Origin of the sequence: Marinococcus luteus, assembly GCF_900106595.1 — a bacterium.
In the GTDB taxonomy this organism is placed as follows: domain Bacteria; phylum Bacillota; class Bacilli; order Bacillales; family Marinococcaceae; genus Marinococcus; species Marinococcus luteus.
On record NZ_FNNC01000003.1, the window covers coordinates 1 to 228,004 of the forward strand.

Here is a 228,004-nt window from a genome sequence, read left to right on the forward strand (position 1 = left end):
TAGTTTTCCACGTCCTCGGTGTTGGCCATCTGGCCGCCGGGCACGCCGCGCTCGAGCATGAGCGTATCCATTTCCGCCCGGGAGGCGTATACCGCTGCGGTCATGCCGGCCGGGCCGGCGCCCGCGATAATCACATCATAAATCCGTTCTTCAGTCATAAAGGCCACTCCCCTTATTTAAATATCGCTCTCTTATGGCATCTGTACTTATTGTATGGCAGCCGCTTTTTGGCGTCCAGTACTCTGCTTACTGCTGAAAATCGTCCTGTACCATTTCTCTTACCCTCTGCCCGGTCAATATATTCTGTTCATATTCCCGGTAAAGCTCTTTCACTTCCGGATGATCGAGCTGACGGTTCTGTTTCCACCATTTTGCCGCCTGTTCCTTTTCACCGAGCAAATATAACGCCGCTCCATGATAAAATGCAACCGATCCGCGTTCAATCACGAACCGTTTATGATAAAGACGGGCGTAACGGCAGGCATCTTCATAATAGCCAAGATACGTACAGACCGCGCTGACCCAATGAAGGGACTCACGGTCGAGCGGAAGGATCGCTGTAAGCACGTTCATCACTTCCTTCGAACGCTCATGCTCCCCCTCACTTTCATACAATGCGGCGAGCTGGCAGCTGGCCGGCACGTAAGCACCCTCCTGGTGCACCGTTTCCAGCAGCTTTACAGCCTGCTCCGTATCTCCGCGATGCTGATGCAGCTTTGCCAGCTGATGGTAAGCTGCCCAGTAATCAGGCTCCTGCTCCAGCAGCTCTTCAAACAATTCCCGGGCTTCCTGCACCCGGCCTTTGTCGGCCTTTTCCACTGCCTGTTCATAGATGGTCATGTCTCCTGGATGCTCGAGAAGGCCAGGTTCGTTTTCTTTAATCATTTCGAGCAGTTCCTTCGTTTCTTCTGCAAAGTCGCCTTCCGGTGCGATTTTCATATAATAACCGGCCGTTTCCGCTGCTTTTTCAAAATTGCCCTGGAAGGCATAATTGTTGGCCAGAAAGAAGTAGCATTCGGAGCGTTCCGGTTCAATTTCTTTAAGCACCCGGTCGAGGATGTCGTTGGAGCGATCAAACCATTCCATGTCTGTATATATGGCGGCAAGCTGGCATTGAAATAACCCCTTGGAAGGTTCAAGCTCGACAGCTCTTTCCAAAAAGAGAACGGCACGCTTCAGGTGATTTTTCTGATAAGCCACCACGCCCCGCTGAAAGAAATATTCACCTGACTGCAAGAAAGGAATAATTGCGTCTTCGTTTTTTTGTTTTGAGCCCAATTCCTTTCATCCTTCCTTCGTTTGTTTTTCTTTGTTCCTCCACGTTCCACATCAATTGTGACATTATAACATGCCCTCTGCTTCATGAAAACTCTTAGGAGCCCGCATGTTGTTCAGCAGCCAAAGACGACGAAGGAGGATGCCCAAAGAAAAAAACCGCCCGGAGAGGACGGTCTTTTCTGTGGTCAGCCTTGTTATGAACGATGTCTTTCTTCGAGCACCCGCAGCACATCATCAAGTGGAAGCTTCTGTTCCCGCAGGAGTACCAACAGATGATAAAGAAGATCAGCTGTTTCCCAGCTCAGCTCTTCGTGATCCCGGTTTTTCGAAGCAATAATCACTTCGCCGGCTTCTTCGCCGACTTTTTTCAAAATCTTATCCACGCCCTCGGTAAATAAATATGTCGTGTAGGCGCCCTCCGGCATTTCTGCCTCGCGTGTGGCAATGACCTGCTCGAGTTCATTAATAATCGCGAACCGCCGGCCGTCGGCTGACTGCTTTTCTTCTGACAGCAGCGAGCGGGAAAAACAGCTGTAGTCCCCTTTATGGCATGCAGGGCCTGCCGGTTCCACAAGCACGTTCAACGCGTCACTGTCGCAGTCATACCGGATGTCTGCCACCTGCTGCTTATTTCCCGAGGTTTCCCCTTTATGCCAAAGCTCCTGGCGGGAGCGGCTGTAAAACCAGGTTTCTTTCGTATCGATTGTTTTCTGCAGCGATTCTTTGTTCATATAGGCAAGCGTCAGAACCTCTTTACTGACGGAATCCTGCACTACGGCCGGAATCAGGCCTGCTTCATCAAAAGTTAGTTCGTCGACGTTCATCGTACTAAGACTCCTCTCTCCCGGATAAAAGCCTTCACTTCTTCAATCGATGTCTCTTTATAGTGAAAGATTGAAGCAGCGAGTGCCGCATCCGCCCCTGATTTTTCAAATACATCCACAAAATGCTCTTTAGCGCCAGCGCCTCCGGAGGCAATAACAGGTACATCCACTGCTTCGCTGACCGTTCGTGTCAACGCCTCGTCAAAGCCAGTCTTGGCTCCGTCCTGATCCATACTCGTCAGAAGAATTTCGCCGGCTCCACGGGCAGTGACTTCCCTCGCCCAGTCGACGACTTCCCAGTCGGTCGGCGTGCGGCCGCCGTGAGTATAGATTCTCCACGATCCGATCGACTCATCATACTTTGCATCAACCGCTACAACGATACACTGGGAGCCGAAATAAGTGGAGCCCTGAGTAATCAAATCAGGGTTTTTCACTGCCGCCGTGTTGAGTGAAACCTTGTCCGCTCCAGCACGGAGCATGTTGCGCATGTCATCGACCGAGCTGATTCCGCCCCCGACCGTAAAGGGAATCGCAATGCTTGCAGCCACCTGCTCCACAACATCTATCATCGTTTTCCGCCCTTCATGCGAGGCAGAAATATCGAGAAACACAAGTTCGTCCGCCCACTGCTCATCATAAAACGCCGCCAGTTCCACCGGATCACCGGCATCCCTAAGCTCTACAAACTGTGTGCCTTTCACGACCCGGCCCTCTTTCACATCCAGACATGGAATAATCCGTTTCGTAAGCATTACTGTACCTCCTTCACGGCTTCTGCCACATCTACTTTACCGGTATATATCGCTTTTCCGACAATGACTCCGGCTATACCTTTATTCCGCTTCTCCGCAAGATTCCGCACATCCTCCATCGTGCCGATTCCTCCGGAAGCAATGACATTTACGCCGGTCGCTTCTGCGAGCTGCCTTGTAGCCTCCACGTTTGGTCCGGTCATCGTCCCATCAGTGGAAATATCAGTGAATATAAACGTCTCCGCCCCGTGAGCAGCCATTTCCCGGCCAAGCTCAACGGCTGTTACTTCCGAGGTGTCAAGCCAGCCGTTGACGGCCACGTACCCGTCTCTGGCATCAAGACCAATAGCGATACGGCTGCTGTGTTTTTCGAGCATATCCCGGGCAAATTCGGGATACTGCAGAGCGACACTGCCGAGTATCACCCGGTCCACGCCGTTGGATAAGTAATAGTCCACATCCTCTTCGGTCCGGATTCCTCCGCCGACCTGGATACGGACATCAAGTTCCCTTGCGGCACGAACGACGTGGGCATGATTGATGCGACGCTTTTCTTTTGCCCCGTCAAGATCGACCATATGAATCCAGGCCGCTCCCGCTTCTGCAAACGAAGCAGCCATCTCAAACGGCGAATTCCCGTAGACAGTCTCCTGATTGTAGTCGCCCTGAAAAAGGCGGACGCAGTTGCCGTCCCGGATATCGATGGCCGGGTATACGATAAAATCACTCATGAGCTCCGCTCCTTTCACGGACAATCGCCCCGAAGTTTTTAAGCATGCCGATGCCGACTGTGCTGCTTTTTTCAGGATGGAACTGCGTGCCCATGATTTCGCCGCGGCCAACCACCGCCGGCACTGTTTCACCGTAATCGCTTGTCGCAATCAAAACGTCGGGATCGGCGGTTTCTATCACGTAGGAATGCACGAAATATGCATGGCCTTCCTCCACATCTTTCAAAAGCGGATGGTCCGGCTGATGAAACGTAAGCGAGTTCCAGCCCATGTGCGGCACTTTCAGCCTTCTTCCCTGGCTGTCTTTTCCGGAAAACCGGCGGGCAAACCCTGGGAGAAACCCGAATCCTTCGGTTTCCCCGTGTTCGTCGCTGCCTTCAAACAACAGCTGCATGCCAAGGCAGATACCAAGCAGCGGTTTGCCGTCAGCCGCCCAGTGTTCAATAAACTCAAACTGCCCGTTTTCCCGTATTAAATTCATGGCATCCCGAAAAGCACCGACCCCTGGGAGAATCAAGCCGTCCGCTTCTGCAAGCTCCTCAGTGTGCTCGGAGACAAAATAAGGGATACCCAGTCGTTCCAGTGCTTTTTTCACGCTGTACAGGTTACCCATCCCGTAATCGATTATTCCTATCACAAGCGCTCCACTCCTTTTCTTTACAGCATTCCTTTTGTCGAAGGAACGCCTTTCACTCTTGGGTCCAGCTGGGTCGCTTCATCAAGAGCCCGTGCCATCGCTTTAAACACCGCTTCAATAATATGATGGGTGTTGTGCCCGTAATGGACGACTACGTGGAGGTTCATCCGGGCCTCCACCGCGAATTTCCACAAAAACTCATGGACGAGTTCGGTATCAAATGTTCCTACTTTGGCTGCCGGCAGCTCCGCCCGGAACTCAAGATGCGGACGGTTGCTTAAATCCACAATGACTTCTGCCAGCGCGTCGTCCATCGGAATTTTAGCCTGGCCGTACCGGCGGATACCCTTTTTATCGCCGAGCGCCTGTCCGAAGGCTTCACCGAGGCAGATACCGACGTCCTCTGTTGTATGGTGATCATCGACTTCCACATCGCCTTCGGCCTGCACATCAAGGGAGAAGTGCCCGTGCTTTTTAAAAAGGTCAAGCATATGGCTCATAAACGGCACGTTCGTCTGTATGAGCCCATCCCCTTCGCCGTCGATGCCAAACTGCAGCCGGATGGACGTTTCTCCCGTCGTGCGTTCGACGCTTCCCGTACGTTCTGTCATTCTATTTCTCCCCCTTCCGGATATCCACTGCGCGCGCGTGCGCTTCAAGGCCCTCAATCCGGGCGATCGCAGAGATATATTCACCGTTTTCCTCAAGCGCTTCTTTGCTGTAGGAAATCACGCTGGACCGCTTCACAAAATCATCGACGCCGAGCGGGCTCGAAAAGCGGGCTGTACCACTCGTCGGAAGCACGTGGTTCGGGCCGGCAAAGTAATCACCGACCGCTTCGGCACTGTACGGTCCTAAAAAGACAGCTCCGGCGTGACGGATGGAGCCGAGCAGATTATCCGGCTGGGCGGTCATGATTTCCAGATGCTCCGGCGCAAGCCGGTTCACGGCTTCCACTGCCTCCGCCATCGTTTCGGTTAAGTAGATGGCTCCGTGTTTATCAAGAGACTCTTCCGCAATCTTTTTACGCGGGAGATCTTCAAGCTGACGTTCAAGCTCTTCGGCTACTTTTTTGCCAAGCCCCTCCGACGTGGTTACAAGCACAGCCGAGGCAAGCTCATCGTGCTCCGCCTGGGAAAGCATGTCGGCCGCAATATAATCCGCCCGGGCTGTTTCATCAGCAAGCACGACGATCTCGCTTGGTCCGGCAATACTGTCAATCGCCACCTGACCGAACACTTCACGTTTGGCCAGCGCGACATAAATGTTGCCGGGCCCGACGATTTTATCCACCTTCTGGATGCTTTCGGTGCCGTAGGCAAGCGCAGCTACCGCCTGCGCCCCCCCAATTTTCACGATATTTTTAATACCAAGCTCACTGGCCGTGACGAGCACCATCGGATGAAGACGCTGGTCTTCACCGGGAGGTGAGCACATCGTAATGCTTTTCACGCCTGCAGCGATTGCCGGGATGGCATCCATCATAATGGTCGATGGATAGGCCGCCTTCCCGCCCGGCACATAAATACCGACACGGTCAAACGGAATAATCCGCTGGCCGAGCATTGTCCCATCTTCTTTTGTTACCATCCAGGACTGCCGGAGCTGGCGCTGATGAAAATCACGGATGTTTTCAATCGCTTTGCGGATCGCTTCGAGCTCTTTATCGTTCACCTGATTATACGCTTCATCTATTTCTTCCTGCTGGACAAACAGTTCATCGAGCGTAACGCGGTCAAATATCTCGGTCAGCTCAATGAGTCCTTTATCTCCGTTTTCCCGCACCTTTTCAATAATGGATGAGACCGATTCCCGCTGCTTTTCGGTCCCTCCTTCAATAGTGCGTTCGAGTGTTACTGATTCATCCAAAGGGGTCACGTTCATCATACCTGCTCTTCCACTCCTATCACCTGGGCGACACGCTCCACGAGATCATCAATGACGGTATCCTTCAAACGATAGCTTACCGGATTGACGATCAGCCGGGACGTGATCGGCACAATCGTTTCAAGCTCTATTAAACCGTTCTCCTTCAGCGTCTGTCCGGTGGAAACAATGTCTACAATACGGTCTGCCAGCCCGACAAGCGGCGCCAGTTCAATCGATCCGTTTAATTTAATAATTTCCACCTGTTCGCCCTGCTGCTTAAAGTACTGTGTCGCCAGATTCGGATACTTTGACGCCACCTTTGGATTTACATCGGACTTCTCATACTCTGGAAGCCCGGCCACTGCCAGGTAGCAGGCACTGATATTCAGATCCAGCACTTCATACACGTCACGCTCTTCTTCAATCATCGTATCCTTGCCGGCCACCCCGATGTCTGCCACCCCGTGTTCAACATAGGTGGGCACATCCATCGGCTTCGCCAGGATAAAACGCATATTTGCTTCCGGAGCGTCGACGATCAGCTTTCTGGATTCTTCAAACTCCGGAGGAATAGGAAACCCGGCTTTACGGAGAAGCTGAACCGCTTCTTCGAAAATCCGTCCCTTTGGCATCGCGATTGTCAGCCATTCATTCATGCGAAGCGCCCTCCTTCTTTTTTCCGATCATGGATACAACATCTTCATAGGACTCACTCAGCTGATCCACGTCCTCTACACCGCGAATGTCCTGAAGCACGACCCGTTTTCCGGTTTCGCGGAGCCTGCGTGCCTGATCCACCGCTTCCGGACGGCGCTCCGGGCTGAATAAAATACACGTCTGGGAAGGCACAGCTCCGGTAAGGCCAAGGGCTTCGACCAGCAAATCAAGCCGGAGACCGAACCCGACAGCCTGAGCCGGGCGGTTAAACTGCTGCAGCAGTTCATCATAGCGTCCGCCGCTTCCAAGCGGCACGCCCAGATTGTTGCCGTAGCTTTCGAATACAATCCCCGTGTAGTAGCTCATATGCATAAATAAGTTAAAGTCGAGCTTAATGTAATCGGACAGCTCATAGTGTTCAAGCACTGTTTTCAGTTCCTGCAGCTCTTCGACCGCTTCCTTTGCCGCCGGTGTCTGAACCAGATTCAATGCTTCGTCCAGGGTCCGCCAGTCGCCCCGCAGGCGCAGCAGGCTGTTCAGCTTTTTCTTATCCAGGGAGGAAAGCGGGAGATTTTCCACATGCTGGCGGTAGCCGACATAGTTTTTTTCGTATAAAAACCGGCGCAGATCATCGGCCCGCTCATCATTTCCGAGCACCTCTTCAAGCAGCGCATTCACGTACCCGACGTGCCCGACTGTAATTTGAAACGTGGTCAGACCGGTTTTTCTCAGAGCTTCGATCATAAGAGAGACGACTTCTCCGTTCGCACTCGAAGTCCCGTCTCCAATCAATTCCACCCCGAGCTGTTCAAATTCTGCCGGCCGTCCAGCCTCAAGCTGCTGCGCGCGGAAGACGTTAGTATGATAAGCCAAACGGATCGGAAAGTGCTGGTTTTGCAGTCCGGATGCTGTCACCCGGGCAATTGGTGCCGTCATGTCCGGACGCAGCACCAGCGTCCGCCCCTGCTGGTCGAGCAGTTTAAAAAGCTGATGATCAAGAATCGCCGAAGCGCTCCCCACCGTATCGTAATATTCCAGGGTGGGCGTTTCGACAGGCAGATACCCCCAGCTTTCCCATTCATCGTTAATGACCCGTTGTACGTTCCGTTTTGTCTGAAAATACCCCGGAAGCGCATCGCGCATCCCGAGCGGCTTTTCAAACATAAAAAGCTTACTCATACTCTCTCTCCTTTTCTCTTCACGATGCTTTAGTCCGCTAATGTACTAACAAAATAAAGAATAACCATAGTTTACACATCTTTTTTTACACCGTCAATTTTCCATTTCCGCTTCTATTATAACAATATTTGCTGCCCTATCAGTCTTTTTCGATTTCAAAAAAGAGAAAAGCCGGCTCTTTTGAAAGCCGGCTTGAAGCCTAGGTTCTTATACGCATCGGACTGCCGCCGGCAAAGGCCCGTGCTGGAACGTCTTTATGCACGACCGTTCCTGCTGCCACCACAGCCCGGTCTCCAATTGTCACCCCGGGCAGAATGGTCACATTGGCGCCGATCATGACCTCGTTTCCGATTACAATATCGCCGAGCCGGTATTCATCAATTAAATGTTCGTGGGTCAAAAGCGTCGACTGATAGCCGATAATGGAATTGCTGCCAATATGGATTTTCTCCGGAAACATGAGATCCGGCATGACCTTGTACGCAAGCGCCGTTTTTTCACCTATTTCCATTCCCAGCAGCTGCCGGTACATCCACCGCTTCACAGACACAAACGGCACGACCCGGGAAACTTCAATAACAGCCGTATTTTTGAATGCCTTTAAAAACGGAACCGTCCGGTACATCTGCCACAAAGCATTGGTATTATTGCCCGGGAAATAACGATCTGTTTTTCTCATTCTTCTGCTTCTCCGACAATATCGAGCAGATCGCTCATCCGGGCGAGCATCCAGTCCGGTTCATAATTTTTCAGAAACGATGCACCTTTGATGGTCCATTCCACTCCTGCTGTGTGCACCCCGGCATTTTTCCCCGCCATAATATCAAACTGGCTGTCTCCAACCATGATGGTTTCCTCCGGGCGGGCGTTCAGCTGTGTCATGGCTATTTGCAGCGGCTCCGGATGCGGCTTCGGGTTTTCGACATCATCCACCGAAACGAACGTCGAGAAAAAAGGAAACAGCCCGAGCATATTGGCACCTTTGACCGCCGCTTCCTTCCGCTTAGTCGTCACAATACCGAGGGAATAGCCACGCTCGTACAGCGTTTTAATGGTGTCGTACACTCCGTCGTATTCCCGGACGAGCGTTTCATGGTTCGCCAGGTTGTGGGATTGATACGTGTCAATCATCTGTTCCACCTGGCTCGGATTGCTGCTGATGCTTGAAAAATTATCCGCCAGCGGCACCCCGATCCAGCTGATGATGTCATCTCTGCTGTATTGGTCCGGAGCATAATATGTCAGCACATGCTCATAAGAAGAAATGATCAAATCATTTGTATCAATCAGCGTGCCATCTAAATCAAACAGCAGTGTATTCCATCTGGTCATGATGCTTCCCCTTTCGCTTTCTTCCTTATATGCCGGGACCGTCTTTACTTAAATATCTTGCTTTGGCAAGCCCGGCCTGCCTGCGGTATAAAATCAGACTCACGGCTGCTACTATCAGGAGCACCGAAATCAACTGTGCCACCCGGATTGTATCAAACAGCATTAAGCTGTCGGTCCGCATTCCCTCGATGAAAAAACGCCCAAAGGAATACCAGATAACATACGTTAAAAACAGCTCCCCGCGACGGAGATTCACCCTGCGCAGTCCTAAAAGCAGTAAAAACCCCGCGATATTCCAAAGCGATTCGTACAAAAACGTGGGGTTGTAGTAAGCTCCTTCAATATACATCTGATTAATAATGAATTCGGGGAGCTGCAGCCCCTCCAAAAACGAACGGCTCACTTCGCCGCCGTGGGCTTCCTGGTTGATGAAGTTGCCCCAGCGTCCAATCGCCTGCCCTAAAATAATGCTTGGTGCGGCAATGTCAGCCAGCTTCCAAAAAGATACTCGCTTGATTTTCGAAAAGACGATGCCCGTAAGCACGGCACCGATCAACCCGCCGTGTATCGCAAGACCACCTTCCCATACCGCCAGAATGCTGCCCGGATTCTGAGCGTAATAGTCCCACTCAAAAATCACGTAGTACAGCCGCGCGCAAATAATCGAAATCGGTATGGCAAAAATAAGCAGATCCGCAAAAATATCTTCCGGTAGCCCACGTTTTTTTGCTTCATAGGAAGCTAAAATGTACCCAAGCAGAGCGCCCAGGCCAATGAGAATACCGTACCAGTAAATAGGCACAGATCCGACTTCAAAGGCGACCCGGTCGATCGGCTGTATCGATGAATAAATCATATCCCATGCCACTCCTGACTACTAAATGTGTAATAGTTAAAATTCTTCCTTATCCCCGTCATCAATCATCTGTTTTAACCGGTCTGAAAACTGCTGGGCTGTGTTTACGCCCATTCGTTTCAGCCGGAAGTTCATCGCCGCTACTTCAATAATAACAGCAAGATTCCGGCCCGGACGTACCGGAACAGTCAGCTTCTGAATCTCTGTATCGAGCACCTGAAGCGTCTCTTCGTCAAGACCGAGGCGGTCGTAGGCTTTTTGTTCGTCCCAGAGCTCAAGATGGATGGTCAGCGAGATGCGTTTATACGGGCGGACAGCGCCTGCTCCAAACAACGTCATCACATCGATAATGCCGAGGCCGCGGATTTCAAGCAGGTTCTGGATGAGCTCGGGAGCCGTGCCGACAAGGGTGTCACCGTTCTGCTGACGGATTTCGACGGAATCATCCGCTACAAGCCGGTGGCCCCGGCGTACGATATCGAGCGCCGTTTCGCTTTTCCCGACGCCGCTTGCCCCGGTAATCAGCACGCCGATGCCGTAAATGTCCACCAGAACGCCGTGCATTGCCGTCGATTTGGCCAGTTTGGTATCGAGATAGTTCGTCAGCTGACTGATCAGCTGCGTACTTGCCAGATGCGAGCGCATGATCGGAACACCGGTCTTTTCCGCATTTTCAATCAGCTCCGGCGGAGCCACCAGTCCACGCGAGATGACAATGCCCGGGGTGTCATATGTACACAGCTTTTCCATGCGTTCCTGCTTTTCTTCGTCCTGCAGCTGTTGAAAAAAAGAAAGCTCTGTGCGCCCAAGCAGCTGCAGCCGCCGGGCAGGATAATATGTAAAAAAACCAGCCATCTCTATTCCCGGGCGGGAAATATCGCTCGTGGTTATCGCCCGATACAGCCCTTCCTCCCCGGCAAGAAGCTCTAATTGAAACCGCTCCTTTAAATCCGTTGCCGTCACTTTTGCCATCGTGCTGCCTCCCTCAAAAATCGCTCTGTCGTTTCGTGAATACGTTTGCTTTCTCTACTTCGTACGTTGTTATTGTAGCACGTTTTCAAAAGAAGATGGAACCTGCTCCGGAGGATTTCAGTTTCACTGCTGCACGAAAAAGACCCGCCTGCAGGCGGGCCATTTTTTATCTCTCATAATTTTTCCCGGCTTCCGGAAAACCGTCACGTTTTTCTTCCGCTCAGCGGGTTTACGAAAAGATTGTACATCAGCATATTTAAAACAGCAATCACGACAGCGGCAAGAAAAGCCATACCGAAGCCGGACATGTTAAAGGCTTCTCCCATCACCGCTGACGTAAGCATCAGCATCAACGCATTGATCACAAAAATAAACAGGCCGAATGTAACGACAGAAAGCGGCAGAGTGAAAAAGATTAAAAGCGGGCGAATCACGAGATTGATCAGCGTCAACACCAAACCGGCCGCAATGGCTGCCCCAAAGCCGTCAATAGTAAAGCCGGGGAAAAACCCGGCTACTACCATTAATGCAATGGTGTTAACAATAAATGGTACTAAACAGCCCATCAGGAGACGGCATCCTCTTCATCAGGGAGAAGCACGGCTAATACGAGATAAATCAGCAGTACCCAGGAGGTAACCGGGAGGATAACAAGCACCACACTGATAATCCGTATTAAGGAGGAATCCCAGCCGAGGTAATCTGCCAATCCGCCGCATACGCCTGTCAATTTCCGGTCTTCACGGGATTTGTACAACTTCTTCTTTGCCAACCTGATCACCCTTTCAGTTTTTTATTCATGATCCTGCACAGTTATGGCACCAGTCTTTGCCGAAGCCTCCAGTCTAAGCGTTGGAGTCGAGTCCGGATTGGATACAAACTGATAATACTTTTGCATGAATTCGCTTTTTTCTTCTTTCACTTCGATGTTGTCGAGCAGACACTTGTAGTTTCCGACGTTTGTCCGGAGTACGCCCTCAGTGCGGATCTCCCGCGGCGTAATTACCTTGATGCTGCCCGTTGTAGTGGAAAGAACCGCCCGGCTCCTTTCACTCAGTGACGTATACCGGGCCGTAATCGCCCCGTTCAGCGCCTCTGCTTCAATATCTGAAAGCGATCCGTCGTAATGAATCGAACCATTCCACGTTTTGACGTCGGCGCTGCCGATATTACCTTCTTTCAGCTCCACTGCCCCGTTGGCCGTTTCCACTGCCAGATAGCCGGCAGAAGCATGCAGTACTGTAATAGCTCCATTGCTTGCTTTAACGTACAGATTGTCTGTCTGAACTCCGTCGATCCGGATGTCTCCGTTAAATGTGGATACATCCATTTTGTCCATCGATTTTTCCGGCACATAAACGACTGCCTGAACTTTATAATTGCCGGACCTTGAAGCAAAGCGGAGCTTTCCGCTCCGGGAGTCAAAATCAGTTCCTTCGATGAAATCGCGGCGGGCGGCATCTTCACTTTCTTCGGTATAAGCTTTTACCTGGCAGGCAACACGGATGGTGCTGCCTTCCCACTTCTGGCAGATAAGGCTTCCATTTTGGATAAACATGTCGAGTGAACGAATGTCGCTTTCATCATGTTCAAACGTATGCTGAAAGTCTACGGAAGGACCGAAATTAAAGTCGAGGTCAAACCGTTTGACGCGGTCAAGCGCATGGTCAAAAAAGCCGGAGAGCATCGCAAATGGATCTTCCTTGCTTTTTCTCTTCTGGCTGCCGGCTGCTTTCTTGTCTGTCCGGTAGGCACCGCTTCTCCGGGATTCGGAGGAGCTGCCTTCCCCGTGGTCCTTGCTGTCTGCCTGAGGACCGGACGATGCCTCTGACCCTTTAGCCCGGAGCAGACGTTCTCCTTCTTCAAGAGAAATAATACCGTCTTCCATCATTTTCAGTATTCGCTGACGTTCCTCATCCATTTCATGTTCCTCCTTCGGTAATATATCAGAACCGGTACGTGGACTTTTTAGCCTTCTTTCTATTACATACGAAGAACAGTGGTATCCGTTTCAGTCGATTCTTCTATGATGAAGGGGTATGGGCGGCCTGCTCCGATGCTTCCCATTGCCTGGCCATGCGCTTTCGTTCTCTTTCAAGCACCGGTTTTAAATAATAGCCGGTATAGGAAGCCCGTGACTCCGCTACTTTTTCCGGCGTGCCTGTGGCCACAATTTCACCGCCGCCTGCTCCGCCTTCCGGACCGAGATCGATGATATGATCCACCGTTTTAATGACGTCGAGATTGTGCTCAATGATTAAAACAGTATCTCCATTATCCACAAGCCGCTGGAGTACCTTCAGCAGCCGGTCGATATCATCCACATGCAGGCCGGTCGTCGGCTCGTCGAGGATATAAAGGGATTTGCCTGTGGAACGGCGGTGTAGCTGGGATGCAAGCTTTACACGCTGGGCTTCCCCGCCTGAAAGTGTCGTTGCCTGCTGTCCTAGTTTTATATACCCTAAACCAACGTCATATAACGTTTGGATTTTCCGGCGGATTTTTGGAATGTTTTCAAAGAAGTCCACTGCTTCTTCCACGGTCATTTCAAGTACATCCGCAATGTTTTTGCCTTTGTATTTGATTTCGAGCGTTTCACGGTTATACCGCTGGCCGCCGCACTCTTCACACGTAACATAAATATCCGGAAGAAAATGCATTTCTATTTTGATAATACCGTCGCCTTTACACGCTTCACAGCGTCCGCCCCGGACATTAAAGCTGAAGCGTCCCTTCTGGTAGCCGCGGATTTTCGCTTCGTTGGTCATCGCGAATACTTCGCGGATATTATCAAATACTCCGGTATAGGTCGCAGGATTCGAACGCGGCGTCCGGCCGATCGGAGACTGATCGATATCAATCACTTTTTCGAGCTGTTCAATACCTTCCACGCTTTTGTGTGCGCCCGGCTTTTGTTTACCGCGGTGAAGCTTCTGCGAAAGCACCTTGTATAAAATATCGTTGATCAGCGTGCTTTTTCCGGATCCCGATACACCCGTAATCGCGCTCAGCAGGCCAAGCGGAATATCCGCGTTCGTACGCTTCAAATTATTTTCCACTGCTCCTTTTACTTTCAGCCAGCGGTCCGAAGGCTTACGTCGTTCCCCTGGGAGTGGAATAAATCTTTTTCCCGCTAAATACTGACCGGTCAAGGATGCGTCGTTTTTCTTCAATTCCTCCGGCGTGCCTTCTGCGATAATGTGACCACCGTGACGGCCGGCTCCGGGGCCGATGTCGATGATATGGTCGGCAGCAAGCATGGTGTCTTCGTCATGTTCAACGACAATAAGCGTGTTTCCAAGGTCACGCATGTTCTGCAGTGTCTGTATCAGCCGGTTGTTGTCCCGCTGGTGAAGGCCGATCGATGGCTCGTCGAGGACGTAAAGGACGCCCATCAGTGCCGAACCGATCTGGGTAGCCAGCCGGATGCGCTGCGCTTCCCCGCCTGACAGCGTGCCAGCGGAGCGGCTCAAGGTTAAATAATCGAGACCGACATTAATGAGAAAGCCGAGCCGTTCATTGATTTCACGCAGAATCAAACGGGCAATCTCCATTTCTTTTTCAGTTAAATCGATGTTTTCTATATACGTATACGCCTGCTGTATTGAAAGGTCCGTCAGCTCCCCGACGTGAATATTTCCAACCAGCACGGAACGAGCCTCAAGGCTCAGGCGGTGGCCTTTACACGTCGGGCACTGCTTATTGCTCATATACTGCTGCATCTGTTCACGGGTGAAATCCGACCCGCTCTCACGATAGCGGCGGGAAACGTTGTTCAGCACGCCTTCAAAATAAATCTGGCGCTCCCGGACCTGGCCGCGTTCGTTTTTGTGACGGAACGTTATTTTCTGCTGGCCGTTGCCTTCGAGCAGTATTTCTTTATGCTCTGCCGGAAGATCTTTAAATGGCGTATCCATATCAATATTAAAATGATCGCAGGCCGAACGGAGCAGCTGCGGGTAGTACTGGGAGCTGATCGGCTCCCATACAGCGATGGCATGCTCCCGGAGCGTCCGGTCCGGATCCGGAACTACAAGGTCGCTGTCCACTTCGAGCTTGCTGCCAAGACCGTCACAGGTCGGGCAGGCGCCGTACGGACTGTTAAAGGAAAACATTCTCGGCTCGAGCTCCCCTATTGAAAACCCGCATTCCGGGCAGGAGTGATGCTGGTTGAACCGCATTTCCTTTTCACCAACAACATCAATCAGCACCTTCCCTTCCCCGAGTTCGAGGGCCGTTTCCAGTGAGTCTGCAAGCCGGGACTCCACCCCGTCTTTAATGACAACCCGGTCCACTACTGCTTCAATATCGTGCTTCTTATTTTTTTCAAGCTTGATTTCTTCTCCGACGTCGCGCATTTCTCCGTCCACGCGAATACGTACCAGCCCTTTTTGCTTCAGCTGGTCCATCACCTTCACATGTTCTCCCTTTCTGCCGGCAATCACCGGAGCGAGAATCTGCATTTTCGTCCGCTCAGCATAAGCCATCATCTGGTCGACCATCTGTGAAATGGTCTGGGAGGTAATCGGCACATGGTGATACGGGCAGTAAGGCGTACCAACCCGGGCAAATAAAAGCCGCAGGTAGTCATAAATTTCCGTCACGGTGCCGACCGTGGAGCGCGGGTTCTTGCTCGTCGTTTTCTGGTCAATCGATATCGCCGGGGAGAGCCCTTCAATGGAATCAACGTCCGGCTTTTCCATCTGCCCTAAAAACTGGCGGGCATAGGCGGATAATGATTCGACGTACCGGCGCTGCCCTTCAGCATAGATTGTATCGAAGGCAAGCGAAGATTTCCCGGAGCCGGATAATCCAGTCATGACGACCAGCTGGTCCCTCGGAATTGTCACGTCAATATCTTTTAAATTGTGGGACCTCGCCCCCTGAATCTTAATGTTATCTGCTCCCATTCGTTGGTCATCCTTCCGCTTTAAGTTCTAATACCATATCGCGCAGTTCCGCTGCGCGTTCAAACTGCAGGTCTTTGGCTGCCTGTTTCATTTCGTCTTCCATTTGGTCGATTACTTTTTTCCGCTCCGTTTTGCTCATTTTATCGAGAGCCGGTTTATCAATATCCGATGAATCCTCCGAGCTGACCGTCGCCTGAATCAGGGCAGGAATTTCTTTTTGGATCGTTTTCGGTGTAATGCCGTATTTTTCGTTATGCGCTATCTGGATCTCGCGGCGACGGTTCGTTTCACTGATCGCCACGTCCATCGAACGCGTGATTTTGTCTGCGTACATAATAACATGTCCGCGGTCATTCCGGGCAGCACGGCCCATTGTCTGAATGAGGGAGCGTTCCGCGCGCAGAAAGCCTTCCTTGTCCGCATCCAGAATGCCAATCAGCGACACTTCCGGAATATCCAGGCCTTCCCGGAGAAGATTGATGCCGACCAGAACATCAAACTGGCCGAGACGAAGCTGGCGGATGATGTCGATCCTCTCGAGCGTTTTAATGTCCGAGTGCAGATACTTCACCCGGATGCCGAGCTCTTTTAAATAGTTGGTCAAATCCTCCGCCATTTTCTTGGTGAGCGTCGTTACGAGCACCCGCTCATTTTGTTCCCGCCGTTCATGAATTTCGCCGATCAAGTCATCGATCTGCCCTTCAATCGGCTTCACTTCCACTGTAGGGTCAAGCAGACCGGTCGGCCGGATAATCTGTTCGATGACTTCCGGGGCGTGTTCAAGTTCATACGGACCCGGCGTCGCGGAAATGAACATCGCCTGGTTGATCCGCTCTTCAAATTCATCAAATTTCAGCGGGCGGTTGTCCATCGCAGACGGAAGACGGAAGCCGTGGTCCACAAGCACCTGCTTTCTTGCTTGGTCCCCGTTGTACATGCCGCGCACCTGCGGAAGTGTAACGTGGGATTCGTCCACCACGAGTAAAAAATCATCCGGAAAATAGTCAATCAATGTATACGGCGCATCTCCGGGATTCCGGAAGGTCAGATGCCTCGAATAGTTCTCGATGCCGGAGCAAAAACCCATCTCCTGCATCATTTCAAGGTCGTAGTTCGTCCGCTGTTCGAGCCGCTGCGCTTCAAGCTCCCGGCCGTCTGCCCGGAACTTCGCGAGCTGTTCCTGAAGCTCCTGCTGGATATTTTTAATGGCCCGTTCCATTTTTTCTTCCCGCGTCACAAAGTGGGATGCCGGGAAAATTGCCGTATGTGAGCGTTCACCGATAACCTCGCCGGTCAAGGCATCCACTTCGGTGATCCGGTCGATTTCATCGCCAAACATTTCGACACGTATGCAGTGCTCGTCTCTTGAAGCCGGGAAAATCTCGACGACATCACCTCGCACGCGAAACGTCCCGCGCACGAAATTAATATCGTTACGTTCGTATTGAATGTCCACAAGCTTCCGTAGAATCTGATCCCGTTCAATCTCCATACCGGTCCGGAGCGAAAGAACCAGGTCCCGGTACTCCTCCGGCGAACCGAGGCCGTAAATGCAGGAAACACTGGCGACGATAATAACGTCTTCCCGCTCAAATAAGGCGCTCGTCGCCGAGTGCCTTAGTTTGTCAATTTCGTCATTAATACTCGCGTCTTTTTCAATAAATTGGTCCGTCTGCGGTACGTAGGCCTCCGGCTGATAGTAGTCGTAATAACTCACAAAGTATTCTACCGCATTGTTTGGAAACATTTCCTTAAATTCATTATATAACTGCCCGGCAAGCGTCTTATTGTGTGCCATGACAAGCGTCGGCCGGTTCACTTCTGTCAACACGTTGGATACTGTGAACGTTTTGCCGGTTCCTGTCGCTCCGAGCAGTGTCTGGTATCTTTTGCCGTCGCTCAACCCTTGAACCAGCTTTTCAATCGCCTGCGGCTGGTCACCCGCCGGGTTATATTTACTCGCCAGTTCAAATGTTTCGTTCATATTAGTCCCTCACTTCCTGTCTGCGTTCCGGTCATATGTCTATTTACTATACCACATGAAGATTGGAAAGAAACAACATAAAAACGAACGTATATTCGCTATAATTATTGTACTCCACTCCCCGGTAATTGCAAAGAAAACGACATTTCCCCGGCACCATACAAAAAAACAGAACCCGGCAGAGGGTTCTGTTTTACTGGGCCGTATGCATGCTTTCCGGTTCCGTTCGTTCTTTATTAATCATCAATATTCCAAGCTGATGGTGCTGATTGCTGTAAAGCGCCGCCTGCGCCTGGCGGAGCTCTCCGTTAATATCCTCCACATCCAGCCGGCAATAGGCGGAATTTTTCTGCACCGACCGGTACAGGCTCGCTTCATCATATACTTTTTCACTGTTCACCCGCCGGATGACTTCACCTGCTTTAATATGCATGCGGTCTGCCGGCGACTCCGGCAGAACAGCGAGTACGGATATTCCGTCGCCGCGGAGCGTATAAAGAAAATTGCTTTTAGCTGAACTGCCGGCGGCAATGGTTACCCATTCCCTCAGCAGAATCAGGACAGCCGTAATTACCGGAATAACCCATCCGCTGTAAAAATAAGCAAGTGCTGCTCCGCCGCCGGCAAGGACTGCGATTCGCACGACCCACCAGCCGGCTGCCCGCACCTGCACAGCTGCCAGACGGTCGAAGGTTTTCATACGTATGCCGATCACTGCCGGCAGCAAAAGAAGAGAAAAAGCGGTCCCGCCCGGAAGAAGCGGCCACCAGCCTCCCGCTTCAACAGCGCCCCCCGGGATGAACAGAAATACCGGGAGCATCCAAAGACGGTGCGTGACCTGGCCTCCGATTGGCTTGCCGCGGCGACTGGCTGTCCAAAGGGGAGAAAAAAACTTTGTCCCATTCCAGACAATCAGTATTCCTTCTGCGAGCGTGAGCACTGCGAGCCACACCATCAGAGAAAAAGCATCAAAGCCGTTTCCAAGCCAGGTTCCGGCAGAGAAAAACGGCACCGCGACCCCGGCAGCATCCAGCGCCAGAGCAGCTAAAAAGGACGTTCCCCACACGTGCAGAGCGGTCAGCCAGCGATGCAGGCCTGACACTGCCAGCAGCGCACTGATCACCATCGCAAGCACCACTGCTCCAAGAGGCAGTGAAATGCCCGTAACAATAGTGACGACTGAGACAAAAGCAGCGATTACTATCGCTGGAATAACGCTCATCGTCAATTCCATCAGCATGGGATACATTTTTGCATGAAACATTTTCCGTTCTCTTTTTACCCGAAGATAACCAACCATAAGCATGGCTGCTATCATTATGTAAGTCAGCGGGTTCAGAAAAAACCACGCTAACGCAGGACCAATTTCACCGATTATTCCCTGCATCCACTATTTCCCCCTTTTCTTTGGACCGGGCAGGACCCGGCCACCGGTATTATCCAGCTTTCATTTATTGTTCTGCGACTGTATCAAGCGCGCGCTGCAGCTGCTTGTCATTGTCCCTGTTCTGAACGTTTTCAAGCACAAAATCATTCAGCACATCTGCTGTTTCCGGTGTCAGCGTACCAGTAGCTTCCAGGCCTTCCTGTTCCTCCTGGAAATCTTGTACTGCTGCTTCCGTTTCTTCGCTGTAGTACCCATCCTCACGTCCCGGATCGAATCCGGCTCCTTTTAAGAGCGTCTGCGCGGTGGCAATGTTCTCTCCAGTCGTGTCCGGCTCCAGGGCTTCATCAATGGATAAAATAGATGCCTGGAAATAGTCAGGCTGCTCCTGTTCAATGGTCGGCTCCACGCCTTCTTCATTGATCCAGTTCCCATCCGGGGTCAGCCATTTGGAGACAGACAGCTTCACATCGCTTCCATCATCCAGCTCCATCACCTGCTGGACCGTTCCTTTGCCGTAGGTGTTCTGCCCTACCAGCTCAAAGTTTCCGGACTCTTTCATCGCAGCTGCCAGAATTTCAGAGGCAGAAACACTTCCCTGGTCAATCACGCCGACCACCGGATAGTCTTTGTTCTTCTCTAAAGATGAGGTTACTTCTGAAATTGTGCCTTCCCGGTCTTCAATTTCGACTACCGGCTCTCCGCCCGGAATAATCATGCTGCCGATGTCTTCCACCGCGTTCAAATATCCGCCCGGATTTCCACGGACATCAATCACAAGGCCGTCAATGTTTTCACTCTCCACCTGCTCGAGCTGGGTTTCGAATTCATCGGCTGTATTTTCAGAAAATGACGATACATTCAGATAACCGATGCTTTCGCCATCCTGCTCAATCACTTCACCCTCTACGGTTTCGATCGGAATTTCATCGCGCTCCACTTCAACATTAAAAGGCTCCCCGCTTCCCCGCTGCACAGTGAGATTCACGTTCGTTCCTTTTTCTCCGCGGATTTTCAGGACCGCTTCATTGAGCTCCAGATTTTCTGTGCTTTCTCCGTTAATTTCCAGAATATCATCATTCGGCTGCAGCCCGGCGGCTTCTGCCGGAGAATCGTCGATTGGAGAAACGATAGTCACTGCGTCCCCGGATTTGTTTACTTCAGCTCCAATGCCTTCGAAGGACGACTCCAGCGACTGCGTGAATTCCTGTGCTGTGCTTTCGCTCATATAACTGGAGTGAGGGTCATCGAGTTCTCCGATCATTCCTTCGATAGCCCCCTGCACCAGCGCATCGTCATCCACTTCTGTCATGTATTCGGAGTCAATCATATCGTACACAGAACTGATTTTACTTAAGTCTTCTTCTGAAACGTTTTGCGTTCCACTATCCGAACCGGATTCGGACAGTGAAGGTGAGGACGCTCCCGACTCTCCTCCCCAGACAGAAGCACCTACGACCGCGCCTCCGGTCCCGGCTGCCGCTGCTGTGACCAGAATTGCTGCTGTCACTTTGATGTTTTTCTTCATCTATTTCACTCCAGCTTTATTAAAGTCATAACCAAACCATAGACTATACGAAGGAGGAATCAGCTGGGTGAGCTGTTCCTCCGAATCGAAAACGGCGAGCCGTCCCGGGGCCTGCGAAGCAGGTCAGTTCGATGGTCTCACAAACGTGACGCCCTTCATCGAACTTCCTTTTTTGACCCAACGCTCTGCGCTTTTCTTACTGTCCAGTTCCAAGGCGCAGTCGCTTCTTCCGTTGTCTTTCTCTGCCCTCCCTGCCTTTAGGCAGCTCCAGGCAGAGAACCGACAGCCGTAGAAGACTCCTACCGGCACCTTTCTACTTTTCTTATTGTCCAGTTCCGCCACCCAGCTGTCCAGTCCGTTGGCTGCACCCTGGCTTCACCGTCTCGCGACGCTTCCAGCCAGGTTTTCGCCAGCCGGCTGGAGCAGCTGTTCAGGGTTACTCCACCTTTCTTTAGTGTAGCATGAACTTCTATGGTTCTGAAACACAATGTTGGCGCTTCCGCTTTTTTTACACAGAGTTGCCCTGATTCTCAAATCCCTGGCCAAGCACTTCTGAGGCGTTGCTCACAACCACAAAGGCTTCGGGGTCCTGCAGCTGAATCACACGCTTCAGCCGGGTAACTTCCCCCCGGTTGACGACGCACATCAGCACCGGGCGTGCGTCATTGGTAAAGCCTCCGCGTCCTTCAAGTTTGGTTACCCCGCGGTCCACTTCTTTTAAAATTGATTTACGCACCGTTTCCTCGTGCTTTGTAATTACAAAAGCCACCTTGGCATAGCCCAGACCAGTCTGCACGACATCAATGGTTCTTCCAGTAACAAATAACGAAATAAGGGCATACAGCGCGAACTCCAGGCCAAATATAAACGCCGAGCCCGTAACGATCAGTCCGTCCATAATAAAAACCGAGGTACCGAGCGTCCCCCCGGCGTATTTATGAATAATTTGAGCTAAAAGATCCGTGCCTCCGGTTGAAGCACTGGCACGAAACACCAGTCCGAGACCGAAGCCCACTCCGATCCCGCCAAACAACGCACCGAGCAGCGGGTCATCGATACCGATGTCCCAGTTTCTCGTGAAATAAACAATAAACGGCAAAAAAAGCGTCCCAATTATCGTTTTTGCCCCGTACTGGAGGCCTCCAAGAAGCAGGAGACCGAGAATGAAAAGGAGAACGTTGGTGATTCCTATCGTCACAGCCGGTTCTATGTTCAGTGCAGCCTCCAGCAGGGTCGCCAAACCGCTTACCCCTCCGGATGCGATCGAGTTCGGCAGTAAAAAAGCGTTATATGAAACAGCCACCACGGCCGTCCCGGTAAAGATCTGGATCCCGTTGACCCATTTCAACGCTGTTTTTGACATTGGTTTTCTTTTTCGGTTTACCATTACACTTCCTCCTTTTGGTTTGACGTAAAAAGAGCCTGCGCGAACGCAGGCTGCTGATTTTGCCCTCTGTTATACTTTCATGCTTGCACGCAGGTACTCATCAATGAACGGGTCAAGATTGCCGTCCATCACTGCCTGCGTGTTTCCCATCTCCACATTCGTCCGATGGTCTTTTACCATGTTATACGGATGGAAAACGTAAGAACGGATCTGGCTTCCCCAGCCGATTTCTTTCTGTTCTCCGCGGATTTCATCCATTTCCTGCTGGCGCTCTTCGATCTGGCGCTGATACAGCTTCGCCCGCAGCATTTTCATCGCCTGGTCCCGGTTTTTCAACTGGGACCGCTCGTTTTGGCAGGTGACGATGATGTTTGTCGGCAGGTGGGTGATCCGCACTGCGGAGTCAGTCGTGTTTACGTGCTGCCCGCCGGCACCGCTCGCACGGTACGTATCGATTCTCAAATCCTCCGTCCGCACTTCCACTTCCACGGAGTCTTCCATCTCCGGCATGACTTCGCAGGAGACAAATGACGTATGCCGGCGCCCCGAGGAGTCAAACGGGGAAATACGCACGAGCCGGTGCACGCCCTTTTCTGCTTTCAAAAAACCGTAGGCATTGTAGCCCTTGATCATCATAGTGACGCTTTTCAGGCCGGCTTCGTCCCCAGGAAGATAATCCAGGGTTTCCACTGTGTAGTTTTTCTTTTCCGCCCAGCGGGTGTACATCCTAAGCAGCATGGACGCCCAGTCCTGCGATTCAGTACCGCCGGCACCGGGGTGCAGCTCCAGAATTGCATTGTTTTTATCGTACGGCTCGCTGAGAAGCATCTGCAGCTCAAACTCGTTAATATCTTTTTTCAGCTGCTTCGTGCCTGATTCAAGTTCTTCTTTTAAATCTTCATCGTCTTCTTCCTTTACAAGCTCATAGGATACCTCGAGATTTTCATGCTGCTCCTCGAGCCGGCGGTAGCCTTCGGTAATATCCTTTAACGCATTGTTTTCATCAATAACTTTTTTGGAAGCGTCCTGGTCATCCCAGAAGCCCGGGTGGGTCATCTTTTCCTCGAGTTCGCTGATGCGCTCTTCCTTTACTTCGAAGTCAAAGAGACCCCCTGAAGTCCGCTAATCGCTTAGCCATATTTTCAAGTTCGTTTCGAATTTCTGCCATATCCATGTGAGAAATCCCCTTTCTGAATGTAGGTGGCAAGGAAAAAGCCCGAAGCTAAGCACTTCGGGGCTTGTCCCTGCCGTTTTCGTTTCTTATTACCGTTTGTTCGGTACCGGCATCTTCCGGTTGCCGTTTGTCGGCGCTGTTTTCTTTTTGTTTTTCGGCTGCTCTTCTTCTGCTTCCTGTTCGTCCTGGCGTACTGCTTTTCCTTTAGCGACTTCCTGACGCTGCAGGTTTTCTTCGTTCACTTCCGATTTGATTACGTACGTAGCTACTTCTTCTTCAATCGACGCAACCATATCTTCAAACATGTTAAAGCCTTCGAATTTGTATTCACGAAGCGGATCATTCTGGCCGTAAGCCCGCAGGTGAATACCCTGGCGGAGCTGGTCCATCTGATCGATATGGTTCATCCACTTCCGGTCCACCGACCGGAGGAGCAGCACTTTTTCGAATTCACGCATGGATTCTTCGTCAAATTCCTGCTCTTTTGCTTCGTAGTTACCTTTTGCCGTTTCCCATACCTTTTCGATAACTTCTTCCTGTTCAAGACCTTTAACGTCCTGCTCTGTCAAGTCGCCTTCATTCAGCACGGTCGTGTTCAGGTAATGAAGCATGCCCTCCAGGTCCCAGTCCTCCGGCACCTGTTCCACCGGCGTATAGGCTGCAACGATATTTTTCACCGTAGACTCAAGCATCCGGAGCACAATGTCACGCAGGTTGTCCGACTCGAGCACTTCCATCCGCTGGGCGTAAATAATATCACGCTGTTCACGCATGACATCATCGTACTGCAGAATCTGCTTCCGTGAGTCGTAGTTGGCGCCTTCCACCCGCTTTTGTGACTGTTCCACTGCCCGGGTGACCAGCTTGCTCTCGATCGGCTGATCTTCATCCATGCCGAGTCGCTCCATCATGCCGCGCATGTTGTCGGATCCGAACCGGCGCATCAGCTCATCCTCCATGGACAGATAAAACTGGGAAGCACCCGGGTCTCCCTGACGTCCGGCACGACCGCGGAGCTGATTGTCAATCCGGCGGCTTTCGTGCCGTTCGGTGCCGATGACAAACAGCCCGCCGAGGTCCGCTACTCCGTCCCCAAGCTTGATGTCGGTACCGCGCCCAGCCATATTGGTCGCAATGGTGACAGCACCGTGCTGGCCGGCATTTTCAATGATTTTCGCTTCATTTTCATGATTTTTCGCGTTCAGGATACTGTGCGGCACGTTTTTCTTTTTCAAATACCGTGATATCAGCTCTGAAGTATCCACGTTCACCGTGCCGACAAGCACGGGCTGACCGGTTTCGTACAATTCAGCGATCTTTTCGGCTGCAGCCCTATATTTTGCTTCCCGGGTCTTAAAGATCAAATCAGATTTGTCTTCGCGGACAACCGGTTTGTTTGTCGGTATCGAAATAACGTCCGTGCCGTAAATATTGCGGAATTCTTCTTCTTCCGTTTTCGCTGTACCGGTCATCCCGGCAAGCTTCTGATACATCCGGAAGTAGTTCTGGAACGTAATCGATGCGAGCGTCATGCTTTCCTTCTGCACCCGCATGCCTTCTTTCGCTTCAATGGCCTGGTGGAGGCCTTCACTGTAGCGGCGGCCGGCCATCAAACGTCCGGTAAACTGGTCCACGATGACCACTTTGCCGTCCTGCACTACATAGTCCTCGTCCCGGTGCATTGTCACATGGGCTTTTAATCCCTGATTGATATGGTGCAGCAGCTGCACGTGCTGCTGATCATACAAATTCTCTATTTGAAACGCTTTTTCCGCCCGGGTAACACCTTCATCAGTCAAAAGCACTGTTTTGGTTTTTTCATCAATCGTGTAATCCCGCTCTTCCTTCAGCCGGCTCACAAATACGTTAGCCGCTGCGTAAAGCTTGGTCGACTGCTCCACCGATCCTGAAATAATCAGCGGCGTTCTTGCTTCGTCGATCAAAATCGAGTCGACTTCATCGACGAGGGCAAAATGCAGCGGCCGCTGCACCATTTGTTCTTTGTAAAGAACCATATTGTCCCGCAGATAGTCAAAGCCGAACTCATTATTGGTCCCGTATGTGATGTCAGCCAGATAGGCTTCCCGCTTCGCTTCTTTGCTCATGTCTTTTAAATTCAGGCCGACAGTCAATCCAAGGAACCGGTAAAGCTCACCTAAAGTTTCGCTGTCACGCTTGGCCAGATAGTCGTTGACGGTAACAACGTGCACGCCTTTGCCGGTAATGGCGTTTAAGTAGACCGGCATGGTCGCGACCAGGGTCTTCCCTTCCCCGGTTTTCATTTCCGCAATGTCGCCGTCGTTTAATACGATGGCACCCATCAGCTGTACGCGGAAAGGAGTCATTCCGAGTACGCGTGTCGACGCTTCTGCGACAACCGCATAGGCTTCCGGAAGCAGCTGTTCAAGCTTTTCCCCCTGCTGATAGCGTTCTTTAAATTCTTCTGTCTTGCGGACAAGGTTCTCATCACTTAAAACCTGGACATCTTCATAAAAAGCCTCTATTTTTTCCGCTTTTTTCTCCAGTTTTTTTACATATTTCTGATTTGTATCTCCAATAACTTTCTTCAATAAACCTCTCATGGTTTAATCATCGTCCTCTCTTTCGTACCATCTAGCCGAAATACGATTGACGCGCATAGTTGTTTTAATTGTTAATAAGGGCCCGAAGCCTGATTTATCTGTAGTTTTACATATATAAATGAATCGTTGTATTTCTAAGCATCACCGTATATTTTAACAGTATTCCACTATTGTTACAACGAGTACCCCATGCTCCCGGAAAAACTAAAACAAGCCCTGCGCATTACCCGCGCAGGACTTGTTGACTCATATAATTATTCTTCCGGCTCAATCAGGCCGTAGCGCCCGTCACGGCGTTTGTATACGACTGAGGTATCACCGCTGACAGAATTAGCGAAGACGAAAAAGTTGTGGCCGAGCATATCCATCTGAAGGATCGCTTCTTCCGTATCCATCGGCTTTAAATTAAACCGTTTGGTCCGGACGATTTCAAGGCCGTCGTCCTCTTCTGTCACTTCATCAGTTAGCGGACCTTCTTTCACCCCGCCATTGGCAATTTCTTCATTTAATTCTTCGATATTGGTTTTAAATACTTCCGATGTTTTGCCGTTCTGGCGGAACTTGCGGTTTACTTTCGTTTTATATTTTCGAATCTGCCGTTCGAGCTTGTCCGTCGCAAGATCGATCGCCGCATACATATCCGTATGCGTCTCTTCTGCACGGAGGAGCAGCTGCGGCATAGGGATAGTCACTTCTAAAATTTTCTCGCTGTTTTGAACTTCCATGTTCACATGGACGTCCGCCACAGGGGTTGTATCAAAGTAACGTTCAAGCTTGCTCACTTTCTTTTCTACGTAACCTCGAAGAGCTGGAGTCACCTCTAAGTTTTCCCCGCGAATGTTAAAGTTCATCAAGTGAACCCCTCCTTATCGTTATGTGTCTACTTTCTATATTCCTTTTGCGGAATCCTTTTCAAACAACAAAATTTTTTAAAAAAGTGAAAAGAATCTGGCATAACAATAGGGTCTCAGGACTTATGAAACAGATAAAACCCTTTTAATTGTAAACGTTAACTTAATCAGGGAATTATGTAAAAAAGCCACGCCGGAGCAGTCCGGCTCAGCCTTTTATTATAATCCAATCGAAATATATTTTGTTTCGAGAAACGGCATGATGCCCTGATGTCCGCCTTCGCGTCCGATACCGCTTTGCTTCCAGCCGCCAAACGGGGCCTGGGCCGCGGACGGGCCGCCGTCATTCCACCCGACAATACCATATTCGAGTCCTTCGGCAATTTTCATGCCCCGGGACATGTTTTCGGTAAAGAAGTACGAAGCAAGACCGAACGGCGTGGTATTCGCCAGCTTGACGCCTTCTTCATCACTTGTAATTTTCTGTACCGGTGCCACCGGGCCAAATGTTTCTTCGTGCATAATGATCATGTCATGGTTGACGTCGCGGAGAACGGTCGGTTCAAAGTAGTAGCCGCCATCCTTTTCATAACCGTTACCGCCGGTGACAACTTTCGCGCCTTTATCGACGGCATCCTGCACGTGGCGCTCGACTTTGTCATAGGCGTCTTTATCAATCAGCGGGCCGACCTTCACGTCTTCGTCCATGCCGTCGCCGACCTTCAGATCCTTGCATGCATCCGCAAATTTTTCGACAAACTCTTCGTATACCTTTTCCTCGGCATATACACGGTTGACGCAAATGCACGTCTGGCCGGACGCACGGAATTTCGAGGCCACGACGCCGTTGACCGCTTTGCCGATATCCGCATCGTCGAGGACGAGTGCCGGCGCATGGCCGCCGAGTTCAAGCGACAGCTTTTTAATATCCTGAGCACCCTGCTCCATCAAACTGCTTCCGACTTCGGTGGATCCGGTAAAGGTGACCTTCCGGACTTTTTCGTTCGACATCAATTCATTGCCGATAGCCGATGAGCTCTGGCCGGTCACCAGGTTAATCACACCTTTTGGTACGCCCGCTTCTTCACATATTTCCACGAAACGCACGGCAGACAAGGGCGTATTCTTTGCCGGCTTCAGCACGATCGTGCAGCCTGCGGCAAGGGCCGGTCCTACTTTACGGGTGATCATTGCCTGCGGAAAATTCCACGGCGTAATCGCGCCGACCACGCCGACGGGCTGGTGAATCACCATCAGCCGCTTGTTTTCCGAATTAGAAGGAATCGTCTCACCATACACCCGTTTCGCTTCGTCCGCGTACCATTCAATGAAAGAAGCCGCATAGGCCACTTCCCCTTTGGCTTCCGCAAGCGGTTTGCCCATTTCCTTTGTCAGCAGTTCGCCGAGTTCATCCTGGCGCTCCATCATGAGGGCGTGAATCTTGCGAAGAATGTCTGCCCGCTCGTACGCGGTCGTCTTCGACCAGGAATCAAACGCTTCGTGCGCAGCATTGATCGCTTCTTTTGTTTCCGCTTCCCCTGCGTTTGCCGTCTCTCCCACCACTTCTCCGTTGGCCGGGTTTACAACGTCAATGGTGCCTTCATCTGCCTGTTTCCATTCACCGTTAATATATATTTTTCCAAACATACAATTATTACTCCCTTTCATGCGGATTGTGCATCGTTCGTTCTATACCCGCAATTTCCAATTATTATTCTGCTCATTCATAAATCAAGCCGCTTCCTATTTTAGAATAGGACACGGGCAGGCGCCCCTATTTCAAAATAAAGCCTAAACGTGCGTATCCCCTTGTATTCCGGCGCTCCGCGAAATATGATAGTACCAGGCAGCAGAACTTTGGCTGCTTACTCTTCTACATATTTCCCCTTATACCTTTGACAGCAGCAACCTCCCACACTGTTCTGTCCGCCCGGGCGCCGCTCCCCTTGTCTAAGCGGCCGCCCCGGGCACCAGAAGCCCGGCATCCGCCGGGTTTCTTTCTTATGGTCTCTTACTGCTTATAGAGCTTTTCCTCCACACAGCCCATATCTGCTTCCCCTCTCTGGAGAGCGTTGGAAGACAACCATGAACGAGGTCTTATTCTTTTTTGTGTAAAAGTGTGGTATTCTTAGGAAATATGTAAAATGAATTTTAGATGGAGGTCGGAGGTTCCATGAGGAAGTCATTTGGCGTACTTCTCGTTTCTTTAAGTCTCGTCCTTCCGATAGGATGTTCATCCATTGACAATGAACCAGATCCCACGGAAAACCAATCTTCAGATGAGGAACCGGCTTCTGATGAGGTTCTTTCTGAAAGTATCGACTATATGCAGGAATTAAACCGTTATTCTATTGATATAAACATGGACCAGACCATCGGCCCGGCCCAGGAAGAACCAGTTACTAATGAACTCAGCTCCCACGTGGAAGTGGGCACCGACCCGTTCGTCTACCATGAGTCTTCGACGCTGCAGACGACCGAACAGGAGCCGAAGGAAATTGAGCGCTACCTGACGGCTGAAGGCTTTTTCACGTATGATTCTGCAGAAGAGGAATGGATCAAGTATCCGGATGAATTCACCGGCGATTTGAGTGCTTCAAGCCAGTCCATCGGCGAACCGGCAGCTGTGCTGGAGCTGATCGAGGCCTATGCTGCAGATTTTCAACTGGACGAACAGGAGTCGGAATATGTGATTGAGGCGCGCGGCCGCTCCGCTCAAATGCGTGAGCTCGTTAAAAGCACAGTCGGCTTCACCAATGAAGACTTTGACAGCTTAATTGACGACATGCTGTTTGCCGGAAACCTGAAAGATACTGTCTACACTATTACCATCGATAAGGACTCGATGCAGACAAAAAGCATTCAGGCAGATTTTGAAATTGCCATGAATAACAGTCAGAGTCCGCAAACTGCTTCATCCACCCAGTCCCTCACGTTTGCCTATGATGAGGTAAACAAGGAGCAGACAATCAGCGCGCCTTCCAACGTCGTCGCTACGGCGGAGGAGCTGAACTTTGAAGATCTGCAGGAGTGGGAGGAAGGTGAGCGGTTCAGCCAGATTGAAGGCCAGAGTATTTCCGAGCTCATGTATCCTGACCGTCAGCCGGCGAATTGGATTATCGAGCACGGCTCTCTGCCGACGATCGAGCAGAAGCTCGGCCTCCCACCTCTTTCCGAACAGGGCAGCGACGAATAAAAACAGGCAGGGAGCCGGCTCCCTGCCTGTTTATTTGCGTGCGAGTGCTGTCACCCGTAGTTTCCAGCGTTCAAGCACCGGCATATACATTGAAGCGACGTAGCGCATCTTTTCAGCACTGCTCATCGTTTCTGCCTCTATCAGGCTCCGCACTTCTTCGGTTGCCTGCTCAAAGGCTTCAAGATCCTGCTTCCATTCCTCCTCCTGGCCAAACAGATATGACATCGTCACCGTCTGCGAGGAAAACAGCGAGGATTCCCTGGTCGTGCTGTCGAGCAGCCGGTCGCCGTTTTCTTCAAATCCTTCCCGGTAAAATCCTGTCACCTGTACCATGCTTTCCTGCACCATCTGCAGCCAGTCGCTGTACTGCTCGAGAAACGTGGCTTCTGCCCGGCGGAGATGTTCGCTCATCATTACCTGCTCCTTTTTATCCTTTAAGCCGTTTATAACATAATCCCGGCGCCCATACACATAAAAACCTTCAGGCCCGGGCCTGAAGGTTTTGTATACTAGTTTCTGCTGTCGAAAAAATACGCTGATGCCGTTGCGTTGCTTTGTTCATATTTCCCCATGTGACGGCGCTTTTGACGGGTTCCCTGCAGCTCTTCACGGATCACCTGTTTCCAATTGACAAGCTGGCCGTCAATATAACGATTCATTTTGACCGTCTCTTCCCCGAGCTGTCGCTCAGCCTCTGACCACTCCTCCACAGGCGGAAGGCCTTTCAGCTGCCGGTCCCGCGCCTGCGGGAAAAGATACACACTCTCAATGTACTCATCCCTCGGCTGTTCGTTACCCGGCATAGGCTGGGCCACTTTTTCGTACAGTTCACGGATTACACTCATTAGGTCCGGCCGCCTTCCCGGAAGCGGCTCTCCCGGTCTTTTTGCATCGCCTGCTTCTATGTGTCGCGAAACTCTTCGACAAGTCCGTACACTTCCCGCAGAGCTTCCGTATCATTACTGACGTTCGCTTCAATCAGCCGGCGGTACATGTAGTCATACATCTGCATCATGCTGCTGCAAAGCTCGCTGTCCGTTTTCATCGTAATCATCAGCTCTCCGATAATGTTCTGCGCCCGGATCATCAGCTTGTTTTTTCGACCTTTCCTTCGTTCATCGCTTTTTTCCGCTTTTTGAAGAAATTTCAGGCAGCTTTTGTATAAAAGAAGCGTGAGTTCCCCCGGCGAGGCGGTCTGCATTGCCTGCTGGTACATTGCCTGTGCCTGATTAAAACTCATATGTTTTCTTCCTCCTCAAGAAGGTGCTGTTGTTACTGACCGCCGTTCATAAATTGCATCAAGTAGTTGGACTGCGAATTTGCCCGGCTCATCGCTGTAAACTGGCAGTAATACCGGTTTTCCACCGATACCATCCGGTCTTCAAACTGGGCGATACGGTCGTCAATGTTTTCCATATTGCGCCCAAGCGTAAACTGGTGCGGGAGCAGCTTGCCTTTGTATCCCCCGGCCCGTTCAGCAAGAGCGGACACCCCGTTGTCGAGCATTTCTCTCATCCGGCGGGCAAGTCCCTGTGCTTCAGTAGTTGAACCGCTCGCAGCAAACAGACGGTAAACGCCTTCCCTGTCTTCTTCAATCACCTGGCGCTGTTTTCCGCTTACCTTCACGATCATATCGTCAGTATTTTGTTTAAGATTGCTGCCTTCCACGCTGTAGGATAGGACGCACCGCCGTCACCGTTAATCGTTTTGCTTTGAATCACGCCTTCACTCCACTGTGGTTCTTTCCCGGCCGCAAACGCCTGGCTGCCGATGGCTTCCGAAGCGGAAAAATCAGGTCCGACCGCCCGTTCTGAGCTGCTCTGCGATGCTGATTTTGCCAGCTGTTTGACCTCGCTGACCGAATAGGTAGCATTTACCCGCATCCGCTGACGCCGTAGCGCTCACACGGCTGTCGTTGGTGGACGTGGCCGAGCGGTCCGTCATCGATGACTTTTTCATAATCGAATCAAAAATCGTGTTCCGGAAATCAAAAAACCGTTTGTTTACATCCTGATACATTTCCGTCTGCCACTCGAGCGTCTGTTTCTGCTGGTTCAGCTTGTTGATCGGCTGGCGTTCCGCCCGCATTAAATCCTTCACCGTCTGGTCAATATCCATTCCTGAAGCAAACCCGGATACTCGCATGAATGATAGGCTCCCTTCTGCCGTTTTCTTCGTTACTGTTACTATCGGAAATATTAAACGGCAGTTGAAGCATTTGCCGTAGTTTTTCTAAAATACGAAAAAAGACCCGGATACGATCCGGGCCTCTGGGACATTGCTATTCACTTTTTTCTACGGCATGGCCGCCGAAGCCTTTGCGTAGGGCAGCGACTACTTTGCCGTTAAAGGTGTCGTTTTCCTGCGAACGGTAGCGCATCATGAGAGAGAGCGCAATAACCGGAGTTGTTGCCTCATATTCGAGCGCGGACTCCACGCTCCACTTGCCTTCCCCGGATGAGTGCATCACGCCGCGGATCTCGTCGAGCCTAGCATCGCCGCGGAAGGCTTCCTCCATCAGCTCCATCAGCCAGCCGCGGATGACCGATCCGTTGTTCCAGACGCGGGCAACCTGCTCGTAGTCGTAGTCAAACGGTCCTTTTTCAAGCAGTTCAAACCCTTCGCCCATCGCGGCCATCATGCCGTACTCGATGCCGTTATGCACCATTTTTAAATAGTGGGCGCTGCCGCCTTCCCCAGTGTAGTGGTAGCCGTTCTCCACTGAGAGGTCTTCCATCAGCGGTTCGAGCACCGGGAAAATGTCCTTGCGCCCGCCAATCATCAGGCAGGCCCCGTTTCTGGCACCGGAAATACCGCCGCTTGTGCCAACGTCGAAAAAGTGAACGCCTCTTGCCTCAAGCGCTTCATAATGAGCCAGCGTCCGCTTGTAGTGGGAGTTGCCGGCATCAATTAAAATGTCTCCTTCATCAAGGTAGGAAGCCGTTTCGGTGAGCACTTGATCGGTCGCGTCCCCTGCCGGCACCATCACCCAGATGATACGCGGCTTCGGAAGCTGAGACACCAGCTCCTGCAGGGAGGCGGCTGCGCTGCCGCCGTCACCTTTAAAACTTTCGCGAAATTCTTCGGACAGGTCGTAGGCAACAACGTCATGATCTTTATCAAGCATCTGCAGGCCGATATTATACCCCATTTTTCCTAACCCAATAATTCCTGCTTTCATGTTCTCCACTCCTCTTTTCTATTTATACGAAGATACTTAAAATCAGGGCCACACCAAAACCGACAAAACCGATAATAGTTTCCATGACGGTCCATGTCTGCAGCGTTTGTTTTTCATTCAGGCCGAAGTACCTGCTGACCAGCCAGAACCCGGAGTCGTTCACGTGGGAGAAGGCTGTCGCACCGGAAGCAATTGTAATAACGATTAGTCCGAGCATTGCATCGCTGACATCGTATGTCTCAAGCAGCGGTGCTACGAGGCCGGCGGCTGTTACCATGGCCACGGTCGCAGAGCCCTGGGCTACACGGACAAGAACAGCTGTGATAAAGGCAAAGACAAGAATCGGCATATTCGCGTTTTCCATCGCGCTTGCAAGCACGTCGCCGACACCCGACTGAATCAGCATTTCGCCGAATACGCCACCAGCACCGGTAACAAGAATGATAATCCCGGCCGGTTCGAGGGCTTTCGTTGTAATCTGCTGGACTTCCTGTTTCGAGTAACCCCGCCGAATACCGAACACATAAAATGTTAAAAGCGCCGCTACGGTAAGTGCAAAGAATGGATCCCCGATAAAGGACAGAATTTCATAAGCTGTGCTTTCTTCTGCAAGGAAAACCCCGGACCCTGTGTTAAGCAAAATCAACACAAGCGGAAGAAGGATAATAGCGAGAACACTGCGGAAGCTTGGCAGCTCGCGGTCGTACTCGACGTTTCTCATCTGCTCCATCATGTATTCCGGAACACCAACGTCGATTTTTTTCGCCATGTATTTCCCGAATATTGGTCCGGCAATAGCTACTGCCGGAAGGCCGGCAATTGTACCAAACAGAATAACCCAGCCGAGGTCAGCGCCGATGATCGAAGCAACCGAAATCGGTCCCGGCGTCGGTGGAATAAAGCTGTGTGTTACGGCAAGACCTGCTACAAGCGGAATACCGTAGTACACGAGTGATTTTTTCGTTTTACGGACAAGACTGTACACAATTGGAATTAAGATAACAAGTGCAACATCCAAAAAGACGGGAATTGAAACGATAAAGCCTGTAAGCGCAAGCGCCCAGCTGACGTTCTTTTCCCCAAATTTATCAACGAGGGTGAGCGCCAGACGTTCTGCGCCCCCGGACACCCGAAGCATTTCCCCGAACATGGCCCCAAGGCCGATAACGACGGCAATAAATCCGAGGGTGCCGCCCATCCCTTCTTCAATGGTTGTTATAATTTCACCTGGCGGCATGCCGACGGCGATACCGACGAGAAAGCTGACGAGGAGCAAGGCGATAAAGGCTTGAAGCTTGGTCTTCATAACTAAAAATAACAGTGCAACAATTGCTAAAACGGCTACAATAATGAGCCACGGTGCTGAAGTAGTCATAGTATCTCTCCTTTTTCAGTTGATAGTGTGCGTCTGCCTTCTGCGTGTGCACGCTGCACGTCGGCAATCGCGGAAAATTCAGATTGAAGATTGCGTGCAAGCCGTAGAAAAATCGGCTTTAAATCCCGGTACGCTGTCACGTTGTCCATAATCGGTGACTGCCGTGTTTCGATCGGGATCAGTTCGTGAATCGTATCCAGGCTTTCCTTCTGCCCAGTGGCTGTCATGGCAAGCCAGGCAGCACCGAAGCAGGCACTCTGATGGCTGTCCGGAACGACAATGTCGCTTTCGAATATGTCAGCCATCATCTGCTTCCACAGCTCCGAACGGGCGAAGCCGCCGTTAGCACGGAATTCCTTAATGTTGATGCCGGCCTCAATCAGTGCTACGACAACGGCATACATCTGCATCATGACGCCTTCCATAACACTCCGTATCATTTGTTCGCGCCCGTGATGCAGCGTCAGCCCGAAGAACACTCCCTTCGTATCGCTGTTCCAGAACGGAGCGCGTTCTCCGGTCATATACGGCAGAAACAGCAGACCGTCGGAACCGGGCATCACGCTCTCCGCCATCTCCGTCAGCACGTCGTAGGGATCTGTACCATTTTTGCGGCACTCTTCCTTTAGATCCGGCATGATTTTGTCCCGCATCCAGCGGAGCGCAATACCGCCGTTGTTAATCGGGCCGCCGATCACCCACAGGTCATCGGTCAACGCGTAGCAGAATATCCGTCCCTTCGGATCCGTGTACGGCCGGTCGATGACCGTGCGTATCGCTCCGCTTGTCCCAATCGAGCAGGCAACCACGCCTTCCTCAAGTGCCCCGGACCCGACATTTGCGAGCACTCCGTCGCTTGCCCCGATGACGACTGTTGTCGTTTCCTGCAGATGCAGACGCTTGCAGACGTCTTTATGTAAGTCACTTCGCTTGTACGTGGTGCTTACCGGGGTGGACAAATGACTTACCGTAATGCCGGCGAGCGCCAGTGCTCTGTCATCCCACTGCTTTTTATGAATATTGAAAAGGCCTGAAGCTGAGGCGATGGAGTAATCCACGATGTATTCCCCGAACCATTTATGGAACAGAAATTCTTTCACTGAAATCCATTTCGCTGCCTTTCCGGCAATTTCTTCCCGGTGCTTCTGAAACCACATAATTTTAGTCAGCGGCGCCATTGGGTGGATCGGTGTTCCGGTCCGTTCAAAAATATCCTGCCCGTTTTCGGCTTTTACTGTTTCGGTTTCGTGTACCGACCGCTGATCTGCCCATGTGAGCGCCTGCGTGAGCGGCTCGCCGTTTTCATCTACAGCAAGTATGCTGTGCATCGCTGCACTGAAGCCAATCGTTCCAATATGTTTTCCTTCTTTGGCGACGTCTTCAACGACGTTTTTGAGAGTCTGTTCGACGGCGCGAAGAATTTCGTAAGGGTCCTGCTCCTTCCAGGCCGGGTCCGGAGAATAAATTGGATATTCAAGCTCCCGTTCCGCCCAGATCTTTCCGTCTGTATCGTACGCCAGCGTTTTTGTACTCGTTGTACCTATGTCCACGCCGGCTGTAAGTGATTCAGCCATAACATTTACTCCCTCGCTTTCGGTAACGCTTTCAATTGATGAAAATATTTTTCTCAATTCGTTATTATACGTGAAATAAAATTCTATGCAAGCGTTTTAAGAAAATTTTTTCCGTGCATTTTAATAGCTAAGTAAAATTTATTCCTTTATGATGAATATAAGACTTTTTTCTCCGGAGGGATGCCCATGGCTACCGAAACGACTCACGTCCGTCAGCGGATCCAGTCGCTGTACAACAGTTTTAGTGACAAAGAAAAGCAAATCGCCGACTATATGCTGCAAAACCCCGAAACCATTGTTCATTCGACCATCAATCAGGTAGCCGATCAGCTTTCCCTCGCAGACGCCACCGTGTTCCGTTTCTGCAAGCGACTCGGGTTTAAAGGGTATCAGGCGATGAAAATCGCGCTCGCTTCTGATATTATCGAACCGATCGAAGACATTCATGAAACGATCCAGGAAAGCGACACCGAAGCAGAAGTGATGTCCAAGGTATTTCAAAGTAATAAAAATGCTCTCACCTACACCCAGGAAGTGCTTGATGAAAGCACTGTCCGCCAGGCGGTGCAGTACCTGCTTGAAGCGTCAGAGCTCCATTTCTATGGAAGCGGCGGCTCCGGCGTCACTGCCCAGGACGGCCAGCACAAGTTTATGCGCACCGGACTCCCGAGTCACGCCTATACCGATGCCCACTGGCAGGTAATGGCTGCGTCCCAGCTAAAGCCAAACGACGTCGCGATTGTCATTTCTCACTCCGGGGCCAATGAAGACGTCCTCGAAGCAATGGATGTGGCCAAAGAACAGGGCGCCCGCATCATCGCGATTACAAGCTATGCAAAAACGCCCATCAGCCAAAAGGCCGACCTGACGCTGCAGACCATTTCCCGCGAAACCGAATACCGCTCCGAAGCGCTCGCCTCCAGGCTCGCCGAACTCTCGCTACTCGATGGCCTCTACGTGAATTACTGCATCAAAAAGAAAGACCAGGCCCAGGAAGCCGTGGCCAAAATACGCAAAGCCGTCGCAAGAAAAAAGCTATAAGAAAAGCGGTGAGCGTTGGGTCACCACCCGGGACGGCTCGCCGTTTTCAGTCGGCTTGGGACGAAGTCGCAAACGAGCGGAAAATGCGAATGGACCCGGGTGGTAACGCTCGGAGCTGGACATCAGGAAAAGCGGAGGTCCGCCGATCAGGAGTCTCGTACGGCTGACCACGCCCTGCCTGCACTTGTTGTTAAACAAGGAAGGCAGGGCAGGGTCAACGGAACGAGCGACTGCGGACCGAAACTAGACAATAAGAAAAGCGGAGCCACCCTATTTTAAGGAAGTTAGGTGGTGAAATGTAACTTTCACCACCTAACTGACCTGCTCCGCAGGCCTCAAACAAAAACAGCCCGGCTTCTCCTCTTCACAGGAAAAGCCGGGCTGTTTGTTTTATCCCTTGCGTTCGATTAAAGCGGCATGATTATGTTTCGGGCTGTTTACTTCGGTGCTTACGGGATATATAGCCATCCGGGAAGCATCAAATGGCTGAAGCAGTGATTTCAATACTTGTTTGTCAGTTTCATGCGGGTCGAGCCAGGTTTTTCGTGCTTCTTCATCCAGAATAACCGGCATCCGGTGGTGAATGTTCTGCATTAAATCGTTTGCTTCGGTCGTAATGATCGTGCAGGACGTAATCGTTTCTTCCTTGCCTTCCCACCTGTCCCACAGGCCGGCGAACGCAAATGGTTCTTCGTTGTCAACCGTTATCCGGTACGGCTGCTTCGTACCTCCCTCCCGGTCCCATTCATAGAAACCATCGGCAATGACCAGGCAGCGCCGGCGTTCAAGCAGGTGGCGGAATGCTGGTTTGGTATCAACGCTTTCTGCCCGGGCGTTGATCATTTTATGCCCGATTTTCTTATCATCTGCCCAGGACGGGATCAACCCCCACTGCAGCCAGCCGGCTTTCGTCTGTTCAGTGGAGGAGGCCACCGCCAGCACTTTCTGTGACGGCGCTACGTTGTAGCTTTCGTTCCCTTCCGGAAATGCTGCACCAAAGGCCTTTTCCAACGCCTCTCTGGAATTAACCAGGGTGTATCTTCCACACATCACAGGATACCTCCTTTTACAGCTTATGTATCCGAAAAAAGAACCTACTACTTAAAAAAATTACTATTACGCAAATCCCATCCGGCCATTACGAAGCATACAACAGCATAGAGGCTTAAAAAGCCTCCCAGGATACCATACGATGCTCCCTCAAACCCCCGAACGTGCATATAGCCGTAATAAAAAAGCGAAATAGCTGCAGCCATAAGTGCGATGCCCGGCAGCAGCTTTACCCAGAGTGCCCATCCTTTTAGCACAAACACCAGCGTGAAAAGGAGAGCTATGACTCCTGGAAGTATAGATGTTGTGAATGGTCCACTGATCATGATATCTCTCCCACGGTTCCCACCATTAATAAAAGCTGGGCGAATGTTCATGCCCCCGCACTTCTCTCCTAATAAAGTAACATAATCTGGCACCAGATATCCTGTTTTAGGCAGCGGGCTTCATGAAAACTTATTTTTAAGGAAGACATACCACTTACCCGAAGATCTGTGAAGCAATAGCATACAGGGCCCCGTCCCGGGAGCCTAAATTCTTAGGGTAACGCGCCATCATAGGCGGTTCGCTTTGTTTTTCAAAGCCGTACTTCTCAAGCATGGCCGTGATAATTCCGGTTTCTGCGGTAAGATCAATCCGGATTTTCGCCGGATGAGCCTCAATCAACTGCTCGATTAACGCAGTTGCCTCTCTCCCACCTGAAGCTGTGACTGGACCAATCAGAAGCTGCCCTTCATGCCAGATCGACAAAGCAAAGCCAATTAGATGATTTTGGTCATCCTTTAACACAAGACACTGATGTGCCTGGTTAAGCCGGTAATGCAAAAAGACATCCCGGTCATCCCCAAACGCCTCGCGGTCCAGCTGTTTTACGCTCTGCCAGTCGGAAGCCTTATACGCTTTTATGTTATAAGGCTGACCGGGGCTGTTTTTCTTCCCCACGTGACCCGGGGCGGTATATTTGTGCACCGTACCTGCTTCTTCAAATCCGAGCTGCCGGTATAACGGCTTCCCTTCTTCAGTAGCAAACAGCATCACTCCGGTGTCTGCCGGCAAAATATCCAGACACGCCTGCACTGCTTCCCTCGCCAATCCCCGCTGGCGGCAGGCCTCCCGGACAATAACGAGTCCGAGCGTTGCCGTTTCTTTGTATCGAATTACAGCCGAACTGGACACTACTTTGCCTTCCGGGGTTTTATGACCGTATACCACTCCGGAAGCGAGCACTGCCTTCATTTCTGCTTCATCGTAGTCCCACCCGGCCTCCCGGGGCAGTTCCACAAGTGACGGGATATCGTTCTCAGTTAACCGGTGCATCGCAAGCTCCATCTGACGTTTCTCCCTTCCCGGCGTCTACAGTTTATGCCGCATACTCTTCTCTATCCATTTCTGTTCTGCTTTCATTTTCCGGTAAATATAAATGTCCTCCACTGCCATGACCATATAAACTACTCCGTAAAACAAATACGTCCCCGTCGTGAAATCGGCCGACAGCCAATGAATTATTGTTACTAAAAGAAGCAGGGCACTGCCGAAGAAATCCTTCTTTAAGCGCCCTGCGTATATTGATTTTTTATTTGCAGCTTTTTGCTGCCCGGCATCCATTTCTGTCACCTCTTTATTCTGCCCAGGTAACTGTTACAATTTCACCATGTTTTTCCCGTTGCTTTTCGCGTTATAGAGGGCCTGGTCCGCTTTAAGCATCATGTCCTCCCGCTGGCGGTGCAGGGCTGGTACAATGACGTTCACACCGATACTGACCGTCACCTTCGGGCTCACTCTCGACGTTTCATGACGAATATTCAGCCTGCTTACTTCTTCGCTTATCGCGTGGGCGATCACCTGGGCTTCCTTGTTGTTTGTTTTAGGCAGCAGAAGCGCAAACTCTTCTCCACCGAAACGGGAAGCCATCCCCCCGGAACGCATGCACACCCTGTGGATAGCCCCAGCAATCTGCTTTAGACATTCATCACCTTCGAGGTGGCCGTACGTATCATTGAAGTTTTTAAATTCATCCAGATCAATCATCATTACCGCAAGCGGAGACTGGCGTTCCATTCCTTCAGTCCAGTACCTGTCGAAGGCGTCGTTAAACGCCCGCCGGTTGGACAGACCTGTTAATCCGTCTACATTCGCGAGACGTTCGAGCTTACGGACGTTCGCATTCTGCTTGGAACGGTCCCGGATAATTCCGATCATGCCAATAATACGTTTATACATAAAAACCGGGCTTGCCATCACTTCAAGCTCCATGACCGAACCGTTCTGCCGCCGCAGGTTCACCTCAAAATGCTGTGAATTCCCTCTCATAACCCGGTCTGTATATTTTTCGACCAGATCATGATCCGTGAAGTTTAATTCTTTCATTGAAAGACCAATCACTGTATCACGCTCTTTATTCAGCATTTCAAGCAGCTTTTCGTTTACTTCAATCACGCAGCCGCTGTCATTCAGAAGAAACACCGGGGAAAGCGGCTGGTCAAACAAAGCATGGTAATAGTTTCGTTGCACCTGCTGCTCCACGCTGCGCTTAAATATTACCCAAAGCACCAGCGCCAGAAGCATCAGCCCGGTAAGCAGTCTTGTAATCAGCCCTTCTCTTTCAAGTGGTGCGCCCAGAAACAGCACATCATAAAAATTCACCAGCATAAATACCGGAACTAAAACAAGCATCGACAGAGTGACACGCTTCGCCACTTCCTGGGTTTTAATCTGCGTTATTTCCTTGTGCTTCATTTTATCCCCCGCTCTGCTGATAAACGCTAGCTATTTTTAAGAAACATTTATGTACGCACACGACGGCTTTCATAATATTGACTCATTTTATCACACGCCTTAAGTTTTAGGTATATATAATCAATGAAGAATTCATTTTCATAATTATCATTTGATATCCATATTTTAACACAAGTTGTTTAATTATATGTATTCCAATCAACATAGGGATTATTATTTCTCATAACCAATTTCCTCTGAGTATAAACCTGTTCATTGTCGTGAGAATATTCCTAGAGTGTCAAAAAATCAAAAAAGCCTATCCATTTCAAAGGACAGGCTTTTTTTAAAAGATTACTGCATCAGCTTTTCCGGAATGAATTATCTCAGACATGCCTTAACAGCATTATACAAAAAAGTTGTTATTGTTCGCTTTCATTATGATAGCGCCCCTTCGGCACGACCAGAGGCGAAAGCGATACGGGATCCTCAATGACGGTGCAGTCCAGATTGTAAATATCCTTCATCATCAATATCGATAAATATAGAAGGAATTTGTGAAAATGTCAAATGAGTATACAAACTTGTTGTTAATAATTTAAGTGAATGAATTTAGGATAACAAATTTAACAAGCGGCATCCGAACTACCCGGATTGCCGATTGTATTTATATAAGCTTAAAGGGGATTAAAATACCCTACTAGCCTTCGATTGCTAAATGCTATTCATACCAGCTTGAAGTATTCCATTTTCTGAACAAAGGAATCTGCTTAATAATCGTGATCAAATATGATAGGCTCACAACGCCTGCAATTATGCTGATTAAATTAATATAATTTAAACTAATAGAGGTGCTGAGACCTGCAGGATCCACGAAAAACTTTGCTATTAAAAAGCCTGGCACTATGCAAAGCAATACTATAATGGAAGCCTTTACAGATTTTTTAAAACAAAAAAATAAAAATGACACTGAAACTGGTACTATACATTTTTTATTCCCTAAAGAATATTGAAAAATGCTATAGCATAAAGTCATGCCCATAATCTTCAAAATACTTACAGAAACTTTATACCAATGTTCTTTAATAAATATAATGCTCTCCATACTAAACGTGTTTAGTATTAATAAACCAAAAACACTGACTCCTGCAATGAAACCTGTTAAGGTCAATGTCTGTTTCCAGATGACTCGAATAGCGTTGAACATATACTACAGCTCTCCTTAAATCAATAACAAAAGCAATAAGGGGATAGTAAAAATGCTGCTGAGCGTTGTTATTAAAGTAACTGCCGATACATGATGAGGATCTGTTTGGAACTGCACAGCATACAAAGTGGTATTCGCTGCTGAAGGCGCAGCAGCCATGACTATCATAATATTTCCCGTCAAAGTGTTTACTGGAAGCAGTACCACAAGCAGCCATGCTACAGCAGGAGAAATGATTAATCTGACTAATACCGCACTTATCATTCTCGAAACGTTTATATGAACAAAAGATATATTTGCCAGTTGCATACCTAAAAGCAGCATTATGACTGGTATCGCTGCGTCAGCTATCGAATTAATACTGCCCGTCATTTCCTTTGGCAGTGTGATAGAAGTAATATTAAATATAAAGCCTAAAAGGGCTGCATATAAAAGGGGCAGCTTCAATACTTTCCAAATCACGCTCCAGCCTTTAGCAGCTTCAATGGGTGATCCTTTCGCAGCAAAATAAACTCCTACCGAGCTCATTAATAGTTGCTGCAGCACCATTAGCATTACGGCAATATTCAGAGCCTGATCTCCAAATATTGCCAACACTAAAGGGACACCAAAATTGCCATTATTCATAAAAGCCGAAGATAAAATAAAACCGTAGTGTTTTTCTTTATCTTTATGCCAAAAATAAGAAAAACAATAACCAACGAGCACCAGCAATAAACATAAAGCACCAACAAAGACTGCGTAATAAACAATTTCTTTATCAATGCCTTCCTGGTAAAACGTTCTGAATGCAAGAAACGGCACCAGCAAATAAATTGTAAACGTAGACAAAGGTGCCAATTCTATATTTAAAAAACGTTGAGCAGTAAAGCCTGCCACAAAAATTGCTATCACTGGCCAGACAATATTGAAAATGTCCATACTGTATCTTCTTTCTTAATTAGTAAATGACTTTTATCTATTCCAGACGATGAGCTTTTCCTCTGTCATTTCTTCGATGGCATATTTCGGGCCTTCTTTACCCGTGCCGCTATTTTTCACTCCTCCATAAGGCATATGGTCCACTCTATAGCCCGGCGTATCATTGATAATTACTCCGCCCACTTCTATTTCTTCCGCTGCCTGCAGAGCAAAATTCAAATCGTTCGTAAAGATACCTGCCTGCAGCCCATAGTCAGAGTTATTCACTTTTTGTATAGATTCTTCTTCCTCTGTGTAAGACTCTACGCACACTACGGGCCCGAATACTTCATCGTAAGAAACACGCATTTTCTCAGTAACATTTGTCAGCACGGTCGGATAAAAAACAGCTTCCTTCCGACGGCCTCCGACTTGAACCTTTGCCCCTTCCTGTACTGCTTCTTCTACCCAATCTTCTACACGTTGTGCTGCTTCTTCTGAAATCATCGGACCGACATCAGTAGTTTCTTTTCCAGGGTCACCGACTTGTATACTCTCAGTTGCAGCCCGCAAATGCTGAACAAACTCATCATGAATAGACTGGTGGACAAAAACTCTTTGGACAGAGATACAAACCTGCCCTGCATTATTAAAGCTTTTCTGTGCCACAGCTTTAGCAGCTGCCTGAATATTTGTATCATGATGAACAATAGAAGCCGAGTTGTTTCCAAGTTCCAGTGTCACTTTTCGAAGCCCCGCGTTTTGCTTAATATACTTCCCTACGCTAGTACTGCCTGTGAATGTGAACATATCCACTTCATTATTTTCCAGAAGCCAGTTTCCGATTTCTGCTCCGTTCCCCGTTAACACCTGGAGTCTTCCACTTGGCAATCCAGCTTTTTTAAATATTTCAGCTAATTTCAAAGCCACCAGCGGAGTAGCATCCGAAGGCTTCAACACCACGCAGTTGCCCGATGCTAATGCCGGCCCGATTTTATGGCAAACTAAATTCAATGGCACGTTAAAAGGGGTGATCGCTGCTATTACGCCTACCGGCTTCCGAACAGTATAGGCCCTTCTATTTTCAGAGCCTGGGGCTGCTTCAATGGGCACCCCTTCTCCAGCTATACGCTTCCCTTCTTCCGCGGCGATTTCTAAAGTTAATGCTGAACGGGAGACCTCTCCCCGCGCTTCATTGATTGGCTTTCCTACTTCTTTTACCAGCAGGTTGGCAAATGCTTCTTGCTCCTCCCTTAACCTCGCGGCCGCTTTTTGCAGTATTTGATACCTCTCGTAAGGACTAAGGGGGATCTTAAAAGCTTCTAATGCGCCTTGGACAGCTTCCTCAACATCATTTTTGCCGGCATGAGCTACTTGTGCTATTGGCTCCAGGCTGTATTTGTCTAAAACATTTAGTTTTTGTTCGGTCACCTTGTTTTGGTTATTAATAAAGAGCCCAAATTCTTTCTGCTGTTCAAAGGTTTGCATTAAAATACCTCCCAATTCATCGTAATGTTACTACCTTTTCATCTTTAAAAAAAGCTTTCGCATAGTTTTGACTTTCAAATACACGAATTTTTTCTGCAACCTTCTCTTTTAATTTCTCTTTGCCTGCCTGCGTAGCATTTGCTAATACAATGTCGTTATTATTGTCTTTCCAATACTCCCGCATGCCATTGATAAATGCCTGCCTGAGCTCTGTGTCTACGTTTATTTTTGAAACCCCTAATTGAACGGCTCTTCTTACCTGATCGTCTGGAACATCGGATCCGCCGTGAAGAACAATAGGACGGGAAACTTCTTTAGCAATTTCTGTTAATCTTTCAAATCGAATATTGGGTATTTGCTGGTACATACCGTGTGCGGTACCAATGGATATAGCTAAATAATCTACATTTGTAGCTTCAGCAAACGTTTTAGCTTCTTCGACGGAAGTAATAAGCGCATCTTTTTCATCTACGGTGATATCATCTTCCGTACCGCCTATTTTGCCTATTTCCCCTTCAGAACCAATCCCTAATTCTTTTGCCATTAACGCTATGTGGGCAGTTTTTTCAATGTTTTCTTCGACCGGCAGCGAAGAGCCATCAAACATTACGGACTGAAAACCCAATTGAATCGCCCGCGCTGTCTGTTTTAATTCACGGCTGTGATCAAGATGAATCGCAATTGGTATACTCGCTTCCTTGCCGTACCAGTCGATCAATGATTTCATTGGTTCTAAGCCTACAGTTTGTATAACTTTTTGACCAACTTGGATCATAATTGGGGCCTGCATTTCTTCCCCCGCTTCGATAATAGCCTGGACGGTTTCTACATTATGAGCACTAAAAGCTCCTACCCCGTAATTGTTTTTAAATGCGTGTTCCAACATAGTTTTCCCATCAATAAATGCCATTTTCTTCGACCTCCTTACCGCTCTAAATCAATATCGTAATGATATTGATCGCTTCGGTATCTAGTTTTTGTATACTCTATTGGACGATCATGTATGCCAAAACTAAGTCTGGTCATTTTTAATAATGCTTCACCTGCTCGAATACCGAGCAAGTCCGCCTCATCGATCGTAGCATTGATAGCTATAATGCTTTCATTAGCTTTTTTTAGATAAATACCATGCCTTTCTAAAATCTCGTAATATTTGGCTTGGTTTAAATCTTCATTCATCAACAATTCACCAAGATCTTTAGGCCAGCACGTGCGCTCTAAGGCTACAGGAATATCATCTGCAAAACGTATACGTTCAAGCAAAAGTATCTCTTCTTCAGCCCCTACCTTCAACATACTTTTCTCGTGATACAAATCATCACGAAACTCAGCACGAATTAATCGGGAAGTTGGTATTTGGCCTTTCTCAATAACTTCTTCGGCAAAACCTTTTAATCTTCCCAAACTCCCAACCAATTTTTGCGGTTTTACAATGGTACCCTTCCCTTGCCGTCTTTCCAGAACACCCGTTTGAACCAGGATAGATATTGCTTGGCGAATAGTTGTCCGGCTGACGTCGAATTCTTTCATTAACTCCTGTTCGGTTGGAATTAAGTTATTTTCCTGCCAAATATGGCGGTCTATTCTATCAACTAATACATTCTTCACTTGTAAATAAAGGGCTTCCGGTTTACTTTGGTCTATCGATGGATGAGGCATAAATATTGTCTTCCTTTCTTAAAGGAGGGGGGTAAGAGAGTGTATCGCCTATTAATGGGCGAAGCCATTCATAATATCGCTTTCGGTCATTAATGAATTTTTCCGGCAGTGCTCTTTCCCCTTCTTTTATCACGTTTTTAAATGAAGTAGTATTTATTTTAACATGATAAGGAAGATTACTAATGCGTTCTATACAAACCATCTGGCCACTGACATTTTCGTTTATTAAATGAGCAGCTTTCACACCAATCTCTATAGCTTCCTGCTTATCTGATTCAGAAACATACAGGGAAGAAGAGCGCTGGTTCATGCCCAAAACCTCAGCTCTTGCACTAATTTTAAAATATTCTTCTAAGCTGGATTTAATTTGAGCAGAAACTCCTCCTAATACAGCCCGCCCATTTTTGTGTTCGGCATTCAGACTGTCTTTCCAAAACATGCCTTCACTTACTACGAGCAATGCTTGGCCATGAGACTTCAATGAAGCTTCCACAGATTGAAATAATTGCTCATGCGTATTAGATGTTTCAGGAAGTCCAATAAAGTGGGGGCCTTCTTCTTCATATTCTTTGAAAAATCCCGATGCCCCAGCAAGCCACCCCGAATTTCTTCCCATGGTTTCCAAAATTCTTACCTGTTCAAAGTTATTCATTGCCATTAAATCCCTGCTGGAATCTGCAACTGTGTGTGCCACGTACCTGGCAGCACTTCCAAAACCAGGTGAATGATCAGTACCTCCAAGATCATTGTCTACGGTTTTGGGAATACCTATTAATTGTAGGTCAGCGCCTATATTAGCCAATTCTTTCTCTATGAGATGCAAAGCTTGCATGGTACCATTTCCGCCAATCATAATCAGCGCATCAGCCTGGATGTATTTCAATTGCCAGCACATTTTTTCAATTACTTCCATGCTGCTCATAAAACGCCCAGACCCTAAACAAGCTCCCGGAACATTTTTATACATCTGTATACGCTCCAGCAAATTTGCATTTCCTTCTAAGAAATTACCTTCTGCCAATCCCTCATAGCCATTCAATACAAAAGTCACATCATGCTTTGGCGCTAAAGCCTCTGTCAGACTCGCTAAAGAGGCATTTATAACAGCTGTTGGTCCTCCAGCCTGGCCTATTACAATACGTTTTTTCATACACATCCACCCATCTTACTACTCTACATAAACAGTTGCTGGTATGTTTAGTTTACGTCCCAGTTCTACTAAATCCTCTGTTACATCTGCATAAACTAAACCATAATGAGGTTCATAGCCACCTTCCATCAACTGCTGTACCGTCTCAGTTACTGGCGTACACAACTCAACTTCTACACTTGTGCCATTAAATCGCTGCGGCGTATCCAATGCTTTCCCTTTCATAATTAATAGCCGGAAACCCTCCATGGGCAAATAACTCACCCGAAATATAGTGACTTCTCCTGCCTTCAAACCGAATTCCATTGTCATACCTGTTTTTCTATTCGGGTGAACGCCTGCCTGAGCACCTTGTTTTTCATTTGCTAATGAGTACGCTCCAGCTCCGCAATGCCAAAAAACTACAGAATTGCTGGCCTCATTTACGTGAACCATGTCCCCAAGGTACGGGGAAGCTCCTAAAGATAGATGGTTTAGTATGTGCATCGATAAGGCCCCGTGAATATCTGTTTCACAGGCTGAAGAAACGCCGTCTTCAGTTAATTGGGAAAGCGTCGAACATGCTGCTGCTCCAAACTCTGTAAAAAATTCAGGAAGACATCGAATCGCCAATGCCGATAGGTTTTCCTCCCGGATTTCCTGACGCATATATGCACAAAACTCGGAGAACTTTTTGGTAGTTTCTTCTGAACGCTGAAGACCAATTACTTGTGTTTCTGCCCTGTCCAACTCCTGCTGCTGCATGGAGGCAGTGGTTTGTTTTGCCTGTTCAAATGCTCTTTCTAATTGCATGCTGTGTATTTGAACACCAAACTGTTTCTGTAAGAGTTCTTCATCTGTATCTGCAAAGAAAAAACCTGGGGGATGCTCTCCTACGACTCCAATTTTCATGCTTTGAAGATTTTTAATCATTGACTGTACATTCAAATTCACCCGCAATTTGTTAAGAACCTGGCTTTCATCACTATTACCAAACACAAAATCGTACGGGTGATTAGCTGCACGCAAAACATGGGACGTACTGTTTCCTCCTGTTAAGGAATTCAGCCTTAGTCTTCCACCTATTTCAGGCTCTCTAATGGACCAGACCATAACCGGAACAGAAAACCGATTAATAACTTCCCGAATGTACTCGCCGTCAGTAAAAGTGAGACTCTGATAAATGACATAATCTATACTTTCAGCTTCTAATGAGTTAATAAATTCACTAACGTCATTAACAGATCCTAAAACGTCTTCTGGTTCAAACAAATGAGCACTTACACTTTTGAGTACTTCGCTAGTTTGCGACCGTTGTTTTCTTGCCGTTTCCACATCAAACGTCTTTTTAACTGCCGGAATATATAATACCTTCATTCCATTCATGTCATACCTCCGTCTTGTAAAGGTTATTATGTTTATTTAAACATAATAACCTTTAGTTATTCAACTTATTTTCATTCAGCCATCTGTTTAGATTGACTTAACAGTTCATCGATATTAATCACCGCGTTGTGTTTAATGGACTCTTCTGCCGCTACCCCTACTACTATGGACCAAAACCCCTCTGCTACTGTAGCTGTGTTTTTATGATCGCCTTTAATATTGTCTACGAAATACTTATGCTCGTAGTAAGTCCCCCCATGGTGCCCGCTATTTTGAATAATTGCAGGGTACATAGGAGTCGAAACTTTGGAGGTCCCGTTTTCTCCTGTTAAAATTTCAAAGTGAGTATTGGCCCTGTTGGACGGTAAAAAATCATCATTTTCGTATGTCTTAATTCTTCCTTTATTACCACAAACGGTCATTTCTTCATAAAACATTGGAGCAAACATACACAAATTAAAGTTTCCTTTTATACCGTTTTCATATTCGACTGTGACAAAGGCCTGATCGATAATATCAGAAGACTCGCCCTCGTATTCAAAATCATGATAATTGACCGCTAAACTTCCACTGGCATAAACAGATACAGGTTTGGAATCTGCTACCACGTTCATTAAATCAAAATAATGACAGCATTTTTCCACTAAGGTACCACCCGAGAATTTAGAAAATTTATTCCATTGATCGACTTTATCCAAAAAAGGGACTCTGTGTTCCATTAAACTGATATTTTTTACTTCTCCTAAAGACCTTTTTTGCAATATTTCATATAAAGCTTCATCATAGATAGGCTTATGCCGGTATTGAAGTCCGATTTGAAAAACACTCTTATAGTCTTTAACTAATTCCTGAATTGCTAATACATCGGGTATAGTTGTAGCCATTGGTTTCTCTAAAAGAATATGTTTTCCGGATTGGACAGCCGTTTTCATAACTTCCAAATGAGTATAGTTCGGTGTGCATATAATCAGCCCATCTACACCGGGATCAAAACAAGCTTCTTCTAAACTATTGTACAGGTGCAGTGTATAATCAAATTCTTTTTCAAAAGCTTCTTTTGTCCATTCAGCACTCGATTGATCTAAATCATAGACACCATGAATAGCAGCTCTTCCTTCAAGCATGGTCACTCTAATATGCTCCATGCCTATCATTCCAGCGCCTATAACATTAAATCTGAATTCAGGCTCTGCTTTAGAAAACACATACTTATCTTTAGGCTTTAAATACTCAGAGTAAAAATTCTGTTGAAAATAATTGTTGTTAGTCATCATAATACTCCTTTTACAATTTTGTCAGGGGTTTATCGTTTGTTTTTTCAACGGCTTTATCATGCTGAATTTGAATTGCTTCTTCATATTTTTTGTTCCATGATTTCAATGAAACAATGTAGATGATAACGGTTACAACAAAGAGTAGTAAAAACATCGGTAAAAACATAGACGACACGATGCCTTCTGTATAAGCGACGCCCCAGGGAGAAAATACTAAATAAGTGAAAGCGACTGCGCTAAGCAGCACTGTGGTTACAGGCAGTGCGTATTTCCACGGGGTCATGTTAACTTTAGGATCAGCATGAAATTCAAAGTCCCGTGGCAGAGGTTTGAACTTTCCTGCACTTAACATTATGCCTACTTCAATCAAAAACAGTATAAACGAGATGTAAATAAAGTTAATTTCAATACTGAAGCCGAAGAATTGATTGACTCCGTACAACAGGAAATAGTAGGTTATCACGTGAAAAATAATAGCAATCTTTGGCCCTAACGGAGGTACACGCTTCGTTAAGATGCCCACAAGCACAATGGCAATGATCGGAATATTAAAAAAACCAGTGAATTCTCTAATCAGGTTCCATAAACCATCCGGTGCACGCAGCAGCAGCGGGGCGATGAAAAAAGTGACCATAGCTAAAAAGGTACCGAACCATTTACTAATACGAATCATTTGTCTGTCAGTAGCGTTTCTATTGATCCACGCTTTATAAATATCGTAAGCAAACATGGTAGAGGCACTGTTTAATAAGGAGTTAAAACTTGAAAATACAGCTCCCAGCAAAACCGCTAAGAAAAAACCATTTAAGAAAGTAGGCATCACGTTTGCAATTAGTGTCGGATAAGCTAAGTCAATTGGATTTAACTGTTCTCCGTACAGATGAAATGCAATGATACCTGGAATCATCATCATTAACGGAACAAGCAGTTTATAAAAGCCTGTGAACAGAGCACCTTTTTGTCCTTCAGCAAGACTTTTTGCCCCTAGGGTACGCTGAATTACATATTGATTCGTCCCCCAGTAAAACAGATTCATAAAAATCATACCCGTGAAAATGGTACCGACTGGTACAGCATCATCTGAGGAGCCTATTGCATTTAGCTTCTCTGGATTTTCTAAAGTAATGGTGCGCATACCTTCAAGCATATTACCATTACCAAGAGCAATGAAGCCCAAAATTGGGATTAGCAGTCCTACAATTATTAGCCCGATACCATTTAGAGTATCGGAGATTGCTACTGCGCGCAAACCGCCAAAAATGGCGTAGCAGGCGCCAATAATCCCAATAGTCCATACTACTAACCAAAGACCTTGTTCCAATGAAATCCCAAGTAATTCTGGAATCTCAAACAATTGAAGAACTGCCAGACCTCCAGAGTACAGAACGCTTGGAATTGTAACAAAAGCGTAACCAAGCATAAATAACATAACTACGTATGTTTGAACACCGCTGTCAAATCTTGAGCGTAAAAACTGCGGTAAAGTTGTAAATGCTCCGCCCAAGTATTTAGGTAATAAAAATAGTGCCAAAATGATAACCGCAAAGGCTGCCGTTACTTCCCATGCCATATTGGAAAGATTAGCGCTATAAGCTTGGCCATTCAATCCAATTAATTGTTCTGCTGAAAGGTTTGTCAATAACAAGGAACCCGCTATGAAACCTCCAGTCAGCCCACGGCCTGCCAGGAAATAACCATCTGAGTCAGAAACTTGATTTCTAGTTTTTCTATAAGAAATCCAAGCTACTAAAGCCATGAAAAAAATACAGCTGGTAATTGTTAAAATCATTTATTTTCCTCCCTCTCAATCTACTTATAATTAATTTTTAGATTTTCCCCTACGATTCTCACTGGAACATTTTGCTCCACGAACTTTTTATGATCGCGATGAGCTATAGCCCATTTATTTTTTTTGAAAAGAAGTGTCTCAGCACTTCCCCTTCCTGTTTCCAACTCTTCATTCGTTCCCTTCGGTAAAATAATCATACTGTTGAAGCCGCTATCGGTCACCTTACAAGGAGCTAAATGAAGTGTAGTAGAGTAAATTTCCACAGCTTTAAGTGCGGGTATAAACACTCCTTTAGAGTTCTCAGTTAAAACTTCTTTTTGAATATCCACCTCCTGTAAAGTTTGAATCAATAATACCAACGGAGTGGCCGTTACTATAATTTCAGAGGTTTTATGAAATTCGAATCCATTTAAATATTGATTATGACCTTTACATAAACCTATTTGTATTGGTAACTGGCCAAAAAAATTATTTTCGACTTCCTTTTTGAATTTAGTATTTTCCCAATCACTAATAGAAGGAATATAAGTAGTATTGTTTTCTGGTATTTCGTCTTCTAAAAAACTATTAGGCAGTTCATTTAAAGGAAAGTCTTTAAGTTCTGTTCCATACTTCTCAAACTCTCTGTCCTCTAATTGCAACATTTCGATGCCGGAATTTTTACTTTTCAATTGCTCAAACATTTAGCGCCTCCTCAAAAGGTTACTATCTTTTAATATTGATCATTATCTTTGTTTTTATTATACATTTTTTTAAAGCGCTTTCAATATGTTTTTTGAATTTTTTAAATTAGTTTATACTCAAAAGTTGAACTATCGCTTAATGAGAGGAATACTTCTTTATCCTTTTCTCTATAAGTTTCAAAATTAAAAAAGGAGAAAACTGGCCAGAAGGCTAGTGTTCTCCTTTTTATAAAAAATTAGATATACTAAGAACCAGACTAATTCTTTTCAGACGTTAAGATATAAAAATTATCCGTCGGGAAAAATAATTTGATCCGTTGTAAGCCAACACGCCTAACCGCCTCCTTCATCTGCTTCAAGGACACACGGGGTGCTTTGTGTGAAGTGGACGGAAAAGCTTCCAGTTCCACAATCATCAGGCGCCCTCCCGGTAAGAGCACCCGCTGTATTTCCTCGAGAACCGACTCAAGAGACAATGCTTCATGCAGTACGAGCGAAGCCAGAACCACTTCCACAGACGCATCGGAAAACGGCAACTCATTCATCTCCCCCTGCACGATGGTTATATTGGCAGGAGAAGCCTTATCCGCTTTGGTTTCAATAAGTTCAAGCATTTCCGGATCGCGGTCAAACGCATAGATCTGTCCCTGCTTTTTTTCTGCTGCCGGGAGCGTCAAGTATCCTGTCCTGGCTCCTAAATCCAGTAGGTGGTCGTAAGCACCAAAAGAAATACTTTCAAGCACTTTTTCCGGAGGCAGTGCCTCCCACCGTTCTTTTCCCTCCAAATAGGCTTTTTTTCGGATGATGAGTGATGATGGTGAGTCATCGTTCTACCACTTTCCAGGCACGAAAAAACAACAAAGATATTAAAGACTTTTATTATCTTTAATTGGAATAAATTTAGCATCAGCTTTTTCAATTGTCCGTACTCATGCCCAGCACAAAGAAGCTGCCCGGTGGTCGGGACAGCCACGTCTGTATTGGTAACATCATTACCTGTTTCCCTGTTTATTCTCTGTTGCGGCAGAGGATTCACGCAGAAATTTTTCAAACAGCGAGAGGTTCGACATGATCGTAACAATCCACTCGTTCATTTGAAACTCTTTCACGCCCTCATACAATTCTTCTTCATTGCTGCATTCCACGACCTTATATCCTTTGCGTCTCCATCCATCGATGTTCATATCCCGGCGGCGGCCGACAATTACTTCGCGTTCTTTCGGACTGTAGCAGTAAACAAAGACGGGAGCAGTCATTATTTCAGCCTCTTTTCTGTAGAATATAGTCCGGCAGATAAAAAGCCAGCACTAAGAAAGGATCTTAGTACTGGCTGTGCCGAAAAGCTTTCTTCTTTTCAGCTGCTGCCGGCGTATTATTTTATACTTTGGCAATTGCCTGTTGTCATTCACTGGTTTTTAGTACATTCAGATATAAAAAACCACAGAGATATATTAATCTCTGCAGCTTATCTGTCAGCGCTTATTGTCTGAAGATTTCCGCCGGCTCTTGCTTAAAAAATTCCTCCTATTATTCAAAGCGCCGGCCGCAGAAATGCAGGCACAGGCTTTTCAAGCTTTCTTTAATCGTATATGATCGTTCATATAATCAAAATGCACTCCATCGACAGTACATTCACTGTCGCTTTTATCCAGGGTGTTAATCGCCTTAAGCCTAAAATGCAGTTCCTATTTTTATACTAAAACTATTTTCTTATACCTTAATTATAACACAGTTACTGCGTCGCACAAATTAAGTACGATAAAAATGGTAATATTAAGCATGTAACACCAGATGTAAAGAGTATGGCAGAAAGGAGCGGATAAGCATGCAGATCATTGGACTCCTTGGAGGCATGAGCTGGGAATCGTCTGCGCTGTACTATCAGCTGATCAATGAAGAAGTAAACCGCCGGCTTGGCCGGCTGCATTCGGCCCGCTCCCTTCTGTACAGCGTCGATTTTGAAGAGATTGAACAAATGCAGGCCGCCGGCGATTGGACAGCAGCTGGCGAACGGCTCGGGGAAGCGGCCACGGCTCTCGAACGGGGAGGTGCCGACTTTATCGTGCTTTGTACCAATACGATGCACAAAGTCATCGAAACAATAGAATCGTACATACATGTGCCGGTGCTGCACATTGCTGAAGCGGCCGCTCGTGATATCCGCCGGCAGCACCTCACCCGTGTCGGGCTGCTCGGAACCAAATATACGATGGAGGAAACGTTTTACACTGACGGCCTTCAGGCAGGCGGGCTCGGAGTAACGGTTCCCGGTCCCGAGGCACGTGTGGAAATCAACCGCATCATTTTTGAGGAGCTCTGCCACGGTATCATCCACCCAGTATCCAAAAGCTATATGCTCGAGGTAATGACGCAGCTTCGAATAAGCGGGGCTGAGGGCATCGTTTTAGGCTGTACGGAGCTCGGCATGCTGATCACCCCGGAAGATACTGATCTGCCGGTGATCGATACGACCCGCGTCCATGCCCTCGAAGCTGTGAACAAGGCACTCGACAACTAAACGCTATGGAGGAATGATAATGGAATGGTTTCAGCATTACGGTGTAATGGGCGCTGTCTTTTTAACAGCTGCAATTCTGGTCGTCATCAGCCGGCTGCCTGTCCGTAACCACCAGCGCCCCGGACTTTTCGTGACTATTTTCTGCGCACTTCTGCTGCTGTCTGCCGCAGGTGCAGCTGCCTACGGATGGTGGAAAGCTCCGGACTCCGTGACCGCTCTCAGCTTCGCATTTCTCGCTGCGATGGTATGGCTCGGTGCCGGAACCGGTATATGTCTCCTGGGCATCCGGAAAGCATTAAAAACTTCAAAGGGGTGATCTTTCATGCAGCACTGGAGCTTAACAAAAGAAATCCGTACGACGCATGGAAATATCCGTTACGACGTGCAGGGAAGCGGCCCGCCGCTCGTGCTCGTCCACGGCACGCCGTGGCTCGGCACGGAAGGACAGCACGCCTTTTACCGGCAGATGGCCCAGGCCGACCAAAAGTACACCGATGAGATCGAATCCCGCTACGGGGACGTTTCTTCCCCGACCTTGATTGTATGGGGTGAAAACGATGCCTGGATTCCGGTCAACCGCGCCCATATGCTTCATAAAGCTATTCCGGGCTCCCGTCTGGAACTCATTCCCGGCGCCGGACATCTTGTGCAGGAGGACGCGCCGACGCACCTGCTCGCCTGTATTACCGACTTTTTACGCGGGGAATAAAAATATCCAGCACGCCTGAGGCATGCTGGATTTCTTGTTACCATTCGGCAATCGTGCCGTCTTTATGCCGCCACACCGGGTTTTTCCAGTTGTGGCTTTCCTTTGCGCGCTCGCGCACGTAGTCTTCGTTGATCGTAATGCCTAGGCCCGGCCCCTGCGGCATTTTTACCGCGCCGTCTTCATAGGCAAATACGCTTTTGTCTTCAATGTAGTCGAGCAGGTCGTTGCTCTGGTTGTAGTGAATGCCGAGACTCTGCTCCTGAATGAAGGCGTTGTGGCTTGTCGCGTCCACCTGCAGGCAGGCCGCAAGCGCAATCGGCCCGAGCGGGCAGTGCGGCGCCAGGGCGACGTCATACGCTTCCGCCATCGTCGCGATTTTTTTGCCTTCGGTGATGCCGCCTGCGTGCGACAGGTCCGGCTGAATAATATCGACCCAGCCGTTCGCCAGAATGTGCTTAAACTCCCAGCGCGAATACATACGCTCGCCGGTCGCAATCGGAATGTGCGTATGCTGGCGCAGCTCCTGCAGCGCCTCCATGTTTTCGGTCAGTACCGGTTCTTCAATAAACATCGGGTGATACGGCTCAAGCTCTTTGGCAATCACTTTCGCCATCGGCCGGTGCACCCGTCCGTGAAAATCGATACCGATGCCAACGCCTGTGCCGACCGCTTCCCGTACGGCCGCTACACGGGCGACCGCTTCTTCGACTTTATCGAACGAATCAATGTACTGCATTTCCTCCGTACCGTTCATTTTAATCGCCCGGAAGCCGGAATCCACGGTTTCCTTCGCCGCTGCGCCGACGTCGCTCGGACGGTCGCCGCCGATCCAGGAGTAAATGTTGATGTTGTCGCGGCACGCGCCGCCCATCAGGTCATAAATCGGCGCATTGTAGTACTTGCCTTTAATGTCCCAGAGCGCCTGGTCGATGCCGGCGAGCGCGCTCATATGAATCGGCCCGCCGCGGTAGAATCCGGAGCGGTACAGCTTATTCCAGTGGTCCTCGATCCGCATCGGATCTTCCCCGATCATGTATTCCATCAGCTCATCGACAGCCGCCTTGACCGAAGCAGCACGCCCTTCCACGATCGGTTCGCCCCAGCCTTCAAGGCCTTCATCAGTCGTAATTTTTAGAAACAGCCACCGCGGCGGCACCTGAAATAGTTCGTAGGATCGGATTTTCATCGGGATTCCCCTTTCGTTTGTTCCAGATTGGCCAGCTGCAGGGCTCCCTGCAGCGACGCTTTTTCAAGATCATGTTTCGTAAAGACGTGGATCGGACGTTCCTGCTTTTGTTCCAGCACGTATCGGTACGCCTCCTGCATCGCACCGTGGCCGCCAAGATACAGCCAGTCAGCGCCGTCAGCAGCGCGTTCAAATGCTTTCATATCCTCGTACAGCACCGCACCGAGCAAGAGATTCGCCCGTGCGTTTTCGGTATAGTCAGCAAACAAATGGCGCAGACGCACGTAATACGCCGCCCGCGTGAAACCTTCCGTTTCCGCCAGCTCCCAGCCCTCCATCAGCACCTCCGGCTCGAGCGCCTCCACGAGCTTCGGCCCGACTGAATCGGATAAAATCGTGGATGTCCGCAGGGCTGAGAGCGTTTCTCCGGCCAGGGTGGACGTGCAGCTTAGCAGCCGCGAGCCGTTTTCCACGCGGATGTATTTTGTATGTGAGCCCGGCAGAATAATCAGGCCGCTGCCTTCAGCCGGCGTATGGCGCAGCATGCCGAACGCCTCAACCTCTTCGCCGCGCATCACATCGACCGGCTCCTCACCGTTTTTCATACCCGTGATCCAGTGCCAGCGCCGGGCATTGTAGCGCTCGTGTACCGTACGTTCAGCAAGCTCCTCCATCGTAAGCGGCGACGGCGCGTGGGGCACTTCGCGCATACCAATGTTCGCCGTCAGCATGCCGTAGCCGATCACATCACGGAAAGTAAAATGGGCAGCCAGCGTGTCGAGTTCATTATCAATCAACCGCTCGAGCAGCGAAAAATCCTGCTCCATCGCCTGATTGCGCACACCCTGATCGAGCGAGACGCGCTTTTTAACCTCCAGCGTGTCAGCGTCCACGACCCGGAGACGCGTATTGGTGGTACCGCCATCAATAACAATGACGTTCATCGAGTTCCACCGCCTTCACGGAGCAAGGCGCGGGCCTGCTCCATGTTACGGGTCAACTGCTTCATGTCTCCGCGTTCAATCGCCTTCGGATCCACCACCTGGCTGCCGAGGCCGACCGCATGCCAGCCGTGCTGCAGGTATTCCTGCATGTTGTCGAGCGACACGCCGCCCACCGCCATTGCACGCACATGCGGAAGCGGACCGTGTACGTCTTTCAAATACGAGGGCCCGAATGCGCGGATTGGGAAAATTTTCACCATTTCCGCTCCGGCCTCGGTAGCCTGCAGAATTTCGGTCGGCGTGAGCACGCCCGGAATGACCGGCACACCGTAGCGGCTGCCGGTTTCAATGGTTTTTGCGTCAAGCGTCGGAGCAAGCAGAAACTCCGCCCCGGACAAAATGGCGGTACGCGCAGATTCGGCGTCCAGCACCGTCCCGGCACCAATATGCAGATCGCTGTGGGTCGCCTTCGCCCATTCAATCGCCGCAAGCGCCCCCGGCGTGTTCATCGTCACTTCAAGCACCCGGGCCCCGCCGGCGTACAAAGACTCAATCACCTGCTGGAGCTGCGTTTTGTCACTGCTGCGGATGATTGGCACTATTTTCTCCTGTTCAATCGTCTGAATAATACTCATCAGCCTGCGGCCTCCTTTTGTTCCTTATTAAGGAACATCGTTCCGTATTATGAATAAAAAGAAAGTCTCCTGCGGGAAATGTCGTTTACAGTGTAGCAGACCGAGCGGCAGATTGAAAGCGTTCTTTTAATGGCCTAGTTCCCGCGATATGGATACCGCCGCCCGCTGCACCTGCAGCACCGTTTTTTCCCAGTCGATCGTTTCCGCGTTCATGTGCGGCATCGTCACACTGACCGCTGCCACTGCCCGCCGGTGAAAATCAAAAATGGGGGCCGCTACGCAGGTCACGCCAAGCTCATGCTCCTCCCGGTCGTAGGCCACGCCTTCCTGCGCTATTTTATCCAGCTCCGGCATCATTGCTTCTTTGGATGTAATCGTATGCGGCGTATGGCGGATCATTTCCTGCTCGCCAAGAAGCTTGTCCTGCACATGCGGGGGCTGAAACGCCAGCAGCGCTTTTCCAACGCCGGTGCAGTAGAGCGGCGCTTTACGGCCGACCCGGGAAAACAGCCGCAGCCGCGCGTACGTTTCCACTTTATCGATGTAGACAACCTGGGCACCTTCGAGCTGGACAAGGTGAACCGTACTCGCCGTCGCTTTCGCGAGGTCATGAATGATGTCTCCCGCCGCTTTTCGCACGTCGATGGATTCTGCCACCCGCTCGCCCATTTCCATGAATGTGAACCCGAGCGTATACACATCGCGTTCGTTTCCCTGCTTCACGTAGCCCTTCTGCAGGAGAGATGCCAGCAGCCGGTGCACTGTACTCTTGGAAACATTCAGGCGGTTCGCAAGCTCCGTGACGCCCATTCCTTCCGGCGCTTCGGCGAGCAGGTCAATAATCCGGAGGGCGCGGTCGACGGATTGGACCGTTCCGTTTGTATTCATGCAGCCTTCCTCCTTTCTGTACTGCAGTCATCGTAGCACATTTCTCTTGTATGTTAGTATAAAACTACACAATAAATGGAAAAGTAAGGAAAGGAGATTTATATGTATTCCCGTGTGTTTGTGGATGAGCATTGGAATTTAATTGCGAGTATTATCGGCAATTTTGCCGTGATGTTTGCGATGCTGATCGGTATTGACGGTCTATCTGCCGGTGAGCCTCCGGGTATGGTAAGCAAGGTAAGCGTTTCGGCAGCTATTGCCCTGCTTCTATGTGTTAATACCGTACGGAAGTTTCGGAAGTATCAGCCCGAGAAATAAAAAAGCGTCTGTCCCGGAGGATAGGCGCAGATGATTTAAACACATTATTAGTTATAGCTCATCCTTGTTAATCAGCTATTGTTTCATAACAACACCTTCAGCTGAAAGACCACTGTATAACTGTCTCTCTTTAAAAGCATAAGAACCTTTAAGCTTCTTTATCCAACACTTCCAGCTTAAGAAGAACTTTTTCTCCGCTGTACCGTTTATATACTGCGTAAACTACATTCCCTATCCCAAACGACCACCAGACAGTTAAGAGACCGACAATCAAATGGCCACCTAATGAACCCCAGCCACCGTGCTGACGCATTCTTATTGAAGATTCCCCTCGAGAGATTACTTCATATCCCATTGTCACAAAATCATCGGTTACGCTTTCCATTTCACGTACTGACCCAACTCTTCTAATCCTGTCTAAAGCCATGGTTTTTTCCTCCCTAAAATATATTAATAAATGCAAAATATATAAAAATACTAGGACAATATTATTATTTAAATAGTATAATGAATTACAGAAAATTACAATACTAAAGTGACAGTTTTACAGTAAATTTTATAAAAAGGTCGTTCCGTTAAATTATACTGCTACTTTTAACACCAGTACTTTCATCTACATATGTATGGGCAGTTTATTTCACCTTTTATGCACCCGCTAAGTGAATTGGTTTGTATAAAAAAACGCCTCCCCGAAAGGAGACGCTTCTTTAATCCATATTCAATTATTTTTAGTTGTACACAATCCCGCCGTCGATCAGTACGGCCTGGCCGGTCATGTAATCCGAGTCCGGCGAAGCCAGATACGAAACGAAATTCGCTACATCCTCCGGTGTCTGCGGGCGCCCCAGGGCGATACCTGCAGTAAATTTCTCGAATGCGTCCCCTGGCTTTTCGAGCCCCATTTCTTCAACCATCCGGGCATCGATGCGCTCCCACATGCTCGTCCCGACCACGCCCGGGCAGTAAGCATTAACGGTAATCTTGTCCGGGGCCAGTTCCTGGGCGGAGGCCTGTGTTAAACCTTTAACCGCAAACTTGGTAGCCGAATAAATCCCAAGCATTGGAAAGCCTTTATGCCCCGCAATGCTGCATGCGTTAATAATTTTGCCGCCGCCCTGCTTTTTCATCTGCTCGGCCGCTGCCTGAATGCCAAAAATAACGCCGTTCACATTCACAGCGAAAATTTTCTCGATATCCTCTTCCTCTACTTTTAAAAGCGGGGCTACATGATCAATACCGGCATTGTTTACAAACACATCGACGCTTCCGAAATGATCCGCGGCTTTTTTCACAAGATCGTTAATGTCCTGCCTGCTAGTTACATTGGCTTCCACAGCCAGGGCTTCACTGCCGCTGTCTTTAATGGCCTGCACCGTTTCCTCCATTTTTTCTTTATCAATATCGCTGATCACAAGGTTGAATCCATCTTTCGCAAGACGCGTCGCAATGCCTTTCCCAATGCCCTGTCCCGACCCAGTAACGACTGCTGTTTTACTCATGCATTTCACCCTCCATATATTAGATTCGAACTAATGAACCTTTCCTTTTAAACCCTATTCATAAACATAATTATGACTTAAGAATTAAAACTTTTATCACGAAAACAAAAAAACGCCTTCCCGAAGGAAGACGCTTTTCACTTACCCTTTTTCATTTACCAAAAGCCCGGACTGACGAAGGATCGAAGCGTTAAAATTCAGAAGCGATTCGGGTGGTATTTCCCGCACGATTTCTTCCGTGTCGCGGTCGATCACCTGCACATACACCCGCTCGGTGTCTTCGTGCACGTTAAACTTCAACCGTGTTAAATGTGGATCAAGCATCGCACTCAACGTTTCGACTGATTTTCTACTTCCTTCTTTGTTATGTAAAGCGCCGAATTGGTTTCAGCTGCTACCAATTCGTTCGGCGTTACTTTCGACGCATCTATAACGCCCGCTTCCAGCCTGGGTGAAGTCCCCTCGCCTCCGGCTGATCGAATAGAAACATCCATCTCCCGCCTCCCTCCTCCTGGTATGATCCCTATCCCTTTACGTCGATCGACTGACCTTTGTCCGAAACACTGCCGACATCGATACCATCACCTCCTTTCATAATATTATAAAAAAGGCCCCGGGGCGCCGGAACCTCTGGGTGTATAGTCTTTGGTGTAAAAGTGCCTCAGTTGTTTATAGTATCGGCAGAATTTCGCGGGAGTGTAAGGTTTATAATAATACACACGGCTGAAAATGCTGTTCCAACTCTCGCTGTAATTTTTCACGTTGGGAATCAAGGTAAATTGAAAAATTTCCTGGAGTCTTGCGTATGAATGGTTTTCTAAATGAGTGACGACCAAGTCTAAGTTCTCACGGATATTACTGAACCACTGCTCCGCCCCTCAGTGTTTTCGATATTTTTAAGCACCCTCTGACACGAGCGCTCTAATGCAGTAAAGCTAAAAATCATATCTTGCATAAGCTGGACTGCTTCCGAATAGTTTCTTTCATTGAGTTGCTCATATCATTTTGGTTGGCACCCATCTGACGATGAGCGTTCATGGCACCTAAACTGTGGTTAATAATCATTATAAAATTCCTCCCTGAGTGTGTAAGTACTTTCCACGTCCTTGTGGTAAGCCTATGTCACAGAATTTGCTTTCACGCCCGTACGCTGCGTTTTGGCATTTCCTGCTTATACTCCTTATATCGGCTGCTCGGTTTATGCATTTAGTATTTCCTGTAATTCTCTTAAAAATATTCTTTTAGTTATATTATGCAAAAAGTACTAGTTATTTTCACATAGCATTCGTATACTTACTTATGTGTCAGAGCAGTTGGGAAAATATTTGAACAGAGGTGTTGGATTATGCAGAAGACAATGGTATTAGAAGAGTATGAAGTAAACGCAAACACGATGGCGATTGTGCCAAATTTTGAAGGAGAGGCGAAAAGTATTATATGGGAAAAAGACGGAGCGCGTATACCGGCTTCATGTGCGCCTACGGCTATCATTAAAAGAGGATGTCTGCGCGGGGGGTCTTCTTTTGAAGGGCGAAGCGAAGCGGTAAAGCATTACTTACATATCCGCAAGAAGTTGCCGGTGCCGGTAAATCCGTCGGAAGGGATTTATGCATTTCCAATTTCATCGCTGCGCGATCCGGAAAACATCTGGATTTTTTATAATCATGTACAGCCCGGCCAATTTGTCACTTCCGATAATGGAACGATGATTCAATTCACTGACGGTACATCTCTCCCGACAAAAGCGAGTACTTTTATGATTCAGCAGCAGTTGTTCCGTACGGGCCACTGCCAGAGCATGTTTACCGCCTAAAAAACAAAAAAACAGAGCATGGAGTACAAGGGCTCCCGCTCTGTTTATGCTTGGTTAGAAAAGTATAATGCCTAAAAGTTCAGCGACATTGCTGTCTAGCTACGATGCCATAATTCTAAGAAGTAGTTTCTGGGCTGCGTCTGCATGTTCGCTAATAATACTAAAAAATAATGCCGTGCTGAATGATAGAGCATGGCATTTTTTTGATGCTTCAATTCTAGAGTTTGCTAAAATAGGTAAGTTCGGTGGTTCACAAAAAGAGCTAAACCTCTTCTATCTTATCCCATCAAAAAGGCAAAGCTTTTCACGCTGTCCAGCTACGCCACCCAGCCGTCCAGTCCATTGGCTCCACCCTGGCTTCACCGTCTGTCGACGCTTCCAGCCAGGTTTACGCCAGCCGTCTGGAACGGCTGTACAGGGTGGCTCCGCTTTTCTTTTACGTTATAAACTCGACCCAGTTTTCTTCGATCGCGCGCTTTATGGTATGCGTGCGGTCGTTGGCCTGCATCTTTTTCGTCAGATGACTGACGTGGTTGTTAACGGTGGCGACGGCCAGAAAGCATTCTTCGGCAATTTTGCGGTTGCTTTTGCCTTCGAGGATTTTTTCCAAAATCCGGATTTCTGCTTCCGACAGCGTGCCGCGTGCTTTATGCACGTCGAGTTCGAGCTGCTGTTCGGGTGGCTCTTCCTGCAGCTGATTCATGCGGCGGTACCGTTCGACGACCTGCGGCTGAAACACCGGGTCGATGTACGTCTGAAACTGTGTGGCGCGCATGAAATGCTTGCGCCAGTCATCTTCGCCGCGCTCGGCGGCAAGAAGCATCGTCACATCCTGGCAGATGAATTCATCCACCAGGTGCCTGAGCCGCTCCGGCAGGTTCACACCAATCCTGCAGGCGGACCCGGCCCGTTTTGCTTCCTGAAGACGCACAAACGCATCCAAATCACTGCACGCTGTGTAATACAGCGTATCTTTCTGCAGACCGCGCTGCATAAGCGTGGTCCACTCTTCCCCATTCGTGCGCACAGCCAGTTTCCCCATTGATTCTGCTGCCTGTGGCAGTACTTCTGATCCCTGCAGGTCGATAAATAAAATCGGCACCCTGCTTCCCGGGATGTTGCGACTGTAAGTCCTGGCCATTATGTATTCCTCCTGAGACCTCACCGAAAGTGATGTTATTTTTGTTGAACACACTTTCCCCAAGCATGCCCTCTGCGTTTTTGTCTGTTGATTTCTCTCTGTAAACTGCAGCAGGACAACCAATCCCCTGAACTCGAACGACCGTATACAAATTCTACCTTTTTTTCACAGGTTCCGACAAGAAGCCCTATGACCCTAGGCATTTTCCACTTATCGTCAATTAATTATATCATAAACATGAATAAAGAACTATAATATTTCCTTATTGTTCATTTTTTATATATATTTCCATATTTTTTAGTATTTTTATTAGTTCGTAAGTTGTGTATAGTGAATAAATAGTCATTTAATTATTTTTTGATATTTTCCGATAATTTCTGTAAAAGCGTACTGTCGCCTGCAAGCGACTGCCGGTTTTCCTGTTGGATAGAGACGTATACTTCCTGGCGGTGTATATCAATATGCTCCGGGACATCGATACCCACAGCTTCACCTGGTCTCCTTCAATTCCGAGTAAAGTGATCGCGATATCATCCCCGACACGAATGGATTCTTTTTTCTTTCGTGTGAGTACTAACATGATCCTGTGCCTTCTTTCTTTGTCCGCTGAAACAGCAGATGCTTCGTCTCGTACGGCGACTGCGCCATCGGCCACTGCTTGCCGAGTTTCTGTTCAACGTTGATAATCAGTGGTGCCTGCAGGTTCGCCGTACTGTCTTCGAGCGTGTTCGCATACGTCAGGGTGACATAGACAAGTACCTGCTCCGGGTTTTCGATATGCAGATGTTCCGGGACAGCGTCCGGCACTTCAAGCTCGTAGTCCGGGAAAAATACAAACGGATCGGCAGTAATAAACGCAATATGTGCATTTTGCACCGACTGCATAATAAACAGGCTGCCGCTGTCGTCGAACGGAAGAAACACAAAGTCGCGTTCCTCTTCAAACGCCGGAATGCCCTGCGGAAAACGGGTAATATCGTCTTCTTCGATCGTGACAGCATCTAAATGCTTCGTTTCAATTTCCACTCCTCTGCCTCCTTGTAAATGGTATATGTACACGAAACAGATGGACAGTCACAAAGACCAGTATACTGAATCGTTCTTCATAATAAAACAGATTTTCCCACATTTTATAAAATTTCATCTAAGAAAATCCAAAAACGTCGTCTGCATGATCCGTCCAGCCGAGGCGAGCGCCGCCTGATGTACGGTCTGCTGATTCGTTAAATTAGTAATCACTTCTTCCAGACCGGCCTCTTCGTTGTTGGACATAATTTTGTTGGAAATGACCTTTTGATCGGCGAGCCGGCTTTCGATCATTTCGATCCGGTTGGAACGGGCGCCTAGTTCGGCCCGCTCGTTGACGATGCTGTTCATCTGTTGGTCAAGCGTGCCCAGATATTCCTGGAGGTCCTCGCCGGTCGTGTCCGGATTTTCCAGATCGGCCTGCAGCTGTTCAAGTTCGGCAAACAGCTGCTCGTTAAACACCTCGCCCGACGATGAGCTCCATTTCCACCGCATCGCCGTGACCGGTGAAGCTGTCTGCCGTCGCATTAGTGTCGATTGGCGGGTTCGTTGTGTTGGATCCGTTAAAAATGTATTTGTCGCCGACCTTCGAGTTGGCAGAGCTGATCAGCTGCTCCTTCAGTTCATTGATTTCTTTGGCAATGTTACCGCGCTGTTCGCCTTCGTACGTGTTATTTGACGCCTGGGTGACGAGCCCGCGCACCCGCTGGCATTCCAGGTAAACGGCACGGAGCGCCTGTACAAACAATTTCCCGCATGACGGACAGTTTTTTTATTCGCCCATAGCTCGCTTCTCCTTTGATTCATTGTTGCTTATTATATCGGCACCACCCACCCCGAGTTTAAGCGCGGATCAATGTAAGCGAAGCCGTGGAAGCAGCTCCCGCGGCCTCAAGCACTTGCGCCGCTTCGCGGACCGTCGCCCCGGTCGTGTAAATATCGTCAATGATCAGAATGTTCCGGCCAAAAATCATATCAGAAGCAGGGGCGGTAAATCCGCGCACGGTCTGCAGCCGCTCCCGTTTCGTCTGCTTGCTTTGCTTGCCGCTTTCCCCATCAGGGCGTTCGAGCGCCAAAGCGTACGGCACTTTAAGACTGGCGGCGAGCACCTCTGCCTGGTTAAACCGACGCTCCTTCATCCGCGCCGGCGTAAGCGGTACTGGAACCGGCACAAAGCCTGGAAAGTGCTTCCGGTACGCACGGCGGAGGTCATGATCGAATGCGGCAGCCATCACCGCGTCGCCGCGGAATTTCCAGCGGGTCGTCCACGCCTGCATCCAATCGTCGTAGCGAAACAGCGATACATTTTTCATCCATCTGCCGGTCTCCGCCCGCTGGCGCCAGCTGAGGCAGTCGGAACACACGTCCACGTGCCCAGGCGCCGAGCACTCCGGACACGCTGGCCCGGAAATTACAGGCAGCTGTACGGTGCACGTGTCGCAAAGACGCCCCGCTCTCCACGTAAACAGGTTATTGTACGTCCAGGACGTCTGCAGGCGTTCCTGGCAGGAAAGACAGTATCCGCGTGCAAAAGACAAAAGAGAATCATTATTCACCTGGCTCCGCCTCCTCCCGGTTCATCGTCTGGATATGGCGGATCGTCTGCTGCATCGCTCTCGTACGACCGTAATGAAAGAAAACGACGTCCCCCTCCGGACGCTCCGGATTTCGTCCGGCTCTGCCGGCGATCTGTACGAGGGCGCTTTCGGTGAAAATATCGTCGTCGGCGCCAAGCACTGCCACATCCGCTTTCGGAATCGTGACGCCGCGCTCCAGAATCGTCGTTGTAACAAGGATATCAATATCCCCTTTTCGGAAAGCAGTAATTTTTTCCTCGCGCTTTTCGTCGTCGGCGTGTACTCCGTCGCAGCGAAAGCCTTCCGCCCGGAGAGCTTCCACCACCGGCCGAACAGCCGCTACCGACGGGACAAACACAAATAGCGGATAGGCAGTGTCCCGCGACCGGCACCATTGCATCAGCGCATGCGGCAGGCCTCCGCGGGTGAGCTGCAGCCTCCAGTTTCCGGCCCATCGGCATGCTGGCATCGGGAGCGGCTGGCCGTGAAACCGGCGCGGCACCCGCACATACGCCAGGGCCCCGCTTTTCATCCGCCGCTGTTCGTGCTTTCCGGGCGTCGCGCTTAAATAGATCACGGCCGCCTGTGGGCGGCATGCTTCCTGAACAGCCTGCTGGAGACCCGGGTCAAACACGTACGGAAACGCGTCCACCTCGTCAATTACCGCCATATCAAAGGCGCCCTTAAACCGGCGCGCCTGATGCGCCGTTGCGAGCACAAGACGTGCCTCCGGGCGGGCATCCGGACTGCCGGCATACCACGAGGCAGCCGGTACCTCGGGAAACACGCCCGCAAGACGCGGATACAGCTCGCGCACGACGTCCGTCCGCGGCGTCGCCCACAACACCCGTTCACCCCGGGCAAGCGCCTCAGCCACCGCCTGAAACATCATCTCGGTTTTGCCCGCACCGCACACTGCCCAGATGTATAATTCCTGTTTTAGCAGGCCGGCATTCGCAGCGGCACGGGACGCCTGCTCCTGTTCGGAAGACAGCCGGCCGCTCCATACAAGCGGATCAGAATATACCGGAGCCGCTTCGGGTCCCGTCCAGCAGTAGAGCGGCGTGCAGGCCGACACCCGGCCCATTTCCAGGCACTCCCGGCAGTAGACGCACCGCCCGCTACCGCACGCACATGTGTGGGAACCGAACAAGCCGGGGTTTTTGTTGCTGCAGCGCAGGCACTGTGAAAAAGAGCCCTGCTGTGTGATGGCAGGCACCGCCTGCAGCATTTCTGCCTGCACATAGGTATCGATAATTTTTTGAGCGTACGGCAGCTCCTGCGCCAGCAGCGCCCGGCCGCTGCAGTGGGCCTGCATCTGTTCATAATCAGGTAAGATGGTAGTAGAAGGGTTAGAAACAGAGGAAAAGGAAGGAAAAGGTGAAGCCGGCCGTCTGCAGCCGGTAAACCAGGTGGATAGCATATTCATGGGAGGTGGTTCCTTTCGTGGAAGGGTTTAAAAAGAGGAGGCGGCCTGGCGGCCGCCGGAATTACTTAGAGAAGGTTTCGGGGCGGTACCAGGCGAGCCCGATGGCGTTTTCGCCGAGGTGGGTGCCGATCACCGGGCCGAGGTGTTCGAGAATGATCCGGGACTCCGGCGAGGCTTCCTGCAGCTGCTTGCGGAACGCTTCCCCGGTTTCTTCAGCGTTTGCGTGGAGAACACTTGCTTCGAGCGGTCCTTTGGCGGCTTCCTCCAAAAAGAGGGACTGAATGCGCGCAAGCGCTTTTTTGGATGTGCGTACTTTTTCATACGGTACAATCTTTTTGTCAGTAAATTCGAGCACCGGCTTGATACGCATCATGCTGCCAACAAGTGCCTGTGCACCGCTCAGACGACCGCCCCGCTGCAGGTGACGCAGGTCTTCGACGATAAAGTACGCCCGCATCGTTTCTTTGATTTTATCGAGCTCGGCAAAAATAGCCGCCATATCATATCCTTCTGAGGCCATCCGGGCGGCAGTTAACACAAAATAGCCCTGGGCCCGGGCACTGATTTCCGAATCATAGCAGTGCACGCGGACCGTATCCTTAATGTCATCAGCGACGGCGACAGCTGTCTGGTGCGTACCGCTGATCCCGCTGCTTAAATGAATTGATATAATTTCATCAGCCTCCCGGGCAAGCTCCCGGTAGAGGTCCTCCATTTTTCCCGGCGACGGCTGCGACGTGGTCGGCAGTGTTTCCGAATTTCTCATCGTCTGAAAATACGTTGCGGCATCCCAGTCAGTCTCCGGCATCGCTTCTTCATTCACCACCACATTGAGCGGGATTTCATGAATGTTCCACTGCTTGAGTTCTTCAGGATTCAGGTACGAGGTGCTGTCAGTAACTACGGCGATATTTGGCAAACAGGCCCTCTCCTTTCGTTCTGTCTATAACAGGCATGTATGAGTTCGTTTTCATTTTACGGACTTCCCGCCGGAAGTCAATGCCAAAGCGCAAAAAGGCTGCCGATATCACACCGGCAGCCTTTGTTTATTTAGCGGACTTTCACCCAGCCCTTTTTAATCGATTCGACAACCGCCTGCGTCCGGTCGTTCACATTCATTTTCTGCAGAATGTTACTCACGTGGTTTTTCACTGTTTTTTCACTGATATAGAGCGACTCACCGATCATCCGGTTACTGTAGCCGTCAGTCATCAGCTGCAGCACTTCGCACTCGCGGCGGGTCAGAATGTGGAGCGGCTTGCGGTATTCGACCTCTTTGTAGCCGATTTCGGTATCGTCGGCGCCGTGATCGTCGCCTTCATGAGCGAGCCGGCGGTATTCGTTAATCAGGTTCTGCGTTACCTTCGGATGGATGTAGGCGCCGCCGGAGCCGACAACCTTAACTGCTTCAATCAGGGCGTCAGCATCCATTTCCTTCAGCAGGTAGCCGGAAGCTCCTGTTTTCAGCACGTGCGTCACGTACGACTCATCGTCGTGGATGCTTAGAATAAGCACCTTCAAATCCGGGTGGCGTTCGATCAGCGTCTTGGTCGCTTCGACGCCGTTGACACCCGGCATGTTGATATCCATCAGCACAACGTCCGGATGATAATCGTCGACAAGAGTAAACGCTTCTTCTCCGTCACTGCCTTCTGCAACAATCTCAAAGTTTTCTTCCATATCCAGAATGCGTTTGACGCCTTCACGGAAAAGCTGATGGTCATCAATCAACAGCAATTTGATTTTTTCATCGATACGTTCTTGCATACGTTCTCATCCTTTCTTCGCTTCACTTATCTTTTAATTATTTGATTCAGCCTTTTGCATTAATGAACCGGCACAAACACTTTCACTCTTGTGCCCTGGCCGACAACGGAATCAATCGTCAGCTGCCCGCCCAGGGCGTTCACACGTTCTCTCATGCCGAGAAGGCCGAACGATTTGTCCCGTTCTTTATCTACGTCGAACCCTTTGCCATCATCTTTGATTAAAATCGTAATGCTCGTCGGTCTCTGTTCGAGCTGCACCCGGAGAAGGTCCGGTTTTGCGTGCTTGTAGGCGTTCTGGGCTGCCTCCTGTACGATGCGGAACAGCCCGATCTCAAGGTTCGGGGCGACTCTTGCTTCTTTCCCCTTCGTTGTAAACTCTGTTACCATGCCTGTGTTGTCTTCAAGGTGACGCAGGTACTTCTGAAGCGTCGGCACGAGGCCGAGATCATCAATCGCCATCGGCCGCAGGTCGTAAATAATCCTGCGTACTTCCCCAAGGCTTGAGCGTATCAGAACACGCAGCTCCCGGAATTCCTGGATGGCTTCCTCCGCGCTTTTTTCCCGGGAGATTTTCTCGACAAGCTCCGAGCGGAGCAGTACGTGCGCGAGCGTCTGTGCCGGGCCGTCGTGAATTTCACGCGCCACCCGCTTGCGCTCGTCCTCCTGCGCTTCAATGATCTGCAGGCCGAACTCATGCTTTTCCCGGGCGTTTTCGACAAACTCACCGACGTCCTGAAGATCGCCGGCAAGAAAGTTATAAACAATGCCAACCTGGGATACAAGCGTTTCAGCCCGTTCAATGGTTTCATCCAGTTGAATCAGGCGGCGTTCGATATTGTCCCTGCGGTCGCGGAGGCGTTTTTCTTCCTGCCGAACCACAGCGAGATTCACCTGTGACTCGTTGGCTTTTTCATACACCTTCTGCACTTCTTCATCGCTGAACTGCCGAAATCGTTTGCTTACCTCTGCTAACTGATTTCTTGCGACCCTGGCTTCAACCTCCAGCTGATCGGAGCGTTCAATCGTTTCCGAAATGTGTTCCTGTATTTCCTTCAACTCATCCTGGAGTGTGTGAAGTTCTTTTCTGGAGGTTTCACTGATCTCAAAAATTTCTTCCTTGCTTTTCTCTACTGTCTGAAGCATTTGCTCAATAATTTGATCTAAGTCTGCTGCGTTTCGCAAGGCCACCATCACCCTCTATACTTGCCTGCGAATTTTCAATACCGTTTGGAACGGTTCATGAATAGTTTAGCATATTCTTTTGGACCTATTCCGCTATGTAATGAAAAATCACAAATTTACATATTTAACTCTTATTTTGTTTCGTTTTCGCTTATTTCCTGTTATATACTGGCCAAAATGTTGCAACCATTACAATCATATTATACGGTAATGACAATACCTAGGAGGAATGTTACCGTATGCTTACTTCATATCGTACCATTAAACAAAGCGGCCATCATGAATTTACCATAAATAAATCACGCTTCATTACCCATATTACCCGCGCAGCAGACGAAGTAACCGCTCATTCGTTCATTGAGCAAATAAAAAAAGAGCACTGGAACGCCGCCCACAACTGTTCGGCGTATTTGATCGGCGAGCAGGACCATATCCAAAAAGCCAATGATGACGGTGAGCCGAATGGCACCGCGGGCGTACCGATGCTCGAGGTGCTGAAAAAACGGGAGCTGAAAGATACTGCAGTCGTTGTCACCCGCTACTTCGGTGGAATAAAGCTCGGCGCCGGCGGCCTCATCCGGGCCTACGGCTCCTCGGTTTCCGAGGCGCTGAATCATATCGGAATCGTGCGCCGTACGCTGATGCAGGAGCTGGTGGTTTCCGCCGACTACAGTCTGCTCGGCAAACTGGAATATGAAGCCCGGAAGTCCTCTTATATTCTTGATTCGATTGACTACGGGGAGCAGGTGCAGCTTCATCTTTATACACCGGTTGAAGAGGTGGAGGCATGCCGTGAGTGGCTTGTAAACATCAGCAGCGGCCAGGCCGGCATTGAAGAAGGGAAACAGGCCTTCGTCGAAACCGAAGAACCTTCGTAGCCCTTTTATTTATTTCCCCGGTAATATTCGGCGGCCGCTGTTAAATATGTTTCCGGCACAGAAATAGTTTTCGTGCCGGATGTTTATTTTGTTTACTATCTTTTCTGGCTCGGCTACAATGAAAGAATACAATATTTTTTCAAAATGCTCCCATTTTAGCTGATTTTTATATAACAGCGTATCCAAAGACGCTCTTTGCCGTTTTCTATGCCACGATCATTATACAATTTAAAGGAGAAGTGCCGACATGCCAAGCTCAACGTCTCAACGGAGAAACCTTCGTAAAAGAAGAAAGAAATCCTTCATCTGGAAAACCACAGCTATCGTTGCGTTGCTTTTTCTTCTGCTTGCCGGAGGTGCTTCCGCCTACTTTCTCCAGCAGTTGAACAGTGTGTCCGCTGATACAGAAGAAGAGCTCGAACGCGGCGAAAAATCGAATCTCCGGGACCAGGCCGTTGATCCCTCGGAGGACAGCTTCTCGGTTTTATTCCTCGGAGTGGACGACCGTGAAGATGGTTCCATGGACGGGCGTTCTGACGCGATGGTCGTCGGTACATTCAACAAGGATTCCAAGAAAGTGAAGCTTGTGAGTATTCCAAGAGACTCGCTCGTAAACATTGAAGGAAACGGCGAAAATAAAATCGCGCATGCCAATGCCTACGGCGGTACCGACCTGGCAGTCCAGTCCGTTGAAAATACACTGAACATCCCAATCGACTACTACGTGAAATCAGATTTTGCGGCTTTCACCGATATTATTAACGACCTTGACGGCGTTGATGTCGACGTACCGTTTGATTTCACGGAGGAAGGAACAGAGTTTGAAGAAGGACCGGCAACGCTGAGCGGCGAAGAAGCGCTGAAATACGTGCGGATGAGAAAAGAAGACCCACGGGGCGATCTTGGACGCGGCGAACGTCAGCAGGAAGTGCTTGAGAGCCTAATCAAAAAAGCCGGCTCCATCGAATCCATCGATAACTATGATAACGTTTTTGACAGCGTCAGCGAAAATGTGAGCACCAACTTCACGTTCGGCAACATGATCGCTTTGCAGCAGTACGCCGATTCACTAAACGAAATTGATTCCAGCCAGCTGCAGGGGGCAGACACGACGATCGACGGCATTTATTACTACCAGCTTGATCCGGAGGCAACGCTCGAAACGTCCAACAACCTGCGTAAGCAGCTCGACCTCCCGGCTTCAGAAGAGCCGCTGGCCCTCCCTGGTACGCAGGCGAACAATGAAGCACCAGCCGAAGAATCCTACGAGGAACCGGCTGCCGAAGAGGAAGCGCCGGCTGAAGAATCCTACGAAGAACCGGCCACGGAAGAAGAAGCGCCAGCTGATGAATCCTACGAGGAGCCGGCCACGGAAGAAGAAGCGCCAGCTGATGAATCCTACGAGGAGCCGGCCACGGAAGAAGACGCCACGGAAGAAGAATCCTACGAGGAGCCGGCCACGGAAGAAGACGCCCCGGCCGAAGAATCCTACGAGGAGCCGGCCACGGAAGAAGAGGCACCAGCTGAAGAGGAGTCGTACGAAGAAGCTCCAGCCGAGGAAGAAAGCTACGAGGAAACAACACCGTAAGCACACGCTTGTCAGCATAAAAAAAGCCCGGAAGGAGTATATTCTCCTTTCGGGCTTTTCTATGACTATTTCCGGCCGATACCGTGATAAATAAAGCCGGCTTCTTTAAACTCTTTTGCTTCAAATGCATTTCTGCCGTCAATCATGACCGGCTTGTTCATGATGCTTTTTAATTTCTCCGGCGTTACCTGAAGGCATTCATCCCACTCTGTCACAAGCATCGCCGCATCTGCGCCTTCGCAGGCATCCAGCGCATTTTCCGCAAAGTAGATGTCCCCCTCAAGCAGCTGTTTCGCATTGTCTTCTGCTACCGGGTCGAAGGCACGCACCTTCACGCCGTATTCCTGGAGCGAACGGATGATTTTCAGCGACGGGGCTTCCCGCATATCGTCTGTGTTCGGCTTGAACGCCAGTCCGAGAAGCGCCACCGTAATATTGCGGATGTCTTCGTTAAAAATAACATTCAGGTGGTCCACCATGCGCAGGCTCTGCTTTTCGTTCACGTCGTTTACGGCCTGCAGCAGCTGCGGATAGTAGCCTTTCACCTCCGCCAGGTGTTTGATTGCTTTTACGTCTTTCGGGAAGCAGGAGCCCCCGTAGCCGATCCCCGCATTCAAAAACTTCGGCCCGATCCGGTTGTCCATTCCCATCCCACGTGTAACCGCATTGATATCTGCACCGTAGTAATCGCAGATATTCGCCACTTCGTTCACAAAAGAGATCTTCGTGGCAAGAAAGGCGTTGGAGGCATATTTAATCATTTCGGAGCTGCGCGGATCTGTCACAACGATATTGTCTGTGAGCGGCTGATGCAGCTCTGTTAAAATCCCCGCTGCTTTATCGGAGTTTGTGCCAATAATGACACGGTCAGGATTAAATGTATCCTTAACCGCTGATCCTTCCCGGAGAAATTCCGGCACGGAGCATACTTCGACCTGGGCATCCGGGTTTTTATCCGCAATCAGCGAACGTACGCGGTCCGCAGTCCCCACCGGCACGGTCGATTTATTCACTACGACGCGGAATTTGTCATCATTCACCGCTTCCCCGATTTCGTCCGCTACGCCGTACACATAGGACATGTTGGCTGCTCCTGTTTCCGATTCCGGTGTGCCGACAGCAATAACCACCACGTCTGAGGCCTGGACGGCAGGCTGAAGCTCTGTCGTGAACTGCAGACGTCCGGCTGCACGGTTTGAGTCTACCAACTCTTTCAGACCCGGTTCATAAATCGGGATCTCCCCATTATTCAGCCGATCCACTTTCTCCGGAATTTTATCCACACAGATCACGTCATTGCCAAGCTCTGCAAAACTTGTTCCTGATACAAGGCCGACATAGCCGGTACCTACTACTGTTAGCTTCATACGTTTTCCCAACCTTTAATTTCTGTATTTTCGTACTTTAATATACGTGTGAATGAGCGCTTACGTTTAAGCGTGATTGTCAGATTTTATTGTATCATATTTTACCAATTATTCTACATTCACTTCTGCATACGTGTTAAAGGTCCCAGCCTTCGATCTGCGCCCGTACCGGCATCCCGGTCTGGGCTCCTTCTTTTTCGACAGAAATCGCTGAAGCAGCGTTGGCAAACCAGCAGGCATCTTCGAGGGGCATCCCTTCGGCCACTGCTGTTGCAAACGCTCCGTTAAACGTATCACCGGCCCCTGTGGTGTCACGCACGTCCGCCGTGCGCACAGGAATTACGCTCTCTCTGCCATCTGCACGCAGGATTGATACTCCCGCCGCCCCTTTCGTTACCACCACATTTTCCCTGTGGCCGGCAATCGACGGCCACTCCTCCTGCAGCCGTTCAAACTCCTTCTCGTTCGGTGTCAGGTAGGCGGCTTTATCCCAATAAGCCGGGGATAGCGGCTGCATGGGCGCCGGGTTTAAAATAACCGGCGTCTGCTCCTCTTCAGCGGTTTGAAGCACCTTTTCCACTGCCGGTGCCGGGATTTCAAGCTGTACGAGCACCACATCTGCCTCTCTCAGGAGGGACCGGCTTTTTTCAATATCCCCGGAACTGAGAGTGGCATTCGCCCCCGGCGTCACAATAATGCAATTGTCTCCTTCAGATACAATAATTGTAGCCACACCGCTTGCCACGCCCGAACGCGTGCGGACGTGCTCTGTATTGATGCCTTCCGTCCCCAAATGCTCCAAATATTCTGTTCCGAAAGCATCGCTTCCAACCGCTCCGACCATCGACACCCGGGCACCGAGGCGGGCTGCGGCCACTGCCTGATTGGCCCCTTTTCCGCCAAAATATGTATGAAAACCTTCCCCGAGGATCGTTTCTCCCCGGGAAGGCATTCGTTTTGCTGTTGTGACCAGATCCATGTTAATACTTCCAACAACCACTATATTTGCCGGCATTCATCTATCACTCCCTGCTTGGACTAACAAAATTCTGCGTATAAAACGGACGGTTTTCGTCGTCAAACGCCACTCCGACACCGAGACCGTCGTAATTGCCGAGCATCGCTTCGCGGTGCCCTTCATACGAATTCATCCACCCGGCCGTCGCATACAGCGGAGACCGCTGGCCGGAAGCAATATTTTCGGCAGCCTGCACGTACCGTATGCCGTCACTTTCCAGGCGGTCAAACGGAGACTGCCCTTCCGGATTCACGTGATCGAAAAACTGGTTTTCAGCCATGTTTTCACTGTGCGCTCTTGCGACAGCTGCCACCGGCTCATTGTAGGTGAGCGTGTCCCGGCCGAGCTGCACACGCTGGGCATTGGTTAAATGCCATACGAGCCGTTCATACGACTCCCGCACTTCTTCGGACTCTTCGGTATAGAACGACGAGTTCCTTTCCACCTCTTTATCCACCAACAGCAGAGCATTCACCCTGTTTTCTTCATGGACGTCATAGAAAAAGGTCGCAAAGCCTTCCTCCACCTCATAGACGCCCTGCTGCTGTTCATTCGTTTCCGTGCGGATGTTCCCGCGGGTGACCGTCTCCATGGATTCTCCGTACGTATCCTGGATAACACTGCGTCCGGTGCCCCAACCGTTTCCTTCATCATCCTGCCACGTCTGCTGGTTGGAATAAAGCGCTACTACGCGTCCGTCCTCAATCCCGTACTGGGCGTACTGCTCATAATCACCGTCGTAATAAATATGCCAATCGAACGAATAACTGCCGGCCTGCACGTCCTTCGCTTCCCCGCGCGCCGCTTCCACTTCTTCGAGACTGTCTCCAATACTTACGCCTGCAATTTCCCAGTCTCCTGTCCCTTCAGGCACTTCCGTTTCCACGGTACCTGCCTCCGGCGCGCCTCCGCTGCTTTCATCCGCCTGCAGGTTTTCACCGAGCAGATTGGATAAAAACAGCGCCATTCTTTCGCCCTGCGTTTCCGTCCCTTCGTATGTCGTGCCGCCTGCTTCTTCGATACGGTCTTTCACCCCGCCCCAGGTAGAATCCGCCGGGCTGTAAACTACAAACGCTGCCAACAGAGCCACTAACACCGCCGTGCCGACCAGACCCTTCATGTGCATAACTCCTCTATTTGTTCATTTATTATTTGTTTTACTTGTATATAGTAATTGTACAGGAAAAAGACCCTCGGGAATATTAACTTGCATTTGGATATCCCCCTTAAAAGTCCTTCGGCAGAATGATATACTGAAAGGACGTACAGACTATCTTTAACGCCGGTACATTTATATAACGAACTTTATAACTATGACATTTATAAAAGGGTGAAAAGTATGGCTTTATTCGGTAAAAAAAAGCAATCGTCCCAGGGTGACGCTGTCAAACCAGACGAAATGGCAGACCAGACCCCGGCTGATGAGGAAACCATAGACGAAGCACACGATGACAGTGGGCGGACCGTAGAAACGACTCTCAGCCTGCATCCGGAAGCCGAAATTCCGGAAGAGGATGAATATTATCTGCGCTTTTTAAACGGTGAGGCACCTCGTCTGAAGCCCGGACAGGTGGCTCTATCGGGTATCAGTGCACAGCGGGATGAAAACGGCCTGATGCTTGTCACCGCCTTTATCCGCAACGGCGCAGAAAAAGCTATCCGTTTGAAGCAGTCCACGGTGCTCCTGATGAGTAATGACAATAAGGTAATCGCGAAAAAGAAAGTGGATTTAAGCGGTGTCGGCGACATTCCGCCAAGAAGCGCCCGGCCGTGGAACTTTTATTTCGCGCCCAAGGAACAGCTTCAGCAGGAATTTCCTAAAGACGGATGGAAAATCGGCTTTCACGTGGACAAGCCAAAGCGCGAACACCACCTTGACCTTGCCGACAGCTGGAAAAATGCGCTCAGCGAGCAGCAGGTGGACAAGCTGAAGGATATGATCCGCGACATGAAACCTCCGCGTCCCGGTGAGGTCAACTTTATGGGCATGCGCGCCGTGCAGTCGGAAAACGGTGACCTGCATGTGACGCTTCTCATCCGCAACGGGGGCAACAATGAGCTCAAGCTCGACAACGTCCCGCTGCAGGTGGAGGATGCGCACGAAGAAGTCATCGCCCGGGGTGGGTTCAAGCTCGACAATTTTGCCGTGCAGCCGTTCTCAAGCCGGCCATGGACGTTTGTTTTTCCGCACCGTCTGCTGAAAAAAGAAGAAATCGACCTTTCCAAATGGAGAGCCTATCCGATTAAAAAGAAACAGGATGAAAACAACGCGTAACGAAGGAGCCCCGGGCGGGCTCTTTTTTTTACGCAAAAAAGCCGCCGGGACAGTGCCCGCCGACTTTTTCGTCCAGCATGATTACTTTTTATCCGTTTCGGTTTGCAGAATATTGTTCTGCAGGTAATCCTCAAGCGGTCCGCGCAGATCTTCCCGGTCGAGGGCAAAATCGATCGTCGCTTTAACAAAGCCGAATTTGTCGCCGACATCGTAGCGTACGCCGTCAAATTCATAAGCCAGCACGTCCTGGCTTTCATTCAGCTTCGTGATCGCATCCGTCAGCTGAATCTCATTGCCGGATCCCGGCGGCAGCGTTTCGAGAATGTCGAAGATTTCCGGTGTCAGAACGTAACGCCCCATTACCGCGTAGTTGGACGGTGCATCCGCAAGGTCCGGCTTTTCCTTTAAGCCCTGGACTTTGTGTACGCCGGGTTCTTCCTCGCTTTTCGGATCAATGATGCCGTACTTGGAAACGTCCTGATCCGGCACCTGCTGCACACCGACGACCGAGCTCTGGTACTTATCAAAGATGTCTGTGAGCTGCTTCATGCACGGCTCATCTGAATGCACAATATCGTCACCAAGCAAAACAGCAAACGGCTCGTCCCCGATAAAACGGTGGGCACACCAGATGGCGTGTCCGAGGCCCTTCGGCTCTTTCTGGCGGATGTAGTGGATATTTGCCATATTGGAAATCTGCTGGACTTCCTCGAGCTGCTTCGTTTTGTTTTTCTTTTCAAGTGTCTGTTCGAGCTCATACGAAACGTCGAAATGGTCCTCAATCGCACGCTTGCCGCGTCCGCTTACGATAATAATGTCTTCAATACCGGCAGCAATCGCTTCTTCTACTATGTATTGAATAGTTGGTTTGTCCACGATCGGAAGCATTTCCTTCGGCTGCGCCTTTGTGGCCGGCAGAAAACGCGTTCCAAGCCCTGCGGCCGGAATAATTGCTTTACGTACTTTCATCTTTTTTCCTCCTTGATAACTGTGCTGCGTGCCTTCCACGCATGTCAAATACAAGACAAATCAAGCTGTATTCAACATACCATAGTAAATAGGAAATACAAATACATGGAACAAAATCATCCTGCTTAAATTTTCCAAAGCAGGGTCAGGGGTCCCAAAGTGTTGTCACATTCTGCTTCTTCCTTTTGTTGGAATATATGGTATAGTAGTTATATTCTAACACGAAAGGAGGCGCAACCGCGTTTTTTTCTGCCCCCAAGGTCCTGTCTGCGACCTTATTTTCACCAACCCCCTCCTCTTGGTGAAATACTCCCTACAAACTTTTAACGAAAGAGGTGTATGCCCGTGCCCCGGGAAGAACGCCTTTGGTTTCCAGGCACCGTCTATTACATTACTGCAGCTGGGGCTTCCAACCGCACATTATTTCCCGATGAAAAAGACTATAAACAATACGTATACTTATTAGCCAAAGTAATCAATACCACGAAGCTCGACCTTCACGCTTACTGTCTGCTTCCCGACAGCATTCACCTGCTGGCCGAATCCACGTACGTCTCCATCTCCACTATTATGCGGGAGCTGCATGCTTCCTATGCTATGCACTACCGACGCCATTATGAAACCGGCGGTCCCATTTTTCAGTCCCGTTACCATTCCGAACTTCTCCCGGACGAAACGTCTTTTTTTGAACAGAGCCGCCGGATACATCTGCTTCCCTCTGAGAAGCTGGATCATCCCTATCCCGGCACGTACCGGTGGTGCAGCGCCCGGGACTACCTTGCGCCGCAGTCCGAATACGCCCCGAGACACCCCTTTTTATCCCTCGATCGCACCCTCGCATTTTTTCCTTCTCCAAGACATGAATATTTTCACCGATTTTTATACCACACGTCTGTAACCCAGACCCACTAATTATTCAGGAGTGATTACATGTTTAACCAGGTGACGCTTGTTGGCAGATTCACCCGCGATCCCGAATTAACCTATACGAAAGACGGGACCCCGGTATGCAACTTCACTCTTGCGGTCCAGCGGTCCTTTCGCAATCAGGAAGGGGAATACGACGCCGATTTTGTGCCTGTCACCGTATGGCGGCGCCAGGCGGAAACGACGTGCGAATACTGCCACAAAGGCGCTATGGTCGGCGTGAAAGGAAGAATTAATACCCGGCTGTATGATAACAAGGACAACAAGCGCGTGCAGGTGGTTGAAGTAAACGCTGAAGACGTCCGATTTTTAAAGCTGCAACCAGGCGCCTCTGACGCGCCGCCGGAAAGCATCGGCTTAAGCACTGAACCTTTCCCTGCCGGCATGTAACAGCCCCCTCGCTTTATCTCCCCCGCGTTACCCCCTCTTTCACAAACGAAGTCCCCCGCATTCCTCTGCAGGGGACTTTTTACATAAACCGCGAGCCGTACCTCCACAGCCAGCACAAAACAACAATCACCGCTGCAGCGGATACCCCGGTCATGTCGAGAACAACATCCTGCCACATGCCATGCCTGTCCGGGCTGAAGTGCTGCCGGAACTCGTCAAGAAGGGCAAACATAAATACAAACCCGTAAGCCCCTGCAAGCTTTCCCCAAAATGGAAAGCGGTACGGGTACACTGCGAGCAGAGCCGCCAGAAATATAGCAGTGAACATAAACACGTGGCTTGCCTTGCGGATAAAAAATTCCACATAGCCTTCCACGCCGGATGCAGCTACGCTCACCGGATCCCCGCCATAGGAAAAGGACGGCACAGACACGTAAGGCTGCAGCCACTCAAACGGGATGTGCTCGAGCCACGGACGAATGTCCTGCTGCTGATACGGCATGGAAGTTGAAATGAGAATAGTTAGTACAGCACCTGCAAGCGGCAGTGCAAACAGCCATTTATGCGCAGAGAGACTTTCTGCACGTATATCCAAGGTGCTTACCTTCTTTCTTTTTTATTTTCAGTATAAAAAACCTGCTGGCACTTTTCCACCCTTTAACCCCATACCGTCCATGTAATACTGATAGTAATGACCATAACAATCAGACTCACCGGCACGCCGATTTTCATAAAATCCGTGAACCGGTAGCCGCCCTGCGTATACACAAACAGATTCGTCTGGTAGCCGATCGGTGTAATAAAGCTCGCGGACGCTGCAATCGCGACAATTACCGCAGCCGCCAGCGGAGAGACAGATAAAATATCCGCTGTTTCCAGCGCCACAGGAAGCATGACGATGGCCGCCGCATTGTTGGTTACCACTTCGGTAAACACATTTGTCAGAACATACAGGGCGGTAAATACCCCAAGCACTCCGAAGGGCATAAACCAGTCAATCATCCGCTCTGCAAGAAGTGGTGCAGCTCCCGTACTCATCATCGCTTCCCCGAGCCCAAAGGCAGCGGCAATGACGATCAGTACTTCATATGGAAGATACCGGTGAGCATCCTTAAGCGAAAGCGACCCTGTCAGGAGCAGCCCGGCGACGGCGAGCAGCGCTGCATAGAAAATAGGAATAATCTGCAGGGCAGCCAGACCGACCATGAGCATCATCATGACAAGCGGCAGCCAGCTTTTCCACCTCGGGCCCTTCAAAAAAGGATTCACGCTGTTTTTCAGGACATGAAAGTCATTATGAGCGCTCGTTTTTTGTTCAAATTCCGGTCCAGCCAAAAGCAGGAGTGTATCCCCAGGCTTTACGACCATTTCTTTCATTTCAGGAGAATAGCTCTCATCATAACGATGAATGCCGATAATCGCAGCATCAAATCGCTGGTCAAAGAAAATGTCCTTTAGCTTCGTAAATAAAATGTTGGAGTAGTGGGTTACCATTACTTCCATCAGCTTGCGGTCCTTCGGCTCTCCAGCCGTTTTTTTCTCACTCGTTTCCGTTCTAATATAGAGACCGTCAGTATTTTCGAGCATCGCTACCTGGGTGAGATCTCCGTATACAACCAGACAGTCGCCCGGCTCAAGAATGTGGTGTTCACCGTCCTCCCTGCTTTCTGCTTCACCGTTTGGCACCACAGCCAGCAGCTGCAGAGACGGATCATTAATAAAGCCCGCCCGTTTCAGCGTATTTCCGAGATGCTTATAATCTGGTGTGATTTCGAGCTTGAGCATGTATTTCCGAAGGCCTTCCTTCTGGTAAAACAGCGGCGGCTTCCGGTCCGGAAGAATCTTTATACCAATCGTTAAAATAAAGATGGTGACAGCAATTGTCGCCGGTATGCCGATTAATGCGAGCTGAAAAAAATGAAACCCCGCGTATCCCCGCTCCAGCAGGAGTCCGTGCACTACGAGGTTCGTGGACGTTCCTATCAGTGTAATCGTTCCGCCGATAATCGTGGCATAGGATAAAGGAAGCAGGAATTTAGACGGCGCCAGATCGTATTTCTCACACCACCGTTTCACAAGCGGCGAAAACGTCGCTACAATCGGCGTATTATTCAGAAAACCGCTCATGAGCGCCGAGGGGACGAGCATTTTCATTAGCGACCCTCTAGGGGTGCGGCCTTTGCTCAGTACTCCTTCAACGAACCGGTCCACGATGCCGGTCTGCTGGACAGCACCTGCAACAATACAAAGAAGGCCTACGGTCAGCATGCCCTGGTTGGCAAACCCCTTCAGCCCCTGTTGTGGTGTAATAATCCCTGTGATAAGCAGCAGAGAAAGGACGAATAAAAAAATAATACCCGGCCGTGCTATTTCCTTCATCAAAGCACCAACCATCACCAATACGATAATCAGCACCCATACAATCTCCCAGGACACGCCGTCACCTCCCTTTTTTTATAATTCATAGTATTTTAATATGTTTAATCAATTTTAGACTCACAACCTATTATACTTATCGCCAAGTAATTGTAAAGGAACACTATATGTTTTACACTAGAGAAAGAGAGGTTTCTTACTAGGCGCTGGCTTTCTTCAATGGAGAGACAGTTTTTCGGCGCGTAATCATAAATCTCTTGAAATACTTTGAAAAGAGGTGAACCAAAATGGCATTCGTCATTACATCGCCATGTATAGAGGAAAAAGCAGGGGAATGCGTGGATGTTTGTCCTGTAGACTGTATTGAAGAAGGAAAAGAGCAATTTTATATTGATCCCGACGTCTGTATCGACTGTGGTGCCTGTGTAGTTGTCTGTCCCGTAGAAGCTATCATAGAGGATACTGAACTGACACCGGAAACAGAACCGTATCTGGAAAAAGCAAAACAATATTTCGGTACAGAATAAATCGAATGCCGCTTTTTATCAGCGGAATTTTTATATTTTTACAATCAGGCAGATTAAATCGGGGGAAAACGGGTATATCATTACTACCCACCCCATACCTCGATTATTGGACCATCTGAAGCCAGGAATATCTGCTGGCCCGGTTCATAATTGTGCCACTTCCTGATGCCCGCAGGCAGACGCCTGCGGGCATTTGGTATGCATGAGGACAAAAATAAAACCGAAGCTCCTGAGAGCTCCGGCTTACCGTTATACTTATTCCTCTGCTTCAAGATCTTCAATGGAATCAATATCCATATATTCCGGAACGACCAGGCCGGTAATGGCGCCTTCGAGGTTCGCACCAAGGTCTTCGTAGTCATCGCCGTACTCTTCCATCTGGCTTGCGTGTGTATTCGGGAACCAGCCGGCAACCATGCCGTCCGCTTCTCCATCAGCAACGGCCGCAAACATTGGTCCAGCTTCAAGCTGGGTTAACGTTACGTCGTAGCCAAGATCGGTGAGCACTTCTCCGACTACGTTAGTTGAAGCAATTTCAGAGTCCCAGGCCACATAAACGAGTTCAATCGCTTCGCCGTCGACTTCTTCCACACCGTCGGTCCATTCAGATACCATATCTTCGTTTTCATCCACCCATGTAGCAGCGGCTTCAGCCGGCTCGGTGCCATCCTGAATTTCTACCATAATCTCTTCCATGTTTTCCGCTTCCCACTGGAACTGGTCGAGGAACTGATACGCTCCCGGCATATCCTCTTCGAGTCCCTGGCGTACGACGGTATGAATATCGTCACCGTCACCGAATGAGCCTTCCGGATCCTCCAGATATTTCAGGTCGTATTCCGCAAATTTCCAGTGCGGGGTCCAGCCGGTAACAATAATTGGCTCTTCATTTTCAATCGCATCGCCGAGTGCGCTAGTCATCGCCGCACCGGAGCTCGACTGCAGATTCCAGTTGCTGAGGCCGTAATCTTCGATAGCCTGTTCGCTTTGAGACATAATACCAGCGCCGGCATCAATACCGGTAATCGTGTAGTCCACTTCTTCACCAAAACTGCCGCCGGAAGAGGATTCTTCACTCGATCCGGAATCGTCAGAACCGCCGGAATCTTCTGAATCTCCGCCGCCACCGCCACCGCAGGCGGTCATCACCGCCGCCATTGAAATCCCGGCTGCACCTAAACCAGCTTTTTTCCATAATTTTTCCATGTGAATTACTCCCCTTTTGTTCTTAATTGTATGGATACTCCCTGTTCCGGAAGGTATACCTATTTTCGTTTACTTGCCCCAATGCCCTGCGTCAGCCGGTCCAGAATGATCGCCACAATCACGATTGCGAGGCCCGCTTCAAAGCCGCCACCAACATCGTTCCGGCCGACCGCAAAGTACACCGCCGTCCCAAGGCCGTCCGCCCCAATCATCGAGGCAATGACGACCATCGACAGCGCCAGCATGATCGTCTGGTTAATCCCGGCCATGATTGTCGTTTTCGCCATCGGCAGCTGCACCTTAAACAGCTTCTGGTTGCCCGTCGATCCGAAGGCCTCCGACGCTTCGATGATTTCGGTCGGCACCTGCCGGATCCCGAGGTTCGTAAAACGGATCGTCGGCGGCATCGCAAAGATGACCGAAGCGACGACGCCCGGCACCATACCAATCCCGAAAAAGGCAACTGCCGGGATCAGGTACACAAAGGCGGGCATCGTCTGCATAAAGTCGAGCACCGGCTTGATCGCGCCCTCGACCGCCGAGCTTCTTGACATCCAGATGCCCATTGGCACCCCGATAACAATGGAAATCACTCCGGCGGTCAGTACAATCGCAAGCGTCAGCACCATGTCCTCCCAGTAGCCCAGGTTCCAGATGAGCAGCAGCCCAAGCAGGACAAATACGGTCAGCCCGATTTTTCTTCCAGCAAACCAGAACGTCAACCCGACCATAATCAGGAGCAGCAGCCACGGCGGAAAGATCCCGAAAAACCATTCAAACCCGCTGATCAGATAGCCAATAAAGTCGGTGAGCGGCCCAAAAATAAATTCGGCCTGGGTCAGCCATTCGACAAACGCATCAATCCAGTCAGCAAGCGGCAGCGGCGTGATGTTACTCAACGGCCGACACCTCCTTCCCGGAAAGCAGCGCCATGACGGAGCCTCTTACAACAATACCTACAATTTTGTTTTCTTCATCAATTACGGCTACTGGTGTGTTTTTGTATGTAAGCAGCTCGATCATTTCCTTGACTACAGTATCTTTTTGCACCGTCGGCACGTCTTCATGCAGTACGCTTCGAATATCTTCGGATCCCTGCTCAACCAAATCCGATACTTCATCCGCATGGACAATGCCGAGCAGCGTGCGGTCTTTATTGGTTACATACAGGCTTGAAATACCTTCTTTTTTCATACGCTGCAGCGCCACCCGCGGCCCATCCTTATCAATCGTAAGCACTTCCGGACGTTTCATGACAGCTTCTGCGGTAAATACCTTGGAGCGGTCCACGTCTTCCACAAATTTGGCCACGTAGTCATCGGCGGGATGCTGAAGAATATCCTCCGGCGTGCCGATCTGAACAATCCGTCCGTCTTTCATGATCGTAATGCGGTCGCCGAGCCGGAGCGCTTCATCCAAATCGTGGGTAATAAACACAATCGTCTTTTTCATCCGGCCCTGCAGCTCGAGCAGCTCATCCTGCATTTCCTTCCGGATCAGCGGGTCAAGCGCGGAGAAAGCTTCATCCATCAGCAGAATATCGGTATCCGCCGCCAGCGCCCTCGCCAGGCCGACGCGCTGCTGCATCCCGCCCGACAGCTCATCCGGATACATGTTGCCATAGCCGCCGAGGCCGACCAGCTGCAGAGCTTCATCTGCTTTTTTCTTTTTCTCCTCCTCTTCGAGTCCCTGGATTTCCAGACCGTATGCCACATTATCGAGGATTGTACGGAACGGAAATAGTCCGAATTGTTGGAAAACCATGCTCATTTTTTCCCTGCGTATCTTTCTCAGCCCTTTATCGTCCATGCGGGCCAGATCATCGCCGTCCACCCAGACGCTTCCTTCGGTCGGATCAATTAACCGGTTCAGAAGTCTCACAAGAGTCGATTTTCCACTTCCGGAAAGCCCCATAATGACAAATATTTCTCCGGCCTCCACCGAAAAACTGGTCCGGTTCACGCCGACCGTGCAGCCCGTTTCTTCCAGGATCTCATCCTTCGATTTTCCCTGTTCCAGCAGTTTAATTGCACGGCTTGGGCGTTTTCCGAAGACCTTGGTTAAGTCCTCCACTTGTATCTTCGCCAACGTTTCACACCTCGTTTACTATGTCTGTGTCTGTATTTATTATCACTCTTTTACTATATATTATTAGGCTAAAAGTTACAAAACTTTTATCACGCCATATGAGGCTGTTTTGAGCGTAAAGTATATACTGTACATACATTATATACTTATATCTATTATTACCTGCTGATTAGAAGAGCTAACGACCTAATATTCAATTTTTTTATTTTACAGCAGTTTGCTAAACTTTAAGCATACATGCAAAAAGGGGGTCCTGTATGGAAACGGAACAGCAGCATATTCAAAACAGGCTGGATGAAGCGAAAAACCAGTTCATTTCCACGATTGCCCAGAATATGGGCTTATACGGCGTTTCCGATACGAATGGACGCCTGTATGGGACCATGTTGTTTGCCGATCGTCCCATGACACTCGACGATATGAGTGAAGCGCTGGGCATGAGTAAAATGAGTATGAGCACTGGCATACGGGCCCTTATGGATGCTGGAATGGTCGAACGCGTATGGGAAAAAGGGGTACGTAAAGACCTCTACCAATCCAATGACGACTGGTATCAATCGTTTACCTCCGTTTTTGTGAACCGGTGGCGGGAAGCTTCGGATAATAATCAAAAAGCAGCCCGCCGCGCCAAAGAGGATTTTGAAGTATTTCTGGAGGAAGCGGAGGATCCCTATCTTATCGACGTGCTTCAGCACGATCTTGAAAAAATCAATTACGCGCTCAACTATTATGAATGGCTTGATGAAGTGATCCGCATTTTTGAAAGCGGTGAAATTTTTGCGATGATCCCCCCGAAGTAAGTCCCGCTTTTAAATTTCCAGCAACGGCAGCCGGTGCTCAAGCCTGAGCTGCTCCCTCACTCTGACTGCCGCCTCTGTCCCCGTGACAGCTTTTTGCCAGAGGAGTGCATACTGATACAGATCATGCCATTCCAGAATATTCGCAAACTGCTGCAGCGAAGACAGCGGTATGCTTCGTACGCTATCATAACCGGCAAGCAGTTCATTAAAAACCATCCGGGCAAAGGGCTGATAGTCCCGTTCGCCGGAAAAGGAAAGAAGAATGGCCCGCAGCAGCGAAGCAAGATCATATAAGCTTACATGAACCCCCGGCATCGCTCCCGGAAACAGAACTCCTTCCCCCATATTCTCCTGCTCCCAATTCATTTCTCTGAAAACAAAACCTGTACCATCCGACTGAAGAACTCGCTCGATCACGGGACACAGGGCATTGATACTTTGCCGGATCATCGTCTGGCCTTTCGGAAGCAGCATTTTCATCTGCCGGTATTCTGCCTTTATAGTCTGCTCCGCCAGTGAAACGCTGTCTCTGCCGTTCATCGGCAGTTTTTCCTGCCAGCTGCGGTGCTTTGCTGCCAGGCAGGCGCCAAGCTGCTGGTAGTCTGCTTCTCCCTTTCGAGCGTTCCCACGGCTTACCGGTTTCTTCTGATACATATAGGCCCGGCCTGCCTCCCCGGCATCCGCCAGTTTATCTCCCTCTACTGTCTTTTTTATGCTGATATCGTTCTCAGCCTCAAGCCACCGGACCGTTTCATTCTCCGGGAGTACAAGCTCTCCGGTCACAAGCTCCCACTCCGATCCTTCTTTGTCCCTTAAGCTGCAGAGCCCGGCTCCTCGTTGCCCGGGTGAAGCTGCTTCTATGTCGTACACCTGCTGAATCCAACGGCGGGTCGATTCTGTGCTCATTGCTCTTCCCCATTTCATTTACTGTAGATTTTTTCATTTTTCTTTTACACTGGACTAGCATAGAAAAGCATTCTGTTTAGTTGGAGGAAAACGCATGAATATCAGTATTCTTGATCAGTCACCGATTGCAGAAGGCGAGAACCCCGAAAAAGCCTTCGAACACACCCGTGAACTCGTTCAATTGGCGGAGAATTGGGGCTTTCACCGCTTTTGGGTTGCCGAGCATCACAGCACCAGCGGCCTGGCCGGCTCATCGCCGGAAATTCTGATGGCGCACCTCGCAAGCGTCACCACAAGCATTCGTATTGGCTCGGGAGGCGTCCTGCTCCCGCAGTACAGCCCATACAAAGTAGCGGAAAATTTTAAAGTGCTTGAAGCTTTATTTCCCGGCCGGATTGACCTTGGCATCGGAAGATCTCCCGGCGGGGGCAACACGATCCGGGAAGCCTTGACAGATGGCAATAAAAAGAGTTTGTCCGCCTTCCCCCGCCTTCTTCAGGAAGTCCAGGGGTTTATTGACCGCTCCCTGCCCCGAGATCATCCCTATGCTTCAATTAAAGCCTCCCCGATGAGCAGCTCCCTGCCGGAAACCTGGGTGCTTGGTTTATCCGAGCGGGGCGCCCGGGATGCCGGCAAACAAAGTGCCGGCTTTATGTTCGGCCAGTTTATCAGCCCGGACCAGGGCGCCTTGGCGGTCCGTAAATACCATTCCTCTTTTGTACCAAGCGACCGGCAGCCCCGTCCGGTGACCGCCGCCTGTGTATTTATTGTCTGTGCGGCTACCGACGAAGAGGCTGAGCACCTGGCACTGAGCCAGGACCAGTGGCTTTTAAATGTCGAAAAGGGCACAAATACGAAAGTGCCTGCCCCGGAGAGCGTAAAACCCGGCTCCTGGACTCAGGAAGAACGAGAAAAAGTGCGGGAGAATCGGCGGCGCGCTGTTATTGGCTCCCCGGACGCCGTGCAGAAACAGCTGCGTGAACTGCGGGATAAGCTCGGGCTCGATGAACTGATGGGTATTACCAACATTTATGATTTTGAAGCAAAAAAGAAATCTTTCCAATACACTGCCGATATTGCCGCCAACCTTTAAATAAAAAAATCCGCGCGCTCCAAAATGAGCGTGCGGATTTTTACGTTTTCCTAGTAAGAATCTGATACCGGTACTCCCTGTCTGCTTTCCTGTACATCTTTTTCACTGGATCGGAAGGACAGCCACGAAAGCATCAGACCTAAGAGTGTAATGACAGCACCGGCCATGCCAATCAGCGGCAGGCTCAGCCCAAGACTGATCACAACACCACCGACCCAGGCGCCAAAGGCGTTCGCCAGGTTAAAAGCAGAGACCGCGGAAGCACTTGCAATGGAAGGAGCGCCCTCTGCTGCCCGGATGACCGTAGTCTGCAGAATTGGCACCGTACCAAAGGCACCCATTCCCAGCAGAAGCACCGATACCGGTGCGAGCCATGGGATGGTGCTCGTTAAGGTGAGCGTCGACAGAATCACGGTCAGGGAAGCCATTACGACCATCAGCGGCTTCAGCAGGGACTCTGCGTTCAGACGCCCGGACAGCATATTCCCAAGCACGCCTCCGACGCCGAACAAAAAGAGGGAAAGCGTTATACCTACCGGACCAAAGCCTGTTATATCCTGAAGCAGCGGCTCAATATACGTGTAGGCGGTAAAAACACCCGAATAACCAAACACCGTAATAGCAAGGGCAAACAGTACCTGCTTTCTTTTGAAAACGCCAAGCTCTTTTCTCATCGATGTTGGTTCTTCGGCATTCATGTTTGGTACGTAAAAGATAATTCCGAGCAGACTGATAACGCCGAGTCCGGCGATCCCGGCAAATACGACTCTCCAGTCAAACAAATCTCCGATATACGCACCGAACGGCACGCCAATCATTAAGGAAATCGTCAGTCCGCCGTTAATGGCAGCCACCGCTCCGGATTTTTTCGATGGAGGGACAACTTCGCTTGCCATAACCATCGCAATGGCAAAGAACGGACCGTGCATCAATGCAGAAAAGACGCGTGCCCACAGCAGTACCGTGTAATTTGGCGCCAGGGCGCTGGCCACACTTGAACCGATAAACAACAGCATCAGTCCAATTAATACATACTTCCTTGGAAACTTCACCAAAAGAGATATAGCAATTGGCGAGAGCACGGCGACGCCGAGCGCATACATGCTGACAATCAGACCCGCGGCGGAAATAGTGATGCCAAAAGAGTCAGAGACATTCGACAAAATCCCCATGGCGACATATTCAGTAGTACCGATAGCGAACGTAGAAATCATAAACATGGCAATCATCACCATTGGGCGGAACGTTTGGCCATTGCGTACGATCATTGTTATCCCTCCTTGATATATTGTTAATAAATTTTTCACTTTGTTTTTCCCACAACGAGTTCTTATTCTATAGGCTGGGCTTTTATACGTCTAGACTGTAAAACGCTTACGACACAAAATTGTCACATTTTTTCTATTGAATTTTTCATTTCTATCATGTAAGTGCTATCATTTCTTTTTTATCAACTTTTGTATTTATATAAGAAAATCATCTTTATCATGTTTTTTATACAATTGTCTTTTATTAGGGGTTTGAGCAGAAATCGATAATTATCGGAGAACTCAAATTCCTTTATGTACTGAGTGTCCTGTTTCCGCTCAGCGTTATTGTGATGCTCGTCGTCGGCAAATTTAAACCGATGGAGCATCCTTTCGAATTCAAAAACGAAGCGCCCGTGGATATGGTGCCGTGGAAATATGCCAAACCGGCTGCCGCCGGCCTGATTATCGGCATCGGCATCCTTTATGTGATCTTCTCTCCTCTCGGAGTCGCTTCCTAAACTCAAAAAAGAGCACCGCAGCCGGATCCGGCTGCGGTGCTCTTTTCATTTACTGCCAGTGCTCGAGGACAATTTTACCGATCGTTTTACCTGATTCCACCCGCCGGTGCGCTTCTTTCATCTGTTCGGCATTCAGCGGTGTCAGCGTTTCCGTCAACGTCGGTTTGATCGTCGCCTGGTCAAACAGGTCAGCCAGCTCATCCAAAATGACGTGCTGCCTGATCATATCTTCCGTCTGATACATCGGCCGCGTGAACATAAATTCCCACATGAAAGCAGCGCTTTTTGCCTGCAGGTCGGTCAGCGGAAGCGGCTCTTCTGTTTCCACAATGGAACAGATGGTTCCCTGCGGACGAATGCACTCTGCCATTCCCGACCAGTGCTGGGCCGTATCGGTAAAGCAGAGAATATAATCGACCCCGTCATACCCTGCGTCTTGGAGCTGCTTGAACAGAGGCTGATGGTGGTTGATCACTTTATCTGCACCCATCTGTTCGCACCAGGCGGTTGTTTCTTCACGTGAAGCAGTAGCGACTACATTAAGGCCGGCCCATTTGGCGAGCTGAATCGCAATGGATCCAACGCCGCCGGCGCCGTTTAACACGAGTACGGACGCACCGCGATTCCGTTCCGGTACAATTCCGATCCGGTCGAACAACGCTTCATACGCAGTTATAGCAGTTAAAGGCATCGCTGCACTTTCGGCCATGGAGAGCTGCGCAGGCCGTCTTCCCACTACCCGCTCGTCTACCAGGTGGTATTGCTGATTGGATCCGGACCGCTGATTGCTTCCGGCGTAATACACTTCATCGCCGGGCTGAAACAGCGACGCCTCTCCGCCCACCGATTCTACGACACCGGCTGCATCAAAGCCAAGAATCTGTGGCTCTGCTTCTTCCGTGCCTTCACTGCCTCCGCGGATTTTTGTATCCACCGGATTTACGGAGACCGCCTGGACACGCACAAGCAGATCCCGGCCCTTTGGTTCGGATTTGGAAATATCAAACATTTCAAGGCTTGCTTCTTCTTCAATTGGAAGATGTTTTTTAAACCCTATTGCTTTCATTATGGTCCCTTCTTTCCTCACTTGGTTAAAGCTGTTCGGAGTTCTCATACCCGCCCTCTTCCACCCGGCAAACAAATCCACAGCCATTTATGCCTGTTCGAAACTCTGCTGAAAATAAGTTATAATGAAGAAACTATTCTTAATGAAAGAAGGCGGCGTATGCAGGACCAAACCCACACATTTACCAGACGGGAGGAATTCGCTAACGCAGTCACGCACGGCATCGGTGCTCTGCTGAGCGCTGCTGCGCTTATTATTATGATCGTTTTCGCTTCCATGAACGCTTCCGCCCTACACGTGGTAAGCGTTTCTATTTTCGGCACATCCATGCTTCTCTCCTACGTATGCTCCACCCTGCTTCACAGCTTTCCACCGGGCAGACTCAAGGATTTGTTTGAAGTCTTTGACCACTCCGCCATTTACCTGTTTATTGCCGGCACATACACGCCGTTTTTGTTTCATGCAATCGATGGCACCTTAAGCTGGGTCTTATTCAGCATCGTCTGGGGCATTGCCGCCATCGGCATTATTTTTAAAGCCTTCTTCACCAAGCGGTTCCGTATTCTGTCGACCGTTTTTTACATAGGCATGGGGTGGATCATCGTTATCGCCTGGCCGGCGCTTGTGAGTGCGCTGCCCTCCGGCGGCCTGCTGCTGCTTGTTATTGGAGGCGTATTGTACACGGCCGGCACTATCTTCTATATGTGGCGGAGTTTTCCCTATCATCACGCCGTCTGGCACTTTTTTGTTCTCGCCGGCTCCGCCGCCCATTTTTTTGCCGTGTTTTTTTACGTTATCCCTTTATAGCAGACGAAAGCCCGCGCTTTTCAGAGAGCACGGGCTTTTTTACATTGCCCGTTAACAAAGACCCGGGGTTATGATAATAATAATAGTAAATATATACAAAGGATGTTTTTGCTTGCCGACACGTGCCCACACCTATATCAATTCTGCCCTCGCTGTTTTGGCTGTCTATGCTGTACTGCTTTCGATCCGGCTTTTTTTCACCTCCAGCGAGCTTCTTGCCTATGTCACCCACCCGCTCGTTTTAATCGTTCCAGTAGGTCTCACAGTCGCTGGCTTGAGGTATTTTATCGTTTATACCGAAGAGAAAAATAAAAAACGCTTCCTCTTTTCGCTGATTGCCGGAAGCATCGCCCTATTTCTTTTGTTTTTACTGTTTTTATATATTATTTCAAGGCTCGTTTCCCTCTGAAGCAATTTACTTCTATTCAAAATTTTGATAAGCTTCAAGATATTTCAACAATGGCTTTTAAAGGAGAGAAAGTATGGCACAATCAGCATCCTGGCGGACAAAAGCTCCCTACCGGGCAGATCAGGTAGGAAGCCTTTTGCGTACTGCCTCTATTAAAGAAGCACGGGAAAGCTACGCGAATGAATCCATTTCTGCGGACGAGCTGCGCCGTGTAGAGGATAAAGAAATCGAGCGCATCGTTCAGAAGCAAAAAGAAACAGGGCTTCAGGCTGTGACAGACGGAGAGTTCCGCCGCGCCTGGTGGCACTTTGATTTTCTTGAAGATTTAATTGGTGTGGAAGCTTACGATAAAGACTCCGGCATCCAGTTTGAAGGCGTCCAGACGAAGGCCCGGGGCATTAAAGTAACCGGAAAAATTGACTTCAGCGATAAGCACCCGATGCTGGAGGATTTTCGCTACCTTCACCAGATCACGGGCAGCACCGAGGCAAAGTTTACGATTCCAAGCCCGAACATGCTGCACCTTCGAAGCGAGATTGAGACCGACCTTTACAGCGGGCCGGGAGACATGATTGATGACCTGGCGAAGGCATATCAAAAAGCGGTTCAGGCATTTTATGATGCCGGCTGCCGCTACCTGCAGCTCGACGACACGTCCTGGGCATATCTGTGCTCCGAGGAACAGGTGGAGCGGATGAACCAGGAGGGCATCGACCATCGTTCCCTGGTGGAACGCCATGCACGGGCGGTCAATGAAGCCATCGCCTACAAGCCGGAGGATATGACAATTACGATGCACATCTGCCGCGGTAACTTCCGCTCTACGTGGATCTCTTCCGGCGGCTATGAGCCGGTAGCTGATATTTTGTTTGGCAGCGTCAACGTAGACGGCTTTTTCCTTGAGTACGACAGCGACCGGGCCGGAGATTTCAAACCGCTCCGCTTCATTAACCGCGAGGATGTGCAGGTCGTGCTCGGTCTGATCACCTCCAAAAGTGGGGAGCTTGAAAACGCGGAAGACGTAAAAGCAAGGGTCATGGAAGCAGCCGAATATGTACCGCTTGAGCAGCTCTGCCTGAGTCCGCAGTGCGGGTTCGCTTCAACAGAGGAAGGTAACGTTCTGACTGAAGACGAACAATGGAAAAAGCTCGAGCATGTCGTAACCATCGCAAAAGATGTGTGGCAGTGATAATACAGAATAAAAAAGCAGGACCGAAAAAACTTCGGTCCTGCTTTTTAGCATATTTAGTTACTTAATACAGGAGCTTCCCGGGAGAAGTCACTCGTTTCAAGCTGTTCGTACAGAAAATCCACCAGCGTCTGGCGGTAGAGCTTGTTTTTCAAGTCATGCCGGCCAGGATAGCCTACGGTCGGCGCGTTTTCACCGGAAGGCTTATCGGAAAGCACCGGCACCCGCACAAGCGTCCAGTCCAGATTTGACTGGCGGATAATATCAGCGGCATTCGCATTTTCATTCGATCCTTTAAACTTCGCCACTTTCCATCCGGTGGTGAGCAGGCTGAACCGCTTGGACGTACCGTCCTGCGGGGTTTTTACATCCGAGCTCGTGACTGCCACCAGACGGCTGATGCCCCGCTCCTGCATCGCGTTCACGATATGGGACATGCCTGTGCTGAGCGGTGTTCCCTTCGCTGCTTCCTTACGGCCGAGCAGGCTGATCACCGCATCGGCGCCCTTCAGGGAGTCATAGACATTCTGGTAGTTCGTAATTTTTCCTTCATGAACAGTTAAATTTTCATTATCAATCAATAATTTTTCCGGCTGGCGGGCGTACACAACTACTTCACTGCCCTCTTTTAATGCTTTGCGGACAAAACGTTTCCCGGTGTTGCCGGTCGCACCAAATACAACTATTTTCATCTCGGTTCCCTCCTACTTGTTCACACTGCTTCTTCTATTGTACCGGAGATGGAGGGCAAACCCAACCGCGGCCGGGCAAACACAAATAAAAGGAGAGCGATTGAGGCCCCGGTTGCTCAATCGCTCTCCTTTATATCCATCGATGTGTTAATCTGCTTCCAAAAGCGTCTGTTCACTTTCTTCTGTAAGCTCCGTGTAAACGACGAGCCGCTCATCATGCGTCCCATGTTCCTGTTCGAACGTGCCGGCGCAGGTGATCAGATTTAAATTCCGGCTGTCACTGCCCCCGAAAATCTCCTCAATCGGAGCTTCCTCCCGCGGATAACTCACTACCCGCTGCACTTCAAACACAAGCTCCTGCCCGCCTTCGGTGGTCACCCCGACTTTTTCCCCTGCCTGCACGGTTTCGAGCTCGTAAAACACAGAAGGTCCGTCAATACTGTCCACATGGCCTGCCATGACGGCATTGCCTTTCTCTCCCGGCTCCGGACCCGGCTCGAACCAGGCTACCCCGTTTTCGGTCGAGGGCACGCCCATCTGCCCATTGTCCAGAACTCCTACCGGCTCTAAAGAAGCTGAGACATCGATGGATGGAACAGATAATTCCTCAGGGTCAGAGATCGATAGGTTCTCTTGTGTTGCGGAAACAGAAGCTTCCTCCACCCCGGTCGTGTTTTCTTTTTCTGCTGGGGCTTCTTTTGTTTCTGCAGCTGTTTCTTCCTCCGCCCCCTCCCCCGAAAGCACTTCTGTTTCCGGCGGCGGAGAAAATGCAGGAAGGAGGGCATGGACGCCAAAGCCAACAGCGATAGAGATTACAGCGGCTGTAAGCGCCGTTACTATCCATTGCTTCATACCGCCCGCCCCCTTTACCTGCATGATGCTTTTTTGCAGGAACTACTCAGTTTACGCACAAAGTTTTTGATTGGATCACTTTTTTTGAAAAATTTTTTAAGGAAAATAAAAAAGCCTTCGTCTGAAGACTTTTTACATTAAATAATCCCAGGCGTTTTTGGCGATTAAAGCGATGGTCACGATGATAAACAGCATCTTCACGTAGGCCGATCCTTTTTTAATGGCAACGTTTGCCCCGACATATGCGCCGGCAATCATCGCGGCCCCCATCGGCAGACCGTACGCATAATGAATTGAATCAAACCAGATAAACGCAAGCAGTCCGCCAATGTTGCTTGCAAAATTCAGCACCTTGGCATTTCCGGCAGCTTCGACAAAGTTGAAGCCAAGAAAAATAAAGGCAAACAGCAAAAACGAACCCGTTCCCGGTCCTAGAAAGCCGTCATAAAATCCGAGGACCACAGCGACAAGCGCACCGACGAGCCACACCTTCCGGGTGATGCTCTGAAACGTGGACAGGCTGCCCAGATTTTTGTTTGCGAGCGTATAAATTGTTACGACGACAAGCAGAATTAAAATGATCGGCTCCAGAATATCCGGCGGAATCCGCTGTACGACGATTACGCCGAGGACTGAACCCACAAACGCCAGTGGGAAAAGCGTAAACACGAGGCGCTTATTAATCTGGCCGTGCCGGAGAAACGAGATCATGCTCGTCCCGGAACCCATCGTACCTGCGAGCTTATTCGTACCAAGCGCCGTCTGCGGTGACATGCCGGTGAAAAGAAGCGCCGGCATGGCAATCAGCCCGCCTCCTCCGACTACCGCATCGACAAATGCGGCGAGAAAACCGATCACAATTAAAAACAATAATACCGATACTGAGAACTCATCCATATGTATGCAGCCCACTTTCTGTAAAAACCAAAGATGTCCCTGCTATTTTACCGATTTCCGGCAGTCATTTCCACCCGTTTCCATCCGCCGCGCCACACCCAAAAACCTAAAAAAGCAGCCGGCGCCGGCTGCTTTTCGTTTACGTTCTTTGCTCAGATGTTTTTTCCCGCTCGTTTTCCGGCGTTTCTTCCTCTGCTTCTCCGTCTCTCTCTTCGTTTTCGGCATCTTGACCGCTGTTTGTGATTTCCCCAGCATCGATACCGTCTTCATGCAGCCATTTGGCAATAAAGATAAACCCGACAACTGCGATAAAACTCATTGTCCACGAAAGCACCTGGCGCAGAATAATACCTTCGTCAAAGGCCTCCACGCCGTAGCTTTGCACAAGCCAGATTTTCACAAATCCAAGAATGAATTCCCGGAGGGCAAAAAACAGCGTGATCGCCTGAAACACCCATAAGTATTTGCGCACGTAAAACTGCTTTTTCAGCTGCTGGCGGTCTCCACCCTGAAGCTCCATAAAATCAACGGTGAAAAAGAGCCAGATCGGCCGCATAAAAATGACTGTTAAAATAAAAAATGCACCCATAACAAAATCGTAGTAAATATTGTTCCATAAAAGCTGCAATCCGCCTCCGGCAATAAGATCGAGGACGGTGCCGATGATCAGGGTGGCGATCATATAGATACCGAACGTATTCACCTTTTTCAGCAGTACGAAGCGGTAAACTGTATAAATAATCCCCGGTACCGAGGATATAAGCATCGCTATATAATCACCTGTATAGTCCCGCGCCATGTTCCAAATGAAGATTGGAAAGACGACGTAAAAAATAATGTCAAACCACATGATGTGCTTCTGCTGCACACGCCCCACCTCCTTTATATATCCTATCACAAGTATAGAATATTTCGCGCCCGGGTATAGAAAAGTCAGGACGTATGCAGGAGGGAATACATATGCTGCCGAAAGCTGCAGTGGAAGAAGCGAAAAAAAGAATGGAGGGACACCGGTGTGAAGGCTTTCTCGACGGGCCAAATCCGGCTGACCCTGTTGTCATGATGATCGGCGAGGCTCCGGGAGAAACGGAAATCACGGGCGGCGGCCCCTACGACGGGCGCGCTGGCAGACAGTTTCTCTCCTACATCGAGCTTCTTCCATTCCCGGTGGAGGACATTTACGTCACCCGCACGATCAAAAGCCGTCCGTACCGCTGGGGCAACACGCCTTCCGGTGCCCCGCGCAAATACAACCGCACGCCGAATCAAAAGGAAATTATGGCCCATGCCCCGCTTCTCGATTGGGAGATCCGCTCGGCCGCGCCTAAGATTCTTTGTCCAATGGGGCGCACTCCGTACTGGCGGCTCTTCGGGCGTTCACCGCGTATGCCGGATACCGCCGGCAGCCACTTCACCTCCCCTATCCGGCAGGTGAGCGCTTCAGGGAAGAAGTACATATGGAGCCGGGAGCACTACCTGATTTTCCCGTTGTATCATCCGGCAGCGAGCCTGTATAACCGGTCACTCGAAACCGTGATTCAAAAGCATTTCCGCAGCCTCGCACGCCTTCTTTCTGTGCTCTCTTAGCCATCTGTATATTTTCATCCCCTCTTTTGTGTTATAGTAATTGAACGAAAATAAATGTATTTTTTGTGCATATTATTATCTCACATATTCCCAATGAAGGAGTTCGGAAAATTCCGGCAATTCAGATAATACGGTTATGATCCACTCCTGCGTCCGGTAGCTTTTTACCGCATTATACAGTTCGGTATTGTCACGGCAGAAATAAATCATATACCCTTTTTTCTTTAAATAATCCAAATCCGTTTCCCGTCCGACGATAACTTCGCTTAATTTTCTATCACACCAATACGCATACCTAAGCTCCATATTCTCCATCCTCTCCAGAGGTTAGTGGACTAAAAAGCCAGCACCAAGAAACCTCTTGATACTGGCTGTGAAGAAAAAGCACTCTGTCTTTTCTCATGCGGCCGATGATATAGATATTTTTATGCACCTGTACGTAAGATAAACGTCATGAACCGTTGGCTTCATCTCCAACAATCATGTAAATATTATATCAAAATTATCATATAAATAATGAAATATCTACCTTTTTTATGAAATATATTATAAAAAATTAACAATAAAGGAGAGTTCCAGTGATTGATATTCAAGCGAAGCAGAAGAACATCGCAAGCTATGTCGGCCGGCTGCTCCGGGACTCTTTCGGCAGAGGGCCACAGGCAGCCTACATGACTCTCGGAGAGACACACGCCATTATTTTCTTACGCAAATTATGGAGGAGGATTTGTTTACCGAACTTTCAAGGGCAGAGGTGAAAGACATCTTTATCGACTGGAATTTTGAAAAAGACAAAAGTACAATTATTATTGTAACGGCTCCCGTAAAATAGAATTTTTTATTACATCACCGAAAGGCTTGATACCCGTGCTTCCTATTACGTTTCATCACGTGCATACTCCGGGGACGCTCACCGAGGACCACCGCAATTACCGCCACTACCATTCCACGGAATGGAAGGATCACTTCGACAGCAATTTTATTTCATTTAAACAGATGCCGGCGCCTGATTGCTTTCAGGAGACCGAAGCCTATTTACGCGACTTTCACAGGGCCCGGGGCTTAAAGCATTTAAAATTCCATTTCCCCCCGAATACAGAGATGCCGCAGGCATTAAATCAGTACCTGCACAGTTCCCTCTATGATGTAAGCGTTATGGAGCTGTATGCTATCCGGCCGGATGACTTCCCTCGAAAAGCTGCCCCTGAAGGATGCGAGATTCAGCGTGTTGATGTTGAAAACCTGCCCGTATTTCTCGCTATGCAGCTTGAGCAGGATCTCCCTCTCGGCGAAGCATATGCAGCTCAAAAACAACACATGCTCGAACAGCAGTTTCATGATGCTTCGTTTATTCATCTGATCGCCTACTACCACGGTCGTCCTGCCGGCTTTGTGGAACTGATTGCCGGCGACCATGCCGTAGAAATGGATAACCTGTTCGTGCACGATGAACTGCAGCGAAAAGGCATCGGCCATGCCCTGCAGCAATTTGCCATGAACCTGTTCCCGGATAAAGCGGTCTTTCTTGTCGCAGACCAGGAGGACAGCCCGCGCGACATGTACCGCATGCAGAACTACGAACGGCTCGGCTTTCAGTACACCGCTATTTTTCAATAATATTAGTGCATGCAAAAAGACGCCCGCGAAAGGCGTCTTTTTTGATCAGTACATCATATGCATAAACAAAGCAATAATAGGAATCGCAATTAGTGTGCGTTCAAAAAAGCAGACGACCAATTCCCAGAGTTTTACTGGCATTCTCGTTGCTTTAATGACAACAATGGATTCAGAAAAGAACACAATCTGTACTAACGAGAGCGTCGTTACAAAATAAATCGCCCCTGCTTCAAGTGCTGCTAAATCTCCTGCAATCAACAGAACCGGCAGAAACATTTCGGCAATACCTACGGGGATCGAGGGCGCGATCATTGCCGCATTAGGTACACCGAGAATATTTAAAAGCGGGATAAACGGCATGCCGAGCCAGTTAAACAACGGGGTATACTCAGCGACAATCAGGCCGGTAATACCAATAGAAGCAAGCATTGCCACCACCCGGGGAAGCACACCGAGCGCTCCCGCCACACTCGTCTTCACTTCTGAACCCAGCGGCCGGGCTGTTTCAGCTCTTTTCGCAGCACGCTGAAAGCCGCGCGGAATAATGCCAAATTCAAACTTTGCCTCGCCCTGTCTCTCTTCTTCCGTCTGCTCCCGTCCGTCAAAATAAACATCGGGCTGCTTCGACAGGGGCGGAATCCGGATCATAAAGAAAGAAATAATGAACGCAATCAGCATACCGGAAAAGTACACCTGCAGAAAATCCTGGCTTAGCTCTGCTGTATTAATGACAAGCACTGCAAATCCGACACTGACTGCGCTGAAGCTTGTAGCAATTGCTATTGCTTCGCGCTTTGTATAAACATTCATCCGGTACAGACTGCTTGTAATTAAAATAGCAACAGAAGATGAACTGACAAAAGAAGAAATAGCGTCTATCGTGCTTTTTCCAGGCACCTTAAACAGCGGGCGCATGACCGGTTCCAGGATCGAACCGATAAAATCAAGCGCTCCGTAATTTAACAGCAGCGGCATAAACACAGCTGCCAACGGAATGATCCAGCCAACGGTAAGCACAATCGAAGGGATAATCGTGCCGCCTGTATCCGGTCCCACCATCCATTCCGGGCCAGTGACTCCGGCAAAGCTGTCGTGAAGAGCGTACACTGACATAAAGACTGCGCCCAGCACGTAAAAGAAAATGTGTACACCTGTGTCTCCTCCGTAGTAATCTAGCAGTCTTCCGCTGCGTTCCGGAAACAGCTTTACGTAAATGCTCGTTACGGCATTAGCAAGCACCATTACCGTAAACAGCCACAAACTAAAAGGCACAGAAAGGTTCAAAAGAAAGTTGTACAAGTAGCCGAAAACGACATCAGTCTCTCCGTCCACTACGACCGGAACAAAGAAAACAATTACAGCAATAGAAGTCAGCAGAAATGATTTGATCAATCCTTTTCTCAGCTGCCCCCGGCTGATTTTCTGTTTATCCAGCTCCTTCCCTTCGAGCGGTGCTGTGTCTCCCGGATTCTTTTCCATATGGTCCAAATCCTCGTCAGCTATGTTCTTCATCTGCATGCTCCTCCCTGCGAAACATTTTACATAATTGGCTTTTTACATCGATGATTTGGCCGCCTCTGCGTTTTTCCAGCCTTTGAAGGAGCTGATGTCTTCTCCTTCAGCACTGCTTTCGCAAATAAAGCCCATCACGTCGCGTCCATCGTTCAGCTTGACCGTGCCGATACCTAACGGAGCAGGAATCTTCTCGGCAAACTTCCCTACTTCTTCGATCGGCATCCGCCACAGTTCAACCTCAATTTCTTCTCCCGCCTGTTCCCGTATTAAGCCGGGCTTAGCCGGTTCGCTGTTCAGGCGTATGAGTTTATATTCCGGGGCCGTGGATGCTTCTTCCACGAATTCAGCACGGCGTTCGGTCATCTGTGTTTCAAGCGGAAAACCTCTCATGTGAAGCCCGCATACGGCAATCAGCTTTTCGGCTGATTCTTCCAGCAAAGAAAGTTCGGTCCGCTGCCAGCTTTCTGCCGCTCCCATCAGCAGATTTTCTGCGTCTGAACGGCTGAACAGTGTTACTCCAAAAGGCACCTCCGGTGCTGCTTCCCCGGCAGGCAGCGCTATCGCACTCATATCAAGCAGATTGCAGTGATTCGTATATTTCCCCATGTCACTGTTTGTCTGTACCGGGTCTTTCCGGACCTGTTCTCTTGTCCACGTTCCTCCACATGTCGGAAGCACGAGAACGCTATTTTCGAGCAACTGCCCGGTGCGGTGCTTAATTTCCTGCAGCCGGTGCATCGCTTCGAACAGCTCTGCTGCCCCGTAGGCCTTGCCTTCACCTTTGGAAAGCACTTTTTCGGTTACCGGAAAGACGTCACTGCGGTGTTTTTCCACAAATGAGCCAAGTGCCGCCCAGCGTTCGGCAATCCAGGGACCGTCGTACAGTACCGATGCCGCTTCACTTAGTATGGACGTATCCACGTAAGATACTTCCTCTGGTCCTTCTTCAAGCTGCTCGACTGTTTTTTTCCATGCTTTTCGGTACTGCTCTTCATATGGGCCGTAAAATTCCGGTACTTCTTCCGGCAGGAGCCATTTTTTCGGCTTTTGCTTCTTTAAATCCCCGAACGGCTTCGACCAGGGATCATTCAGGTCGATGCCCCGGGCTGCCTGATCCACAAGGGGAATATCATTTACGTCCCAGGCAAACACTGTCACACAGTCCAGGCTTTCGCATGCCGGTACGACGCCGCTGATCGGCCAGGCTCCAAGGGACGATTTCCACCCGATCAGCCCATGCAGCGCGGCCGGCACCCGCCCGGAACCTGCAGTATCTGTACCAAGGGAAAAGGAAGCCAGACCGCACGCTACCGCTACGGCAGAGCCTGCACTTGAGCCGCCGCTGATCAATTCATCTTTCTGGCCATTGTGCGTTTCTCCGTAAGGACTCCGTGTGCCGACGAGCCCTGTCGCAAACTGGTCCAGATTGGTTTTCCCAACTGGAATGGCGCCGGCATCCACGAGGCGCTCCACTACGGAAGCGTGCTTTTCCGGGATGTAGGTGTATGCTTCGCAGCCAGCCGTTGTCGGCCAGCCCGCTACGTCGATATTATCCTTCACCGCAAACGGTATGCCCCACAGCGGCAGCTCCTCCGGCGAAAACGCAGCCAGCCGGTCAATATATGGCTGGATCCTCTCTTTAGATGGAGGCAGCACCCAGATGTTTTTGTGTTTATATTTTCCTGCCCTTTCGAGAATGCTGTCGACCACTTCCCCGGGGTCTGCGCTTTTGCTTCGATAAGCCGTAAGCAGCTGCTGCACCGTTAATTGTTCCGTCATGTAACCGACACCCCGCTTTCTTTTTCTGCACGCAGGCCGATGATTAACTGCCCTGCCTGCACTTCATCTCCGGGCTCCACATGTATGGAAGCTACATACCCTTCTTCGGGAGCCTGCTGCGGAAATTCCATTTTCATGCTTTCCTCAATTACCAGCACGTCGCCTTTATTTACGTACTGTCCTTCCGTCACTTCGACCTTCCATACACTTCCCGGCATCGAGCAGCGAACAGCTGTCTCATTTGCGGGCAGCTCTTCTTCAAGCACGGCGGCATTTCCGCTGTCATCTTCCATATGCTCCGCAATGCCCTGCTCTTTCCAGCGTTCACGTTCTGCCTGAAAGGCTGCCTGCTGGTTTTCTTTAAACGCTGCAGCACTTTCCTGAATTGACTCCTGGAATGCCAGGTATTCGCCCAGATCGAAGGTTGTTTCTGTAATATCTGCTTCAAACCGGCCGCGCAGGAAATCCTCCCGCAGTTCCGTCAGTTCTTCATGCGATACCGGATAATACTGAATCTGGTCGAAAAAGCGGAGCAGCCACGGCTTTCCGGGCTCAAAGCTTTCCGTGGCCTGCAGCCGGTTCCACATCTGGATCGTCCGGCCCACAAACTGATAGCCGCCCGGGCCTTCCATGCCGTACACGCACATATATGCGCCACCGATACCGACCGCATTCTCCGGCGTCCATGTCCGCGCGGGGTTGTATTTAGTCGTAACGAGCCGATGTCTCGGGTCTGTCGGCGTGGCAAGCGGCGCTCCGAGATACACATCCCCAAGGCCAAGCACCAGGTAGTTTGCGTCGAACACAATCTTTTTTACATCGTCAATACTTTCAAGACCATTGATCCGCCGGATAAATTCCAAATTATCCGGACACCACGGCGCATCCGGCCGCACGTTCTGCTGGTAGCGTTCTGTGGCAAGCTGCACAGAAGGGTCGTTCCATGAAAGCGGAAGCTTCACAATCCGTGAAGGCACCTGAATCGACTCGAGCGGCGGAAGATCCTCATCAATGCGAAGTATATGCTTCGAGGCCTCCTGGACTGTCATCTGCAGCGGATCAATGTGAATCTGCAGAGAGCGCACACCCGGCGTCATTTCAATAACTGGCAGCACGCCTTCTTTTTCGACCGCCTCCATGAGCACCTGCACCTGAAAACGGAGCTTCAAATCCAGTTCCATTTCGCCGTATTCCACCAGCAGATACTCATCACCGCTCATCCGGACCGTGATAGGAAAACGGCGCCCCTCCCGCTCATTGACGAGCAGCGGGTATTCCGGATCCAACACTTCATTTTCAGGTGGCAGCGTAATTGCTCCGGCCGCCTGTCCTGTTCTTACACTTTCAATTAAACGTTCCTGCGTTTGACGAAGATCATTAGCTTTTTCAATCGTCAGCAGCTGAAAATGCACCTTGTCTCCAGGCTGCAGCTGGCCTATTTTCCAAAACTCCGCAGAAGCAGTGGTAACCGGGCAGACGAAGCCTCCCAGGCTTGGGCCGTCCGGACCGAGCAGGATTGGCATATCTCCTGTTAAATCGAGTGTTCCAACCGCATAAGCATTATCATGAATATTGGATGGGTGCAGGCCGGCTTCTCCGCCGTCTTCACGGGTCCAGGCCGGCGCAGGTCCAATCAGGCGCACACCGGTCCGGGAGCTGTTAAAGTGCACTTCCCACTCTGCTTCTGCCAGCTGCTGCAAATATTCCGGCTGCAGAAATTCCTGCGTGCAGTGCGGGCCGGGGATCATACCGATCGTCCACTCCCTCTTTAATTCCGGACGCGCGTCCGCAGCAAGCGACCGCTGCTTTTGGCTGTCCGTGCTGCCACGGACACCGAGGATATCTCCCGGGCGCAGAGCTCTTCCGGCATGTCCGCCAAACTCCCCGAGCGTGAACGTAGAGGAGCTTCCAAGCACCTTCGGTTTATCGAATCCCCCTTCAACCAGCAGATAGGTTCTCATGCCTTCGGTGGTTTTTCCGAACGTCAGCGTCTGGCCTTTTTTGGCTTCCACCGTTTCATATAAAGCAATGGCTTCCCCCTCAAGAGCCGCGCCCATGTCACCGCCGGTAACACAGAACGTGAGGTCATCCCGGAAAACGTAGGATCCTCCCTGCAGCGTCAGCTCCAGGCCGCTCGCGTCTTCCGCATTGTTCAGCAGTGCATTGCCGAGTCTGAAAGCGAAAGGGTCCATCGGGCCGCATGGCGGAACCCCGACATCCCAGTGACCGGTTCTTCCCGGCACGTCCTGCACAGTCGTCTGAACGCCTCCATCCAGTACTTCCAGTGCTTTTTCCGCCGGGTCGAAATCATTCAGCAGGCGGGTGAACACGCGTCCTTCCCGCACGCAGGACTCCTGCAGCAGGCCACGGACGTACTGACGGTTTGTCGTGACCCCGTAAAAACGGGTTTCTCCAAGCGCATCATACAGTTTATCGAGAGCAGCCTCCCGGCTGTCGGCGTGCACAATGATTTTGGCGAGCATCGGATCATACAGCGTCGTCGTTTCCACACCGTTTTGAATCCAAGTCTCATTTCTCGCTTTCTCCGAAAGCATGACATGGTCAATGTGCCCTGCACTCGGGCGGAAATCGCGGCCGCAGTCTTCTGCATACACCCGGGCCTGAATGCTGTGCCCTGATGAGGCAGGCACCTTCGCCGCAAGATTCTCCCAGATGCCGGCTGCTTCTTTTACCATCCATTCCACCAGGTCGATGCCGAGCACTTCCTCCGTTACTCCGTGCTCCACCTGAAGCCGCGTGTTTACTTCCAAAAAGTAAAATTCGCGTTCGTCCGGATCATATAAGAATTCGACCGTACCGGCGCTTCTGTATCCTGACGTTTCCGCCAGCCGCTCGGCGGCCTGCCACATTGCCTTCCTCGTTTCTTTCGTAATGTTTGGCGCCGGCGTTTCTTCCAGCACTTTTTGATTTCTCCGCTGCAGCGAGCAGTCCCGTTCGCCTAATGCGACAACTTCCCCGCTTTGATTGCCAAAGATCTGAACTTCAATGTGGCGGGCACTTGGAATGTATTTTTCCAAAAACATGCCGCCATCGTTAAAGTTTGCTTCCGCCAGGTGCTTAACACCTTCATACGCTTCGTGAAGCGACGCTTCATTTTCACAGATCCTCATACCTATTCCGCCACCGCCGGCCGTGCTTTTTAAAATGACCGGGTAACCGATGGCCGCTGCCTCTTCCACCGCTTCGTCCCGTCCTGACAGAAGATTTGTGCCGGGAAGCAGAGGAACGCCCGCTTCTTCAGCAGAAGCACGGGCCGTGTGCTTCAGCCCAAACAGCTCCATCTGTTCCGGCTCCGGTCCGATAAACGCAATGTTCTGCTTCGCGCATTCACGCGCAAAATCAGCATTTTCACTCAGAAAGCCGTACCCGGGATGAATCGCGTCCGCTCCTGTTTCACGCGCCGTTTCCAGAATCTTTTTTTCATTCAGGTAGCTTTCCTGCGGAGGCCCTTCACCGATATTTACCGCCTCATCAGCATATGCCACATGCAGGCTGTCGCGATCCGCTTTCGTGTATACAGCTACAGAAGGAATGTTTAATTTTTTTAATGTTCTTTCAATTCTGACAGCAATTGCTCCACGGTTTGCAATGAGTACCTTTTGAAACATTCAGTCTCTCTCCTTTTAGTAATTTATTTATCCCAGATGAGTACACGAAGCGGCGTTGGATTAAAACCGCTGCACGGATTATTCAACTGCGGGCAGTTGCTGATGAGTGCGGTCACTGCACATTTGACTGTCATTTCCACGTAGTACCCGGGCCCTGATATTCCGTCATCAAAATCCAGGCCGCCCTCCGGTGTGACCGGCACGTTCATGAAAAAGTTGATATTGGGCGCAATGTCACGCTTGCTGTAATCATGGCCGTATTTGGCCAACTGGTACATAAACGTGTCACGGCAGTTGTGCATCGGCTCCCGGTCATGGGCGTAACGGACCGTGTTGCTTTGAGACGAGCAGGCTCCTCCGAGCGTGTCGTGCCGCCCGACCGTGTCAGCCGTGATTTCAAGCAGATCCTTTCCGGATTCGGCTTTCAGTACTGAACCAGCCGTTAAATAAATATTGTTTTGCGCATTGATGGTGTTAATTGCACTGTAATGATCCTCCGGGTGCTCCGTATCAAAAAAGAGCGTGTCAGCTGCTTCGTTTCCCTCCACATCTTCAATTCGGAACACCTGGCCGGGCTGCAGTTCCCTGATCCATCCTTCACCTGCCGGAATCAATTCTTCATATACAGCCGTTTCCGCGGTTCTTTCACTTTGTACCTTTGCGAGCATATTCATGTTAAACTCCCCTTCACAATAATAATGAATGATATTCCCATGTATTTTCGAACGCCCGTCTGTTTTCCGGATGATAGTTCACGCAATAGTCGTGCTCGTCTGCTTCATTTACATCAAATACTTCCATCTTCACCGGCACTGATGGAAAATCTGCTGCCGGATCCTGTGGATTTGGTGTATTGGAAATGATCATTAAGCTGTCCATTTCCAGACGGAGCGTCACCGTGTCTCCCGCTTTGGCGTGCTCCGGGTCAAAATGCATACTGCCGGCTTCATCGGCATAGATCTTTGAAAATAAATTGATGTTCGGCACCAGGTCTCTTTTCGTTAAGCCGTGACGCATCAGTTCCTTGACGAAGTTTTCTTCACCGCTCCGGTAATAATCGTTCAACAGCTTTTGAAACGTGGTTTCACCGTACCGGCTGTCAGTCCCTGCTCTTGTCGAATAGCCGCCGATAGGATCATGCCATCCCGAGCTGTCTTCAATAATGCTTGCCATTGCACGGCCATTATCAGTCATCAGAATGTTTCCCTTCGTAAATTTCGATGTATGCTGGGCTTTTAACGAATCGGGCATATTGTAACGGTCTGTCGTATTTTTAGCGTTGTACAGCAGCAGTGAAATGTTGGCCCCGTCTTCGAGCGCGGTAAACCGGACTGCTTTTCCTTTTGCCACCACATTCGACCATTTGCTTCCTGCTTCAATTATTTTTTTCATCATGGAGCCTCCCTAATTAATATAAGCACCTGAAAATAAATAAAAAGCCCGGAAGAGTTTTCACTCTCCCGGGCTTTTGTCCCTCCGTGTATACAGGCATTACTGCCCGTACCGCTTTCTCTCGGACCTGACCTTCTTTTTCAAGAAGCGGAACCCTAGAAAGCATTGGCGTTTCCATCTGGCGGAAACCTATATACTGTTTTTGCTGTTGATTTGTAGTCTAAGCAACATTTAATCAGAAAACAACTATTATGTAAGCTTATCTAACATATTAATTTTCAGACTTTTATAAACGGTTTTCCAGAAGGACTGGGAGGTTTTCTGTGAAAAAATATAATTAAGCAGGATAGTCTTGTTCACTGCTAGAATAAGGAACAATAACGGCTGTCCGCAGAGTCTTGTTGATCTATATTGTTTATTTGAACAAAAATATGATTGCCATACGCATGTCTATCACAGGAGGCCTGATAATGGATATTCATGTTTCGCATGTAAATAAATCTTTTGATCGAAAGCTGATCATCAACGACATTACGTTCACAATTCCGTCCGGAGAAATCTGCTGTCTGCTCGGTCCTTCCGGCTCTGGCAAAACAACGCTGATCCGACTGATGATCGGAGCCATCGCTGCGGACCAGGGAACAATTCACTTTGAAAATACTCAAATGCCAAGCATAGAAATGTTAAAAAAGATTGGGTTTATGCCCCAGCACAATGCGCTGTATGACGATCTATCGGCTGAAGCCAATTTGAAATTTTTCGGGGGCCTTCACCGACTCGGCAAACACCGGCTCGAAAGACGTATTGAGGACGTCCTGGAGATGGTGGAATTAACAGAGCACCGAAGCCGCCTGGTCAAAAAATTTTCCAACGGTATGAAGAAGCGCCTGTCGCTTGCGGCTGCGATTTTACACTCTCCCTCTGTATTGTTTTTGGACGAACCAACCGTTGGCATCGATCCTGTTCTGCGCCGTAAGGTTTGGGAGCAATTTCAGGCATTTAAACGTGCAGGCACGACCATTATCGTTTCCACCCATGTGATGGATGAAGTGAATGAATGTGACCGTGCGGCTCTCATTTATAATGGCAGCCTGATTGAATATGATGCCCTGCCAGCCCTGCTTGAAAAAACGGAAAACGGTCGCGTGGAGGAACTATTTTTCATGGCTTCGAGCAAAAAAGAAGGCGATCTAAAGTGATTTATTTAGCCGGACGCGTCATTCGACAGACATTAAATGACAAACGAAGCGTCATGATGATTTTAGTGGCACCGCTGCTGATTTTAACCCTGATTTCTTTCCTGCTCGGTGATTCCGATTACGTACCGGTCGTCGGGATTGTTAAGAACACCGCGCCCAGTTCTCTCATAGCCGCTCTGGAGGAACAGGAGTTGAATACCATTGATGTTACAAATAATGAGGCCCGGCATGCAAAAAGTTATTTAAAAGAGCACAACAAAGTGGACGCCGTTTTGACCCTCTCTCAGGATGCAGGCATGAGCCTCACTTTGTATGAGCCATCGACCAAGAGTACGAAGGCTGCCAGTGAGATTCAATCAGCAATGGCCTCCTTAAATCCCTCCGCTCAAATAAACAGCTCCTACGTTTATGGCTCGCAGAACCAGTCAACCTTTGATTCCCTCGGGTATGTGTTTCTTGCCTTGTTCGCATTTTTCCTGGTGTTTATCATTTCAGGGATAGCGCTCGTGAAAGAAAGGAGCGGTGGTACACTCGAACGATTATTGATGACGCCGATCAAACGGGCAGAGGTGATTCTTGGCTATACTATAGGCTATGGGGTTTTTGCCGTAGTTCAAGCCATTCTGATGGTGCTCTATTCCATGTTCGTCCTGCAGCTGGATTCCGCAGGAAACATCGGCTGGGTTCTACTCACAATGGTTTTATTGGCTATGACCGCTGTTTCTTTTGGGGCCACGATCTCTATTTTTGCCAGCTCCGAGTTACAGGTCGTGCAGATGATCCCATTTACAATTATTCCACAAGTGTTTTTTTCAGGACTGATCCCGTTGGACCTGATTCCTTATCACCTCGGTAACCTTTCCTATATTATGCCTATTTATTACGGCGCTGCCTCCATTAAAGGCGTCATGGTTTATGGGCACGGCTTTTTTGACATTTGGGGACACCTGGCGGGTTTAGTTGTCTACGCCTGTTTTTTATACCTGGTCAACACCCAGGCACTGAAAAAATTCAGGAGGCTCTAGTCCTGCAAAGGTGAATTTTAACGAAATATTAGTGCAGTCCGCTCTTCTGCTGTTATCTCCTGTGTATTATGACTCATCTTTTCTTCTTTTTGTTTATTTTTTCCTTTAAAAAGGAAAGCATTTACTATTACTCAACCCAAAGGAGAGATATTGATGGCGGAAGATCCAAAAAGAGCAGAACAGTACGTTGATAAGCTGGACCAGGAAGACAAAGATCAGATCATGCAGAACTTTAATACGTTTAAAAACTATCTGGGCGATCAGGTGAAAAAAGGTGAAAGCATCGGACTCGGGGAAAAAGGACTGGCGAAAGCCACCAAACGCGTCGCCGATCATCTGGCCAAGCATGAAGAACCGCGCAACCGGGAAGAAAAAGTGCTGAATGAACTCTGGCAGAATGCCGAAAAAGACGAAAAAGATGCCATCTCCAAAGCCCTCGTCCGCATGGTGGATCAAACGAACAGAGACGTAAACGAAGAATAAAAAAATCCCGTTTTCAGCATAAGCTGAAAACGGGATTTTCATTGTCAGCCGCCCTGTATGGCGTTGTAAATAAAATAAGCAATCACAAGTACAATGGCCACCGGCAGGATAAATTTAAAAAAACAGCCGGCCATACGAATAGCCAGAAAAACGAATACGACGAGCAGCAGAATACCTATAATAAACTCCATGAATGCAGCCTCCCTTCCAAACACAGCTATATATCAAACACTATTAAATAATTTTCTGCTTTAATACTGCTAACATTTATCATTCCACTGCTGCTGTTTCATAAACATTTCTCAGTATTATTTCGATATTATTACATATTCGCGCACGCAAAAAAGCCCTCGTACAAGGGCTTTTTATCTGCTTCTATGCGGCTTTTGGCGTCTGCTGTTCTTTAGGTTTACGTCCGACTTTTTCTTTCACAATTGGAACAAATCGGTCGAGGCCGATTTTGCCGGCATTACCTTTTCCAGCCAGGATGAGGATCGCGAGAATGAGCATGATTGGATTAGTCGATACTGTACCCGCCAGCAGAAATGCCATGTTCATCGTACCGCCGAAGAAAGCGGCAGTGGTTGTAAACAAGCCAACAATTAAGCCGGCCCCTACCAGTACTTCACCCCACATGACGAGAAAGCCAAACAGTCCGGCATTTGGAATAGCGACATTTTCCAGGAAGGCAGTGTACCAGGGATAAGCTGCCGCTGTACCCCCGCCCTGCATGACCGGTTCAGCGACCGCCCCCTCCAGGAATCCGCCAGGATTAAAGCCCTCTGTTATTTTACCAAGTCCCGAAGTGAGCCACGTCCAGCCTAAGTACAAGCGTGCTGCCAGAAACAGTACCATTGCAATCGTCGATTCCTTGAAAAAACGAATAATCATTATGAAGCCTCCCCTTTTTGTGAATTCATTCACATATTTCTTATCTTCAATATATCATATTTTATGTTATTGTGAATGATTTCACATTAATAGACACAAAGTGTTCATATATGAAAGATGCTAAAGGAGATGCTTCAAAAATAAGAAAAAAACTGCATTTATAACGTGTCAGAAATCGTATTTGCTGATGTGTTGCTGGAGCGAATACGTAAGAATTGCAGGAACAGGCGATAAAAGCAGCAAAAAGAGCCTGGAGGTCACCAGCTGTCCAGACTCTTTCTTTATTAGCATACCTGCAGGTTTGCTTTTATATGCACGATAAGCAACATTTTCGCGAAGTTCTTTTGGATCGTGCTATAGTTTGTTGGCAGAAGGAGGGCTTAAGCAATGAACGAAAAATATACCCCACTATTTCAACCATTAACATTACCAAATGGAATTACCTTGAGAAACCGCTTTGTATTAGCGCCATTAACCCACGTGTCCTCCAACGAGGATGGCACCATTTCCGACCGTGAGCTTCCTTACATTGAAAAACGCTCGGAGGACGTTGGCCTTGCTATTACGGCGGCAAGCAACGTAACAGCATTAGGGAAAGCATTCCCCGGACAGCCGTCCATTGCCAGAGACTCAGATATCGAAGGCCTGCGTCAGCAAGCCTCCGTCATGAAAAAGAACGGCGCAAAAGCCGTCGCTCAGATTCATCACGGCGGAGCCCAGTCTTTGCCACAATTGACTCCCGAAGGCGATGTGGCAGCGCCAAGTGAAATCGAACTGGCGAGCTTTGGCGAGCCGCAAAAGCACCAGGCGCGCCCGATCACAAAAGAAGAGATCGAAGAAACGATTCAGGCCTTCGGCGAAGCGACGAGACGTGCAGCCCAGGCAGGCTTTGACGGCGTGGAAATTCACGGTGCCAACCACTATCTTATTCAACAGTTTGTGTCCCCGTATTATAATCGCCGGGATGATGAATGGGCTGATCCATTTAAGTTCCCACTGGCCGTTGTTGATGAGGTAACCGCCTCAGCCAGAAAACACGGTGGCGACGATTTCATTGTGGGCTACCGCTTCTCCCCGGAAGAAGCCGAATCCCCGGGGATTACGATGGAGTTAACGAAGGAATTGATTGATCAGTTAGCCGGGCACCCGCTGGATTATTTCCATGTGTCCCTGATGGATATTCATTCCGAAACCCGGGAAGGCCTGTATTACGGACAGAAACGGATTCAATTGATCCATGATTGGATTGACGGGCGTGCTCCGTTAGTCGGTATCGGATCCATTTTCACGGCAGATGATGCCCTGAGCGCCCTGGAGACTGGCACGGAATTGGTCTGTCTCGGACGGGAATTGCTGCTCGATCATCAGTTCGTACGCAAAATTCAAGAGGGCCGTGAGAAGGAGATCAATGCCACCTTTGATCCTGAAGAGCCAACGAAGTACCATCTTCCAGAGCCGCTATGGCAGCAGCTCTACAACGGATTTTATCCGCTGCCTAGAAATGACGGCTGATACCCTTTAATAGACATGTGATACAGATTTCTTAAAACCACAATAAAAAACCCACTCCCGAACATGAAATTTTTCGTGTCATGCCGGGGCGGGTTTTCCTATATCCAGCTGCTTTTAAAATCATCAATATACACCCTTATATCTGTAGGCTCTTTCGATGTTACTTTCTGATAATCATGTTTAATTCCCTTTGCAAGTCCAAGCTTTGTGGGAAAGTGAATTCCAATGACAACATTGATAAAATTATCATCTACATTCATTTTTTTCATGAATTCTTTAAATTCTTTTACAGATGGATTAGCATATTCAATATCAATATTCAAAATATCCGTCATAATTTCTGCTACCTCATAAAAATTGAGAGCTTCTCTGCCTGTGATAATATAGCTTGTATTCCGGTGTTTCGCAGGATGCATTAATGCTTCAGCTAATACTTCAGCCAGATCTCTTGTATCAACAAAGCTCGTTTTTCCCTTGCCGGCAGGCACAAAAATGCGCCGCCTTTCTTTAATTTCTTTACACATAAAATCGTTCAAGTTCTGCATAAAATAGCCCGCACGCACAAACGTATAGGGGATAGCTGATTTTTTAATTAATTTCTCCATCTTATAGTGGTGAATAAATGGCATAAACTGCACATCTTTTAATGATAAATAAGAAATATGCTGAATGCCATGCCTCCTGGCCTTTTCTAAAAAGCTGGCAAATTGTAAATTATCTCCTGGCGGGTACATTAAGAATATACGATCCACCTGCCCAAGAGCTTCATCGAACGTATCAGGGTTTGAAAAATCAAGCTTCACAAATTCATAAGCATTACCAAATTCCGCTTTGGCTTTTTCGGGGTTCCGCACAGCACACACAAGGGGAATATTTTTGTCCATAAGCTTTTGAGCAACTTCGTACCCAACCTTTCCTGTAAAACCTGTCACTAAAACCTTCATGACCTTCCCCTCCCTTTAGCCAAGCCATTCTACGCTACTTTGCAATCTTTATTTTAATACCATAAGCCCTTTCAAAAAACCGAAGCCCAAGCACCTTCAGTATTCGGCCAGATCAGGATCTTTTTTTCTTTCTACTGATTCGATGTTCTGAATAATATCGGATACTACATACGATGCAATCGCGGGAGCGGCAGTTACCCCCGGCGAGTCCAGCCCGGCCAGATGAATCAGACGCGGATGCTTCTCCGACGACCGGATATAGAAATCCGGGTCGGTAATGCTCGAGCGGATACCGGCGTAATGGCGCTCTGTGAGTTCATAAGGAATTCCTGTTGCAAGCATGTTGACTTCATTTTTGATCTGATCTATTCCCTCTTTTGTCGGAAGAGCGAAGCGGAAGCTGTTTTGCTTTATATCTGTAGGGCCAAGGCGAATCGTCCCGTCCGGCTGCGGAATAATCAGGATACCCTTCGTTCGGCTCGTTGGCGGCGGATAGATAATATGATTAATAAATCCTGAAGCCTGTTTTCCGAGCACTAAATATTCTCCGCGCCTCGGCACCGGCTCAAACGGCACGCTATCCTCGATCATACCGGCAATAAATCCAGCAGCTGCGCCCGCAGCGTTGATTACAAATCTGCTTTGAAAAACTTTCCCATCTGTTGTTTCCACTTCAAATCCCGTTTCCGATTTCCGCAAATCCACGATTTCGGTGTTCAAATAAATTTCCGCACCGTTGCTGCGGGCATTGGAGGCAAGCCGGTCTGTAAGAACAGCAGTATCTGCACTCATGGCTTCCGGCATAAACAGACCGCCTTTGAGCTCCGGGTGCAGATTTGGTTCCCGCTCAAGCATCTCTTCCCGGCTTAACATTGTGATCGTGTAAACACCTTCTGCCTCACTCTGCCGCTTCAGCCAGTGTAGTTTCCCAAGTTCCTCATCCGTACGTGCTGTCGCAATCGCTCCGTGTTGAAAAACAGGAACATCAAAGCGTTCTGCTAATATCCGGTGAAGACGGCTTCCGTTTCTGCCAAGTACAGACTTCATTTTCCCTTTAGCAGCCGGCATCATTGCAGGGGGATGTACAAGCGCGCTGTTATGCGTCGACTGGACCCCGGAGAGCGTACGTCCTTTTTCCAAAACTACCGTTCGTCCCCGGTAATGGGAAAGTTCATGCGCAAGCGCCGTACCAACAATACCGCCACCTATAATCAAAAAATCAATCATCTGCCTCACTCCTCTTTTGGAAGCATAATCGCGATGCCGGAAAACAAGTTATATGTTTATTCTATCCGTGACGAAAAACAAATAGCAACTCACATGACTTACTTTAGTGAAAACGCATACAATTCATAAAGATACATACATATCAAAACAACTTTACACTAAGAGCTTTTATACAAATCAGATGCGCCGGTGGCAAAAACTGAAGCCGGAGCCCCCGCCCCGGCTTCAGTCAAATTAATGATGCCTTATTTGTTTTACAGCTCTTCCCCGTTCGTCTGAATCACGTTTTGATACCAGTAGAAGCTGTCTTTTTTGCTTCGCTTGTTGGAACCCTCCCCGTAATCGTCCCGGTCCACGTATACAAAGCCGTAGCGCTTGGACATTTCGGACGTGGAGAAGCTTACAAGGTCAATCGGCCCCCAGGTCGTATAGCCGATCAGCTCCACGCCGTCTCCGATGGCTTCCTTCATCTGTTCGATGTGACTTTTTAAGTATTCAATGCGGTACGGATCATGCACGGAGCCGTCCTCTTCCATCTTGTCGTAGGCTCCGAGGCCGTTTTCCACGATAAACATCGGCGTGTCGTAGCGCTCATACAGCTGGTTCAGCAGCGTCCGGAGGCCGACCGGATCAATCTGCCAGCCCCAGTCGGACGCCTCAAGGTACGGATTCTTCAGCTTGGTCAGCAGGTTGCCTCCTGCCTTCTCCCCTGTCGTTTCTTCACGCGCGGAAACCGCCGACATGTAATAGCTGAACGGCAGAAAGTCGATCGTATTGTTTCGGAGCAGCTCTTCGTCTTCAGGCTCCGTTTTCAGCTGAATGTCGTTTTCTGCAAACACCCGGTTCATATAGCTCGGGTAGCCGCCCTTCGTAAAGACGTCGGTAAAGAAAAGCGTATTGCGCATGTCCTGATGAGCGGCGAGCACGTCCTCGGGATGCGGGCTGTTCGGATAGTTGATCATACCGATCACCATGCAGCCGATACGGGCGTCCGGACTGATTCTCCGGCACGCTTCGATCGCTCTTGCGTTTGCCACGAGCTGATGGTGGGCTGTTTGATACGTTGCCTCAAGCATCCGGCCTTCCGGTACAACGTCCGGAATCAATCCCCCGCCAACGTACGGAGCCATCATTAACGAATTAATTTCGTTAAACGTAATCCAGTACTTCACCTTTCCTTTGTAGCGTTCAAATACGGTTTCGGCATAGCGGGCAAAATGATCCACCGTTTCTCTTCCGTAAAAACCGCCGTATTCCGTCGCCAGGTGCAGAGGAATTTCATAATGGGACAGGGTGACAAGCGGCTCGATGCCGTGCTTATGCATTTCATCAAGCACGTTATCATAAAAAGCCAGTCCCTCTTCGTTCGGCTCTGTCTCTGTACCGGTCGGGAAAATGCGCGCCCAGCCAATCGAGATGCGGAACGTTTTAAAGCCGAGTTCCTTTAAAAGCTCAATGTCTTCCTTGTACGTGTCGTAGAAATCGATACCAAACCGTTTTGGAAATACCCGGTCCTCTTCAGTGTCCAGCACGTGTTCAATATCCTGTCTGCCCGGAAACGGCAGCTTCATTGAGGTCCGGTCTTCCGGCTCAATCAGCTCAATAATGTCTGCGGTGGAAAGTCCTTTTCCCCCTCTGTTGTAGGCCCCTTCAGCCTGGTTGGCGGAGATAGCTCCGCCCCATAGAAATCCTTCTGGAAATGATGGTTGAAATGTCATTGTGTCCACTCCTTCTCTATTTACTGAATGATCGAAAGCATCGTGTCGCCTGGTTCTACGTTTCCGTCATTATCTCCAATCACGTCTAAATAATCGTTCGTGTTGGTGACGATGATCGGCGTGGATAAATCATAGCCTGCTTCGCGGATCGCTTTAATATCAAATTCCGCGAGCAGCTGTCCTCTGGTCACCGTGTCTCCCTGCTGTACATGTGCCTGGAAGTGTTTCCCATCCAATTGTACTGTATCAAGCCCGATATGCATAAGCAGTTCTGCACCCGAATTCATTTTAAGGCCAAAAGCATGCTTACTCGGAAAGACAGTGGTCATTTCCCCATCTGCCGGGGCGTACAGCTTCCCTTCCACTGGAATAACCGCAATGCCTTTCCCCATGGCTCCGGACGAAAATGCAGCATCATTTACTTCTTCAAGCGGAACCACTGCGCCCTTGAGCGGGCTCGCAATCGCCTGATTTTCTTTGGAGACAGTTGATGTCGCCGCTACTTCCCTTGCTGCTTGAGTATCTTTGTTCGTTTCCTCCGGCTGATCCGGTGCTTTTTCTTCAAGCTCATCCTTATAGCCAAACAAGTAGGTCAAAATAGCCGCCAGGAAAAACGCAACGATAATCGATACCACAAACAGTCCAAAGCCTTCTCCAAAGTATACAGGCAGAGCCGCCAGACTTGGCAGCGCCACCGCAAGCGCAGATGCGTTCGCAATACCTGCAATTGCACCGCCGACACCGCCGGCAGCTGCCCCTAAAATAAACGGGCGTTTATAACGAAGCGTTACCCCGTAAATCGCTGGCTCGGTAATGCCAAACAAACCGGAAATCGCAGCTGGGCCAGCGATCGCTTTTACTTTCCGCTGACGCGATTTTAAATAAACACCGAGTGCTGCCCCGGCCTGTGCAAACACAGCCGGCGCAAGCAGCGCAGAAAACGTGTCTTCCCCGTACACGCTTAAGTTGTTGATACCAATCGGAACAAACCCCCAGTGAAGACCGAAAATAACAAATACCTGCCAGAACACACCCATGAACGCACCAGCAATCATTGGACTTGCATCATAAATCGAGGTATATCCGTCAGCAAGCCAGCCACTGATCACTGTGCCAACCGGTCCGAAAACGATTAATGTTAACGGAACCATAATGACTAGAATAAGAAGCGGCGTGAAAAACATCCGGATGCTTGAATGCAGCCATCCATTCAACAGCGCCTGCAGCTTCGACATCACATAAACCGCTAAAATAATTGGAATAACTGATGACGCGTAGTTTCCCATCAGCACCGGAATGCCGAGAAATCCAAAGCTTCCGCCCTGTTCTTCCCCAAACGCGATTAAATCCGGGTACAGAAGAGCACCGGCAAGCAGCACAGCCACGTATGGATCGGCTCCGAATTTACGGGCAGACGTAATGGCCAAAAGTACCGGAAGGAAGTAGAACAGACTATCCGAAGCTGCGTTCAGTACCTGGTATGTTCCACTTGTTTCTGTTAATACGCCTGTGGCCAGCAGCACCGCTACCAGTCCTTTTAAAATACCGGCTCCTGCAAGCGCTCCCAATATTGGGGTGAAAATAGCGGAAATAATATCAATCGCCCGGTTAAACAAACTGCCCTCGTTTCCTTTATCTTCTGAAGCTCCCTCATTTGCATCATCATCGCCAAGCTTTGTATCCTTCGCGATAGCTTTGTAGACGTCGGACACTTCATTCCCGATGACGACTTGAAACTGTCCTCCGCTTTCCACCACCTGAATAACTCCTTCAAGTGCCTCCACCTGTTCCTTGTCTGCCTGGCTCCGGTCTTTTAGCCGGAAGCGAAGCCTTGTGGCGCAGTGAACGAGCGACTGTACGTTTTCTTCACCGCCGACTCCGGCCACGACGCTTCTGCCAAGCTCCTGGTAATCTTTTTTCATGTCTGCACCCCTTCTTTCATTAGTATTTTAGGCAAAGAAAAAACCTAAACTGAACAGATGACAGAAGACAAAAAGCCCCTTCCATACTCTGCTCAGCTTAGGTTTTGCCTGCTTCATCAGTAACAACCCTACTCTGAGTGATTTTTATTTAGTTGATGCCGGGATGCCACCCGGTGAATATGAACCGTTAAATAAATCAGTTCGTCGTTGGAAACGCTCCATTCACACTTGTTTTCAACGTATTTTTTAATTTTCTCGCTGCACAGAAAAGCTTCTTTATACTGCTTTTTCACCTGCTGATATAAAAAATCATCATCAGCATCGTACTGCAGCCGCTCCTTCCGGACGAGCCGCCAGGCAAAAAAGCGCAGATGTGTTAAAAAGCGTTCATAGTTCAGCGTGTCTTCATCAAGCTCCATTTGAAAATGGTATTTCACGATGTTGAGCATATCGTTTACGATGCCTACTGTTTCTACAACCTCTTCCAGGCCTTCCCCGGACATTTGACTATTCACAAGGTGCAGCGTAATCGAAGCTGCTTCATGCTCATCAAGCCGGTGCCCGGTTTCTGCTTCAATAATGTTCAGTGCTTTTAAGGCGACAGCAAATTCTTTACGGTAATACTTCCTGATTTCCCAGGCCAGCGTATTCTGCAGCGACATGCCCTGTTCATAGCGGCGGATGGCAAAGCTCAAATGATCTGTCAATGCTACATATAAGTAATCATCAAGCTTCACGCCGAGCTCCTCTTTAGCCAGGGAAATAATCTGCTCTGCAATCGCCAGGTAGGTTTCAGGTACATCTGCGAGAAGCTCTGCCAGTTGGTCGGAGACATTTTCGTTTTCAAGCACAAACGTCTTCTCCACCTGCTCATGATCAACTGCTTCGCCTACCTTCCGCTGAAAAGCAAGTCCTTTTCCCATTACTACCATTTCTTTTCCGTGGCGATTTTCCGTCAGTACTACGTTGTTATTGAAGACTTTTTTTATCTGCATATCTCCTCGCCCTTTGCCTGAATAGTCCAATAAAAAAACCTAAACTTACACACCATTCTACCACGAACGGCGCGAAGTTTAGGTTTTGCCTGCTTCCTCAGTAACAATCCTAATTTTATGGAATATTTTTTTGTAAACGTTTTCTATATATTTATTTTTATCACAGGCAGAAGACGGGGTCAATACTTATTTCCTAAATAATAACCAGGACTTTAGATTTTCGTCGCTGCTTCCCGCATTGTTCCTTCCTTCTGCATCTGTACGTGCCAGGAAAGAGCTTCTTCCAGCAGATGCGGCGTCTGGCCGCCGGAGTCCTCACAGGCACGCTGGAAATAACTCCACAGCTTCTCCTGATAAAGCGGATGCGCGCAATGCTGAATAACTTCTGCAGTTCTCTCCCGCGGGGCAAGTCCCCTGAGATCAGCATAGCCCTGCTCTGTGACGAGAATATCGACGTCGTGCTCCGTATGATCCACATGGGAAACAAACGGCATCACGCTTGAAATATCGCCGTTTTTGGCAATTGATTTAGTAACGAAAATGGCTGTACGGGCGTTGCGGGCGAAGTCACCGGAGCCACCAATGCCGTTCATCATATTCGTGCCATTTACGTGAGTGGAGTTAACGTTACCGTATATGTCCGCTTCGAGGGCGGTATTAATGGACACCAGGCCGAGGCGCCGGATGATTTCCGGGTGATTGGACAACTCCTTTTATACAGCCGTTTGCTGCCTCGAAAGATTCTGTTTTCGCATTCGCTTCATCCTCTGCTTCTATCCTGCAATTATTTTTTAACGAGCCGCATGCCCGCTTCTTTTTCAAGCACGAGATCAAAGCCTGCTTTGCCCTTCTTCAAAACTGCCTGTTTCCAGCTTTCCTCGGGCGGGTCGAATAATTGATGAAATTCCTTCTGAAGTTCACGGGCGTCTGCTTCTTTTTTTGCTCCATACCAGTAGTACTGGTTTTCATGCACAACAATATCGAGCGCTCTCATCTGGTCAGGCAGCCGGTTGCCGATCGTACCAAACTCAAGCAGGCAGGAGAATATATACTTATCCGGATGCCTCCGGCTGTAGACGTCCTTCACGTATTCCGCATCCTCGCCTTTAATTTCCATCACGTCCGTTTTTTGCACATCGTTTACCTCGGGATGCCCGAACTGCTTTTGAAGCTCCTTTTCCTTGCGCGGGTCTGAATGCGGCACCTGCAGCCACAGCTGTTCCGCAGGACCAAGCCCTGTATGAATATCAATATGGACGACCGCTTCATACTCCTTTACCCATTCATCCATGCGTGACAGGAGCTTTTCCACGGGCTCTTCATAAGCTGCACCGCCGTAAAAAATACCGGTTGGGTACTGGTACTGTCCCATCGTGGCTGCTTTTTCCAGCCCGTATACGCCGCGCTTGAATACCTTTGCCCCGAGAGCGCCCAGCAGGTCCCTCCGCTGTTTTTTCCAGCTTTTCACCGGTCCCTCCGGCACAAAGTGCTTCTTTTCTTTTTCAAAACGCTCGTTCAGTGAAGCAGGCACACTGCTCCAGTCTTTAATAAAATTACGGTTCAAGTCCACGTTGTTTTCACTCACCCGCCGCCGGTTTTTCATTCCCCATGGATTTACGGCATGCACGAGGCGTATCCCGGTCGTATTCGGATTCAGCTGCGTCAGATACTCATCGATAAACAGCTGCAGAAGCGCCGATCCGGCGTATCCTTCAATGCCATGCACGCCAGTGGTGACTACAATCAGTGTGTTTGAATGATATTTGGCGTCCGCTGCAATGATATCGGTCGTGTTATTGTTTTCCGGTTTTCCAACAGCATACTGGGTCAGCGAGGCCTCCGGCCAGACCGCCGCCACGTCTGTACTTCTCTTCCGGAAAGCCCTTCTTGCTTCTTCATATGTCGGTAAAAAATATTGATCGGATGGTTTCATTTTGCTGCCTCCCTCCTCAAAATTGGTCTTAAGCTCATTATTCCTCGCCAATTCGGGTACAAACCTATTAGTGTCAAAAGAACCTATAAAAAAGGATGATAACTATGCAGCTGCCCTCTTCTTTAGTACAACTCGCCAACGAACGCATTGAACCATTCGACTGTGAAGGGTTTCTGCCGGGCGCCGGGCCGGCGGACGCCAAGATCATGTTTGTCGGAGAAGCTCCAGGCGAAACCGAAATTTATAACGGCATCCCCTTCAGCGGCAGAGCAGGAGTCATTTTTGACTCGTATCTCGAAGACTTGAACATCAAACGGGACGATATTTATGTTACGAGCGCCGTGCGCAGCCGTCCATTCAAATGGGGCCAGACCAGAGCCGGGGTGCGCCGGAAATACAACCGGACCCCGAACCAGAAAGAAATTCAGGCCCATGCGCCTGTTTTGGATTATGAAATTTCCCAGGTACAGCCACAGTGGCTTGTGCCTATGGGTAAAATCGCCTATCAGCGGTTGCTCGGGAAAAGCCCCAGACTCGGCGATGTTACCGGCAGAGTACAGACGTCTCCAGTGCAGCAGTGGGATGAAGAAGCCGCCTCATACGTCTGGACGAAGAAAAATTACAATATTTTTCCGATCTATCATCCGGCCGCGATTCTGTATAACCGGAGCCTTGAACAGACGATGAAAGACTACCTGAATACGCTCGCCGCCCACGCGCTTCATACCTAAAAAAGCTCCGGAGCACAGATATTCGCCTGTGCTCCGGAGCTTTTTATTAGTATACTTCGTACGTCTGGCCGGTCTGCCGGCCTTCGACGCTTTTCTGATATGCAAGGGCAACTTTAGCCCCCGGTACGGGATCAAAGCCGCGGAAAAAGCCGCCAAGCTTTCCTACCGATTCGGTCAACAGGTTCGGACTGATATTGTTAATACGAATCCCCCTTGGCAGTTCAATAGCCGCAGAGGTGACGAAGCCTTTCACGGCACCGTTTGCCATCGCAGCGGACGTTCCCTGAGGAATAGGATCATCCATCATGACGCCGGACGTAAGCGTGAAGCTGCCGCCGTCATTTACATATGGAATGCCTAGCAGCACCAGGTTGATCTGGCCCTTCATTTTACTGTTGATGGCCGTCTGGTTCTTTTCCGGAGTCAGCTCGGTGAGCGGGGCAAAGCCGGCGCTCCCGGAGGCTGCAATAACCGCATCCACACGGCCGATTTTCTCGTACATTTGGCGGATGCTGTTTTCGTCCATCATATCCACCTGCACGTCCCGGCCGTTTCGTCCGGCACAAAGAATGTCGTGCTCGTCCTTTAAGCGTTCATACACTGCACTTCCGATCGTCCCTGAAGCTCCAACTAACAATATGCGCATGAAAATCTTCCTTTCTATTTCCAAAATTCTCTACGCTTTATTGTTCCACTTTTTTCCGGCTTACAAACACTGATGCGTTAAGTTATGACCATTGCAGAGACTGAAGCTCCCATGCATCAACATGAAAAACTGCCGGCTTTTCCGCTGAAAATTGGAGCTCCCCTTCTTCCTGCTCCGGAAACAGGCGGGAGGTCGAGACATATTCCCCGTCATTTACAAACACTTCTGCAGAAGAACGGTCAAACAGAAAGCGAATCGAACGCACACCGGTGACCCGGCCCGTCCGGCGCACCGGGTCACCGGTCACCAGATCCGGCCGTTCAAAGGTAAGCGTCTGTGCCCCGGCGTCATAGGAAATATGAAAATAACGGCGCCAGGAGACGGTCCAGCTTTTATCCTCCTCCACCTCCAGGTGAACCTCTGCCACTGCAGCTTTCCATGAGTGCCACACCACCGTCTTATCATCCACAGCGACGACCGCGGATGCGTGCTCCCCCCGCAGCTGCCGGTATTCTTCAATAGGCTGTTGGTACAGATGTCCGTTTTGCATCGTCAGCTCCCGAGGAACCGTGAGACAGTGAACCCAGCCGTCGGCAATCGTCGGATGCGCCTGCTCCTGCTGGTCCGGCACTCCCATCCAGCCAATCAGCAGGCGTCGTCCCTGGTCATCCAGAAACGTCTGCGGGGCGTAAAATTCAAAACCCAGGTCCATTTCATGGAAGCTTCCGTGGGAAAACGTGCCTGTTTCCGGGGAAAATTCGCCGGTAAAAATACCGCTCTGATACTGGTTCTGATACTGGTATACTTCTGCTTCAAGCCCCTGCGGAGATATGAGCAGCACCCGGGAGCCTCCCAGCTCAAAAAAGTCCGGGCATTCCCACATGTAGCCAAAAGAAGCAGCCAGAGTAACATCCTTTCCGGCAAGCGGGCCGAGAAATTCCCATTCCCACAGATCCAGCGATCGGTACAGCAGCACCTGTCCTTCCAGATCGCGGCGCTGGGCCCCGATGACAAGCCACCACTGGCCCGCCTCAAACCATACTTTTGGATCGCGGACGTGAGCGGTGTATCCTTCCGGCTGGTAAATCACCGGCCCGTGCTTTTCAAACTCCACTCCGTCGCTTGAAACCGCAAGACACTGATAGCTCGTCCGATTCCCGTGTTCATCCTTGACGTTGCCTGTATAAAACAAATACAGAAGGTCCCCATGCACTACTGCACTGCCGGAGTAGCAGCCGTTTTTTTCAAAATCGTGCACAGGTGCGAGTGCCGGGGGCAGAAGCTTCCAATGGATCCAGTCCCGGGTCGCCGCATGTCCCCACCATTTGCTGCCGTGACCGGTATGAAACGGCATCCACTGGTAAAACACATGGTACACTCCCTGCCACTGCACAAGACCATTCGGATCATTCATTAACCCTGCAGGAGGCATCAGGTGAAACTGCTGTCGAAAGGGGCCTGCCGCTTCGACTGTTTGTACTATTTGTTCTGCTTCTTTTCGAAGAGCCTGCTCCTCTTTCATTGCTTCCTCCTTATACAGCTTTTTCTTCACTGTCTTTTTCTGTTTTTGTCTCTTCTTTCTTCGGCTGCTGTTCCTCTTCCTGCCAGCCGAGCAGCCACGCTGCCGTGAAAGCGCCGCCGACAGCGACCAGTAAGCCGATGGCGTAGTTCACCGGATCGTTTGCGATCGCAAACATCGGCAGGCCGGTCACCCCGATGCCATTTGCTGTGACATTGGTAATTGTCACGTAAGCGCCGCCAAGAGCACCGCCAATTGCAGCTCCGATAAACGGACGGCGGTAGCGGAGATTGACCCCGAAAATGACCGGCTCCGTGATACCGAGAAAAGCTGCAAAGGCCGAAGGCCCGGCGATTTCTTTCATTTTTTTGCTCTTCGTTTTCACCCAAACGGCAAGCCCTGCTCCGCCCTGAGCCACGTTGGCCATCGCCCAAATAGGGAGCAGGTAGTTAAAGCCGACCTGGCCGAGAATTTCCGCCTCAATCGCGTGAAAGCTGTGGTGCACCCCGGTTAAAACAATCAGCGAATACAGGCCGCCAAACACGAGACCCGCAAAACCGGCACCGGAATCATATAAAAACGACAGCGATGTGGTTACACCTTCACCGAGCAGACGGCCGAGTGGGCCGACAACCATCAGTGCGATAAATCCAGTCGACATAATTGTTAAGAAAGGAGTTACGAGCAAATCAACCATATTAGGAACAAACTTACGGAACAGCTTTTCGAGCCAGCACATCACATACACTGTCAGCAGTACTGGGATAACCGTCCCCTGATAGCCGAGCAGTTCAATATTCATGCCGGCAAAGTTGAGCATTTCCGGCTCGACGCCGCCTTCCTGAAGTCCCCATGGGTTTAAAAGCGTCGGGTGGGTCATAATCCCGCCGACAACAGCTCCTAAGTAGGTGTTTCCGCCGAATTCACGTGCCGCACTGTAACCAATCAAAATCGGGAGAATAATAAAGGCAGCCGAGGAGAACATATCGAGCAGAATATATAGGGAACTGTCTCCGTCCGCCCATCCGAATCGGTTCATGAGATTTAAAAGCCCCATCAGCATACCAGCGGCGACAATCGCCGGGATAATCGGTACAAAAATATTAGAAAGCACTTTCGCAAATCGTGATACCGGATTCATTTTCTTTTTTACAGCTTCATTATGATCCATTTGCTTTTGTTTATGCTCTGCGGACTCGTCATCAAGACCGATTTCCTCTGCAAATGGCTGAAATACCTTATTGACTGTGCCGGTGCCAAAAATAATCTGAAACTGGCCGGAGCTTGAAAAGGCTCCTTTTACGCCTTCCAAATCTTCAATTTCCTGCTTATTGATTTGGCTCTCATCGTCGATAACCAGCCGGAGCCTTGTGGCACAGTGGCTGGCGCTGATAATGTTATCTTTCCCGCCAAGGAGCGGCACCAGTTCTTTTGCTATTTGTTTATGATCCATCAGGAAACTCCCTCCCCTAAAGTATCGGAAGCTGTTTTCAGACATAAAAAAGACCCAAAACGAGAAGGGTAAACGTGTGCCTAGGATACACGTTTCCTGTCCTCATTTTGGGTCTTGCCTGCCCGAAGCAGTAACAACTCCCGATATGTGTAATGTACGAAAAGTATACAAAAAGAAAAGATTCATGTCAACGCTTTCTTTTTAATTTTATGAAATCGACTGATTCGATAAAATACGCTGGATATGAAGCGCAATATAGCCGATTTCCGGCAGAGGAAACGGAAGACCGGCCTCCTGTTTAACGTAATCAGCCAGCTCGTACGCGACAGCATAGGCCTTTTCATATTTCGTCTGAATCAGCTCGAGCATTTCGGGATCCATGTCATCAAACACTTTTCCGTCCTCTGCTCTTGAGAGTGCGAAATTTAAATGAACGACGAGCCGGTGATACGACATACCGCGGTCCGCAAGTTCGAGTCCGGCACGGTCTTCCACAATTTGAATCAGCTCCTGGATCAGTGTAGTTCTGTGCATCGTCTCCTCCATTGATCCGGTCTGCAGCTTCGCCGTATGCAGATGCAGTGCAATATGGCCTGCTTCATCCTCCGGCAGCTCGACGCCCAGATCTTTTTTGATCTTTTGAATGGCCCAGACACCGATGCTGTACTCCTCCTGATAAAGAGCCTTAATCTCATGAAGCAGCTTATTTTCTATGGTAAACCCCTGCTTAATACGTTCGAGTGCAAACGCCAGGTGATCAATGATGGAAATATGAATGTGATCGCTGAGCGGCAGGTGCATTTCCCCTTCCGCGTAGCTGATAATTTCTTCCCCGGTTTCTATAACCTCGATCGGAAGGGTCTTCAAAAGCTGCTCAAATTTTGGTGTCTCTTCCTCCATGCTGAATATCTTTTCTATTTTCTTTTGGTTAACGGGGTCGTTTTTGCCTTTTTGAAATCCGACTCCCGCTCCAAAAACGATCTTCTCCTGGTCTCCGTGATGGACGACTACAGCATTGTTGTTCAGTACACGCAGGATCTTCATGCACCGGCCCCCCTTTCCTTCGATACTATATCACCCTCCCGCCGATATTTCACGCGGAGAGCAAATACACCTTTCCCGGAAAAGATAACACAAAAAGACGCCGGGCGTATAACCCGGCGGCTTCATGAACGTGCAGATACATATTATTTCAGGCCGTGCTCTTTTTTGTACGCTTTGGAGTACTGATCGGCGGCCTGCATGGCGCTTACAACATCATAAGGTGTCAGCGAAAACGGCATGTTGTGGCTGCTTTCCCCTTCGGTTAAGGCCGCTTCCGCCACTTTCATCAATTCATCCTCCGAGGCGTCTCCAAGATGCAGATCCTCAAGAGTTATTGGCAGCTCCAGACGGTAATAAAGATCCACGTACTTTTCAAATTCTTCTTTCGAGCGGTTCTCAAGCGTCAGCTGGCTCAGGGTGCCAAAGGCTACTTTTTCCCCGTGCGTCATGTGATGGACTTCTCCGTCGAGAACGGTAAATCCATTATGAATCGCATGGGCAAGTGCAAGACCGCCGCTTTCAAATCCAAGCCCGCTCAGAAGCGTATTTGCTTCCACAATCTGCTCAAGGGCATGGGTGACAATCTGCCTTTTGTTCGATTCATAGGCGAGAAGTCCATACTGAAACAGCGTTTCTTCACATTTTTCCGCGATCGCTGCGCCGGCGATTGTGGAAAGGCCGCCGGACATGGCGTTCGCGTTCGCCTGAATAGCCATGCGCGCTTCCACCCATGTAGCCATTGCATCCGCTATACCAGAAGCGAGAAAACGAGGCGGAGCGCCGGCGATGATTTTGGAATCCATTACGATCAGATCCGGATTTTTCGAGTAAAAACGGTATGATTCAAACACGCCTTCGTCCGAATAAATAACGGAAAGAGCGCTCGTCGGTGCGTCTGTTGAAGCCGTCGTCGGAACGATGACGCAGTACGCATCCGGAATCTGGTCACGGACCCCTTTTGCTGTATCGAGCGTCTTGCCGCCTCCTACAGCCACAATCATTTCCGCTCCAGCCGATCTGGCTTCTTCGATAATCCGGTTAATTTCCCTGGTCGAGGCTTCGCCGTTAAAAGTGATGTTTACAGCGTCGATGCTCTGCTGCTTGAGGCTGTCGACCACTCTGTTGCCGGCCAGGTTCCAAACAAATTCGTCTGCAATCACAATTGCTTTACTGCCCATTTCTTTAACATAGGTTCCTACTTCGTCAACAACGTCAACACCCTGCACATATTTACTCGGACTGATAAATACTTTGTTTCCCATTCTCATTCCTCCAGCTTCAATTTTCTATCTTTTAATCTTATTCCCTTATGTAAGATTTTTACTCATCAATAAACAAGAACTTATGTTCGCATAAAGGTTGTCATTTTTTACAGAAGATGCCTTTTGTACATATAACCTAAAGGAGGAATCCACATTGACCGCAACCTTTCATCAGCAAAAGCTCATCGAGCACTTTTTAGACTCTTCTGATCATCAATACTTTTGGGAACATGGATATACTGATAAGCTCGATGAAGCCTTCCGCACCTTTTTTCTCGATGTGAAAAAGCGGGTCTTCATGCAGAAAACAATTTACTGGACAGCGGTGCACTATGATAAGCGGGAGAGAAAGCACAGGGACCGGTTTCCACTTGCTGTGGATACTGAGGAAGAAGCGTCCCGGGCATCACTTCCGGCGGTTGCTTTTACAGAACAGGCCCGTAGCTTTTCCCGCAGGCTCGCCGGACATATTGAAGACCCCGGGCTTTATGACATTATTCAACAGCGGCCGGAAAAGGAACAAGCTGTATTATATGCCTTGTTTGTTGAAGGATCCACAACAGCGGAGACAGCCCGGACGATGAACGTTTCCCAGCAGGCTGTTTCTAAAATCAAAAAAAAATCCCTGCGCATTTTAAAAACACATTTGGAAAACTGCCGGACATCCATTGATAAGTAATTTATGTTTTTTCTTGTCTTACTTTACAGGAATTCCTTGAAAACAGTGTCGGACCGTCTCTGAAAAATGTATAATAGATGCAACCTTAATTGAAGGAGGATACATATGGGAAATTGGTTAACAGCTGATACATGGTTTTATAACCTTGTAGGATCTCTCAGTGACGTCATCTGGAGTTATTTGTTAATCGCACTCTTACTTATCTTAGGCATTTATTTCACCATCCGTACCGGCTTTGTGCAGTTCCGGATGCTCAAAGAAATGTTTGTGCTGTTATTCAAGGAAGGAACCGACCGTTCCGGGTTTAAAGACAGAAAAGGCACGAGCGCCTTTCAGGCATTTGCAATCAGTACCGCGGCCCGTGTCGGTACCGGGAACCTCGCCGGGGTAGCCCTTGCCATCAGTGCCGGCGGACCTGGTGCAATTTTCTGGATGTGGGTCATCGCTCTTATCGGCGCCGCTACCGGATTTGTGGAAAGTACGCTTGCACAGATGTATAAAGTAAAGGATAAAGACGGCTTCCGCGGCGGGCCGGCCTATTACATGGAGCAGGCACTGAACGCCCGCTGGCTCGGAATTATCTTCGCTGTTTTGATTACGCTTTGTTTTGGCTTTATTTTCAACGGCGTACAGACCAACACGATCGCCCAGGCGTTCAACGGTGCTTATAATATTCCAACAGTTTACGTCGGGCTTGCCATTATGCTTTTGATTGGTGTCATTATTTATGGCGGTATCCGGCGTATCGCTGTAGTAGCCGAAATTATCGTTCCAATTTTCGCTTCGCTTTACGTTATTGTAGCCGTTATCATTATGATTATTAACATTGCCGACGTTCCCCAGGTATTCGGGCTGATCTTCAGCCAGGCCTTCGGGATTCGCGAAGTTGCCGGCGGCACAGCCGGGGGCGCTCTTATGCTCGGCATCCAGCGCGGTCTCTTTTCCAACGAGGCCGGTATGGGTAGTGCGCCGAACGCAGCAGCCACGGCTTATGTCAGCCACCCGGTCAAACAGGGGCTCGTTCAGTCTCTTGGTGTTCTGACGGATACGCTTATTATATGCAGTGCGACGGCGTTCATCATTCTGCTTTCCGGCACGTACGCCGATGCCGGGGCAAACATTGAAGGTATTCAGCTCACCCAGCAGGCACTCGCTTTCCACCTGGGCGGCTGGGCACAGACATTCGTTTCTCTTGCGATTTTCTTCTTTGCCTTTAGTTCTCTTCTCGGGAACTATTACTATGGGGAGGTAAACGTGGAATTCATCTCTCCAAAACGCATCTATGTCCAAATCTTCCGTGTATGCTTCCTGCTGTTCGTTCTTCTCGGAGCAGCAAGCGGCCTGGAGCTTGTATGGGCGATGGCAGATCTGTTTATGGGCTTAATGGCGGTCGTTAACCTTATAGCGATTGCACTGCTCGGCCACATAGTTGCTGCTGCACTCAAAAACTATATGGATCAGCGCAGACAGGGGCTCGATCCGGTTTTTTACAATGACAGCATCCCATGGCTGAAAAATTTAAAAGCCTGGGGCAAAAAACGATAACTTCGCTCCATCCGTGCCTGCATCTTTTTAGAAGATGCAGGCTTTTTGTGCACTTTTTTTCTTTGCAGGCCCCTTCTCATGGTACGATGAAAATATAATCACACAATTATCCTCCGTGCCGGGCACGGGTTTTGAAAGGGGTCCCATTATGCCTGACCGTTCCACCGCCATTCAGCCTATCGTTTCCTATTCGCCGGAACAGGGGCTTTACACAGCAGAAGACCAGGTTGCCCTGGAAAAACCGATGACGATTGTCGTAAACGATGAAGAGTTCGCGACGCTTGTATGCACACCCACCCACGTTGAGGAGCTCGTCGTCGGGTTTCTCGCATCCGAAGGAGTCATTTTATTCTACCGGGAGATTGAATCAGTTTCTCTCGACGATGACCTGGGCTTTGCCTATGTTTCCATCAATTCCAACCGGGTTAAGGAAGCTTCTTTTTACTCCAAACGCGTGATTGGTTCCTGTTGCGGAAAAAGCCGCCAGTTTTATTTTCAAAGCGATGTCCAGACAGCGAAAACAGCTGTTACCAAACGTACACTGACACCCGAGCAGTGTCTCGGATTTATGAAGGAAATGCAGGACAACAGCGTCGTGTTTAAAAATACCGGCGGGGTCCATAACGCTGCCATCTGCGATACAGACGGCATCATCGTCGACCGTTCGGACATCGGGCGGCATAATGCCCTCGATAAGCTGTACGGGTATTGTTTGATGAACGGCATACAGGTACGCGATAAAGTACTTGTTTTCAGCGGGCGTTTAAGCTCCGAGGTACTGACAAAAGCGGCCAAAATGGGCATGGGTATTATTTTATCCAAATCTGCCCCGACGAACCTTGCGATCCGTCTTGCAGATGATTTGAACATTACAGCTGTCGGGTTTATCCGCGGCTCCACCTTTAACGTATATGCCCATGCCGAACGAATCAGCGCCGATGTCCCTTCTGCCACAAAATAAGCACCGGCCCTTATGGGTCAGTGCTTATTTTTTAGCTTCTCTAACTTTTTGTACAGGGACTTTTTCCATTCTTCAGAAAGGGAAGCACATTCAAGCGCTTCTTCAACTTCCGTCAGGTCTTCTGAATGGTACGTGATCCGGTTCACACCGGCGACACTTAACGAAGTCGTTCTCGTTTCCAGGCGCAGCGGCTGATGTTTTTCTACGGTGCCCGCCTGGCGCACCCGCAGGTAATAGCCGGAATAGCTTGTTTCCCGAACGTAGAGGGGCAGTTTTTTAATGCCATGACGTTTCGCAATTTTATAGCAGGGCTCCCGGGGCTGGCTGATTTCCACGACTGCTTCCCCCCACCGGAAAATATCGCCGATCATCACATCCTCCTCCACGCCGTTCTGCACCGTAATATTTTCCCCAAATCCTCCGTGCGGCAGTGCTTCCTCGAGCGTTCTGCTCCAATACGCGTAATGCTCCCACGGATATACACAAACCGCTTTCTCCAGGCCTCCGTGGCTCTTTTTGTCTGCCTGCTCGTCTCCTTCCAGGCCCGTTTCCGATAAATACAGGGACTCTTCGGAGCGCTTTGTTTTATTAATAGCCGAAAATACCGGCTTTTCTTTTTCGGCTGATATGTCTTCGGGTTTTCCCGTAAACCAATCCATTACGCGGATGTTCATATGCTTCCCCCTTCTCGTAAAGTATATTTAAATTCTTTCTTAACTAGTATTTAAGACTGCCGGTTTAAAGATGTTTTCCCCAGCATTTTGCCAAGCAGCGTGTCCCCGTAAACCGTAGCAATAATCGCCACAAAGACGAGCACAATGCCAAAAGTCTGCCAGAGCGTAAAGGAATCACCAAAAACAGCTACGCCGATTACGATCGCCACCACCGGCTCGATGATCGAAAGGATGGAAGCCCTTGAAGATTCCACATGGGTGAGGCCCGCGGTGTATGCTACGTACGCTATCGTTGTAGCCGCCACCGCAAGCCCGATGCCGTTCCACCATACCCCGGGCTCCGTAAAAGCTTCCGTCTTTTCCCACAGACGGCTCGCAGGCAGTAAAAACAGGCCGCCGAGGATCATGGAATAGGTCGTGATCGTAAGCGGATGATACCGGCCGCTTAAAAACTTTCCAAAAATACTGTAGAGCGCGTAAAAGAAACCAGAAGCAATTCCGAACAGAACAGCCGCTGCAGCGATACTGTCCGATCCAAGTGGAACCAGCCCGACGGCGTACATGCACCCGGTAATCATAATCACAAGCGCCGCTATTTTCCCTGCCGTCAGCGTTTCCTTAAAAACAAACTTGGCAATAACAGCCACGAACAGCGGCCCCGTGTAAAGCATCACTACTGCGAGAGAGATGCCGGATACCTCCATCACGGAGAAAAAGAAAAAATTAAAAAAAGCAATGCTGATAATACCAGTGCCGACAAACAGCGGCAGATCCTGCCAGCGGATGCGCAGCAGGCTTCTCTCCACGATACTTAAAAACAGGGTAATGATAACCGCTGAAAAAATCAGCCGGATGCCTACAACTTCCCACGGCGTGAATCCATATGTATACAGGTTTTGTACAAACAGCCCCGTTGTGCCCCACAATGCCGCCCCTGCCAGGACGAGCAGATAAGCTAACCGTGCCGGCATGGCCCTCTCTCCTTTGTATGTTTCATTGCATTATTTATATGACTAAGCTTATCATATCCCGCTTCCCCGCTGACAAAATCTGCATAAAAAAGGCTTTCCATCCTGGAAAGCCTTCAATATCTATACTTCTTTGTTACGGCCGGCGCCCATGCCGGCACCCACCTGCAGAACCGAAACAATCATTAAAATAAGCAGCGCAGGCATCCATGTTTCCCAGGCATCAAAGGAAGCTCCTACCAGAATCGGTCCGAGCGCAGCCATAAAATAACCCACCGACTGGGCCATTCCGGATAAATCCGCTGCCCGCTGCGGAGTCGAAGCACGGATGCTCAACAAAGCCAGTGCGAGGCTGATGCTTCCGCCCTGCGCGAGGCCGATAAACAGTACTGCGACTGTGAGCATAAACGGCGATGTATTTGTCATAAGCAGCCCCAGGCCAAGCACCGCAACCACACCGATTACGGCAATAATGCCCTGTTGGTTACGGAACCTGCCGGCAAGAATCGGCGTTAAAAATGTAGCCGGAAGACTTGCGATCTGCATAAGGGCCACAAGCCAGCCCGCGGCTGCAAGCGGCATGTTTCCAAGATTATTTAAAATATCCGGCAGCCAGGTGATGGTCACGTAAAAACCGATGGACTGCAGGCCCATAAACAATGTTACCTGCCAGGCAAGCGGTGACTTCCAAATTGATCCTTCAGACTTGCTCCGCTCCACCGCTCTCACGCGGCCCGGCATCTGCAGCTGCCTGTTTTTCAGCACAAACCCCCAGCACAGCACCGCTGCTATCGCGGGGACGACCCAGAACAGGAGCGACCACTGCCACCCCAGCCCGGCGCTGGACGCAAGCGGCACCGAAACCCCTGACCCGACCGCGGCCATTAATACCATCGTAGTCGTGTAAATACTAGTCATTACACCGATATTGTGTGGAAATGACTCTTTAATGACGCCGGGAAGGAGCACATTGAGCATCGCAATGCCCGCTCCTACAAGCAGACTCCCGGCAAACAAAAATACAGCCTCAGGCACGTAGCGCATGACAATACCCGCAATGAGTACGATAACACCAACCATCAAAGCCCGCTGGTGCCCAATTTTTGATCCGATTTTTGGCGCCACCGGCGAAACTGCCGCAAATGTCAGCAGCGACAGCGTCGTAATCAAACCAGCCGTTCCTCTTGTCAGGGAAATATCTTCCCGGATTAACGGTATTAACGGTCCGACGCTTGTTAACGCCGGCCGGAGATTGACCGCGAGCATAATGATTCCAGCAAACAGCAGGGCAAGCTGTGCTGTTGATAGATGCTGTCCCCGTTGCTGCAGCCTTTCTCCTGTCTGTTTATTCTGCATGCTTCTCTCTCCTACAAACGCTTTTCATATTGGTTTACTCTACATCCTTTTTTATTGTACAACAACCTTTCTCTGCTTTCTTCCTGCCAGTGCCTCGATTCTCAATTTCAGAACAACGCAGCCTTTATGTTAAAAAATAGCGTCGAATGTCTTCCCAATGATCAACTCTTGCATAAGCAGTTTCATAAACATTATGCGGGGCAGTGTACAAAATCCCTTTGCCGTCAAAACGCTCGAAGTGTCTGGCGTTATCATCTATCAAATAATCTGCATGAATGATGCTTTTGTCGCCGCAGAACACAAAATTCATGTCTCCCAAAAAAGAAAGATTGTTTTTCAGCCACTCATATTTTGCCGCAAACGATGGTGGAAATTCCATCGCTGCTGTCGTAATAAACACTTCATATTGCCTGGCAAGCTGGGCGATTACTTCCGGCGCCCCGTCCATGACCTGCAGATGACGAAAAAAGGACGGCTCGTAGAAATAAGCTTTAATCTCATCATGAAGCTCCGGATGCAGTGCTTCGAGCTTCATGCCTTTAAGGTCTTCAGCCGTAACACTGTACCCGTAATCCCTATTAAACCTATGTAGAAGCGTTGGCAGCGTATTTACCGTTACTTCATCCATATCAATCGCTATCCGTTCCATGTGAAACCTCCTTGTTTACAGTAAGAAGAAGCCGCGCATCTGCGCAGCTTCCGTCTGTTATTCAAATGTAATTACTGGCTTGATCGTTTTGCCTGCTTTCATATCTTCAAGAGCCTGCTCCAGATTTTCAAATGGATACATGGTAATCAATTTATCAAAAGGAAATTTGCCCTGCTTGTAATATTCCACAAGCATCGGAATGAACAGCTTCGGCACGACATCTCCCTCTACGACACCTGACATAGTGGCGTTTGGCACGATGAAGTTCTGGTGCACGTGAAATTCGGTATCTGCACCGGCACCGACGACAGCAGACTCCCCTTTATAGCGGAGCACGTCCATCGCCTGTTTTGCCAGGGCAGCCACTCCAGTGGATTCAAGCGCGTAGTCTGCCCCGCCATCGGTCCACTCCTTCACTTTTTCAACTACATCTTCCTTTTTACCATTGATGGCATGCGTTGCTCCGAGCTCTTTCGCCAGCTCCAGACGCTCTTCATTAACGTCTACAGCAATGATCTGCAGGGCACCGGCGAGGTGTGCGGCCATAACGGCACTCATACCGACTCCTCCGCAGCCAAAAACGACTATCGTATCGCCAACGCCTACGTTCAAACGGCTGAGTACCGTGCCTGCACCCGTCTGGACACCGCAGGCTAAAGGCCCGAGCAGACGGATATCTACGTCGCGGCGAACTTTTACTACATTATTGACGGGTGTCACAGCATAGGTGGCAAGCGATCCCTGCCCGAACAAAGAAGAAACTTCACTGTCTTCACTGTGAAGACGGCGGGTGCCGTCGTTCATGGTGCCACCAAAATTCAGGGCATTAAAATTTTCACATGCCCCGGGGTGTCCTTCCCGGCAGTTACGGCACGTTCCACAGTGCGAAAACGTGATAACCACGTGGTCGCCGGGCTCTACATCCTGGACCCCGTCGCCGACCTTCTCCACCACACCGGCTCCTTCATGCCCTAAAGCAATCGGAAGCGGTGTCGGAATCTCCTGCTGCTGCACGCCGAGATCAGTATGGCAAATACCGGCTGCAGTAATTTTCACTTTCACTTCTCCTGTTTTCGGTTCGTCGAGTTCTGCTTCTGTATGCTGAATGGCGCCAGCTTTTTCACTGACCACCGCTGCCTGGATTTTCATTGTTATCCCTCCTGCTTCGTTCTTCCCTGGATGGCAGGAATAGAAACAGATCCTGATGGCTTGCGTTATTTCAAAAAACAAACCATCCAGTGCTCGTCATCGTAGCCGTCTGCTGTTTTCATCGCTTCTTTTTCTGTCGAAAAAACAGAAAAGCCGCAGGCTTCATACAGGCGGACCGCATGCCCGTTTCCACTCACTACGGTTAACTGCACCTGCTCCACCCCGTCTTTGTCTGCCTGCTTCAAAGCAGCTTCTACGAGCCTGCTTCCAAACCCGTACCCTCTGAACGCAGGCTTTACATACATAGCCAGAATCGTCGCTTTATGCTGAAGCTTCTGCATTTGCATCGGGAGCAAAGTGATGACACCCGCAAGCTCATTTCCGGCTTTGATGCCCCATGTAAAAGACCGGCTTCCCTCCAGCCTTTCTTTATATTTTCTGACCAGGTCCGGATTCTGTCTTTCCTCCTCCAAGGTTGAAGCAAAGGCCTCCGGACTCTCCTCCAGGGCCTGCATCCGAAGCTCTGCGTATGCTTCAGCGTCTCCGCCTCCTAAAACCTTCAACTCTGCTTCCTGCACACGTCTCACCGCCCGCTCTCTTTTCCGAAATCCTTCGCCGTAAAGTCTCCTCCTTTTTTCGGATGGCTCCCTGCCTCCACTTCACCGGCGTAGTCTTCTGCATTCTCCTCTGGCTCGTAGCCAATCTCTTTTGCCCGGGTATTTTTAAATCTCGCCCGGGTGTTGTTTGAAATACCGTAAACAATCAGGTACTCAGGCAATGCGCATGTGAGCGCTGCTTCAAATAAGCGCTCTGCATCACGGGGGCTGAACCAGTTTTCCAAATCGTGTTCGGACGCCGGCCGGTCCTGAAAATTACAGATACGCACCCCAATGCCTTTCAGCCCAAATTTATCGTGGTAATAGCGTCCGAGCGCTTCCCCGTATGCTTTACTGACTCCATAAAGCGTGTCAGGACGCACCGGTGAAGCTTCGTCCACCCATTCGTCCGCTGGATAAAAGCCGACCGCATGGATGCTGCTAGCAAAAATCAATCGTTCCACGCCAGCCTCGGCTGCTGCCTCCATCACATGAAACGTGCCTTTTATGTTCACCTGCTCAATTGATTCAAAGTCTGACTCAACCGGGATACCTCCCAGATGGATCACCGCATCCACTCCCTGCATCAGCTCACGGACCTCCGCTTTGCTTGTAATATCCGCTTCCATGAATGCTTCTTCGCTTGTTAAATCCTCCGGAGCCTTCGCGTCTGTCAGTACCAGGTCAAAACGCTTCGATAGATAGTTTCTGAGTACGGTACCGATTGTACCTGCTGCTCCTGTAAGTAATACCTTCTGCATGTGCATGCCTCCCGTTTTAAAGCATACTCTTCCATAAACCTTTTCCTATTATTTGAAACCTGCTGCAGGCACTTTTTTTGCTTTTCTTTTTTTTATTTTTTATCCTCAAGGAAAGACTTTGTATAAAGAAGGGATGCATTATGGCTATCGAACACTTCCATTTAACGGCGGATTGGCCAGGCGGGCGCAATGCCGTCGGCTCTATTGATGCCGGGAAGCTGAAAACGGATATTTCCATTCCTGAAGAAATGGACGGGCCGGGCGTTGGCACAAACCCCGATGAAATGCTCTTAGGCGCCGCAGCTACGTGCTATATCATTACACTCGGTGCCATGCTTGAACGGGCGGAGCTGCCGGTCGACTCCATGGCGCATACGAGCGAAGGCCGTGTGGATGTCACAAACGGCGTGTTTACGTATAAAGAAATTATCCATCGCCCGGTGATCACCCTCGAAGCCGGCGCTTCCGACAAACAGTTCGACAAAGCGCAGAAGCTGATTGAAAAAGCGGAAGCAGCCTGTATGATTTCCCGGGCCATCCAGGGGAACGTGGAGCTTACGCTCGAACCAACACTCCTCCGCACAGACAAAGCCCGTACCTGAAAAGGCACGGGCTTTTTATGAGAGCTGTCAGCACTGCTCGAGCAGATTGGTGAGTTCGTATACGACCAGCCGCTGGTAGTCTGCGTCGTCGCCATATCTTGAAAAAATACTTTCATATGCTGCTGAGCGTTCATCTGCGTACGTTTCATCATTTTCTGTCAAACCAAGGCTTTTGAAATGCTTCATCGGCTCCTGGATAAAAGCGGGCCTCGGCCCCCAGCTGAAATAAACCTTTCCGTGTTCATCAGAAACGACCACCTTTGGTACTGACGTGCCGCCGAGGGTCCGGAATTGATCGATAAATTCCGGGTGCTCCTCCTGGATAAACACCTCCACCGGAACGCCGGCTTTTCGCATTACTTCCACGATTACCGGAAAGTTCCGGTGCACGTCCCCGCACCAGTCGGAGGCAAGCACAGCGCAGTGCAGATCATCCCGCGACTGCAGGGCGAGCAGCTTATCCTCCGGGTGATGCTTCCAGGAAAAAGCAGCCTGCCACGGCTCCATTTTCTCCCGGTACGTGGGGCGCATGCGTTCAACAAAATCGTCTACGGCCAGGCCATGGCCTGTTTTATCTGAAATATCAAATGCGGATGGCATAATTATCGTCCTCCTTGATAGTTCTCTACCTCGGCCGCCGTTTCTTTAAACAAATGTATTCTGAATATAATCCATGCTTATACGCACGCTTTCCAGCGGATTCCGTCGCGAAGCGTCCTGCTCCACGACCTGCCAGGAAGCCCCGGACTCCTCTGCTTTTTTCATAATCTCCTCAATATCCATTTTCCCTTCGCCGAGCTCAGCAAAAAACTCCTCGCCGTCTGCGGTCATATCTTTAATATGCACAAGCGAAAGCCGGTCCCTGAGTTGTTCCATCCAGGCAAAAGGGTCTTCCCCAGCCTTCTGCACCCAGTATGTATCGAGCTCCACCTGCACGTGCTCCGGTTTCATTTCCTCAAGCATCACTTCAAACGGTAGTCGCCCTTCGAGCGGAAGCAGTTCAAAATCATGGTTATGATACGAAAACGTGATGCCTTCCTTCCGGCACGCTTTTCCGATCCTGTTTAATTCCTTTGCCGTCTGCTTATAAGCTTTCAGACTCAAGCGTTTTTCCTCATCAAGATAGGGGCAGACAATGTGGCGGCATCCAAGCGCCAGATGCTTTTGTATCACCCCGTCCAGGTCATCCTGCAGCTGCTCGAGCGGCACATGGCTCGATACTATCTGAAGGCCAATATTTTTCATCGTCCCCGCGAGTTCCTCTGTACCGAAGCCACCGCTCTGGCCGGCCAGCTCCACCGCTTTGTATCCCATGGTTCTCACCTGCTGAAGCGTACCGATAAAATCCTCTTCAAGCTCATTTCGGAGCGTGTAAAGCTGCAGTGCGATTTTCATAGATTCATCTCCTTTTGGTAAACGTTTACATATAGTATATACGGTTTTACTGTTCTATACAAAAAAAGCCTCCGGAACAGAAGCCCGGAAACCTTTCTCATTACGCTTTTTTTACTTTGGACAAACCGTTTCCAAGGCCCGTCTTTTTACAGAACGACTCGTATTCCGTATTCCAGGCAGTATGCTCTTTCGGGGAAAAGGCGTTTACTTCCACTGCTGCACGGATATATTTACGCGCTTCGTGGCGGTCCTTGATTTTTCCGGCAGCGGTCAGCTGCACCGTAATATTACCGAGAGCACTCGCTTCCTTCGGTCCAGCCCAAACATTACGCCCAAGTGCATTTGCTGTAAACTGGGACAGATGTGTATTTTTAATGCCCCCTCCAACCATGTACAGCCCGGAAAAAGACTGCCCGGAAAGCTGTTCTGTACGCTCGAGTACGTGACGGTATTTCATGGCCAGACTCTCCATGATGCACCGCACGATCTCCCCTTTCGTTTCAGGGACTTTTTGCCCGGTCTCCCGGCAGTACTGTTGGATTTGGGACGGCATGTCTGCCGGATGCAGAAACTGGAGGTCATCCGGGTCGATAAATGACTGAAAGGCCGGCGCCTCTTCCATCTGTTCAAGCAGCGCTTCATGGGAAACATCATCGCCGCGCCAGGCACGCCGGCATTCTTCGAAAATCCACAACCCCATAATATTTTTCAGCAGCCGGAAGGTCCGCTCGATGCCACCTTCGTTGGTGAAATTCCATTCAAACGCTTCTGGAGTCGTAGCAGGCTCTTCGATCTCTGTACCCATCAGCGACCATGTACCGCAGCTCAAATAAGCAAAGGAGGAGGATTCAGCCGGAACGCCGGCCACCGCTGCCCCCGTATCATGTTCGGCGCTTGTGTAGACAGGTATTGCCGGCACTTGCAGCTCGTGCTGCAGATCTTCACGCAGTTCTCCAACCCTGGTGCCCGGCATCACGACCTCGGCCATCCACTCCCGCGGTACGCCGACGGCTTTTAACAGCTCTTCGTCCCAGTCCATCGTCCGGGGGTTAAACAGCTGAGTCGTAGTCGCATTCGTAAATTCGCTTTTCATTTCTCCAGTTAAAAAGTAGCGCAGCAGATCAGGAATCATTAAGAGCATCCGCGTTTCCTTTAAAACCGGGGAATCGGCCTTCACCATCGCTTCAAGCTGATAAATAGTGTTAAATGGCAGAAACTGAATGCCAGTGCGTTCAAAAATAAATTTTTTGCCGATACGCTCCGTTACCTGCTCCATCACTCCATCTGTATGAGCATCGCGGTAATGATACGGATGACGCAGGAGCTCTCCGTCCTGCCCCAAACAGCCGAAGTCGACCGCCCAGCTGTCGATGGCGATGCTTTCAATGTCCTGCCGTTCTTCGTAAGCAGAACGAATGCCTTCTTTCAACTCGTGAAAAATACGGTAAATGTCCCAATGAAACCGGCCATTTACCCGTACCGGTTCATTTTTAAAGCGGTGCACATCCATGGTTTCGAGCCGCCCGGCTTCGATCCAGCCAAGCACGGCTCTTCCGCTGCCTGCCCCTAAATCGAACGCGAGTACACTCACCAGCTGGCACCACCTTTGCCGCGGGAGAGAATTTTTTCCCCATAGCCGCTTGTGCGGTAGGCATCCATCGGCTTTACCGAAGCGCCTTTTTCTTCACGGAACGCTTCAAGAAGCGGTGTAACATCAGCTTCAAAGGCGGACCGGATCGCGCGTTCGGCACCCAGAACGTCCTGCTTTTCCTGAGCGTTCCTAAGCTCCTCCAAATTCACCAGGCACGCCTTGGCATACATCGTCTGAACGTTTTCAATTGAACGGATCATGGCCGGGATTTTCGGCTCCAGGTTGTGGCACTGGTCAAGCATGTAAGCAATGTTTTCGGCGTTTTGGCGAACCGCCGGATCCGGATCTTCCTCAGCCTGCACAATCTGCTGGAGAATCAAAAATATTTCGTATGGATCATGGGCGCCGACAATAAGATCATCATCTGCATACTTGCGGCTGTTAAAGTGAAAACCCCCCAGCTTCTGTTCGTCGAGCAGGTATGCCACAATGTGCTCGATATTGGTCGCCTGGGGATGGTGTCCGGTATCCACCAGTACTTCCGCTTTACTGCCAAGCTTGTTGGCTGCGTTAAATGCCATCCCCCAGTCTGCAAAATCAGTGTGATAAAATCCCGGTTCGAAAAACTTATATTCAATCAGCATGCGCATCGAATCGTCCAGCTCGTCATACATGCTTTTCAGCCCTTCAAGCATCCAGTTTTTCCGCTTTCGAAAATCCGCCTGCCCTGGATAATTGGTACCGTCGGCAAACCAGAGGCTTAACACATTAGAGTCTACTTCCCGGGCGATGCCAATGCATTCAAGCAGATGATCAAGTGCCTTCCGTCGAATCGCCGGGTCAGTATTGGTTAAGCTGCCGAATTTATAATCGTCATCCTGAAACAGGTTCGGGTTCACTGCTCCAATACTTACACCAAGACTTTCTGCATGCGCTTTCAATCCTTTGTAATTATCCACTTTATCCCACGGAATATGAATCGCCACTGAAGGGCTGGAACCGGTGTGCTTGTGCACCTGAGCGGCGTCCTCTAATTTTTCAAAAGGATCGCGGGGTATACCTTCCTGCTGGAATACTTTAAAACGTGTGCCGGAATCTCCAAAGCCCCAGGAAGGAGTTTCGACCTGCAGCTTCTGCAGCTTCTTTTTCACCGCTTCGAGGTCAATGCCCCTTGCCTGCTGCTGTTCTTCGAATAATGTATAATGACGATCACTCATGTGTTATCCTCCTATCTCTATTTCAAAAGCGGGCCGTACCGCTGCCTGTCCTCTTTACTCAGGAGGGGCTGGCCCGCCGGGTTCCCCGGTGGGCAGCTCCTTGTTTCGTTTAGCGTGTAAAGGCCGCTGGTACACCGCCGTCTACGGTCAGCATGCATCCGGTCGTTTTTTCTGATTTCGTTGAAGCAAAGAAAGCAATCGCTTCTGCAATGTCCTCCGGATAAATATTAACGAGAAGCGTTGTGCGTTTACGGTAGTGTTCATCGAGCTCGTCAGGCTCAATACCGTAGGCCGCCGCCCGCTCTTCCTTCCACGAAGAGGACCAGATTTTCGATCCCTGCAGTACTGCGTCTGGAAGAACAGAGTTTACACGGATACCGTACTCCCCGCCTTCGGCTGCGATGCAGCGCGCAAGATGTGTTTCGAGCGCCTTTGCCGAGCTGTACGCTGCCGCGTTTTTCCCGGCATATACCGAGTTTTTAGATCCGACAAAGACCATGTTTCCTCCAGTTCCCTGCGCTTTCATCTGAGTGAACGCTTCACGGGCCACCAGGAAGTAGCCGGTGCCGAGCACGTCCATATTCAACTGCCACTGCTTCAGCGTCGTTTCTTCAAGCGGGCTTGAAGATGCCAGGCCGGCGTTATTTACGATGATATCCACGCCCCCGTACTGGAGAGCCGCTTCTTTAAAGGAAGCCGCGACAGCTTCTTCAGAAGTCACATCCATCGCTACGGCATAGGCTCTTTCTTCTCCGTACGTCCGAGTATATTCCTCCGCTTTTTCCCTAGCCCCACCAGCGTTTAAGTCGGCAAGCACAACATGGGCACCGTCTCCAATCAATTCACGGCAGGCCGCCGATCCGATACCGCCGGCTCCTCCAGTAATAAATGCCACCTGCCTCGAGAACTCTGCTTCCGGCGGAGCAAGAGAAAGCTTATACAGCTCGAGCGGCCAGTACTCCACGTTGTAGGATTCATTTTCCGACAGCGAAACGAACGATCCGAGAGCTGTGCTTCCTTTCATTACAGCAATCGCCCGGTGGTAAAGTGCTCCGCTCACGTTTGCCATCCGCTTGTCCTTGCCGGTATTGACCATGCCTACGCCTGGAATTAAAATGACGCGTGGTGCCGGCTCAAACATTGTGTCGCCTTCATTTTTGTTTCTTTCAAAGTACTTGGTGTATTCCTGCTTGTATGTCTCGATTCCTGCTTTTACTTTTTCAACCAGAGCGTCTTGGCCCTCTGATGGCTTCCAGTCAACAAACAGAGGCGTTCGTTTCGTATGCACTAGGTGATCCGGGCAGGCAGCCCCCACCTGGGAAAGCTCAGGTGCGTCTTTACTGTTCACAAACTCCAGCACTGCTTCATCGTCCGAGTAAGAAAGGATCATTTTTTTATGGTCGCTTACTGCTCCGCGAATAACCGGCATGACTCCGGCAAGCAGTTCTTTGCGTTCTTCTTCCGGCAGTGCCTTCGTATGTTCGCCTCCAAACACGGACTGTTGACTTTCCTGCTTTTTTACAATATAGTCTTCTGCTTCCTGAATTACTTCTATAGTCTGGTCATAGCTTTCTTTCGAGGTTTCTCCCCATGTAACCAGACCGTGCTTTTCCATCAGCACCATTTCTGCATTCGGATTGCTCTGTACGCCTTCGGCGATCATTTTGGACAGCGTGAATCCCGGACGTACGTATGGTACCCAGACAAAACGGTCCCCGAATATTTCCCGGGCAATATCTTTGCCGTTGTCTGCGCAGCAAATACTGATAATGGCATCCGGGTGCGTATGATCCACGTGTTTAAAAGGCAGAAAAGCGTGGAGAAGCGTTTCAATGGATGAACGCGGATGGCCCGGGTCAATCATGCAGTGACGCAGGTACGCTACCATTTCTTCGTCCGGCATTTCTTCGCGCTCCATTAACGGGCGGATATCTTCCATACTCAAAGCAGTAAAGTGTTTTTCTTCCATGGTCGCAAGGTCCGATCCGCTCCCCTTCACCCACATTACTTCAATATCCCGTCCACGGAAATCTTTTTCCGTTGTTTTCAGCGACGTATTTCCACCGCCCCAGTTGCATACCGAACGGTCCTCTCCCAGCAAGTTGGAACGATAGCGAAGCTGCTCTACGCCGGTCTTGAACTTGGATGCTTCATTTTCGTTCCAGAGGTTTTTCACCTTTTTAACGTTTGTAATCATTCTTCACCCTCCATTTAATCTTCTTTAAGCGTTTTCATATATTTATACTATCATAAATCACGGTAAAAACAAACATAAAACAAAATAAAACAAATAAAATTCACTATTATTTTTCGCTCTCACTTTCAATTTTTAAAACTTATTTTATTATGAGCAAAGCAGCCCTGCTCCACGCAGGACTGCTTTGCACGCTGTTATTCCACCAGGCCGAACAGCCTTGGCAGAAACAAACTGATTTCTGGAATAAATGCCACTAAGACAAGTGCTGCGACAAGCGGCACATAAAACATCATCAGCTTTGGTATAATCTTTTCAATCGATACTTTACTGACACTGCTGCCGATAAACAGCACAGTTCCAATTGGAGGCGTCGTAACCCCGATTGCAAGTGCCATTGCCATAATCATCCCGAAGTGTACCGGGTGAATACCCATCTCTGTAGCCACCGGGAACATGATTGGGGTGAAAATCAGCAGGGCCGGCGCTACGTCCATAAACGTACCGACAACTAACAAAATCAAAAGCATAATAAGTAATAAAATGATGGTGTTATCTGTAACAGAGAGCATTGCGTTAGTGAGTGACTGCGGAATTTCCGCGTAGGCAAGCACCCAGCTCATCGCCGTCGATGCACCGATCAAAAGCAGAATGATGCCCGAGTAGGAAACGGTCTCCTTCAAAATCTTTGGAAAATCTGAGAGTGAAAGGCTGCGATAAGCTAAGCAAAGCAGAAGCGCGTAGAATACTGCTACTGCAGCCCCTTCCGTTGCTGTAAATATCCCGCCGGCAATACCGCCAATGACGACTACAATCAAAAACAAGCTCGGCACGGCCTGCCAGATGATTTTTATCGCTTCACCGCCTCCTGTCTTATCAGCCACAGGATACTTCGCACGCTTGGCAAGAATGTAGGCAACAATCATTAATAGTCCGACCATCAGGAGCCCCGGCAAATACCCGGCGATAAACAAAGCGCCGATGGATGTTCCGCCAGTTAACAGTGAATAGATAATCGGCATACCGCTTGGCGGGATGATCAGCCCGGTCGGTGCTGAAGCAATGTTAACTGCTGCTGAATAGGAAGAAGAATATCCTTCTCTTTCCTGCTGGGGGTGCATGATTCTCCCCATTGAAGCCGCGGCTGCAATCGCCGAGCCCGAAATGGCCCCAAACAGTGTGTTACCAATAATGTTCGTATGAGCAAGCGAACCGGCCATCCGCCCGCCGATCAGCTTGGCCAGGTTAATCAGCCGAAGAGCAATACCACCGTTGTTCATAATGCTTCCCGCAAGCATAAAGAATACAAGAGCGAGAAGCACGGTGCTGTCCACCCCGGTAATTAACTGCTGAGACACCGCCAGAAGCGAAGCGTCTACTGGTAAAATCAACAGCGCGGCAGCGAACGTTGCTGCTGCAATACTTACCGCGATTGGCACACCGATAAATAAGAATAGGAAAAACAATCCAAATAGTATAATGCCGGTCCAAACAGCTACATCCATTTATGATCCCCCTTTTCTTCAATACGGGGCGATTCCACTTCCCGGCGGTTCATCATATTGTAAATCTGATAGAAAATCACAATGAGCCCGCTTACCGGAAGTATGCCGTAAATCAATCCCATTGGTATTCTCAAAATAGGTGAAAGCTCCGCCATCGTCGCGCTTGCGATCGTATAGCCGCCAATCACCAGAACGAACAACGCAAAACCAATCACAATTAGGTCTATCAGCCACCGGAGCCCCAAGTGGGCTTTTCCGGTAATTTTGTCTCTTAAAAAGGAAATGGCCAAATGCTCGTCCTGGCCAAATGCGTACGCTCCACCTAAAAAGGCGATCCAGATCAATGAAAAACGCAGTACTTCTTCTGTAATAATACTCGGGTCCCCAAGCACAAATCTTGTGAATACCTGCCATATCGCTGCTACCGTTAAGAATATAACCAGGGCACTCGTAATAACTAAAAGCACCATATCAATACTCTTTTTTACTGCCTGCATGTTCCTCACCCCTTACCTGTCCACTTATTCTTCCATTGCTTCAATTTCGCTGATCACGTTATCAACATCCGGATTTTCCGACCTTCGTTCCTCAATGAGAGGCTCCACCTTTTCCCGAAATGGTTCCTGATCAGGATAAGAGAATTCAACGCCCATTTCCTCTTCTGCCTGCTGCATGCTTTCTTCAATCATCTCATCCCAGCGCTCATTGTGCGTTTCCGTCGTTTCCTCCCCGGCTTCCTGGATGGCCGTGCGTTCTTCCTCACTTAACTCCTGCCACGTGTTATCGCTCATCATAAGAAAGTCCGGTATACGGGTATGCTCATCAAATGAAAACTGTTTTGCCACTTCACCGTGATTGGCATCCGTTAAGGCAATGGGACTGCTTTCCGCTCCGTCAATGACACCCTGCTGCAGTGAGGTATAAACTTCAGTTGCTGCAAGCGGTGTCGGTGAGGCACCAAGCATTTCCATCGTCTCGATCGAGGTGACGTTGGTCATTGTCCGGATTTTCAGCCCTTGAAGGTCCTCCGGGCTTTCTACTTTCGTATTACGCGTATAAAAGCTCCGTGCCCCTGCATCGTAATAAGTGATACCGCGAAGCTGGGCTTCTGATAAATCGTTGTACATATCATCAATTGTATCCGTTTCCATAAATGAGCGGAATTGTTCGTTAGATGAAAATATATACGGCAGACTGAACACAGAGAATTGCTGATCAAAGCTTTCGACGACCCCTCCGTTCACTTTAGCCATATCAATGACCCCGTTCTGCACCAGTTCCATTACCTTCGTCTCTCCACCAAGTACCCCCTCTGCGTAAATATCCACCTCTACGCTTCCGTCAGTTTTTTCTTCTACTTTATCGGCAAAATCTTCAAGGCTTTGATATACAGGACTTGCATCGTTGTGAATATGTGCAAGTGTTAATGTTTGTGTTTCTTCTGCATTCGCTTCTGTTGCTTCTGATGAAGTGCTTCCGCTCCCGCCGCAGCCGGCGAGTGTCAGCAGTGCCGAAGAAGTTAATGCTATCGTTCCGGCCCGTGCCCATTTCCACTTTTTCATATAAGAAACCCCTTTCTATTTTTTCAGCAAGGAAACATCTGATCTCTACTGCTTTGTTACTATTTTAAGCGCTTTCAAAAATTACGTCTTATTAAATTAAGAATTTTACTCTCAATTTCAGAACAAACCAAAGAGAGTGTGCTTAAATTGATTAAAAAACAACTCCAATGGAGTTGTTTTTTCTTGGTTATCGTGTGTTCAATCGAAAGGTTGTAGAACTTTGGAAATGTTTTTCCTCACTCAGGTAGCCAGTCGGCTTTCCGAAATGAGCAAAATCCACCGGCAGCTGCTGGGTTTCGATGCAGATCCCCCGGTGCTTTTCTTTCGGCCCCGCTTCAAAATCCTGTTCAGGCATGCCGTTTGATGTATACACCACAGCCCCCGGGGCGCTTGTGATAATATCAAGTCGCCGTCCTGAGGCCTCATCCCATACACTCGCCTGCGGTTCTTTTCCTTCTTCGAGAATAAAGAAATGATCAATACCTGCGGCCACGTCACGTATCTGTTCATGGGCGCTGTCAATATGATCGCCGAGTGGATTTTCCCCGTTTAGTTCAAAAGGCGTTCCCGCCGTTGGGAGCAGCTCTCCTGTAGGAATCAGCTCCTTATCGAGCTCCAATACTTCCGATGCGTGAATCTCAGCATACTGTTCTGTGATCGGACGTTTGTTATTTCCGCTCGGATTTATGTACATATGCTGGGTTGGGCTGAACCAGGTATCGGTATCTGACTCTCCTTCGTATTCGACGGTGAAATCGCCGCCGGCCTCCACAATGTATGTGACAGATGCCTTCACGTTCCCAGGGTAGCCGTCGGTACCGTCCGTTCTTTGAATCGAAAAACGAACCCAGGCCTCCTGTTCATTTTCACCGGTCTCTTCGTCCCAGTAGACATTGCCAAAACCGCCGTCTCCTCCGTGGAGATGATGCCTGCCTTCATTTATAGTCAGGGCGTACTCTCTGCCCGCCGCTGTCATATGCCCCTCCCCGATACGTCCGGCAACCGGGCCGACGACTGCGCCAAGAAAAATACTGTCCCGTTCGTACTGCTCCGGCCCTGCATAGCTGAGCAGGATATTTTCTTCAATTCCATTACGGTCCTTCGCCCATATCCGTTGAATTCTTGCCCCAAGGTTTAACAGTTCCACCCGTGGGCTTTTTCCTTTTTGGATTATCCATTTCCGCATTTTCTGGTGCTTTAGCTCTTCTTCCTGAAGCATGCTTTTGTCCCCCTTGTATAATGCATGTTCAATACGGATAGCGGGCGTCGTTAATGCTCATCATTTTCTTTCCCCGTGCCCAGGAGGCTGTAGTTTCCCCTGGAAGCCTCCGCTCAGCGTAGCAGGTTTCAAGCACCTCTGCGAGTCCCGGCACATACGTTAAACCGAGGGAGGCATTCACCTGTTTCTCCTCCTCCGCAAACGCATAGCTTTCCGGAAATGCCTGATGCACGCTTTCAATGGTCAGCAGATGAGAGTAAGACGCTTCCAGGCCGCAGCGGATATCCTGGGAATTCCCGAGCACCGCATCGATACATACATCCAGTTTATGCATATGTTCACTCTCAGGATCATTATAGCTTTTTTCTGCCCCGCTGTGCCACAATGCTTTCACCGGGCTTCCCCATTCGTAGGAAACTACCGCATCTTCAAACTCCATATAAAAGGAAGGATTTACTTCTTTTTCAACCGCATGTGAAGCAAAAAATGTCAGACCCACACCTCTATCAGTCATCGCCCGGATTGCACATGTATCAAATGTCTCAATCGAATTGGCACGGTACACTTCCATTTCCAGAGTATTTATTTTTGCGCTTTTGTTTTTCGTATCCCCAAGCACGTAAAATAAATTATGCATAAAATGAGCGGTTGCGTTATTTGCCACGCTGTCAAAAATCGGGGCTCCGCCTGTGCCAAACTTTTTCCCGGCCCAGCTCGACCGTCCGTAATATGCTTCGTTGCGCGGCCAGAGCACCAGGGCGCTTCCGTGAAGCGGTTTGCCGAATTTGTCCGCCTGAATATCTTCCTTGAACTCGAGCATGGCGTTACTAAACGACCAGTTAAAGCCGACTGCTAAAAATTTCCCGGTTTCGTCGCGTACCCGGCGCATTTCTTCCGCTTCCTCCCACGACGCCGACGCCGGTTTTTCACAGAGCACGTGGCTCCCCGCCTTCATCGCTGTTACGGCCTGAGCGGCGTGGAGATGAATAGGAGTCGCAATCACTGCCAGTTCCGCTTTCTTTTCGGCGTAAAAAGCCTCCAGTGATTCATATACCGGGATGCCTGCTGCCTGAATATCCTGATAAAAAGAGCTGTTTTCCGGAAAAATGTCCACTACGCCTTCGAGCCAGGAAAGGCGGTTTTGTTCTTTTAATGTCTGCAAATATAATTCTCCGTATCCTGCTGTGCCTGCCAGGACAATCCGGCATGACTGTTCCATTTTTGCCACCCTCCTGCTACCGCTTAATCTGTACTGCCTGCTTTTGTGCTTTCAGGCTTAATTCCGCCGCTTTAAACGCATGTTCCTGCGGCATGGCTGTCGCAGTGCCGTGCACTACATCCTTTGCCAGCCGGAAAAAGTAAGGGAATCCTACCTTGCCTTCTACATCATACTTTCTTTCACCGCCCTGGTTAACCAGGTACAGCCGCTCGCCGCGTGCGCTGTCTGTAAGATCCACGTATTTTCTGAGCTCTATATACCCTTCCGTGCCCAGAATAATTGTCCGGCCGTCCCCCCAGTTGCTCAGGCCATCGGGGGTAAACCAGTCAACGCGAAAATAGTGGACCGCTCCGTTGTCTCCCCGGAAGTGGGCGTCGCCGTAATCTTCAAATTCCGGATGCTCCGGGTGCGCCATATTTGCTGCTGTACTGCTAAGCACCTCCGCGTCCCGGGCGCCGCTGAACCAGAGGAACTGTTCAATCTGGTGGCTCCCAATGTCGCATACAATGCCCCCGGTCGGCTCTTTTTGAAAAAACCATTCCGGGCGCGAATCTATATTCAGACGGTGCGGACCAGTACCAAGCACTTGAATGACTTCTCCAATCGCTCCCTGTTCAATCAGTTGCCCGGCAAAGCCCGCGCATTCCACCTGCAGCCGTTCACTGTAAAAAACGGCCCAGTTCAGTCCCGTTGCTTCCGTTTTCTCCTCTGCCTGCTGCAGTTGTTCGAGGGTCGTAAACGGGGCCTTAGCGGAAAAGTAGTGTTTGCCGTGGTCCATCACTTTGAGGCCAAGCGGGCCTCTTTCTGCAGGGATGGCGGCGCTTGCCACCAAATTCACTTCCCCGTCCTGCAGAATTTGTGAAAGTGATGCTGCCGCTTCGGCTTCCGGAAAACTCTGCTGAAATACACGCACCTTTTCCGGATCGTTGTCCCAGACCCATTTGACTGCCGCTCCGGCGCTTTTCATTCCGTGGCACATAGCATAAATATGGCCATGCTCAAGACCTGCAGCAGCCATCGTCAAGGCTCCTTCTTCGACAGCAGTCTCCCTGTGGTACCCGGGCTCAAAATTTGTATGTTCGGATGGCTTCGTCATAAAACATCTCTCCTTCTGCGTTGTAACATACGACAATAGCGGCAAGCCTTCCGGCCCCGCTATTATCGGTTTACACATAGGTATGATAAGCTTCTTTCATCTGCTTTAAGGTTTGCTCTCCGGGCTGATCCCAGATGGCCTGATTGATAATCTCCACCTCTATCGGCCCATTGTATCCCTGTTTTTCAACCGCCTGGCGGATGCGGGGGATATCAATTACGCCTTCCCCCATCATACTGCGTCCTTTGAACATATCCGGCAGCGGCACACTCCAGTCCGATACGTGAAAGCCTAAAATGGTTTTTGCAGCGCGTTCGATTTCCTCGTATAAGAATGGGTCCCACCATACGTGAAACACGTCCACCACGACGCCGAGCTGGCTGCTGCCCACCTGCTGCTGCAGCTGATTGGCTTCCCCGAGGGTAGTAATGACCGAACGGCCCGCCGCATACATCGGATGAAGCGGTTCGATTCCAAGCTTTACCCCGTGCTGTTCCGCAAATGGAAGTACTGCTTCAATGCCTTCCCGCACCCACTCCCTGCTCTGGATAAGGTCTTTATCCGGAGACGGACCGCATACGAGCACCAGCACATCTGTCCCGAGTTCTGCCGCCTCTTCCACCGCCCGTTTATTGTCATCGATGCGCCGGCTGCGTTCTTCCTTGTCGGCGGCTGGAAACATTCCGCCGCGGCAAACACTTGAGACCTTCAGGCCGTTGGCGTCGATAATTTTTTTACTTTCCTTTAACCCTATTTCCTGTACTTTGTGCCGCCATACAGAAATCCAGGGGATCTGCTGTCCGGCGCATCCTTCGGCAGCCTCCTTCAAGGACCAGTTTTCCGTGGTGATCTGATTCAGGCTCAGACGATTCATATCAGGAGATGCCATTATTTATATACCTCCTTTGCCTGAAGCCCGGCAAGCTCAAGCACCGGTTTCATGCGAGCTGCAGCAAGCTCCGGATCCCGGAAGACCCTGGCTTCGTCAGCCAGGCGGAATAATTCGCTGAAATGAAAAATCGAACGGGCACTTTCCGCCCCGGCGATCATACGGAAATGCGGCTGATGGCCATTCAAATAAGCTAAGAACACCACACCGGTTTTATATGCAAATGTCGGGTGCTGGAAAATGTGACGGGCAAGCGGCACAGTCGGATCCATAATTTCGTGATATTTCTTCATATTACCTGCATCGAGCTCCTTCAGCGCGGAAGCTGCTGCCGGGGCGATCGCGTCAAAAATACCAAGCAGCGCATGGCTGTACCCCTGCTCGTCTCCTTCAATCAGACTCGGATAATTAAAGTCATCACCGGTATACATCCTAACGCTTTCCGGCAATCTCCGCCGCATCTCGATTTCTTTTTGATCATCCAGAAGCGAAATTTTGATGCCTTCGATTTTATCTGCATGTGTATGAAGCACGCGCAGACAAACCTCCATTGCCTCATCGACGTCGTCTGACCCCCAGTAGCCGGCAAGGTTCGGGTCAAACATATCTCCGAGCCAGTGAAGAATCACCGGTTCCTTTACCTGCCCCAGAATTTTGCCGTACACGTATTCGTAATCCTCTGCAGTTGAAGCTGCTCTGGCAAGAGCCCGGCTTGCCATCATAATAATTTTGCTTCCTGCCCGCTCCACGAAGGAGCACTGCTCTTCGTACGCCTGCACTACGTCGTCAATGGTTACGTCCGGGCCGGGCTCCAGATGATCGGTACCGGCTCCACTGGCAATGTTGCCGCCCACGCTTTTAGCTTCCCGGACCGAACGGGTAATCAGTTCTTTAGCATCCTCCCAGACCAGACCCATGCCCCTCTGGGCGGTATCCATCGCCTCTGCCACCGACAGGCCGAGAGACCACAGGTAATGACGGTACTCCATCGTTTTATCCCAATCAATGGCTGGACGGCGGACCGGGTCACTGCTTCCAAACGGGTCCGCTGTCACGTGAACGGCAGAGTAAGCTACCCTGGAAGTAAATTCGTTTTTCGAAGGCGCCGGCAGGGATTCTGTCTGCGTCAATTCATACCTATACGTGCTGCCGTCTGCATTCGGTAAATAAATATAGTTTGTCATCAGCCGCGCCTCCTTATATATTCAGTTCCGGTACGTCGAGCCAGCGCCGTTCTTTGGACGACTGCAGGCCAAGATCGGCCAGCTGCATCCCTTTCGCCCCTTCCAGCAGATCCCATGGGAAGGCTTCATCCTGATGAACGTGCTTTAAAAACATTTCCCACTGAATTTTGAACGCATTTTCAAACAGCTGGTTGTCCGGTACTTCTTCCCACTGGTTCTGAAAGTCGATCGTGTTTTCAAGGTCCGGATTCCATACCGGCTTTGGCGTATTCACCCGGTGCTGGGTCTTGCAGTTTCTAAGACCAGCTACAGCACTGCCCTCGGTCCCATCCACCTGAATCGTCAGCAGGTCGTCACGGTCGACCCGAACTGCCCAGGAGGAGTTAATCTGCGCCGTGATGCCGCCTTCAAGCTCCATCGTTGCGTAGGCGGCGTCATCCGCTGTTGCTTTATACGTATTACCTTCCTCGTCCACACGCTCTGGAATATGCGTTTTCACCGAAGCAGACACCGATTGTACCGAGCCGAATAATTCATCAAGCACATAGCGCCAGTGCGGAAACATATCTACCACGATACCGCCGTCTTCTTCTTTTTTATAATTCCAGGACGGACGCTGGGACTCCTGCCAGCCGCCTTCAAATACCCAGTAGCCGAACTCCATGCGGACCGAGAGTATTTCACCGAAAAATCCGGCATCGATCAGCCTTTTCAGCTTTAACACACCCGGCAGAAAGAGCTTGTCCTGCACGACTCCGTTTTTGACCCCTGCTTCTTTAGCCAGACGGGCCAATTCAAGCGCTCCTTCCATCGAAGTGGCTGTCGGCTTTTCACAGTAGATATGCTTACCGGCTTCAATCGCCCGTTTAATTCCTTCGGCACGTCTTGATGTCGTCTGGGAATCAAAATAAATAACATTATGTTCGTCTGCAAGTGCCTCATCCAGGCTGGTCGTCCAGCGTGTAATATCATGCTCTCCCGCAAGCGCTTTCAATTTTTCTTCGTTTCTGCCTACTAAAATAGGATCCGGCATGATGTATTCACCTTTATCAATCTCGACGCCTCCCTGCGCGCGGATAGCTGCAATCGAGCGGATAAGGTGCTGTCTCGTCCCCATTCTTCCGGTTACTCCGTTCATAATAATCCCAATAACATGTTCTGCCATCTTGATCCTGCTCCTCTCTAAACTGATTAATTCTCAGTCTAGAGAGAAATGTATGCGCTGTCTTATTAGTTACAGACGTTTATTCTCAGATTCGGAAATGATTTAGCGTTCAGCCTGGAGTCCCCTCCCTGTTTCTCTGGGTCGTCCGGTACATGTTCGGCGGAACTCCGACGTGTTTCTTAAATAAACGGTAGAACGTGGATAACGATTCAAACCCTACTTCAAAGCAGATGGATACAATATCTTTATCGCTTTCCACCAGCAGCTGCTTGACGAGTCCGAGACGGACCTCGGTCAGATACTGCATCGGCGTCCGTTCGTAGTATTCTTTAAAAATGGTCTGCATATACCGCTTACTCATCCCCATCCGACCGGCGATATCCTCGGCGCTTTCAATATCGTAATAACGCGTATCAATGTACTGCCGGAGGCGTTCGACCCGCAGTTTATTTGTATCTCCCGGCCCTGCCTCCTGATTGGAACGGGCGAGTGTGCAAAGGAGCTCAGCAATATGGATTTTAAGCGCCATCTGCCAAAGCTGGTCGCCATGTGACTGTTCGTAAAGCATTTTCCGCATAATCTGCCGGAGCTCACTGCTGTCAATCGCGCTGAAGGACTGCACGCGGGCCGTACCAAAAACGTTTGGAATCAGCTGTGTACGCACGTCCTGGCTGAGCTTTCCGGCGTCAAATTCAAGTACCAGCACCGTCATATGTGAATCCGCACGGATTGAATGGCTCGTTTTTGGAGGCACAATAAGAAAAGAGTCTGCTGTAATATCATACACGTGTTCATCCAGTTCGCAGGCCCCGTCTCCGTCAAGAACATACAACAGCTGATGGGTTTCATGCGTGTGCGTAGCTACCGTATCTTTTTCTTTATGCTTGCTTTCATACAACGAAATAACTGCCGATTGTTCCTTGTTCTGCATGATGGCCCTCCATCTCTGTGAATACTTTGATATTGTTTGATTCATGTGGATTCACTTTTGTTTATGATACCATATGTACTTTTCTGTTTTAAAAATAATCCGGATGCCTGAAGGGCACCCGGAAACCTTTATTACAGCACGTACTTACTCAATGCACGCTGGACGTCAAAAATGTTGTCATCGTTTCGGAAGGTCTTGGACACAGGCTCTGCCGTGCTCCCCACCCATATTTTTAATTCGCTGTCCAAATCAAACGTGCCGGCGGTTTCTACGCTGTAGTGGGTAATGCTCCGGTACGGAACAGTGTGGTATTCCACCTTCTTCCCGGTGACTCCCTGCTTGTCGATCATAATCAGACGCTTGTTTGTAAATACCATTAAATCCCGGTACAGTTTAAAAGCACTTTCGACCTGTTCGCCTGCCGTTAACCACTCCCGCAGTTCTTCCTCTACCTTTTTCGAATCCGCTTCAGAGGCGTTTCCCATCAGTGCATCAAACAATCCCATAGTACGATCGTCTCCTTTTTCCTGTGAGCATAAATTGATATAGATGGTACAGCTTTAGTGTATCACTTTCTGCGGGCAAGTTCCCGTGCCTGCTTGACTCTTCTGCTAAATGAATCACCGCTGTAAACAAGTACACTGCCCCGGTACAGACGAACGCTGAACCAGGCCGCCGCTGCTACCAGAGCAAGGGTGAGTCCGATGCTCAGGCCCATCTGCCACCACGGAACGTCTAGCGCATTCGTTCTCACAAACATTGTAAACGGAGTGAAAAAAGGAATGAAGGAACTTGCCGTCACGAAAATATTTCCCGGGGCAGCGAGCCCGAAGTTCGACAGGACAAACGCTCCTACGAGCAGAAATGTGAGCGGCTGGCTGAAGTTCTGGACTTCTTCCGTTTTGGCTGCCATCGATCCAACCATGGCGTACAGCGTTCCGTAAAGGACGATCCCAAGAAGCAGGAACACGACGGCATATATCCAGGTGGAAACCGCGGCTCCGCCAGCCGAGCTGATAAGCGAAGTGATGTCATCCAGACCGGCTGCGTTCACATATATTACTGCTGTTACAGCCACCAGGGCCATTTGGAAAAGCCAGATGGCTGACACTCCGAATGCCCGGCCGAACAAATGCTGAACAGGAGAGGCGCTCGAAATAAGAATTTCCATCACCCGCTGCTCTTTATCCTTGGCAATCTGCATCGCGATCATGATTCCACACATCAGCGAATAAATGTAAATTATAAAAACAACCGCGTAGGAAAGAAGATTGAACCCTTCTTCGGAGGAGGATGCTCCACCCCCACCGCTGCCCTCTGTGCTTTCTGCAATCTGCACAGGCGAGGTAATATTTTGAACCTCTTCGCCTGTAATACCAAGGTCTTGTGCGTATTGCGAGACATGCGCCTGCTGGATCCCGGCGGAAAGGGCGCCAGCCGAGTCTCCCAGGTCTTCATCGGTATATAAATTTCCATTATATCCGTTTTCGTTGTTTTCAAAGAGCAGGTAGCCGTCTGTTTCCCCGTTTTCCCATGCGTTTTCTGCCTGCGTTTCCTGCTCATACGGCAGAAGCTCTATACCGGCCGCTTCCCCGGGCAGCTGAAGAGAATCACTGTCGTTAACAACAGCCAGGCTGCTGATCTCTATTTCCCCGTCTCCGAAAAAGTCGATAATTCTGGGCAGGCTCAGGGCAATAAGCACGACGATAAGCATAACTGCCGTCGACACAATAAATGATTTTGCGCCTGCCCGCACCCGGAATGTATGGGCAAAAATTCTCCACGTATTACGCATCGCTTTCACCTATTTTCTCTTTGAAAATCTCTTCCAGCGACGGGGGCTCCATCCGGAAGATGCGGACGTCTCCATATGTAAACAGCTGCTGTAGAATGTCCTGGGATCTTGCTTTTGTATCCGTATATATGTGCATTTTTTCTCCGGATGCACGCACCTCCTGCACCCCTTCCCACATCCTCACATCTTCCGGCGGGCAGGGAGTTTGAGTGACAATCCGGTTGCGGTCCATGCGCTCCTTGATCTCTCCCAGGCGTCCGCTCAAAATATTCCTGCCGTTTTTAAGCATAACGAGCTTGTCACAGATTTCTTCCACGTGCTCCATGCGATGGCTCGAAAAAATGATAGTCACCCCGTCCCGGCGCAAATTTTGAATAGCTTCCTTCAAAATATCCGTGTTCACCGGATCGAGTCCGCTGAACGGTTCATCAAGAATAAGAAAATTGGGGCGGTGGACGAGTGCAGCGATCAATTGAATTTTTTGCTGGTTGCCCTTTGAGAGCGTGTTTAATTTCTGCTTCTTTTCTTTCTCAAGTTCAAACACTTCGAGCCAGTAGGCCATCGAAGTCTTTGCTTCTTTCTTGTTCATGTTTTTCAGACCGGCCAGAAACAGCAGCTGCTGTTCCACCTGTTCTTCCGCAAACAGACCCCGCTCTTCCGGCAGATAGCCGACCTGCTCAAGCGGCAGATGATGGGCTTTTTTGCCCTGCCATTCTACCGTTCCGTCTGTACGCTCCATCAGACCTAGCAGCATGCGGAAGGTGGTTGTTTTCCCAGCTCCGTTCTGACCGATTAAACCAAGACTTTCTCCCGGCTGAATTGAAAAAGAAAGCTCATCGACAGCCTGCTTTTCTAAAAAACTCTTTGATAAACGACTTACTTCAAGCATATACGACCTCCTCCGGGGAATGAAAACTACTCTTCCATAATAAACAAGATAATATCCAATTTATACCATAAATTCCGTCCAATTCTTTCGAAGACAGGCCCGGGCCTTAAAATATTCGACAAAAAACTCCCATTCCCTTTGGCGTTGTTTACTTAAATTAAAGGTAAGCGCTTATGTTTCAGACAGAATTGGTTTATGATGGAAACAACTGCTTTTTACGCAAATGATTGACTTTTTACATAAGGATGATAGCTATGACCATTACAAAACGTGATCACGCCCTGTTTTTAACCGCTGTTTTTTGTTTCTGGTTCGCGACCTATGTGTACGTACCGGTATTTAGTTTATATTTAGAAAACAGTAATTTCACCTACACCGCAATCGGCGTTATTCTCGGTGCCTACGGGGCGACGCAGGTGCTGTTGCGCTATCCGCTCGGCATTCTTTCTGATGCTTTGAAGGGGCTGTTGAAAAAACTGCTGATTGTAGGATTTATCAGCGGATTCATCAGCGGGATCCTGCTCGTTCTATCTGATTCTTTTGTGGCAGTTTTTACCGCCCGGCTGCTTGCCGGAGTGACCGCCTCGATGTGGGTAATGGCGACGATTATGTATTCCCGCTACTTTTCTCCCGACCAGTCCTCGAGAGCGATGGGCGTTTTGCAGCTTTTAACGGTTTTCACCCAGTTTATCAGCATGATGTTCAGCGGCTACCTGGCTGATTTATTCGGATTTACAGCGCTGTTCTGGATTGCCGCAGCCTTTTCTCTCATCGGCATCGGGTTTACGCTGTTCACAAAAGAAATTCCGGTACAAAGCAAAACCCGGCCATTGAAAATTCGTTCTTTAATCAGCCGTACTCTTCGGCTGCATGACCTGCGCTGGATTACATGCGCCAGCTTTATCGGTCACTCTATTATTTTCATGACAATTTTCGGCTTCACCCCGCTGTATGCATCTTCGATAGGCGCTACTGAGCGGACGTTAGTCATTATTTTTATTGCCTTTTTTGTTCCGCACCTTTTAGCATCTCTGTTTTTATCGTTTTACACCGTACCGGTCCGTCTCCACAAACCGCTCCTTTACGGCTCCTTTCTCACCGGGGCGGCGGCGCTTGTCTGGATGCCGTCGACCGCGTCTTTATGGGAACTGAGCCTGAACCAGGCGGTGCTCGGACTCGCTCTTGGAATTGTGCTGCCGCTGCTTTTGGGAATGGTCGTCCAGGTGAGCCCCGGGCCGTTGAAGGCAAGCGCAATGGGATTTTACCAGTCGTTTTATGCTGCAGGCATTCTGCTTGGCCCGGTCGTCGCCGGATCTGTCGCCGAACAGCTTTCCCTTTCCAGTGTCTTTTATTTTGGGGCACTGCTTGCCCTTGCCGGGCTTTTAATCACCTGGCTGATTCGTTTTCATGTTCAGACAGACGGGGAGAATTCCCCGGGATGAATGAAAAGCCGTTTCCTGCCCGGGAGACGGCTTTTTCACCCTAAAAAATACCCGGCAGCCGCCGCCAAAATCCCCAGCGTATAACTCCAGATTCCGTACAATAAGGCATTTCTTCCTTCGCCCGCTTCTATTTTTTGAATGATTTCCATATTAAAGGTCGAAAAGGTCGTGAATGCACCTAAGAAACCGATGCCTACGCCCACTGTTTCTGTAATACCGGCTCCCCGGGCCACGATCAGGCCGAGGAGAAATGACCCTGATACATTCACAAACATCGTTCCAAATGGCAGTACCCGGTGCCATCCGTTTTCTTTGGACCAGGACACCAGAGCCGCACGGGCAGTGGCACCGAAGGCTCCTCCAATAGCGACAAGCAGCCATGTCATCAGCTTCTCCTCCTTCCTGAACGGTAACCAATGCCCGCGGTTACAAGCCCGCCGGCAGCACTGACTAAAACGTAGATCCCCGCTGCGAAAAGAGCACCATTTTCGATTAATTGAATGGTTTCCATACTGAACGTCGAAAAGGTCGTGAATGCGCCTATAACCCCCGTCCCTACTACAGCCTCCCACATAGACGGCCACGCTTTCCGCTGTATAATCCTCGAGGTAAACCATCCAAGTAAAAAACACCCGGCAATGTTTGCCGCCATCGTCCCCCATGGAAACACACCGGGAGCCGCTGCAAACATCCGGTCTACAAGGTAACGCAGCAGGCTGCCGAGAGCCCCGCCGACTGCCATCCATACATACAGTCTCATTTCTTTTCCTCCTTATTTAACGCAAAAAATCCTGTCTGCACACGTATCCCGTGGACAGACAGGAGTCATCAGCTCTTTTGAGAGCGGTTTCGGCGAACTCCATCGCCATCTTTTCCTCCGCCCAGTATACCATAATCTTACACAAGGGGTTGATTTTTTTATGAACGGGGAAAACGGGAACAAGGGAGCGTGGTGGCTATGTTTATTGTTTTTCAGCTCATTTTAGTGTTTCCTTTTCTGCTGCTGTTGTTCGTTTCTCTGATGATCGGACTGAAAGAAGACGTTCATACATTAACCTTTACCAGGCAGCAGGCAGAAGAAGACACCTCCGGCATTATGTTCGTCTTCCATGCATTTGAAAAAAGGATCCACCAGTGGACAAACAGTCTCTCCTCTCTTTGGCAGAACGTTGTCCGTCGCCTTGTTTTTCTCGTCCTTGCTCTTCTTTGTGCAGGATGCATCTACCTTATTTTATTTTAATACAGAAAGGATATTTACTATGAAACGATGGCTTCTCGCTGCAATTCTTCTTCCAGCCGGTCTTCTGCATTTCACTTCCCCGGAAAAATTCGAACGTATTCTGCCGCCAAAGGCCCCGTTCAGAAGAGCCGCAGTATATGGATCCGGAGCAGTAGAGCTGATTTTAGGCACAGCTTTTACAGTTCGAAAATGGAGTAAGTACGCCGGCAGACCGGCGGCCTTCTTTTTTATGCTTATTTTCCCGGCCAACGTGTATATGGCTGTCAATAAGGTTCCTTTACGACCAAACGGCAAAGCCTATCCACTTTTATACTGGCTGCGTCTTCCTTTGCAGCTGCCGTTAATCCAATGGGCGCTCGAGTGCAGCAGAAATGAACGCTGACATACAAAAAAAGCCGCCATCTTCCCGTGGAAGACGGCGGCTTTTCGTTTACAGTTTTTGGGACGTTGCCGAGCGGTCATTCGGAGCAATGACGGGAGGCAGTATCGGTTTGTCCTGCCTTCGCCGCATCCGCCGGTAATACTTAAAGATGACGTAGCCGATCATTGCACCAATCGTATTCAAAATAATCGAATCAATATCGGCCACTCTCGTCGGATAGCCAATAATTAAGTTAATGCTAAACTCCATCAGCTGGATGGAGAAGGATAAAAGCGTACCAATGGCAAAAGCCCAGATAAAGTGAATATCGTCACTGATCAGTATGCCAAAAAAGATCGGCAGCAGCAGGTACAGTCCAATCTGGCCTACCACCACACTGAGCCACGTTCCCTCCTGAAATGATTCTACAATCGTATAGAACGGTAGAAACTGATAATACTCCCCCAGCTGAAGGCCTGGCCCGAGCGACCCTTCATACGGAGCCGGAATCAACGTAAAACGTACGATTGTCGCCAGGTAGATCATAAATACTGCGGCCAGAATTTTTCGCCCTATCGGGTCATGGCTGCCCCGGAGCCAGAAAAACAAAAATGTTGTTACAATCAAAATTAAACCAATGGTGATCCACAAAAACGGATCAATAAACAGTCCTGTCATTCTTTCACCCCCTCGTCTGACATACAAAGAAATCCTTTTCTATCCATACCCGTAATTCGTCTGATATATGAGAAAACAACTAAACTTTTTCTTTGCATTTTAATGACAATCCAGTGAACCGATTATTCTTCAAACAGCGGCTTGGTCTGCTCTACCACATATTCACTGCCACCGCGATCTTCGACGTTTTGAATCATCGAAGCAATCAATAAATCTTCCTCTTCATTATCGTACGCTACAAACCATCCGTTTTCCGTTCCTTCTTCTTCCCCAGCCTGCTTCAGCTCTGCCGTGCCGGTTTTGCCTGAAATCGAAATGTTTTCATTCACAGGCTCATACGCAGATCCGCGATCATCCTCCACTACGCCTTCAAGGCCTTCCTGAATCGTCGAAATGCCGCTTTCAGGTACGACGTTTTCCTCCCAGACTTCCCGGTCAGAAGAAGCAAGCAGCTGCGGGGCAAGCATGTCTCCTTCATTCGTAAAGGCCGTAAACGCCGAAGCCAGATGAACCGGAGACATCTGCATCTGTCCCTGGCCGTAGCCGGTGTCAGCAAGCAGCACTTCAGAATCGAGACCGTCCGAAGCAATCGTTGACTCTCCTATTGGAAAATCATATGGAACCTCCTGATTAAAGCCAAAGTCTTCCAAACCGGTAATGAAATCTTCTTCTCCCGTATCCAGCGCCGTGCGTGCAAAATAAATATTATCCGACGTAATTAACGCCTCGCGCAGGTTTACCTCGCTCAATTCATCATCCACCCGGGTCACTGAATAGCCGCCCCAGGAGCTGTCAGGCTGCCATTCAAGGCCTTCGATCGTCATTTCCTCATCCGGGGTAATGGCTTCATTACTCAGTCCGATCGAAGCAGTAATAGGCTTCACCGTTGAACCAGGAGCATACGTGCTGTTGAATTTAGCGGCACGCGGACGGTTTTCGCTGTCATTGAACTCATTCAGCTCCTCTTCCGGCCAGCCGTAAATGTAATTGTTTGGATTGTAGGAAGGGGCACTGACCAGTGCCCGCGTATCGCCGTTCTTCGGATTCAGTGCTACCACAGCTCCCACATCCTCCTCTATCTGCTCATAGGCACGCTCCTGCAGAGAAGTATCGATAGTCGTCTGCACGTCTTCCCCGGCTACCGCTTCTTCTTCTGCGATCACATCGTCTTCCGAAGTAGAGATCAGTATGCCGGGCTCACCTCGCAGCCGGTCTTCATATACATATTCAAGCCCGGCTTTGCCGATTTGGGAAGACTGTGTGTACGTGCCTTCCCGTTCTTCAAATTCTTCTCCTGAAATATTTCCAATATAGCCTGTTAAATGAGCAGCGGCCTCCTGTTCCGGATAATACCGCTGGTTTCCAGCTTCAGAAAGCTGGACCCCTGGAAGATCCTCTACCGCTGACGCTGCTTCTTCATCATCAGGAGAAAGTGTCTTTACCGGCACCGAGCTCTCGTCTGAAACCCAGTCCTGATCAAGCGCCCCGGTAATATCCTCTTCCGGCATATCCAGTTCGTCTGCGATAGTGGAAATGGTATCATCCCGCTCTTCTCCCATGCTGCCAGGCACCAGACTGACCCTGGTCGTTTCCACATTCGTCGCGAGAGGATCCCCGCCTTCCGCCAGAATTTCCCCGCGTGCTGGTTCCGTCCGTTCTACATTTACCGTCTCTTCCCATCCCAGTTCATCAAATATGTATGAAGGAGACCAATCGAGCTGCCATTCTTCTCCGTCTTCTGTCTCTTCAAGCACCCAGGAGGCTTCCTGTTCAAAGGAAACATCGCCCGCGCTCGTTGTCATGCTCACAGAGAAAGGAAGCGCTGTTTCTTCTTCGCCCTCAGCGTCTTCGCCGGCCTCACCGGTTTGAATATTCAGTTCTTCAGCATTTGTATCCTCATAAATCGTTTCGTGCCGACTGATAAACGTTTCCTCGTCGATCTGTTCGCGCGCGTCTGAGCTTAAATACCCGTACATTTCTTCAAAGTTTTGGTTGTTCCAGGCGTCCGTAAAGTCCTGCATTTTGTCTTCCGCACTCTCGCGGTTACTGCAGGCACTCAGTCCTCCAATGAGTACTATAATCCCCGCTGTTGCAGCCGTCTTTTTCATGTTTCCCCTCCGTTCTCCATCTCTACAGCCATATTTTAACATAACTCAGGTTCAGGCGCCGTATCCGGATACGGACACCCCAAGTTCCATTGCTGCCCGGAAGTTCCTATTTTCAAACAGCTTATAATATACCTCAATGACATAAAAATCACCTGCAGCGGCGCAGATGATTAAATATAGAGCGAGAGAAACCATATAAAAGCAAGGAAGCCTGTCAGTACAAATCCGTTACGAACAATTTTTGCCTGGCGTGCATTTTTATTTTCACTTCGGCTGAACTTTCCTTTTTGATGCACCCAGAAAAGCGTCAAATAAAAGATCAGACAGAAAATCACAACCGCTGGCATAAGTATGGACCGAAAGAAAAACTCTGCTTCCATTTCCAGTTCCTCCATATGTGCCGTTTCTCTTACTATACCGCTAATGCAGGGGTGGAAACAACCATGTGCAGGCCGCAGGAAACTGGGAAACAAAATACTTTCTTTCATGCATCGCTTTCGGTTTTATATGGAGCGCTACCTGATTTTCGAGCTGCTTTCGGAGCAGTTCATACATCATCTGCGTTCTTGGCACCATGTAGGGTTCAATAAGTGGCTGCCCGTTCCCTTCCCACTCTCCCACATACAGATATACGTAATGGCGCAGGGTAAGAGAGAGCCTGTCTTTAATAAAAGATCCCATCCCTTCATACCACAGCGAAGCAGAAAGCAGGCCGATCTTATGAAACACGTGGGGATACAGATCGGCTATATAAATTGAGACAAGCCCCCCAAGTGAAGCACCAATCAACCCGGTATGAGAGGCCTCTGTTCTCACCCGGTATTTTTCGTTAATATACGGGCGGATGCCATTGGTCAGGATGTACGCGTATTCTGTACCGAGACCCTTAAAATCCGGAAGGTGCAAAGAGAGCGCCTTAGAAGGCCAAGGCGTGTACTCATGAATACGGCTTTTCGGTTCCACGCCGACCATTACTACCGGCTGCATATATCCAGATTCCATCAGCGCTTCCCACACACTGCCCGAATCCCGGAATAAATATGCTCCGTCCTGAACATAAATAACAGGATACCGTTTTTGTTTATTCCAGTTGTAATCCGGAGGCAGGTATACATATACATCGCGGTCCATAACCTGATGGTGAATGATGGTTCCTTTCATGACCTGCCTCCTTTTTGCTTCATTCCTTCAATTATTTCTTTTTTCCGGTGCCTTTCATCTCATTAGCAACAGATTAATTGAAAAAGATTATCATTGTCAAATGAAGTGCAAAAAGTTTACCGTGCAGGAAACAAGGGTATTTTAAGTTATCTCGATTATTATCTTTTTAGCCAGTGAAGGAGGATTTGCTTAGATGGGACATTATGTCGCTGTAGAAGAAGATGTGCATATCTATGTAGAGGATATTGGTGAAGGAACGCCGGTCGTTTTTATTCACGGCTGGCCGGTCAATCACAAAATGTACGAATACCAGATCAATGAGCTGCCGAAGCACGGCTACCGGTTTATCGGCATCGATCTCCGCGGCTACGGCCAATCCGACAAGCCGTGGAGCGGGTACGATTACAATCAAATGGCTGATGATGTTAAGGGAGTCATTGACGCCATGGGGCTGGACAGCTTTGTTCTGGCCGGCTTTTCCATGGGAGGCCCGATTGCTCTTCGTTACATGGCCCGCCATAAGCAGCAGGGAGTTTCTAAATTACTTCTGCTTGCACCGGCGGCTCCAAGCTTCACCCAGCGGGAAAACTTTCCGTATGGCATGGAGAAAAAAGACATTGATGGCATCATTGATAACCTGAACACCGACCGCCCAAAAATGCTCGAGGATTTCGGAGGCATGTTCTTTGGCAGCGACAGTGTTTCTGATGCATTTAAAACTTGGTTCCACGGTCTCGGCATGGAAGCTGGAAGCTATTCGACAATCCACTCAGCAGAAGCGCTGCGGGATGAAGATTCCTTTGAGGATCTTTCTTCCATCACGGTCCCTGCCGAAAGCTTCCACGGGAAAAACGATCAGATCTGCCCATATGAATTTTCCGGAGAGCTTCAGAAAGGAATCAAAGACTTGAAGGTCGTTCCTTTCGAAAACAGCGGCCACGGTCTGTTCGTAGATGAAAAAGAAAAGTTCAACCAGGAGCTGCTCCGCTTTCTCAAAGAGTAGTATAACGATCAAAGGACACGCAGGCAGCGTGTCCTTTTTTCTATGATAAGTGACGCTCGAGATACGACCGCAGCATTTCCGGCGGCTTTCCGGTAAGCCTCTCCACATCCGACGTAACCTCTCCCATCAATCCCAGGGAAGCCGCTTCATACAGAGAAGCATTCACACTTCCAAAGCCGGATCCGTCATCGTATGTCCGGGCAAATTCCTGAACCTCCATTGGTTCATAACGAATGCGTTCTCCCGTAATGTTGGAAAGCAGTTCACACAATTCATCCATCGTATACGCCTGGATCCCGGTCAGCGTATAAATACCTTCGCGCCTCCCGGGTGCTGCAGCTGCGGCAGCTATTGCCCTGGCCAGATCCCTTCTCGAAATAAAGGAAATAGCTCCTCTTCCCGCAGGGTAAGGCAGCCTTTTAGTCCGGACCAGTTCCTCTGTGTAAGCAACTAGCGGATCGGCATACACTCCGTTGCGAATAATCGTTCCAGCCATTCGGCTCATCGCAATACGCCGCACAGCATAACCGAAAAATGGACTCATATGAAAGGGATTGTTCCAATGGTCCGCCGTAAACCCGATAAACATAAACTTCTTTACTCCAGCCTGTTCCGCCGCTTCGACAGAAGTCTGAAATTCTTTGATCCGCTGTTCGGCCGGGTGGGTAATGCTCGGGATGTAAAGCACAACATCTGCACCGTAAAAAGCTGCCGCCTGTTCTTCAAACGAATAGTAATCCATTTTTTCTATGTTAATATTCTGCTCTCTGAACACCGTTGCTTTTTCAGGACGGCGCACTCCCAGAGTCACCTGTTCTTTTGGCACCAGTCCGAGCAGTTCTTCCGTTACTTTTCCCCCGAGATGTCCCGTGGCTCCCGTAATAACATATTTCATACCTTCACCCTCTCAGCCGATTTTTTCTCCGATCTTCGTTTCATGATCTGTTTGCAGAAGAGTCACCCCATCGTCCGTATAGACTCCCAAAATTAAACATTCTGAAGTGAACGAAGCAATTTTCATTGGAGGGAGATTCACAATACCAATCACTTTTTTCCCTTCCAGGTCATTTATTTCATATAAATCTGTAATTTGAGCACTGGACTGCTTCACTCCCACTTCTTCTCCAAAATCCACCCACACCTTATACGCCGGCTTTTTCGCCTCTGGAAATTCTTTTATTTGTACAATCTTTCCTACTCTGATATCCAGGTCGTGAAAATTTTCAATAGAAGCCATCGAAATACCCTTCCTTTCTCTACTTTGATTATGTATCATCGTATCATAAGCGATTATATTATTTGTAATATCCTGGTATATTTATGGCCGGGAAACTCATTCGAGGTGAATTGACGTGCGGCGTTTTCTAACATTTTTGCTCGGAATTATTTTAGGTGCCGCCATGAATATACCTATTATCAGCATCGCCCGTTTTTCTGCTGAGTTATTTATCGGGCAGGGGTACTGGCTGATCGGCATTGGGGCATCGATTGTCCTGTGGCTTGTATTCAACCTTCCATTCATTCAATGGTTCGCTGCTTTTGCTGTGCGCTGGAGATGGATGAACCGTATCGGCATTGGCCTGCTGATGATCGGTGTAGTCACTATGTTCCAGTTGAACAGCGGTGAATTGTTCTGGTATTACATAGAAATAGGAGTCATTATGGCCGCTTCCCTCTGTCTTTTGGTGCAGATTATTTTCACTCCAAAGAAAAGACCCCCACACGTGAAGTCGTAAACTTCCGGCAGAGAGCCGGGAGTTTTTTTATCCTCAAACAGAAAACCAAAAAAATTTTCCCGGCAGAGTCCCGGATTCCCCCCGGCACGGACGCCTCCCAATGTATTTTTTCCTTATTAGAAAAAATTGGATGATTGAATCCACACACAACGGGTATCATATATTCCGATGCCACTTATTATTTTAAAGTAACTAACGTTATGGCAGAAAAAGCTTATAGGAAAAAGGAGCGATACACGTCATGACAGAACTTCAAGGTAAAACGTTTATTATTACAGGAGCAAGCAGCGGTATTGGCAGAGCAACTGCTAAAAAACTCGTCGAAAACGGCGCTAACGTAGCACTTGCCGCCCGCCGCCTCGAACGCTTGAACGAAATTAAAGAAGAGCTTTCCGATCAGCCTGGCGAAATCATCGTCAAAGAGACCGACGTTACTTCCCGTGAACAGATGGAAGAACTCGGACGCGAAGCAGTAAATCACTTCGGCAAAGTATACGGCCTCTTTAACAACGCCGGCTTAATGCCGCTTTCTTTACTGAAAAACCAAAAGGTCGATGAATGGGACCAAATGGTGGATGTAAACATTAAAGGTGTCCTTTACGGCATCAACGCTATCCTTCCACACATGATTGAAAACAACGCCGGCCACATTATTTCCACATCCTCTGTCGCTGCCCACCAAATCTTCCCTGGCAGTTCCGTATACAGTGGTACGAAGTTTGCTGTGAAGGCAATTATGATGGGCTTAGAACAGGAAGTAGCCCAGACTAACATCCGTACGACTGCTATCTCTCCAGGCGTGGTTAATACAGAGCTGACTGAAACTATTACGGATAAAGAAGTAATGGAACAGTTCGATTCGGTACTGAACGTACAGCAGCTGAATTCAGAAGATATTGCAGAAGCAGTATACTATGCACTTACCCAGCCGGCTCACGTGGACGTCAATGAAATTGTTGTTCGCCCGGTGGATCAGCCGTAAAATCATGAACTGACTTAAGCCTCTGCTCCGTATTCGGAAGCAGAGGCTTATTTTTTTCGCAGCCTTGCAGCTCCCACACTCACTCCGGGGCTGACCATAACATGGGCAGGATGGCCGTCTGAATGCTCGAATCCGCCGGCCGCAAGCAGCCCGTTTTCTTCTTCTTCATACTCTCCGTGATACAGCTCCCACGGCTCGTGTACTACATCCCCGTACCATATCTGTCCGTCTTTGGCCGTATAAAAACGGTATCTTTCAGCAAGCCAATTTTCGAGCGACCCTGCTGCAGCCGGCAGCTGTTCTCCTGTCGCCCGGTATCTGGCACGAAAGCGCACGTTTCCCGACCTCCGGTGGTGATTCCAATACGTCCAGCTTTGATGGCGGCGTATCGAAAAGCGTGCCTCGTAGTACGGAATAGCAAAATTCCGTCGCGCTATCCAAACGCCAAGCGGAGAAGCGGCATCTAAATTATAAAAGTAAATGCCCGGAACCCCGCCTACACGTACATATGTACGCAGATTTAATTCCGGGAAGTTCAGGCCCGTCCGTCCTGGAAGAAAAAACGGACGGATAGCATGCATTGAAAACGAAACCACACCTACATACGCTTTCCCTCGAAACGTATCTACATCCATATGATCCGGCAGGCTGCGGCCCACTTCCACCGGGTCTTTTTCCCAATGTGCAAACAATGCGTCTCTCCATTTCATGCGTATCAGCTGCGGCTCTTTCATCTATGCTCCCTCTTCCTCTTCGTTTTATTTCACCCAATATACTACGGTTTGCCGCTGCTTGAAACTTAAATGGCTTCAACTACACTATTTTTTCCTGCTTCTTATTTTCCTCTCCAATAGGGTTTGTGATACATTGAAAGAAGTTTATTCTTCGTAAAGGAGCTCATATATATGGAAGACGCCAGAATGAAAATGTTCAGCAGTATGCTTTTAGCCATCTCTCTATTACTCGTTATCACCACTGATATTCTTCTGATTGTGACAGCCATCGTAGTGGGCGGCGGTATTTCGTTATACGTCTACGCCGGCCTTATTATTACCGCTCTGTGGGGCGTTGGCCTGGCGGCTCATTTTAAAGCCCAGAGCCGGATAAGCTTTCTTATCTTTTTTATTTTAACGGTTCTGCTTTTGATCAATCTGTTCAGCGGCATTTTAACCGGGCCGGCAGTAGAATTTTCATAATAAAAAAGGCCGTTCGCGCGGCTTTTTTTTATTTCCCGGGAAATATGCATAAAACTAACTTTCCTCACGCTCCAGCTTTAAATTCATAATTACACCAGACGCCAACGCACCGCTTACAAGCAGGACATAGGTAATTAGATTATAAGGAAATGGCAAAAGATCCACCGCAGAAATCACGAGCCATACCGCAATCAGGAAGGCAATAATTACTGTGTACGCTGGCAGAAAGCTCTTTTGGAAAATCAGAACCGCCAGGGCGGCAGCCGTGATTGCGGCTGGCACAAACCACCATTTAAATGCTGTTGGAAAAACCAGATCCCCCTCGGGCACATTTGTACTGTCAATACACATAAAAAAGCCTGCTCCACCGGGCGGAACAGGCCTTACTTCAGTATTGTTTTCTTCTTTTTTTTATACCCCATAATGCTGCTAATATAAGTGAGACAACCGATACCGCGGTCATCCACCAGAAATAAGGCGGGTAGTACGTGAGAGAAAGGTTATTTTCCCCTTCTTCAAGCGGAACGGCAGTAAATGCCCCGTTAGCTTTTTCGATCGGCACGCTTTCTCCGTTCACCTTGGCTCTCCACCCTTTTTCATATGGAATCGGCATCACAGCATACGTATCTCCTGCATCGTTTTCAATAACTGCATCAACTTCATTACCGTTCACATCTACATCCCGGGCGTTCTCCTCTGCCTGGGCGTTGGCCTCGTTTAATTGTTCATACGTTTCTCCGTAAACGGCCAGATCTTCAAGATGATATTCTCCTTCAGGCATCCGGATCTCTATGACGTTGTCCCCGGGATTTTCCACGCGGATCGTTAAATCATTTTCATCGGTGCGGTACAGTGAATCTCTTGCCTTACGGGAAGTCTCAAATTCGTTTACGTTCATCCGGAAAAAACCAACGCCGGGCTCCTGGCGGAGGAGAAAATCCACGTAGTAATCTTCCACGTTTTCATTCTCCGGCACTGTCATATTGAGTCCGCCCTCTTCCCCGGTAACCGTAAGCATTTCGTTCTCATAGGTACCGTTTACGGCTTCAACATTTTCACGGGTGATAACCGACTCTTCCTGCGGAAGTTCGGCTGCTTCTTCCGGGTCCTCGAGAATCACGCCGTTCAGCATAGCATGCTCCTTCGCAAGCGGTGCCGCTTCTTCCGCATCTTCATAGGCATACGTCTGGTCTGTGGTCCGTACAAACGGCAGCACGTTTTCATTCCGGTAAATAATATAGTCATCATTTTCTACAAACGGAGTAAACCCATACGGTACGTTTTCGTTCCCGTCTTTTTCAAACATGGCGTACTCTCCGCGCAGCAGGCTGTAAATATTGGCTCTTCGTCCAAAATCCGAATACCGGCTGATACTCTCCCGGCCGAGATCGATCTGAAGGTCATTGTAATAAAACATGAGTATTTCTTCATTCAAAATACTTGAGTATGCCCCCGCTCCGTAAAAATCCAAATACAGCGGCGTGTTCGTGCGCTGCGGATCCTTGATCCATGTAGTGCGGGACAGAGCGCCTGCACCTTCCTGAGCAGCTTCATCAAGCAGTTCGATTTGATCTGCGTCCATGTAATCCTCACTCATGAGAAATTCCTGCGTCGTTCCGCTCATGCTTCCGCGCTCAAACAGTTTTTCATACTGGTACTGATTGGCGACCACCACGCTCGTCATAATGGCAAAAACGGCGGTGATGATTCTTTTGCCGCGCACATCCGTAAGTGTTGTCACAATAAATGCTGCCAGGGAAACGATAATCATGCCCGGCGTCAGCCACCCGCTCCAGTGATCGATGGAAAAATCGTCATCCCACAGATAAAACAGGACGTACATGCCTGACGCAAAAATAAGCGAAGGCACCAGCTCCCGCCAGTCGAGCTTCCGGATATGCTGGATGCCTGCCGCCACTGCGCCGGCAAGTAAAAACGCAGCAATATACTCAAACCGGTTCCGCGGCGCGGAAAAACCGTTAAATACGCTTCCGATCAGCGGACTGTAATGAAATACGATAAATAAAAGCGAGAGAATGGTAAACAGCACAAACCGTGGATCCTTATACAGCTGTTTCCAGACTGCAAATACTAAAAAGATGGTCGGTACAATGAGGAAACGGCTGTCGAGCAGAATATTGCTTGTGTTATCAAATAACACGATCTCCTGTTCAAAGTCCGGCCGGTAATTGTTAAAGTATCCGTATATCCCGGCGAAAAAGCCGGTCAGGCCGATGCCGAATCCGAGCAGGGAACTGCCCCCGAAATAAAGTATCTGTTTACCTATTTTTGTTTCTCCAGGTGCAAGACGGATCAGCCACCTGGCTAATATATAAATACCGATAAAAATAAGTACAATATAGGAAAAGTAGAAGTTCGAAAAGACGGTTGCTGCGAGTGCAAAAATAAACAGCAGCGGTTTTTTCTCCCGAATAATTTTCTCCACGCCAAATACGAGCAGCGGGAGCCAAATGAAAGCATCCGCAAAAAATTCCCAAAACGCTGCATGACGGAAATACATTACACATGTGGCATATAAAAGGGCCCCTGTCAGGGCAGGCACACGGTCGAGCTTCATATAGCGGAAGCAGGCGTATGCTAAAAAGGAAACAAGTGTCATCCGGGCCATGCTGATAAAAATGACGGCCTCGGTCCAAAAAGCTGCGTCCGGCTCACGAATCAGCCCCGCCAGCTCCAGCATATACACCACTGCTATCTGGAAATAAAAGAACAGGTTCGTCGAATAATAGTACCCGAGCTGAGTAAACATACTGCCGCCAAGTCCAAGCTGAAAGGAATAAAAAAATTCACCGCTCGTGTAATGATCATACAGCAGCTGCTTAAACGGCCCCATCTGGTTCAGCCCGTCATTCGGCCCGGCCATATACGTATCATTGGTCCATTGGTATAAGAAAAATGCGTGCGCTGCAATGACTGCCAGAATGACCGCTGCCGCACCCCCCCATATATGCTTGTGTTTCAACATTCTCTCCCCACGCTATCTTTTTAGTATTTTCCCTGTGACAATAAACGTGACCGGTATAGTAAAAATCACCGCTCCCAGCGGGGCGATAGTACTGTTAATACCCAGCCATTCCACGAATATATAAGCAAAAACGGATGAAGTCCCTACGTTCACCACCTGGGTCAGCGGAAATTGAAAGAATTTCTTCCATGTCGGCCGGACCTTGTAAGTAAAGTATGTATTTAAAAAGAAAGAAATGACAAAGCTGATAAAAAACCCGGTAATATGGGCGATCATATATGGCACCGAAAGTACCACGTGAAGCAGTAAGTAGGCGGCGTAGTAGTTTAACGTATTCATGCCGCCCACTAAAACAAATCTGGTAAACTCATTATCCAACTGTTTCATGCATCTCGCCTTTTCGTATTAGATTCCTGCACTAAATAATGCGGGCGTCTTTTCGTTTCATAGTAAATGCGTCCGATATACTCCCCGAGCACGCCGAGACTTAACAGCTGCACGCCCCCTAAAAACAGTATAGCGGAAATTGTCGTAAAGTAACCCGGTACCTCTATTCCCATCCGCACAATCTGGACAAACGTAATACCGATATAAACCAGCGCAAGCAGCATCACGACCAGGCCGGTATACAAGCAGACACGCAGCGGACGGTTATTAAAAGAAATCATGCCATCCACGCCGTAATTCAGCAGGCTCGAAAACGACCATTTGGTTTCGCCCTCCTGGCGCTGGACATTTTCGTAGTAAACCGTTTTGGCCGGAAAGCCGATCCATGAAAAAAGCCCTTTCGAAAAGCGATTGGCTTCACTTAGGGACAGCAGAGCGTCCAGCGCCCGGCGGCTTAACAGGCGGAAGTCACCGACACCGTCTTCAAGCTTTACATCCACCATTCTGTTAATAAATTTATAATACATTGTGGCCATACCGGAACGGAATTTTGAATCTCCTTCCCGGTTCCGCTTTGCGATCACCTGATCATAGCCTTCTTCGTATCCCTCAATAAGCTCTAAAATCACCTCGGACGGATGCTGCAGATCAGCGTCAATGATTACTACAGCATCTCCATCCGCATGATGCAGCCCGGCAATCAATGCTGCTTCTTTTCCAAAGTTGCGGGTAAAAGAAACATAGCTTACATTTTCATGCATGCCGGCAAGCTCTCTCATCTTCGTCAATGTCCGGTCCGAGCTTCCGTCATCTATATACAGTGCCTCTATTTCATAAGGCAGATGCCCTAAATGGTTCTGCAGTGATTCATATACAGACACAATGTTGTCCTCTTCATTAAATGAAGGAATTACGATTGATATCTTTTTCATTCCATTTCCTCCCTGGCCCCTTCATCTCCCACTGTTTACACAGTACTTTCATATCGTACCCTTCTCTTTATCTTTTGTATCACTGTAGAGGGCTAAAAAAATCTCAAAAATTGTGTGATGGATGCATTCGTTCCGCTTTCCGGGCATAAAAAATAACATCCGGACCGCCGCGCCTGGCATCCACCTCCTCTGTCCATACAGTATCAAACACCGCATTCAGACTGTTTTCAAAAGCCTCGGAATAAGAAGCGCTCCAAAAAGCAGCCACTCCTCCGCCCCGGAGCGTACCGTAAATTGTTTGAAGACCTCCCGCCTCGTATATGTGATAGTTGCTTTCCCGGACCAGCCAGTCAGGTCCGTTATCTGTATCCATACAAACAGCGTCCCAACGATTGTTTGCTTGTTTTTCCAGAAACACCTGAAGGTCTCCCTCTACGATTTGCGCTTTATTGTTTTCGAGAGCCCTTCCGTTCCATTCCCGAAAATAGAGGCGGTTCCACTCGATAATGTACTTCTCCAATTCCACGACGGTAACATAAACTGTATCTGCATGCTGTACTGCTTCATGGAGCGAAAAACCGACGCCGAGTCCTCCGATCAACACCGATTCTGCGGAATAAGCGTGATTCAGCGCTTCCTGCACCATGCGCCGTTCCGAATCCCCGTTGTGAGTTGCCATCAAAAATGTTCCGTTGCTGATGACTTCATAATGCCGGCCCCGGCGCTGCAGCTGCAATTCTCCACTTTGTCCCTGAACGTTTGCCATTATTTCTCTGTCACTGTTCATTCAAGCTTACTCCTTTCCCGCCCGGAAAGTATATTTCATATTTGCAAAACCAGAAAAAAAAGGTACGATTAAAAGGTATGCAGAATTTTATCAACATGGGATTTTCATTTATTTTCGAATCATCTGTTTATTATTTCAGAAAAAGACCAGGAGGTTGTTTATATGCTCGGCGCCATTGAAGCAGGAGGAACAAAATTTGTCTGTGCGGTCAGTGAAAACGGCCGTGACATAAAAGAACGCATTTCGATTCCAACGACGACGCCCGAAGAAACCATGAAGCACGTGTACGATTTTTTCCGTGCTTTTTCTATCGAAGCTGTTGGCATTGGTTCTTTTGGTCCGATTGATATTAATACAAAAAATGATACATACGGTTATATCACCACAACGCCAAAAACAGCCTGGCAAAACTTTAACATTCTCGGAGACGTACAAAAACACCTTGCTGTCCCGGCAGGCTTCACCACCGATGTTAATGCGGCGGCGCTCGGAGAATGGAAACACGGCGCCGGTGCCGGAAAGACAAGCTGCCTGTATATGACAGTCGGCACCGGCATCGGTGTTGGTGCTGTTATTAACAACAATATTCTTGAAGGGCTGAACCATCCGGAAGCCGGACATATTATTGTCCGCCGTCATCCGGAGGACCATTTCACCGGAACATGCCCTTACCACAGCGACTGCCTTGAGGGACTTGCTTCAGGGCCCGCGGTGGAACAGCGCTGGGGAGAAAAAGGGAGCGAACTGACCTCCCGTCCGGAGGTGTGGGACCTCGAAGCTTATTATCTTGCTCAGGCAATGATGAATTACATTCTGATTCTTACCCCCGAGCGAATTATTATCGGCGGTGGCGTAAGCAAGCAGCCTTCCCTGCTCGCAAAAGTACAGGAACAGACGCAGCAGCTTCTGAAAGGGTACGTTCAGGATCCAATGATTACTCACAATATCGACCAATATATTGTTGCTCCGGGCCTCTACGATGATGCGGGCATTACCGGCGGATTTGCCCTTGCTGCCCAGGCACTCGAAAACACTCCCGGTTAACGGCAGACGGTTCCGGGACATAAATACTTGTTTTTATACTTCCTGTGCGCAGGTTGAAAAAGAAAGGAAATCAGCTGAGTGAAAAGACATGTTTTGCTACTTATGACCGGTTTACTTCTCATTCTGGTTGTACTTGGATGGAACAGCAGGCAGAATCCTCTTCCCGAGGTGGAAGCAGGCGAAGTCATCGAACAAAACAGCCTTCACCCTGTCGTGGAGGAACGAAAAAATGAATGGGTCCAGCGTGCAGAGCAGCAGGGGATCGAAGTTGTTGTGACGGATGAATACCGTTCGGTGGAGGAGCAGGATGCTTTATATGCCCAGGGCCGGACTACGCAGGGAGAAATTGTTACGCAGGCCCGGGGCGGAGAATCATATCACAATTACGGTCTCGCCGTTGATTTTGCTTTACGTACGCCAGACGGAGAGCTTGTCTGGGATATGGAACGCGATGACAACGGTAACGGAGAAGCAGACTGGACGGAAGCCGTCGAGATCGCTAAGGAGCTAGGTTTCAGCTGGGGCGGGGACTGGCCTGGTTTTAAAGACTATCCCCATCTTGAAATGACCTTCGACCTGAGTCTCGAAGAGCTTCGTGCCGCTGAACAGCAGAATACGTAGCCCGTGCAAACCATTACACTCTCTGATTTTATCCCTCTGCAGCAGGATCTATGGGAAGAGAGGCAGGCAAAGTACAGCCTGCACAATATTCCGTTTGATAAACTGGCCGCCTGGGTCATTCGGTGATTTCATTTTCAATGTAGAATACGATGTGATGTCTGATACCAATAAGGTGAAACAGTTTGGTTTTACTGAAGTGGTCAACAGCGATGATATGTTCCGGCAGCTGCTTCGTGAATTTCAGGATCAGCGGCTGATCCTGTACTTTTCAGACTGAACGCCCGCGTGCCTGAAACACCCATCCAGCTTCTGCCGGATGGGTGTTTCATCATTTTCCGATTTGCTTGTGTACAAACGCCCTCATGTAATTCATCGCCTCCTGCCCGTCTTCCTCAAGCGGAAACTGGCTGATAAACCCGTGGATTGTACCGTCCACCCGGTGATGATGCACCTCTGCATTTGCCTCTTTCAGCTGACGCGCCAGCTCTTCGCCTTCATCCCGCAGCACATCATATTCTGCCGTTATGACGAGTGTAGGAGGGTTTTCTCGTTTTGCGTCATCCCGCATCGGTACAGCCAGCGGATCCCTGCGTTCATCCCAGGCCGATAAGTAATGAGCCCAAAAGTCGCCGATATTTTTTGCCGTCAGGCCATACCCTTCGCTAAAACGGTGATAAGATACGTACGCCGGGTCTTCCTCCCGGTTGTAAAAATCAGCGACCGGATACAGAAGCATCTGTCCTTCAAGGTAGGTCTGCTCATTTCGGAGCAGCGTGGATGCTGCATACACAATATTGGCCCCTGCGCTGTCACCGCACAGGTAAAACCGGTCCTCCGTATTCGGCCACTCCCGGTACTCGGAAAGTACCCAGCGAACAGCGTCCAGGCAGTCGTATACCCCTGACGGAAACGGGTGCTTCGGCGCGAGCCGGTAGTCCACCGCTACAACATACGCCTTTAGTTCATTGGCCAGCACCCGGCAGAAGGCGTCATGAGTTTCAAGACTCCCTACAGCAAATCCTCCGCCGTGGAAAAAAATCACTACAGGAAGCGGCTCTTCGGATACTGGTTTATACCTGCGCACGGTTAATGTCCGCCCTTCTAAATCAATATCTTTATCCAACACTTCAGCTACGGCAGGCCGTTCTGACGGAGCGAGTGTCATTTCGTTTCTTCGTCTGCGTTCATCGACTACTTCCTCGACCGTTTCCACTTCGAAGGAACTGTTTTGTTCCAGGTATTTCCTTACATGATCTCGAAGTTCCATTGTTTCTGCCCCCTTTTTTCTTTATAACCCATACCCTGAATTCCGTTTGCCTACCCCTCACCCGCAGTCTTCGTTTTCGTATTCATTGACGATAACTGCCTGAAGTTATATAGTTACGCTAACATAATGACTATGGCTAAAGTAGGGGTAAATGTATGGAACCTATCATTCAAGTGCACGAACTGCGAAAATCATTTAAAGATATGGAAGCAGTCAAAGGCATTCATTTTGATGTCGCGCAGGGGGAGATCTTTGGCTTTCTCGGCCCAAACGGTGCAGGAAAAAGTACGACCATCAACATGATCTGCACGATGCTCGCTCCCACTTCCGGAAGCGTTACCATTAACGGATATGATGCTTTTAAACAGAAAGCAAAAGTTCGTGAAAGCATTGGCATCATTTTTCAGGAAAATACACTCGACGAAAAATTAAGCGCTCTTGAAAACTTAAAGCTTCACTGCCGGTTTTACCGTGTCCCTAAAAACAAACGGGCAGAACGTATTCAGGAAGTGCTTGAAATTGTAGACCTGGTCGACAATCAAAAGAAAAAAGTAGAGGAATTCTCCGGCGGGATGAAACGAAGGCTTGAAATTGCCCGCGGACTGCTGCACTACCCGAAGGTTCTCTTTTTGGATGAACCGACCGTGGGCCTCGATCCCCAGACACGCGCCCATATTTGGGAGTATATTCTCCGCCTGAAGGAAAAAGAAAATATTACGATATTTCTTACCACCCACTACCTCGATGAGGCAGAAATCAGCCACCGCATCGCTATTATGGATAAGGGCACCATCATCGCCCTCGATACACCCGATCGCTTAAAACAGCAGGTCGGCGGAGACGTCATTGAACTTGGCACCGAGGATAATGACGCGGTCGCCGCACAGCTGCAGTCAGCTATGCCGGAAGCAGAAGTAAAACAGGAAGCAGACATCCTGCGTATCCAGGTACCAAGCAGCGACCAGTTTATTTCTACTTTTCTGCAGCAGATCCGCGTTCCTATTACGAGCCTGAACATACGTCGGCCCACGCTTAACGACGTATTTTTGTCCTACACAGGACGCGATATTAAAGCCGGCCCCGCCTAAGAAAGGAGATCAAACATATGGAAGGTATTTTTGCCATCTGGCAGCGGGATTTAATGAAATTCGTCCGGGACCGTCCCCGTCTGCTCGGATCTTTTGCGATGCCTATTTTATTTTTAATTATTTTTGGCGGCGGCTTCAGCGGAACGATGGAAAATTTGGTGATGAATCAAACCTCTGAAATCGAAGATTTTAATTACCTTACGTTTATTTTTCCCGGGATTGTCGCCATGACCCTTTTAATGACCTCGATTTTTTCTTCTTTATCAGTTATCCAGGATAAAGAATTCGGCTATATGAAAGAAATTCTCGTCTCCCCGGTTTCCCGGGTGAACATTGCCATCGGTAAAATGCTCGGAGCCTCTACGGTTGCTTTTATGCAGGGGGTGCTGATGTTTATTTTGATCCCCGTCCTCGGCGTAACCTACGAATGGAGCAACATACTGGCCGTGCTGCCGATTATGTTTCTGCTTTCCTGCACGCTCGCTTCCCTTGGCCTGCTGATAGCAAGCCTGCTTCGATCAACACAGGGGTTCCAGCTGATTGTGCAGGTACTCGTGTTTCCAATGGTTTTTCTTTCCGGAGCGTTGTTTCCGGTAACGAATATGCCGGCCTGGATGGATATTCTTGTTAAAGTTAACCCTGTCACCTATGGCGTAGATGCCATGAAAAAGGTGATGACCGGCGCCGGGGATCTCCCGGTCGCCGCCCAGAATGCACTCGGACTGAACCTGCAGCTGTTCGGACGTACAGTAACAGTTGCAGAGGAGCTGCTATTTTTAATTATTTTTACTTCTATTCTGATCACGCTTGCCACCATAAGCTTCCGTAGAGCCAATGCCTGAGCATTGGCTTTACGTCTGTTCTATAAATTCCGTCACCAGCCGTTCTACAATATCCGGCTGCTCATGAACCACCCAGTGCGTCGCATCGGATACAAAAATCAGCTCTCCGGAGCGGCAGTATTCAAGGCTCGTCCGGGCAGAGGCCTTCGATAGAAAGGCGTCCCCCACGCCCCAGATGATCCGTACCGGCGGGGTCACATGGCTTGATTCCACAATATCCTTTGGCCCTTTTCTCATCCCTCTGTACCAATTGATCATGGTCGTGACTGCATTCGGCTGCGACCATGCTTCTTTGTATCTTTCCAGGTCTTCTTCTGTAAAGCTTCCTGGCCTGCTTGTTTTCACGAGACCGTTGGCAAACTCTTCAAAGTCATTATAGGCAAGCAGCTTTTCCGGCAGCCTGGGAAGCTGAAAAAACAGCATATATGAGCTTCTCAGAAGCTGCGTTGGATCTTTTTTCATACTCGCCGGCATCGCCAGCAGGTGCGGAATATTGATAGCAATAAATTTTTCCACGAATTCCGGTCTTGAGGCTGCCGTATACCATCCTACCGCCCCGCCCCAGTCATGACCGACGATCACCGCTTTTCCCCGTCCCATCGCTTTGATAAGCTCTGTCACGTCGTCACGCAGCTCGTCCAGGGCATAAGCTTCAATCTCAAGCGGCTTGCTGCTTTGATTGTAGCCGCGCTGATCCGGCGCCGCCACCCGGTACCCACGTGCTGCAAGCGGTCCGATTAAGTGTCTCCACTCATACCAAAACTCCGGAAAGCCGTGCAGAAGCACAACGAGCGGTCCCTCCTCCGGACCGGCCAACGCTGTGTGTAAAGAAACGCCGTTTACTGTTATTGTCTCAAAGCTGATATCCTGCATACATACTGCCCCCTAGTTGGTTTTCCTGAATAAAGTTTTTAATGAACTGCGTGACGAGCTCCGGCTGTTCATGATGTACCCAATGCGTCGCTTCTTCAATAAAAACCCCGCCTCCATCGCTGCAGTATTTCAGGCTTTCTTTAGCAGCAGCGGTGCCCAAAAACCAATCATGCATGCCCCAGATCATACGAACAGGCACATTGATTGTTTCGGTGCTCATCGCTTCTGCCGGTCCGAACGGGATTGCCCGAAACCAATTGAACATTGCCGTTACGCTGCCGGGCTGGGACCAGGCAAACTGGTACCCTTCCAGATCCGGCTTTGAAAACGCTTCAGGACAGCTCGTCACAGTCAGGTGTGCCTTCAATGCAGCGTATTGGAATATGGCAGCTGCTTTGTCAGGGAGAGCGGGAATCTGGAAGGCTGCCATGTAATACCCCTTGAGCAAGTCCATCGGGTGCGTGAGCATCGTCTTTGGCATAGCTGTTAAATGCGGCATATTAACAGGGATAAACAGCGAAATATATTCCGGACGGGTAAGCGCCATATACCAGCCTGCTGCCCCGCCCCAGTCATGACCGACTATTACGGCTTTTTCTCTTTTGAAGTGAAAAATGAGCCCGATGATATCTTCCCGGAGGGCATCCATAGTGTAGGGTGCTGTTCCGGAGGGCTTGGCGCTCAGATGATAGCCCCGCTGATCAGGCGCCACTACAAAATAGCCCTCCTCCGCCAACGCGTGCATCTGCTTTTCCCACGCCCGCCAAAATTCCGGAAAGCCGTGCAGCAGGATAATCATTTCCCCGTCCTTCGGACCCGCAGCAGCGACATGAAGACGGATGCCGTTCACGTGTACATATTTAAATGATAGTTCTGCCATCAAAAACCTCCTTCACTCTCTGGGTTACTTTACCCGGAAATGCCCTGATTCAATGGTGAAATTCTATATGCCGCTATAAATGACGATGGCACCTGCCCCATTTGGACAGATGCCGTTGTTTTTACATTTGCGCTGTTGGACGTACGACAATTTCATTAACCGATACTTCCGCCGGTTCTTCAATCGCGTAACGAATGGTGCGGGCAATGCTTTCTGAAGAGATAGCGTTTTTATACAGCTCATCTACACGTTCTTTCACCTGATTGTCCGATATCGTTTCGGTAAGCTCCGATTCCACAGCCCCCGGGGAAATAATGGTGGAGCGGATGTTATTTTCCGGCGATTCCTCTTTACGAAGTCCCTCCGAAATAGCGCGCACAGCGTATTTCGTACCGCTGTAGACAGCGCCGCCCGGAGATACCTGATGGCCTGCTACCGAGGAAACGTTAATAATGTGCCCTTCTTTTCTTTCTCTCATGTAGGGAAGCACGGCGCCAATACCATAAAGCACGCCTTTAATGTTTACATCGATCATCTGGTTCCAGTCTTCAAACTGCCGGTTCCGCAGCATCGAAAGCGGCATCAGCCCGGCATTGTTTACTATAACGTCAATTTGGCCGTACGTTTCATTGGCAAACTGGGCGAGTTCGTCCATCTGCTCCTGGGAGGTGACGTCCACTACTTTATAGGTCGCAGTGCCGCCGTCCTGTTCAATGTCCTTCTGAAGCTCCTGCAGACGTTCCTCACGGCGGGCAGCCAGAACCACTTTAGCTCCCTTGCCGGCTAATTCTTTAGCCGCTGCTTCACCGATACCGCTTGAAGCACCGGTCAGTATAACTACTTTTCCTTCAACTTCTGCCATGTTATTTCCTCCAATGCTGTTATGAATTAATCACGTACTCTCTATACCCGCCGCACTATATTCGTAACCTTTGCTGCTCATCAAAAAAGCCCCCGGGCCCGGGAGCTTTTTCACTTCAATTATTCTGCATGCCAGCGGACTAATAAAGCTGATTGCGCCAGACCTCCGCCAAATCCGTAGATAAGTACAAGGTCGCCGTTTTTCAGACGGCCGTCCTTCTGCGCTTCCCGGAGAGCCAAGGGAATCGTAGCGGACGAGGTATTGCCGTAATATTCCAGACTCGTCAGCGTTTTTTCCACCGGAATACCAGTGCGCTCGCAAATGGACTCGATCATTCTCATGTTCGCACTGTGCGGGGCAAACCAGTCGATGTCCTCAATCGTCACTCCCGCATCATTCAGAAGCTTATCGATGCCCTGAGGCACTGTCTTAACCGCCCACTTGTAGACCTCCCGGCCGTTCTGGACTACATAGCCATCTGAATCCACTTCCTGCCCGCCAATTTGATTGGACAAATCGGTGCAGTACAGATATTCCCCTTTTTTGCCGTCCGAGTCTGTGAAGGCGGCAAGAAAGGATGGGTTGCTGTCGCCCGCTTCCACAAGAGCCGCTCCGGCGCCGTCCCCGAACAAAATACATGTTGCCCGGTCCGTATAATCTGTAATTTTGGAGAGTGTTTCAGCACCGATCACCAGTACTTTACGGTGAAGACCAGAGCTTATCATGCCATCTGCCATGTGCAGTCCATAGGAAAAGCCGGCACAGGCAGCGTTTAAATCAAAGGCACCGGCCCCGGAAATACCGAGACTGGCCTGTACCAGAGAAGCGACACTCGGTGTTTTGTGGTCCGGTGTCAGCGTACATACAATAACCAAATCCACGTCGTCTAGCGTCTTGCCGCTTACGTGCTGGAGCTCCTCCGCTGCTTTTACGCAGATCGTGCTGGTGAATTCATCCTCTTCCGTGATCCGGCGTTCTTTGATGCCGGTGCGGGACGTAATCCACTCATCATTTGTTTCCACCATTTTTTCCAGATCATCATTCGTCAGTCGTTTTTCCGGGACAAAGGATCCTAATGCTGTAATTGAAGCTTTTGATTGTACCATCGGTATGTAACCCCCGTTTAATGTATAATTATCGCCAATTCGCTTTGATTTTCGTTGAATCTCATCCTTAATTATATTATCACAAAATAAAGGCTTATGCCTCCTTTGCTTTATTCAAACCACGAGTCCTGAACAGGCAAAAACCCTCCCTGGCTCAGGAAGGGTTCTCAGGTTATTTTTTCACTTCTGCCTGCTCGTGTTTTTGAATCAGATCTGCTGTCAACTGACCGGACAGCGTAACCATTGGCACACCGCCGCCGGGATGCGTAGAGCCTCCGGCAAAATACAGATTGTCATATATTCTGCTTTTCGCCGGCACTTTGAACCCGCCGTTCACTTTTTGGTCAGAGGCCACGCCGTAAATCGAGCCTCCGTTAGCGCCGTAGAGTTCTTCAAGGCCTTCCGGAGTGAAGCGGTATTCAAACTCGATCGACTCGCGCAGACCCTCCAATCCGTTTCTTTCTAATTTATTCAAAATTGTCTCCTGGTACTTGTCCCAGTCAAAGGATTTTTTCTGTTTGGCATCCATTGGAGGTACATGCGTGAGCACGAACAGGTTGTCTTTTCCCGCCGGTGCCTGGGTCTCATCCGAGCGGGCGGAGATGCCAATATACACTGTCGGGTCATCGGCCGGAATCTTTTCTTCGAATACCTGCTTAAACTCAAGCTCGGGATCCTCTGAGAAAAAGAAATTGTGGTGGTGCAGTCCGTCGAATTTTTTATTCACCCCGAGTAGCAGCACGACGCCCGAAACAGTGGGAATAAACGTTTTGCTTAGTTTTTTGGATTCTTTTTTTGCCTTCGTTTCCGGAGGAGCAATCGTATTGTAGGCAGGGATGGCTTCAAGGTTCGAGACGACAACATCAGCCTCATACGTTTCTCCATCCTCTGTTTCCACACCGGTCACCCGGTCATTTTCCACCAGCAGCCGGCTGACCGGACTGTTCAGATGAATATCAACCCGGAGCTCCTGCATCAGGCGCTCCATGCCCTCGGCGATTTTGTACATGCCGCCCTTCACATAGTGGATACCGAGTCCAAGCTGCACATAGATAAGCTGGTTTAAAATAGCTGGCGCTGCGTACGGATTGGATCCGACATACATAATGAAAAAGTTGAACATCTGCTCGAGATATTTGTTATCAAACTGTTTATGCGTCGCTTTGGCCACCGTATTCAACGGATCCATCTTCATTAAATCACCCAGAGTATGGTGGCTTTTTAAATCCTTTAAATCTTCGATGCTGTATTTATAAAAGCTTTTCATGCATAATTCATACATTTCTTCTGTATAGGATAAAAATTCCGTGATTTTGCGGCTCGGCTGGTCCGTTACTTTCGCTGCCTCTTCAATCATGCCGGGCAGATCGCTCGTAACATTCAGCGATGTTCCGTCCTCGAAAAATGTCTTCCATTGCGGTTCTACCCGTTCTACCTGTATGTAGTCATCAAGGTAGCGGTTCGCACTGTGGAACAGCTGTTCAAGCACCCATGGCATCGTCAGAATAGATGGTCCGGTGTCAAAGGTGAATCCTTTCCCACTGCGGCGGTTTAATTTACCGCCAAGATTTTCATTTTTCTCCAGTAACGTTACCTCATATCCATCCGTCTGCAGCCGGATCGCTGCGGACATGCCTCCAAGGCCTCCGCCGATAACAATTGCTTTTTTCTTCAAATAGAACACCTCCGTGAATTAGTACAAAAATGGGATCAGCCGGTTTCTCTGCCGGCACCATAAACGATACGTATCGCCGTGCGTCTGGCGCAGCATTTCTTCTTCAATGCGGATACGGTAAAGAAGCGCCGGTATCATGACTCCTGTACTTATGACTGCTGCTCCGGGGCTGTTCATGAATAAGCAAAAGCCAAGTACAATGAAAAATAAAGCGGTATACAGCGGATGGCACAAACGACGGTATGGACCGCTGCTTACCAGGCGGTCCCCGTTTCTGACAGAGACGTCTCTGCTGAACTGGTCCCGCAAATGAAGAATTCCCCAATACCGCAGGCTAATACCGGCTCCGTAAAGACAAAGCCCGGCGGCCTGCAGCCAAACTGAGGAGAGGCTTAGAAAACCAGTCTCGCCAAATACCACTGCGGTCCCCATCGACAGAATGATGGCCGCAAGTATCCAGCGGAACGATCGGCGTTCAGTGCGCTCCGGTTCTTTCGAAGGAGCTTTCTGCCTGAATAAAAAAAATTCGGCGATCCAGAAGAAAGTGGCAACCACAAATATTGTATCAATCAACACCATGGTTTTATCTTCTCCCTTCACGCCTCGTTTCTTTTTACACTCGTTACCATTTCCCCCTTCTGTGCTGCTGCTAAACCAAAAGACCCTTCCAGTTGGTCATTTACTTTTACGCCTTCACCGCTTTTTTAGCTACCGGCTTTGCTTTCATCAGCAAATCGACAATATGCACCGTATCAATTTCTTCCTCGAGACCTTCCCGCTGTATGCCCAGTTTCATTTGAAGCATACAGCCCGGGTTGGTCGTAACAATCCCCTCCGGACACTGCCGCTTAACGTCTTCCATTTTCACATCCAGAATATCCATCGCATCTTCGTGCTGCGTAATATTGTAGATGCCTGCCGAACCGCAGCAGAAATCAGGCCGGTCGAGCTCTTTAAGCGTCACCCCCGGTACTGAGCGGATCAGCTGCAGCGGCGGTTCTTTTACCTTCTGCACATTCGTCATGTGACAGGAAGGCTGATACGTATAGGTTTCCTCGACCCTTTCGGTAAACTCCAGACCGTCAAGCTCCACCAGTACTTCTGTAATGTCTCTAACCTTATCGGAGAACGCTTTCGCCCGCTCCTCCCACTCAGGATCGCCGGCAAACAGCTCTCCGTATTTATGCAGCTGGGCCCCGCACCCCCCGGCATTGTTCACGATATAGTCCACCGGCGTTTCTTCAAATGCCCGTATATTTTCCCTGGCAAGCGTCACGGCTTCAGGCTCTTTGCCTGCATGGGCATGCAGCGCTCCGCAGCAGGTCTGCGTTTTCGGCAGCTGCACCTCTGCTCCGGAAAGCCGGAGCAGCTCCATCGTTTTTTCATTTTGTCTGAAAAATACGCTGTCCATTACACATCCGGTAAAAAAGGCGACTACCGCTTTCGGCGGACCGTCCGGATGCAGGCGATTTTTCCTCGCATGCCTCTCTTTAGGCGAAGGGGCCGGTGGCAGCACCTGCTCAAATTTATCGAGATGAAGCGGTGCCGCAGACATTACATTCAGCCTGCGAGCGGCTTTTTGCAGACCACTTACCTGATACAGCCATGTTGCATTCCCAAGCTGGTCCATCCATGCAGCGGAAGGAAAGAATGAGTGAAATAAAAAGTGCTCGGTTTTTTGCTGTATGAACGTTTTTTCTTCATATTCATCGATCACATGCTTTGCACTTTCAAACAGCTGGCCGTACTTCACATCAGTCGGGCAGACAGTCGTACATGCCATGCATCCGAGGCATTTGTCGATCGGCTGTTTTAAATCCTCCACTGACGCTTTTCCTTCTGCGACCATTTTGATTAAATTAATACGGCCACGCGGGGAATGCGTCTCACGCTCCATCGTTTCATATGTCGGACAGACAGGAAGACAGTAGCCGCACTGCACACAGTCAAAGGTCAAATCGTAGCGGAGCATGTCTTTAAGTGTATCAGCCATCACGCAGCACCAGCTTCTGCCCTTTTTCTGCGAAGATTTTCCCCGGGTTCATAATATTGTTTGGGTCCCAGGCTTCTTTGATCCGCTTAAGCATTGATACTCCCACCTCTCCCATTTCCTGTTCCATAAAAGGGGCTTTCATCGTGCCAATACCGTGTTCTCCGGAGAGCGTGCCTCCAAGGTCCAGGGCTGCCCGGAAGATTTCTGCGACCGCTTTTTCAGCTCGTATCATTTCTTCTTCATCACGCTGGTCGCACATAATATCGGGATGCAGGTTGCCATCCCCGATATGTCCAAACACAACGAGTTCCACCTGATAATCTTCTTTGATTTGTTTCAGCCGTTCCATCATTTCCGGAATCCGGCTTCTCGGCACCGTAGCATCTTCAGAAATTTTCGTCGGCTTAATCGTCGCAATTGCCGGTGACACAAGCTTTCTTGCACTCCACAGCTTCTGTGCTTCTTCGTCGCTTTCCGCTGTAATGATTGGATCTGCTTTTAACTCCAAGAGAATTTGTTTCACCTGTTCGGCTTCTAATTTAATTGTCTCCGGGTGTCCGTCGAGTTCGATCAAAAGCAGTGCTTCCGAAGCCGTGGGGAGGCCTGACGGGCGGTACCGCTCGACGGCTTCAATACAGGCCCGGTCCATAAATTCCATTTTTGCCGGGAGTACTCCTGAAGTGAGCGTTTTGGAGATAGCCTTCCCGGCTGTGGCCATGTCTGTAAAGGCGGCCATCATCGTTTGTACAGCCGGAGGCTTTGGCACCAGCTTGAGTGTCGCTTTTGTAATCACTCCAAGTGTCCCTTCGGAGCCGACGAGCAGCTTAGTTAAATCGTAACCGGTTACATTTTTAATGGTACGTCCGCCTGTATGCATCACCTCGCCCTCCGGGGTAACGATTTCAAGACCAATTACAAAATCTTTGGTTACACCGTACTTTAACCCTCTCGGGCCTCCGGAATTTTCGGCCAGGTTCCCACCAATTGTTGATACGTGGGCACTGCTTGGATCAGGCGGATACATTAAACCGTGATTTTCGGCAGCCGCATGAATATCAGCTGTCAGCACACTCGGCGTGACGACCGCAATCAAGTCATCGGCGAAAACATTAATTTCCCGGGGCCATTGAGCCATGTCCAGCAGTATTCCTCCCTTGACCGGCAGCGGACCTCCGCTTAGGCAGGTGCCCTGCCCTCTCGGCGTTACGGCCAGCCCGAACTGATTGGCGATTTTCATGATTGTCTGTACTTCTTCTGTCGTTTTAGGCTGTACGACCACTTCCGGCAGATGCTCGCCAAAAGAAGCATCAAAGCTGTAGCTGTAACGGTCGGCAAGCTCTGTAAATACCCTTTTGTCACTTAAAAGAGCGCGTAGCTGTTCTTCCCATTCATGCAATAAAAGCAGCTCCTTTCTCCCTTCTCTTTAACAACTTATCATTATCGTACTCCCTCGCCCGGGTGAATGCAATATTCTGCCAAAAGAAGGCCGGAGCTTCCCGCATACAGCTTCCAGCCTTCACAGCTTCCCATTTAAAAACTGGGCTTCTCCCAGCCCGAAGCTCCAATCTGCTTCTGTGTTATCAGTAATAGACACCATTACGTCTTCCGGTTCGATAGAACAGCGGTCTTCCAGGTTTCCGGCAATTTTTTTATACAGCTGTTTTTTCTGCTCTGCTGTACGTGTTTTACTGATCACTTGAATAACCACAATATTATTTGTACGTTCAAAGCCGAGCCCGGTGTCTTCGATATACATTTCATACGGCTTATGCTGATTAATTATCTGATAGCGGTCCCTTTCCGGAACTTCAAAGCTTTCGACAACTGCATCATGTATGGCGTCTGCGAGCAGCTTTAATTCCTCTTCCGTCCGCCCTTCGATAACATCCATTCGTATTAACGGCATCGTAGCCCTCCTTCAGGAATTTTCATTTCATTTTGACTTCAGGAACTTTGCCTGCACTGCCAAAAATATTCATATGCTTTAAAACGTCCGCTTTGGCTCCCTTCACTTCATCCTGATGCAGATCAAAATAGTTTTGATAAGCTCCCTTCGAGGCGAATGTGTCGTTTACCTGCTCCGTCACCTGATTAAATGTCGATGTCGCTGCATTATTTTCTGTCCGTATTTTTGATATCGCTTTCAAAATTAAACAAAAAACTAGTTAAGCGCTTAACTTATTATAAACATATTCACCTGGCGTTTCAATACTTCATTCTGCATATAAAAAGACTCCGAAGGAAATCTTCGGAGCCCGGGCATTATTCTCTTGCCGATTTGTTAATGTCTTCATCCATGTTTCCGGTGGACCCGATCGTTGGAAGATCGCTGTCGCTGTACTTGGAAGCATCGGTAGCGCTCTGATACTCTTTTGTTTTAGTATCATCATCGTCAGAACCTGCAACTTCGTCTTTAGCTTCTTTTACCTGGCTTCCGGCTTCTTTTAATTCTTCCCCGGCATCCTTAGCCGTGTCACCTACGCCTTTTAACTCTTCGCCGGCTTCTTTCGCCGTTGATACCACTTCTTCTGAGTCATCCTTCACTTTTTGCACCTGGGCAAGCAGGTCTTTGCCATAATTATTGTATACTTCCTGAAGCTGGGTACCAATTGTTTTTGCCAGCTCTGTAGCGTTTTGGATACGCTCCATGAAGTCGTCCTTATCCACTGCATCGCTGTTTTTGGCATTTTCTTTGTACTGACTGGCAGTTTCTTTTGCTTCTGAGGATTTTTCCTTCACCGTGTCACGCGCTGAACGATTTAGAAATACTGCCCCAATACCTGCAATAATTACAGAAGCTATAATAATTGGTAATTTGCTGTTTTGCTGTTCTGGCATATGTTTCTCCCCTTTATTCTCAGTGTCCTTCGTAACAGAACCTATCTATTCCTTACCTTTATCTTTTCTTTGGTAAACGTGAATTTCTACGAAAATGTACACTTATCCATATGCCCTGAAAAATGTTTAGCTTCTGGTTACAGGTGAAATATGAATGAGTGTGCTGAATTTACAAAGGAGTGACGTTTATATGGCAATGAATCGTGTAACACTTGGGAAATCTGAAGTCACTGTAAACCCTCTTGGACTGGGGACCAACGCAGTAGGCGGACATAATATTTATCCCGACATGCTCGATGAAGAGCAGGGAAAAGCGTTGACCGCTACCGCCATCGATAACGGCGTGGACCTTATGGACACAGCTTTTATTTACGGACCGCGTCGTTCAGAAGAACTTGTCGGTGAAGTAGTAAAAGAAAAAAATGCCCGTGAACAGGTTGTTATTGCTACAAAAGCAGCCCATAAATTTCTCGATAATGGGGATACTGTTATGGACAACTCTCCGGAATTTTTAAAGCAATCCGTAGATGATGCACTCCGCCGCCTGCAAACGGATTATATTGATTTATTTTATATTCATTTTCCGGATGAAGACACACCGAAAGATGAAGCAGTCGGCGCCCTGCAGGAAATGAAGGAAGCTGGAAAAATCCGTTCCATTGGCGTATCGAATTTCACTCTGGAGCAGCTGAAGGAAGCAAACAAGAATGGATATGTAGACGTAGTGCAGTCCGAATATAATCTATTAAATCGCGAAGTGGAAAAAGACATTCTTCCATACACCGCAGAAAACAATATCACCTTCGTTCCTTATTTTCCTCTCGAGTCTGGACTCTTAGCCGGAAAATACGATGAAAATACTACATTTAACGATATCCGTTCCCAAAAGCCTAATTTCCAGGGAGAAACATTCAAAGAAAACCTTCGCAAAGTAAACGAAGTGAAAAAAATCGCTGACCGAAAAGGTGAAGAAACAGCTCACGTCGTTCTCGCCTGGTATCTGCATCAGCCTTCGGTAGACGTTTTAATTCCTGGAGCCAAAAGCTCCGATCAAGTGGTTAATAACCTAAAAACCTCCGAAGTGGAACTGACGAAAGAAGAAGTAGACCAAATCAGCAGCATTTTTTCCTAACAAAAAAAGAAGCTGAAGCCGCGTTGGCTTCAGCTTCTTTTTTGTCACGAAAGCTTTTCAAGAGTCGCCTCTCCGGCCACGCCGTCTGTCGTTAATCCTTCATACTTCTGGAAAGCTTTCACCGATGAGGCGGTGACTGAACCGTAGACCCCATCCGTTTTCCCGCTGTGAAATCCTCCCTGTTGCAGGGCTTCCTGCAGCTCCTCCACATCTTCTCCGCGGTCCCCCGGATGCAGCGTTTCACCACCTAAAGCGGCCCCTGCCTGAGCAGGCACAAATAATAATAAAATAGCGAGCATGAACGCTGACATTCTTTTTTCCATTGCAATCCCACGCTTTCTATCTGTTGATGCTCTTTTATTGTAAGCACGGGGCGTGGGCAGAACAATGGCTATTACAGAGTTGTAAACAATACGTAACTCCCTGTTCACACGTGTAATTTTATAAACTATTTCTGGCGGTCTAAATAAAAGCACACCGTTTCTGCTGAACGGTGTGCTCTAAGTATAAGTCAGAAGCTTCCGGCCCCTATGTAGCGCGGAGCCCAGTATGAATTGCTCATGCTGCTGATAGTCACGCCTGTGGAGGACCCTGCGTGAATGAATTGATTGTTTCCAATATATATTCCATTATGCGATGCCCCGGCTTTATAAGTGGTGAAAAACACCATATCCCCTACCTGCGGGCTTGATACCTTTTTACTCGCAGCATACTGCTGGGCGACCGTACGCGGAAGGCTTGTTCCGTTTTGTTTGTATACATGCTGGGTGAATCCGCTGCAGTCGAACCCCCTTGTCGTCGTACCTCCCCATACATATGGAACGCCTATAAACTGTTTTGCTGTACTTATCAGCCCTGATGCACTGCCGGTAGAGCCTGAGCTGACTTTTTCCAGAGAGGAGCTGGTGCCATTTTTTACCGAAGAATCACTTAATGCTTTCGATGTATTAGAACCGACAATCCCATCAGCGCTCAACCCGGCTGCCCGCTGCAGGGCCTTCACTGCCCCTGCTGTCTGCGGACCGAACTGACCGTCAGCTGCGCCCGAAAGAAATCCTTTGCTTTTAAGCGTCTGCTGCATACTTTTTACATTACTGCCCGTATCGCCCTGCCGGAGTGTTTTGGTTCCCGTTTCGGAAGAAGTATGCGGCTTGGCAGTACTTGAATCACTTGTACTGGCTGACGCTTTAAAGCTGCCTAAAGCTTTGAACGTAGTCGGGCCGGCCACACCGTCAACTCCGATCCCGGCTGCTTTTTGAAACGCAACGACTGAAGACTTCGTGACCGGACCAAAGTCTCCGTCGAGCGCTCCAGTATGAAATCCTTTGCTTTTCAGTTTTGCCTGGAGATCCCGGACATCGCTTCCTGAAGCACCTGCCTTTAATACACTTGAAGATGAGCTGGAGGAACTGTCAGAAGCTGTGGAGCTTTTTTCGGACGAAGTTTGTTTTTTGTTTAAACTCATTTTGGAAAACGTATTCGATCCGGCTATACCATCAGAGGTAATACCCGCTGAACGCTGAAAAGCCTGCACGGATCCTGCGGTAGCCGGTCCGTAGACCCCATCCACTGCACCGTTATGATAGCCGTTTCCCTTTAACCAATCCTGCAGTTCTTTAACTTCCGAACCCTTCGAGCCCTGATGTAGTGTCTGATCCCCTAACGCAGCGTCTGCTGCAGCCGGAGCTGCAAAAACTACTGTTGCCGCAGCAACAATCGCTGCTGGATATGCATATTTTTTCATACACTTTCGCCATAAACTTTTGTACCGCTGCTCTGAATAAGCGCAATGCGAAAAGCTCCAGCGAATCCACCCCCTATTTGATCATGTGCTGCGATGCCTGACTCTCCTGTTGTGTATAAAGTAGTATATAAGTGCCAGGGGGCATAGACAATATACTCACTACATTTGTATTAAAACTGTAACATTGAGAAAAATAATCATAATATGGAAATTAAACATGTCTTTAGTATTAAAAAACGTTAATTATCAAGGAGTTTCACGATTTATAAGTAGCGAATGTGCACAATATTCATTATTTAATGCTTATTAGTTAGTTCCTATTTTGTGTTTTCTGATGTTAAATATTCTTCTACTGCTTTCACTACGTTTTCAGTAGAAGCATCGCCTCCAAGATCTTTCGTAACCGTTCCCTGTTTGATGACATATTCAATAGCGTTCATTAATGTTTGCGCTGCCGTGCTTTCTCCGAGATGCTCAAGCATCATTTGAGCTGTCCACAGCTGGCCGATCGGATTTGCCAGTCCCTGGCCTTCAATATCCGGGGCGGATCCATGCACCGGCTCAAACATGGATGGATATTTCCCGTTTATATTAATATTGGCAGCCGGAGCAATGCCGATGCTCCCCATCAAAGCGGCACCAATGTCTGTCAAAATATCTCCGAATAAATTGCTGCCGACAACAACATCCATCGTCTCCGGTTTGGTAACAAAGGCTGCCGCCAGAGCATCGATGTGTTCTGATCTGGTATCAATGCCAGGATAGTTTTCCTTCACTTCGTTAAACACTTCATCCCAAAAAGGCATAGAAAACACGATTCCATTGGACTTTGTTGCAGAGGTAACGTGACCGCTGCGGTCTTTTCCCAGCTGAAAAGCATACTCCATGACTGCTTTTACTGCCTTTTTGGAAAATACATTATTTTGAATCGCAATTTCGTCTTCCCCGCTGTACATCCGGCCCCCGACTTCGCTGTACTCCCCCTCGCTGTTCTCTCTGACAACCATCAGATTAAACTGGTTCGGATTTGCAAGCGGAGAGGAAAGCCCTTCAAACTGGCGGGATGGCCGCACGTTGATCTGCTGATCGAAGCCGCGGCGTATATTAATTAAAAGTCCCCACAGCGAAATATGGTCCGGCACGAGGTCCGGATGACCGACCGCTCCTAAAAACACGGCGTCAAAGGCTTCAAGCTGCTCTAAACCATCCTCCGGCATCATTCTGCCATGCTCAATGTAATAATCGCAGCTCCATGGAAATTCTGTAACATGCAGCTCGAAGTCTCCCTGCACTCTCTCAAGCGTTTTCAACACTCTCCAGGCAGCCGGTACCACCTCTTTGCCTATTCCATCTCCTGCAATTGATGCAATCGTATATGTATTCATTTCTTCATCTCCTTTTCGTGTATGCACTTTCATTTTTCCATTTCTTTGTGCATTTGTCATCTTTTCTTTCTTTATCTCTCCACATGCTTTTAATAGTTAAAGCCTTTTTCATTTAAAAATAAACTCCTGACTCAAAAATTTTTTCTCAATTCAGGGACGATACTTCTCCTATTACTTATACAGGACTTTTCAGCCATTTGCTCGTAAAAAAGAGCCTTTTTTCAGGCTCTTTCACGTGCAAGGTGAATGACGTCTTTCCAGGCTGCGGCTGCGGCTCCTTCAGGTGATGACGCTCCGCCGGAAACGAGAACTCTTCCCATCGTGTCTGTGGAAAAAAGCACTGCTTTCTCGGCCCCGTCAACGTGGAAGAAAGGATGCTCTGTCGTGAGGAGTCGGGGTTCGACGGAGACTGTTGTTCCCTTTGCCGTTTTGTGCGCTTTCCCGACTAGTTTCCACTTTGTTTTTCCTTGTTCTGCCTGCTTCCATTCGGCATCGGAGAGCTGGTCCAGACCGCGTACCGCAATACTTTTCCAGGTTACTTCTGCCGCAAGGCAGGCTTTTGTGAGAAAATACATTTTCAGCGCCGTATCTTTTCCCCCAATATCCTCAGACGGGTCTGCCTCGGCTTTACCTTCTTTTTTTGCTATTTCCCACGCCTCCTGCAGCGTAATATTTTCAGCTGCGACCCTTGTCGCAATCATATTACTAGTTCCGTTCAGCAGCCCTTCGATTGTATGTACCTCTGCCCCGGCTAAGCTGTACAGGGCTGTATCCACAGTCGGAAGGGCAGCGGCAGACGCTCCGCTGTATTTTATTGATCTTCCAGACGCCTCAGCAAGCTCGTGCAGATCGTCCCAGGCAAAGGCGAGCGCTCCTTTGCTGACGCAGACAACATCTACCCCATGCTTTAACGCCGACTGCATGAGTGGCAGCCCCGATCCTCCGGTTAATGTATTTGTTTCTGCTGCATCAATAAATATATCCGCCTGGCTGTCCGCCCATAGCTGATCTACATTCCTCGGCGGCAGCGAGCCGTCATCCACACGGCCGGTTTCCGCTTTTGTGTGAAGCAGCTGTTCGGGATCCAGCCCGTCGCTGTGCACTACAACCCCGCTGCGGTCGAGCACAGCAGTAATTTTTATATGCACCCCGTACGTGTGCTTCCATTCTTTTTCTTTATTCATTAATACACGGGCTGCTGCTTGTCCGACAGCCCCGAACCCGGATAAAACGATATTCATATATTCCCATCCCTTCCCTGGCTTTAAAGCCCAGGCCCCGTGCTCTTATCAGCAGGGTATCTTTATTATACTAGAGAATTTTTCAGTATTGAGCACCTTTTTTGAATAACAGTAGGCAGGAGGCGTATAATTTTTTATGACTCAATTACCAGCAGGACGTGTCATATAAAGGAGAGATTTTCATGCCAGCATTTAAAGATATGCCGCTTTCGGTATTAAACTTATCCCCTGTAAACGAAGGGGAAACACCGGGAGATTCATTTGCAAAAAGCCTCGAGTTGACTCAGCATGCCGAAAAACTTGGCTACAACCGCTTATGGGTCGCAGAGCACCATAACATGGAAGGGATCGCAAGTTCGGCCACTTCTGTATTACTCAGCTACCTGGCCGGAGGAACGTCAAGCATCCGTCTCGGCTCGGGCGGTATTATGCTCCCCAATCACGCCCCGCTCGCGATTGCTGAACAGTTCGGCACACTCGAAAGCCTGTATCCCGGACGTATTGATTTAGGACTTGGCAGAGCACCGGGTACTGATCAAACGACAGCGGCAGCTCTTCGCCGCCATGTAAACAGCGGCGATGACTTTCCAGCCCGCCTCGAAGAACTGCAGAGATATTTCCAGGACCCGGCCAATATGGCCATCCCTCCGCAGGTAAAAGCTGTGCCGGGCGCCGGCCTGGATATTCCTATCTGGCTGCTTGGCTCCAGTGGTTTCAGCGCCCAGCTTGCCGGACAGCTTGGACTTCCATACGCCTTCGCCGGCCACTTTGCGGCCGAGAATATGAAAGCAGCCCTGCAGCTGTATTTGGATTCATTCCAGCCGTCTGTGGTGCTCGATGAGCCTTACGCCATGACCGGCATCAACGTGATCGCCGGCGAAACAGACGAGGAAGCCGATTACCTTGGCACTACGATGAAACAGCAGTTTCTCAGCTTAATCCGCAACCGTCCGGGAAAAATACAGCCGCCGGTAGAGGATATGGACGCGCTGTGGACATCGCAGGAAAAAGCGATGATGGCACGCTGGGACGCTGGTACTATCCAGGGTGGACCCGAATCCGTGCGCCAGCAGCTTGAAGATTTTTCTTCGAGTGTCCCGGTTCATGAAATTATGATCAGCGGCAGTGTGTACGACCAGGCCAAACGCCTTCGTTCCTATGAGCTCATTAAAGAAGTACAAAAACAATCAACCGCTGCTACCGCTTCCATCTAATAAAAAAGGCCGCGTCTGTTTGCTTTAAAGCAACAGGCGCGGCTTTTTTTATTTCGGGCGTTCAAGCGTAAATAATTCCCCAAGCTTGGAATAATCGTTTCCTGCAAGACGCGCGACCGGCTTCAGCTTATCGGGCAAAATATAATTATGTTCACTGTCATATACACCCTCTGAAACATGAATACATACAATCTCTGCAAATATAACATCCTGAGTAATTTTCCCTTCGGCATTTTGAAGCGGTACGTGCTTGTGCAGCCGGCATTCAAAGCGGATATTCGCTTCCTCAATGCCCGGAACATCCACCATTTTACTCGGCACCGTATGTAGGACAGTGTGCTCCAGTTCGTTTTCCTCCGGAGGAAGCGTTGCTGCCGTAATGTTTAAATCCTCTACAATACCTTCATCGCTTATGTGTATCACCAATTCTTCACGGTCTAAAATATTTTTTGCACTGTCCTTGGGTTTCCCGTCTTTTCTCGTAATAGATATCATTAATACCGGCGGGTCCGGGCTTACCGCATTAAAAAAGCTGAACGGCGCTGCGTTTAATGTTTCGTCTTCTGCCATTGTAGTAACGAAGGCTATTGGACGGGGTATGACCGAGCCTGTCAGCAGCTTATACACTTCTTTTACCGGCAGCTCATCTGGATGCAGTTCATGCATAGTATACAGTCTCCTTTTTTCGAATATTTTATACGTATTCCCCACCGGGCTCCACTTCAAAAGAACTGCCGAAAAATAATTTCACTTGGAATTTTGCTTGCAGTTGATATAATAAAACAGTGCGTCTAAAGGAGAGTATAAAAATGATAGGAAAAATTGCCTCAACGGCTGTATATGTAGAAGATCAGCAGCGGGCAAAAGAATTCTGGACAGAAAAAATAGGTTTTGAAGTCCGGAGCGAAGACCCACTCGGCCCAAACGCCTACCGGCTGGAGGTCGCAGCTCCAGGAGCAGAAACAGCGCTCGCCATCTATCCTAAGTCATACGTTTTGAACTGGCAGGAGCTGAAACCATCGATTGTTTTTGAGTGCGATAACGTGCACGCTTCCTACCAGTGGATGAAAGCCCAGAATATTGTTTTTGACGAAGAACCAACAGAGATGAATGGAATTACTTATGCAAGCTTTCGCGATGAAGACGATAATGTATTCCTGTTAAAAAGCTGAGAAGCGCTGCCGATACGGCAGCGCTTCTTTTATGCCTCCGTCCAGTCATCGGCTGTCATGCCGTATATATCTACATCCTCGTACCGGCTCCACTTCCAGATGTCCTGGCGCAGCGTGCCTTCATAACGCATTCTAATTCGCTTTAACACCCCGGCCGAAGCCTGGTTTTTACTCATGATAGGAGCCGTCAACCGGTTCGCCTTCAATGTGCGGAAGCTGAAGTCCCGTACCAGCGCCGCTGCTTCACTCATATAACCGTTCCCCCAGTAGTCCGCGCCGAGCCAGTATCCAAGCTCACCGCGCCGGTGTTCAGGCTGCATGCGCACCGTGATGTTTCCCATTAATTCGTCTTCATCTTTTTTAGTTACCGCAAATGGAAAACGGGACCCTTCTTCGATCCAGCCTGGATGATGCCCGATCCACCACCGTGCATCTTCTTCCGTATAAGGATATGGAAGCTCCAGGGTTGTTTTCGCAATATGGTAGTTATTTGCAAGGTCTGCTAATACGTTTATATCCTTTTCTGAAAAAGGCCTTAAAAGCAGCCGGCTGCTTTCTAGCTGCACGATGATTCCCCCTGCTAAGATTTTCTCATTGTCATTTCAGCCTGGCCGCGGTCAAAACGGAGATTGGCAAATGCCCCATTAATAAATGTCCACTGCGGAGGCATGTGGCCTATATCAGCGTTGTACCAGACAGGAAGACGACCCCCGAACAGTTCCTTCAGGCTGTCCTCCATGGTAAATCCTTCTGTGTCATTGTATCCTTCGGGCCGGCCTACAAGTAAGCCGGCAGCGTTATCCAGCCAGCCGGCCTGCTGCAGCTGCCACAGGGAACGGTGAATTTCTGCTGCATCCATGCCTGTGGATTCCAGATACCAAATGACTTTTTCTGAACGCCACTCCTGTACCCGGTCCAAAGGGGTGCCGACAAGGCGCGGCAGCGTATTCAGACACCCGCCGAGCAGACGACCGCTCAATTCATCCGTATTCGCCCCTTCAAGATGCTTCCAGGATGTCTGCGTATCCAGCACAAACCCTGAGCCGGGCTGCTCAAACGCCTTCTTCCAGGACGACTGATAATGCGAGCTTGAGTGCTGGTAAATGGCTTCGCCCTGCGGAGCTTTTAAAGCCCGCTCCCATTTTTTCGTCACGTCGTCCCAGATAGGCGCAGCCAGATCAAACAGATTCGTGCCATGGGCCGAGGCCGTTCCGGTCATCATTGTGTAGGCGAAGGCAAGCGTGCTCGTATCAGAATAGCCGAGAATCCAGGTGGGCGGCAGCTCACGCAGCCATTCCCATTCCAGCAGCGGCAGAATATCTACGATTCTCTCCCCGCCCCACGGAGGCATTACTACTTGAATTTCCGGATCTGCCAGTGCCATCATCAGCTCCTCGGCTCTTTGAAAACGGTCGGCACTTGCTGCCTTTTGCTGCTGCCAGGCCGTTTCTCCCACCCGGACGTGAAACCCTCTCGTCTGGACTTTTTCCACTGCCTGCTGAAGTACCCCGTGTAAAGATGCAGGCACTCCGCTCGATGGCGCTGTTACATAAATTGTATCTCCCTTTTTTAGAGCTTCAGGGTACTTCATGCTCCACCTGCTTTCTTTACCTGATTTTTTCGAACAAGCACAATGCTCTGCCGTTTTTATTCAACAGAATATTGGGAAAAATTTTTAGCTGTGATACAATAACCAAATATTGTATCGAAGGTGGTCCTCGTAAATGAAAGCTATTTTGCTGGGCCTTACAGCAGCCCTCTTTTTTTCTGTCACGTTTGTTTTAAACCGTTCGATGGAGCTTTCCGGCGGGCACTGGGCCTGGAGTGCCTCGCTTCGTTATTTTTTTATGCTGCCCATGCTTATCGCAATCGTCGGAGCACAAAAGCGGCTGCGCCCCGTTTTCCATCATCTCCGCACCCGTCCTTCAGAGTGGCTTCTTTGGAGCACAGTCGGATTTGGACTTTTTTATGCGCCTATCGCTTTTTCCACCGTATACGGTCCCGGCTGGCTTGTCGCCGCTACTTTTCAAATCACTATCATTGCCGGGTCGCTGCTTGTGCCCTTTTTACATAAAACCTCCGGATTTAAGCAGCGCATCCCAATCCAGAGCATACTGATCTCTTTAGTGATTCTTGCAGGAGTGTTTATTATGCAGGCTGAACATGCTTCAGCGGTTCCTTTCCTGAATGTCTGGCTCTGCGTTCTTCCACTGCTTTTGGCTGCCTTTGCCTACCCGCTTGGCAACCGGAAAATGATGCATGTAGCCGGAAACGGGCTCACTACTTTCCAGCGGGTGCTTGGCATGACTATTGCGAGCATGCCCTTTTGGATTATTTTAGCACTGTATGGAGCTTCCGTACACGGTCTTCCTGGCAGGTCTCAGATTTCCCAGTCCTTTATCGTTGCCGTTTCCTCCGGCATCATCGCTACCGTTCTGTTTTTTTATGCCACAGAACTGGTAAAAAACGATACTGCTAAATTAGCCGGCGTCGAAGCCACTCAGTCAGGGGAAGTGCTGTTTGCCCTTATCGGCGAAATGCTTCTGCTTCATACAGCATTACCTTCGACCTTGACGTTCTCCGGCATGGCGCTCGTGCTCGCAGGAATGATTCTTCACAGCCTCCGCGCCGCTTTGGCAGCGAGAAAAATGAAAACTATACAAACTTAATCTTATTTTTGTAGAAAGGAGCTTTCAATGAAAAAAGAAAAATATTTTACCCCTACAGAAATCAACGCCTTTACCAGATGCTCTGAGCAATGGCGTTTGGATAAAACTCTTAAGCAGAATAAAATCCTTTTAGACGACGAACAAAAACAAATACGGGAGCAGCGATTCAGCCGCGGAAACAAGGCACACGAAAAATTTAATCAAACCCAGCGGCCCGGTATTGGTTTTTTCCGTCTGTTAGCTGCTTTAGGAGCAGCATTGCTCGCCGGAGGAGGTATATTTTGGGCATTTTCCATATGGTCCTCTTTGTTTTTCTGACGATCTTTGCATGTTTTTTCATTTATAGAATATTCAGAGGAGCAAATAAGGTCGTTTACAGGGACAAAAAGGGAACTTATGCTCCAATTCTTGAAAATCATCAATGGAAAATCCGGGGCAAACCGGATCTCATTTTGAAAAATAATTGGTATGTGACTGTTGGAGAAAAGAAATCCGGCATATCAGCTAAAAACAGCCCGCGCTTTCATGACCAGATGCAATTGACAGCTGGTTTTGTCCTGGCTGAACAGTACGGCACCGTCCGCGGGGGTTATTTATATTATCGCAACAAGAGCTTTTACATAAAAAACACGACACGGCAGCGGCAAAAATTAGCAGACATTCTCGAATATATGGAGACTTCGGAAAAGGGCGGACCAGTTCCTGTGAACCCTTCCAAAGTAAAATGCCGATCCTGTATTTACCGGAAGAAGCAATGTACTTTTTCTAAATAAAAGTTCCTGGTGCCTGAACTTAATTACCATGGCGGTATAATAAATATCACCTCAATAATTACCGTTCAAAAGACTCCAGGAACTTTCTGTTTAGTACAGCCTGATTTTTTTCAGGTCAAAGGAAGGGATTAATTCTTCTTCCATCGCCCGTCCGAGCAGGGTTTCCACAGCGGCGTACCCGTCTTCACCGAGCTTGCGGGTGAATTCGTTAACATACAGCTCGATGTGGGACTGGGCCACCTCCGGTGACATCTCCTGGGCATTTTCCATGACAAAATCACTTGATGCCTCCGGATGCTCCCAGGCGTATTCCACAGATCGCCGGGCATTGTCTGCGAGCACCTGCGTATCTAAATGGCGGCGGGCAATAATTGCTCCAAGCGGAATCGGGAAGCCCGTGTCCCTTTCCCACCAGCTGCCCATGTCCTCTACAAGCGAAAGGCCGTAATTATGATACGTAAATCTGGCTTCATGAATGACAAGACCGGCATCTATTTCGCCGTCCCTCACCGCCGGCATAATATCATCGAAAGGCATCACCTTAATTTCTCCCACACCTTCAGGAATCACTTTGGATGCCCATAAGCGGAACAGCAGATAAGCCGTAGACCGTTCACTTGGCACTGCCACCGTTTTTCCGATCAAATGTTCAGGCGTTTTTTCACCTTTTGTTAATACTAAGGGGCCGCAGCCGTACCCTAGGGCACCGCCGCTCGGAAGAAGAGCATAATCTTCAAGCACCCACGGAAGGGCCGCGTAGGAAATTTTCATTACTTCCGGCCCTTCTTTGTTTGCGGCCCAGTGGTTGGTAATATGAATATCTGCAAATGTGACTTCCGGAGCTTCTGTATCCTTTAACAGCCCATGCGTCCAGGCATGGAACACGAACGTGTCGTTGGGACAAGGGGAAAAAGCTATTTTCATGATGATGTAACCTCCTGCAATATAAGTACAGCCGACCGCAGAGAATCCAGTGCTCCCGGTATATCCCAGGCATCCCTGTCTCTCGGTCCGACTTCATTTGATATGGCCCGTATTTCCATTACCGGAACCCCGAAATGGCTGGCGGCCGCTGCCACGCCGTAGCCTTCCATTGCTTCTGCCGCAGCATCTTCATATAAAAACGCCCGCTGGTTCACCGTCGCCTGTGTACCGGTCACGGTCGACACAGAAAGCACCGGAGCTTCAACAGCCGAAATCCCCTGCTCCGCAAGACGCCGGACTAACTCAGGCGTGTACTTTTTCTCTGCAGGGAAACGTGTCGGCCCCAGCCCAAGCTTTTCAAGCGGTGCGAATCCTTCCTCTGTTTCCGCCCCCATATCCGCGGCGACGATTTCACTGGCTGCCACAATATCACCCAGCCAGGCTTTATCCGGAAATGCGCCCGCAATCCCGGCGTTTATAACTAAATCATAGTTATGCTCAGCAAGCAGCAGCGATGTCTGTACACTCATCTGCGCCGCTCCGACACCGCCTACCTGCACCTCCCAGGCATCTTCTGCCTCCGCTGCTGCCTGCAGGGCTTCTTTTTCCGCCTCCACAGAAACCATTACCAGTACAGATGGTTTTTTCTTCATGCGCACCCCTCCAAGCCGTAATCAAGCCTCTGCTGTCTGCCTATAAAAAAGACACGAGCGCAGATGGCTCCTGTCCTTTTATTATGAACCTTTTATGATGAAATTTCCAGAAATGCGGTAACAGCCGCCGCGGGAATTAACGCAGTTTCTCCCACTCCTCTTCGAGCATGCTCATTTCCACAAGGGACCAGTAGGTGTTTCCTACGAGACGAAGATCCCGTTTTACGCCCTCGCGCTGAAAACCGGCACGCTCATAGCAGCGCAAAGCGGAAGCGTTAAAATCAAAAACTCCGAGCGCGACCCGGTGCAGCTGCAATTCGTCAAAGGCGATCCGGCACACCTCCCGAACCATCCACTGCCCGAGACCCGCCCCACGCATCGTTTCATCTCCCACGAGCACCTTGCCTATCCGCCCGGAACGATCGTGGTAGTTAATGGCTCCAAGCGATATGTGACCGACAGGAACCCCCGTTGTTTGATGCAGAGCAGTATAGACAAGCCTTTTGGGATTATCCCCCTCCTGCTGCATGCGATAATCATCGAGCTGTTCTGCATCCAGCGGGTATGTAAACGCTTCTCCGCTCCACTGCTTTAAAAAATCGGCCGACGGCACCCACTCGATTAACTTGTCATAATGCTCCCGTTCAAAGGGCACCAGCTTTACCTCAGCAATCGTATTATTCAATCCAAACACCTGCCCTGTGTAATGTTATCTGTCTATCATATGCGATACAGATAACCGGCAGCAACCTTCTTCAAATAAAAAACCGGCGCTGCCTGCGCCGATTTTACTTAAGATGCTTCTTCTTTATTTAAGGAAGCAAATACGTCTACCCCATTAGCTTCGAGATATTCGATCGCTTTTCGCACAGGCAGTTTTCCGAGTCCGAATTCATGCTTAACCACTTCTTCGATTTCTTCAATCGACTGCAGTTCTCTTTTTTCCGTCGTTCCGTCCGGATGATAGATGCGCACCCGGTTATTTTTCAGCGTAATGTTTCGAGTCGGCTGCCACATCTGCAGTCTCAGAAGTGACATAAACATAGCGTCTTGCCGGTGGGAATGGCTCACCATATCATCGAGATATTTTTGGCTTCTCGGCAGCCCTGCATCAAATACCCACTGGTCTTTTGTCAGCTTTCCTTTTATATACCGTTTGAATTCATACAGATGGTTTTCTTTGTCCACTGGACTGATGACAATCTTTTCGTCGTGATACATATAAATGTTCCGATCGGACCTCTCCAGGCGTACCGGGGAAAAAATCGGCGCTGAAACGGCACAGTCCACGAGAATATGCTCCCCCTGCAGCCGGACGACAGTCGCGATGTGTTCCGGCCCCATATTAATATTATAAGCATCAAAGCCTAAATCCTGAAGTATATCCGTGACTTTCTGATTAACGGTAAAACACGTTCCCCCGAATTTGTATTTTTCGAAGTTATCGACGAAGCTCTGCGTGTCCGGCGTATAATTTTCCCAGGCATTTTCCCGGTGGTATATTAGTTTGCTCGCATTTTCAAACGGAAAGGTAAACAAGTGAGCGTTCATAATTTTTGCCAGATAAGAAAAAGAAGGTTCCTCCACCGTCAAATGTAGGGCTTCCAAATAACTCTTCGTGCTGCTTTTAACCATGTTCACCACTCCTATTTATCTGAATTATCTAAATATATTATTTATTGACTGCCTTCTCAGATTTCTACCATACCATTTTTTTCTGAAAATTTCGATTAATTTAGCAGCGATATTGAAAATACTTTGTTATATTTTCTGTCATCTTCTTCTCTTATTCATGTTATTCCTACATGCCTTTCCATTAAAACCTATCCAGAAGAAAATATATGTTAAATAACTTAACATAAAATTAAAAAAGAAGCCGTTTAACGACTTCTTTACTGCTTTGGCACACGTATCCCTAAAGCTGTGACAAAACTGGCGGCGTAAATCAAAGCGAGAATGCCGAAGGCCCATTCGACAGATACAGCCTGGCTTACTGCGGTACTGAGCACCGGGCCGATGCTGGCCCCGATAAATAAAATAAATGTATACAGCGAAGTTGCCACGCCTCTCACTTCAGCCCCCACCTGATTGATGAGCGCGATGATCGCAGGTACGATCAATCCAGCTCCAGTCGTAAACAGCACGCTCCACGTTACCAAAAGCCATAAGCTGTCGGTAACGATCATCAACAAAAGTGAGAGCGCCCCGATACCGAGACCTACGCGAAGGATAAACGGACTTCCGACACGCTGGCTCCATTTCCCCGTAAAAAAAGCAACACTGATGCCGAGCAGCCCGGCAGCGCGGACGTATAAAATATCACCCTGGCTCAGCTGGAAAGCGCCCTGCAGATACTGTCCGAGTGAGGAATACATCCCCACAAAAACCATAAGCACCGACAGAGTGACTATAAAGCAAAGCATCAGGCTCTTATTTTTGGTCGCTGTCTGCAGCTGGGAGAAAAAAGAAGGCTCACCGCCCGTTTTTCCTTTCGACGGATCTACCGGAAGCAGACGCCACATTAAAACAAAGGTGAGCATATAAACAATGCCGAGCAGCAAAAAGGCCCAGTGCCAACTGGCTGCCTGCATGGCGGCACTGCTCCACGTCTGGCCGAAAATCCCGGCAATTAGAAAGCCGGCACTAATAAACCCGATAACCGAACCTCTCTTAGCCGGTGCAAACATATCGCCAATGTAAGCCAGCGCTACCGGTGAAAATGAAGCCGCTGCCAGCCCCTGGAGAGCCCGGCCGATAACCAGCGCAGAAAAGGTCGGCACGAGACCTAGCAAAATGGTGACGACAGCGAGCACAAGCAGGCCTGTGACGATCGTACGTTTTCTGCCCACCCGTTCCGACAACGGACCGTACAGCAGGCAGCCGGCCGCGAAAAAAACTGAAAAAATACTCCCTGCCCAGGCAGCTTCGCCGGCAGAAATATCGAACGCTTCCGAAAAAGTTGGTATCAGCGGTATCGTCATGTACAAACTCGACATCACAATCAGCCCTGACCAAAATAAAAGTCCGGTCGTCAGCCGTTCTGAGCGGAATTCACTTGTTTCATACTGCATGTGCTCTTCCTTCTTTCGAGTAATAGTTTTCCATTTCGGGTTCGTTTCATTTCTTCGAGCAAAAAGAATAGAAATGAAGAGATTAAAGAATTTAAATACTATGCATGACGTGATCGGAAGCGGCAGCGGTTCGGCGGGTATTACCGCTGCCGGAAGCTATCGAGCAAAATTTAAAAGAAAGCGGCATTCAGTATTTCGTTTAGCTTTTTCGGGAAAAAAATACATGACGGGCTTCAAAATAGTCATGACTGAGGTCGAGCAGCCCGTATGAAAACATCGCCGCCTTTCGCTTGTCCGTCGGCGACCCCGGGTTAAACATCAACGTTTTTCCGGCATACCGTAAGTAGGGAATATGAGAATGGCCGAAAATGATAATGTCTTTCTGGCCGGGGGCAAATGCTTCTCCGGCCCTTTTTTCAGTCGTCCCTTTCTCTCCGTGACCATGTACGATACCGATACGCCATCCTTCAAGAACGACTTCCTCTTTCTCCTTCACGATAGCTTTTATATCCTCTCCGTCAACATTTCCGTATACACCGGTAACCGGGGCATACTGCCTTAGGTCTTTCCACACGTCCGGGCTCTGCCAGTCTCCGGCATGAATAATGTAATCAGCTTCTGCAAATGCTTTATAAAGCTCCTCCGGCCACTCTTTTGCCTTTTTAGGCATATGGGTGTCAGCAATCACAAGTATTTTCATTTAATCCTCCTCATGAAAAAGAGCTCCGAATTATCGGAGCCCCGTTTCTGTTATTCAGGATATTCCTGTACGTCTGCAGAATTATCGGCTGGCGTATCCGGCTTGCGGACAATAGCCATAATGCCTGCCACCACGAGCAGAATAAAATGCACAATTGCAAACAGGTTAACCGCTATAAACCCGGCAATCGCTGCTGCAAAAAATAAAATACCGGAAGCGACAGCACGTTTATTGCGCTTCAGCAAAAAGACGCCTATCACCGCAAGAATTGTTGCAATCGCCGAAAAGATAATCAGGCTGATACCGAAGGCGGTAAACTGAGCTGCCATATCCTGAGCATTCAGCGTTTCTCCCCCTTCTTCCTGAATCATCCGATTTGCTTCTTCTAACGCAGAAGCGTCTACAAATAAAAGAACAATCCCTAAAATGATGCCAAGGCCGCTTAAAACAGCCGCGATAATTCCAAGCACTTTTTCTGACGTACGTTTCACCATAGGCGCACACTCCTCTTCATTTACTCTCAATTATTTTGTTCCCTATCTGCACCGGGCTTCAAACAACTTTCCTTAACCGGTTACGCTGATTTCTCTTTTTTTGAACATCCACACTGCAAACCCCATAAAAATCAGCCAGTACACAATCAGGACGATAACGGAAAAACCAAGCGTCATGCTTTCCACCGGCGGCCCTCCACTTGTAAAGTACTGATTCAGGTTCGTATTTGCAAACAGCAGAAACTTCGGCCAGTCATAGGCCATAGCCAGAGTGCTTGTTACACCGGCTCCCACCACATATAACAGAACGCTGATCGCAATCGCCATCGCTTCACTTCGGAAAATCGCTGAAATGGCAAATGCCAGCGTCGCAAGCATGACAAAATTCACTGATCCGGTCAGATAATCGATCGCCAGGGCAAGCACCTGCGGCCGTTGCTCGACTTCCCCGTCCGTATAGATTAGTTCTGCTGAAGACTCACCGAAACCGAAGAAAAGAGCCCCTAAGATAAACGAGACACCAAAGAGAAATGCGAGCATCCCCAGGGCGTAAAGGAGAACTGTAAGATATTTTGAGAACAGTATCTTTATCCGGGACGGCGGGCGGACCAGCAGCAGCTTAATCGTCCCGCTTTTAAACTCAGAAGAAATAATTGTAGCCGCTATAATGATGACGAAGATACTCAGCAGATCAAGCAAGGCTGTATTTGTGCTCATGAATGACCAGACATTCTCTCCAGTAGCCTGCTGTGGAGGAATATCATTTTGAATCCGGTATTCATTTTCCGCAATTCTCTGTTCATAGAATTCCGCCGAAGACCCACTCTCTTCCAGAGCCTGCTGGTACTCAGCGTTCTCCTGCTCCAGTTGGGCTTTCCACTGTGCTTCCGAGGGAAGCTGCTCAGCTGAGGGCTGATTGGTGATGGAATAAATGAGAACACCAATCACCCCGACCAACAGAATTGCTGCCATCACCCAAGTACTGATGCGCCAGAACAGCTTCATCCATTCATTTTGTATCAGGCGGATCATGAGGATTCCTCCTTCGATGTCGCTTGAAGAAAGCGGTCTTCGAGCGTTTGTTTATCCTCTCTTGCTTCATAAAGGTCGAACCCGGCTTCCATTACATAACGCAGAAGGGCAGGAACGTTCTCTTTTTCTATGTAAATCGTCAGCCGCTGGTCTGCTTCTTCAATTTTCAGGTCCGGATAAGCTTCTTTTACCACCTGCACCGCAGCTTCCAGTTTCTCCGGCCCGACATCAATCTGGTATGGCAGCGGCTGATTTTCTCCACCCGCGACACGCTGATCTTCAATGCTGATCAGCTTACCGTCCTGGATAATCGCAAAACGATCACACATCAGCTCCATTTCTGAGAGCAGATGGCTCGAAACAAGCACCGCAAGCCCTTCCTCCTCGGCAAGCCGGCGCAGGTAAGCCCGCACCATTCGAATTCCTTCCGGATCCAGGCCATTGGTCGGCTCGTCTAAAATCAACAGTTTCGGCCGGTGCAGAAGCGCCTGGGCAATACCGAGCCGCTGCTTCATTCCTAAAGAAAAGGTGCGCACTTTTTTCTTTTTCACATGCTCCAGCTTTACAAGCTCGAGCAGCTCGTCAATGCGTTCCTGATCTACTTTCCCGTTCATCCGGGCAAAGTGGATCAGATTCTTTTCCGCCGTTAAATGATTGTACATTTCCGGATTTTCCACGATGGCTCCGATCTGTTTAATCGCCTTCGCGTATGATTTTTGGATGCTGTAGCCGTCGATAAGAATATCCCCCGACGTGATAGGGGCAAGCCCGACCATCATACGAATTGTGGTTGTTTTCCCCGCACCATTCGGTCCAAGGAAGCCAAAAACCTCTCCCGGTTCGACAGAGAATTTTAAATCCTGGATGATTTCTTTACCGCGAATACGCTTATGTACGTCATTCACTTCTAAAATCGATGACATGGTTTCCTCTCCTTACTTATAGGCATTCAACCCGTTCATTTTCCTATTTTTGGAATGCGGGTGTCAATGTTTTCTTTCATTTTTTACGTAATACACCTCCGTGCGTTTCAAAAAGCCGGCTCCCGCTGTATACGGTACCGGCTTTAAAGTAAATTTTCTTATTTACTAAATGTCAGCTGTTTTTTCCATTTGCGGCTGATTGATTTGAAATTTTGACGCCATTTCCGCGCTTCCTGTTCCTCCAGGTTCCATTCAGCCCCTGCTGTAAGAAACAGCTCAACTGCATCCTTCCAGCTGCTCCACCCTGCAGCATCGCTGTGAAAAAGCAAATAACCATCCGGCCGTATGAGCATGGATTCCCCTGGCCCGATCAATTGCCGGAACTCCCTGCTTAAATGTCTTTCACTCCAGCATAGAATATCATCAGGCTGCCCCATCGTCGGTGTCGGCGACACTAGTGCAGGCTGTACCATGCTCCCAAAATACGGAGCGGATTTGCGGATCCAGCGCTTAATAAACGCATATTCCTTGTCGATCCGGCTGCCGCTCGTGCGCATCACAAATAAAAATTTCCCTTCCTGCAAATGCTCATATAACCTGGTTTTACGATTTTCAAAATCCGTTAATGCTGCGTCGGGTACCCGGTCTCCTGGATGAAGTGCCCCTGCGCGCCTGAGTTCTTCTTTCAGCGGCGGCGCCGATGCCCGGTATCTCACCGACAAATGCGACAGTCTCCGGATAAAGGCCTCCGGGAGCTGTTCAATCATCTCCACCATTTTCAGCGTGCGGTTTCTTGCCTGAACAGCAATAGGCTTTTGCACAGCCAGGCTTCGAACCGTCCAATCCGTCGTCCGGTTGACTTTTCTCGCAACCGGAAGCCGCTCAGCCTCGTATGACTTAAGCAGCGTTTCCGGGCAAGCCCTCGCGCATACCATGCCAAGCTTCCAGCTTAAATTAATGCTGTCCTGGATGCCGAGGTTCACACTCTGGCTTGTCATCGGGTGATGGGCATGCGCCGCTTCACCGACTAAAAAGACATCACCCGCCCGAAATTCCTTTGCCTGATGGAACACAGCCTGCTTCGACTGTACCGTAACCGCCGTTTGCATCGACAACGGGAGGCCAGTGATTTTTTGGTAGAGTCCCCGCAGAGAGGCTTCTGTATTTTCAAGTCGGGTGTATGGCTCCTCGCGGTCGACCATCATGATTCTCGCCTGATGACCGGGAAGATCTGCGGCAAACATAATTCCCTTTTTATTAAACATCATGGACGGGGCATTGTTTGTCAGCCGCTGCTCTGTTTTAACATCTGCCATCATTAACTCAGAGCCGCCATCCATTTTGCATTTAATGGAAGCAAGCTGCCGGACAACACTGTCAATCCCGTCAGCCCCAACAACATAATCAGCAATTATCCGCTCTTCCATGTTATTTTTTTCGACTATCGCTTCTGTTTTTAAACCATTCTGCTTCAGCTTCGTAATGCGCATGCCCCATTCCACAGACGTTTTCACCAATGCACGCTGCAGCAAACGCTGCACATCACAGTTAGCCAGCGACAATACAAACGGATAAGGAGATTCATCTTTCAAAAAATCGAAGGAAGGGGTAAAAATCTGTTTTCCTTCATAATTGAATTCCAGTGAATGATAAGCTATTCCTGTCTCCAGCAATGGTTTTGCCAGTTTAATGCTTTCGAGCACTTCAAGCGTCCGCGCATATAAAAGCAGTGCTTTCGGTTCATGGGCAGGAGATTTCTGTTCTTCAAGCAGCCGGACATTTACATCATAGCGTTCCAAAGCCCGTGCCAGCACAAGTCCTTCGATGCTTGTCCCGGCGATAATAATATTTGTATGACTCGTAACCATCTCTCCAGCCCCCATCCTCTTAAAGCTCTTTATGCACTGTAACCCGCCTTGGTTCATATCCGATTTTTTTATAGAAGGCTTCTGCTATATAATTCTGCGCCAGATAATCCAGCTCAAGTCTATCTGCTCCGTAGTCCCGCGCAGCATACTCCGCCTCTTTCATTAAAAAAGCCCCAACACCCTGACCCTGATGTTGATCTTTCACAACAATCTGATAAATGTAGCCATAGTGCGAAGGACGTTTAAAATCGTTGCCTTTTTCTTTGCGAAGCTCAAGCCAGACGTACCCCAGCGGTTCGTCGTCTTCTACAGCAATAAAAAACATGTGGCAGTCGTCAGCGAGCTTTTTTTCAAAATACGATTGAGCCGACGGCTGATCGTAAGGGAAGAAAAGTTCAGGATGAAGGTTTACGTGCCATTCGTGCAGCGACTGATTCAGCCGGCTGAGCAGCACCGGGTCTTCTGTTCTTTTAATATACATAACCACTCCCCCTATTCAGTATCCTTCGAGTTCTTTTCCTCCACTATCTTCTTTCTGCACTTTTCCATATCCTTCTCCTGTCAATAAAAAGAGTCCCCGGGCATGACCATTCCAATTTTTTATACATCTTTCGAATGAAGCTGTATAATTATTTTACCATTATTATACAAATTTTTGCGCATAATTTCGTTGTTTAGGATATTTTATGTTAAAGTATAAAAGGTTTATGCTTTTAACCTCGTCTACTGATGGGAGGACACGAAATGTTTTCAATGGTCGCAATTGACTTGGACGGCACTCTTTTAAACAGTGAAAACCAATTAGATGACAAAACGATACAAACACTTGAAACAGCCGTCGAAAACGGAATTGATATCATTATCGCTACAGGCAGAGCCCACTTTGACGTATGGAACATTCTTAAAAATACTTCTCTTCATCCGTGGGTAATTTCTGCAAACGGTGCTGCTATTCACTCTCCGGACCGTGAGTTGTATATCTCTGTACCCCTTCCAAAAGAAACAGGCATGGAAGTACTTTCATGGCTTCATCAGCAGGAATTCTATTATGAAGCGTTTACAGAGAAAGCTATTTACACTCCTCACAACAGCCGGGAACTGCTTCAAATCGAGCAGGACCGGATCAAAAGCTCCAACCCCCACGCGGATACAGCTTCCATGCAGAAAGCAGCGGAACGACAGTACAGCCAAATCGGATTTTCTTTTATTGAAAGCTACCTCGATCTGTATGATATGAAAGTTTCCCTGTATAATATTTTGGCCGTCTCTTTTATCGGAGAAAAGCGCCGGGCAGGCATTGACCATTTTAAACATCGGGAAGATTTAACCCTCGTTACTTCGGGTGATCATAATTTCGAGGTTGAACATACAGGAGCTTCGAAAGGACTTGCCCTTGAAAGACTTGCTACAGAGCTTGCTGTACCGTTAAAAGATACCGCCGCCATCGGAGACAATTACAATGATATCACTATGCTTGAAACCGCCGGCTATGCTGTCGCTATCGGAAACGCTGTGGATGAAGTCAAAGCCATGAGCGATCATATTGTTGGCACAAACGATGAATACGGCGTCGCGGAAGCTCTTACATACATGTTGAATTCTTAAATGATGCATTTTTTCATCTGTCTATACCATACCACGTGCTCGTACATTTTCGTCTGCCTTTTCGAAATATAAACAGAGGTGCTGAAACTTCACTGCATGAGCCGGGATCCGAAGAATTTTTTTGGATCCCGGCTTTTTTCATAAAAAAAGCCCGTGCCTGAAAAGGCACGGGTACAAGTTGTGAGTGGATAATGCATAAAATTAAATTGGTGATTGCGCAAACGGTGGTACTGCTTACGCTTCTTCTTGTGGTACTTTATAGCCAAGTCCTTCTGCAATACGGCGTCCGTAATCCGGATCCGCTTTGTAGAAGATTTCTAATTGACGCTTAATAATTTCATCCTTACGGACTGGTTTCATGTGGCCCACAAATGCATCAACGAGACGCTGCTTTTCGTCCTCGCTCATCAGGCGGTACAGATCGCCAGCCTGCGTGTAGTGATCATCGTCAGGGTAAGGTGTGCTTGCAACCTTGCCTTCTACATCAAACGGGCTGATTTCTGCTGCTGCGTCTTCAGTAGGACCACCGTAGCTGTTCGGTTCATAGTTCTTCGAACCGCCTCCGTTGTCATCTGTGCGCATGAAGCCGTCACGCTGATAGTTGTTTGTGCCGCTTACTGGTTTGTTAACCGGAATCTGCTCATGGTTGGCGCCTACGCGGTAACGGTGGGCGTCAGAGTAAGAGAACAGACGTCCCTGCAGCATTTTGTCCGGAGAAGCCTCGATACCAGGTACAAAGTGGCCTGGAGAAAACGCAGCCTGCTCTACTTCTGCGAAGTAGTTTTCAGGGTTTTTGTTTAATGTCATACGGCCGACTTCAATACGTGGATAGTCTTCTTTCGACCAGATTTTTGTAACATCAAACGGATCCCATTTGTACGTGAGTGCTTCTTCGTAAGGCATAACCTGTACATACAGTGTCCAGGAAGGATAATCTTCTTCTTCGATAGCATTGAACAGATCTTCTGTATGATAGTCCGGGTTTTCACCAGCTATTTGATTTGCTGTTGGCTCATCAAGGTTTTTAACGCCCTGATCACTGATAAAGTGGTATTTTACCCAGAATGCTTCTCCCTGGTCATTGACCCACTTAAACGTATGACTGCCATAGCCATTCATGTGGCGCCACGTTGCTGGAATACCACGGTCACCGTGCAGATACGTGATCTGGTGCAGCGACTCTGGAGAAAGGGACCAGAAGTCAAATGCCATATCCGGATCTTTCAAGTGCGTCTGTGGATCACGTTTTTGTGTGTGGATGAAATCCGGGAATTTAATAGCGTCACGAATAAAGAAGATCGGCGTGTTGTTACCTACGAGATCGTAGTTGCCTTCTTCTGTATAGAATTTTACAGAGAAACCACGCGGATCACGTACGGTGTCCGCTGAACCGGATTCGCCCGCCACTGTGGAAAAACGGATGAACATCGGTGTTTCTTTTCCTTTTTCGCTTAAGAAATCAGCTTTGGTATACTTGGAAATTTCGTCGTTTGTCACTTCAAAAACACCATGAGCACCGCCGCCTTTTGCGTGAACGACACGCTCAGGAATGCGCTCGCGGTTAAAGTGAGCAAGTTTTTCTAAAAGGTGTACGTCCTGAATAAGAGTCGGGCCTCTGTTGCCTGCTGTCAACGAGTTCTGGTTATCTCCAACTGGAGCACCTGAACCGGTTGTTTGTACATTTTTACGATCAGCCATGCTTTCATCACCTCTTAATTATTTTCATATCCCATATGATAACATACCCCACATAAAAATCAATATTATTTTATAACAATTTTAATCTGGGGGTTCGCTTTTTAATTGCCTTACACTTTAAAAACAGCTTAAATCCTTTAAAAATCGTTGTTATCCTCGACTCAATTGAATATCTGCCCTTTTAATTGAAAATCACAGCGGCTCTCCGGCGCTCTGAGCGAAAGAGCAGGTTTATTCATTTAGTAATCGTGCTCTTGCTCTTTTTATTGGCTTTATTGCAAAAATTCTCTGACTTCTTCTACGAATCGTTCATGCTCTTCAACGTTTATTCCATGACCCGAGTGTTCATATTCCACAAACCGGCATGAAGGAATCAGGTCAGCTATCTCTCTTCCGTATTCCGGCGGATTCAGGCCATCGTATTTCCCGCTGATCACGAGCGATTCTGCCTCTACAAAAGGAAGCTGGTCACGGAAATCAAATCCCTTTAAAGCATCAGACGCTGCCTGCTCTTCTTCGGCATTCAGCTCGACGGCCCGGTCTTCGATCTGCTTTGACCAATCCTGTACCTTACCAATATCATGATAGATATACATCGAGGCTTTATTTAATTTTTCACGGTGGGAAAGACCGCTCAACTCAGCTTCATGCTCAGCAAACAAGCGGGCAGTGGAAGATGTTTTTCCATGCGCTTTCGGTGCTGTCAGCACAAGTTTCGCCACTCTTTTTGGAGCTTCAACAGCTACACCCTGAGCGATATAGCTGCCCATTGAAACACCGACCAGATGAGCTGATTCAATGTCAAGCTTGTTCATCATGTGCAGTACATCCTGTATATGATCTTCCAATGTATATGCTTTAGGCTTGTCCGACCTGCCGTGCCCTCTCATATCAAGCGCTATAACGCGGAACCCATCTTTCAACTGCTCCATTTCACGTTCAAACATCGTATGATCTCCAGTCAGCCCGTGCAGAAAAATAACAGGATAGCCTTGTCCGGCTTGTTTATAATACAGAGTGACTTTGTCCGCACTGCTCATAGTCGACATTTCTTCCATCCCTTCTAAATTTCACATTGGAAAAATTGTACCATAAGATATTTCCGGGGTGTTAGTTTGAGCGCTGCTCCGGTCAATTCCCGTTTGTGAAATATCCCTCATTTAACGCTTCCTTCCACCAATGAGCAAAAATTTCTTCTGCAGCAGTGCTGCTGTTTTTCCATGTCTGTGCCCGATTTTCCACATCCTCCGGCCGGACGCCATTTTTTCTCCAGGAAGCTCCTCTGGTAAAAATATTCTGTCCCATCGCCTGCATTCGGTCAAGCGAACGGGCAAAGTCTGCTTCAGTACTCTTTTCCTTTTCAAATTCACGCCATCTTTTTATATACCAACGCCCGAGTTCAGCCGGAAGCCTGCTTTTTATTTTTTCCGCTGCCTGCCACTCCCTTTCTTCCTGATCTTTTTTGCCCTCTTCGTTATACGCAAACGTATCACCGGCATATATTTCTACCAGGTCGTGTATCAACAGCATTTCCACTACTTTCGCAATATCCATGCCCGGATCAACTTCCCGGTACAAAAGCAGGGCATACATGCATAAATGCCAGCTGTGCTCCGCGTCGTTCTCCCGATCCCCATCCTTCTTTAATGAAGCACGCTGAATGGATTTCATTTCGTCAAACAGTTCCAGCGTTTCTAAAATAGAAAATAATCTGGCATTCACGGTCCAACCTCCTTATACAACCTGTTTTCTTTCTTCAAACTATTGTACACTAACATTAGATGGAAAAAAGATACATTGAGGAAAGCGGGGAATGATCATTATGAAGCCCAGGCAGTTGTCAGCTTTGCTTACTGCACCCCGAAAAACGTACCGGCAATTAAGCGACCATCCAAAGCTTCATTTCACCGCCTTTTGGATCGTTATCCTTGCCGGAATGTCCCAGGCCTTTGCACAAAACGCCCGGGAAACGGCACCGCTTGAAACGGACTCTGCTCTTTTTACGTTTCTGGCAGCCGTCGGCATTATCGCTGCGTTCCTTATATTTCAAATCATTACTTTTTACTTGAATGGACTGATCCTAAAGCTCGTTATTTTGATCTTCCAGGGCGGGATGACTGCCCGGGAAGCCCGGACGGTTTATGGACTCTCCCTTTTTCCGCAGGCTATCATTTTCCCCCTCATTTTTTTACTGCACATCGGCCAGCTTGTGGGCAGCGGTGACATTGCCACGCTGCTTACAGCCATCGCCGGGGTTCTCACAGCCGTTGCCTCTATTTGGACTATTGTCACCCAGGTGAATTTAATTTCTGCCGCTGCCGGCTTTTCCGGCGGGAAAGCTTTTGGGGCATTTGTCGTGTTTGCCTTGTTACTGACGCTCCTCATTGTTATTATCGTTCTGGTTTTAGCTATGACGGCTATTTTCGTCTTCGGCGTCTTCTCCAGTTAATCAACTAAAACAGCTGCGTTTTAAAATAGACGCAGCTGTTCGTAATTAACTGTTTTATAAACCTTGCCGCGACCTCCTGTCACTTCCCCCGGCCCATAAAACTCGGAAGCTGTAACTCCGAGCAGCCGAACCGGATCCCCTCCGGACGTGCCTTCTTCGAGTAAGGAACGCAGAGCTTCAAGCAGCTCTGCATGATCGTTGCTTGGATGTTCAAGTGTAGACCGCCGGGTAATTTGCTGAAAATCGGCGAATTTAATTTTTAACACAATGCACTTAGTACGGATACCGTCTTTTCTCAGACGTGCCAGTACTTGATCGAGCAGCTCCTCAATGACTGGAAGCATATCCTGTACGAGCAGAAGATCCTGCGAAAGCGTCGTTTCTTTCCCCAGAGACTTACGTTCTCTTTCCGGGTTTACCGGACGTTCGTCAAGTCCCCGGGCCTGCCGGTAAAAAACGTGGCCCTGCTTATGGAATAATTCCACGAGCCGTTCTTCGCTCAGCTGCTGCAAACCCTCCCCAGTCTGAATGCCGAGGGAATCGAATTTCCGTTTGGTTACTTTTCCCACTCCACGGAAATCCCCGATAGGCAGAGCCTTCACAAACGCCTCTGCCCGGTCCGGTGTAATAACAGTCAGACCGTCCGGCTTGTTATAATCCGACGCTGCCTTTGCAAGAAATTTATTATAGGACACCCCCGCCGATGCGGTCAGCCCCGTCGTTTGATAAATCATCCGCCGTATCTCTTTAGCTGCCAGGGTAGCGGATGGAATATTCCAATGGTTTTCTGTTACATCCAAATAAGCCTCATCCAGGGAAAGAGGTTCCACCAAATCTGTGCAGTCATGAAATATATTCATAATTTCACGTGAAACTTCTTTGTATTTCTCCATATTCCCTTTAATGAAAATGGCTTCCGGGCATCTTCGGTAGGCTTCGTAGGAAGACATAGCTGAATGAATACCGTATGGCCTTGCTTCATAAGAGCACGTAGCCACTACCCCTCTTGACCAGGGAGAGCCTCCGACTACCAGGGGCTTGTTCCGTAAGCGGGGTTGGTCACGCTGTTCAATAGAAGCGAAAAAAGCATCCATATCTATATGAATAATTTTCCGGAGTTTTTGTTGTTCCTGCTTCACTTCCTACGCCCCCTTATGCGCGCAGTTTTCTGTTCTCTTTATTATATCGGACACCACCATTTTTCACAAACGTATGTTCCTATTCGTTGATAATCCTCTATTTTTTACGGCCGGGGTCTCTGCCCTCTTCATTGCGTTCCCGGGCACTTTAGTATACTATCATACTCGTACAAATACGGAGGCTTCGAGTTACATCCACACCTGATTGGAGGAATATATATGAATTATGAAGTTCAGATTTTCACCCAGCCAAACTGCTCCTCCTGCGCTAAAGTAAAGGGCTGGTTCCAGGAAAACCGTATTTCTTTTATCGAGAAAGATATCGTAAACGACCCACAGGCAAACCAGGAATTCGGTGCGTTAAACGAAAAATTCGTTCCTATTACTATTATTATTACGGACGACAAAAGGTATCAGGTCGTCGGCCCAAACCTCAAAAAAATAAAAACACTTGTTACTACAGTCGGGATATCCGGCCAAAGCAATTAATGCTAACGACATCCAGCACTGGTTTTCAAACCGGTGCTTTTTTATATTTTCCGAACGAACACTTTCGGATGTAAAACACGATAAACCCTGCGTGCTGCTGTTTAAATAAAGAGGCTTGCAGTTGTGCCTCCCGGGGTAAACACCTATAACAGCGAGAATCTGCAGCGAAGGGAGGAAGATTTGTGCCTACAGTGCTTTTTATCATAACGATAATTATTGCCGGGACGGTTTTAGCTTCTATTGGGTTTTATTTCCTTCGTAAATTTTACGACAAATTATGAAAGAGGACAGTTCACCGCGTGAACCGTCCTTTTTTTGGCATATCAATATTTTTGTTTTTCGCAGACAGTTTCTCCAGAAACAGCTCTTCGTCCTTCGGTGTAATATGCTGATGGCGGTTTCCTTCCTGATAGACCACCTTCAGTCTTTCCGGAGTCGCCCCCTTAATCCATCCGGGCACCTCTTCCACCCGTTGAATGGAATTATAAGGAATACGCAGCCGGATCAAAAGAGAGGCGTGGACTGCCAGATGCTCTTCGCGCAATTCATACTTTGTGAAAAATACAATCTGAGTTACTAAAATGATAATAACCGCATCAATCACAGCCCGCAGAATAGTCCCCGGCCCTCCGTCATACATAAATAGGGCCTGAAAAATAGAATATCCCAGCAGTACAATGGCTATGACCGCAAATGCGGACAGCAGTCTGCTTCCTTTCGCTCGAAACACCATTTATCCGGTCTCCTCTAGTTTTTTTTATCAGGATCGTTTGGTTTTAACCCATACTTATAAACAATAGGCATAAGAACCATTAAAAGCATCGAATTCGTAAACAGCGGAAGAAAGATCGTGTGCGCTTCCGTTACGACCCCGATAAATGAAGCAATCACTACTGGTGCTGTCGCCACCAGTATGGTAACCAGCTCGCGTTTTGCGCTCCATGACTGCCTGCTGTCCGCTATCGATAAAATAAGCATCCAGTACATCATGAACGCAAGCGGCATCATGGCATCGATAAGAGGCTGATCCAGCACAAAAAAGAAGACCAGGCGCACAGACGATAGTATAGCTAAAATAATAATAATTAATTGACGAAATGACGACTCCACGATGTATTCGCTCCCTACTCCCTGCTTTTTACCGTTCGGGGCTTTACTGCAAACAAAGCAAGGCCCAGAACCATTCCAACCACGTATTTCATCATGCTGTTCTTCCTTCCGTTAAGTACGGAATTCCAGATAGACACCGTTTGGATCTTGCGCAGTCTCCATCTCTTCCGCTCCCTGAATAACTACTTTTTCAAGTTCGAATGCATGCTTTTCCTGCCAGGCAGGCACTAACGCCTCTGCACCCAGAACAGTGAGCCAGTCGTGCGAATCATACGGTTCCGGACTGGTGATGAGGACAGACTGCAGCTCTTCTTTTCCTCCGATAGGAAGCTCTTCCGCCCAATCAAGCTGAATCTTTGGCCCGGTAGGCGGCTGCAGAAAGGTTCTTCTTTCTTTTTTGTTAATCCCCCATCCGTGTTCCTTTGCGCGCCGGAGAATACTCGCATGCTCTTCCCCGTTTACACGATAGCCAAAGTAGCCGAACGTATTCATTCTCCCTGCACCAAAGGTTACCCGCACCTGGCCGAGACTCATTTCTATCATCCGGAACTTTAACCCTTTGTTGCGGAAGTCATCCCACGTAAGCGGCGGATCGTACCGCTTAATACGATAATTTTCCAGGGCAAATCGTCCCACTACTTCAAAACCGTAACTGCTGTAAAAAGCTTCAGTTTCTTCTATCTCAGTTGTCCAAAAATGATAATGGAATAGTTCCATATTGTTCACCTCTACTGCCCTTCTGCAAGTCGACCTCACTTGTGCTGAAAACGACCTTTGTATTCTGCTTCTATGGCTGGTTCGCTTTTTTGGGCGTCCCCTGATGAAAAACAAGCTCCCAGCTGGAAGCCGTCTTCCGCCATATAGAACTGCGCAGCGAAGTCCCCAGCTCGCTCGTTACGGTATAGGTTGCCAAATATAAATGCTCCGAAAGCGGTTTTGTTTTATAATCAGCCACCGCTCTATGGACAGGACGCTCCTCCTCCAGGCCAAAAATCACATCTTCTCGGGTAAAAATCCGGCCGGACGCTCCTATTTCCTGAAAATCCTCTGCCAGCAGCCGGCTCACTTCCACAGCCGACCGCCGAATACTCGGCTTCAATAAATCTTCCTCGAGCTGGCGTATGTCTTCCATCAGTCTCCACCCTCCCTACGTATAAGACCTGGCCATACGTAAAAACCCGTATCTACATCAAATGATACGGGTTTTTCTACAGACTTTTCAACTTTTATTGCTGATTCATGACGATTATTTTCATCTGCGGTTTACATACGCGGAAGTGCAGATGTGCCTTACGAATATTTGTTGACAATATCAACCACCTGGCGCGCGTCCTCAAGCGGAATTTGTCCAGGCGCAGAGCTTTTTTTCCCGGAAGCAAATACCATCATAGAGCCAAATGAATGACCGACCAGGCGGGAAGCCAGTCCTTCAGACCCCATAGACATAGCAGCTGTACAGATATTCAACCTGCCACTCAGTTCCACCAGCGTTCCTAAAAGATCCAACACATCTGATTTATGATTTGGCATGACTGCCATTTTTACAATGTCTGCCTCGTGTCTTTCTGCCGCCTCACCCCAACGGTGCATTTCAAAAACACCAGGCGTTTTTGAAAAATCGTGATGCGAGATTAATAATTTCACTCCATGCTCCCGGGCTATTTGACGAACGGAAGCTATATGCTCACTGCTCATTCTTCCCTCTACATCCACTATATCTGTATTTCCTGAACGTACTGCCCCGGAAATGATTTCCACTGTTTCTTCATCAGTTAAGTGCCGGTCAGCCCCGCCTTCCTGAGCAGAGCGAATAGTAAATAAAAGCACACATTCCGGGACTTGCTGCTTAAGCATCTCCAGTACCCGGTTTACCGCTTTTTTATCTTTTAAGTCTTCAAAGTGATCTGCCCGCCATTCAATGGCGTCTGCCTGTGCAAGGTTTATGGCTTGCAGTTCTACCGCTAAGTCTTCTGCCGTTGTCTCTGTTAGAGGAACACAGATCATCGGCTGTGAAGCACTGTACGATTTATTTCCCATTTGCAGTGTTTGATATCTGTGACTTGTCATATGGTCCTCCGCTCAAATGATTAGTATTAACCCTTCCTCTGGTACTGTTAAATGTATAGATTGACTCTCTATATGTAACTAATATGCTATCATACTCTTGCATGCCATCAACCGGAAATTGGGGGAACAGCATTTGCGTTTATACATATATTCTTTATTAATCCTCTCCTACGTACTTTCACAATTTTTACAATCACTGAACTTTTCCTTATTCATCGGTATTCTTGCAAATATTGTTATATTTATTTCCCTGTTTTTTGCAAAAGGGCTGTTCTTTTATTCCGGTATTGCCTTCTATACCATCGGAACATTTTTATTTTTCCAGACCAGCACCTCCTGGCAGGATTACTTTATGTCATTTCAGACAATGCTCGGCATTCTCTCATTCTTTTTTATGCTTCCCTTTCTCAATTCACTCATTCGGGTGGGCAAGTACGACCACGGGCTTCGAAAATTCATGGAACAGGGGGCGGACACTGTCACCCAGTTGTACAGAAGAAGTTTTTTTGTGTGCCACGTGCTCGGATTGTTTTTAAACATTGCTACGTTTGCCGTTCTTATGCGCACCCTGGACCGGACCTTTTCTTCAATTCCCCGAAAAATAAAGGCGAAGTTTTACACGCAGAATTTACTCAGGGCTTATGCTCTGTGCCTTGCCTGGAGCCCGCTTGAAATTATGGTCATTACAGCTTTAAATGTAACCGGCCAGAACTACATTTATATTTTCCCTTTTATTATTACGATTGTTATTATAGTCATTTTATTTGATATTTTGACTGCCTCTTTCAAGTACCCCAAACTGCGTCTGCAGCCTGCTGGTACTCCGACTGACCATTCAAGTGCCGCGAGCAGAAAGATCAAGCAGTTAATCGCTCTCCTATTGCTGCTTGTAACCTGTGTGAGCTTGGTTAATCATTGGTCGGGCTTCGATTATTTATTCACTCTCGTTTTGTTTATTGCTCCTGTATCCTTTTTATGGGCAGCTTTTATTAGACGCCTGCGCAGATATGCATTTTTTGCTTTTAATCAATGGAAGACAAGAACCAAAGGTATGGCTAACTTCTTTTTCATGTTTCTGAGCGCCGGCTTATTCGTCCAAATGCTTGCAGAAACCTCGTTATTTGACGTCCTTCAGCAGCTATTCACTTTCATGCACCAGCAGATTTTTATTTTTTACCTGCTGATCGGCGCCTATTTTCTTATCTCCAGCTTTATCGGCTTCCACCCGCTGGTGTCTGTTATTCTGCTTGCAGAAATCATTGCCCCTTCTCTGGCGGACCTTCAGGCAATACCACTGGCACTTGTTTTAATTGTCTGCAGCCTGAGCCCTGTCATGTTCAGCCCGTTTAATATCTCTGTTTCGATTGTAGGTTACCATCTGAATATCAATCCGTATCGGCTGGGTTTGTGGAATCTGCCGTTTGTCATTGGATATATGCTTTTTACAATGAGCTTCGCCTATATTCTGCAGCTCGTTATGTAGCACCGGGTTTTTACTTTTGCCGAAAACTGTATTATAATCACGGTACATTTCGCTGACTACCTCATTTTATTAACGAAAGAGTGCAGACATATGATAATAAAAGAAAAATCTTTACGTGAAAAAAGCATAGTATTTATAGGCTTTATGGGAGTCGGCAAAACAACCATTGGCAGACTGGTCGCTCAAAACTTATACAGATCCTTTATTGATATCGATGAACAGATCGAAAAAGAGTTTCAAATGCCTATACCGGACGTATTTAAACTGATTGGGGAGCCTGCGTTCAGGCAGAAAGAGAAAGAACTTGTGAAAAAGTACGCCAATCAAAGCCTTAAGGTTATTTCTCTCGGCGGGGGAGCTTTCATGCAGGAGGAAATTCGGGACGTATGCTTAAACAACTGCACCGTTTTTTACCTGGACATGCCGTGGGACGCCTGGAAGGAACGAATTCACCTGCTTATGGCAGACCGCCCTGTTCTTCAGGGACGTTCGCTCGAAGATATCGAAGAGTTATTTTACAGCCGGCAGACAGCTTATGCCAGCCACCATTCCAAAATCACTATCGATAAAGATTCTCCGGAAGAAGTAGCAGATTATATTACTAATTCACTAAAAACAGCCTGGAAATTATACGAATAAAAAGCAAAGCTCCAACCAGGCACAAACTGCCGGGTGGAGCTTTTTTGATTCCTATTCATCTGCATTGACTGTATTGTCACGCTGCAGCTTCCACTCTTTAAAGTCATCGAGATCTTTTTGGACCTGCTTGAACACAAACGAAATAACCGCTGCGTCATCAATCAGACCGCCAGGGAGAAAGTCCGGAATCAAGTCAATCGGTGACACGAAATAGATCAGTCCTGCAATGATGGCTACAATCGATTTGTAGGGCGCATGCTGGTACTCTTTTTTCCACCAGGCACGAAGCATTTCAAGCATCAGCTGCAGCTCCTGCCATACATTTTTCAGCGGACTCTGGTTTTCATCCGCTTTTTCTCTCGCCTGCCGCAGCAGTTTTTCCGTTTCTTTTGGGTCTTTCGCGTATTTTTTCGCACGCGGGTTCAAGCGCCTTAACCGGTCCTTTAACGTTGATTCGTCAATGTTTTTCTTCTTTAAAAAACTCCGCCGCTTTTTATCTTTTGCCATGTGCCCAGCCCCTTTATTAATTGATATGGCTATGTACCGCTTCTCCGGAGAAAAACAGGCGTCCCCGGAAAAGCCTTCATGCAGTACAGGACCTGTTATTCCAGACGATCCCTGTCACGCTGCTTGATTTCTTTTCGGTATTCTTCCATTTCTTCCTTCGACGGAAGTGTTCTTGCTTTCATATTATATTCCATCCGAAGCTTCGGTGCGTTTTCGCCTTTTCCAAACGTGCGCTCTTCTGTGCGTTGAACCTGCGACTTATCCTGATTCTGCAGGTCCCGTACCAGTTGGCCAATGTCTTTAGACAGATCACGGAAAATCACGTGCGTTCACCTCACTTTTCGGCTTTGTTTTTATTCTGTGCTGTCGCCTGCTGCTCTTCGCTTTCCGCCTGCTGATTTTCTTCAAGCTGTTCCACCCGTTCAAGCAGCCGCTGGTTTTCTTCTTCGAGCCCTTTTGCCTTGGACGAATAATGCGGGTCTGTTTCCCACCAGTCGATGCCCATTTCTTTTGCTTTATCGACCGAGGCAACGACCAGACGGATTTTAATGGTCAGCAGTTCTACGTCTGCAATATTTACTTTAATATCCCCAGCAATGACGACACCTTTATCCAGTACTGTTTCCAGAATGTCAACAAGACCGCCGGATGGTCTCTCCATATGATCGGGTGCTGAGCGTTGTACAGGTTTTTCAGCCATAACATATTCCCTTCTTTCAAGCCTATTTTGAAGCTTAGAGTAAGTTCCCTAAAGGTCCAAGATCAATGTTCAAATCTTCTGTCGTAAGGCCAAAGATTTCCTTCATTTCTTCCATCTTATCTTCCAGCTGCATGAGCGCTACACCAAGCTGCTCCACTTGTTCCTCTGTTAAATCGCCGCCTTCAACTCTGCGCATCGCCTGGCGTTCCACCAGCTCACGCAGCAGTTCCACCACCGTCATCACCAGCTGGGTGAGTCCTTCTTCTGCTTTGTCCGGATCCAGTGATATGCGTCCGGTCGGCTGCTGGGCTTGTGTTACTTGCGGATTATTATTTTCCATCTATTTTCGGCCTCCTTTATTCGACTTGGGAAGGTTCTGAAGAATTAGAAACAAATTCTTTCTGCGTCTTCAATTCCGACTGCCGCAGGGTTTCGACAGAAGCGATTAGTACGCGTAAATCCAAATAGATAAGATCGATCCCTGCAATGGATATCGTTATATCGCCCTGAAGCACGACCCCTTTATCAAGCACGGAGTCCAAGACGTCGAGCAGGGAAACTTCCCGGTTTTTAAGAGTGTCCTGGGGCATTTTGCTCCCTCCTGTCTGTCAGGCCTGAAAAATGAAATGCCGGCCACGGGCCTGTACACTCTAAATCCATTCCGGTCTCTTCTGCTTCTTCTTTTTCCTGGCGCTGTTCAATTAATTGAATAAACGCCTCCCGGTCTTTCGAATGAATCAAGTATACGGCGTTCCATGCCATTTCTTTTTCCCGGTCTGTGACGCGCTTCTCCCAATTCTTTTTGATTTCTGTGCCTTCACTCCAGGCAGCTAACTCATCGTGAAACGATTGGCAGTGCTTCTCAATCTGCTCATCCGCCTGCGCTTCAATGAACTGGTCCATTTTCTTTTTTTCAAAAAAACGTCTGCCAGCCGGCATCGCTTCAAGCTCTGCTTCTTTCGCCTGAATTTCTTCGCTGTTCTGCACGACGGCTTCAGTGAATAATTGCTGATCAGCGTAAGTTTTGACGTTCCATTCTTCTTTGCCTTTCAAATAAGAAAGCTGAGCCGTTACGCTCTCCTTGTACTTTTCAATCATTTCCGCAAGGTTTGCTTCCTGTTCAAAAATCGTGCCGAATTTTAACGGGATCGTGGTATAGCGATCATGCAGCTGGTTCATCGTTTCATGATGGTGAAAGGCTTTAGCCTGCAGCCATTCCATTTTTTCTACATTCTTCTGCAGCTTTTCCTGGGAAAATTCTTCTTCCGGAACATGGGTAACTACTGCAGTGATACTGCCATGTTCAATAAAGCTGATATTATTGTCCGGCTCCATGCCTTCCATCGGTTCCATAGGAGCTTGCTCATATTCGCCCGTAGGAATCAAGGCATACAAATACAAAAGAGCCGGTGCGCCCGAGTTTGTCTGCACTGCCGGTTCACTCCTTTAATCCTTTTCCTCTAGCTCTTCCCGTAATTCTTCCTGTTCAATCTGCTTCGCTCTGCGATACCGCTGCAGCAGCTCTTCCTCCTGCTCTGTGAAGGCCTCTTCAGAAATTTCTTCCATCTCATACATAATCTGCAGATTGGCCAGTTTCTTTTGAATCTGGCGGACATCAAAATATTCTTTATCCGCCTCTTCTTTTACTTTTTTACCAGCCCACACGACAGTATCAAGCGGCCAGGTAAATAATTTATGAATCATACGCTGTTCCCCGCTTTTATTTTCAGGTCAATAAAGTTGTATGCCGGCCATGGGCCCGTATACTTGAAATCAGCGTGTTCATTCCATTCATTAAAAATCTCGTTTACTTTTGCATCAAAAGCTTCTTCGTTTTCTTTATCTATTAAAAAAGCGGCATTCAACAGCATCCGCTCATTGATCACTTCGTTACTTTTAGCTGCGTTGGCAATCTCTGCGAGCGGCTGGAAGACTTCTTCCTCGAAGCGCTCGTGCAGCCTC

General features: G+C 49.0%; 246 protein-coding genes, 2 pseudogenes and 2 riboswitches (1 of these 250 cut by a window edge). Of the genes and pseudogenes, 55 read left to right on the forward strand and 193 right to left on the reverse strand.

Annotated elements, in window-relative coordinates; genetic code table 11:
* The 26 genes from BLV22_RS07485 to BLV22_RS07615 form a co-directional block, all read right to left on the reverse strand.
* The coding region (locus tag BLV22_RS07485; RefSeq protein ID WP_143030962.1) for an FAD-dependent oxidoreductase at positions 1–158 on the reverse strand (158 nt) is incomplete at its 3' end.
* 88 nt (positions 159–246) lie between these two features.
* Positions 247–1,278 (reverse strand): tetratricopeptide repeat protein, encoded by a 1,032-nt coding sequence (locus BLV22_RS07490; protein ID WP_091613413.1) that lies wholly within the window; start codon positions 1,276–1,278, stop codon positions 247–249.
* Positions 1,279–1,472: 194 nt separating this feature from the next.
* Positions 1,473–2,102: a bifunctional phosphoribosyl-AMP cyclohydrolase/phosphoribosyl-ATP diphosphatase HisIE gene (gene hisIE / locus BLV22_RS07495; protein ID WP_091613416.1), complete on the reverse strand. Its 630-nt coding sequence runs from the start codon at positions 2,100–2,102 to the stop codon at positions 1,473–1,475.
* Complete coding sequence (hisF, locus tag BLV22_RS07500; protein ID WP_091613419.1) at positions 2,099–2,857, reverse strand: imidazole glycerol phosphate synthase subunit HisF; 759 nt, start codon at positions 2,855–2,857, stop codon at positions 2,099–2,101. Before hisF ends, hisIE begins: the two co-directional genes overlap by 4 nt.
* On the reverse strand, positions 2,857–3,588 hold the full coding sequence (hisA, locus tag BLV22_RS07505) for a 1-(5-phosphoribosyl)-5-[(5-phosphoribosylamino)methylideneamino]imidazole-4-carboxamide isomerase (RefSeq protein WP_091613421.1): 732 nt from the start codon (positions 3,586–3,588) through the stop codon (positions 2,857–2,859). The genes hisF and hisA overlap by 1 nt, the downstream gene beginning before the upstream one ends.
* Positions 3,581–4,225, reverse strand: a complete 645-nt coding sequence (hisH, locus tag BLV22_RS07510) for an imidazole glycerol phosphate synthase subunit HisH (protein WP_091613424.1) — start codon at positions 4,223–4,225, stop codon at positions 3,581–3,583. The genes hisA and hisH overlap by 8 nt, the downstream gene beginning before the upstream one ends.
* Positions 4,226–4,245: 20 nt before the next feature.
* Positions 4,246–4,836 (reverse strand): imidazoleglycerol-phosphate dehydratase HisB, encoded by a 591-nt coding sequence (gene hisB, locus BLV22_RS07515; RefSeq protein ID WP_091613427.1) that lies wholly within the window; start codon positions 4,834–4,836, stop codon positions 4,246–4,248.
* 1 nt (position 4,837) lies between these two features.
* Entirely contained in the window at positions 4,838–6,109 is a 1,272-nt protein-coding gene (gene hisD / locus BLV22_RS07520; RefSeq protein ID WP_091614256.1) for a histidinol dehydrogenase, read from the reverse strand.
* Positions 6,109–6,750: an ATP phosphoribosyltransferase gene (gene hisG, locus BLV22_RS07525; protein ID WP_091613429.1), complete on the reverse strand. Its 642-nt coding sequence runs from the start codon at positions 6,748–6,750 to the stop codon at positions 6,109–6,111. The genes hisD and hisG overlap by 1 nt, the downstream gene beginning before the upstream one ends.
* The gene (locus BLV22_RS07530; RefSeq protein ID WP_091613432.1) at positions 6,743–7,930 is read right to left on the reverse strand and encodes an ATP phosphoribosyltransferase regulatory subunit; all 1,188 of its coding nucleotides are present in this window, start codon (positions 7,928–7,930) and stop codon (positions 6,743–6,745) included. The genes hisG and BLV22_RS07530 overlap by 8 nt, the downstream gene beginning before the upstream one ends.
* A 199-nt stretch (positions 7,931–8,129) precedes the next feature.
* On the reverse strand, positions 8,130–8,609 hold the full coding sequence (locus BLV22_RS07535) for an acyltransferase (RefSeq protein ID WP_091613435.1): 480 nt from the start codon (positions 8,607–8,609) through the stop codon (positions 8,130–8,132).
* Complete coding sequence (gene ppaX / locus BLV22_RS07540) at positions 8,606–9,262, reverse strand: pyrophosphatase PpaX (protein WP_091613437.1); 657 nt, start codon at positions 9,260–9,262, stop codon at positions 8,606–8,608. Before ppaX ends, BLV22_RS07535 begins: the two co-directional genes overlap by 4 nt.
* 25 nt (positions 9,263–9,287) lie before the next feature.
* Positions 9,288–10,118 carry a prolipoprotein diacylglyceryl transferase gene (lgt, locus tag BLV22_RS07545; RefSeq protein ID WP_143030963.1) on the reverse strand — a complete coding sequence of 277 codons (831 nt, stop codon included), beginning with the start codon at positions 10,116–10,118 and terminating at the stop codon, positions 9,288–9,290.
* 36 nt (positions 10,119–10,154) lie between these two features.
* The gene (gene hprK, locus BLV22_RS07550) at positions 10,155–11,090 is read right to left on the reverse strand and encodes an HPr(Ser) kinase/phosphatase (protein WP_091613440.1); all 936 of its coding nucleotides are present in this window, start codon (positions 11,088–11,090) and stop codon (positions 10,155–10,157) included.
* Between the two features lie 203 nt (positions 11,091–11,293).
* Complete coding sequence (locus BLV22_RS07555; RefSeq protein WP_091613443.1) at positions 11,294–11,656, reverse strand: phage holin family protein; 363 nt, start codon at positions 11,654–11,656, stop codon at positions 11,294–11,296.
* Positions 11,656–11,862: a PspC domain-containing protein gene (locus tag BLV22_RS07560; RefSeq protein WP_091613446.1), complete on the reverse strand. Its 207-nt coding sequence runs from the start codon at positions 11,860–11,862 to the stop codon at positions 11,656–11,658. Before BLV22_RS07560 ends, BLV22_RS07555 begins: the two co-directional genes overlap by 1 nt.
* A 21-nt stretch (positions 11,863–11,883) precedes the next feature.
* Positions 11,884–13,011, reverse strand: coding sequence for a DUF4097 family beta strand repeat-containing protein (locus BLV22_RS07565; RefSeq protein WP_091613449.1), 1,128 nt, complete (start codon positions 13,009–13,011; stop codon positions 11,884–11,886).
* Between the two features lie 103 nt (positions 13,012–13,114).
* Positions 13,115–16,000 carry an excinuclease ABC subunit UvrA gene (gene uvrA / locus BLV22_RS07570; RefSeq protein ID WP_091613452.1) on the reverse strand — a complete coding sequence of 962 codons (2,886 nt, stop codon included), beginning with the start codon at positions 15,998–16,000 and terminating at the stop codon, positions 13,115–13,117.
* 7 nt (positions 16,001–16,007) lie between these two features.
* On the reverse strand, positions 16,008–17,984 hold the full coding sequence (gene uvrB, locus BLV22_RS07575; protein WP_091613455.1) for an excinuclease ABC subunit UvrB: 1,977 nt from the start codon (positions 17,982–17,984) through the stop codon (positions 16,008–16,010).
* 193 nt (positions 17,985–18,177) lie between these two features.
* Positions 18,178–19,371, reverse strand: a complete 1,194-nt coding sequence (locus tag BLV22_RS07580; RefSeq protein ID WP_091613457.1) for a PDZ domain-containing protein — start codon at positions 19,369–19,371, stop codon at positions 18,178–18,180.
* 64 nt (positions 19,372–19,435) lie between these two features.
* Positions 19,436–20,896 (reverse strand): S41 family peptidase, encoded by a 1,461-nt coding sequence (locus BLV22_RS07585; RefSeq protein WP_091613460.1) that lies wholly within the window; start codon positions 20,894–20,896, stop codon positions 19,436–19,438.
* A gap of 508 nt (positions 20,897–21,404) precedes the next feature.
* On the reverse strand, positions 21,405–22,283 hold the full coding sequence (locus tag BLV22_RS07595) for a YitT family protein (protein ID WP_091613465.1): 879 nt from the start codon (positions 22,281–22,283) through the stop codon (positions 21,405–21,407).
* Positions 22,284–22,352: 69 nt separating this feature from the next.
* A protein-coding gene (gene prfB / locus BLV22_RS07600; protein WP_143030964.1) for a peptide chain release factor 2 occupies positions 22,353–23,457 on the reverse strand; the annotation gives its coding sequence in 2 pieces (ribosomal slippage) (positions 22,353–23,384 and positions 23,386–23,457; 1,104 coding nt in all).
* A gap of 89 nt (positions 23,458–23,546) precedes the next feature.
* A complete protein-coding gene (gene secA / locus BLV22_RS07605; RefSeq protein WP_091613467.1) occupies positions 23,547–26,039 on the reverse strand; it encodes a preprotein translocase subunit SecA in 2,493 nt (830 codons plus the stop codon).
* A 254-nt stretch (positions 26,040–26,293) separates the two neighbouring features.
* The gene (gene hpf / locus BLV22_RS07610) at positions 26,294–26,890 is read right to left on the reverse strand and encodes a ribosome hibernation-promoting factor, HPF/YfiA family (protein WP_091613470.1); all 597 of its coding nucleotides are present in this window, start codon (positions 26,888–26,890) and stop codon (positions 26,294–26,296) included.
* 219 nt (positions 26,891–27,109) lie between these two features.
* Entirely contained in the window at positions 27,110–28,537 is a 1,428-nt protein-coding gene (locus BLV22_RS07615) for an NAD-dependent succinate-semialdehyde dehydrogenase (RefSeq protein ID WP_091613473.1), read from the reverse strand.
* A 526-nt stretch (positions 28,538–29,063) separates the two neighbouring features.
* Between BLV22_RS07615 and BLV22_RS07620 the strand changes: the two genes are divergently transcribed.
* Entirely contained in the window at positions 29,064–30,086 is a 1,023-nt protein-coding gene (locus BLV22_RS07620; RefSeq protein ID WP_091613475.1) for a DUF6612 family protein, read from the forward strand.
* Positions 30,087–30,116: 30 nt separating this feature from the next.
* On the opposite strand, the gene BLV22_RS07625 is transcribed toward BLV22_RS07620, so the two are convergent.
* The 9 genes from BLV22_RS07625 to BLV22_RS07660 form a co-directional block, all read right to left on the reverse strand.
* Positions 30,117–30,500, reverse strand: coding sequence for a DUF8042 domain-containing protein (locus BLV22_RS07625; RefSeq protein WP_176967702.1), 384 nt, complete (start codon positions 30,498–30,500; stop codon positions 30,117–30,119).
* A 95-nt stretch (positions 30,501–30,595) separates the two neighbouring features.
* Entirely contained in the window at positions 30,596–30,931 is a 336-nt protein-coding gene (gene fliT / locus BLV22_RS07630) for a flagellar protein FliT (RefSeq protein ID WP_091613481.1), read from the reverse strand.
* 56 nt (positions 30,932–30,987) lie between these two features.
* Positions 30,988–31,326, reverse strand: coding sequence for a flagellar export chaperone FliS (gene fliS / locus BLV22_RS07635; RefSeq protein WP_091613484.1), 339 nt, complete (start codon positions 31,324–31,326; stop codon positions 30,988–30,990).
* A 32-nt stretch (positions 31,327–31,358) separates the two neighbouring features.
* Positions 31,359–31,718, reverse strand: a complete 360-nt coding sequence (gene fliD, locus BLV22_RS07640) for a flagellar filament capping protein FliD (protein WP_091613487.1) — start codon at positions 31,716–31,718, stop codon at positions 31,359–31,361.
* Positions 31,715–31,969 (reverse strand): hypothetical protein, encoded by a 255-nt coding sequence (locus BLV22_RS14800; RefSeq protein WP_143030966.1) that lies wholly within the window; start codon positions 31,967–31,969, stop codon positions 31,715–31,717. Before BLV22_RS14800 ends, fliD begins: the two co-directional genes overlap by 4 nt.
* Complete coding sequence (locus BLV22_RS07645; RefSeq protein WP_091613489.1) at positions 31,878–32,231, reverse strand: flagellar cap protein FliD N-terminal domain-containing protein; 354 nt, start codon at positions 32,229–32,231, stop codon at positions 31,878–31,880. Before BLV22_RS07645 ends, BLV22_RS14800 begins: the two co-directional genes overlap by 92 nt.
* A gap of 136 nt (positions 32,232–32,367) precedes the next feature.
* Positions 32,368–33,267, reverse strand: coding sequence for a phosphogluconate dehydrogenase (NAD(+)-dependent, decarboxylating) (gene gnd / locus BLV22_RS07650; protein ID WP_091613491.1), 900 nt, complete (start codon positions 33,265–33,267; stop codon positions 32,368–32,370).
* 22 nt (positions 33,268–33,289) lie between these two features.
* Positions 33,290–34,642: a GntP family permease gene (locus tag BLV22_RS07655; protein WP_091613493.1), complete on the reverse strand. Its 1,353-nt coding sequence runs from the start codon at positions 34,640–34,642 to the stop codon at positions 33,290–33,292.
* Positions 34,639–36,216 carry a gluconokinase gene (locus tag BLV22_RS07660; RefSeq protein ID WP_091613496.1) on the reverse strand — a complete coding sequence of 526 codons (1,578 nt, stop codon included), beginning with the start codon at positions 36,214–36,216 and terminating at the stop codon, positions 34,639–34,641. Before BLV22_RS07660 ends, BLV22_RS07655 begins: the two co-directional genes overlap by 4 nt.
* Positions 36,217–36,402: 186 nt before the next feature.
* On the opposite strand from BLV22_RS07660, the gene BLV22_RS07665 reads away from it, so the two are divergent.
* The gene (locus BLV22_RS07665; protein ID WP_091613499.1) at positions 36,403–37,257 is read left to right on the forward strand and encodes a MurR/RpiR family transcriptional regulator; all 855 of its coding nucleotides are present in this window, start codon (positions 36,403–36,405) and stop codon (positions 37,255–37,257) included.
* A gap of 15 nt (positions 37,258–37,272) precedes the next feature.
* The gene (locus BLV22_RS14805; RefSeq protein WP_143030967.1) at positions 37,273–37,536 is read left to right on the forward strand and encodes a hypothetical protein; all 264 of its coding nucleotides are present in this window, start codon (positions 37,273–37,275) and stop codon (positions 37,534–37,536) included.
* A gap of 111 nt (positions 37,537–37,647) precedes the next feature.
* Here the strand turns inward: BLV22_RS14805 and BLV22_RS07670 are convergent, their stop codons facing one another.
* From BLV22_RS07670 to BLV22_RS07750, 17 genes are all read right to left on the reverse strand, one after another.
* Positions 37,648–38,307, reverse strand: coding sequence for an SOS response-associated peptidase (locus BLV22_RS07670; RefSeq protein WP_091613502.1), 660 nt, complete (start codon positions 38,305–38,307; stop codon positions 37,648–37,650).
* A 47-nt stretch (positions 38,308–38,354) separates the two neighbouring features.
* Complete coding sequence (locus BLV22_RS15180; protein WP_245724049.1) at positions 38,355–38,633, reverse strand: hypothetical protein; 279 nt, start codon at positions 38,631–38,633, stop codon at positions 38,355–38,357.
* Positions 38,634–38,787: 154 nt separating this feature from the next.
* Entirely contained in the window at positions 38,788–39,636 is an 849-nt protein-coding gene (locus BLV22_RS07680; RefSeq protein ID WP_091613504.1) for a GNAT family N-acetyltransferase, read from the reverse strand.
* A gap of 24 nt (positions 39,637–39,660) precedes the next feature.
* Positions 39,661–39,912: a hypothetical protein gene (locus BLV22_RS07685; protein ID WP_091613507.1), complete on the reverse strand. Its 252-nt coding sequence runs from the start codon at positions 39,910–39,912 to the stop codon at positions 39,661–39,663.
* A 33-nt stretch (positions 39,913–39,945) separates the two neighbouring features.
* Positions 39,946–41,043 (reverse strand): sensor domain-containing diguanylate cyclase, encoded by a 1,098-nt coding sequence (locus BLV22_RS07690; RefSeq protein WP_091613509.1) that lies wholly within the window; start codon positions 41,041–41,043, stop codon positions 39,946–39,948.
* A 700-nt stretch (positions 41,044–41,743) separates the two neighbouring features.
* Positions 41,744–42,229 carry a hypothetical protein gene (locus tag BLV22_RS07695; RefSeq protein ID WP_091613512.1) on the reverse strand — a complete coding sequence of 162 codons (486 nt, stop codon included), beginning with the start codon at positions 42,227–42,229 and terminating at the stop codon, positions 41,744–41,746.
* 15 nt (positions 42,230–42,244) lie between these two features.
* The gene (locus tag BLV22_RS07700; protein ID WP_091613515.1) at positions 42,245–43,150 is read right to left on the reverse strand and encodes an AEC family transporter; all 906 of its coding nucleotides are present in this window, start codon (positions 43,148–43,150) and stop codon (positions 42,245–42,247) included.
* Between the two features lie 33 nt (positions 43,151–43,183).
* Positions 43,184–44,617, reverse strand: coding sequence for an aldehyde dehydrogenase family protein (locus BLV22_RS07705; protein ID WP_091613518.1), 1,434 nt, complete (start codon positions 44,615–44,617; stop codon positions 43,184–43,186).
* 16 nt (positions 44,618–44,633) lie between these two features.
* Positions 44,634–45,527: a class II fructose-bisphosphate aldolase gene (locus BLV22_RS07710; RefSeq protein WP_091613520.1), complete on the reverse strand. Its 894-nt coding sequence runs from the start codon at positions 45,525–45,527 to the stop codon at positions 44,634–44,636.
* A 14-nt stretch (positions 45,528–45,541) separates the two neighbouring features.
* Positions 45,542–46,276 (reverse strand): GntR family transcriptional regulator, encoded by a 735-nt coding sequence (locus BLV22_RS07715; protein ID WP_091613523.1) that lies wholly within the window; start codon positions 46,274–46,276, stop codon positions 45,542–45,544.
* Complete coding sequence (locus BLV22_RS07720) at positions 46,248–47,426, reverse strand: diphosphate--fructose-6-phosphate 1-phosphotransferase (RefSeq protein ID WP_176967703.1); 1,179 nt, start codon at positions 47,424–47,426, stop codon at positions 46,248–46,250. Before BLV22_RS07720 ends, BLV22_RS07715 begins: the two co-directional genes overlap by 29 nt.
* Before the next feature lie 18 nt (positions 47,427–47,444).
* Positions 47,445–48,791, reverse strand: a complete 1,347-nt coding sequence (sftI, locus tag BLV22_RS07725) for a sulfoquinovose isomerase (protein WP_091613529.1) — start codon at positions 48,789–48,791, stop codon at positions 47,445–47,447.
* Positions 48,792–48,862: 71 nt separating this feature from the next.
* A complete protein-coding gene (locus BLV22_RS07730; protein ID WP_245724050.1) occupies positions 48,863–50,062 on the reverse strand; it encodes a Gfo/Idh/MocA family protein in 1,200 nt (399 codons plus the stop codon).
* Between the two features lie 13 nt (positions 50,063–50,075).
* Complete coding sequence (locus tag BLV22_RS07735) at positions 50,076–51,854, reverse strand: solute:sodium symporter family transporter (protein ID WP_091613534.1); 1,779 nt, start codon at positions 51,852–51,854, stop codon at positions 50,076–50,078.
* 20 nt (positions 51,855–51,874) lie between these two features.
* Entirely contained in the window at positions 51,875–52,537 is a 663-nt protein-coding gene (locus tag BLV22_RS07740; RefSeq protein WP_091613537.1) for a DUF4867 family protein, read from the reverse strand.
* Between the two features lie 257 nt (positions 52,538–52,794).
* Positions 52,795–53,322 carry a class I SAM-dependent methyltransferase gene (locus tag BLV22_RS07745; protein WP_176967704.1) on the reverse strand — a complete coding sequence of 176 codons (528 nt, stop codon included), beginning with the start codon at positions 53,320–53,322 and terminating at the stop codon, positions 52,795–52,797.
* A gap of 207 nt (positions 53,323–53,529) precedes the next feature.
* On the reverse strand, positions 53,530–53,793 hold the full coding sequence (locus tag BLV22_RS07750) for a hypothetical protein (RefSeq protein ID WP_091613543.1): 264 nt from the start codon (positions 53,791–53,793) through the stop codon (positions 53,530–53,532).
* 569 nt (positions 53,794–54,362) lie between these two features.
* On the opposite strand from BLV22_RS07750, the gene BLV22_RS07755 reads away from it, so the two are divergent.
* Genes BLV22_RS07755 through BLV22_RS07765 form a run of 3 tightly spaced genes read left to right on the forward strand, consistent with a single transcriptional unit; the run spans position 54,363 to position 55,764 of the window.
* Entirely contained in the window at positions 54,363–55,055 is a 693-nt protein-coding gene (locus tag BLV22_RS07755; protein WP_091613546.1) for an aspartate/glutamate racemase family protein, read from the forward strand.
* Positions 55,056–55,074: 19 nt separating this feature from the next.
* Positions 55,075–55,371, forward strand: coding sequence for a hypothetical protein (locus tag BLV22_RS07760; RefSeq protein WP_091613549.1), 297 nt, complete (start codon positions 55,075–55,077; stop codon positions 55,369–55,371).
* A gap of 6 nt (positions 55,372–55,377) precedes the next feature.
* Positions 55,378–55,764, forward strand: coding sequence for an alpha/beta fold hydrolase (locus tag BLV22_RS07765; protein ID WP_091613551.1), 387 nt, complete (start codon positions 55,378–55,380; stop codon positions 55,762–55,764).
* A gap of 37 nt (positions 55,765–55,801) precedes the next feature.
* On the opposite strand, the gene dgoD is transcribed toward BLV22_RS07765, so the two are convergent.
* The 4 genes from dgoD to BLV22_RS07785 form a co-directional block, all read right to left on the reverse strand.
* Positions 55,802–56,950: a galactonate dehydratase gene (gene dgoD / locus BLV22_RS07770; RefSeq protein ID WP_091613554.1), complete on the reverse strand. Its 1,149-nt coding sequence runs from the start codon at positions 56,948–56,950 to the stop codon at positions 55,802–55,804.
* A complete protein-coding gene (locus tag BLV22_RS07775; protein ID WP_091613557.1) occupies positions 56,947–57,894 on the reverse strand; it encodes a 2-dehydro-3-deoxygalactonokinase in 948 nt (315 codons plus the stop codon). The genes dgoD and BLV22_RS07775 overlap by 4 nt, the downstream gene beginning before the upstream one ends.
* On the reverse strand, positions 57,891–58,529 hold the full coding sequence (locus BLV22_RS07780; protein WP_091613560.1) for a bifunctional 4-hydroxy-2-oxoglutarate aldolase/2-dehydro-3-deoxy-phosphogluconate aldolase: 639 nt from the start codon (positions 58,527–58,529) through the stop codon (positions 57,891–57,893). The genes BLV22_RS07775 and BLV22_RS07780 overlap by 4 nt, the downstream gene beginning before the upstream one ends.
* A gap of 126 nt (positions 58,530–58,655) precedes the next feature.
* Positions 58,656–59,417, reverse strand: coding sequence for an IclR family transcriptional regulator (locus tag BLV22_RS07785; protein WP_091613563.1), 762 nt, complete (start codon positions 59,415–59,417; stop codon positions 58,656–58,658).
* Between the two features lie 102 nt (positions 59,418–59,519).
* On the opposite strand from BLV22_RS07785, the gene BLV22_RS07790 reads away from it, so the two are divergent.
* On the forward strand, positions 59,520–59,735 hold the full coding sequence (locus BLV22_RS07790) for a hypothetical protein (protein ID WP_091613566.1): 216 nt from the start codon (positions 59,520–59,522) through the stop codon (positions 59,733–59,735).
* Positions 59,736–59,883: 148 nt separating this feature from the next.
* On the opposite strand, the gene BLV22_RS07795 is transcribed toward BLV22_RS07790, so the two are convergent.
* From BLV22_RS07795 to BLV22_RS15025, 4 genes are all read right to left on the reverse strand, one after another.
* Positions 59,884–60,162, reverse strand: coding sequence for a DUF8108 domain-containing protein (locus BLV22_RS07795; protein ID WP_218130598.1), 279 nt, complete (start codon positions 60,160–60,162; stop codon positions 59,884–59,886).
* A 301-nt stretch (positions 60,163–60,463) separates the two neighbouring features.
* Complete coding sequence (locus BLV22_RS07800; RefSeq protein ID WP_091613569.1) at positions 60,464–61,234, reverse strand: acetoin reductase; 771 nt, start codon at positions 61,232–61,234, stop codon at positions 60,464–60,466.
* A 141-nt stretch (positions 61,235–61,375) separates the two neighbouring features.
* Positions 61,376–61,558 carry a flagellar protein FlaG gene (locus tag BLV22_RS07805; RefSeq protein WP_091613571.1) on the reverse strand — a complete coding sequence of 61 codons (183 nt, stop codon included), beginning with the start codon at positions 61,556–61,558 and terminating at the stop codon, positions 61,376–61,378.
* A gap of 5 nt (positions 61,559–61,563) precedes the next feature.
* Entirely contained in the window at positions 61,564–61,728 is a 165-nt protein-coding gene (locus BLV22_RS15025) for a hypothetical protein (RefSeq protein ID WP_176967705.1), read from the reverse strand.
* A gap of 851 nt (positions 61,729–62,579) precedes the next feature.
* Between BLV22_RS15025 and BLV22_RS07810 the strand changes: the two genes are divergently transcribed.
* Complete coding sequence (locus BLV22_RS07810; RefSeq protein WP_091613574.1) at positions 62,580–63,047, forward strand: competence protein ComK; 468 nt, start codon at positions 62,580–62,582, stop codon at positions 63,045–63,047.
* Positions 63,048–63,483: 436 nt separating this feature from the next.
* Here the strand turns inward: BLV22_RS07810 and BLV22_RS07815 are convergent, their stop codons facing one another.
* The 11 genes and pseudogenes from BLV22_RS07815 to BLV22_RS07855 all read right to left on the reverse strand — a co-directional run bounded on the left by BLV22_RS07815 (position 63,484) and on the right by BLV22_RS07855 (position 71,180).
* The gene (locus BLV22_RS07815) at positions 63,484–64,188 is read right to left on the reverse strand and encodes a response regulator transcription factor (protein ID WP_091613577.1); all 705 of its coding nucleotides are present in this window, start codon (positions 64,186–64,188) and stop codon (positions 63,484–63,486) included.
* Between the two features lie 350 nt (positions 64,189–64,538).
* Positions 64,539–64,673 (reverse strand): hypothetical protein, encoded by a 135-nt coding sequence (locus BLV22_RS15295; RefSeq protein WP_425433803.1) that lies wholly within the window; start codon positions 64,671–64,673, stop codon positions 64,539–64,541.
* A gap of 26 nt (positions 64,674–64,699) precedes the next feature.
* Positions 64,700–64,768, reverse strand: a pseudogene (locus BLV22_RS15300) (carbon storage regulator); the annotation flags it as partial.
* Positions 64,762–65,214 (reverse strand): flagellar assembly protein FliW, encoded by a 453-nt coding sequence (gene fliW, locus BLV22_RS07825; RefSeq protein ID WP_176967706.1) that lies wholly within the window; start codon positions 65,212–65,214, stop codon positions 64,762–64,764. The gene fliW and the pseudogene BLV22_RS15300, both read right to left, overlap by 7 nt.
* Before the next feature lie 114 nt (positions 65,215–65,328).
* Positions 65,329–65,709 carry a flagellin gene (locus BLV22_RS07830; RefSeq protein ID WP_176967707.1) on the reverse strand — a complete coding sequence of 127 codons (381 nt, stop codon included), beginning with the start codon at positions 65,707–65,709 and terminating at the stop codon, positions 65,329–65,331.
* Positions 65,669–65,962: a hypothetical protein gene (locus tag BLV22_RS14815; protein ID WP_143030968.1), complete on the reverse strand. Its 294-nt coding sequence runs from the start codon at positions 65,960–65,962 to the stop codon at positions 65,669–65,671. The genes BLV22_RS07830 and BLV22_RS14815 overlap by 41 nt, the downstream gene beginning before the upstream one ends.
* Before the next feature lie 94 nt (positions 65,963–66,056).
* The gene (locus BLV22_RS07835) at positions 66,057–66,770 is read right to left on the reverse strand and encodes a ComFC family protein (RefSeq protein WP_091613584.1); all 714 of its coding nucleotides are present in this window, start codon (positions 66,768–66,770) and stop codon (positions 66,057–66,059) included.
* Positions 66,763–68,220 carry an ATP-dependent helicase ComFA gene (locus BLV22_RS07840; RefSeq protein ID WP_091613587.1) on the reverse strand — a complete coding sequence of 486 codons (1,458 nt, stop codon included), beginning with the start codon at positions 68,218–68,220 and terminating at the stop codon, positions 66,763–66,765. The genes BLV22_RS07835 and BLV22_RS07840 overlap by 8 nt, the downstream gene beginning before the upstream one ends.
* Before the next feature lie 61 nt (positions 68,221–68,281).
* A complete protein-coding gene (locus tag BLV22_RS07845; RefSeq protein WP_245724051.1) occupies positions 68,282–69,139 on the reverse strand; it encodes a DegV family protein in 858 nt (285 codons plus the stop codon).
* 131 nt (positions 69,140–69,270) lie between these two features.
* Positions 69,271–69,987, reverse strand: a complete 717-nt coding sequence (locus tag BLV22_RS07850) for a response regulator (protein WP_091613589.1) — start codon at positions 69,985–69,987, stop codon at positions 69,271–69,273.
* A gap of 59 nt (positions 69,988–70,046) precedes the next feature.
* Positions 70,047–71,180, reverse strand: a complete 1,134-nt coding sequence (locus BLV22_RS07855) for a sensor histidine kinase (RefSeq protein ID WP_091613592.1) — start codon at positions 71,178–71,180, stop codon at positions 70,047–70,049.
* 230 nt (positions 71,181–71,410) lie between these two features.
* Here BLV22_RS07855 and BLV22_RS07860 point away from each other — a divergent pair, with 230 nt between their 5' ends.
* Positions 71,411–72,049, forward strand: a complete 639-nt coding sequence (locus BLV22_RS07860; protein ID WP_091613594.1) for a YigZ family protein — start codon at positions 71,411–71,413, stop codon at positions 72,047–72,049.
* 247 nt (positions 72,050–72,296) lie between these two features.
* Positions 72,297–73,637 carry an LCP family protein gene (locus BLV22_RS07865; protein WP_091613597.1) on the forward strand — a complete coding sequence of 447 codons (1,341 nt, stop codon included), beginning with the start codon at positions 72,297–72,299 and terminating at the stop codon, positions 73,635–73,637.
* Positions 73,638–73,702: 65 nt separating this feature from the next.
* On the opposite strand, the gene BLV22_RS07870 is transcribed toward BLV22_RS07865, so the two are convergent.
* The 3 genes from BLV22_RS07870 to BLV22_RS07880 all read right to left on the reverse strand — a co-directional run bounded on the left by BLV22_RS07870 (position 73,703) and on the right by BLV22_RS07880 (position 77,142).
* The gene (locus tag BLV22_RS07870; RefSeq protein WP_091613599.1) at positions 73,703–75,004 is read right to left on the reverse strand and encodes a UDP-glucose dehydrogenase family protein; all 1,302 of its coding nucleotides are present in this window, start codon (positions 75,002–75,004) and stop codon (positions 73,703–73,705) included.
* A gap of 136 nt (positions 75,005–75,140) precedes the next feature.
* Positions 75,141–76,019, reverse strand: a complete 879-nt coding sequence (rbsK, locus tag BLV22_RS07875) for a ribokinase (protein WP_091613602.1) — start codon at positions 76,017–76,019, stop codon at positions 75,141–75,143.
* Positions 76,020–76,026: 7 nt separating this feature from the next.
* The gene (locus BLV22_RS07880; RefSeq protein WP_176967708.1) at positions 76,027–77,142 is read right to left on the reverse strand and encodes a CAP domain-containing protein; all 1,116 of its coding nucleotides are present in this window, start codon (positions 77,140–77,142) and stop codon (positions 76,027–76,029) included.
* A gap of 219 nt (positions 77,143–77,361) precedes the next feature.
* Between BLV22_RS07880 and BLV22_RS07885 the strand changes: the two genes are divergently transcribed.
* The gene (locus BLV22_RS07885; RefSeq protein ID WP_091613607.1) at positions 77,362–78,297 is read left to right on the forward strand and encodes an accessory Sec system S-layer assembly protein; all 936 of its coding nucleotides are present in this window, start codon (positions 77,362–77,364) and stop codon (positions 78,295–78,297) included.
* An 81-nt stretch (positions 78,298–78,378) separates the two neighbouring features.
* Here the strand turns inward: BLV22_RS07885 and galU are convergent, their stop codons facing one another.
* Entirely contained in the window at positions 78,379–79,266 is an 888-nt protein-coding gene (gene galU / locus BLV22_RS07890) for a UTP--glucose-1-phosphate uridylyltransferase GalU (protein WP_091613610.1), read from the reverse strand.
* A 345-nt stretch (positions 79,267–79,611) separates the two neighbouring features.
* Between galU and BLV22_RS07895 the strand changes: the two genes are divergently transcribed.
* A complete protein-coding gene (locus BLV22_RS07895) occupies positions 79,612–80,178 on the forward strand; it encodes a transposase (protein WP_176967709.1) in 567 nt (188 codons plus the stop codon).
* Positions 80,179–80,196: 18 nt separating this feature from the next.
* On the forward strand, positions 80,197–80,583 hold the full coding sequence (locus tag BLV22_RS07900; protein WP_091613616.1) for a single-stranded DNA-binding protein: 387 nt from the start codon (positions 80,197–80,199) through the stop codon (positions 80,581–80,583).
* 79 nt (positions 80,584–80,662) lie between these two features.
* Here BLV22_RS07900 and BLV22_RS07905 read toward each other — a convergent pair whose 3' ends face one another.
* Positions 80,663–81,178: a VanZ family protein gene (locus BLV22_RS07905; RefSeq protein WP_091613618.1), complete on the reverse strand. Its 516-nt coding sequence runs from the start codon at positions 81,176–81,178 to the stop codon at positions 80,663–80,665.
* Between the two features lie 62 nt (positions 81,179–81,240).
* The gene (locus BLV22_RS07910) at positions 81,241–83,019 is read right to left on the reverse strand and encodes an SLC13 family permease (protein WP_091613621.1); all 1,779 of its coding nucleotides are present in this window, start codon (positions 83,017–83,019) and stop codon (positions 81,241–81,243) included.
* Between the two features lie 227 nt (positions 83,020–83,246).
* On the opposite strand from BLV22_RS07910, the gene BLV22_RS07915 reads away from it, so the two are divergent.
* A complete protein-coding gene (locus BLV22_RS07915; protein ID WP_022793374.1) occupies positions 83,247–83,486 on the forward strand; it encodes a DUF362 domain-containing protein in 240 nt (79 codons plus the stop codon).
* Between the two features lie 255 nt (positions 83,487–83,741).
* Here BLV22_RS07915 and BLV22_RS07920 read toward each other — a convergent pair whose 3' ends face one another.
* The 3 genes from BLV22_RS07920 to BLV22_RS07930 are packed head-to-tail and all read right to left on the reverse strand — an operon-like array spanning position 83,742 to position 86,780.
* Entirely contained in the window at positions 83,742–84,692 is a 951-nt protein-coding gene (locus tag BLV22_RS07920; RefSeq protein WP_091613623.1) for a glycine betaine ABC transporter substrate-binding protein, read from the reverse strand.
* Positions 84,693–84,751: 59 nt separating this feature from the next.
* Complete coding sequence (locus BLV22_RS07925) at positions 84,752–85,591, reverse strand: ABC transporter permease (protein ID WP_091613626.1); 840 nt, start codon at positions 85,589–85,591, stop codon at positions 84,752–84,754.
* A complete protein-coding gene (locus BLV22_RS07930; protein ID WP_091613629.1) occupies positions 85,584–86,780 on the reverse strand; it encodes a quaternary amine ABC transporter ATP-binding protein in 1,197 nt (398 codons plus the stop codon). Before BLV22_RS07930 ends, BLV22_RS07925 begins: the two co-directional genes overlap by 8 nt.
* A 257-nt stretch (positions 86,781–87,037) precedes the next feature.
* Between BLV22_RS07930 and BLV22_RS07935 the strand changes: the two genes are divergently transcribed.
* Positions 87,038–87,580 (forward strand): GbsR/MarR family transcriptional regulator, encoded by a 543-nt coding sequence (locus BLV22_RS07935; RefSeq protein WP_091613632.1) that lies wholly within the window; start codon positions 87,038–87,040, stop codon positions 87,578–87,580.
* A 9-nt stretch (positions 87,581–87,589) separates the two neighbouring features.
* On the opposite strand, the gene BLV22_RS07940 is transcribed toward BLV22_RS07935, so the two are convergent.
* Entirely contained in the window at positions 87,590–88,486 is an 897-nt protein-coding gene (locus BLV22_RS07940) for a hypothetical protein (protein WP_091613635.1), read from the reverse strand.
* A gap of 94 nt (positions 88,487–88,580) precedes the next feature.
* Here BLV22_RS07940 and BLV22_RS07945 point away from each other — a divergent pair, with 94 nt between their 5' ends.
* Positions 88,581–89,579, forward strand: a complete 999-nt coding sequence (locus tag BLV22_RS07945) for an LLM class flavin-dependent oxidoreductase (RefSeq protein ID WP_091613638.1) — start codon at positions 88,581–88,583, stop codon at positions 89,577–89,579.
* Positions 89,580–89,629: 50 nt separating this feature from the next.
* Here the strand turns inward: BLV22_RS07945 and BLV22_RS07950 are convergent, their stop codons facing one another.
* Positions 89,630–90,847 carry an MFS transporter gene (locus BLV22_RS07950; protein ID WP_091613640.1) on the reverse strand — a complete coding sequence of 406 codons (1,218 nt, stop codon included), beginning with the start codon at positions 90,845–90,847 and terminating at the stop codon, positions 89,630–89,632.
* Between the two features lie 332 nt (positions 90,848–91,179).
* Here BLV22_RS07950 and BLV22_RS15030 point away from each other — a divergent pair, with 332 nt between their 5' ends.
* Positions 91,180–91,347, forward strand: a complete 168-nt coding sequence (locus tag BLV22_RS15030; RefSeq protein WP_176967710.1) for a hypothetical protein — start codon at positions 91,180–91,182, stop codon at positions 91,345–91,347.
* Between the two features lie 49 nt (positions 91,348–91,396).
* On the opposite strand, the gene BLV22_RS07955 is transcribed toward BLV22_RS15030, so the two are convergent.
* Positions 91,397–92,413, reverse strand: coding sequence for a zinc-binding alcohol dehydrogenase family protein (locus BLV22_RS07955; RefSeq protein WP_091613642.1), 1,017 nt, complete (start codon positions 92,411–92,413; stop codon positions 91,397–91,399).
* A 159-nt stretch (positions 92,414–92,572) separates the two neighbouring features.
* On the opposite strand from BLV22_RS07955, the gene trhA reads away from it, so the two are divergent.
* The 3 genes from trhA (at position 92,573) to BLV22_RS07970 (ending at position 94,818) form a co-directional block, all read left to right on the forward strand.
* Positions 92,573–93,220 (forward strand): PAQR family membrane homeostasis protein TrhA, encoded by a 648-nt coding sequence (trhA, locus tag BLV22_RS07960; protein ID WP_091613645.1) that lies wholly within the window; start codon positions 92,573–92,575, stop codon positions 93,218–93,220.
* Positions 93,221–93,332: 112 nt separating this feature from the next.
* Positions 93,333–93,629 carry a hypothetical protein gene (locus BLV22_RS07965; RefSeq protein WP_091613647.1) on the forward strand — a complete coding sequence of 99 codons (297 nt, stop codon included), beginning with the start codon at positions 93,333–93,335 and terminating at the stop codon, positions 93,627–93,629.
* Positions 93,630–93,702: 73 nt separating this feature from the next.
* The gene (locus tag BLV22_RS07970) at positions 93,703–94,818 is read left to right on the forward strand and encodes a 5-methyltetrahydropteroyltriglutamate--homocysteine S-methyltransferase (RefSeq protein ID WP_091613650.1); all 1,116 of its coding nucleotides are present in this window, start codon (positions 93,703–93,705) and stop codon (positions 94,816–94,818) included.
* Between the two features lie 56 nt (positions 94,819–94,874).
* On the opposite strand, the gene BLV22_RS07975 is transcribed toward BLV22_RS07970, so the two are convergent.
* The 4 genes from BLV22_RS07975 to BLV22_RS07990 all read right to left on the reverse strand — a co-directional run bounded on the left by BLV22_RS07975 (position 94,875) and on the right by BLV22_RS07990 (position 98,127).
* On the reverse strand, positions 94,875–95,510 hold the full coding sequence (locus tag BLV22_RS07975) for an NAD(P)-dependent oxidoreductase (RefSeq protein ID WP_091613653.1): 636 nt from the start codon (positions 95,508–95,510) through the stop codon (positions 94,875–94,877).
* Between the two features lie 147 nt (positions 95,511–95,657).
* Complete coding sequence (locus tag BLV22_RS07980) at positions 95,658–96,362, reverse strand: class F sortase (RefSeq protein WP_091613655.1); 705 nt, start codon at positions 96,360–96,362, stop codon at positions 95,658–95,660.
* Between the two features lie 132 nt (positions 96,363–96,494).
* Positions 96,495–97,259: a TSUP family transporter gene (locus BLV22_RS07985; protein ID WP_091613658.1), complete on the reverse strand. Its 765-nt coding sequence runs from the start codon at positions 97,257–97,259 to the stop codon at positions 96,495–96,497.
* 139 nt (positions 97,260–97,398) lie between these two features.
* On the reverse strand, positions 97,399–98,127 hold the full coding sequence (locus tag BLV22_RS07990; RefSeq protein WP_176967711.1) for a VC0807 family protein: 729 nt from the start codon (positions 98,125–98,127) through the stop codon (positions 97,399–97,401).
* A gap of 92 nt (positions 98,128–98,219) precedes the next feature.
* Between BLV22_RS07990 and BLV22_RS07995 the strand changes: the two genes are divergently transcribed.
* A complete protein-coding gene (locus tag BLV22_RS07995; RefSeq protein WP_176967712.1) occupies positions 98,220–98,846 on the forward strand; it encodes a uracil-DNA glycosylase in 627 nt (208 codons plus the stop codon).
* A gap of 75 nt (positions 98,847–98,921) precedes the next feature.
* Here the strand turns inward: BLV22_RS07995 and BLV22_RS08000 are convergent, their stop codons facing one another.
* A complete protein-coding gene (locus BLV22_RS08000) occupies positions 98,922–99,152 on the reverse strand; it encodes a hypothetical protein (RefSeq protein ID WP_091613664.1) in 231 nt (76 codons plus the stop codon).
* Between the two features lie 561 nt (positions 99,153–99,713).
* On the opposite strand from BLV22_RS08000, the gene BLV22_RS08005 reads away from it, so the two are divergent.
* On the forward strand, positions 99,714–100,463 hold the full coding sequence (locus BLV22_RS08005; RefSeq protein ID WP_091613668.1) for a GNAT family N-acetyltransferase: 750 nt from the start codon (positions 99,714–99,716) through the stop codon (positions 100,461–100,463).
* Between the two features lie 45 nt (positions 100,464–100,508).
* On the opposite strand, the gene BLV22_RS08010 is transcribed toward BLV22_RS08005, so the two are convergent.
* The 5 genes from BLV22_RS08010 to BLV22_RS08030 are packed head-to-tail and all read right to left on the reverse strand — an operon-like array spanning position 100,509 to position 108,778.
* Entirely contained in the window at positions 100,509–101,975 is a 1,467-nt protein-coding gene (locus BLV22_RS08010; RefSeq protein ID WP_176967713.1) for a YjiH family protein, read from the reverse strand.
* A 42-nt stretch (positions 101,976–102,017) separates the two neighbouring features.
* On the reverse strand, positions 102,018–103,757 hold the full coding sequence (atzF, locus tag BLV22_RS08015) for an allophanate hydrolase (protein WP_091613674.1): 1,740 nt from the start codon (positions 103,755–103,757) through the stop codon (positions 102,018–102,020).
* Positions 103,754–107,386 (reverse strand): urea carboxylase, encoded by a 3,633-nt coding sequence (gene uca, locus BLV22_RS08020; protein WP_091613676.1) that lies wholly within the window; start codon positions 107,384–107,386, stop codon positions 103,754–103,756. Before uca ends, atzF begins: the two co-directional genes overlap by 4 nt.
* A 23-nt stretch (positions 107,387–107,409) precedes the next feature.
* A complete protein-coding gene (locus BLV22_RS08025) occupies positions 107,410–108,054 on the reverse strand; it encodes an urea amidolyase associated protein UAAP2 (protein WP_425433802.1) in 645 nt (214 codons plus the stop codon).
* 19 nt (positions 108,055–108,073) lie between these two features.
* The gene (locus BLV22_RS08030) at positions 108,074–108,778 is read right to left on the reverse strand and encodes an urea amidolyase associated protein UAAP1 (protein WP_091613682.1); all 705 of its coding nucleotides are present in this window, start codon (positions 108,776–108,778) and stop codon (positions 108,074–108,076) included.
* 63 nt (positions 108,779–108,841) lie between these two features.
* Positions 108,842–108,948: riboswitch (guanidine-I (ykkC/yxkD leader) on the reverse strand.
* 300 nt (positions 108,949–109,248) lie between these two features.
* Between BLV22_RS08030 and BLV22_RS08035 the strand changes: the two genes are divergently transcribed.
* The 3 genes from BLV22_RS08035 (at position 109,249) to BLV22_RS08045 (ending at position 111,485) form a co-directional block, all read left to right on the forward strand.
* Positions 109,249–109,977 carry an ABC transporter ATP-binding protein gene (locus tag BLV22_RS08035; protein ID WP_091613685.1) on the forward strand — a complete coding sequence of 243 codons (729 nt, stop codon included), beginning with the start codon at positions 109,249–109,251 and terminating at the stop codon, positions 109,975–109,977.
* Positions 109,974–111,002 carry an ABC transporter permease gene (locus tag BLV22_RS08040; protein WP_091613688.1) on the forward strand — a complete coding sequence of 343 codons (1,029 nt, stop codon included), beginning with the start codon at positions 109,974–109,976 and terminating at the stop codon, positions 111,000–111,002. Before BLV22_RS08035 ends, BLV22_RS08040 begins: the two co-directional genes overlap by 4 nt.
* A 153-nt stretch (positions 111,003–111,155) precedes the next feature.
* Positions 111,156–111,485: a DUF3243 family protein gene (locus tag BLV22_RS08045; protein WP_091613691.1), complete on the forward strand. Its 330-nt coding sequence runs from the start codon at positions 111,156–111,158 to the stop codon at positions 111,483–111,485.
* Positions 111,486–111,529: 44 nt separating this feature from the next.
* Here the strand turns inward: BLV22_RS08045 and BLV22_RS15035 are convergent, their stop codons facing one another.
* Positions 111,530–111,676, reverse strand: coding sequence for a hypothetical protein (locus BLV22_RS15035; RefSeq protein WP_176967714.1), 147 nt, complete (start codon positions 111,674–111,676; stop codon positions 111,530–111,532).
* Between the two features lie 184 nt (positions 111,677–111,860).
* Positions 111,861–112,376, reverse strand: coding sequence for a DoxX family protein (locus tag BLV22_RS08050; RefSeq protein ID WP_091613693.1), 516 nt, complete (start codon positions 112,374–112,376; stop codon positions 111,861–111,863).
* 387 nt (positions 112,377–112,763) lie between these two features.
* Here BLV22_RS08050 and BLV22_RS08055 point away from each other — a divergent pair, with 387 nt between their 5' ends.
* Positions 112,764–113,888 (forward strand): NADH-dependent flavin oxidoreductase, encoded by a 1,125-nt coding sequence (locus BLV22_RS08055; protein WP_091613696.1) that lies wholly within the window; start codon positions 112,764–112,766, stop codon positions 113,886–113,888.
* A 98-nt stretch (positions 113,889–113,986) separates the two neighbouring features.
* On the opposite strand, the gene BLV22_RS08060 is transcribed toward BLV22_RS08055, so the two are convergent.
* From BLV22_RS08060 to BLV22_RS08090, 7 genes and pseudogenes are all read right to left on the reverse strand, one after another.
* Positions 113,987–114,832: an SDR family oxidoreductase gene (locus tag BLV22_RS08060; protein WP_091613699.1), complete on the reverse strand. Its 846-nt coding sequence runs from the start codon at positions 114,830–114,832 to the stop codon at positions 113,987–113,989.
* 96 nt (positions 114,833–114,928) lie between these two features.
* The gene (locus tag BLV22_RS08065; RefSeq protein WP_091613702.1) at positions 114,929–116,059 is read right to left on the reverse strand and encodes an NAD(P)/FAD-dependent oxidoreductase; all 1,131 of its coding nucleotides are present in this window, start codon (positions 116,057–116,059) and stop codon (positions 114,929–114,931) included.
* Between the two features lie 254 nt (positions 116,060–116,313).
* Positions 116,314–117,777 carry a glycoside hydrolase family 1 protein gene (locus BLV22_RS08070; protein ID WP_091613705.1) on the reverse strand — a complete coding sequence of 488 codons (1,464 nt, stop codon included), beginning with the start codon at positions 117,775–117,777 and terminating at the stop codon, positions 116,314–116,316.
* A 20-nt stretch (positions 117,778–117,797) separates the two neighbouring features.
* Positions 117,798–119,699, reverse strand: coding sequence for a beta-glucoside-specific PTS transporter subunit IIABC (locus BLV22_RS08075; protein WP_091613707.1), 1,902 nt, complete (start codon positions 119,697–119,699; stop codon positions 117,798–117,800).
* A 128-nt stretch (positions 119,700–119,827) separates the two neighbouring features.
* Positions 119,828–120,694 (reverse strand): BglG family transcription antiterminator LicT, encoded by an 867-nt coding sequence (licT, locus tag BLV22_RS08080; protein ID WP_091613709.1) that lies wholly within the window; start codon positions 120,692–120,694, stop codon positions 119,828–119,830.
* Positions 120,695–120,906: 212 nt separating this feature from the next.
* Positions 120,907–121,407, reverse strand: a pseudogene (locus tag BLV22_RS08085) (acetyl-CoA hydrolase/transferase C-terminal domain-containing protein); the annotation flags it as partial.
* A 71-nt stretch (positions 121,408–121,478) separates the two neighbouring features.
* Positions 121,479–122,627: a M14 family metallopeptidase gene (locus tag BLV22_RS08090; RefSeq protein WP_091613715.1), complete on the reverse strand. Its 1,149-nt coding sequence runs from the start codon at positions 122,625–122,627 to the stop codon at positions 121,479–121,481.
* A gap of 104 nt (positions 122,628–122,731) precedes the next feature.
* Here BLV22_RS08090 and BLV22_RS08095 point away from each other — a divergent pair, with 104 nt between their 5' ends.
* Positions 122,732–123,358, forward strand: a complete 627-nt coding sequence (locus BLV22_RS08095; RefSeq protein ID WP_091613717.1) for a uracil-DNA glycosylase — start codon at positions 122,732–122,734, stop codon at positions 123,356–123,358.
* A 46-nt stretch (positions 123,359–123,404) separates the two neighbouring features.
* Here the strand turns inward: BLV22_RS08095 and BLV22_RS08100 are convergent, their stop codons facing one another.
* From BLV22_RS08100 to BLV22_RS08120, 5 genes are all read right to left on the reverse strand, one after another.
* Positions 123,405–124,004, reverse strand: coding sequence for a short chain dehydrogenase (locus tag BLV22_RS08100; protein WP_091613720.1), 600 nt, complete (start codon positions 124,002–124,004; stop codon positions 123,405–123,407).
* An 82-nt stretch (positions 124,005–124,086) separates the two neighbouring features.
* Positions 124,087–125,526, reverse strand: a complete 1,440-nt coding sequence (locus BLV22_RS08105) for a glycoside hydrolase family 32 protein (RefSeq protein WP_091613722.1) — start codon at positions 125,524–125,526, stop codon at positions 124,087–124,089.
* 10 nt (positions 125,527–125,536) lie between these two features.
* Positions 125,537–126,976, reverse strand: coding sequence for a sucrose-specific PTS transporter subunit IIBC (locus BLV22_RS08110; protein WP_091613725.1), 1,440 nt, complete (start codon positions 126,974–126,976; stop codon positions 125,537–125,539).
* Positions 126,977–127,183: 207 nt separating this feature from the next.
* Positions 127,184–128,020 carry a PRD domain-containing protein gene (locus BLV22_RS08115; protein ID WP_091613727.1) on the reverse strand — a complete coding sequence of 279 codons (837 nt, stop codon included), beginning with the start codon at positions 128,018–128,020 and terminating at the stop codon, positions 127,184–127,186.
* 143 nt (positions 128,021–128,163) lie between these two features.
* A complete protein-coding gene (locus BLV22_RS08120; RefSeq protein ID WP_091613728.1) occupies positions 128,164–129,282 on the reverse strand; it encodes a glycerol dehydrogenase in 1,119 nt (372 codons plus the stop codon).
* Between the two features lie 154 nt (positions 129,283–129,436).
* Here BLV22_RS08120 and BLV22_RS08125 point away from each other — a divergent pair, with 154 nt between their 5' ends.
* From BLV22_RS08125 to fdhD, 3 genes are all read left to right on the forward strand, one after another.
* A complete protein-coding gene (locus BLV22_RS08125; protein ID WP_091613731.1) occupies positions 129,437–129,961 on the forward strand; it encodes a sigma-70 family RNA polymerase sigma factor in 525 nt (174 codons plus the stop codon).
* A gap of 105 nt (positions 129,962–130,066) precedes the next feature.
* The gene (locus tag BLV22_RS08130) at positions 130,067–131,506 is read left to right on the forward strand and encodes an alanine/glycine:cation symporter family protein (protein WP_091613733.1); all 1,440 of its coding nucleotides are present in this window, start codon (positions 130,067–130,069) and stop codon (positions 131,504–131,506) included.
* A 148-nt stretch (positions 131,507–131,654) separates the two neighbouring features.
* Positions 131,655–132,467: a formate dehydrogenase accessory sulfurtransferase FdhD gene (gene fdhD / locus BLV22_RS08135; RefSeq protein WP_091613736.1), complete on the forward strand. Its 813-nt coding sequence runs from the start codon at positions 131,655–131,657 to the stop codon at positions 132,465–132,467.
* Positions 132,468–132,484: 17 nt separating this feature from the next.
* Here the strand turns inward: fdhD and BLV22_RS08140 are convergent, their stop codons facing one another.
* From BLV22_RS08140 to BLV22_RS08170, 7 genes are all read right to left on the reverse strand, one after another.
* Complete coding sequence (locus BLV22_RS08140; RefSeq protein ID WP_091613738.1) at positions 132,485–133,141, reverse strand: MOSC domain-containing protein; 657 nt, start codon at positions 133,139–133,141, stop codon at positions 132,485–132,487.
* A gap of 50 nt (positions 133,142–133,191) precedes the next feature.
* Positions 133,192–134,112, reverse strand: a complete 921-nt coding sequence (locus tag BLV22_RS08145; RefSeq protein WP_091613740.1) for a DMT family transporter — start codon at positions 134,110–134,112, stop codon at positions 133,192–133,194.
* A gap of 120 nt (positions 134,113–134,232) precedes the next feature.
* Positions 134,233–135,465, reverse strand: a complete 1,233-nt coding sequence (locus tag BLV22_RS08150) for a CynX/NimT family MFS transporter (RefSeq protein ID WP_091613742.1) — start codon at positions 135,463–135,465, stop codon at positions 134,233–134,235.
* Between the two features lie 124 nt (positions 135,466–135,589).
* Positions 135,590–136,114 (reverse strand): 5' nucleotidase, NT5C type, encoded by a 525-nt coding sequence (locus tag BLV22_RS08155; RefSeq protein WP_091613744.1) that lies wholly within the window; start codon positions 136,112–136,114, stop codon positions 135,590–135,592.
* A 57-nt stretch (positions 136,115–136,171) separates the two neighbouring features.
* Positions 136,172–137,263, reverse strand: coding sequence for an NAD(P)-dependent alcohol dehydrogenase (locus BLV22_RS08160; protein ID WP_091613747.1), 1,092 nt, complete (start codon positions 137,261–137,263; stop codon positions 136,172–136,174).
* A gap of 65 nt (positions 137,264–137,328) precedes the next feature.
* Entirely contained in the window at positions 137,329–137,850 is a 522-nt protein-coding gene (locus BLV22_RS08165; protein ID WP_091613749.1) for a GNAT family N-acetyltransferase, read from the reverse strand.
* On the reverse strand, positions 137,847–138,620 hold the full coding sequence (locus BLV22_RS08170) for an NAD-dependent epimerase/dehydratase family protein (RefSeq protein ID WP_176967715.1): 774 nt from the start codon (positions 138,618–138,620) through the stop codon (positions 137,847–137,849). Before BLV22_RS08170 ends, BLV22_RS08165 begins: the two co-directional genes overlap by 4 nt.
* Positions 138,621–138,760: 140 nt before the next feature.
* Between BLV22_RS08170 and BLV22_RS08175 the strand changes: the two genes are divergently transcribed.
* Positions 138,761–139,222, forward strand: a complete 462-nt coding sequence (locus tag BLV22_RS08175; protein ID WP_091613755.1) for an OsmC family protein — start codon at positions 138,761–138,763, stop codon at positions 139,220–139,222.
* A gap of 27 nt (positions 139,223–139,249) precedes the next feature.
* Here the strand turns inward: BLV22_RS08175 and BLV22_RS08180 are convergent, their stop codons facing one another.
* From BLV22_RS08180 to BLV22_RS08265, 18 genes are all read right to left on the reverse strand, one after another.
* Positions 139,250–139,822 (reverse strand): thioredoxin family protein, encoded by a 573-nt coding sequence (locus BLV22_RS08180; protein WP_091613757.1) that lies wholly within the window; start codon positions 139,820–139,822, stop codon positions 139,250–139,252.
* 45 nt (positions 139,823–139,867) lie between these two features.
* Positions 139,868–140,617 (reverse strand): sugar phosphate isomerase/epimerase family protein, encoded by a 750-nt coding sequence (locus tag BLV22_RS08185; RefSeq protein ID WP_091613760.1) that lies wholly within the window; start codon positions 140,615–140,617, stop codon positions 139,868–139,870.
* A 100-nt stretch (positions 140,618–140,717) separates the two neighbouring features.
* Complete coding sequence (locus BLV22_RS08190; protein WP_091613763.1) at positions 140,718–142,208, reverse strand: rhamnulokinase; 1,491 nt, start codon at positions 142,206–142,208, stop codon at positions 140,718–140,720.
* Positions 142,205–143,425 carry an L-rhamnose isomerase gene (gene rhaI / locus BLV22_RS08195; protein ID WP_091613765.1) on the reverse strand — a complete coding sequence of 407 codons (1,221 nt, stop codon included), beginning with the start codon at positions 143,423–143,425 and terminating at the stop codon, positions 142,205–142,207. The genes BLV22_RS08190 and rhaI overlap by 4 nt, the downstream gene beginning before the upstream one ends.
* A 109-nt stretch (positions 143,426–143,534) precedes the next feature.
* Positions 143,535–145,622: a bifunctional aldolase/short-chain dehydrogenase gene (locus BLV22_RS08200; RefSeq protein WP_091613768.1), complete on the reverse strand. Its 2,088-nt coding sequence runs from the start codon at positions 145,620–145,622 to the stop codon at positions 143,535–143,537.
* A gap of 194 nt (positions 145,623–145,816) precedes the next feature.
* Complete coding sequence (locus BLV22_RS08205) at positions 145,817–147,124, reverse strand: TRAP transporter large permease (RefSeq protein WP_091613770.1); 1,308 nt, start codon at positions 147,122–147,124, stop codon at positions 145,817–145,819.
* Complete coding sequence (locus BLV22_RS08210) at positions 147,115–147,621, reverse strand: TRAP transporter small permease (protein WP_091613772.1); 507 nt, start codon at positions 147,619–147,621, stop codon at positions 147,115–147,117. Before BLV22_RS08210 ends, BLV22_RS08205 begins: the two co-directional genes overlap by 10 nt.
* Positions 147,622–147,645: 24 nt before the next feature.
* Positions 147,646–148,686, reverse strand: a complete 1,041-nt coding sequence (locus tag BLV22_RS08215) for a TRAP transporter substrate-binding protein (protein WP_091613775.1) — start codon at positions 148,684–148,686, stop codon at positions 147,646–147,648.
* A gap of 187 nt (positions 148,687–148,873) precedes the next feature.
* Positions 148,874–149,905, reverse strand: a complete 1,032-nt coding sequence (locus BLV22_RS08220) for an aldose epimerase family protein (protein ID WP_091613776.1) — start codon at positions 149,903–149,905, stop codon at positions 148,874–148,876.
* A 28-nt stretch (positions 149,906–149,933) separates the two neighbouring features.
* On the reverse strand, positions 149,934–151,124 hold the full coding sequence (locus tag BLV22_RS08225; RefSeq protein ID WP_091613779.1) for a Gfo/Idh/MocA family protein: 1,191 nt from the start codon (positions 151,122–151,124) through the stop codon (positions 149,934–149,936).
* Positions 151,125–151,140: 16 nt separating this feature from the next.
* Positions 151,141–152,220: a Gfo/Idh/MocA family protein gene (locus BLV22_RS08230; protein WP_091613782.1), complete on the reverse strand. Its 1,080-nt coding sequence runs from the start codon at positions 152,218–152,220 to the stop codon at positions 151,141–151,143.
* 70 nt (positions 152,221–152,290) lie between these two features.
* Complete coding sequence (locus BLV22_RS08235) at positions 152,291–153,109, reverse strand: sugar phosphate isomerase/epimerase family protein (RefSeq protein ID WP_176967716.1); 819 nt, start codon at positions 153,107–153,109, stop codon at positions 152,291–152,293.
* Entirely contained in the window at positions 153,109–154,293 is a 1,185-nt protein-coding gene (locus BLV22_RS08240) for a dihydrodipicolinate synthase family protein (RefSeq protein WP_091613784.1), read from the reverse strand. The genes BLV22_RS08235 and BLV22_RS08240 overlap by 1 nt, the downstream gene beginning before the upstream one ends.
* Before the next feature lie 13 nt (positions 154,294–154,306).
* Positions 154,307–155,458: a Gfo/Idh/MocA family protein gene (locus tag BLV22_RS08245; protein WP_091613789.1), complete on the reverse strand. Its 1,152-nt coding sequence runs from the start codon at positions 155,456–155,458 to the stop codon at positions 154,307–154,309.
* A gap of 109 nt (positions 155,459–155,567) precedes the next feature.
* Positions 155,568–156,389, reverse strand: a complete 822-nt coding sequence (locus BLV22_RS08250) for an AraC family transcriptional regulator (RefSeq protein WP_091613792.1) — start codon at positions 156,387–156,389, stop codon at positions 155,568–155,570.
* A gap of 131 nt (positions 156,390–156,520) precedes the next feature.
* Positions 156,521–156,895: a PH domain-containing protein gene (locus tag BLV22_RS08255; protein WP_091613794.1), complete on the reverse strand. Its 375-nt coding sequence runs from the start codon at positions 156,893–156,895 to the stop codon at positions 156,521–156,523.
* A 62-nt stretch (positions 156,896–156,957) separates the two neighbouring features.
* Positions 156,958–158,184, reverse strand: coding sequence for an ABC transporter permease (locus BLV22_RS08260; protein WP_245724058.1), 1,227 nt, complete (start codon positions 158,182–158,184; stop codon positions 156,958–156,960).
* A complete protein-coding gene (locus BLV22_RS08265; RefSeq protein WP_091613799.1) occupies positions 158,177–159,073 on the reverse strand; it encodes an ABC transporter ATP-binding protein in 897 nt (298 codons plus the stop codon). Before BLV22_RS08265 ends, BLV22_RS08260 begins: the two co-directional genes overlap by 8 nt.
* 254 nt (positions 159,074–159,327) lie before the next feature.
* On the opposite strand from BLV22_RS08265, the gene BLV22_RS08270 reads away from it, so the two are divergent.
* A complete protein-coding gene (locus BLV22_RS08270; RefSeq protein ID WP_176967717.1) occupies positions 159,328–160,515 on the forward strand; it encodes an MFS transporter in 1,188 nt (395 codons plus the stop codon).
* A gap of 35 nt (positions 160,516–160,550) precedes the next feature.
* On the opposite strand, the gene BLV22_RS08275 is transcribed toward BLV22_RS08270, so the two are convergent.
* Together BLV22_RS08275 and crcB are read right to left on the reverse strand one after the other, a co-directional pair.
* Positions 160,551–160,901: a fluoride efflux transporter FluC gene (locus tag BLV22_RS08275; RefSeq protein ID WP_091613804.1), complete on the reverse strand. Its 351-nt coding sequence runs from the start codon at positions 160,899–160,901 to the stop codon at positions 160,551–160,553.
* Positions 160,901–161,275: a fluoride efflux transporter CrcB gene (crcB, locus tag BLV22_RS08280; protein ID WP_091613807.1), complete on the reverse strand. Its 375-nt coding sequence runs from the start codon at positions 161,273–161,275 to the stop codon at positions 160,901–160,903. The genes BLV22_RS08275 and crcB overlap by 1 nt, the downstream gene beginning before the upstream one ends.
* A 52-nt stretch (positions 161,276–161,327) precedes the next feature.
* A riboswitch (Fluoride riboswitch) is annotated at positions 161,328–161,391 on the reverse strand.
* 82 nt (positions 161,392–161,473) lie between these two features.
* Between crcB and BLV22_RS08285 the strand changes: the two genes are divergently transcribed.
* The gene (locus BLV22_RS08285; protein ID WP_091613810.1) at positions 161,474–161,755 is read left to right on the forward strand and encodes a hypothetical protein; all 282 of its coding nucleotides are present in this window, start codon (positions 161,474–161,476) and stop codon (positions 161,753–161,755) included.
* 19 nt (positions 161,756–161,774) lie between these two features.
* The gene (locus BLV22_RS08290) at positions 161,775–162,137 is read left to right on the forward strand and encodes a DoxX family protein (RefSeq protein WP_091613812.1); all 363 of its coding nucleotides are present in this window, start codon (positions 161,775–161,777) and stop codon (positions 162,135–162,137) included.
* Positions 162,138–162,185: 48 nt separating this feature from the next.
* Here the strand turns inward: BLV22_RS08290 and BLV22_RS08295 are convergent, their stop codons facing one another.
* The 4 genes from BLV22_RS08295 to BLV22_RS08310 all read right to left on the reverse strand — a co-directional run bounded on the left by BLV22_RS08295 (position 162,186) and on the right by BLV22_RS08310 (position 166,063).
* Positions 162,186–162,794 carry a VanZ family protein gene (locus BLV22_RS08295; protein WP_091613815.1) on the reverse strand — a complete coding sequence of 203 codons (609 nt, stop codon included), beginning with the start codon at positions 162,792–162,794 and terminating at the stop codon, positions 162,186–162,188.
* 122 nt (positions 162,795–162,916) lie between these two features.
* The gene (locus tag BLV22_RS08300) at positions 162,917–164,902 is read right to left on the reverse strand and encodes a penicillin-binding transpeptidase domain-containing protein (protein ID WP_245724052.1); all 1,986 of its coding nucleotides are present in this window, start codon (positions 164,900–164,902) and stop codon (positions 162,917–162,919) included.
* A 170-nt stretch (positions 164,903–165,072) separates the two neighbouring features.
* The gene (locus BLV22_RS08305; RefSeq protein WP_091613818.1) at positions 165,073–165,297 is read right to left on the reverse strand and encodes a hypothetical protein; all 225 of its coding nucleotides are present in this window, start codon (positions 165,295–165,297) and stop codon (positions 165,073–165,075) included.
* 25 nt (positions 165,298–165,322) lie between these two features.
* Positions 165,323–166,063, reverse strand: a complete 741-nt coding sequence (locus tag BLV22_RS08310; protein WP_091613820.1) for an alpha/beta hydrolase — start codon at positions 166,061–166,063, stop codon at positions 165,323–165,325.
* A 193-nt stretch (positions 166,064–166,256) separates the two neighbouring features.
* On the opposite strand from BLV22_RS08310, the gene BLV22_RS08315 reads away from it, so the two are divergent.
* Positions 166,257–167,066: an alpha/beta fold hydrolase gene (locus BLV22_RS08315; protein WP_091613823.1), complete on the forward strand. Its 810-nt coding sequence runs from the start codon at positions 166,257–166,259 to the stop codon at positions 167,064–167,066.
* Between the two features lie 40 nt (positions 167,067–167,106).
* On the opposite strand, the gene BLV22_RS08320 is transcribed toward BLV22_RS08315, so the two are convergent.
* Both BLV22_RS08320 and BLV22_RS08325 read right to left on the reverse strand, forming a co-directional pair.
* A complete protein-coding gene (locus BLV22_RS08320) occupies positions 167,107–167,961 on the reverse strand; it encodes an NmrA family NAD(P)-binding protein (protein ID WP_091613825.1) in 855 nt (284 codons plus the stop codon).
* A 12-nt stretch (positions 167,962–167,973) separates the two neighbouring features.
* Positions 167,974–168,303 carry a tRNA-binding protein gene (locus BLV22_RS08325; protein WP_091613828.1) on the reverse strand — a complete coding sequence of 110 codons (330 nt, stop codon included), beginning with the start codon at positions 168,301–168,303 and terminating at the stop codon, positions 167,974–167,976.
* 115 nt (positions 168,304–168,418) lie between these two features.
* Here BLV22_RS08325 and BLV22_RS08330 point away from each other — a divergent pair, with 115 nt between their 5' ends.
* Together BLV22_RS08330 and BLV22_RS08335 are read left to right on the forward strand one after the other, a co-directional pair.
* Positions 168,419–168,802, forward strand: coding sequence for a hypothetical protein (locus BLV22_RS08330; protein ID WP_091613831.1), 384 nt, complete (start codon positions 168,419–168,421; stop codon positions 168,800–168,802).
* Between the two features lie 241 nt (positions 168,803–169,043).
* Positions 169,044–169,784 (forward strand): SDR family oxidoreductase, encoded by a 741-nt coding sequence (locus BLV22_RS08335; RefSeq protein WP_091613834.1) that lies wholly within the window; start codon positions 169,044–169,046, stop codon positions 169,782–169,784.
* A 47-nt stretch (positions 169,785–169,831) separates the two neighbouring features.
* Here the strand turns inward: BLV22_RS08335 and BLV22_RS08340 are convergent, their stop codons facing one another.
* Complete coding sequence (locus BLV22_RS08340; protein ID WP_091613837.1) at positions 169,832–170,518, reverse strand: YqjF family protein; 687 nt, start codon at positions 170,516–170,518, stop codon at positions 169,832–169,834.
* A 171-nt stretch (positions 170,519–170,689) separates the two neighbouring features.
* Between BLV22_RS08340 and BLV22_RS08345 the strand changes: the two genes are divergently transcribed.
* Positions 170,690–170,980, forward strand: coding sequence for a hypothetical protein (locus BLV22_RS08345; protein ID WP_091613840.1), 291 nt, complete (start codon positions 170,690–170,692; stop codon positions 170,978–170,980).
* Positions 170,981–171,034: 54 nt separating this feature from the next.
* Here the strand turns inward: BLV22_RS08345 and BLV22_RS08350 are convergent, their stop codons facing one another.
* The 5 genes from BLV22_RS08350 to BLV22_RS08370 form a co-directional block, all read right to left on the reverse strand.
* Entirely contained in the window at positions 171,035–171,331 is a 297-nt protein-coding gene (locus tag BLV22_RS08350; protein WP_091613842.1) for a hypothetical protein, read from the reverse strand.
* Between the two features lie 37 nt (positions 171,332–171,368).
* A complete protein-coding gene (locus BLV22_RS08355; protein ID WP_176967718.1) occupies positions 171,369–173,963 on the reverse strand; it encodes a YfhO family protein in 2,595 nt (864 codons plus the stop codon).
* A 15-nt stretch (positions 173,964–173,978) separates the two neighbouring features.
* Positions 173,979–174,353, reverse strand: a complete 375-nt coding sequence (locus BLV22_RS08360; protein WP_091613848.1) for a GtrA family protein — start codon at positions 174,351–174,353, stop codon at positions 173,979–173,981.
* On the reverse strand, positions 174,350–175,285 hold the full coding sequence (locus BLV22_RS08365; RefSeq protein WP_091613851.1) for a glycosyltransferase family 2 protein: 936 nt from the start codon (positions 175,283–175,285) through the stop codon (positions 174,350–174,352). The genes BLV22_RS08360 and BLV22_RS08365 overlap by 4 nt, the downstream gene beginning before the upstream one ends.
* A gap of 103 nt (positions 175,286–175,388) precedes the next feature.
* A complete protein-coding gene (locus BLV22_RS08370) occupies positions 175,389–176,072 on the reverse strand; it encodes a spermine/spermidine synthase domain-containing protein (RefSeq protein ID WP_091613854.1) in 684 nt (227 codons plus the stop codon).
* A 162-nt stretch (positions 176,073–176,234) separates the two neighbouring features.
* On the opposite strand from BLV22_RS08370, the gene BLV22_RS08375 reads away from it, so the two are divergent.
* The 4 genes from BLV22_RS08375 (at position 176,235) to BLV22_RS15245 (ending at position 178,014) form a co-directional block, all read left to right on the forward strand.
* Positions 176,235–177,116, forward strand: coding sequence for an ROK family protein (locus BLV22_RS08375; protein ID WP_091613856.1), 882 nt, complete (start codon positions 176,235–176,237; stop codon positions 177,114–177,116).
* A 78-nt stretch (positions 177,117–177,194) separates the two neighbouring features.
* Positions 177,195–177,737: a M15 family metallopeptidase gene (locus BLV22_RS08380; RefSeq protein ID WP_245724053.1), complete on the forward strand. Its 543-nt coding sequence runs from the start codon at positions 177,195–177,197 to the stop codon at positions 177,735–177,737.
* Positions 177,738–177,740: 3 nt separating this feature from the next.
* On the forward strand, positions 177,741–177,863 hold the full coding sequence (locus tag BLV22_RS15240) for a hypothetical protein (RefSeq protein ID WP_281241103.1): 123 nt from the start codon (positions 177,741–177,743) through the stop codon (positions 177,861–177,863).
* Between the two features lie 28 nt (positions 177,864–177,891).
* Entirely contained in the window at positions 177,892–178,014 is a 123-nt protein-coding gene (locus BLV22_RS15245) for a hypothetical protein (RefSeq protein WP_281241104.1), read from the forward strand.
* 51 nt (positions 178,015–178,065) lie between these two features.
* Here BLV22_RS15245 and BLV22_RS08390 read toward each other — a convergent pair whose 3' ends face one another.
* Entirely contained in the window at positions 178,066–179,004 is a 939-nt protein-coding gene (locus tag BLV22_RS08390; protein ID WP_091613865.1) for an alpha/beta hydrolase, read from the reverse strand.
* Between the two features lie 155 nt (positions 179,005–179,159).
* Between BLV22_RS08390 and BLV22_RS08395 the strand changes: the two genes are divergently transcribed.
* Positions 179,160–180,092 (forward strand): ATP-binding cassette domain-containing protein, encoded by a 933-nt coding sequence (locus tag BLV22_RS08395; RefSeq protein WP_091613868.1) that lies wholly within the window; start codon positions 179,160–179,162, stop codon positions 180,090–180,092.
* Positions 180,093–180,109: 17 nt separating this feature from the next.
* Positions 180,110–180,934, forward strand: a complete 825-nt coding sequence (locus BLV22_RS08400) for an ABC transporter permease (protein WP_091613871.1) — start codon at positions 180,110–180,112, stop codon at positions 180,932–180,934.
* Positions 180,935–180,943: 9 nt separating this feature from the next.
* Here the strand turns inward: BLV22_RS08400 and BLV22_RS08405 are convergent, their stop codons facing one another.
* The 11 genes from BLV22_RS08405 to BLV22_RS08455 form a co-directional block, all read right to left on the reverse strand.
* Positions 180,944–181,807: an alpha/beta fold hydrolase gene (locus BLV22_RS08405; protein ID WP_091613874.1), complete on the reverse strand. Its 864-nt coding sequence runs from the start codon at positions 181,805–181,807 to the stop codon at positions 180,944–180,946.
* Positions 181,788–182,687, reverse strand: a complete 900-nt coding sequence (locus BLV22_RS08410) for an alpha/beta fold hydrolase (RefSeq protein WP_091613876.1) — start codon at positions 182,685–182,687, stop codon at positions 181,788–181,790. Before BLV22_RS08410 ends, BLV22_RS08405 begins: the two co-directional genes overlap by 20 nt.
* Before the next feature lie 121 nt (positions 182,688–182,808).
* On the reverse strand, positions 182,809–183,549 hold the full coding sequence (locus tag BLV22_RS08415) for an SDR family oxidoreductase (protein WP_091613879.1): 741 nt from the start codon (positions 183,547–183,549) through the stop codon (positions 182,809–182,811).
* A gap of 119 nt (positions 183,550–183,668) precedes the next feature.
* Positions 183,669–184,655, reverse strand: a complete 987-nt coding sequence (locus BLV22_RS08420) for a ketoacyl-ACP synthase III (RefSeq protein WP_091613882.1) — start codon at positions 184,653–184,655, stop codon at positions 183,669–183,671.
* Positions 184,656–184,827: 172 nt separating this feature from the next.
* Positions 184,828–186,330: a phytoene desaturase family protein gene (locus BLV22_RS08425; RefSeq protein WP_091613885.1), complete on the reverse strand. Its 1,503-nt coding sequence runs from the start codon at positions 186,328–186,330 to the stop codon at positions 184,828–184,830.
* An 18-nt stretch (positions 186,331–186,348) separates the two neighbouring features.
* Positions 186,349–186,909, reverse strand: coding sequence for a methyltransferase family protein (locus BLV22_RS08430; protein ID WP_091613887.1), 561 nt, complete (start codon positions 186,907–186,909; stop codon positions 186,349–186,351).
* A gap of 106 nt (positions 186,910–187,015) precedes the next feature.
* Entirely contained in the window at positions 187,016–188,323 is a 1,308-nt protein-coding gene (locus tag BLV22_RS08435) for a (Fe-S)-binding protein (RefSeq protein WP_091613890.1), read from the reverse strand.
* Positions 188,316–189,719, reverse strand: a complete 1,404-nt coding sequence (locus tag BLV22_RS08440) for an FAD-binding oxidoreductase (RefSeq protein WP_091613893.1) — start codon at positions 189,717–189,719, stop codon at positions 188,316–188,318. Before BLV22_RS08440 ends, BLV22_RS08435 begins: the two co-directional genes overlap by 8 nt.
* A gap of 120 nt (positions 189,720–189,839) precedes the next feature.
* Positions 189,840–190,229 (reverse strand): tautomerase family protein, encoded by a 390-nt coding sequence (locus BLV22_RS08445; protein ID WP_091613895.1) that lies wholly within the window; start codon positions 190,227–190,229, stop codon positions 189,840–189,842.
* 22 nt (positions 190,230–190,251) lie between these two features.
* Positions 190,252–190,470 carry a beta/alpha barrel domain-containing protein gene (locus BLV22_RS08450; protein WP_091613898.1) on the reverse strand — a complete coding sequence of 73 codons (219 nt, stop codon included), beginning with the start codon at positions 190,468–190,470 and terminating at the stop codon, positions 190,252–190,254.
* A gap of 115 nt (positions 190,471–190,585) precedes the next feature.
* Entirely contained in the window at positions 190,586–191,161 is a 576-nt protein-coding gene (locus BLV22_RS08455) for a hypothetical protein (protein ID WP_091613901.1), read from the reverse strand.
* Between the two features lie 196 nt (positions 191,162–191,357).
* On the opposite strand from BLV22_RS08455, the gene BLV22_RS08460 reads away from it, so the two are divergent.
* Positions 191,358–192,293, forward strand: coding sequence for an aldo/keto reductase (locus BLV22_RS08460; RefSeq protein WP_091614275.1), 936 nt, complete (start codon positions 191,358–191,360; stop codon positions 192,291–192,293).
* Between the two features lie 44 nt (positions 192,294–192,337).
* Here BLV22_RS08460 and BLV22_RS08465 read toward each other — a convergent pair whose 3' ends face one another.
* The 4 genes from BLV22_RS08465 to BLV22_RS08480 all read right to left on the reverse strand — a co-directional run bounded on the left by BLV22_RS08465 (position 192,338) and on the right by BLV22_RS08480 (position 196,663).
* A complete protein-coding gene (locus tag BLV22_RS08465; protein ID WP_091613902.1) occupies positions 192,338–192,616 on the reverse strand; it encodes a peptidoglycan-binding domain-containing protein in 279 nt (92 codons plus the stop codon).
* Positions 192,617–192,804: 188 nt separating this feature from the next.
* Positions 192,805–194,037, reverse strand: a complete 1,233-nt coding sequence (locus tag BLV22_RS08470; protein ID WP_091613905.1) for a C40 family peptidase — start codon at positions 194,035–194,037, stop codon at positions 192,805–192,807.
* Between the two features lie 317 nt (positions 194,038–194,354).
* Positions 194,355–195,422 (reverse strand): tartrate dehydrogenase, encoded by a 1,068-nt coding sequence (locus tag BLV22_RS08475; protein ID WP_091613908.1) that lies wholly within the window; start codon positions 195,420–195,422, stop codon positions 194,355–194,357.
* A gap of 221 nt (positions 195,423–195,643) precedes the next feature.
* Positions 195,644–196,663 carry a hypothetical protein gene (locus BLV22_RS08480; RefSeq protein ID WP_091613911.1) on the reverse strand — a complete coding sequence of 340 codons (1,020 nt, stop codon included), beginning with the start codon at positions 196,661–196,663 and terminating at the stop codon, positions 195,644–195,646.
* Positions 196,664–196,845: 182 nt separating this feature from the next.
* Here BLV22_RS08480 and BLV22_RS08485 point away from each other — a divergent pair, with 182 nt between their 5' ends.
* Entirely contained in the window at positions 196,846–197,877 is a 1,032-nt protein-coding gene (locus BLV22_RS08485) for an LLM class flavin-dependent oxidoreductase (RefSeq protein ID WP_091613914.1), read from the forward strand.
* A gap of 48 nt (positions 197,878–197,925) precedes the next feature.
* Here the strand turns inward: BLV22_RS08485 and BLV22_RS08490 are convergent, their stop codons facing one another.
* Complete coding sequence (locus BLV22_RS08490) at positions 197,926–198,543, reverse strand: flavin reductase family protein (protein WP_091613917.1); 618 nt, start codon at positions 198,541–198,543, stop codon at positions 197,926–197,928.
* 143 nt (positions 198,544–198,686) lie between these two features.
* Between BLV22_RS08490 and BLV22_RS08495 the strand changes: the two genes are divergently transcribed.
* Positions 198,687–199,049 (forward strand): VOC family protein, encoded by a 363-nt coding sequence (locus BLV22_RS08495; RefSeq protein WP_022793258.1) that lies wholly within the window; start codon positions 198,687–198,689, stop codon positions 199,047–199,049.
* A gap of 29 nt (positions 199,050–199,078) precedes the next feature.
* Here BLV22_RS08495 and BLV22_RS08500 read toward each other — a convergent pair whose 3' ends face one another.
* The gene (locus BLV22_RS08500) at positions 199,079–199,615 is read right to left on the reverse strand and encodes a GNAT family N-acetyltransferase (protein WP_245724054.1); all 537 of its coding nucleotides are present in this window, start codon (positions 199,613–199,615) and stop codon (positions 199,079–199,081) included.
* Between the two features lie 14 nt (positions 199,616–199,629).
* On the reverse strand, positions 199,630–200,640 hold the full coding sequence (locus BLV22_RS08505) for a S66 family peptidase (RefSeq protein WP_091613922.1): 1,011 nt from the start codon (positions 200,638–200,640) through the stop codon (positions 199,630–199,632).
* 133 nt (positions 200,641–200,773) lie between these two features.
* On the opposite strand from BLV22_RS08505, the gene BLV22_RS08510 reads away from it, so the two are divergent.
* From BLV22_RS08510 to BLV22_RS08520, 3 genes are read left to right on the forward strand one after another with little or no spacing between them, the layout of a single operon-like run.
* Entirely contained in the window at positions 200,774–201,718 is a 945-nt protein-coding gene (locus BLV22_RS08510) for a DMT family transporter (RefSeq protein WP_091613924.1), read from the forward strand.
* Positions 201,719–201,745: 27 nt separating this feature from the next.
* On the forward strand, positions 201,746–202,036 hold the full coding sequence (locus BLV22_RS08515) for a hypothetical protein (protein WP_091613927.1): 291 nt from the start codon (positions 201,746–201,748) through the stop codon (positions 202,034–202,036).
* Entirely contained in the window at positions 202,000–202,491 is a 492-nt protein-coding gene (locus BLV22_RS08520) for a CRISPR-associated protein Cas4 (protein WP_143030970.1), read from the forward strand. Before BLV22_RS08515 ends, BLV22_RS08520 begins: the two co-directional genes overlap by 37 nt.
* A gap of 90 nt (positions 202,492–202,581) precedes the next feature.
* Here the strand turns inward: BLV22_RS08520 and BLV22_RS08525 are convergent, their stop codons facing one another.
* The 11 genes from BLV22_RS08525 to BLV22_RS08575 form a co-directional block, all read right to left on the reverse strand.
* The gene (locus BLV22_RS08525; RefSeq protein ID WP_091613932.1) at positions 202,582–203,415 is read right to left on the reverse strand and encodes a 1,4-dihydroxy-6-naphtoate synthase; all 834 of its coding nucleotides are present in this window, start codon (positions 203,413–203,415) and stop codon (positions 202,582–202,584) included.
* On the reverse strand, positions 203,412–204,068 hold the full coding sequence (locus BLV22_RS08530; protein WP_091613934.1) for a futalosine hydrolase: 657 nt from the start codon (positions 204,066–204,068) through the stop codon (positions 203,412–203,414). Before BLV22_RS08530 ends, BLV22_RS08525 begins: the two co-directional genes overlap by 4 nt.
* Before the next feature lie 136 nt (positions 204,069–204,204).
* On the reverse strand, positions 204,205–204,753 hold the full coding sequence (locus BLV22_RS08535) for a GNAT family N-acetyltransferase (protein WP_245724055.1): 549 nt from the start codon (positions 204,751–204,753) through the stop codon (positions 204,205–204,207).
* A gap of 107 nt (positions 204,754–204,860) precedes the next feature.
* Positions 204,861–205,703, reverse strand: a complete 843-nt coding sequence (locus tag BLV22_RS08540) for an arylamine N-acetyltransferase (RefSeq protein ID WP_091613938.1) — start codon at positions 205,701–205,703, stop codon at positions 204,861–204,863.
* Positions 205,704–205,960: 257 nt separating this feature from the next.
* Positions 205,961–207,139 (reverse strand): MFS transporter, encoded by a 1,179-nt coding sequence (locus tag BLV22_RS08545; RefSeq protein WP_091613941.1) that lies wholly within the window; start codon positions 207,137–207,139, stop codon positions 205,961–205,963.
* A 199-nt stretch (positions 207,140–207,338) separates the two neighbouring features.
* Positions 207,339–207,839, reverse strand: a complete 501-nt coding sequence (locus BLV22_RS08550) for a metallophosphoesterase family protein (RefSeq protein ID WP_091613943.1) — start codon at positions 207,837–207,839, stop codon at positions 207,339–207,341.
* Between the two features lie 50 nt (positions 207,840–207,889).
* On the reverse strand, positions 207,890–208,333 hold the full coding sequence (locus BLV22_RS08555) for a DUF4064 domain-containing protein (protein WP_091613946.1): 444 nt from the start codon (positions 208,331–208,333) through the stop codon (positions 207,890–207,892).
* 72 nt (positions 208,334–208,405) lie between these two features.
* Complete coding sequence (locus BLV22_RS08560; RefSeq protein ID WP_091613948.1) at positions 208,406–209,365, reverse strand: ABC transporter permease; 960 nt, start codon at positions 209,363–209,365, stop codon at positions 208,406–208,408.
* Positions 209,362–210,288, reverse strand: a complete 927-nt coding sequence (locus BLV22_RS08565) for an ABC transporter ATP-binding protein (RefSeq protein ID WP_091613951.1) — start codon at positions 210,286–210,288, stop codon at positions 209,362–209,364. Before BLV22_RS08565 ends, BLV22_RS08560 begins: the two co-directional genes overlap by 4 nt.
* A 158-nt stretch (positions 210,289–210,446) precedes the next feature.
* A complete protein-coding gene (locus BLV22_RS08570; RefSeq protein ID WP_176967719.1) occupies positions 210,447–212,156 on the reverse strand; it encodes an FAD-dependent oxidoreductase in 1,710 nt (569 codons plus the stop codon).
* A gap of 19 nt (positions 212,157–212,175) precedes the next feature.
* Positions 212,176–212,637 carry a GNAT family N-acetyltransferase gene (locus BLV22_RS08575; protein WP_091613957.1) on the reverse strand — a complete coding sequence of 154 codons (462 nt, stop codon included), beginning with the start codon at positions 212,635–212,637 and terminating at the stop codon, positions 212,176–212,178.
* Positions 212,638–212,900: 263 nt separating this feature from the next.
* On the opposite strand from BLV22_RS08575, the gene BLV22_RS08580 reads away from it, so the two are divergent.
* On the forward strand, positions 212,901–213,761 hold the full coding sequence (locus BLV22_RS08580; protein WP_091613960.1) for a Cof-type HAD-IIB family hydrolase: 861 nt from the start codon (positions 212,901–212,903) through the stop codon (positions 213,759–213,761).
* Between the two features lie 234 nt (positions 213,762–213,995).
* Here the strand turns inward: BLV22_RS08580 and BLV22_RS08585 are convergent, their stop codons facing one another.
* The 3 genes from BLV22_RS08585 to BLV22_RS08595 form a co-directional block, all read right to left on the reverse strand.
* Positions 213,996–215,459: a catalase gene (locus tag BLV22_RS08585; RefSeq protein WP_091613962.1), complete on the reverse strand. Its 1,464-nt coding sequence runs from the start codon at positions 215,457–215,459 to the stop codon at positions 213,996–213,998.
* A gap of 272 nt (positions 215,460–215,731) precedes the next feature.
* Complete coding sequence (locus BLV22_RS08590) at positions 215,732–216,508, reverse strand: alpha/beta fold hydrolase (RefSeq protein WP_091614279.1); 777 nt, start codon at positions 216,506–216,508, stop codon at positions 215,732–215,734.
* Between the two features lie 82 nt (positions 216,509–216,590).
* Complete coding sequence (locus BLV22_RS08595) at positions 216,591–217,181, reverse strand: HD domain-containing protein (RefSeq protein WP_091613965.1); 591 nt, start codon at positions 217,179–217,181, stop codon at positions 216,591–216,593.
* A gap of 91 nt (positions 217,182–217,272) precedes the next feature.
* On the opposite strand from BLV22_RS08595, the gene BLV22_RS08600 reads away from it, so the two are divergent.
* Complete coding sequence (locus tag BLV22_RS08600; RefSeq protein ID WP_091613967.1) at positions 217,273–217,908, forward strand: YIP1 family protein; 636 nt, start codon at positions 217,273–217,275, stop codon at positions 217,906–217,908.
* A 20-nt stretch (positions 217,909–217,928) separates the two neighbouring features.
* Here BLV22_RS08600 and dinB read toward each other — a convergent pair whose 3' ends face one another.
* Entirely contained in the window at positions 217,929–219,047 is a 1,119-nt protein-coding gene (dinB, locus tag BLV22_RS08605) for a DNA polymerase IV (protein ID WP_091613969.1), read from the reverse strand.
* Positions 219,048–219,266: 219 nt separating this feature from the next.
* Between dinB and BLV22_RS08610 the strand changes: the two genes are divergently transcribed.
* A complete protein-coding gene (locus BLV22_RS08610) occupies positions 219,267–219,536 on the forward strand; it encodes a glutaredoxin family protein (RefSeq protein ID WP_091613972.1) in 270 nt (89 codons plus the stop codon).
* 292 nt (positions 219,537–219,828) lie between these two features.
* On the opposite strand, the gene BLV22_RS08615 is transcribed toward BLV22_RS08610, so the two are convergent.
* From BLV22_RS08615 to aroD, 5 genes are all read right to left on the reverse strand, one after another.
* On the reverse strand, positions 219,829–220,269 hold the full coding sequence (locus BLV22_RS08615; protein ID WP_091613975.1) for a PH domain-containing protein: 441 nt from the start codon (positions 220,267–220,269) through the stop codon (positions 219,829–219,831).
* Between the two features lie 14 nt (positions 220,270–220,283).
* A complete protein-coding gene (locus BLV22_RS08620; protein ID WP_091613978.1) occupies positions 220,284–220,646 on the reverse strand; it encodes a hypothetical protein in 363 nt (120 codons plus the stop codon).
* A 111-nt stretch (positions 220,647–220,757) separates the two neighbouring features.
* Positions 220,758–221,363 (reverse strand): hypothetical protein, encoded by a 606-nt coding sequence (locus BLV22_RS08625; RefSeq protein ID WP_091613980.1) that lies wholly within the window; start codon positions 221,361–221,363, stop codon positions 220,758–220,760.
* 70 nt (positions 221,364–221,433) lie between these two features.
* Positions 221,434–221,778 (reverse strand): nuclear transport factor 2 family protein, encoded by a 345-nt coding sequence (locus tag BLV22_RS08630; protein WP_091613983.1) that lies wholly within the window; start codon positions 221,776–221,778, stop codon positions 221,434–221,436.
* A 158-nt stretch (positions 221,779–221,936) separates the two neighbouring features.
* Positions 221,937–222,713 carry a type I 3-dehydroquinate dehydratase gene (gene aroD, locus BLV22_RS08635; RefSeq protein ID WP_091613985.1) on the reverse strand — a complete coding sequence of 259 codons (777 nt, stop codon included), beginning with the start codon at positions 222,711–222,713 and terminating at the stop codon, positions 221,937–221,939.
* Positions 222,714–223,065: 352 nt separating this feature from the next.
* Between aroD and BLV22_RS08640 the strand changes: the two genes are divergently transcribed.
* Together BLV22_RS08640 and BLV22_RS08645 are read left to right on the forward strand one after the other, a co-directional pair.
* Complete coding sequence (locus BLV22_RS08640; RefSeq protein WP_176967720.1) at positions 223,066–224,196, forward strand: hypothetical protein; 1,131 nt, start codon at positions 223,066–223,068, stop codon at positions 224,194–224,196.
* A 90-nt stretch (positions 224,197–224,286) separates the two neighbouring features.
* Positions 224,287–224,835, forward strand: coding sequence for a shikimate kinase (locus tag BLV22_RS08645; RefSeq protein ID WP_091613991.1), 549 nt, complete (start codon positions 224,287–224,289; stop codon positions 224,833–224,835).
* A 51-nt stretch (positions 224,836–224,886) separates the two neighbouring features.
* Here the strand turns inward: BLV22_RS08645 and BLV22_RS08650 are convergent, their stop codons facing one another.
* From BLV22_RS08650 to BLV22_RS08685, 8 genes are all read right to left on the reverse strand, one after another.
* Positions 224,887–225,342 (reverse strand): YkvA family protein, encoded by a 456-nt coding sequence (locus BLV22_RS08650; RefSeq protein ID WP_091613994.1) that lies wholly within the window; start codon positions 225,340–225,342, stop codon positions 224,887–224,889.
* Between the two features lie 95 nt (positions 225,343–225,437).
* Positions 225,438–225,665, reverse strand: coding sequence for a hypothetical protein (locus BLV22_RS08655; RefSeq protein ID WP_091613997.1), 228 nt, complete (start codon positions 225,663–225,665; stop codon positions 225,438–225,440).
* 11 nt (positions 225,666–225,676) lie between these two features.
* The gene (locus tag BLV22_RS08660) at positions 225,677–226,003 is read right to left on the reverse strand and encodes a gas vesicle protein (RefSeq protein ID WP_091614281.1); all 327 of its coding nucleotides are present in this window, start codon (positions 226,001–226,003) and stop codon (positions 225,677–225,679) included.
* 73 nt (positions 226,004–226,076) lie between these two features.
* Positions 226,077–226,382, reverse strand: coding sequence for a gas vesicle protein K (locus BLV22_RS08665; protein WP_091613999.1), 306 nt, complete (start codon positions 226,380–226,382; stop codon positions 226,077–226,079).
* Positions 226,383–226,398: 16 nt separating this feature from the next.
* Positions 226,399–226,632, reverse strand: a complete 234-nt coding sequence (locus BLV22_RS08670) for a gas vesicle protein (RefSeq protein WP_091614002.1) — start codon at positions 226,630–226,632, stop codon at positions 226,399–226,401.
* Positions 226,613–227,473: a GvpL/GvpF family gas vesicle protein gene (locus tag BLV22_RS08675; RefSeq protein ID WP_091614005.1), complete on the reverse strand. Its 861-nt coding sequence runs from the start codon at positions 227,471–227,473 to the stop codon at positions 226,613–226,615. The genes BLV22_RS08670 and BLV22_RS08675 overlap by 20 nt, the downstream gene beginning before the upstream one ends.
* Before the next feature lie 15 nt (positions 227,474–227,488).
* Positions 227,489–227,746, reverse strand: a complete 258-nt coding sequence (locus tag BLV22_RS08680) for a gas vesicle protein GvpG (RefSeq protein WP_022794401.1) — start codon at positions 227,744–227,746, stop codon at positions 227,489–227,491.
* Positions 227,743–228,004 carry the end of a GvpL/GvpF family gas vesicle protein gene (locus BLV22_RS08685; RefSeq protein WP_091614008.1) on the reverse strand. The gene runs 488 nt beyond the window's last position, so the window shows 262 of its 750 coding nt (coding positions 489–750); its start codon lies beyond the right edge, outside the window — the gene reads right to left on this strand; it ends in the stop codon at positions 227,743–227,745. Before BLV22_RS08685 ends, BLV22_RS08680 begins: the two co-directional genes overlap by 4 nt.

Coding starts and splice junctions, on each gene's coding strand:
- BLV22_RS07985 (WP_091613658.1), bottom strand. CDS start 97,259: ATGGATGAGTTCTCAGTATCGGTATTATTGTTTTTAATTGTGATCGGT.
- BLV22_RS07950 (WP_091613640.1), bottom strand. CDS start 90,847: ATGATCGTACGCAATGGCCAAACGTTCCGCCCAATGGTGATGATTGCC.
- hisG (WP_091613429.1), bottom strand. CDS start 6,750: ATGAATGAATGGCTGACAATCGCGATGCCAAAGGGACGGATTTTCGAA.
- secA (WP_091613467.1), bottom strand. CDS start 26,039: ATGAGAGGTTTATTGAAGAAAGTTATTGGAGATACAAATCAGAAATAT.
- BLV22_RS08270 (WP_176967717.1), top strand. CDS start 159,328: ATGACCATTACAAAACGTGATCACGCCCTGTTTTTAACCGCTGTTTTT.
- BLV22_RS08090 (WP_091613715.1), bottom strand. CDS start 122,627: ATGAAACCATCCGATCAATATTTTTTACCGACATATGAAGAAGCAAGA.
- lgt (WP_143030963.1), bottom strand. CDS start 10,118: ATGATTTATTCATCGATACAGCCGATCGACCGGGTCGCCTTTGAAGTC.
- BLV22_RS08260 (WP_245724058.1), bottom strand. CDS start 158,184: ATGCGTAATACGTGGAGAATTTTTGCCCATACATTCCGGGTGCGGGCA.
- BLV22_RS08025 (WP_425433802.1), bottom strand. CDS start 108,054: ATGCTCGCAAAGGTACAAAGTGAAAGAACCGCGGAAACGGCTGTATAT.
- fdhD (WP_091613736.1), top strand. CDS start 131,655: ATGCCTGACCGTTCCACCGCCATTCAGCCTATCGTTTCCTATTCGCCG.
- BLV22_RS08465 (WP_091613902.1), bottom strand. CDS start 192,616: ATGGAAAAAAGAATGTCAGCGTTCATGCTCGCTATTTTATTATTATTT.
- BLV22_RS08590 (WP_091614279.1), bottom strand. CDS start 216,508: ATGTCGACTATGAGCAGTGCGGACAAAGTCACTCTGTATTATAAACAA.
- BLV22_RS08210 (WP_091613772.1), bottom strand. CDS start 147,621: ATGCAGGCAGTAAAAAAGAGTATTGATATGGTGCTTTTAGTTATTACG.
- BLV22_RS08485 (WP_091613914.1), top strand. CDS start 196,846: ATGCCAGCATTTAAAGATATGCCGCTTTCGGTATTAAACTTATCCCCT.
- BLV22_RS07785 (WP_091613563.1), bottom strand. CDS start 59,417: ATGAATACAAACGGAACGGTCCAATCCGTCGACCGCGCCCTCCGGATT.
- BLV22_RS08335 (WP_091613834.1), top strand. CDS start 169,044: ATGACAGAACTTCAAGGTAAAACGTTTATTATTACAGGAGCAAGCAGC.
- BLV22_RS07995 (WP_176967712.1), top strand. CDS start 98,220: ATGCTGCCGAAAGCTGCAGTGGAAGAAGCGAAAAAAAGAATGGAGGGA.
- BLV22_RS08320 (WP_091613825.1), bottom strand. CDS start 167,961: ATGAAATATGTTATTACGGGAGCCACGGGACATCTCGGGGGAAAAGTA.
- BLV22_RS08575 (WP_091613957.1), bottom strand. CDS start 212,637: ATGTATATTAAAAGAACAGAAGACCCGGTGCTGCTCAGCCGGCTGAAT.
- BLV22_RS07935 (WP_091613632.1), top strand. CDS start 87,038: ATGGAAACGGAACAGCAGCATATTCAAAACAGGCTGGATGAAGCGAAA.
- BLV22_RS08555 (WP_091613946.1), bottom strand. CDS start 208,333: ATGGTGAAACGTACGTCAGAAAAAGTGCTTGGAATTATCGCGGCTGTT.
- BLV22_RS08290 (WP_091613812.1), top strand. CDS start 161,775: ATGAAACGATGGCTTCTCGCTGCAATTCTTCTTCCAGCCGGTCTTCTG.
- BLV22_RS07805 (WP_091613571.1), bottom strand. CDS start 61,558: ATGCTTGATCCACATTTAACACGGTTGAAGTTTAACGTGCACGAAGAC.
- BLV22_RS07795 (WP_218130598.1), bottom strand. CDS start 60,162: ATGGCTTTAGACAGGATTAGAAGAGTTGGGTCAGTACGTGAAATGGAA.
- fliT (WP_091613481.1), bottom strand. CDS start 30,931: ATGAGTGTAATCCGTGAACTGTACGAAAAAGTGGCCCAGCCTATGCCG.
- BLV22_RS08110 (WP_091613725.1), bottom strand. CDS start 126,976: ATGGATCATAAACAAATAGCAAAAGAACTGGTGCCGCTCCTTGGCGGG.
- BLV22_RS08600 (WP_091613967.1), top strand. CDS start 217,273: ATGATCATTATGAAGCCCAGGCAGTTGTCAGCTTTGCTTACTGCACCC.
- hpf (WP_091613470.1), bottom strand. CDS start 26,890: ATGAACTTTAACATTCGCGGGGAAAACTTAGAGGTGACTCCAGCTCTT.
- hisB (WP_091613427.1), bottom strand. CDS start 4,836: ATGACAGAACGTACGGGAAGCGTCGAACGCACGACGGGAGAAACGTCC.
- BLV22_RS08515 (WP_091613927.1), top strand. CDS start 201,746: ATGAAAAAAGAAAAATATTTTACCCCTACAGAAATCAACGCCTTTACC.
- BLV22_RS07755 (WP_091613546.1), top strand. CDS start 54,363: ATGCAGATCATTGGACTCCTTGGAGGCATGAGCTGGGAATCGTCTGCG.
- BLV22_RS07860 (WP_091613594.1), top strand. CDS start 71,411: ATGCTTACTTCATATCGTACCATTAAACAAAGCGGCCATCATGAATTT.
- hisD (WP_091614256.1), bottom strand. CDS start 6,109: ATGAACGTGACCCCTTTGGATGAATCAGTAACACTCGAACGCACTATT.
- BLV22_RS08275 (WP_091613804.1), bottom strand. CDS start 160,901: ATGACATGGCTGCTTGTCGCTATTGGAGGAGCCTTCGGTGCCACTGCC.
- BLV22_RS08570 (WP_176967719.1), bottom strand. CDS start 212,156: ATGGTTACGAGTCATACAAATATTATTATCGCCGGGACAAGCATCGAA.
- BLV22_RS07870 (WP_091613599.1), bottom strand. CDS start 75,004: ATGAAGCTAACAGTAGTAGGTACCGGCTATGTCGGCCTTGTATCAGGA.
- BLV22_RS08055 (WP_091613696.1), top strand. CDS start 112,764: ATGAACGAAAAATATACCCCACTATTTCAACCATTAACATTACCAAAT.
- BLV22_RS07580 (WP_091613457.1), bottom strand. CDS start 19,371: ATGCAGGGAATAATCGGTGAAATTGGTCCTGCGTTAGCGTGGTTTTTT.
- BLV22_RS07855 (WP_091613592.1), bottom strand. CDS start 71,180: ATGGTGGCCTTGCGAAACGCAGCAGACTTAGATCAAATTATTGAGCAA.
- BLV22_RS08490 (WP_091613917.1), bottom strand. CDS start 198,543: ATGCATGAACTGCATCCAGATGAGCTGCCGGTAAAAGAAGTGTATAAG.
- aroD (WP_091613985.1), bottom strand. CDS start 222,713: ATGACAAGTCACAGATATCAAACACTGCAAATGGGAAATAAATCGTAC.
- BLV22_RS08370 (WP_091613854.1), bottom strand. CDS start 176,072: ATGAACAGTGACAGAGAAATAATGGCAAACGTTCAGGGACAAAGTGGA.
- BLV22_RS08205 (WP_091613770.1), bottom strand. CDS start 147,124: ATGGATGTAGCTGTTTGGACCGGCATTATACTATTTGGATTGTTTTTC.
- rbsK (WP_091613602.1), bottom strand. CDS start 76,019: ATGCCGGCAAATATAGTGGTTGTTGGAAGTATTAACATGGATCTGGTC.
- BLV22_RS08625 (WP_091613980.1), bottom strand. CDS start 221,363: ATGGAACTATTCCATTATCATTTTTGGACAACTGAGATAGAAGAAACT.
- BLV22_RS07565 (WP_091613449.1), bottom strand. CDS start 13,011: ATGGATGAGGAACGTCAGCGAATACTGAAAATGATGGAAGACGGTATT.
- BLV22_RS07585 (WP_091613460.1), bottom strand. CDS start 20,896: ATGAAGAAAAACATCAAAGTGACAGCAGCAATTCTGGTCACAGCAGCG.
- BLV22_RS08130 (WP_091613733.1), top strand. CDS start 130,067: ATGGGAAATTGGTTAACAGCTGATACATGGTTTTATAACCTTGTAGGA.
- BLV22_RS08365 (WP_091613851.1), bottom strand. CDS start 175,285: ATGAAAAAGATATCAATCGTAATTCCTTCATTTAATGAAGAGGACAAC.
- BLV22_RS08565 (WP_091613951.1), bottom strand. CDS start 210,288: ATGTCATCGATTTTAGAAGTGAATGACGTACATAAGCGTATTCGCGGT.
- BLV22_RS08225 (WP_091613779.1), bottom strand. CDS start 151,124: ATGGAACAGTCATGCCGGATTGTCCTGGCAGGCACAGCAGGATACGGA.
- BLV22_RS07915 (WP_022793374.1), top strand. CDS start 83,247: ATGGCATTCGTCATTACATCGCCATGTATAGAGGAAAAAGCAGGGGAA.
- rhaI (WP_091613765.1), bottom strand. CDS start 143,425: ATGAGTGATCGTCATTATACATTATTCGAAGAACAGCAGCAGGCAAGG.
- BLV22_RS08585 (WP_091613962.1), bottom strand. CDS start 215,459: ATGGCTGATCGTAAAAATGTACAAACAACCGGTTCAGGTGCTCCAGTT.
- BLV22_RS08405 (WP_091613874.1), bottom strand. CDS start 181,807: ATGCAGGATATCAGCTTTGAGACAATAACAGTAAACGGCGTTTCTTTA.
- BLV22_RS08220 (WP_091613776.1), bottom strand. CDS start 149,905: ATGCTTCAGGAAGAAGAGCTAAAGCACCAGAAAATGCGGAAATGGATA.
- ppaX (WP_091613437.1), bottom strand. CDS start 9,262: ATGACCAGATGGAATACACTGCTGTTTGATTTAGATGGCACGCTGATT.
- BLV22_RS08350 (WP_091613842.1), bottom strand. CDS start 171,331: ATGTGTATTGACAGTACAAATGTGCCCGAGGGGGATCTGGTTTTTCCA.
- BLV22_RS08285 (WP_091613810.1), top strand. CDS start 161,474: ATGTTTATTGTTTTTCAGCTCATTTTAGTGTTTCCTTTTCTGCTGCTG.
- BLV22_RS08035 (WP_091613685.1), top strand. CDS start 109,249: ATGGATATTCATGTTTCGCATGTAAATAAATCTTTTGATCGAAAGCTG.
- BLV22_RS08295 (WP_091613815.1), bottom strand. CDS start 162,794: ATGACAGGACTGTTTATTGATCCGTTTTTGTGGATCACCATTGGTTTA.
- sftI (WP_091613529.1), bottom strand. CDS start 48,791: ATGAATGGAATGAAGGTATTATATATTCCGGCAGTTAAAAAGACGTTT.
- BLV22_RS08250 (WP_091613792.1), bottom strand. CDS start 156,389: ATGCAGAACAAGGAACAATCGGCAGTTATTTCGTTGTATGAAAGCAAG.
- BLV22_RS08230 (WP_091613782.1), bottom strand. CDS start 152,220: ATGACGAAGCCATCCGAACATACAAATTTTGAGCCCGGGTACCACAGG.
- hprK (WP_091613440.1), bottom strand. CDS start 11,090: ATGGCAAAAGTGACGGCAACGGATTTAAAGGAGCGGTTTCAATTAGAG.
- BLV22_RS08050 (WP_091613693.1), bottom strand. CDS start 112,376: ATGATTATTCGTTTTTTCAAGGAATCGACGATTGCAATGGTACTGTTT.
- BLV22_RS07555 (WP_091613443.1), bottom strand. CDS start 11,656: ATGGGCTGTTTAGTACCATTTATTGTTAACACCATTGCATTAATGGTA.
- BLV22_RS07700 (WP_091613515.1), bottom strand. CDS start 43,150: ATGGACATTTTCAATATTGTCTGGCCAGTGATAGCAATTTTTGTGGCA.
- BLV22_RS08160 (WP_091613747.1), bottom strand. CDS start 137,263: ATGAAAATCCAGGCAGCGGTGGTCAGTGAAAAAGCTGGCGCCATTCAG.
- atzF (WP_091613674.1), bottom strand. CDS start 103,757: ATGACGGAACAATTAACGGTGCAGCAGCTGCTTACGGCTTATCGAAGC.
- BLV22_RS07945 (WP_091613638.1), top strand. CDS start 88,581: ATGAATATCAGTATTCTTGATCAGTCACCGATTGCAGAAGGCGAGAAC.
- BLV22_RS08170 (WP_176967715.1), bottom strand. CDS start 138,620: ATGCAGAAGGTATTACTTACAGGAGCAGCAGGTACAATCGGTACCGTA.
- BLV22_RS07765 (WP_091613551.1), top strand. CDS start 55,378: ATGCAGCACTGGAGCTTAACAAAAGAAATCCGTACGACGCATGGAAAT.
- BLV22_RS08525 (WP_091613932.1), bottom strand. CDS start 203,415: ATGAAAATAGCTTTTTCCCCTTGTCCCAACGACACGTTCGTGTTCCAT.
- trhA (WP_091613645.1), top strand. CDS start 92,573: ATGCAGGACCAAACCCACACATTTACCAGACGGGAGGAATTCGCTAAC.
- BLV22_RS08255 (WP_091613794.1), bottom strand. CDS start 156,895: ATGGGATTGTTTGATGCACTGATGGGAAACGCCTCTGAAGCGGATTCG.
- uvrA (WP_091613452.1), bottom strand. CDS start 16,000: ATGGGAGCAGATAACATTAAGATTCAGGGGGCGAGGTCCCACAATTTA.
- BLV22_RS07865 (WP_091613597.1), top strand. CDS start 72,297: ATGCCAAGCTCAACGTCTCAACGGAGAAACCTTCGTAAAAGAAGAAAG.
- BLV22_RS08030 (WP_091613682.1), bottom strand. CDS start 108,778: ATGAAAAAAATAATTGAAGCAGGAAGCAAATGGTCGAATGTGGTGGCA.
- BLV22_RS08495 (WP_022793258.1), top strand. CDS start 198,687: ATGATAGGAAAAATTGCCTCAACGGCTGTATATGTAGAAGATCAGCAG.
- BLV22_RS15180 (WP_245724049.1), bottom strand. CDS start 38,633: ATGATCAGTGGACCATTCACAACATCTATACTTCCAGGAGTCATAGCT.
- BLV22_RS08680 (WP_022794401.1), bottom strand. CDS start 227,746: ATGATTCATAAATTATTTACCTGGCCGCTTGATACTGTCGTGTGGGCT.
- galU (WP_091613610.1), bottom strand. CDS start 79,266: ATGAAAGTACGTAAAGCAATTATTCCGGCCGCAGGGCTTGGAACGCGT.
- BLV22_RS08060 (WP_091613699.1), bottom strand. CDS start 114,832: ATGAAGGTTTTAGTGACAGGTTTTACAGGAAAGGTTGGGTACGAAGTT.
- BLV22_RS08395 (WP_091613868.1), top strand. CDS start 179,160: ATGGAACCTATCATTCAAGTGCACGAACTGCGAAAATCATTTAAAGAT.
- hisIE (WP_091613416.1), bottom strand. CDS start 2,102: ATGAACGTCGACGAACTAACTTTTGATGAAGCAGGCCTGATTCCGGCC.
- BLV22_RS08445 (WP_091613895.1), bottom strand. CDS start 190,229: ATGCCGTTAATACGAATGGATGTTATCGAAGGGCGGACGGAAGAGGAA.
- BLV22_RS08315 (WP_091613823.1), top strand. CDS start 166,257: ATGGGACATTATGTCGCTGTAGAAGAAGATGTGCATATCTATGTAGAG.
- BLV22_RS08200 (WP_091613768.1), bottom strand. CDS start 145,622: ATGATTACAAACGTTAAAAAGGTGAAAAACCTCTGGAACGAAAATGAA.
- BLV22_RS07690 (WP_091613509.1), bottom strand. CDS start 41,043: ATGAAGCACAAGGAAATAACGCAGATTAAAACCCAGGAAGTGGCGAAG.
- BLV22_RS08665 (WP_091613999.1), bottom strand. CDS start 226,382: ATGGAAAATAATAATCCGCAAGTAACACAAGCCCAGCAGCCGACCGGA.
- BLV22_RS14800 (WP_143030966.1), bottom strand. CDS start 31,969: ATGCGGGTAAATGCTACCTATTCGGTCAGCGAGGTCAAACAGCTGGCA.
- BLV22_RS08640 (WP_176967720.1), top strand. CDS start 223,066: ATGTCATTTCAGACAATGCTCGGCATTCTCTCATTCTTTTTTATGCTT.
- BLV22_RS07645 (WP_091613489.1), bottom strand. CDS start 32,231: ATGCGAGTATCCGGGTTTGCTTCAGGAATGGATATTGACCAGACGGTG.
- BLV22_RS08265 (WP_091613799.1), bottom strand. CDS start 159,073: ATGCTTGAAGTAAGTCGTTTATCAAAGAGTTTTTTAGAAAAGCAGGCT.
- fliD (WP_091613487.1), bottom strand. CDS start 31,718: ATGATCGTGAAGGTAAGCGGAAAACAGCGCCAGGTGATTGAAGAAGAC.
- BLV22_RS08510 (WP_091613924.1), top strand. CDS start 200,774: ATGAAAGCTATTTTGCTGGGCCTTACAGCAGCCCTCTTTTTTTCTGTC.
- BLV22_RS08660 (WP_091614281.1), bottom strand. CDS start 226,003: ATGGAGAGACCATCCGGCGGTCTTGTTGACATTCTGGAAACAGTACTG.
- BLV22_RS08175 (WP_091613755.1), top strand. CDS start 138,761: ATGGCTATCGAACACTTCCATTTAACGGCGGATTGGCCAGGCGGGCGC.
- BLV22_RS07980 (WP_091613655.1), bottom strand. CDS start 96,362: ATGAAGCAATGGATAGTAACGGCGCTTACAGCCGCTGTAATCTCTATC.
- BLV22_RS08310 (WP_091613820.1), bottom strand. CDS start 166,063: ATGAAAGGAACCATCATTCACCATCAGGTTATGGACCGCGATGTATAT.
- BLV22_RS07780 (WP_091613560.1), bottom strand. CDS start 58,529: ATGAGTATTATTCAGACGATTGAACAGGAGAAAATAGTGCCAATCATC.
- BLV22_RS08305 (WP_091613818.1), bottom strand. CDS start 165,297: ATGGAGGAACTGGAAATGGAAGCAGAGTTTTTCTTTCGGTCCATACTT.
- BLV22_RS08610 (WP_091613972.1), top strand. CDS start 219,267: ATGAATTATGAAGTTCAGATTTTCACCCAGCCAAACTGCTCCTCCTGC.
- uvrB (WP_091613455.1), bottom strand. CDS start 17,984: ATGAACGAAACATTTGAACTGGCGAGTAAATATAACCCGGCGGGTGAC.
- BLV22_RS08140 (WP_091613738.1), bottom strand. CDS start 133,141: ATGAACATCCGCGTAATGGATTGGTTTACGGGAAAACCCGAAGACATA.
- BLV22_RS08340 (WP_091613837.1), bottom strand. CDS start 170,518: ATGAAAGAGCCGCAGCTGATACGCATGAAATGGAGAGACGCATTGTTT.
- BLV22_RS08000 (WP_091613664.1), bottom strand. CDS start 99,152: ATGGAGCTTAGGTATGCGTATTGGTGTGATAGAAAATTAAGCGAAGTT.
- BLV22_RS08045 (WP_091613691.1), top strand. CDS start 111,156: ATGGCGGAAGATCCAAAAAGAGCAGAACAGTACGTTGATAAGCTGGAC.
- BLV22_RS08075 (WP_091613707.1), bottom strand. CDS start 119,699: ATGAAAAAAGATTACCAGGAGCTTGGCAGAAGCGTCGTGGCCGGAGTC.
- BLV22_RS07615 (WP_091613473.1), bottom strand. CDS start 28,537: ATGTTTGGAAAAATATATATTAACGGTGAATGGAAACAGGCAGATGAA.
- BLV22_RS08550 (WP_091613943.1), bottom strand. CDS start 207,839: ATGAAAATACTTGTGATTGCTGACACCCATATGCCTAAAAAGGCAAAA.
- BLV22_RS08375 (WP_091613856.1), top strand. CDS start 176,235: ATGCTCGGCGCCATTGAAGCAGGAGGAACAAAATTTGTCTGTGCGGTC.
- BLV22_RS15030 (WP_176967710.1), top strand. CDS start 91,180: ATGCTCGTCGTCGGCAAATTTAAACCGATGGAGCATCCTTTCGAATTC.
- BLV22_RS08065 (WP_091613702.1), bottom strand. CDS start 116,059: ATGATTGATTTTTTGATTATAGGTGGCGGTATTGTTGGTACGGCGCTT.
- hisF (WP_091613419.1), bottom strand. CDS start 2,857: ATGCTTACGAAACGGATTATTCCATGTCTGGATGTGAAAGAGGGCCGG.
- BLV22_RS08115 (WP_091613727.1), bottom strand. CDS start 128,020: ATGAAGATCCTGCGTGTACTGAACAACAATGCTGTAGTCGTCCATCAC.
- BLV22_RS08435 (WP_091613890.1), bottom strand. CDS start 188,323: ATGGCTGATACACTTAAAGACATGCTCCGCTACGATTTGACCTTTGAC.
- BLV22_RS07665 (WP_091613499.1), top strand. CDS start 36,403: ATGGCTACCGAAACGACTCACGTCCGTCAGCGGATCCAGTCGCTGTAC.
- BLV22_RS07655 (WP_091613493.1), bottom strand. CDS start 34,642: ATGACTACTTCAGCACCGTGGCTCATTATTGTAGCCGTTTTAGCAATT.
- BLV22_RS07810 (WP_091613574.1), top strand. CDS start 62,580: ATGCAGAAGACAATGGTATTAGAAGAGTATGAAGTAAACGCAAACACG.
- BLV22_RS15245 (WP_281241104.1), top strand. CDS start 177,892: ATGTCTGATACCAATAAGGTGAAACAGTTTGGTTTTACTGAAGTGGTC.
- BLV22_RS08460 (WP_091614275.1), top strand. CDS start 191,358: ATGAATCGTGTAACACTTGGGAAATCTGAAGTCACTGTAAACCCTCTT.
- BLV22_RS08070 (WP_091613705.1), bottom strand. CDS start 117,777: ATGACATTTCAACCATCATTTCCAGAAGGATTTCTATGGGGCGGAGCT.
- BLV22_RS08505 (WP_091613922.1), bottom strand. CDS start 200,640: ATGAAGTACCCTGAAGCTCTAAAAAAGGGAGATACAATTTATGTAACA.
- BLV22_RS08100 (WP_091613720.1), bottom strand. CDS start 124,004: ATGCGCATATTGTTAGTTGGAGCTTCAGGGACGATCGGAAGTGCAGTG.
- BLV22_RS07900 (WP_091613616.1), top strand. CDS start 80,197: ATGTTTAACCAGGTGACGCTTGTTGGCAGATTCACCCGCGATCCCGAA.
- BLV22_RS08580 (WP_091613960.1), top strand. CDS start 212,901: ATGTTTTCAATGGTCGCAATTGACTTGGACGGCACTCTTTTAAACAGT.
- BLV22_RS07970 (WP_091613650.1), top strand. CDS start 93,703: ATGGCACAATCAGCATCCTGGCGGACAAAAGCTCCCTACCGGGCAGAT.
- dgoD (WP_091613554.1), bottom strand. CDS start 56,950: ATGAAAATCCGATCCTACGAACTATTTCAGGTGCCGCCGCGGTGGCTG.
- BLV22_RS08645 (WP_091613991.1), top strand. CDS start 224,287: ATGATAATAAAAGAAAAATCTTTACGTGAAAAAAGCATAGTATTTATA.
- BLV22_RS07710 (WP_091613520.1), bottom strand. CDS start 45,527: ATGGCATTTATTGATGGGAAAACTATGTTGGAACACGCATTTAAAAAC.
- BLV22_RS07975 (WP_091613653.1), bottom strand. CDS start 95,510: ATGAAAATAGTTGTATTTGGTGCGACCGGCAACACCGGGAAACGTTTT.
- BLV22_RS07695 (WP_091613512.1), bottom strand. CDS start 42,229: ATGTTCAACGCTATTCGAGTCATCTGGAAACAGACATTGACCTTAACA.
- BLV22_RS07685 (WP_091613507.1), bottom strand. CDS start 39,912: ATGGATGCCGGGCAGCAAAAAGCTGCAAATAAAAAATCAATATACGCA.
- BLV22_RS07815 (WP_091613577.1), bottom strand. CDS start 64,188: ATGGCCAGGACTTACAGTCGCAACATCCCGGGAAGCAGGGTGCCGATT.
- gnd (WP_091613491.1), bottom strand. CDS start 33,267: ATGAAAGCAGGAATTATTGGGTTAGGAAAAATGGGGTATAATATCGGC.
- BLV22_RS08480 (WP_091613911.1), bottom strand. CDS start 196,663: ATGAATATCGTTTTATCCGGGTTCGGGGCTGTCGGACAAGCAGCAGCC.
- BLV22_RS07790 (WP_091613566.1), top strand. CDS start 59,520: ATGTATTCCCGTGTGTTTGTGGATGAGCATTGGAATTTAATTGCGAGT.
- BLV22_RS07840 (WP_091613587.1), bottom strand. CDS start 68,220: ATGAATATGCTATCCACCTGGTTTACCGGCTGCAGACGGCCGGCTTCA.
- BLV22_RS08455 (WP_091613901.1), bottom strand. CDS start 191,161: ATGCCAGAACAGCAAAACAGCAAATTACCAATTATTATAGCTTCTGTA.
- BLV22_RS07800 (WP_091613569.1), bottom strand. CDS start 61,234: ATGAGTAAAACAGCAGTCGTTACTGGGTCGGGACAGGGCATTGGGAAA.
- BLV22_RS07920 (WP_091613623.1), bottom strand. CDS start 84,692: ATGGAAAAATTATGGAAAAAAGCTGGTTTAGGTGCAGCCGGGATTTCA.
- BLV22_RS08560 (WP_091613948.1), bottom strand. CDS start 209,365: ATGATCCGCCTGATACAAAATGAATGGATGAAGCTGTTCTGGCGCATC.
- BLV22_RS08475 (WP_091613908.1), bottom strand. CDS start 195,422: ATGAATACATATACGATTGCATCAATTGCAGGAGATGGAATAGGCAAA.
- BLV22_RS08235 (WP_176967716.1), bottom strand. CDS start 153,109: ATGGCATCTCCTGATATGAATCGTCTGAGCCTGAATCAGATCACCACG.
- BLV22_RS08545 (WP_091613941.1), bottom strand. CDS start 207,139: ATGCAGTATGAAACAAGTGAATTCCGCTCAGAACGGCTGACGACCGGA.
- BLV22_RS07940 (WP_091613635.1), bottom strand. CDS start 88,486: ATGAGCACAGAATCGACCCGCCGTTGGATTCAGCAGGTGTACGACATA.
- BLV22_RS08105 (WP_091613722.1), bottom strand. CDS start 125,526: ATGAAAGAGGAGCAGGCTCTTCGAAAAGAAGCAGAACAAATAGTACAA.
- BLV22_RS08120 (WP_091613728.1), bottom strand. CDS start 129,282: ATGGGAAACAAAGTATTTATCAGTCCGAGTAAATATGTGCAGGGTGTT.
- BLV22_RS08650 (WP_091613994.1), bottom strand. CDS start 225,342: ATGGCAAAAGATAAAAAGCGGCGGAGTTTTTTAAAGAAGAAAAACATT.
- BLV22_RS07625 (WP_176967702.1), bottom strand. CDS start 30,500: ATGATGAGCGAACATCTCCGCCGGGCAGAAGCCACGTTTCTCGAGCAG.
- BLV22_RS08410 (WP_091613876.1), bottom strand. CDS start 182,687: ATGGCAGAACTATCATTTAAATATGTACACGTGAACGGCATCCGTCTT.
- BLV22_RS07955 (WP_091613642.1), bottom strand. CDS start 92,413: ATGAAAGCAATAGGGTTTAAAAAACATCTTCCAATTGAAGAAGAAGCA.
- BLV22_RS08095 (WP_091613717.1), top strand. CDS start 122,732: ATGCAGCTGCCCTCTTCTTTAGTACAACTCGCCAACGAACGCATTGAA.
- BLV22_RS08180 (WP_091613757.1), bottom strand. CDS start 139,822: ATGCCATCCGCATTTGATATTTCAGATAAAACAGGCCATGGCCTGGCC.
- BLV22_RS07760 (WP_091613549.1), top strand. CDS start 55,075: ATGGAATGGTTTCAGCATTACGGTGTAATGGGCGCTGTCTTTTTAACA.
- BLV22_RS08240 (WP_091613784.1), bottom strand. CDS start 154,293: ATGACAAACTATATTTATTTACCGAATGCAGACGGCAGCACGTATAGG.
- BLV22_RS07775 (WP_091613557.1), bottom strand. CDS start 57,894: ATGAACGTCATTGTTATTGATGGCGGTACCACCAATACGCGTCTCCGG.
- BLV22_RS07735 (WP_091613534.1), bottom strand. CDS start 51,854: ATGATTTTAACAATTACCAGCTGTATTTTTTTCATGGCTTTAGTAGCT.
- BLV22_RS07715 (WP_091613523.1), bottom strand. CDS start 46,276: ATGCCTCATCCATCGATAGACCAAAGTAAACCGGAAGCCCTTTATTTA.
- BLV22_RS08345 (WP_091613840.1), top strand. CDS start 170,690: ATGGAAGACGCCAGAATGAAAATGTTCAGCAGTATGCTTTTAGCCATC.
- BLV22_RS07850 (WP_091613589.1), bottom strand. CDS start 69,987: ATGCAAGAACGTATCGATGAAAAAATCAAATTGCTGTTGATTGATGAC.
- BLV22_RS08155 (WP_091613744.1), bottom strand. CDS start 136,114: ATGGAACGGATAGCGATTGATATGGATGAAGTAACGGTAAATACGCTG.
- BLV22_RS08670 (WP_091614002.1), bottom strand. CDS start 226,632: ATGCCCCAGGACACTCTTAAAAACCGGGAAGTTTCCCTGCTCGACGTC.
- BLV22_RS08430 (WP_091613887.1), bottom strand. CDS start 186,909: ATGGTGTTGATTGATACAATATTTGTGGTTGCCACTTTCTTCTGGATC.
- BLV22_RS08420 (WP_091613882.1), bottom strand. CDS start 184,655: ATGGTACAATCAAAAGCTTCAATTACAGCATTAGGATCCTTTGTCCCG.
- BLV22_RS08530 (WP_091613934.1), bottom strand. CDS start 204,068: ATGAAGAAAAAACCATCTGTACTGGTAATGGTTTCTGTGGAGGCGGAA.
- BLV22_RS07660 (WP_091613496.1), bottom strand. CDS start 36,216: ATGGCTGAATCACTTACAGCCGGCGTGGACATAGGTACAACGAGTACA.
- BLV22_RS08010 (WP_176967713.1), bottom strand. CDS start 101,975: ATGAAGAACATAGCTGACGAGGATTTGGACCATATGGAAAAGAATCCG.
- BLV22_RS07740 (WP_091613537.1), bottom strand. CDS start 52,537: ATGTTTGAGCAATTGAAAAGTAAAAATTCCGGCATCGAAATGTTGCAA.
- BLV22_RS15035 (WP_176967714.1), bottom strand. CDS start 111,676: ATGGAGTTTATTATAGGTATTCTGCTGCTCGTCGTATTCGTTTTTCTG.
- BLV22_RS08470 (WP_091613905.1), bottom strand. CDS start 194,037: ATGAAAAAATATGCATATCCAGCAGCGATTGTTGCTGCGGCAACAGTA.
- BLV22_RS07535 (WP_091613435.1), bottom strand. CDS start 8,609: ATGAGAAAAACAGATCGTTATTTCCCGGGCAATAATACCAATGCTTTG.
- BLV22_RS08150 (WP_091613742.1), bottom strand. CDS start 135,465: ATGCAGAATAAACAGACAGGAGAAAGGCTGCAGCAACGGGGACAGCAT.
- BLV22_RS07680 (WP_091613504.1), bottom strand. CDS start 39,636: ATGGAGCTTGCGATGCACCGGTTAACTGAGAACGATATCCCGTCACTT.
- BLV22_RS07880 (WP_176967708.1), bottom strand. CDS start 77,142: ATGAAGGGTCTGGTCGGCACGGCGGTGTTAGTGGCTCTGTTGGCAGCG.
- BLV22_RS07750 (WP_091613543.1), bottom strand. CDS start 53,793: ATGACTGCTCCCGTCTTTGTTTACTGCTACAGTCCGAAAGAACGCGAA.
- BLV22_RS08390 (WP_091613865.1), bottom strand. CDS start 179,004: ATGGAACTTCGAGATCATGTAAGGAAATACCTGGAACAAAACAGTTCC.
- BLV22_RS08630 (WP_091613983.1), bottom strand. CDS start 221,778: ATGGAAGACATACGCCAGCTCGAGGAAGATTTATTGAAGCCGAGTATT.
- BLV22_RS07670 (WP_091613502.1), bottom strand. CDS start 38,307: ATGTGTGGAAGATACACCCTGGTTAATTCCAGAGAGGCGTTGGAAAAG.
- BLV22_RS15025 (WP_176967705.1), bottom strand. CDS start 61,728: ATGGATGTTTCTATTCGATCAGCCGGAGGCGAGGGGACTTCACCCAGG.
- BLV22_RS08325 (WP_091613828.1), bottom strand. CDS start 168,303: ATGGCTTCTATTGAAAATTTTCACGACCTGGATATCAGAGTAGGAAAG.
- BLV22_RS07830 (WP_176967707.1), bottom strand. CDS start 65,709: ATGCGGTGGAAATGGAGCTCATCGTCGGGCGAGGTGTTTAACGAGCAG.
- licT (WP_091613709.1), bottom strand. CDS start 120,694: ATGCAGATAAAAAAAGTCTTCAATAACAACGTAGTACTGACGGAAAAT.
- BLV22_RS07530 (WP_091613432.1), bottom strand. CDS start 7,930: ATGAGTAAGCTTTTTATGTTTGAAAAGCCGCTCGGGATGCGCGATGCG.
- BLV22_RS08615 (WP_091613975.1), bottom strand. CDS start 220,269: ATGGTGTTTCGAGCGAAAGGAAGCAGACTGCTGTCCGCATTTGCGGTC.
- BLV22_RS07720 (WP_176967703.1), bottom strand. CDS start 47,426: ATGAAAAAACGTATTGTAATAGGCCAGGCTGGAGGACCAACAGCTGTT.
- BLV22_RS08415 (WP_091613879.1), bottom strand. CDS start 183,549: ATGGCAGAAGTTGAAGGAAAAGTAGTTATACTGACCGGTGCTTCAAGC.
- BLV22_RS08185 (WP_091613760.1), bottom strand. CDS start 140,617: ATGAAAATCGCACTGCAGCTTTACACGCTCCGAAATGAGCTTGAAGAG.
- BLV22_RS08215 (WP_091613775.1), bottom strand. CDS start 148,686: ATGAAAAAGTGGAAATGGGCACGGGCCGGAACGATAGCATTAACTTCT.
- BLV22_RS07705 (WP_091613518.1), bottom strand. CDS start 44,617: ATGCAAACCTTTGAACAGCAGAAAGAATTTGGGCTCTTTATTAATAAC.
- BLV22_RS08400 (WP_091613871.1), top strand. CDS start 180,110: ATGGAAGGTATTTTTGCCATCTGGCAGCGGGATTTAATGAAATTCGTC.
- BLV22_RS08300 (WP_245724052.1), bottom strand. CDS start 164,902: ATGAAAAAGACGGCTGCAACAGCGGGGATTATAGTACTCATTGGAGGA.
- hisA (WP_091613421.1), bottom strand. CDS start 3,588: ATGAGTGATTTTATCGTATACCCGGCCATCGATATCCGGGACGGCAAC.
- BLV22_RS07730 (WP_245724050.1), bottom strand. CDS start 50,062: ATGACTAACAACAATTATTTTCAACAGAATTTTTACTCTGAGTATTTA.
- BLV22_RS08145 (WP_091613740.1), bottom strand. CDS start 134,112: ATGCCGGCACGGTTAGCTTATCTGCTCGTCCTGGCAGGGGCGGCATTG.
- crcB (WP_091613807.1), bottom strand. CDS start 161,275: ATGAGACTGTATGTATGGATGGCAGTCGGCGGGGCTCTCGGCAGCCTG.
- uca (WP_091613676.1), bottom strand. CDS start 107,386: ATGTTTCAAAAGGTACTCATTGCAAACCGTGGAGCAATTGCTGTCAGA.
- BLV22_RS07620 (WP_091613475.1), top strand. CDS start 29,064: ATGAGGAAGTCATTTGGCGTACTTCTCGTTTCTTTAAGTCTCGTCCTT.
- BLV22_RS08540 (WP_091613938.1), bottom strand. CDS start 205,703: ATGGTTAAAAGCAGCACGAAGAGTTATTTGGAAGCCCTACATTTGACG.
- fliS (WP_091613484.1), bottom strand. CDS start 31,326: ATGAGTTTTAATCAGGCACAGGCAATGTACCAGCAGGCAATGCAGACC.
- BLV22_RS07885 (WP_091613607.1), top strand. CDS start 77,362: ATGGCTTTATTCGGTAAAAAAAAGCAATCGTCCCAGGGTGACGCTGTC.
- BLV22_RS08360 (WP_091613848.1), bottom strand. CDS start 174,353: ATGAAACAGTTGGATAATGAGTTTACCAGATTTGTTTTAGTGGGCGGC.
- BLV22_RS08245 (WP_091613789.1), bottom strand. CDS start 155,458: ATGGCAGAACATGTTATTGGGATTATTATGAACGGAGTAACCGGAAGA.
- BLV22_RS07595 (WP_091613465.1), bottom strand. CDS start 22,283: ATGGTAAACCGAAAAAGAAAACCAATGTCAAAAACAGCGTTGAAATGG.